The sequence below is a fragment of the Bradyrhizobium sp. OK095 genome, assembly GCF_900109945.1.
Classification (GTDB): domain Bacteria; phylum Pseudomonadota; class Alphaproteobacteria; order Rhizobiales; family Xanthobacteraceae; genus Bradyrhizobium.
The window spans coordinates 276,629-457,633 of record NZ_FOBX01000006.1 but is presented as its reverse complement, the minus strand read 5'-3'; the positions used below and the strand labels follow the sequence as shown (position 1 = coordinate 457,633).

The following is a 181,005-nucleotide window of genomic DNA, read 5'->3' as shown; positions in this document are numbered from 1 at the left end:
CTTTCTGAGTCTCGACAACCAGAAAGTACCGGCTTCATGCCGGTTAAACCGGGCATGCTCCGCGGCATAGTGAATCATTCCCCGGACAGCCCTGCCGCAAGCGGGGCGAGGTAAGAGCCCTCACATCATCGCGATGCAATCGATCTCGACGTCGAAGGGGCCGAACCATTCCGGCGTCACGACGAAGATCCGCGCCGGCGGATCGACCGGGAAATAGCGCGCATAGACCGCGTTGAAGATGGCGAAGTGTTTTGTCGACGTGCAGTAGACGTTGCACTTCATGACGTTGTCGAGGCTCGCGCCGGCGGTCGCCAGGCACAGCTTCATCTGCTCCATGATGAGCTCGCTCTGACGCTCGATCGGCATTCCCCCGATGTCGCCCGTCTCCGGGTCGAAGGGTGGGAGCCCGGCGACAAAGATCATGTTGCCGGCGCGCGTCACCGGCGAGGTCGGCGCCTTCACGCGATCGAGCCAGGACGAGATCGGTTCGACGCGGAGCGCTTCGCGTTTCATGGGCGGCCACCTTCGATTCAAGCGAGAGTGATGCCTGACTACATCATAATGCAGCCAACATGCTTCGCTTCTGATCGAAGTGTGGTCGTCGTGGTGGCGCGACTACGCCCGCTGCGGCATCTCCTCGGCCTCTTCCTTGGCGAGCAGCAGCAGCATCTCGATGCCCATCTCACCTTCCTGCGGCGAGCGGATGAATTTTATTTCGTCGGCGCTTTGCCGCAGTGCGGCAATGATCGCGACAGCCTGATTGGCGGTCGACGCCTCGGTTGCCAGAATTGCCTTCTGGTCCTTGGCCTGAAACCCGATCGTATAGGACATCCACTTTGTCTCCCCGACTTAAGTGGAGAGATCGAATCTGAGTCGCGCACGAAGCGGAAGCCTGTGCGAGTACGGACCGTGTTTATCTGGGGATTGCACGCAAGCCTCGCGCAAGGCCACGCCAGCGTCACACTGCATTCGCGACACTTGCACCTACGCTAACATGGCCGCCGAATAGCGAGACTTGCGCCACCAAGGGGAATTCGGCCCGCTCGGTACCGAAGCCGGACCAGATCGCGCGTAACAGCAAGTACGATGGGGTTGTATTCTACTCCGAAAATTATCTTTGATTGTCGTGCACTCGCTGTCTAGGATGGAGACCATTGAAGTTTCGATTTTTCTTCCTCCCGCTTTGAGTATTTCGATGCCGAAATTTTCCATCGCACAGATTCCGTGGCGGAAGATCGGCCAAATCCTTGTGGTTTTGGTCGTTTTCATCGCTGCCTCGACCTTCCTCCTGGTCTGGCTCGGGCCAGAACCAAGCCAGACCAACGTTATCGAGGAGTGGAATGCCACTATCAGCAAGCTCGGCATCGATCCGGTCTTCCCGCCCGAAGAGGACGTTGCCGTCGGCGACATCTACGCGGTCCTCGACGACAGTGAGAACGGACAGCCATCGCGCACAGCTCTGGCGCTGCGGTCGATCAAACTGACCCATCAGGATCTCACGGCCGACATTGAGAAGACCTACCGGCAATCGTACCAGTTCCCGAATACCAGTCCTCGCCCATCCGACCAGACTCAGCCTTGGGATCAGATGCCCAATCAAAATGGGATACTGACCCATCCCGAGAAGCGCACGACGCTACCCATTGCGGCATTTCCGGGCTTTACGATCAAGCAACAGAGTGGCTTCAGTGGCGGTTTGCTCGGCTGGCTTTCGACCACGTTCGGATTCAAATCGGACAGCGGAATAGAGCTCAACATTCCGGTTGCCGAGACGTACGGGATTCCGAGCATCGAGGCCGTCGGAGAGCTTGAGCAGTTTTGCTCGGACAGGAACGATCCCAATCGTTGCACGGACGAAACCTTGCGGAGACATCTCGCTTTCGTGACGCCGCGCGCGTTCGACTTAAAGCCAAAAGACAGCAACGACGTGTTGGCTGCGGATGCAGCCGCACCGTTGTCATCGGCGAGCAGTCCATATCGGTATCCGCTGCAAATCGTCCTTGTTAACCGCGTCTATCTCGCGCGCTACATCGACCAGAGGACCCACCGGTCACGTTCCGGCGAGTCCGGAATTGGGGGCGCCGACGGAGCCGCCAGGGTCGAGAAAGCTGCGGGTACCGACACAGCTTCGACCGAAACCCCGCCCGGACGGACGGCACGCAATGAGACGGCGCTCAAGATAGAGACTTCGGATGGGCAGTCGCTCAAGCAGACTTTTCTCCGCCCAGTTGCAATCGGCTATCGCGCGGTGAAACGAATCCCAAAGGAGAATGTCATCGATCCGAAGACCGACACCAATCGGGTCAAGGTTGCGGCCTCAGAGAAGGTCGACGCATGCTATAAGGGACTGGGAGATTGCAGTCGCGCAGAGCTTGGATCGGTGCCGCCACTTGCGATCAACACGGCCCAAGCGACCGGCGGCCTCAAGCAGGATAACAACGATCCTAAGCGCTTCCGCCTCTATCTCCATACAGCTAAGCAGCCCGAAGACGTCGTCAACAAGGTCAAAGAGGCGCTGATAAAGGCGGGCTATGCCGTGCAGGGGTCCGAGCCTGATGCAGACGCGGAGGGTGGCGCAGGAATCGACTATTTCAGCGAAGGCGACAGTATCGGTGCCGCCAATGTCGCCAAGATCGTTTCCAGCACATTCGGCGGACCAGAGCAGAGGTCCGTCGTGCCGCCCCGTCGCCAGAAAGTGTACAATCCAATTGGCGTCCTCGGAATCTGGCTTCCCGAATTCAAATCATAGCGCATCCCGTCGAGCAGACCTTCGGCCGTGCCTTGCCTCAGGCAAGCCCCAGCATCGCACGCGCGTCGGCCGCGGTCGCAACCGCAGCGCCGAGGCTCTGCAAAATGCCTGCGGCATGCGTGACCAGCTCGGCATTGGTCTTGGCCAGCACGCCCTTCGACATAAAGAGATTGTCCTCCATGCCGACGCGGACGTGGCCGCCGAGCAAAAAGGCTTGCGCGACCATCGGGAATTCGGCGCGGCCGATGCCGAAGCCGGACCAGATCGCGCCCGGCGGCAGCAGGCTGCGGGCATAAAACATCGTCTCCGGCGTGGCGGAGAAGCCGTACTTCACCCCGAGCACGAGCGAGAACAGGCCCGGCCCCTTCAGCGAGCCGTCGGCGAGCATGTCGCGCGCCAGATGGCAGTCGCCGGAATCGAACAGCTCGATCTCCGGCAGCACGCCCACCGCCTTCATACGCTCGGCCATGATGCGGACATTGCGCGGCGTGTTGATCACGACCTCGCCGCCGGAATTCATGGTGTTGAGGTCCAGCGTGCAGATGTCGGGCTTGAGCAGCTCGATATGCTCGACGCGCTTCTCGGGCTGAATCAGCGTGGTGCCTGCTGCGGCGACGCGGGGATCCTCGATCGAGGGCACGAAGCGCCCGCCGGGGCCGGTGGTGAGGTTGATGACGAGGCTCTTGTTGCGGGCGCGGATCAACTCCACCAGCTCGCGGTAGAGGTCGACCGACATCGAGGGCCGCCCCGTCGCGGGATCGCGCACATGGATGTGGGCGATGGCGGCGCCGGCTTCAGCGGCCTCCAGCGCCGAGGTCGCGATCTGCTCGGGCGTGATCGGGAGATATGGCGACTGCTCGGGCTTTGTCAGGTTGCCCGTGATCGCGCAGGTGATGATGGTCTTGCCTGAAGTCATCGATGACGCTCCGCCCTCTGCTGTTGCTACATCCATATACTGATTTCGGATGAGGCGTCAGGGGCACCTTGCTGCCCGTCGAGGTGCAGCCTAGAACAATCGGCGATGCCTCCGCCGACAGGTCAACCGCAGTTGTTGTTCCAGCAGGCCGCGCTTGCCCACGATCAGGGACGCGCGTGGGAAGCCGAGCGGCTCTATCAGGCCGTCCTTGCAGCGGACGCGCGGCATTCCGGCGCGCTGCTGCGCCTGGGCATGCTGCGGCTGGATCAACGCCGGCTCACGGATGCAGAGCTCTTGTTCCGCCGTGCCATCAAGGCCGACAAGCGTTCGGCTGAGGCGCATCAACTCCTCGGCTTTGCCCTGACCGGGCTGGAGCAGCTCGACGAGGCGGTCCGGTGCTATGAGAAGGCCATCGCCTTGCGGCCCGGCCTTGCCGAAGCGCACAACAATCTCGGCTACGCTTTGCAGCGCCTCGATCGATTGAGCGACGCGACCGTGCGCTACCGAAAGGCCATCTCGCTTCGCCTCGATTACGCCGAGGCCCACAACAATCTCGGCAATGCCCTTCACCTGCAGAATCAATCCGGGAAAGCCATCCCGCATTACCGGAAGGCGATCGAGATCAACGCCGGCTACGCTGAAGCCCATTGGAATCTCGGAACCGCGCTGCGGGCTACAGGGCAATTGGGGGACGCCGTGAACGCCTACGCCAAGGCAATCGCGATCCGGCCGGACTATGCGGAGGCCCACAACAGCCTCGGCAACACACTCCGCGCGCTCGGCCGGCGCGAGGACGCGGTCGCATCGTACGAGAAGGCAATTGCGATCAAGCCCGAATACCTCGAAGCCCTGATCAATCTTGGCGACACTCTGTTCGGGCTGAATCGCGAGGACGCCGCGATCTCGTCCTATGACCGTGCGCTCGCGATCAGTCCGGAGAACGCCGACGTCCTGTGCCGGCGCGGCGACGCGCTGGCCCGGCTGCGGCGGGACGCGGACGCGATCGCCAGTTTCGAGAAGGCGCTGGCGATCGATCTCGATCACGATCTTGCCTTCGATGGGCTGGCGCGGACCGCGCTGGCGAGCTGCGACTGGACGCGCACGGTGCCGCTGCGAGCCGAGGCGGCCAAGCACGTCGCCGGCGGACGTTTCTTCGATGCATTCAGCTTTCTCAGCTTCAGCGACGATGCAGAGCAGCAGCTCGCCTGCGCCAGGGAGTATATCCGGCACCAGGCCCCCGTGCGCCCGCCCCCGCTCTGGCGCGGCGGCCTCTGGCGCAACGACAGGATCGGGATCGCCTATGTCGCCAGCGGCTTTCACGATCATCCGACCGCTTATCTCACCGCCGAGCTGATCGAGTTGCACGACCGCGCGCGTTTCGAGGTGATTGGCGTCTCGCTCGGTCCGGACGACGGGAGCGACATCCGCGCCAGACTAAAAGCGGCTTTCGATCAGTTTCACGATGTGAGGGACAAGAGCGATCGGGACGTCGCCGCACTGATCAGCGACCTGAAAATCGACATCGCCGTCGATCGGAGCGGCTACACCGTCAATGCGCGACCAGCCATCTTCGCGGCACGGCCGGCTCCGATCCAGGTCAATTATATCGGCTTTCCCGGCAGCCTTGGCGCAGACTCCTACGATTACATCATCGGCGACGCGACAGTTCTTCCGCTGGACCAGCAGCCCTTCTACAGCGAGAACATCGTTCATCTTCCGGACTGCTATCTGCCGAATGATTCCAGGCGCCCGCGTGCCGCGCACGCGCCCACGCGCGAAGAAGCCGGCCTGCCTTCCGATGGCTTCGTCTTCTGCTGCTTCAACAACAGCTACAAGATCACGCCCGAGATCTTCGAGGTCTGGATGCGTCTGCTCAAGCAGGTCAGCGGCAGCGTCTTGTGGCTGTATGCCGATCGCGCCAGCGCCGAGGTAAACCTCCGCCGGGCGGCCGCAGCGCACGGGATCGATCCGGCGCGCCTGGTGTTCGCGCGGCGCATGGCGCAGGGCGACCATCTGGCACGCCACCATCTGGCGGACCTCTTCCTGGACACCCTGCCCTACAACGCGCACACCACCGCAGCTGACGCCTTGTGGGCCGGTTTGCCGGTGGTCACGTGTCTTGGCAAATCTTTTGCCGGACGGGTCGCTGCGAGCCTGCTTCGCGCCGTCGGCGTGGCTGACCTCGTGGCGCCCGACCTCGGCGCCTATGAGCGTCTGGCCCTACGTTTCGCGTCCGAGCCAGCGTTGCTGGACACCACACGCGAGCGGCTGCAACGAAACCGATTGTCACAGCCGCTTTTTGACACTGACCGTTACCGCAGGAATCTCGAAGCCGCTTACCTCACAATGTGGGAGCGTTGGCAACGCGGCGACGCTCCCGCCGGTTTCACTGTTGCGCCCAGCGCTGACGATCCGGCGGTGGTTTGATTTAGGGCGTAAACAGCTTGTAGTTCACGCCGACCTTCACGGTGTGGGTGTCCTGACGGGCCGACGCGAGCGCATCGCGGGCATCGATGAATGTCAGCGCAACCGGATAGCTGCTGCCGTCTCTGCCGAAGTTGTAGTAATTATACTCGGTAAAGGCCGTCCAGTTCGGCAGGCTGGGCGAAAGCACCCATTCAAATCCGGCGCCGACCGTCCATCCGACGCGGACCTCTTGGGGATTCGTATCTCGACAGCCGTTGTAGAAAATGCAGTACGACGATCGGGTGAAATCCCAGCGATTGTTCTCGAATGCGGCGCCGCCCTTGACGTAGAACAATGCACGATTGTCCCAGGCCGTGATGCCCAGCCGAGCCGTGATGCTCGCGAGCCAGTCGGTTTTCACGCCGATCGTACCGGGAAACGGACCCGGAAAGATCCGATCCCAGGGATCGGCGACATCGCCGCTGAAATTGGTGCCGGCGATATCGCCCTGAAGTCCGACGACCCAGTTGCCCGAGACCTGGTAGTTGCAACCAAGCTGCCCGCCAAAGACTCCACTGCCGGAGTCCAGCCCGTTGGTGGTGGTGATCGCCGTACCGCCGGGACCGAAACTGAAATTCGAGGCCGAGACGTCGTGACGGCCCCAGCCGAATCCGACATGCGCGCCGACGTAGCATCCGGTCCAGCTATAGACCGGTGCCGCAATTCGCGGCGCCTTGAGCTGGATATCGGCTGCGTCTGCGCCGCCAGCGACGACAAGAGCAATCTGCGAAACGGCAGCGAGTAGAATTCGTGTCTTCACGATGTCTCCGTTCGAGCTTGTTGCTGCGCTCTTCGAGACCTACACGGAGGCGCCGGAATCCGGCGTCCTCCGATCGAATGATTTCAGGCAATTTCGTCAGGCTGTTGCAGAATTGCACCGTGAGGAGCAACCCACCCAGCAGCGCGAAGCTAGATGATTCCCTGCTGCTTCAGCTCCTCGATCTTCCCCGCATCATAGCCGAGCTTGCCGGCGAGCACTTCCTTTGTGTGCTCGCCGAGCAGCGGCGGGGCGCGGTAAGTCTCGATCGGGGTGCCCGATAGGGTCAGCGCGTTGCGGATCAGCGACAGATCCGGCTCGAAGGGATGATCCACCTTCACCCGCATGCCGCGCGACTGGACGTGCGGATCGGCAAACACCTGCTCGAAATTGTTGATCGGGCCCGAGGGCACGCCGGCCTCCTCGAGCTTGTCCAGCCAATAGGCCACCGGTTGCTTCAGGAACAGGCCGGCGAAGATCGCCATGATCTCCTTGCCGTGCACGACGCGGTCGTTGTTCTTGATGAAGCGGGGATCGTTCGCGAGTTCCGGCTCGCCAAGCACGGCGCAGGTCTTTCGGAACTGGCCGTCATTGCCGACCACCAGCATCAGTTCGCCGTCGGTGCAGCGGAATACGCCGGCGGGCATACCGCCATTGCCCCAGGTGCCGCGGCGTGGCGGCGTCTTGCCATTGACGAGGTAGATCTGGAGCCAGTGCGACAACGATGCGATGACGGTGTCGAACAGGCAGACGTCGATGTGCTGGCCCTGCCCGTCATTGGCATCGCGATGGTAGAGCGCCGAGAGAATGCCGATCGAGGTGTTCATGCCGGTCATGTAGTCGACGATCGACGGGCCGACCTTCATCGGGCCCTCGCCCGGCTCGCCGTCGATATGGCCGGTGACGCTCATCAGGCCGCCCATCGCCTGGAGAATCGCGTCATAGCCGGCGCGCGGGGCGTAAGGGCCGGTCTGACCAAAACCGGTCACCGAGCAATAGACGATGCCGGGGTTGATCGCCTTGATGGTCTCGTAGTCGAGGCCATAGCGCTTGAGATCGCCGACCTTGTAGTTCTCCATGAAGACGTCGACGTCCTTGGCGAGCTCCCGGATGATCGCCTGCCCCTCGGGCTTGGCGATGTTGACGGTGACCGACTTCTTGTTGCGGTTGGCGCAGAGGTAGAACGAGTTGTTGTTGTTCGCCTTGCCCTCGGGGTCGGTCAGGTAAGGCGGGCCGAAGGCGCGCGCATCGTCGCCGGTGCCCGGCCGCTCGATCTTGATCACATCCGCGCCGAGATCGCCCAGCATCTGGGCCGACAGGGGCCCGGCAAGGACGCGGGTGAGGTCAAGAATCTTGATGCCTGAGAGCGGCAGGGCCGACATGTCGATTTCCTCCGGGGAACGGGATCTTAGAACTCATCTTGGCGCGGCGGCGAAATCGCGGACCGCGCTCCCTGCGGATACACTATTTCAGGGCTGTGAGCACTGCACTGCGGGCATACGGGTATCCCCTGCCCGGCGGCAGGATCGGCCGTCGATGTCGAATTCCGCGCCGCGAATATCGCCTCAGGTCACAGCCGCCGCCGCGGTGCCCGGTCGCCGGCGACCAAGCATGAGCAGGATCAGCACCGTCGCGCAGGAAAACACGAATGTCAGGCCCAGCGCGCCGCGGCTGCCAAACTCGGTGAGCAGAGCGGCCAGCAGCGGCGGCGAGATCGCCGAGGCCAGATTGAGCGGCAATGCGATCATCGACATCGCCTTGGCGAATTCGGCCTGGTCGTAGAACACCAGCGGGATCGTCGCCCGCGCCACCGCCATCGCGCCGCTGCCGGCGCCGTAGAGCAGAATGAAGACCGCGACCGCCCAGGTCGCGCCTTCGCTCGTCATCAGCAGCAACATGGCCACCGGCAGCGCCGTGCCGGCGACGAGTCCTGTCGTGATTCCGTCCCACCGCCCGCCGCCAAGAAAATCGAGCCCGCGGGCGCCGACCTGGATCACGCCCAGCATCGAGCCAAAGGCAAGCGCCTGCGCCGGCGCCAGCCCCTCGGCCCGCAACAGCTCGATCAGAATGGCGCCGATGCCGAAATTGACGAAGGCGTTCATCGTGATCACACAGACCACGAGACCGAAGGTGCTTCTCGGAATCGCGGGCGGCGGCACGGCTTTGACCGGCTCGCCGCGATCATCCGTGGCAATTTTCCGGCGCGGCGCGAGAAATGCATAAAGTGGAAGGTTGATGGCGAGCATCATCGCCGCATAGACGAGGCAGGTCCCGCGCCAACCGAGCAGACCACTAAGGAACGACGTGGCTGGCCAGAAGATGCTGCTCGACAGGCCCGTCACCAGCATCAGCCCGCCAATGGCATTCTTGGCCCCACGCCCGGCGACCTCGTTCAGCATGATATAGGCGCCGGTCGACAAGGTGGCGCTGCCACCCATGCCGAGAATGACCCAGCCGGCGAAATAGAGCATTGGCTCACGCGCGAAGAACAGGACGATGTAGCCCGGCACGGCAACGACCGTACCCACCATCATCACCTTGCGCGCGCCGTGCCGCGCAAAGGCTCTGGCGAGCCAGGGCGCGCACAGACCCATGGTGACATAAAGTACCGAACTGCCCGCGAACACCGCCGGCAGGCTCAGGCCCAGATCGGCTCCGAGGTCGCGGCCGATGACGGCCGGAAGGCCGATCGTGCCCCATCCGATGAGTTGCGTGATCGCGAGCACCAGCAGGACCCCGATGAGCCTGCTGTCAGATTTCAGAAACCGCATTCCAGTCGTCGCCCGCCCGGCAGGCGCGGATCACGCCAGCAAGACCTGTATTACCCGCAGACTCAGCCCACGGGCATGTCGGTTCCGAATAGCACAACGGCGTCAGCCGCAGGGCGGCTGCGCCGAGTCAGCAGCCGGCAGCAGTGGATTCGTCCGCCGGTGTCCTAGCCCCCGAGCGCCGTCTCGCCCGCTTCACGGCCGGGCACGCTCGATTGCATATTGAGCCAGGCCCATCGTCCCTCTCCTCGGGTTCTCCGTTATCTATCGCTGCGTCAGCTGCGGGTGCAATGAGCTCACCCGCCAAACCGTATTGCCGCTGTCGTCGGCGACCAGCAGCGCTCCGGTCTTGTCGATGGCGACCCCGACGGGGCGGCCGCGCGCCTGATTGTCGCTGTTCAGAAAGCCGGTGACGACGTCCTGCGCCGGACCGCTCGGCTTGCCGTCCGTGAACGGCACGAACACGACCTTGTAGCCGTTCAAGACCTGCCTATTCCAACTGCCGTGCTCGCCGACGAAGGCGCCACTACGATAGGCGCCCGGCAGGCTGGTGCCGGTGGAGAACGCCATTCCAAGCGGCGCGACATGCGAGCTCAGCGCATAATCAGGCACGATCGCCTTGGCGACGAGGTCCGGCCGCTCCGGCTTGACGCGGGGATCGACGTGCTGGCCGTAATAGCTGTAAGGCCAGCCATAGAAGCCGCCGTCCTTCACCGACGTCATGTAGTCCGGCACGAGATCGGGGCCGAGCTCGTCGCGCTCGTTCACCACCGTCCACAGCGCGCCGCCCTGCGGTTCAAAACTGAGGCCGTTCGGATTGCGCAGGCCGCTCGCAAAAATGCGCCAGCGGCCGCTGGCGCGATCGACCTCGAGAATGTCAGCGCGATTGTGCTCGGCCTCCATCCCGTTCTCGGTGATGTTGCTGTTGGAGCCGACGCCGGCATAGAGCTTTGAACCGTCGGGGCTCGCGACGAGGCTCTTGGTCCAGTGATGATCAATCGGCCCGCCCGGCAGCGGCGTCAGCACCGTGCCCGGGGCGGTGATTTTGGTATCGCCTTCGGTGTAGGGATATCTGACGATCGCGTCGGTGTTGGCGACATAGAGATCGTTGCCGACCAACGCGACACCGAACGGTGAATTGAGATGGTCGAGGAAGACGCTCTGCGTATCCGGCACTCCGTCGCCATTGCTGTCGCGCAGAAGCGTGATGCGATTGCTCTCACCGGTATCGCCGCCGGACGTCGCCCAGGATTCGACAAAACCCATCACGATTTCCTTGGGCCGCTTGATCGCGGCGCCCTTCGGCGCCTTGGATTCCACCACCAGCACGTCGCCGTTGGGAAGAACATAGAGCGAGCGCGGGTGCTGCAGGCCGGTGGCGAACGCCTTGGCCTGCAAGCCCTGCGCAACGGTCGGCGTCTCGTCCGTCTTCCAACCAACGATGCGCGCGATGTGCATCGGCGGCAGCAGATATTGCTGGATATCGGGCAACTTTGGATTGGCGCCGATCTGCGCCTTCGGGTCACCGCTACCATCATCGCAGCCCGCGAGACACAAGAGCGATGAGCACAGCAATGCGCGAGCAAATAGAGACATCATCGCGCAACTCCCACACGGTGGCGGTACACCAGCGCCCAGCCGAGCCAACCGGTGACAGGCAGGATCAGCACGGTGATCGCCGAAAGGACGAGCCCGGTCGGCCATACCGAGGTCCAGGCATCACGCGTGTGGATCAGCGCGTTGAAGAACGCCAGGATCAGCGCCACGGCGCTGCCGACCAGATGGGGCCACGCCGGCGCCTGTTCCCGTACCAACCGGTTGCCGAGGAAATCGGTCAGGCCCGCAATCGCCGCGAGCACGCCGAAGATGACGCCGACGATCAGAAGCCAGGCAGAGAAATTGGCCCACATGATCTCGGCAGTGACGGTGTAGGCGATGTCGGTCAGCAATGCTCCGATGAAGCACGCGATCGGAATCGGCACCAACATTGGATGAATTGGATGGTTTGCGATTTGCGCTGTGGATTGCACGCGCACAGCTTCTTGCACGGTTGGCCTCGTGTGACGTTTTCGCCCACCCAATCGGCCAACTCGATGCTCAAACCGATGGTTCCTAACCGATTTGGACACTCTCCTGTGTGCGATGACAGATGGAAACAGCCCGCGCCGGTTCCCCACCTCTCAAGAAGCGCATCCAATGGCTGGGCGAACCGATGATCTCGCGCGCAAAATTTCTGAAATGCCGAAATAAACCGCTTCCAAGGGGGCAACGAAGTGGATGGTGTCGAGCGGCCTGACCGGCACCTATCGAGGCTTCGGCCTGCTGATCGAACCCTCTGCACGCGTTTACGCGCTATGGGAGCGCGAGAACGCCTATACCGACTCGCTCGGCGCGCTCCAGACCGCACGCGACTTCTCGACCGGACGCGCCAGCACCGGCCTCAAGATCTCCTATCCCATTGCATGGTCATCGACGATCGCGCTGGCGCCCTATGTCGGCATGTATGGCGATTATTACTTCAGCTCTGACAATGCCACCGCAGCTTTGGCGGCGTCCGGACTTCCGGGCGCAGTCGTGCTCGACGGCTTTTCGGCGGGATGACCGCCAGATTCGGCAATGGGAGCACGATCGCGCTCGGCGCCGAATTCAGCGGCATCGGCGGTAATGCCAGTGTCTGGACCTATCGCGCCCGGGGTTCGGTTCCGTTCTGATCGCCGGTTGTCGTCCGCGGAGCCCGCCGTCCCTAGCCTGCGATCCCCAGTAGGGATCGCGCCTCGGCCGCGGTCGCGACGCGCCGGCCGTGGCGCGCAACAGCCTGACAGGCGATGGTCACAAGCTCCGCGTTGCTGCCGGCCAAGCGCGTCTTGTCGATCCTGATATTGTCCTCGAGCCCGGTGCGGACCGCGTCGGCACCACGGGAGAGCGCCCAACCCATCACGTCGGCCTGATGGCGTCCGATTCCGGCCGCGGTCCAGGTCGCTTTCGGGATCAGCCGCCTGAGCTCCCCCAGGAGGATGCCGAGGACATGCTCGTCGGCAGGCATCGCGTTCTTGACGCCCATGACGAACTGCACGTGCGGACGCGCGTCGATCAGTCCCGCCTCGATCAGGCGGCGGGCGCCGTGCAGATGCGACAAATCGAAGATTTCGATTTCCGGCCGGATGCCACCCGCCTTCATGCCGGTGGCGAGGGTCTCGACCAGCGCGGCGCTGTTCTCGTAGACAATCGTCGGAAAGTTCACTGATCCCGTGGACAGCGAGGCCATGTCGGGCTTCAGGTAAAGCGACGATCCCCGCGCTGAGGGATCGCGGCCACGACCGCCGGTCGAGAACTGGACGATCATATCAGGACAATGCTTTTTGATCCCCTCCTGCACCAGGGCGAAACGCGCTGGGTCGGAGGACGGGGTCTCGTCATCGTTGCGAACATGGATATGAGCGAGCGTGGCGCCGGCCTCGAAGGCCTGGTGCGTCGACTCGATCTGTTCGGACGGCAGAATCGGCACTGCCGGATTGTCCTTCTTGCGAGGAACGGAGCCGGTGATAGCGACAGCAACGACGACGGGGTTCATCCCTTGACCTCATGATGATCGCGCTCGCGCGCGCGGAGTTCGAGTGGGCAATCACGTAACGCATCGAGCCGTGCCGCTGCAAACATCATCGATCGCAGCGGCATGGCTTGCTTGCGTCCACGTCAGGTCGGAATTGCGGCCGCACCGCTTCCCGCCGCCGCGCGCTGCCGCTCATAATCGGCCCGCGCCATCGGAACGGCCTTGGGATTACCGAGATCGTCGATGCTGACCCGATAGGTTTCCCGAGCCGTGACGGCCGCCAGCGCCGCGATAACAGTGATGCCGAAGGCGATCGCCCCAACCGTCAGCGGAATGTTGGCCGAGCCGGGAGGCGCCACGATCGCGAACAGCGCGGGGAGCAACGCGGTGATGGTCGTGCCGATGTTCTGCGAGATCGCCATCGCCGACACACGGGTGCGCGTCGGAAACAGCTCGGGGTAGAAACTCGGGAAGATCGCGTTGTAGCCCTGATAGACGACGCCCCACATCAGGAGCGACAGCAGGATCGCCAGCGGCACGTTCCTGATGCTGATGGCATAGAGATAGCCGAAGGCGAGCAAGCCGGAGAGCAGCGCGCCCGCGATGATCGGAGGCTTGCGGCCGACCTTGTCGGAGAGATTACCGACGAAGGGGATGACGAACACGGCCAGCATGTTTCCGAGCACCGGGATCCACAGATAGACGTCCTTGGCAAAGCCGATGCCATAGGCCGGCTGCACCGCGTAGGCCGCGCCGAAGATGGTCGCAACAACAGGAATGACGTTCATCAAGGCCATGCAGATGACCCTGAGCATGTCGCGCCAGCTCAGCTTGATGGCCTGAACGATCGGCGCCCGCGGCGTTTCTCCCCGCTCGCCCTCGCGGGCAAAGGCAGGGGTCTCGTCGACTTCGCGGCGAATGATGTAGCCCGCGATGATGACGAAGAAGCTGAGCAGGAAGGGAATCCGCCAGCCCCAGCTGTTGAAGGCCTCGGTCGGCATGTAGGCCGCCAGCGGCAGGAACACGGCTGCCGCAAGAATTTGTCCGGCCTGCACGCCCTGGAGCGCAAAACTTGCATAGAAGCCACGCCGGCCGAACGGGGCGTGCTCCAGAATCATCGAGCTTGCGCCGGAGATTTCACCGGCCACGGCAAATCCCTGGATGAGGCGAAGGATGACGAGCAGGATCGGCGCGAGGATGCCGACTTGCTGATAGGTCGGCAGGATACCGACAGCCATGGTCGAGATGCCCATCAGGAACATGCAGACGATGAGGACGGTCTTGCGGCCATGGGTGTCACCCCAATGTCCGAGGACGAAGGCGCCGATCGGCCGGGCCACATAGCCGACGCCATAGGTCGCCAGCGATGCGACGATTGCGATAGTGGGATTGTCCGAGGGGAAGAAGATTTGCGGGAAGATCAGCGACGCGGCGGTCGCGTAGATGAAGAAGTCATAATATTCGAGAGCCGACCCGATCCAGCCGCTGGCAGCGGCCTTCCTGGACTGACTCATGTCGCGGATCGCGGTCATCTCAAAATTCCTCCACTGGTTTGCTTGCGTCCCGTTGGCGGGCTTCTTGGAGAAATTGGGCAGCAATCTCCGGGCGCTCTGCGGAGTTTCCGCGCGCTTGTCGCTGCCGATAGGTGTTTGATTGGTCGCGACAATAGGCAATCGTTGGGCTAACACAATTACCCAGTTATGCGATAAACCTAACATGATGTTATCTACGGCCTGAGGGCCAGGCGCCGCGGAGTCCAGAGATCGCCTGCGCGCCTGCCAAGCGCGAGCTTCACCCGGTCGTCAGATGACCCCTTGCCGCGCGAGGCGCTCGATGTCTTGCTCCGAAAGCCCAAGCCAGCGCGCATAGATATCGAGATTGTCTTGGCCAACGTCGCCGGCGGAGTTACGCAACTGCGTGCGATCGACGGTGAAGCGAGGCACGACATTGGCCATGGCAACCGAGCCGAAATCGCGGTCAGGAACACGGGTGATCATTTCGCGCGCCCTGGATTGCGGATCGGCGGCGATCTGATCGATGGCGTAGATCGGCGCCAATGTGCCCTCCTCGGCCGCAAAGGCGGCGAGCACGTCATCGAGCGTATGGCTGCCGCACCATTGCGAGAAGATCGCGTTCAACTCCGCTGAATGGTCGACGCGCCGCGCATTGTTGGAGAAGCGCGGATCCTCGATCAGGTCCGGCCTGCCGATTGCCCGGCAATTCGCGGCAAAGAGCGCGTTGGTCGAACCTGCCAGCGTCACCCAGCGATCGTCACTGGTTCGATACACGGCCGCCGGCGCGGAATAGGCGTTGCCGTTTCCGATGCGACCGCGCACCTCTCCCAGCTGGTCGAACTCGATGGCCAAGACATCGAGCAGCCGGAAGACCGCCTCGGTCAGCGCAAGATCGATTTCCTCACCCGGAGCGTCGGGGTTTTTTGCCCGCTTCCACAAGGAGGCGAGCACGCCGACCGCGCCGAACAGCCCGCCGATGGCGTCGCCGATCGGATAGCCGGGATGCATGGGCTGTCCGTCGGCTTCACCGGTGATGTAGGTGAGCCCGCCCATGGCCTCGAAGATGCGCGCGAATCCGGGCCGGTCCCGATATGGCCCGTCCTGGCCGAACGCGGTCGCCCGCAGGATGACGAGCCGCGGCTGGAGCTGCCACAGCATTTCCTTCGAAAGTCCCCAGCGGTCGAGCGTTCCGGGTCGGAAATTCTCGATCAGCACGTCGAAGTGCGGCAGCATCCGCTTGAACAGCTCCACGCCTTCCGGCTTGCGGAGGTCGAGCGTTGCGAACTTCTTGTTGCGGTTCACGCTCTTCCACCACAGCGGCTTGCCGTCCTTGAACGGCGGGAAGGCCCTCACCCCGTCGCCCTGCCCAGGCATCTCGATCTTGAGCACGTCAGCGCCGTAGTCGGCCAGCAGCGTCGCGGCAAACGGCGCAGCGACGATGGTCGCAATGTCCAGGACCTTCAATCCTTCGAGCGGCCCGCTCATCTCACGTCCCCACACATTGAACCTGGTTGACGGCTCACGCCACATCCCGCAGCAGAAGACGCGCGATGTTGAGCTGGTGAATCTGGCTGGTGCCCTCGTAGAGCCGGAACAGCCGGACGTCCCTGTACCAGCGCTCGATCGAGGAGTGATCGGCGATGTAGCCGGCGCCGCCGAACATCTGCACGCAGCGATCGGCCACGCGGCCGCACATCTCCGTCGCGAAATATTTGCACATCGACGCCTCCAGCGCGATGTCTTCGCCGCGATCGCGCTTGCGCGCGGTCTCGAGGATCATCGACTGCGCCGCGAAGATCTCCGTCCGGCAGTCGGCGATCATAGCCTGCACCAGCTGGTAGTTCGCAACCGGCTCGCCGAACTGAATACGGCGGCTGGTATGGCGGACGGCCATGTCGAGCATGCGGATCGCCGGCCCGGTCGAGAGGGCGGCCAGATGAATGCGCTGCTTGTTCAGCACCTTCATGATGGTCTTGAAGCCCGCGCCTTCGCGGCCGCCGATCAAATTGGCCGCCGGCACCCGGCATTGGTTGAAATAGACCGCGCTCACGGGCGAGCCCGCCTGCCCCATCTTGCGATAGGGCGCGCCGGTCGCAAGGCCGTCGCTGCCGCGCTCGACGATGAAGGCCGAGACGCCCGAAGCGCCTTTCGACTGCGGATCGGTTCGCGCGGTGACAGTGAAGACGTCGGCAACCGGCGCGTTGGTGATGAAGCACTTTTCGCCGTCGAGGACATACCAATCGCCGTCGCGACGGGCGACGGTCCGCACGTTCGAAGCCTCCGAGCCGGCGTCGGGCTCGGTCACGGCGAGGCAGCCGGTCCATTCCCCGCTGGCGAGGCGCGGCAGGTAGGCCTGCTTCTGCTGCTCGGTCCCGTCGGCGACGATTCCCTCCGAACCGATGCCGGTGTTGGTCCCGACACGGGCGCGAAAAGCGACCGAGCATTGCGACAGTTCTAACGCCGCCAGGACGAGCTCCTCGGTGGTGAGTCCGGCGCCGCCATAGGCCTCGGGGATGCTCCAGCCGAACAACCCTTCGGCGCGCATGATGGAGACGATGTCTTCGGGCACGTCATCGCAGCTTTCGACGCGTGCCTCGGCCGGAATGGCAACGTCACGGACAAACCGGCGGATACGCTCTAGCAGCGCTTCGAAGGCGGCAGAGTCACGGATCATGGGAGATGCTTTCCGATGCGTCTCATCCTGGTCATTCCTGCAGCGCCTCCTCGCGTCGCGCGCGGATCGTCGGCAGCATGATCAGGAGGATCGCAATCGCAGCCGCAGCTAGTAGGCTCGCCGAGAGCGGCGAAGTGAACAGCACCATGGCATCGCCGCGCGAGAGCACCATGGCGCGGCGGAAGTTCTCTTCGATGGCGGGGCCCAGAACCAGGCCCAACAGCAGCGGTGCCGCCGGCAGTTGCAGCTTGACCAGGACGTAGCCGAACACGCAGAACACGGCCGCTTCGTAGACTTCGAACGTCCCGCTGTTGATGGAATAGACGCCGATCGAGCAGAACACCATGATCGCCGGGAACAGATAGCGGTAGGGAATGGTGAGCAGCTTCACCCACAGCCCGACCAGCGGAAGATTCAAAATCAGCAGCATCAGATTGCCGACCCACATCGAAACGATCAGCCCCCAGAACAGGGTCGGGTTCTTCGTCATCACCTCCGGGCCCGGATGGATGTTGTGGATGTTCATGGCGCCGATCATCAGGGCCATCACGACGTTGGAGGGCACCCCCAACGTCAGCAGCGGAATGAACGAGGTCTGGGCGCCGGCATTGTTCGCGGACTCCGGGCCGGCAACGCCCTCGATGGCGCCCTTGCCGAACTGCTCGGGATACCGGGACAGCTTCTTCTCGAGCGTATAGGAGGCAAAGGACGAGAGCACCGCGCCGCCGCCGGGCAGGACTCCCAGCAGCGTGCCGAGCGCCGTGCCGCGCAGGATCGCCGGCACCATGCGGCGGAAATCTTCTCGGGTCGGAAACAGATTGGTGATCTTCTGCGTCACCAGTGACAGCTTGTCGTCCTGCTCGAGATTTTTGACGATCTCGGCAAAGCCGAAGATGCCCATCGCCAGCGGCACGAAATCGAGGCCGTCGAACAGCTGGGGAACGCCGAAGGCAAAACGCTGGCTGCCGCTGTTCAAATCGGTGCCGACGAGACTCAAGAGCATACCGAGCACGACCATGCCGATGCCCTCGATGAATGGACCGCTCGACAGCACCGAGGCGAGGATCAGGCCCAGGATCATCAGCGCGAAGAACTCCTTGGGACCGAACAGCAGCGCAGTCGCGGTCAGCGGTCCTGCAAGGGCCGCCAAAGCGAGCGTCGCCACGCATCCGGCGAAGAACGAGCCGATCGCAGCGGTGGCGAGCGCCACACCGGCGCGGCCCTGCTTCGCCATCTGGTAGCCGTCGATCGTGGTGACGACGGACGAGGACTCGCCGGGAAGATTGACGACGATCGCCGTGGTCGAGCCGCCATACTGCGCGCCGTAATAGATTCCGGCGAGCATGATCAGCGCGGCGTCCGGTTGCAGCGCATAGGTGATCGGCAACAGCATCGCGATGGTCGCGAGCGGGCCGAGGCCGGGAAGCACGCCGATCAAGGTGCCGAGCAGGCAACCGAAGAAGGCGTAGAGCAAATTGGCGGGCTGGGCGGCCGTCGCAAAGCCGATCGCCAGATTATGAAAGAGATCCATCGACCGGCTCGTTCAGTTGAGGAAAGATGGCCAGACGGGCAGTGGCAGCCCGAGACCGTAGACGAAGACCGCAAGGCACAGCACGATGAGCACCGCCGCGTTCGCCAGCGCGCCCGTCCAGGTGAACTCGGGGCTGGCCCTGCTCGACACCATGACCAGGACGAACAGGGCGCCGACCAGACCGAGCGGAAACAACAGAGCGCCAAACAGAACCACCGATCCGGTGATCCAGGCGAGCCCCTTGAGATCCCACCGCCGCAGCGCCTGCGCCTCCGCGGCCGGCTTCACCGCACTAAGGATCACGACGAGACCAATGGCGGCGAGCACGATCGCGAGCGCGCGCGGGAAATAGCCCGGCCCCATCTTCGCGGCCGTGCCCGCGGGATATTGCAGCGCCGTCACGAAGAAGAAGACCGCAAAGGCGAGGAACAGGGCACCAGACGCGAAAGCCCTTTGATTGCGGATTGCCAAGCCCTTCATTGCGGTCCTCCATTCTCATCCGAACCGGCCTTCGAGGTGCACTCCGCGAGGGCCTCCATCAGAACCGGCACGCCAACGGCGCAGGCGTGCACGCCGAGATGTGCGGTCATCTGGAGAACCTGACGGATCTCCCGCTGGTCGATGCCGAGCCGCAGCGCTCGCTTGATCTGCACACGCAGCCCATGCGCATCGAGCGCCGTGAAGCAGGCGTTCAACGCGATCGAGATCAGGCATTGCGAGCGCCGGTCGAGACCGTCTCCTGCGCCGCGGTTGGCGAGGAGGTCCAGCAGCACAGCAAAATAGCCGGGATCGGACCGCAGCCATTGCTCGCAAAACTCCGGCCAGTCGCCGAACTGCGCCACATAGGCCTCGCGCAGCGCGCGCTGCTCGTTCGTGAGTTCGGATTGATCGACCTGAACACCCGCGCTCGCCAACTCCTGCGCAAGGATGCCAATGCCGACGTTGCACCCGTCCAGCCCCTGAACCGTCGCCAGACGAAACACGTCGATGATCTCCCGCGCTGAGGCGCCTTCCTGAAGCGCAAGGCGCAGATGCAGCGCAAGGCCGGAGCGGAACAGATGCGTCGCCGATCCGTCGAGCGCGACGTAGATCAGCTCGCACATCTTGGGCGACAGCGGTCCGTTCTCCGCGGCATAGCCCGCATATTTGCCGTAAGTCTCGAGAAACGCCGGATCGAGCCGCAGCAGGCCCTCCGTCCAGGGCCGCCAATAGCCGCGGGCCCTGACATAGGCTTCTTTCAGCACCTGCTGCTCCGGCGTCAGATCGGACATCGCGATGGTCCCGTCAGGCAATGTTGGTCAGGGTGATGCCGCCATCGACGGTGAGCACCTGCGCCGAGATGAAGCCGCTCTCGTCGCCGGCGAGGAAGCAGATCGCCTTGGCGATGTCGTCGACCGTGCCAAGCCGGCCCAACGGCGTTCGCGCGACCCTGCGCGCATCGAGCTCGGCATTGCGATTGCGCATCGTCCCTTCGGTCGGGATCGCCGAGGGCGCCACGGCATTGACGCGGATGTTGCGCGCGCCGAGCTCGGCCGCGGCCGCGCGCGTAATGCCCATGACGCCGGCCTTGATGCCGCTGTAGACGATGCTGTTCTTGGCCGAGATCAGGCCGGCTACCGAAGCCACGTTGACGATGGCGCCGCCGCGCTCGGCATCCATGACCTCGGCGGCCGCCTGGATTCCCCAGATCACCGCCTTGAAGCCGATGTTGAGCATGCGGTCGATGGTCTCGGGGGCGATATCCGGGACGGATTGATAGCGGACCCACGCCGCGTTGTTGACGAGGATGTCGAAACGTTTCTGTCCCTCGGCCAATCCAACAATTGCCTGCCGCATGCCGTCGCGACTGGAGACGTCCTGCGTGACCGCAACCGCGTTGCCGCCTGCGGACTTGATCGCGTCCACCGTGCTATCAACGAATTCCGGCTTCAAATCATTGATGCCAACGATCGCGCCGCGCGCGGCGAGCTTCAGCGCGGTTGCGCGACCGATACCGTTTCCGGCACCCGTGACGAGTGCGACGCGGCCCACGAGCGTCTGATCCCTGGCTTCCGTCATGGCTGTCTCCCTCACGCTCCTGCCTCGGCAAACGGAGCAACTTCCGATACGTAACGGCGGCCGAACGTGCTGATGAGGCCGCTGGCATCGCCCTGTGCCTGGAGCGTGCGGATGCGGCGCAGATGGCGATGCACCGGCACATCCCAGGTAAAGCCCATGCCGCCATGAATCTGCAGCGCGCCTTCGCTGATCGAGCAGCCATAGGTCGCGGCGGCCAGGAACGCCGCATCGCGCTGCACCGGGCCGCCATCCCCGGACAGGCTGCGCGTGATCGCATGACGGATGCTTTCGAGCCCGAGCTTCTGGCGCGCCAGCGCATGGCGGATGGCCTGGTTGTAGGACAGCGCGTGGCCGAACTGGCGGCGCGTCGACGCATGCTCCTGTGCGAGCGCCAGGCACGCTTCGGCCGATCCCAGGATGGCCGCGGCACGGAGCACGTTGGCATCCGAGCTGAGCACATCCCATGTACCGGCCGGCAGGATGGAGCCAATGGGAATCTCGACCTTCTCCAGTCGCACATTGTGCTCCGGCACCGTCAGATCGAGACCGGCGGCGTCCTCCACCACGACACCTTCGGCATCGGTCGGGATCAGCACCGAGGCACCGTCGCTCATCCGCACCAGGATGTGGTCGACCTCCGCCGCGCAGGGCGCGCGCCCGAGCGAGCCGTTCAGCACCAGCCGCCCACCCTCCCGTTCAGCGAGAGCCTCACCCTGCCAGGCGATGGTCGCCAGCTTTTCGCCGGAGACGATCGCGGCGGCAAGACGCGTCAGCGATGACTGGAGCAGGCGGCCGACCAGAATGGTCTCCAGCAACGGAAAGGCGAGCAACCCGGAATGCGCGGCTGCAATGACCGGCACCGCGAAGCCGATCGGCAGAGCCAGCCCCCCCACCTCCTCATCCGCGGTGATTCCCAGCAGACCATCACCGGCGAGATTTCGCGCCTGCTCGCGCAGATCCAAACCGGCACATGCGGTCACTGCGCGTGCGGCGGTTGCCGCGAACTCGTCGGGCTGAAGTCCTTCACCAACCACGGTCATCACTTGCCTCGCGACAGCTGGAGAATGCGATCGGCGATGATGCCGAGCTGGATCTCGGTCGTGCCGGCATAGATCGTCTCGGCGCGGGCCTGGAGGTAGATGGCCTCGAAGCGCCGCCGCGCCACCTTGATCGCCGGGATCTGCGGCAGCGAGGCCTGCGAGAGCAGCTCGAGGGCCAGCGCGGCAAAACGCTGATGCGATTCGCTCCAATAGAGCTTTGCAAGACTGCCGCGCGCGCCGATCTTGTCGCCGCTCGCGAGCGCCTCGACCGCGGTCTCGACATGCGCCTTCAGCACCTCGATCTCGACGGCGACCTCGCCGAGCCGGACCGCATAATGCCTGTCGGCAACCATCGCCGCCAACGCCGTATCGGCCTTGCAGGCCGAAATCAGATGACGCAGCTCGTTCTCGAAGCGCCAGGCGCGGTACATGCGGTTGGTCGCCCGCTCGATCTCCAGCACGCGGATGGCCGCGGCCCAGCCCTCGTCGGGCGCGCCGATCGCGTCGGCTTGCGCGACCTCGACCTCGTCGAAGAACACCTCGCAAAAGCTCTCGCGTCCGTCGATCGACTTGATGGTGCGCACGCGCACGCCCTTGGCATCGAGCGGCACCGCGAACATGGCAAGGCCGCGATGGCGGTCCTCCAGTGGTCCGGTGCGGGCCAGCACCAGACAACGCTGCGACCGGTATGCGCCGCTGGTCCAGATCTTCTGACCGTTGATCCGCCAGCCGTCGCCGGTTTGCGTGGCCCGGGTACGAAGCCCGGCAAGATCGGAACCTGCCTCGGGCTCGGAAAATCCCTGGCACCAGATGTTGCGCATCTCGAGGATCGCGGGCAGGAAACGCCGCTTCTGCTCCTCGGTACCGACCGCCAAGATGATCGGGCCGGCAAGCTCCTTGCCGATCGAGTTGACGCTCTCCGGCATCGCAAGCCGGCCGATCTCCTGATTGGCGACGAGGTGTTCGCGCAAGGAGCGACCGTGCCCGCCATAGGCCTGCGGCCAGGTGATGCCGGTGAGGCCGGCACGGTACATCGCCGCTTCCCAGGCCACCGATTGCTGAAGCGTGGGCGCCGCGAACGCGGCGCTGTCGCTGCGAAAGCTGGCGGGAAGACTGGCGCGCAGCCAGCGATGCATCACATCCCGATAGGCTTCGCCCGTCAGGTTCTCACCCGCGACCGGATGCGTCGAGACCGCTTCAAGTACACTCATCGCCCGTTTTCCCGCTGCTGTTTCTCACTGCGACTTGAGAAGATCGCAGGCACTCTCCGATGCCGGCCGCCACGCATCCTCGGGCGCAATCGTGCCGGTGATCTCGTAATAGTCGTAGGTGTATTTGGATTCCGCCGGTGTCTTGATCCGCGCGACATAGAGCGGCCTCATCACCTGCCCGTCGGCCCTGATCGCGACATTCTTCATCTCGAAATCATTGACCGGTGTGTTCTTCATCTGCCGCATCACGGCGTCGCCATCGTCCGAGCCGGAGGCGGCCACCGCGTTGAGATAATGCGTGATGGCGCTGTAGGTGGCCGACTTGCCTTCATTGAGCAGCTGACCGTTCGTTGCCTCCGCATAGCGCTTGGCAAACGCCCGGCTCTCCGGCGTCATGTCCCAGTAGAACGGCGTCGTCAGCCGCACGTTCTGGAGGTCCTTCAAGCCGATGCCGTGGGTCTGGCTGATCATGAGGCCGAGCGGGACCAGGAGTTGCGACTTGGTCAGCCCGAACTCCTGGGCCTGCTTGATCGCATTGGCGAAATCCGCGCCAGAGTTGGCGAGCGCAATCGCCTTGGCGCCGCTGGCCTGTGCCGTCAGCAGGAACGAGGAGAGATCCGACGAATTGAGCGGATGCAGCACCGAGCCCAGCACCTTGCCGCCGCCCGCTTCGATGAACTTGGTCGCATCCGACTGCCAGGCCTTGCCGAAGGCGTAATCGACCGTCAGGAAGAACCAGCTGTCGATGCCCTGGGCGAGCAGCGCCTTCACCGTGGCCTTGGGCTGGGCATAGGTGTCGACCACCCACTGCGTGGTCATCGGCGAGCATTTGTCGTTGGTGAAGAACGAGCCCGCCGTGCCGGCCAGCATGTAGGGCTTCTTGCGGTTCTTCATGATCTCTTGCACCGCAAGCGCGATCGACGACGCCGAGCATCCGACGATGGCATCGACACCTTCATTGTCGACCCAGCGCAGCGCGATGGCGACGCCGACATCGGGCTTGTTCTGGTCGTCGGCGATCACGAGCTCGATCTTCTTGCCGCCGACCGTCCCGCCGAAATCAGCGATAGCGAGCTTGGCGGCCGCGACCGAACCGAGGCCGCAATTGTCGGCATAGGGACCATTCTGGTCGTTCATGATGCCGATCTTGACCACGTCGCCCGAGATGCCCTGCGCGGACACGGGCGCATTGGTGAACAGCAAGGCAATCATGCCGAGCACTGCGATCCTCGATCTCATCGTGTAGTCCTCCACCTGCTTGTCGCGTTTCCTCTGGGCCGGCTTCCGCGGCCTCTTATCGTTTGGATTCAGTGATGCTCGTGGGCTGGAATCTTGCCGTGGGGAATCAGTAGCGCGTCGAGCGCCACGGCCCCCTCGCCTTCAGCCCGCAACAACAGCGGATTGACGTCGATCTCTGCGATGGTATCGGCATGCGCCGCGGCAAAGCGCGACAACGCGGCAACGGCCCGGGCCCCGGCGTCGAGATCGGCGCGCGGCCGGCCCCGTGCGCCATCGAGCACCGCGAATGCCTTCAGCGAAGTCAGCATCGCCATGGCCTGTGTCTCGCTGACCGGCGCCATCTGCACCGCAGAGTCCTGAAGGATTTCCGCGAAAATGCCGCCGAGACCGACCATCACCACTGGCCCGAATACCGGATCGATGCGGCTGCCGAGGATCAGCTCGGCAACGCCCTTGGCCATCGGCGCCACGATCACGCCGTCGATCACGGCGTTGGGTGCTCTGGTGGCGACACGATCGCGCATCTGGGCATAGGCGCGCCGGACTTCCGCTTCCGAGCCAACGCCCACGACCACGCCGCCTGCCTCCGTCTTGTGCGGCAAATCGGGCGAGGCGATTTTCAGCACCACGGGATAGCCGATCTCGGTCGCGGCACGCGCCGCTGCATCCGCATCCTGCACGAGGTGCTCGGCCAGGACCGGAACGCCAGCCTCGGCAAGCGCCCGCTTGGCACCAAGCTCATGGCGAAAGGCGTCCGTCGGAAGCGGTGCGGCTCGCGCGACTGCCTCGGGTTTGTCCTGCGGACGCTGCGCTGCGGCCTGCAATCGCACCAGCGCGGCGACGGTGGCGCAACAACCGTCGAAGCTGGCGATCGTCGGAAAGCCCAGCGCGTGCAGCTCGGTCAGGGCGTCCTCCGGTCCGTCGACGCACAGAACGATCGGACGCGCGGGAAATTGCGCGCGCATGTTGCGTAGCGTGTCCATATAGATGGAGCGCAAGCGCGGCAGATGCAGCGAGAACGGCAGCGGCAGGATCACCGTGTCGGTGCGATCGTCCGCCACGACGGCCGACATGATCTTTTCCAGCAGATCAGGACGGCTTGACATCTGCGCGGTGGCATCGACCGGATTGCGGGCCGATGCAAAGGGCACCAGCTCCAGAATCCGGCGCTGCGTCTCCGGCCCGAGCTCCGGCAATGTCAGACCGACCGCCTGTGCGGCGTCCGCGAGCAGCACGCCGAAGCCGCCCGATGCGGTGAGGATCGCGATGCCCGGCCCTTTCGGCAGACGATCCGGCAACAGGATCGATGCGGCATGGCCGAGATCGATCAGCTCGTCGAGGCTGTGCACACGGACCGCCCCGCAACGTTCAAACAGCGCGTCGAACACGGCATCCGATCCCGCCATCGCCCCGGTGTGCGAGGCTGCGGCGGCCTGGCCTGCCGCAGACGTGCCGATCTTCATGGCGATGACGGGCTTGCCCGCATCGCGCGCCTCCTCAAGCGCGGAGATCAGGCGGCCGGCGTCGCGGCACGCTTCGAGGCAGCACAGGATCACCTTGGTGGCGGGATCGCGCGCCATCCACGCGATGCCATCGGCGATGTCGATGTCGCACTCGTTGCCCGTGGTGATGAAGCGGCTGACGCCGACACCGCGCTCACTGGCGAGACGCATGGTGTAGCTGCCGAGATTGCCGCTCTGCGACACGATGCCGAGCGCGCCGGCGGCCGGCATGCCGTGCTCCAGCACGATCGAAAACGTCGCGATGCTCTTCTCGGCGACGCTGACCGCGCCGAGGCAGTTCGGCCCCAGCAGGCGCATGCCGCTGTTGCGCACGGCGAGGCGCAGCCGCTCCTGCATGGCACGGCCCTGCTCGCCGAGCTCGGCAAAGCCGGAGGAGAAGACGACGACGCTGCGGACGCCACGCGCGGCGCACTGCTCGACGGCTTCGCCCGCGCGCTCCGCGTCGACCGCGATGATGGCGAGATCCGGCGCCTCCGGCAGGTCGGTGACGGAGGCATAGGCCTGCAGCCCCTGCACCATCGCGGCCTTGGGATTGACCGGATAGATGCGGCCTGCATAGCCGTGACGGCGCAGCAGGTCGACCGGCCGGCCGCCGATCTTGGTCGCCTCCTGCGAGGCGCCGATGATCGCGATCGAGCGCGGCGACATCAGCGCGTCGAGACCTTCTCCCGGTCGCATCTCAGCGCCCCTTGAACACCGGCGTGCGCTTCTCGAGGAACGCCATCCGCGCCTCCTTGGCGTCCTCGGTCTTGGACAGTGCCATGGTGATGTTCTGCTCGAAGCGGTAGGCATCGCGCGGCGGCATCAGCTCGACCATGTTCGCCGCGTTCTTGGCATATTCGATCGCGATCGGGCTCTTCGAGGCGATCTCCCTTGCGATCTTCATCGCTTCGGGGATCAGGTTCTCCTTGGTGGTGCAGGCCTCGATGATGCCGAGACGATAAAGCTCGGCGGCTGGCACGCGATAGCCGGTGAAGAACATCCGGCGCATCAGCGAGCGACCGAACAGCGTATTCAGCATGGCCGCACCGCCGGCGAGACCGACATTGATCTCGGGCATGCCGAAGACTGCGTCTTCGCAGGCGTAGAAAATGTCGCAGGAGGCCATCAGGCCGACACCCGCCCCCAGCGCCACGCCGTTGATCGCCGCGATGACCGGCTTCGAACATTCGCGGATGCAGTTTCCGGTCTCGCGCGTAATCCGGTTATGGCTGTGAAACGCGCCGATCTTGGCCGGGTCCGGCCGGTCCTTCAGATCGGCACCGCTGCAAAACACCTTCCCGGCGCCGGTCAGGATCGCGACCCTGACGTCGGCGCGCTCCGAAATCTCGTCGAATACGCTGACGATGCGATCGCGCATCGCGCGATCGAGCGCATTCACCGGAGGACGGTTCAGCGTCACCAGCGCAATGTTATCGGACACTTCGAGAGTGACGATATCTTCTGACATGGGCTTCCTCCTGGGCTTCTGTTCGTCTTGCTTGTTGTCGTATCGTGACGCCTGACCGATCGGTCAGCTTTTCGTTCTGATAACACCAACCAAAGCGACTTGCAATATCATGCTGATGTCCTATTGACCGACCGATCGGTCAGTCGGTAGGTTCAAGACAAGCAAGAACGACCTTGAGGAGGACACCCATGCCCAGGATCAGCCGACGCCGGGCGACAGCCCTGATCGCCGGCGCTCTCGCCGCGCCGCTCAGTGCGCCCGCCATCGTGAGGGCGCGCGCGTCGCAGATCTTCATCATCGTGCCCTATGCGCCCGGCGGTTCGATCGACAGCCTGATGCGCGCGATTGCGAAGGCCATGGCGGAAACGCTGGACCAGCCCGTCCTGGTCGACAACAAGCCGGGCGCCAACGGCATCGTCGGATCGCAATATGTAGCGCGCGCCCCCAAAGACGGATCGGTTCTGCTGGCGGGCGGCACCGGGCCGATTTCGCTGAACGTGCTGCTGCGCAAGAACCTGCCCTACAAGCTCGAGGACTTCGCCTCCGTCGCGATGCTCTGCAACGGGCCGCTGTCGTTGACCGTGAACGCGCGCACACCGGCCGCCGACGTGAAGAGCTTCGTCACCTATGCCAAGGGCCGCGACAAGCCGCTGTTCTACGCCACGCTGGGCCCCGGCAGCGTCACGCATCTGTTCGGGATCATGATGGGCAAGTCGATGGGGTTTGCCGTCACCGAGGTCGCCTATCGCAATAATCCGGCCTCGATCATGGAGACGCTGTCGGGAGAGTGCGATCTCAACTTCGCAACGCCTGCGGCGGTGATCGAGCATGCGCGCGGCGGTCAGCTCCGCATCCTCGCGCTGTCCTCGGAAAAGCGCATGGCGAGTTTTCCGGAGATCCCGACGCTGGCCGAATCCGGCTATCCCGACCTCACGGCGTCGTTCTGGACCGCGCTGCACGCGCCCGCGGGCACGCCGCGCGATATCATTACGCGGCTGAACGCGGCAGCCAACGCGGCGATGCAGAAGCCCGAGATCGCAAAGCAGCTCGAGACCGATGGCCTGATGCTTGATACCGGCGCACCGGAACAGCTCGACGCCCAATTGGCCAAGGACGCCGCGCTCTGGGGTCCGGTGATCAAGGCGCAGAACATCGCCCTGGAATGAGGGGCGACGGCCGTCCGGTCAGCGCGACTTGCGCCGGCTGGCCCGTGGCGGCTCAGCCCCCGGAAGCCCGATCATTTCGCCACTTCGCAAGCCATTGAAAATCATGTCGAAGAAGGTGGCGGCGATCTGCTCGGGCGTCGCCGATTTGTTGGGATTGTACCAGCGATGCATCCAGTTGAGCGAGGAGAGGATCAGCCGCCCGGTCATGGGGACATCGACCTTGCGGATTTCGCCGGCATCGATCGCTTCCTGGATCAGGCCGCGCAGAAAGTTCTCGAAACGGTCGCGGCGCGTCAGCCGCTCCTTGTGCCTGGTTCGATCGGGGTCGTTCCAGAAGGCCGTCGTGGAGGCGATCCAGGCCCAGCGGTAGCGCCGGAAATATTCCGCCGTGGCGACCATGAAGGCGCGGATCTTCAGCGACGGCGGCCCGTCGGGAATGCGGTCGCGCACGAACAGATAGAGTTCGAGCGTGGAGCCGACCGCCACGCGCGCGTAGATCTCGTCCTTGTTGGAGAAGTGATGATAGAGCAGCGACTTGGAGATGCCGCAGGCGAGCGCGATGTCGCGCATCGAGGTCCCCTCAAAACCCTTGCTCGCGAACAGCCGGCCGGCCTCGGCCAGGATCTGAAGCACGCGGTCCGAGGCCTCGGCCTGGTTCGCAACGCCATCCTTCATCGTTGACAGTTCAGTCATGAACTCCGCAATCCATTCGTCGCCCGAGGGTCTTTAGAATGAAACTAGGTTTTCACCGACCGATCGGTCAAGTCCGGCGATTCCCGTGCGAGCAACCATGAGCGCAATCCGGATCAGACGCATCGGCACGACCAGGGACCAGCTCGGCGAGAGCCCGGTGTGGGACGAGCGCCGGCAGCGCCTGTTCTGGATCGACGCGCTGGGCGGGTTGATCCACGCGCTCGATCCCGTCACCGGCACCACCGAGCAGTTCAACGTGCCCGCGCCGATCGGCTCGCTGGCGCTGCGAGACGACGGCGGCGCGATCCTGGCTCTGCGCAACGGATTTGCGCACTACGATTTCGACACGCGCACGCTGACGGAGGGCCCGTCGATTGGGCTCGACCACCCAAAAGTACGGCTGAATGACGGCAAGGCCGATCCCCAGGGACGTTTCCTGGCAGGCACGATGCACGGCGACCGCGCCCCGGACGAGGCACCGCTCGGCGGTCTCTATCGCCTGGATGCATCGGGCGCGCTGGAGCTGCTGGAGACGGACCTCGCCGTGAGCAACGGACCGTGCTTCAGCCCGGACGGACGAACGTTCTATATCGCGGACAGCGCGAGACGAATCATCTGGGCTTATGACTACGGCCCGGAGGGCCCGCTCGCGAACAAGCGCGTCTTCGCCAACACGGAGCCGCAAGGGTCCGGTTGCGACGGGGCGACGATCGATTCGGAAGGCTACCTCTGGTCCGTCCTCGTGCGCATCGGCAAGATCGCCCGGCTTGCGCCTGATGGGACGATCGTGCGGACGATCGACATGCCGATCCGTCATCCGACCAGCGTGAGCTTCGGCGGGCCAGATCTCGACGTGCTCTACGTCACGTCGATCTCGCGCAGTCACGCGCTCGGCGACGATCACCCCGATGCCGGCGGCTTGTTCGCCGTCGAAGGCCTCGGCATTCGCGGACTGCCGGCGCACAGGTTTGGTCCGGGCTGACCGGCCTCTGCGCTTAGTTCGCCGATCTTTTGATCTGCTTGGGCACGTTCTCCGCCATATAGTCCACGAAGACCCTGATTTTTTCCGGCAGATAGCTGCTCTGGAGAAACGCCGCGTAGATCCCTTCGTCGAAGGTGGAATTCGTCACCCGGAAGCCGGGCAGCAGACGGACCAGGCGCCTGCTCTTCAACTCCTCGGCCACGGTGTAGTCGTCAAGCAGCGCGATGCCGTGCCCGTTGACGGCGAGGTCGCACAGCACCACGCCGTTGTTGCTGCTGAGGGACGACGGCACGACGATTTCGTGCAACCTGTTCCTGCGCATGAATTTCCAGACCACGTCGTCCGGGCCCATCCAGTAAGTCAGGCAATTGTGGCGGGTGATGTCCTCCGGCTCGCGCAATTTCGGCATGCGGGCAACATAGTCCGGCGAGGCCACGAGAATCCGCTCGCTCCGCAGCAGCCTTCGCTGCATCAGGCCGGGATCCTTCGGCGCCGCGATCTGGAAATCGACGTCGAACTCGTCCTCGCGAAGCTGGGCGCGCCGCTCGGACAGGCGCAGCTCGACCTTCAGCTCCGGATACAGCTTCTGAAAGCCGGGTATCAGCGGCGAGAGCACCTTGATGCCGAACAGCGTCCGCGAGTGCACCCGCAGCGTTCCGCGTGGAGCGGTCTGGAGCGCAAGCGCGGCGGCTTCGGCATCCTCGATGCCGTGCAGCACCTGCTCGGTCCGCTGGAAGAAGATCTTGCCGGCATCGGTCAAGCCGAGATGGCGCGTGCTGCGGTTCAAAAGCTGCACGCCGAGCTGCGCCTCGAGCTCGCCGACATAGCGCGACACCGACGCCGGCGAGAGCCCGACGCGGCGCCCGGCCGCCGAAAAACTGCCCTCACGGACGGCGCTGACGAACAATTCCATGGCCTGGAGGCGATTCATCGATCTTTTCAGATTCTGCAAAGGACATGCTCAGATTACGTCAATTGTTCGAAAAAGCTCAAGGCCCTAGTTTTCTGAGAACGCGTCGCAACAGCGGCCGCGTGGATCGCAAGAGCGACCACGATTTGGGAGGACGCAACCGATGGAATTCGGCGTATTCATTCTGGCGCAGCAGCGCGGCTATCATCAAACCTCGCAGCAGGTCATCAACAACGCCGTCGAGCAGACCGTTGCCGCCGAACACGCGGGCTTCGATACGGCCTGGTACGCCGAGCACCATTTCAACAATTACAGCCTGTGCCCCTCGCCGCTGATGATGGTCGCGCATTGCGCCGGCCTGACCAAGCGCATCCGCCTCGGCTCCGCCGTCTGCGTGCTGCCGCTGTACAATCCGGCGCGGCTGCTCGGCGAGATCGGCTTTGCCGACACGGTTTCGAACGGCCGCCTCGATCTCGGCATCGGCTCGGGCTACCAGAAGTTCGAGTTCGACCGCTTCGGCGTCGACCTCGAGCATTCGCACGCATTGTTCGCCGAGTTCTACGACGTGCTCCAGGCCGGCATGCGCGAGCGCATCTTCTCCTATTCGGGCGAGCACCTGAAGATGCCGCCGACCGCGATCGCGGTGCGCACGGTGCAGACGCCGATGCCGCCGATCTGGGTCACGTCGGGACACGCCGAGACGCTGGGCCGCGCCATTCGCGACAACCACAATCTGTTCGTCACCGCGCTGCTGAATGGCCTCGACGCCATCAAGGCCTTGCGCGAACGTCTCGAAGGGATTGCGGCCAAGGAGGGCCGCTCCATCGACGACACCCATTTCGGCTTCCTGCGCTGCGCCTATGCCAGCGACAATGACAGCGAGATTCAGTCATATCTGGACAATGCGCGCTTCCAGCGCCGGCTCTCCGAAAGCCTGAAGTTCCGGCGCGCCCAGAGCGATGACGGCTATCTGATCAAGGAAGAAGCCGGACCGAACGACATGAGCCTGGAGACGATGCGAAACAACCTGCCCGTCGGCAGCGTCAACCAGGTGATCGACCGCATGCTGGAAGAGATCAGCGTCCTCAAGCCGACCCACATTGCGCTGCAGACCCAGCTCGGCGATTTCGATCAGCCCACGATGCTGCGCCAGATCGAGCTGTGGGGCAGCAAGATCATTCCCGCGATCCGGAAGGAACTGAAATCCGGTCGGACCAAGGCCGCAGGCGAAGCGGTTTCGGCGTAGGCGCAACCGGCGGGGAGCGAGGTCCGGAGGTACGTCATGGGCTGCGAGATGTCTCAAATGACCGATGTCCGCTCAGTCGAGGCCGCGGAGTTCCGGCTGGCCATGCGCAACCTCGCGAGCGGCGTCGCGATCGTGGCGACGGGATCGGAGGGCGCACGGCGTGGATTGACGGTCAGCTCCGTCACCTCGCTATGCATGGAGCCGCCCTGCCTGCTCATCGGCGTCAACAGGAGCTCCGAGACGCACGATGCCATGCTCGCCAATGGCCGCTTCGGGATCAGTCTCCTCGGGAAGGGGCAGGAAGATCTGGCGCTGCGTTTCGCCGGCGGTGCCAAAGGTGTCGATCGCTTCGCAACGGCGCCCTGGGAGCAAGGCATTCTCGACGTGCCGTTGCTGGAGCCTGCGATCGGCGCACTGGAATGCGTGCTGCATCATCACCAGATGGTCGGCACGCACGGTCTCTTCATCGGCAGGATCGTGGCCACCCGCGGCGGCAGCGGCGATCCCCTGGTCAATTTCCAGGGGGCACTGCACGCGCTGCCGCAAGCCTAGAGCGTACGAAGGAGCGGCGTTGTGATCATCGAATGCCTGGACGGCGGCGTCGTCCGTCTGACTGAACCGGACGACTTCCGCAGGTTCAAGCTGGTGCTGCACGCTGACATCCGCACGGAAGCACAGAGCTGGAACGGCATCACGCTTCTCGACGATCGTGACGCGCTCGTCTCGATCGATCTGGTCCCGACCCTGGCGGGCCGCCCCGACGATGCAGACTGGGATCAGCGCTATCAGGAGATGGTGGCCAAAGCCCGCGAGCATGGCTGGATCGATGCCGAGCGACAGGCGATCCGGGCTCACATTGAACGAATACCTTAATCGAACGGATAGGCCTCCGCGCGATCGATCTCCGCCGCCTTGTGCGCGAAGGTGGATTCGGCCAACTCGCGCTTCGATACTGAGCTTCAGTTGCTCGGACGACAGCTCCATGTCCATCGGAATCACCCTTGTCGCCGGAAACGCGTGGCGCCTCGCGCTCTATTCGGCCTTGGTATCCGGCAAGTGGCAAACCGATATTTTAGGATCTCGACTTCAAATAATGTTAAGGCGCGCCACGCGCATCGACAGCGTCGAACGTCGCCGGCTCACGTCATGTCTGGAAGGGAATTTGAGATGCACCCCACCGATCTGCCCGCCCAACCCGGCATCGTTCGTCCTGGCGCGATCGGACACAGCCGCGCAGCCGTGGGCCGCAATTTCGCTTTCATCCCGCCGGAAGGCGTCTTGAAGAGCCGGCTGCCGGCGTGGTCGTCAACGACCGTGCGCTTTCTGGCGGCGCCGACGCTCGGCGCCGAGTTCGCCCAGTTCATGCTGGAGATCGAGCCCTCGGGCGGCACCGCCCAACCAATCTGCGTGGATCTTCAGCATTTCTTCTATGTTGTGACGGGCGCCGTCGACATCCGCATTGGGACCGAAGCCCCGGCCTCGCTGACAGAAGGTGGCTTTGCCTATGTTCCGCCGGGTACGTCTTTCACGATGCACTGCCCTCCCGGCGCGCCCGCGCGCGTCATCGCGCTCAAAAAACGTTATGAGGCGGCTGAGGGCATCGCGACACCGCCGTCAATCATCGCTCAACAGCAATCGATGCCGACGACGAACCATACCGGACTACAGGGGCGCGGCTTCAAGCACCTGCTGCCCATGGGCGATCTGCGATTCGATTTTGAGATGAACCTGATGTTCTTCCAACCCGGCGTCTGTTTTCCAGCCGTCGAGACCCACATCATGGAGCACGGGTTGCTCATGCTGGAGGGGCAAGGCTTGTATTATCTTGGCAATAGCTGGCACGAAATCTGGATCGATGACTTCATCTGGATGGGATCGTTCTGCCCGCAGCAGTTCTATCCCACCGGTTCGAGCCAGTCGGTCTATCTGTTGTACAAGAACGTCAACCGGGACGTTGCGCTCTGACGAGGGCTGCGGGGCTGCCAGCGAGCGGCGATCCATGATCATCACAGCCAGTCAGCCGCTCGCAACCCTTATGGCCGCAGGCACGCCTATCGCCTAAAGCGCGATGAGATTGGGATGAATCGTCATCGCGCTTTAGGTTGTTGTTTGCGCATGATCTTTCCGGAAAACCGCTTCGCACTTTTCCGGATCATGCCTTAGCCTTGAGCGAGCGTCGGGCGCCGGGCGCTCAGCCCTGTCGCGGATTCGAAGGCGGCGCCGATGCGAAGCACCATGCTTTCATCGAAGGCGCGGCCGACGATCTGCATCGACAGCGGCAAGCCCGACGCCGAGAAGCCGGTCGGGATCGACATGGCCGGGTTGCCGGTGACGTTGAACGGCATGGTCTGGATCGGCCAGTTGGGCGGACTGTTCGGATTGAGCTCGGCGAAGGCCGGCGCCGGTATCAGGGCGCTGGCTGTGATCAGCGCGTCATAGGTCTTGAGCTGCAGATTGACCGCGCGCGACAGCTCGCGACGCAACCGCATCGCCTGCTGGATATCTGCCCCGGTTACGAAAGCGCCGAGCGACATCCGCAAATAGGTCAGCCGACCGAAATCGAGCGGCCGCCTCTGGAAGTCCTGCTCGTGAATGGCGTACGCCTCGGTGTACATGATGATGCGGCCGCAGGCATTGAACAGGTCGTAGTCCGGCAGCGTGATCTCCTCGACCACGGCGCCGAGCTTCGCAAGCCGCTCCGCGGCGCTGTCGATCGCCGCAACCACTTCGGCCGACACATCTTCCGTCTTGGCGAAGAAATGCCTGGGCAGGCCGATCCGCAGCCCGTCCACACCCCGATCGAGCCCATCCAGATAGTTCGGTATGGGAATATCGACGCTGGCCGGATCGAGCGCGTCATAGCCGGCGATGGTCTGCAGCGCGATCGCGCTATCCGCGACCGTCCACGACAACGGGCCGCAATGGTCGAGCGTGGTCGAGAGCGGAAACACACCGCGTCGTGAGACCAGGCCGTAGGTCGGCTTCAACCCGACCGTGCCGCAATAAGCGGCGGGGCCACGGATCGAACCGCCGGTGTCCGACCCCATCGCCATGCGCACCAGCCCGGCGGCAACCGCAGCGGCCGAGCCGGAGGACGAGCCGCCGGGAATGTGTTCGCGATTCCAGGGATTGCGCGCCGGCGGAAACGGCAGATCGAAGCTCGGACCGCCGAGCGCGAATTCATGGGTGGCAAGCTTGCCGAGCAGCACCGCGCCTTGCGCCTTGAACTTGCTCTCGACGACGGAATCGGCGGCCGGCACATGATCCAGCCGCAGTTTGGAATGGCAGGTCGAGCGGATGCCGGCGGTGTCGTAGATGTCTTTCAGCGCGTAAGGCACGCCCTGCATCGGCCCGTTGTCGATCCCTTTGGCGAAGGCGACATCCGCGGCCACGGCATCGGCGCGGGCGCGATCGGCGGTCACGGTGATGAAGCTGTCGAGCGCGGGATCGATCGCGGCAATGCGCGACAGCGCGTCCTCGGTGAGCGCGCTCGAGGTGATCGATCCGTCGCGCAGCTTGCGGCCGGCGTCGGCGATGCTGAGCTCGAACAATTTCGTATCGCTCATGATCAAAGACCCCGCGTCACGCTCTGGATCGAGAATGTGCCTGCCGGCTCATCTGCCGCGGTACGCGGCTGGCGCATCGTGGCCAGCATGCGGCGCAGATCCTTGAAACCCGCGAACAGCGCAGCTTTGCGGTCTTCGGGAATGGCAAGGCCAGCGCGTTTGGCGAGCACGTCGAATTCAAGAACAAGCGCGGCCTCGTCGGGCGTTTCCGGCATGATGATCATCCTTCTTGTCGTTGTAGAGTTTGATTGTTCAGACTGCTGCGATCGCCGGCCGGCGCGCATGCCAGTCGGTGTCACGTTGATAGGCGTCGGCCGCCTGCAGCACCGCGGCTTCCGCGAACGGACGCCCGCTGATCTGCAGCCCGATCGGCAGGCCGTTCGGATCGAAGCCGCAGGGAATGCTCATCGACGGCAGGCCGAGATAGTTGAACGGCCGGGTGTTGGTGGAGATGCCGAGCGCCACCTGTTCGGTTCCCGGCGGGCCGTTGTCGATATCGGTGGCCGCGAGCGTCGGCAGGCAGGTGCGGATGGTGGGCGTGACCAGGAGATCGACCTGGCTGAACACCTCCTTGGCGAACTCCTTCAGGATCGGGCCGCGCCGGCTCAAGGCCTCGACGTAATAGGTGGCGGGAATCGCATAGCCCGGAAACATCCGCGCATTGATATGGGTCGCGAAATCCTGCGGTCGTTGGCGCATCCACTCCGCGTGGATGGTGGCGCCCTCGACGCGCGACACCGCTGCGGCATAGGTCGCGACCGCATCCATCAGCGACAATGTCAGAGGCACGATCGTTGCGCCGCGCCCGGCCAGCACGGACGTTGAAGCCTCGATCGCTGCCCGCACCGGCACGTCCACCTCGTCGAGGAAGTAGGTCGAGGGCATGCCGATACGGACACCGCGAAGGTCGCCGGTCAGCCCGGCCTCGTAATCAGGCACCGGCATCTCGGCGCTGGTCGGGTCGCGCGGATCGTGCCCGGCGATGACGGACATGATCCGGGCGCAATCGCGCGCGGTGCGGGTGAGCGGGCCGACATTGTCGGCCGAGAACGACAAGGGCATTACGCCGTAGCGGCTGACGCGGGTCTGCGTCGGCTTGATGCCGCTGACGCCATTGGCCGCGGCGGGAAGACGGATCGAGCCGCCGGTGTCGGAGCCCAGTGCGGCAAAGGTGAAGCGGGCCGCGACCGCCGCGCCCGATCCGCTGGAGGAGCCGCCGGTGATGTAGGAAAGATTCCAGGGATTGTGGCAGTCGCCGTGATGACGATTGTGGCCGGTGCCGTTCTGCGCGAACTCCGCCATGTTGAGGCCGGCGAACGCATAAGCGCCGGCAGCGCTGAGCCGCTCGATCACGGTCGCGCTGTAATCCGGCACGAAATCGCGGCGAATGGCCGAGCCGCAGCTGGAGAGCCGGCCGGCCTGATAGTACATGTCCTTGTGCGCCAGCGGCAGCCCGTGCAACGGCCCGAGCGGTCCGCCTTTGGCGCGCTTGGCATCGGCGGCACGGGCCGCAGTGAATGCAGCCTCTTTGTCCACCCAGATCGTGGCGTTGACCGCCGCTTCATGAGAGTCGAGATTGGCCAGGCACGCCTCCAGCAGCGAGACCGCACTCACCTCGCCCTTGCGCACCGCATCCGCCGCGTCGACCAGCGACAGGTCGGCGAGATCAAGCCCTGCCGCCGTCATGCGCGCACCCCGATCGATGCCGCTTCAACCAGCGCCGCCTCGAAGCTCGCGGGCTCATCCTCGAAGCGCATGGTGCCGCGCAGCGCCTCGAAGTCGCGGATCAGCTTCTCCAGATCACCGAGCATCCGCAGAGCCACCTCGTTCGGCGGCTGCACGCCATGCCAGGTCGAGATCGACGCGACCATATGGTTCACGAACTTCGTTTTCTCACTCATGCACAATTGTCCTTCATGCGAGCTCTGTTAGCGGACTTGGCAACACGTCCGCGACGCGGAGGCAGCGGGCCATTCGGCCCGGCGCGGGGTAAACCGGGTCGGGGAAGGCCTGGCGGCATGCCTCGGTGGCGAGACCGCAGCGCGGCGCGAAGCTGCAACCACCCGGCAGCCGCCGCAAATCAGGCGGGCTCCCCGGAATCGCGGCGATATCCTGGTCGGGCGCCTGCTCGTGCACAGTGGAGGCAAGCAGCCCCGCGGTGTAAGGATGCTTCGGCGCGCGCAGCACGTCCGCGACGGGCCCCTCTTCGATCACTCGCCCGGCATACATCACCGCGACGCGATCCGCGATCTCCGCCGCCACACCCAAATCGTGGGTGACGAAGATGGTGCCCATCCCCAGTTCCTGCTGCAGGCGGCGCAGCAGGATCAGCACCTGGATCTGCACCGTCGCGTCCAACGCTGTGGTCGGCTCGTCTGCCAGCAAGAGCCGCGGCCCGCAGGACAGCGCGATCGCGATCATCGCGCGCTGCCGCAGCCCTCCCGACAGCTCATGCGGATAGGCATCGAACCGGCGCGCGGCGGATGGGATCTTGACCAACTCCAGCAACTCGATCGCGCGGGCGCGGGCCTCGGCCTTGGTGCCGCCCTTGTGTCGGCGGATCATCTCCACCAGGTGCTGGCCGATGGTATAGACCGGGTCCAGCGCGGTCATCGGCTCCTGGAACACCATCGCGACCTCGCCGCCGCGAAAGGCCCGTAACGCCTTTCCCTGCAACGCAAGAACATCCTGTCCGCCGAGTTCAACCCGACCGGCCACCTGCGCTTGCTTCGGCAACAGCCGCATCAATGCGCGCAGCGTGACGGACTTGCCCGAGCCGGACTCGCCCAAAAGACACAGTACTTCGCCCGCGCGCAGGCTGAACGTGGCTCCGTTGACGGCGGTCACCGTCGCCTCGCGGCTCACGAACTTCACGGTCAGATCCCGCACGTCCAGCAGCGGCGCGGCCGCCTCGGTGTGACCGTCCATCAGGCGGACCCCGCCAGGCTGTGACCGGAATCCGGCCTCGTCATATGACACGCCGCAACATGGGAGGAGCGGTCCTCCCAGTGTCCCAGCGTCGGCATCCGCGCTTCGCACACGGACTCCGCATGCGGGCATCGGGTGCGAAAACGACAACCCGAGGGCGGGTCGATCGGACTAGGCGGGTCGCCCACCAGAGGCGGTGCCTCGATCCGCCGTCCGGCGTCCATCGACAGGCGAGACCCGAGCAGCGCCCGTGTGTAAGGATGGCGCGCCCGCGCAAATACCTCGGCCGCCGGGCCAAGCTCAACCACCTGTCCCAGATACATCACCAGTACCCGGTCGCTGATATAGCGCACCACGTTGAGGTCGTGGCTGATGAACAAATAAGTCAGGTTCAAAGTGCGCTTGAGCTGTCGCAGCAAATTGAGCACCTGGGCCTCGACCGACTTGTCCAGCGCGGAGACGGCTTCGTCGAGGATCACCATGCGCGGTCCGACCGCGAGCGCGCGGGCGATGTTGACGCGCTGCTTCTGGCCGCCGGACAGCTCGTGCGGGTAGCGCGGGCCGAACAGATCCGGCCGAAGGCCCACCTTGACCAGGATCTCGTGGGCGATCCGGCGCGCCTCGGTCTTGCTGCGGCCGTTCACCATAGGGCCGAAGGCGATGGAATCCTGCACCGGCATGCGCGGGTTGAGCGAGGAATAGCTGTCCTGGAACACCATCTGCACCTGACGGCGCAGGTCAGCCACGTTGACGCCGCCGCGTTCACCCACGGCGTCGCCGTCGAATACCAGTTCGCCGGAGTCCGGCACCACCAGATGCAGCAAGAGCCGCGCCAGCGTTGACTTGCCGCAACCGGACTCGCCTACCACGCCAAGGGTTTCACCCTTGAACAGCGTGAACGAGACGCCATCCACCGCGCGCACCACCGCGCCCGTGCCGGCGCCCTTCACCCGGAAATGGCGCTGCAGCTCGCGCGCGATCAGCATCGGCTGCGCGGCGCCGCCGCGGTCGCGCGGATCCACATAGGGCTGCATCTCGACGGCGGCGCTCATCCGCGCACGTCCATTGCGCCGCGCACGCCGTCGCTGACGAGATTGAAGCAGATCGAGGTGACGAAGATCGCGATGCCCGGCAGCGCGCAGCCCAGCGGGTCGACATAGAGCGACTGGCGCAAGGTCGAGAGCATCAGGCCCCAGTCCGGCTCCGGCGGCTGCACGCCGAGGCCCAGGAAGGACAGGCCCGAAGCGAGCAGGATGCTGACGCTGACGAGGCTGGAGGCATAGATGAACACGGGTCCCAGCACGTTGCCCAGCACGTGGTGGCGGATGATCGTGAGCGTGCTCGCGCCGCTGGCGCGGGCGGCCTCGATGTAGTCCAGATTCTTCACCTGCGCGGTCGCCGTCTCAGCGACGCGGCACATCGCGGGCGTGAACACCAGGCTCAAGGAGATGATGCCGTTGATCATGCCGCCTCCCATAGCGCCGGAGATCGCGACCGCCAGCAGGATGGACGGAAAGGCGTAGAACACGTCCATAGTGCGCATGATGGCGGTATTGGCCACGCGCCCGGCGAAGCCGCCGATCACGCCCAGCATGCCGCCGACCACGGTCGCGATCAAAACCGGCGCCAGGCCCATCAGCAGCGAGATACGGCCGCCATAGATCAGCCGGCTCATCATGTCGCGACCCAACTCGTCGGTGCCCCAGGGATGGCCACGCCAGCCGAACGGCTTGAGACGGCCGACGATACTCTGTTGGTATGGATCGAACGGCGCGATCAGCGGAGCCGCGATCGCCGCGATCACGATCGCCAGCACCACCAATCCGAAGCCGATCGTCATCCAGTCGTAGCGCAGACGGTGCAGCACCGACTGCCAATAGCCGCGCACCTTGATCGCGGGCGCCAAATCGACTTCATTATCCGCGATCTCCGAATCCGCCGGGATCGCGCCCGGCGCCACCACCACTCTCTCATTCATGCTCGGCGGATCCTCGGGTCCAGCACCGCTTGCAACAGGTCCACGATCAAATTGGTGGCGACGAAGATCAGCGCGAGCGCGAGGATCGTGCCCTGCAGCACCGGGATGTCGCGGTTGATGATCGCCTTGAACAGCAGGAAGCCGCTGCCGGGCCAGGTGAACACCGTCTCCACCAGAATGGAGCCGCCCATCAGATAGCCGAATTGCAGCCCCATCACCGCCAGCACCTGTGGCGAGGCATTCTTGAGCACGTGCCGGATCACCGCGCCCTCGCCCAGCCCCATGGCGCGCAGCGTGGTGACGAAATCCTGGCTGCGGACCTCCGCCACCGCCGCGCGCGTGGTGCGTGCGATGATGCCAATCGGGATCATCGCCAGCGTAGTCACGGGCAGCACCAGGAATTGCGCGTCGCTCCAGTGCCATAGTGTGAAGGCGGCCGAGCCGGACTGCCCCATCCCGCTGGCGGGCAGCACCATCAGTTCGACCGCGAAGATGATCACGAGGACCAGTCCCAGCCAGTAGTTCGGCAGGCTGACACCGATCACCGCCGCGCCCGTCACGATGCGATCCGTGGCCCGCCCGGGAAAGCAGCCGGCCAGCGCTCCCATGCCGAAGCCCACGATGAACGAGAGCGGCGCCGCGAACAGCGCCAGCATCGCCGTATTGGCGAGCGCGCCAAACACCTCCAGCGTGACCGCGCGCTGGCTGGCGATCGAGCGGCCGAAGTCACCGTGCAGAACGTGCCACAGCCAGATCGCGTATTGCACCGGGACCGGCCGATCGAAGCCATAGGCGTGCTTGACGATCGCGATGGTCTCGGCCGTCGCGTCCGGCGGCAGCACCGTCTGCAACGGGTCGCCCGGCGCCAGATACACCAGGGAAAAGCATACGACGCTGACGCCGAGCGCGATCGGGATCGCGAATAGTATACGGCGGATGACGTAGCCGAGCATTCCCGCTCCTGCTTAAGGATCGACCGTGATCGGCGTCAGGTCCTGGAACCAGTTCTGCGCCTGCACGAAACCATGCACTTTCGGCGAGAGCGCGCGCGGATTGAGGTCGTGCACGACGAAGATCATCAGCGCTTGTTCGGATTCGTATTCGTGCAGCCTGGTCAGCAGAGCCAGCCGCTTCTCAGGCTCGAACTCCTCGAAGATCTGCTTGACCAGCCCGTCTGCCTCCGGCGTGCCGAAATGGCCCCAATTGCTGCCGGCGGGCGACCAATAGGCGGTGGCAACCGGTTTGATAATGGCGCTCACGGGATCCAGCAGGCCGCGCGAGGCGTTCATCCCGTCGACGTTCGGATATTTCGGGACGCCGGAGCGGCTGACATCCAGCAGCGCGTTCCAATCCATGACATTGAGCGTGACCTCGAAGCCTGCATCTTCCAGTTGCTGCTTGACCAGCTCGTTCATCGGCAGCGACTGCATCTGTCCCGAACCTGATGTCGAGATCGCCAGCGTCACCTTGCAGGGCAGGCAGTTGGCCTCCTTCAACAGGGCGCGCGCCTTCGCTTTGTCGAATTTGTAGATCACCGGATGGCCGTAATACGGCAAGCTCGGCGGCACCTCGGCATATTGGGGCGTCGCCATGCCGCCGACGAGGTCCACCACATCGTCACGGTTGATGGCGTAATTCGCCGCCTGGCGTACCCGAAGGTCCGTAAAGGGACCGCGGGTGAAGTTCAAAATATACGGCCAGTTGTGCGGATAGACGTTGGAGACGATCTGCATATTTGCGCGCTTCAGCACGGGGATCGCATCCGGCGCCGGCGCTTCGATGAAATTCACCTGGCCGGAGAGCAGCGCTGCGGTGCGGGTCGCAGCCTCCGGCGTCGGCAGCAGCACCAGACGGTCCTGCTTCGGAACGCGCGCCTTGTCCCAGTAGTCGTTGTTCGGCACCAGCTCCATGCGTTCATGCGCGGTCATGCCGGCGAAGCGATAGGGGCCGGTGCCTGAGGGCTGATTGGCGTAGGCCGTCCAGTCGTAATTCAGCGCCTGCGCCCGGCAGCGGCTGATCATCAGCACGTAGGACATGTCGTACGGAAACAGCGATTCGACGAATTTCGTAGTGATGGCGACGCTATGGTCGTCGATCTTCTCGATGCTGTCGAAGTTCGTCAGGTAGGCCCGGGACAGCGCGAATTGCTGCGTGAAAAACTGCGGCGCCTTGGGATCGCTGATGCGCTGGAAGTTCCAGATGACGTCGTCGGCCGAGAAGTCGCAGCCATCATGCCACTTCACGCCCTGTCTCAAGGTGAAGATCCAGCGCTTGTGGTTGGCCGGATCGATGTGCCACTCGGTCGCCAAGCCAGGCTTGATGTCCGATGCCGTGTCGCTCTTCGACAGATCCCAATTGATCAAGGCGTCGTACAAATTCCAGCCGACGAACCGAAAGCCTTCAAAGCCCTGGTCTGGATTTCCCGTCGTGACCGGCAGATCGCCCGCGGTCATCGCCACCTTCAAGACGCCGGCTGCCCCGGCGGGCGACGTGGGGGCGACTAGCCCTCCAGCAATGAGGCCGGCCATTGCGCCACACCACGAGAGCATCTTGAGAGCAGAGCACGTCATTGTGCCTCCGTTGTCGCGCCTGGAACCGCCAGGAAAGATATCGCTGCGACGCAGCATAGTCAGACGTACATTTCCTTAGCAAGCCGCACTAATTTGCTTTTCTTGATCAATGCTTGTGCATTCAAGGCGGAATGCGCACTCCCGCGATCTGGAGTGGATGTTCGACAACATGCTCGCCTTTCTAACAGGCAGATTCCTTGCGATTGTCGACAGTCGATAGATCGGCTCGCCACCGCTCGGTGATTGGTGCGCGACACAGATGTCACGCGCGCGATCCCTGGAATCGACGAGTTGGCAGCTGATTCATGCGCACGGTCTTGCGCTCACCTTGCGTCGCCGGATCGCATCAGCTGGGAGGCGCGATCATTCCTGCTCAAGGACATCGACGATCGTCACCACGCTTGCCACAAGCCAAGCTTATTGGAGACGATCATCATAAATCGGAACAGAAATTGAAAGCCCTCGCGAATTTGCGCCGGCCATCAGCCGTGACAGTCATCATTTCGGGATGGCGTCAGAATGGGGGAGCGCATGGTCGGGACAGCCCACTGAATCGGACATCGATCAAGGGCGCGGCGGCTGCATCGCGCTCGCGGTTTTGGCCGCGCGCACCAACTGGAGGAACTCGGAGCGATAGCCGTAAGGATCGTCGCCGCGCGCTGCCGAGGCGATACGCAGCACGTCGTCATAGCCGAACTGGCCGGTGTGCTTTCCGCCGCGTAGAATCTCGCCGAACGCGGCCACACCGGTTGCAAAGCGGGCATCGAGCGGCGCGTCCTCGAACCGGGCGTGTTCGGACCCGCGATCGACGGGTGTGCTGATCAGCACGCTGCGATCGGATCGCGGCAGCTTGTAACGGATCTTGACGAAGGCATATTCGGCCGGCGGCGGCGAACCGCTCGCGGGGGCTCGCGCACCGTACCTGAGATCGTCGACCGTTCGAGGCCCGCCAACAGGCACGATATCGTAGAGCGCCGTCACGGTTTGCCCCGAACCGACGTCGCCGGCATCGACTTTGTCGTTTGTGAAGTCGTCGCGATTGAGAAGTCGGGTCTCGTAGCCGATCAGCCGATATTCGGCGACGGTCGCGGGATTGAACTCGATCTGAATCTTCACATCCTTGCCGATCGGAAACAGCGTCGAACTTGCCTCTTCGACCAGTACCTTGCGCGCTTCGTTGATCGTATCGATGTAGGCGGCGACGCCGTTGCCGTTCTGCGCCAGCGTCTGCGCCAACGCGTCGTTGTAATTCCCCGCACCAACGCCGAGCACGGACAGGAAAATGCCCTTCTCGCGCTGACGCTCGACGAAACCTTTCAATTCATCCTTGTTCGTGATCCCGACATTGAAGTCGCCGTCAGTCGCGAGGATGACGCGGTTGACGCCGCTGGCGTCAAAGTTCTGCTCGGCAAGCGCGTAGGCTTGCCTGATGCCTTCGGCGCCCGCCGTGCTGCCGCCCGCCTCGAGCCGATCGAGCGTCGCCAGGATTTTCGCTTTCTCGGATACGGAAGTGGGTTCGAGCGCCGTGCCGGCATTCCCTGCATAGGTCACGATCGCGATGCGGTCCTCGGGTTTCAGCTGGGTAACGAGCATGGCGAGCGACTGCTTCACGAGCGGCAACCGGTTTTGCGGCTGCATCGAGCCCGATGTATCGATCAGGAAAACCAGATTCGCGCGCGGCCGGTTTGTCTGTTGCAGCGCATAACCCTTGACACCGATGCGAATGAGTTTGCGGCCTTCGGCCCAGGGGTTCGGAAACACGGCAACGTTGGCCCGGAACGGTTCGCTCGCCGATGCGGGCGCTTCATAGCCATAAGGAAAGTAATTGATCAGCTCCTCGGTTCGAACGGACGCGGCCGGGGGCAGGACATTGCGGTTGAGCTGGGCGCGGACGAACGCGTACGACGCCGTATCGACATCAATGGAGAATGTCGAGACCGGTGCATCGCGCGCGACCTTGAAGGCGTTTTCCTGCGCATTCGCAAACTTGTCGCGGCCGACAGGCTCGGACGCGCCAACAGCGGGCTCACGCTGGCTGCGGTCGCGCTGGAGGTCCGCCAGCGCGCGCGTGAGACTGTGATCACTCCCGTCCGCAAAGCGGCCACGAGCGCCAACAGGCGGCATGAGACCCTGCACTCGGCCGGACGCCGCCGGGGAAGACGCCTGCGGAGCCAAATGGCCGACGCGCTGATCTTCCGCAAGCGGCTTGGCGGGCGCCGGGGGCGCCGCAATCGAAGCCGCAGCGGCTTCCTGGTTGGGCTTTGCGGCCGGAGTGGCAGTTTGGATTTGCGTTTGCGGCTGGGCCTGGCTTTCGCTTTCCTTCTTTGCTTGTTCTGTCGAGGGAGCTTGAACAACAACGTCGTTGTTAGCCACCTGCTGTTCGACGGGCGTGGCGGTGTCCTGCAACTGCGGCGATTGCATGAGATGGAGATAAGTGCCCGATCCGGCAACAATGCAGGCCAGGCTGGCAGCCAGGAGATATCGCTTACGATTCATGACGGTCCTCTCGGGCGACGGCCGCAACGGCGCGGCGGTTCGCTCGATGAGACGGATCTCGGTCGGAATTCCTTGGCCGTTCTCGGCGCCTTTTTGGTCGAAGCGCAGCAACGCCTGTTGCACGGCCGCGTCACGCGCGTCCGGCACCGACGGCGGAGGGTCGGGCAAACGCATGATGTCGTGATCAGTACTCATCGCCAATGTCCTTCGCGAGACTCGCCTGTCGCCTCACCTCGTGCATGCGGCCGGAGATGGTCGACTCGGTGACGCCGAGCGCCGTGGCCGCCTCCGCGTGCGTCATGCCTTCACCGACCACGAGCACGACCGTCTCTCGTAGCAACGGCGACAACCGCGCCAGTTCGCTCGCGAGCCAGCTGCGACGAAAAAGATCTCTGCCATCCGGCGGCGCCGCCATTCCCGCAAGCACGGCGAGGTGGCCTTTCAGGCGCGCCAACGTCGAATGGCGCCGATGGTGATCATGGCAGGCATTGCGCACGATTCCGATCAGCCAGGTCGTGAACTTCGCCTCCCCCCTGAAAGAAGCGATCCGTTCCACCAGCGCGCAGCAGACATCCTGGCAGATGTCCTGCGCGTCAGTCTGGGAGCCGGTCATGCGCCACGCAACCCGGTGCATGAGGTCGTAGTGACGCCGCAACAAGGCTTCGAATGCGGCACGATTGCCCTGCGTGGCCAGACTCACGAGGTCGTCATCCGTGGCGCCGCCACCCGGCGGCTCAGCCACCTCTGCAGTCACGAGCTGAATGACGCTCCCCATGCCCTTTCCTCAAGGCCGACGGGATTGAGCAAGACAATTGGGACTGTTATCCGGTCCCTCCGCCAGTCCCGCCCAGGACCGCGATCGTACGCACCTTATCCCTACCATAGTCGTTCCACCCATAGACCGGGGCGCCGGGAAGAGATTTTCCAGGCATTCACCAATTGAGACGAACGAGACGGCGGAATCCTTGGGCTAGGTCAGAAAAAATTTCGAACGGCGCAACACCAGAGCCTTACGGCGCTCCGCTGAGGTGGCAACCCAAGCAGCGTGGCTTTGCGGCGCTTATGAGGACAACGATCGCCTGCCGCACAGTCCCGTGGTTTTCACCTGGCAGGCGGCTGAGTTTGGCCCGTCACTGTGGGATGCACGAAACAGCGGATCGGAAAGCGAGCATCGGGGCATCTAGAGCAGCCCGTCTGTCAGAATGAATCCGACTGTCTCGCTAGCGCTGTGAGGGGCTGGAGCGGGTGAAGGGAATCGAACCCTCGTATTCAGCTTGGAAGGCTGCTGCTCTACCATTGAGCTACACCCGCGTGTGGGGCTCCCTAACACGGCCCGGCGGCGGTCTCAACTGCCCCAAGGAGGGCATCTTGGGCGTTCAGTGGCTTTCCGGCCCTTGCGCACGGGCTGGGTTCCGCTTCTTCCCGCCCTCCCCCTTAACAGCGGCGGCGTCCCGGCCTATATTGAGGTCTTCCGCAACCAACGAAAGGAGGTGATCCAGTGCGACAAAGTCACGGCAATTCACGGCTTCACACTGGTTTTCTCCTCGGAGACAGCCAATAACGGGCCGTGAGTTCACGGTGACCGGCTTTTTCGGAAAAAAAGTGCGCCCGAGGTGCGCCCGAGAAATCGGAGCGGAATTTTAGGGCGCAGACCGCAAAAGCCACAAGAAGTGGACGCCGCGCGGAGGGATCTGCGCGGCGTTTTTATGTGGCTACGCCCTGCTCTGCTGGCGTCTTGGAGGTCAGTTTCTCCAGGTCGCGCTGCGCTCGAGCCCTATCCTCATCGGTCTTCGCCTCCTTCACGCGCAGCATGAAAATACGCCGCAGCTTCTCAGGTAGCGGAAGCAGCTGGTCTGTATCAGCGGAAGACTTGAGGAAGAGGATCATGAGGCAAGGATAAGGTCACTACTGCTAAATGTTGTCGTTGGATGCCTTAGGTAAATTATCGTTTTCCGCGTTCATTGTCGTTGGCGTGAAGAAGATGCCATGCTGCCGCTGCCACTTGAGGAACTTGTCCATTTCCAAGGCTCCTAAGCCGGTCCACCCTAAAGGCCACCCCATGAACCACTCTATCCACGTTGGGTTCAGTGCCAGGCCAATCTGATGTGGTTCTGTGGCCGCCGACCGTAATCTCATCACGGTCGTTCGACAGTTCTTTTGGCGATACTCCATCACCTCCACTTTGCCGGCTGGCTTGCAGTCGTTCGCGGTCATCGTTGGCCACAAGCCAGATCCTCTCGCGGAGGTGGGGCGCTCCGACATCGTAAGCGCCCAGCACTGTCCATCGACAGTCATACCCGAGCGAGGCCAGATCACTGAGAACTCGGTCGAGCCCCCGAGTAAGGAGCCTTGGGCTGTTTTCCACAAAGACGTGTCTGGGTCGAACTTCGCCAATAATCCGCGCCATGTGTTTCCACATGCCAGAGCGATCTCCCTCAATTCCGGCAGCTTTCCCAGCGCCACTGATGTCTTGGCAGGGAAAGCCGCCAGAAACGACGTCAACAATTCCGCGCCATGGTCGCCCGTCAAAGGTTTGAACATCATCCCAGATTGGGAAAGGCGGGAGAAAGCCGTCATTTTGTCGGGCGGCAAGTACGCTTGCTGCGTATGGCTCCCACTCGACTGCGCAAATGGTACGCCATCCGAGCAAATGTCCTCCGAGTATTCCTCCACCAGCGCCCGCGAAAAGAGCCAACTCATTCATTACCTCACCTTAGAAAAATATTTGATGGTGAGATTTTACTCGTATTTGAGTCACGTATGTTGTGGCTTTACGTGTGAAGCGATGATGTTGCGTGATTGCGACGCCGAGATCGGCTGGTCAACGTGCTCATCTAGTCATGGCGGCTAGAACGGTGGGTTAGACATCGCGTGGGACAACAACGACCAAACCGCATTATATGCTCCAAGCAATGCCGCAGCGAGACCTAACCAAATAGCATCAGCGGCTCGCTTTCCCATTTGTCCAGAAAAGCCATCGGCAAACTTCTTTCCCTGCGCTGTGAAGAAATCTCGAATTTTTTCACCGCGCGTTCTGAACAGCGTCGCTGCTTGCAAGATGTTGTCAGCGTTTTGCGACAGCACTGGTTCAGGCTCCCGAAGCAACTTGATCAGTTGTCGGATTTCTCCCTCATCGTCGCTCGTATATGGCGGCACTCCAATGGATTCAGGGGGATTGTTGTCGCCGATTGCCGGAGAGACGGATCGCACCTCAGCGAGACGTTCTTCCAAAATATCCAGGCTTCGCTGCAGATTGGCGTAGTCATCTTCCGGCGGGTCTTCGTCGTAGATGCGGTTGCCGTGCGGAGCCCAGTCCACCACATCGTTTTCTAGGTCTTGGACTACAGCTTCAACGATCTCTTCAGGGATCGCATCACCGAAGTAGCCCTCAATCTGTTCCCGAGCATCATAAGGGCCGCCCCAAATGTACTGATATCCTCCCTCGCGACTTTCATACGGCGTGGACTCGGCCGGGTCCTCGAAGTTCGAGAGAAACCAATCCTTAATTGCCTCTTTGAGCTCGTCTCCCTCAAGACCTTCAATGGACTGCTCAGGCGGAATTAGCTTGTCACTTATGTTCAAACTAACCACGGAAAACCCCTTACGCGCCATATCGTAACGTGACTACCGAAAGTTGCCTAATCATCGAAACTGAAAAAAGTCAAACATTGCGCAACTTGCGTCCGAAAGCGCGATCATGCGGGGGAATCCATGAACAACCCAGAGTTTTCGTGACTTGTCCCCTCGCCCGATGAGCGCCCGACAATCAGCCAGCCCGCCCAACCCATTGAACTTGCTGGCAATGAAGAAGAACCAACGCACACCTGCTTACCCGATAATCCAACAAATCCAACAAGTTAAACACCTGCGCCCGACCTGCGCCCGAACGCACCGCACCATCAACAAAACCCCTTCTGCAATAGCGGTTTTCGCGCTTGATCATCTGTTCCAGTGTCTCTTACCAAGCGCTGTCACCTCGCTGGGATCGCCCGCTAAGCTTTGAAACGGGCTTGGCATTTGGGGCGCTCTCAGCCCTGGACCAGCGAGCAAGAAATCGGGCGCGACGGGGCCTCCCCGCCGCGCCTTTTCATTGGGACGAAGCTCACGCGGACGGCTCGCCTGCGAGCACCTCGCGAATCTTCTCCGACAGCTCTGCCTTCCGGTATGGCTTGCACAGCAGCGCCACCCCGGGGTCGAGATGCCCTTCGTGAACGATGGTGTCGTCGGTATAGCCGGACGTGTAGAGCACCCTCGCCCCCGGCCGGCGGAGCCGGACGGCTTCGGCCAATTCCCGCCCGTTCATGCCGCCGGGCATGATGAGGTCGGTGAACAGCAGATCGAATTTGGCGCCCTGATCGACCAGCGCGAGCGCGGCTGCGCCGTCGCCGGCCACCAGCGTGCGATAGCCCAGGCTGCCGAGCTGGGCGACGACATAGCCCTGCACCAGCGGATCGTCCTCGACCACCAGAATGGTCTCGTGCCCGCGCACCGTGGCGGGCGCCTGGACCACGGCCGGTCTGGCCGGCACCTCGCCCTTCGACCGCGGCAGGAACAATCGCATCACCGTGCCGCGTCCCTCCTCGCTCTCGATCGCCACGGTGCCGCCGGTCTGGCGGGCAAAGCCGTAGACCATGCTGAGCCCGAGCCCGGTGCCGCGTCCCACCCCCTTGGTGGTGAAGAACGGCTCGAACACGCGATCGCAGATGTCGGCGGGAATGCCGTGACCGGTGTCGGTGACCGCGACCATCACGAACGCGCCGCGCACGACATCGCCGTCGGCGACGCTGCGCAGGCCGTCGAGCTCCCGGTTCGCGGTCTCGAGCGTCAGCCTGCCGCCGCCCGGCATCGCATCGCGCGCATTGACGGCGAGATTGACGATCGCGGAGGAGAGCTGCGAGGGATCCGCCATCGCGGACCAGGCGTCGTCCGCGAGCCGGGTCACGATCTCGATATGCTCGCCCAGGATCGGCCTCAGCAGCTTCGCCGTCTCGACCACGAGCGCGTTGACGTCGATCTCGCGCGGCTCCAGCGGCTGGCGGCGCGCGAAGGTCAGGAGCTGCGAGGTGATTTCGGCGCCGCGCGCGGCTGCATCGTCGATCAGCTGCGCGATCGCGGCGTATTGAGGCCTGTCCGCGAGCCCTTCCTGGATGATCTCGATGGTCCCGGTGATGACGGTGAGCACGTTGTTGAAGTCGTGCGCGACGCCGCCGGTCAGATGGCCGATCGCGTCCATCTTCTGGGATTGGCGCAGCCGTTCCTCGGTCTCGTGCTGCTCGGTGAAGTCCGTGGCCGAGCCCCGATAACCCATGAAGCGTCCGTCCGCAGCGAACACCGGCTGGCCGTTGACGCTAAAATGGCGCACGCGGCCGGAGACGTCAGGGCGGTGATACTCGAACTTGCGGAACGGCTCGTGGCGATCCAGCATCGCAACATGCTCGCGCCATTTCTCCGCTTCGGACTCGCGATCGAGCGCAGTGTCGAAACGCCGCCGGCCGATGATGCTCGCCCGGTCCATGCCGAAGGCGTCGATCCGTTCCGAAACATAGGTGAACACGTGATCCGGCCCGGTTTCCCAGAACCAATCGGACGCGGTCTCAGCATAATCGCGAAAGCGCTGCTCGCTCGCACGCGCGTCGTCCTCGGCGCGGCGCCGGATCTTGAGGTCGCGCTCGAGACTGGCATTGGCCTCGCGCAGCTCGCCATAGGCGCGTTCGAGATTGCCGCACATGGCGTTGAAGGCGACGATCACCTTGTCCAGCTCGTCGGGATCGTAGGGCGGCCGGCGCTCCAGGTGCAAAGGCGGCGGCGGCCGCGTCAGGCTGTATTTGCCGACGAAGTCGGCGATGGCAACCAGGTGCCGTGTCACCAGCAGATGGAACATGTAGATGATGAACAGCGAGACCAGAAACGTCTTCGCAGCCTGGCTCGCCAGAATGACCAGGGCGCGGTTCAGCAATTGCTGATAGACTTGGCTCAGCGTCGCCTCGACATGGAGCACGCCGATCGTGCGCGCCACCCCCTGCACGGTGGTGTTCAGCGGATAGTCGCGCGTCACGATCGATCGGGCACCCGGCTCGCCGACCGCGACACGGATCGGATTGGGGCGATCGGCGATCTCGCGCACCGCGGCGGCGCGGATGTCGGGCAGCCGCAGGATGCCGTCGAGCTGGAGCTTGAGCTGGTGCTGATCGAGATTCCACAGGCTCTCGCCGAGGCTGCCGGTGGTGCTGCGGCCGATCTCGTCGAGCCGGGTCTCGATGACCCCGACCTCGCGGTCGTAATCGAGATAGAGCTGAAGCCCGGTCAACACCAGCGTGACGATCGAAGAGAACAACAGCACCGCGGCCAGGAGGCGCGGCCCGACGCCGCTGCGTGACCAATTGAAAATCCGCGACAACAGCGTCCCTAACATCGCCGGCGCAAGTGCTGCGCCGATCCCGCTCACATCCTGCTTCGCGACCGCAGGGACAACGGCGCGGCTGCGCTCGGACTCCTGATCGCCTGAGTTGCCCATGCACCACCTCCCCGGAATGGCGGCACCCTGCTCCGGCCGGCCGCAGCCGCGAGCATTCGATAGATTCTCCCTTCACGCGGTGTGCGCGGTGATCCTGCCGGCCCATGGGCGGCTTGAGGTCGGCGGGGTCATATCTTGCGCCCAGCAGCAGGATTCTCGCATAAACTATCACTTCGCGTGCTAGAATGACATCGGTTAAAGTCTGGGGCCGCCTGCATCGCCGGCGATGCGATGGCAGTTGCAGCCGTCGCGCAGACGCCACCCACGGTAGATCGCGCGGGTCTTTCGAATCCAGTGGTAGCAATGCACGATCAAGGAGACGCGTGATGTGGCGGATAGCCGTCGCCTGCCTGTCGTTGCTGCTAGCTGCTCCATCGCAGGCGCAGGAGCTGATCAGGCTGGCGCGCATCGCCGACATCCCCGATCAATATGTCGGCGGCGAGATGCTGCGAGCGGTCTACGCCAAGCTCGACATCAAGCTCGAATTCGAGGACGTCCCCGGCAAGCGGGCCCTGGCGCTGTCGAGCGCCGGCGAGGTCGACGGCGAGATCCAGCGGATCGGAACGCTGTCCCGCGACTACCCGACGCTGGTCCAGGTCACCCCGGCGATCAACTACATCGAGCCCACGGTGTTCACGACGAAGCTGCATTTCGACGTCGCCGGCTGGAATTCGATTCGCGACTACAGCATCGGCATCGTCCGCGGCGTCGGCTCCTCGGAAGCCGGTACGCGCGGCATGGCTGAGGTCACGGCGACCACGAACCTCGAGAGCATGGTCAAGATGCTCGACGCCGACCGTTTCGAATTGATGGTCACCGACCTCTTCAGCGGGCTGGTCGCGGTGCGGAAGCTCAATCTGCAGGCCAGGATCCACCCGCTCTCACCGCCACTCGAGCGCATCCACATCTACCACTATCTGCACGAGCGTCATCGCGACCTGGTGCCGAAGGTCGGCAAGGTGATCGCGCAGATGGAGGCGAGCGGCGAATTGGCGACGCTGCGCGAGGCCCTCGTCAAGCAGGTGCTGAGCACGCCGTGACGGCGCCGGGCCTAGAGCATGATCCGGAAAAGTGTGAAGCGGTTTTCCGAAAGGATCATGCTCAAACAATAACCTGAAGCGCGATGACGATTCATCCCAATCTCATCGCGCTTTAGATCGTGCGAAGCCGTTCACGTAACGCTACAGCGGCGATCAGCACGCCGACGCACCAGGCAACGACTGCCCGGTGAGGCTCCTCGCCGAGGAGCACGGTGAAGATGCTCGCGAGCAGGCACGGCGCGATCGCCTTGCTGCTCCGGCTCACGAGCGACAGCAGGAACGGCAGCGCGGCGATCGATATTTGCAGGACGTCCATGGTGAAAGACAGTCTCGCCGGGGGCTTCAGAAGCCGCAGACATTGAGCGCGCGCGGCCGTTTTCCGCGCCGGCTCTCGACAATGCGCTCGCCGCCGTTCTCGGCCGAGCTGCCGTAATAGCGGTGATGACCGCCCTGGTCATGCAAGTCGACCGGCTCGGATTGTGCCGCCCGTCCCGCGTCGCAGATGATCTTGATGGTGTGACCCGACATGGAAGCCTCCGAATTCTTCAGCCTTCTTAGTGGTCATCAGTCGCGTCGGCTTCAGGCGGCGTTCACGCCGACGGGCCGCAATCGGGTTTCAGGATGGTTTCGTCGAGAGCCGCACGACGCAATATTTTGCGGAGGGGGTTGTCGGCGCGGGCCGCGGTGATACGTCCTTCGGACCCGGGCAGCGAAAACAAACGAGGTGACGATGCTTTACGCCATCCTGGCCTACCATGTGGAAGACGAGATCTTGTCCTGGACACCGGAGCAGGACGCCGCGGTCGTGGCCAAAGTCATCGAGGTTCAGGCGCCCTTGAGGGCAAGCGGACATCTTGGGCCGGCCGCTCGTCTAGATGGCACCCGAAAGGCGCACACCCTGCGCGGCCCGGGCGCGGGCGTCGTGCTGGACGGCCCGTTTGCCGAGACCAAGGAGCAGCTTCTCGGCTTCCATCTGGTGGACTACGACACGGAGGAAGAGGCCATCGAGGCGGCGCGAAAGCTGCGTCAGGTCAATCCGTCGGCGGTCTATGAAATCCGCCCGGTCATGCTTTACGTGCCGGCTGACGGGTTCGGCACGACAAAAGGGTGAGCCGCCGCCTTACGCGTCCGGCACAGCATAGGAGCGCTGGATCAGGCGCCCGCCGAAAGCGATGAACGGCCCGCTCTTCGGGCTGGAACTTCGGGACGCCTTTTCCCTAGGTCTTAACCCCGGTTCCGTCCAGCCGCATTGCGATTCGCGACGGGATCGCCGACTCTGGCCGTTTCACCGGGGCGATTCGTGGCGACATATCTGGACACGCTCAATGCGGAGCAGCGCCGCGCCGTCGAGCATGGCGTGGCCGATGGCGCGACCGTGGGCGCCCCCCTGCTCGTCATCGCCGGCGCCGGCTCCGGCAAGACCAACACGCTGGCCCACCGCGTCGCGCATTTGATCGTCGCGGGCGCCGATCCGCGCCGCATCCTGCTGATGACGTTCTCGCGCCGCGCGGCGGCCGAGATGGCCGGCCGGGTCGAGCGCATCTCCCGCAAGGTGCTGGGCGAGAACAATGCCGCGATCATGCGCGACGCGCTCACCTGGGCCGGCACCTTCCACGGCATCGGCGCGCGGTTGCTGCGCGAATATGCCGAGCGGATCGGCGTCGATCCCGCCTTCACCATCCACGACCGCGAGGATTCCGCCGACCTGATGAATTTGGTCCGGCACGAGCGCGGCCTGTCGAAGACCGAGAGCCGCTTTCCGGCCAAGGGCACGTGCCTGTCGATCTACTCGCGCTGCGTCAACGCCGAGATGGAGATCGAGAAGGTGCTGGGGGCGCACTATCCCTGGTGCGCCGGCTGGGCCGCCGAGCTGAAGGGTCTGTTCGCAGCTTACGTCGAGGCCAAGCAGGCCCAGCACGTGCTCGATTACGACGACCTCCTGCTCTATTGGTCGCAGATGATGAGCGACGCGCTGATCGCCGACGAGATCGGCGGCCGTTTCGATCATGTGCTGGTCGACGAATATCAGGACACCAACCGCCTGCAATCCTCGATCCTTTTAGCGCTGAAGCCTGACGGCCGCGGCCTCACCGTGGTCGGCGACGACGCGCAGTCGATCTATTCCTTCCGCGCCGCCACCGTGCGCAACATCCTGGATTTTCCGCAGAGCTTTTCGCCCCGCGCGGAAATGATCACGCTCGACCGCAACTATCGCTCGACGCAACCGGTGCTGGCGGCGGCCAACGGCGTCATCGGCCTTGCCCGCGAACGCTTCACCAAGAACCTCTGGACCGACCGCACCGCCACGCAAAAACCGCAGCTCGTCACCGTGCACGACGAAGCCGACCAGGCGCGCTACATCGTCGAGGAGGTGCTGGCCAACCGCGAGCAAGGCGCGCTGCTCAAGCACCAGGCGGTGCTGTTCCGGACGTCCTCGCATTCGGGCCCGCTCGAGATCGAGCTGACCCGCCGCAACGTTCCGTTCGTCAAATTCGGCGGGCTGAAATTCCTCGATGCCGCGCATGTCAAGGACGTGCTGGCGCTGCTGCGCTTTGCCGAAAACCCGCGCGACCGCGTCGCAGGTTTCCGTATCCTGCATCTGTTGCCCGGCATCGGCCCCGCAACCGCGCAGCGCGTGCTCGACCAGATGGCGGAGAGCACCGATCCTCTCGCCGCACTCGGCCAGCTTCCGGTGCCGGCGCGGACCGGCGACGACTGGACCGGCTTCGTCCGCACGGTCGCGAACCTGCGCTATTCGGAATGGCCGGTCGATCTCGAACGTGTGCGGCTCTGGTACGAACCGCATCTCGATCGCATCCACGAGGATTCCGAGACGCGCCGCGCCGATCTGATGCAGCTCGAGCAGATCGCGAGCGGCTATGCCTCGCGCGAAAAATTTTTGACCGAGCTCACACTCGATCCCCCGGATGCGACCAGCGACAAATCCGGGCCTCCCTTGCGCGACGAGGATTATCTGATCCTCTCCACCATCCACTCCGCAAAAGGCCAGGAGTGGAAGTCGGTGTTCGTGCTCAACGTCGTCGACGGCCGCATGCCCTCCGACCTCGGTGCCGGCACCTCTGCCGAGCTCGAGGAGGAGCGCCGTCTGCTCTACGTCGCGATGACCCGCGCTAAGGACGATCTGCACCTCGTCGTTCCCCAGCGCTTCTTCGTCCACGGCCAGCAAGCCAAGGGCGACCGCCACGTCTACGCCTCGCGCACCCGCTTCATCCCGGAATCCCTGGTCTATCTGTTCGAGCGCACCGCATGGCCCAAGGCAGGCGCGGCCGGAGCGCGCGCCGCGGCGCAGGGGCCAAAGGTCGACATCGGCGCCCGGATGCGGGGGATGTGGCGGTAGGCCTGGAGAACCTGAGCTTACGATCCACGCTCAGAAATTATAGTTCACCCCGGCCCGGACAAGATCAATCGCCGTACTGGAACGCGCATTGAGAAAGCTCGGCGCAAACGGTGTGCCGGCGTAGAGGCTGCCGACAGCAGGAAAGCTGCCGCTGCCGAGGTCGACGTGAAGATACTCGACCTTGAGGCTGATGTTTTGCGTGAAGCGCTTTTCGCCGCCGACGCCGGCCGTCCAGCCGGTCGCGATGCGCGACGAATTGCCGGCGAAGCACGACGCAAATCCGTAGAACGGACCGCACGCGAAAGCATAGCCGAAATTGCCGATCGAGTTCGACGCCCCGGGCGGCAGCGACACGCTGGCCGATTCACTCACGCGTCCATAGGCCAAGCCGCCGGTGGCGAAGATCAGGAGATCCGGCGTTGCGAGAAATCCGATCCGTCCACGGACCGTGCCGAACCAGTCGATCTTGCGGCTGACGTCGAATGTCGCGGGCTGCGTCCCAAAAAGCGTGACCGGTGTCGACGCGCTGGCTTTGAGGCTGGCCGCAGCGATATCGGCCTCGACACCGACGACACCGCGACCGGCGAACTGCCAGTCATAGCCGATCTGCCCGCCGCCGAGCCCGCCATTGGCATTGCGAGAGGCCGCGACCGGCGGAACGACGGGCTGACCGAATGACAGACTCTGCGTGAGCGGATCACCAGGATTTGCGGTGACGCCGCCGCTCGCCCAGCCATAGCCTCCGTTCAGCCCGGCGTGAAATCCCGTCCAGTTGATCTCGCCGGCCTCCGCGGAAACGCATCCGCCGAAAACCAACAGGGCCGCCGCCAAGACCTTCTTCATACCGCTTCCTTGCCGATGTCGCATCAGCCCGCATACTGGCGCACGCGGACAGTCACTGGATTCGAGGGCAATCCTAGAAGATGCTGCTCCGAGGTCTCGGCGCTCCCTGCAGCCGGCACTGCAATTGGCGCAACAATGCGAAATCGTTGCGTCTGTTGCGGACGCGTCACACCGACAATGGCGACAGCTCATGCTCCCCTGATGCCGGTTCGAACCGGGTCGGCAAAGCGCACGACAAAGCCTCGGATCTGGCGAGGCACGATCAGTTTGACGACCCAGCGCATGACGCGTTTCCTGTTCAGCACCGACGTCCTGCCATCGGAGGACAGGCTCGCGATCTGGCTACAGGACCTCGGACGTCATCATATGCGGCTCGACATCAAGCCGCGCGAGGCCCGCACGAACGATGGGGATGGCAACAACGGACCCGCATTCAGCTGGGTCAGGCGATCCGACTATCGCATCCTTGACGAAGACGAGACGCTGCCGCGCGACGCGGACGACAGCATCCTGCTGCTTCACGGCGCGACGGGCTCGCTCGCGATCGAGGGCCGCGTCCAACTCACCAACGTCCGGCTGGACGGCACGCTGTTTCGCAGCAGGATACCCGACATCGACCAGCAGCTGCTTCGTCGATTACCTTCGAACGATATCGCGCTACGCTTGCTGCAAGCCTATGTCGATGCACTCGCGGCGGGCGGCGTTCCCGCCGATCCCGTTTTTGCCCACATCATCAACGAACATATCGTCGATCTGATCGCGACCTCCTTGCGGTCAGGCGACGACAATTCCGAGCCGGCAGCGCAAAGCGCGATCCCGGCGGCGCGTCTCGCCGCGGCGACGACCGACATCCGCGCCCATCTCAGCGATCCGGCCCTGTCGGCGAAACATGTTGCGCAGCGATTGGGCCTGTCCGAACGATCAATCTATCTGCTATTCGAACGCAGCGGCCTGAACTTTGCGCCCTTTGTCACGAACGAACGGCTCAAGCTCGCCGTCGCCATGCTGCTCGATCCCGCGCGACAGCGGAATCGGATCGGCGACATCGCTCTCGCGGCAGGGTTCGGCGACCTCTCGACGTTCAACCGGTGCTTTCGCCGCCGCTACGGGCGAACGCCGTCCAGTCTGCGCCGCTCCGGGCCGGGGTGACGAAGGCTTGCCGCCGGCTACGATTTCAGCCGGTCGAACTGAACTTGGCCTGATTTCATCACCAGCGGAATGTGCTCGCCCTGGCCGAGCAGGCAGGCCACGTCGCGCAGCGGGTTGCCATCGACCACCAGCAGGTCCGCGATCGCGTCGGGCGCGATGCGGCCGAGCTTGCCCTCCATGCCGAGCACCTCGGCGCCGATCACTGTCGCGCTGGCGATGACGGCGCGGGGCCCGAGAATTTCGGCGCGGATGCGGAATTCGTCGCTCTGCAGGCGCTGGGACGGCCCGAGCAAATCGCTGCCGAACCCCATCTTCACACCGGCATCGCGATAGATCGTCAGCGACCGCAGGCCGGCGTCGCGGACGTCGGCGATCTTGGCGACGCTCTCGGGCGGCAGGCCGTATTGGGCGCCTTCATTGGCCAGCGCCTCGTAGGTGACCAGCGTCGGCACCACATAAGCGCCCTTCTCGGCCATCAGCCGCGCGGTCGGCGCATCGACGAGATTGCCATGCTCGATCGTGCGCACGCCGCAGCGGACCGCGCGTTCGATCGCGGCGGCGGTGTAGGCGTGGGCGAGCACATAGGTGTGGCGGCCGCGCGCCTCCTCGACAATGGCGCGGATCTCGTCCTCGGAGTAGCCGAAGGCGCCGACCGGATCGGTCGGTGACGCGACGCCGCCGGAGGCCATGATCTTGATCTGGTCGGCGCCCATCTGGAGTTCTTCGCGCGCCGCTTTGCGCACGCCGTCGACGCCGTCGGCAACGCGCGCCAGCGCGCCGACACGCACGCAGCACGGACACGGCGCGTCGCTCGCGAGATAATCCGAACGCGCCCGCATATCGCCGTGGCCGCCGGTCTGGCTGAGCGCGCGGCCGGAGACGAACAGCCGCGGGCCGTCGGTCAGGCCGGTGTCGATCGCCTGCTTCAGCGCATGGCCGGCGCCGCCGGCATCGCGGACCGTGGTGAAGCCACGCCTGAGCATACCGCGCAGCAGCAGCGTCGAGCGCAGCGTCACCAGCACGTTCGGCATGTGCACCTGCTGCGCAAGATTGAGCTCGACGGCGATCGCATGCACATGCAGGTCGATCAGGCCGGGCATCAGCGTCTTGCCCTTCAAATCAATGGTGCGATCGGCGATGACCTGGAGCGGCCGGTCCGAGACCTCCTTGATCAGGCTGTCTTCCACCAGCACGTCATGGCCTGTCAGCAGTTCCGGCTGCAGCGGATCGAGCAGCGCGGCGTTCTTGAAGAGGATGCTGGGCATCGCGGAATCCTGTCAGAAGTGGCTTGGCGCAAGCAGCGCCGGCAAGGCAAGCTGGGCGAAGGGAAGGCACACAGCGATGTCATCCTCGCCATACCAGCCCGCCTCGTGCAGCAGATTGAGCGAGCCGAACGTCCGTCCACGCCAGCGCACGGGCATGTTGAGCACGCTCTCGCAGCCGAGCGAGGCGATCAGCTCGTGGTCGGAGAACACCTTGCGCAGATCATCCCGCGTGCGGCCGATATAGGCCTCGCCGCGGTCGAGAACGGCTTCGGTCCACGGGCCCGGCGCGAGGCGCTTGCGGCCGCCGGCCGGATACGGCCCGGGGAGATTGGAATAAACCCGCGCCGCTTCTCCGCTGTCGCCGTCATAGGTCAGGATCGTGAACAGCTTGTGCCCGATCGCGGCCTTCATGGCTTCGTCGAGTGCCGCGAACAGCGCATCCGGCTGATCCACCCTGCCCTGCGCCGCCGCGACGGCGCAGAGCCAGGAATCCCTCTTGTAGGGATCGTCCGCAACTTTGGTCCGCGTCATGCAACCTCACCCGCTGCGATCTCTTCCAGCGAACGGCCGCGGGTCCGCACGCCCATCAGCACGACGGTGAGAGCCCCGAGCAGCAGCACCGTCGTGGTGACGCCGAACACGCCGGCGAAGCCGAAATTGGGATAGAGATAGCCAACCAAAATCGGCGAGACGATCGCGCCGATGCGGCCGATTGCGGAAGCGAGCCCGGCGCCCGTGGTCCTGACCGGCGTCGGGAACACTTCGGCGGTATAGGCATAGACGCCCGCATAGGTACCGTTCATGAACAGCGACAGGAAGATTCCCGCCGCCATGATCTGCTGGTCGCTCTGCGCGAAGGCGAGCCCGAGCGCGCTGGCGCCGCCGAGCACCATGTAGGTCGCGATCGTCGCCTGCCGGCCGATGCGCTCGTTGAAATACGCGGCGCTGAAATAGCCGGGAATCTGCGCACAATAGATCGCGATCGAATAGGCGAAGCTCTTGGTGATGCTCATGCCGTTCTGGACCAGCAGGCCGGGGATCCAGACGAAGAACGAATAATAGCTGAAGGTGATCGCCAGCCACATGATCCAGGTCATGACAGTGATGCGCGCCTGCCGGCCCGCCAGAAGCGCCGCGAAATTGGCGCGCAGCGTCCCGCCGGTCCCCGTCGGCGCTGTTGCTTCGACGACCGGCTGCGGCAGGACATGACCCGCGCGGGCAAAGCTGGCCTCGATCCTGTCGAGGACGGACTCGGCTTCCATCTCCCGTCCCCGGCTTTCCAGCCAGCGCGGCGATTCCGGCAGCGACTTGCGCCACCACAACAGCATGACGACCGGCGCCGCCGTGATCACCAGCACGATGCGCCAGCCATTGTCATAGGAGGGAACGATGAAGTAGCCGAGCAAAGCCGCGGCGACGAAGCCGAAGGAGAAGAAGCCGGCCAGTGCACCGGTGAAACTGCCGCGGTAACGCCGCGCCACGAATTCCGCGAGATAGGGTGCGATGATCGCGCTCTCCGCGCCGGTGCCCATGCCGGCAACGACCCGCGCGGCGAAGAAGGACGGCCATGTGTCCGCCATCGCGCTCACGATCGATGCCACGCAATAGAGGGCAAGCGCCGACATCATCACGGCGCGGCGGCCGATCAGATCGCCCAGCGTGCCGGCGAACAGGGCGCCGAACAGGAAGCCGATATAGGTGCTGCTGCCGAGCACGCCGATCTCTACACTCGTCAGATTCCAGGCCGTGCGCAGCACCGGCAGGATGAAGGCCAGCACCGCCGCGTCCATCGCGTCGAACGTGTAGCCAAGCCCGCCCATCAACAGCAGATGCTTGTGGAAGCGTGCGAACGGAAGGCGCTCGATGCGCGCCGATATCATCGACATGAAAGTCCCCTCAGTCTGGCGGCCCGGCGCTCCGCGTGTCCCTGGGGGAACCATAGACAAAGTGACATTATCGTCATAATTTATAATCATGATCTAATATATCACCATGGTGAATGTCCGTGTCGTTCCGCGCGCTCGACCTCAACCTCTTGAAAGTCTTCGAGGCGCTGATGACCGAGGGCAGCGTCACGCGTGCCGCGAGCGCGCTGACGATGACCCAGCCTGCCGTCAGCAATGCGCTGGCGCGGCTGCGCACCGCGCTCGGCGATCCCCTGTTCGTGAGATCCGGCACCGGGATCCGTCCGACCCAGCGCGCCGTGGTGCTGTGGGAGCCGATCGGCGAGGCGCTGGAAAGCGTGCGTGGCGCGCTTGACGAGCAGGTATTCGATCCCGCCCGCGCGCAGATCGAGTTCAGCCTGTCGATGTCGGACTACGTCTCCTCGCTGGTGATGCCGGACCTCCTGACCCATCTCGGCCAGGTCGCGCCGAAGGCGCGCATCCACACCGTCCCCAATACCGTCGTCGAGATCGCCGACCAGCTCGAGGACAACAGGGTCGATTGCGTGCTCAGCGTCTATGTCAACGAGGCGCAGCAGCCGGCCGCCATTCGCTCGCGGTCGCTATGGACCGTCGACTATTCCTGTTTCATGCGGCGCGGCCATCCCCTCGCCGCCCGGAAGCGGCTGAGCACCCGCACCTTCCTGAACGCCGGCCACGTCGATGTCAGCCTCGCGGGCAAGACCATGCCGTCCTACGACCTCTTCCTCGCCTCGCGCGGGCTATCGCGCAATCTGGTCGCGACCGTCAATCACTACAGCGCCGCCTACGAGGTCGCGCGGCAGTCCGACCTGATCGCCGTGCTGCCGAGCGATCTGCGGTCGCAGTCCCGCCATGCGCCGCTGCTGCACGCCATGCCGCTTCCGCTCAAGGCGCCGCCGCGCATCGTCAGCCTGTTCTGGCACCAGCGCAACGACACCGTGCCGGCGCAGCGCTGGCTGCGCGAGACCCTGGTCGGGATGTTCGCCCGGTCGGGTTGAGGTCGCCGGCTCGGACCGGCCTCTCCGCCCGTCCTGAACTAGCCCCCGACGACACGATGCGGGCACTGCACCAAAACGCCGCCCTTGACGGCTCATTCCCCAGTTGCTTCAATCAGACCATATTACTTTGAGCTGTTGGGATTATTGTTTTGCGTAACCGTAGCGTCACCCCTGCCAGCAGGGCGACCATGCTTCCGCAGATTTCTTGCGGGCCGCGCCATGGCATCCGCCCGGCGGAACAGCTCACCCCACAAAGCCCCGAACGCGTTCCTCAATCTGCCGCACCCTTGGTGCGTGCAACGTAGAGAGGCATAGCCATGGCCGCGACAATCCCTCCCTGGTTGGCAACGATGCGGCAAATCACGGGCACACGGGCGCTCGATAGCGGCGATAATCCCGTCATCATGAGCTGGCCGCAAAAGATCGGCGAGCTGTTCCCGGACACAAGGGACTATTGCAGAGAATACACACACGACTCCATCGCATGGTGCGGCCTCACCGTCGGCTATTGCATGGCGGTGAACGGCATCAAGCCGGTGTTTGGCGGCGACGCGGACTCGCGCTTCCTGTGGGCACTCGCCTGGCGGCAGTTCGGAACCGACGCTGGCGGTACGCCGCAACCCGGCGACGTGCTGGTGTTCGAATGGTCCGGCGGCGGCCATCACGTCACGCTCTACGAGGAGACCAACGGCAACAGTTATGTTTGCCGCGGCGGCAACCAGGACCATCAGGTCAAGCTGTCGAACTTCCCCAGGAGCCGCTGCATCGCCATCCGCAGGCCGCCCGCCGCGGCGATCGCGCCGACGGCGGACAGCGTTCACGCGCCGGCACAGATGCAGAGCCGCGTCATTGCGACCGTGTTCGGCGGCGCATCTGATCCGAAGACCAGCGCCTATGACGGGCACATGATCGACGACACCGAACTCGGTGTGGCGCTGCCCGCCCACATTTCCGATCCGCGCCCCAATGTGAGCGTGTCGAAGGACGGCAAGACGGTGATCTGCAAGGTCGTGCATATCGGCCCCTGGGACACCGACGATGCATATTGGAAGACCGGTGCAAGACCCCAGGCCGAGTCCGGCGTCGACAGCCAGGGACACAGGACGAACGGCGCCGGCATCGATCTCACGCCGGCTGCGGCGAAGGCCATCGGTCTCATCGACAAGGGCGAGGTCGACTGGGAGTTCGTGAACGCCCCGCTGACCATCCCGTTCATTCCGTTCCCATTCCACAGAGACTCAACTTCCCCCGACCTGGTGCAACAGCTGCTAGCTCAATTGGAGGCCGCCAAGATGCCCACCAATCCAACCACGCCGCCAGCCGGCGGACAGCCTGATATTGCAACGCTGATCGCAGAGGCACTCAAGGTCTTCCAGACCTTGGGACCAGGCAGTCAGCAGCAGCTACCCACGGGCGGGACTGCGGCGACGCCGGACCAGCTCCAGCAATTCATCAAGGTGTTGGGCGCACTGACCGGCGATTTCGGCGGCCCCAAGGGACTGGGCCAGGTCAATGGCGCGCTCGGCGACACCGTCGGCAATCTGCTCGACGGCAAGAAGAGCGCAATCGGCATCATCGGCTCGGTGCTGACGGCGGTACTTCATGTCGTCGGTCCGAGCCTGCCCGCGGCGGTGACAACCGCGATCGGCGGCCCGCTCGCGCCGGCAATATTGCCGATTTTCCTCGGCCTCACGGCCTGGGGCGCGCTTGGCAAGTTTGAGAAGTGGATGCCGCCGACCACGCCGCCGAAGCAATGAGGCGGCCGCCAAACCACGAAGACTGAAGTGAAGTTCGCCCGCGTCGAAACACGACCAGGATGGCAGGCATGTCCGAGCAGGATGCAATTCGATGGTTCAAGACCCAGTTCGGCGTGGCGATCACCGCAGCCTGCCGCGGCACGCCTTACACGCTCGACATGGCCACCGCGATCGCGATGCAGGAGACCTATTCCGATTGCTGGGGCCCGATCTACAGGACCAAGCCGGCCAGCGAGGTGCTCAAGCTTTGCGTCGGTGACACGCTCGATGCGCCGAAGCGCAGCGCATTTCCGACGAGCAAGGCGGATCTTCTCGCCGTGCCATCGGGTTCGAGCATGTTCGACGTCGCCCGCCAGGCGCTGATCGACGTCGCGCAAGTCAACCGCACTTATGCGAGAGTGGCGCAGAATCCGGACAAGTTCTGTCACGGCTACGGAATCTTCCAGTACGACATCCAGTTCTTCAAGACCGATCCGAGTTTCTTCCTGACCCGCGGCTGGTACGACATGGCCGAATGCATCAAGCGCCTCATCAAGGAGCTGGATGCCGCGTGCGGACGCGCCTACGGGACGCGGAAATCGTCGCTGACCGACGAAGAGATGATGTACGTCGCGATCGCGTATAATCATGGGAGTGTGCGGGTCGGCGCCGGTCCGCAACAGGGCTTCAAGGCCGATGACGGCCGCTTCTACGGCGAGAACTTCCAGCAATATCTGGCGCTCGCCCACGCCACTCCGGTGGACATTCACGTCCCGACCGATCTCGGCCCGATCGCGGGCACCGGCACCATCCCGCCGATCCCGGCCGGCCAGCAGGATCTCCCGACCCTGGTGCAATCGGCGATGGCCATATCGCAGGCGATCGCCGCGCGGCAACAGCCGCAACAGCCCGGAACGGCGCCGGCCCCCACCAGGCAAGTGGACGATTTCATCAAGCTCCTGACGATCCTGGCCGACAAGACCACGGACGGCCGCTTGGGACAGGTCAACGGTGCGCTTGGACAGACCATCGGCAATCTGCTCGACGGCAAGAAGAGCGCCATCGGCATCATCGGCACCGTCCTCACGACGGTGCTCCAACAGGTCGGCCCGCATCTGGACACGGCCGTGCCGCTGTTCGGCAATTTCGAGCAACTCGGCCAAGCCGCACTGCCGGTCTTCCTCGGCACGACCGCCTGGGGCATTCTCGGCAAGCTCGAGAAATGGCTGGCGCCGACCCGCTGAGCGGCGTCAGCGCCAAGCCGGCCGTATTGATCCCGTGAGACGTCGCCGGCACGGCGTGCGATGCAACCGCCGGATGACGTCCAAAACGGAAACCGAGCATTTCCCGAAGCGGCCTTGCCGCGGCATGACCGTCCCTTAAATGTCGTCGATCCTCCCCTCAGAGAACCTGATCGATGACCGCACCGCTTGAATTCGGACTGGATACCTTTGGCGACGTGACGAAGGACGCGAGCGGCGCCATGCTTCCCCATGCGCAGGTGATCCGCAATGTCGTCGCGGAAGCCGTGCTGGCCGATGAGCTCGGCCTTGACTTCATTGGCCTCGGCGAACACCACCGTTCAGATTTTGCGATCTCCTCGCCCGAGACCGTGCTCGCGGCGATCGCGGCGCGGACCAAACGCATCCATCTCGGCTCGGCCGTGACGGTGCTGAGCTCGGACGACCCGATCCGCGTGTTCCAGCGCTTCGCCACGCTCGATGCGCTCTCCAACGGTCGCGCCGAGGTGATCCTCGGCCGGGGCTCGTTCACCGAATCCTTTCCGCTGTTCGGCTTCGACCTGCGCAAATACGAAGAGCTGTTCGAGGAGAAGCTCGATCTGTTTGCAGCACTGCTGTCGCAAAAACCCGTAACGTGGGAAGGCAAGCTGCGTCCCCCGCTGAAGGACCAGCTCGTCTACCCCCAGGTGGAGAACGGCCAGCTCAAAACCTGGATCGGCGTCGGCGGCAGCCCGCAATCGGTGGTGCGCGCCGCGCATTACGACCTGCCTTTGATGCTCGCCATCATCGGCGGCGATCCCGCGCGCTTTGCGCCCTATGTCGATCTCTATCACCGCGCTTTCAAGGAATTCGGCCGCCCGGCGCAACCGATCGGCGTGCACTCGCCAGGCTACGTCGCTGAGACCGACGAACAGGCGCGCGAAGAGCTCTGGCCCGACTACAAGGCCATGCGCGACCGCATCGGCAAGGAACGCGGCTGGCCGCCGATGGGTCGCGACGAGTTCGTCAACGAGGCGGAGCACGGCTCGCTTTATGTCGGCTCGCCCGAAACGGTGGCACGCAAAATCGCGACGACGGCCAAGGCGCTTAATATTTCGCGCTTCCAGCTGAAATATTCGGCCGGTCCCCTGCCGCACGAGAGGCTGATGCGCAGCCTCGAGCTCTATGGCCGCAAGGTGGTGCCGCTGGTGCGGGAGATGATGGGGTAAGACCGGTGGCGTCAGCCTCCCGGTCTGTGCTCACCAGAGCCTCGTCGAGAAGACTTGGTGCGAAGCTGATTTCAGATGTCGCGCCAACGCCCGCTTGCACCGCCACTTGATTTCGCGATCAGATTGCATTCCCCGGGAACAAGGTGTTATGCTTCTCGACGCCTTTTTCCAGAACGGAATCCTGGTCATGGACGCCCCCAACGTTCCAGAAGTGCCAGAAGTCTCGACAAAAACTGTCGATACCGTCGTTGAAAATCCCTACCTTCATTTCGTCAGCTCTGAAGTTCAGACGGCGCTCGCAAGCATTACCGTATATGGGCTCTCCCGCGGCGTTGCTGCGGGCATTCAATACATCAATAAAGCCCTCCCCCTCGACCACAACCCGGTCCCGGAAGCGTTTCTCACGTCTGTCATACTCGGGGGAGGCGCGATCAGTGCGAGCGCGACATTCCTCCTGATATCGGTTTATCAGATCAGCGTCTTGTTCAAGCGGCTGAGACGGCAATGGGAGAGGTCCTAGCCATGTCGGATATGACAGACTCCCGTGACGCCGCGGCTGACTTCCTCGCTGAACGGCGACTGGCGTTCAGACTAAAGCCGGTTCACCGCAAGGAGCTGTTTTTCGGGTTTTTTCTGAGACTCGTCATCGGGCTTTTTGCAGTCATCGTTCCATCGATCCTGCTGATGATTTTCGGTCCCCTTCTGGACTGGCAGTTGACCGACACCGTGCTCTGGATTTTCGGCGCATACATTTGCTTGACCGTTCTGATCGGCGAACACATCCGATCGCGCATCTACGAAAGGTCGGTCATCATCCTATCGGCACACGCGACAGGCCAAGGCATTCCCGCCGTGCCAGTCCCGAACGGGACGGGGCGCGAGCGTGCGCCGCTCTCCTTCATCGAGCTCTTGGCGAAAAGGTGTTTCGATATCGCCTTTGCAGCACTGGCTTTGATTATATTGTCTGCACCGTTGCTGATCATCGCGATCATCATCAAACTCGATTCCCCTGGGCCGGTGCTATTTCGTCAGAGACGCGGCGGCTTTAACGGCCGCTCATTCCAGATCTACAAGTTCCGAACGATGAGGGTCATGGAAGACGACGGGTTCGTCAAGAGAGCGCTGGAGCTTGACGCAAGGATCACGCGGATCGGTCGGTACCTGCGGAGGACCTCGGTGGATGAATTACCGCAATTGCTCAATGTTCTTACAGGGGATATGTCGTTAGTTGGACCGCGACCGCACGCTCTCGCGCACGACGACCACTATAACAATTTGATCGCGGATTATTCGCTTCGACATCACGTTAAGCCGGGCCTCACCGGATGGGCACAGATCAACGGATTTCGGGGGGATACCCCTACCGTGGATCTGATGGAGAAACGTGTGGAATACGACCGTTGGTACATCAATAACTGGTCGTTCTGGCTCGACCTGAGAATTGTGTTGAGGACCTTCGTCAGTATCTTCGCATCGCGCAACGCCTACTAAGCGAAATGCAAGGGCATGCCTTGGCGGATTCTCCCGCCGACTGTGAGTGAGATCGCAGAGCATGATCCGATACGGTGTTTTATGGTGCCGCTGGTGCGGGATTTACTTGCCTGAACCGTCCACCGCTAGATGAGAAAATCCGACGCCGCGCCGTGGGCCTGCGGGATCAGGGATCCAGGTGCGAGGTGAAGCGTCATCATATGATGATCCGCATCGGTCAGCGTCAGGATATTGGTCTGAGTGTTGAAGGCCTCGTCCACCTTGGTGTCGAAACCATCCAGCACCAAAGTCGTGCCTGGCGTATAGTTCGAGATGACACCGGATGTTTGCCTGGCATCGGGTCCGAAGACAAATGAGTTCGTCCCCGTCAGAACGACATTGCCGCCCAGATTGCCCGTAACCGCCAATGTCCCGTTATTGACGCTGACGGTTCCAGTCCCGCTCAAATTCTCGACCTTGAGCACGCCACTGTCCAGGACAGTGCCGTTGTTGACGAAATTGCCCGAGACATCCACCTCACTGCCGGTGTGCACATTGACGATGCCGCCATTGGTCAAGCCATTCCGAAAGTCGATCGTGCCGCCCTGATCGGCGGTGACCGTTCCAAATGTGTTGAACACGGCGTCGTCGAAATTGAACGAGCCCTGCAAGGCCTCGATCAGGCCGTTGCTGGTCACGGCATTGCCGGTATTCACTTCAAGGGGTTGAGACCCGTTCGCATCGAGCGTCCCGGAGAAGCCGATATCCAAAGTGAGGCTGTGATCTCCGTTTCCGATCGTCCCGGCGCCGTCGATCGTGCCGCCTTCAAGGTCGAGCGTGTGATGCGCACCGCTGTTCAGGATCGAGGCGCCCGGATCGAGCTTGATCTCGCCATTGCCGATCATTGCGGTGTCGCCGGTCAAGACGGCTTTCGCGGCATTGAAGAGCTCGATCTTGCCGCCATTGTTCAGCGTGCCGCTGACATCCAGAACGCTTCCGGCATTGCCGTCAAACACGGCACCCACCTTCAGTGTCAAATTGTTGAACGTGTTGGTGCTGCCTGCAACGGATTCCATAAGTCCGCCGGATGTCGCGCCCAGCGAGACCCCGTCGAGATGCACATTGTCGAAGGTGATGGAGCCGCCATTGGCGACGATCGCACCGAGGGAGCCGCCGGTGACAGTATCGTTCACGAGTGCGAGCATCGCCTGGGTTTCGTTGAGCGAACCGAGATCATTGATCGTGCTGTTGCTGATGACACCGGAACTGCCGGTCTCATGCAAATTTCCGGTCACGCTGATATTGATCGTTGCCCGATCAATCGATGTGAAGCCCATCGAGCCGGTGACGGTCAGGACACCGCCGCCGGTGGTGTCATTCACGTCAGTGACCGTGATCGCGACATTCTTCGTGGTGAGTTTGGTCCCGTCGCTTACCACGACGGTGATGTCATAGACATTGTCGCGGTTCGCGTCTTTCGGCGCCTCGAAGTCGGGCGCGGACTTGAACGTCACATCGCCCGCAGCCGATACGTTGAACAGAGTCGCATCGGTGCCGGAGAGCGAATAGGTCAGCGTCGGACTGTCCACATCAGTCGCCGCGATCTGGTAGGCGGCGGCCGTACCATTCTCCGCGAAGCTTGCGGTCGTGCCCGAGCTGATCACGGGCGCGTCATCGATTCCCGTCAGCGTCACGGTAATGTTCTGCGTCACAGATGCGCCGCTGCCGTTGCCGAGGATCAAGATGAAGGTGTCGGCATGGGTCTGTCCGGCCGCGAGCGGGGCAATGTTGGCGTGAGAGACATCATAGCTCCACGTCACCTTGCCATCGGTGACGTCGACGGTGGCCGTGGCTGTGCCGAGATTGCCGTCTTGCGGTGACGCCACGGCCGTGTAGGTGCCGACAATGAACACCGTCCGCGATGTCGAAACATGGGCAGCGCCATTGTCCGTCAGATTCGCTTGGGTGACGGAAGGCTTAGAAAGATCTCTTATAAAGATGTCCTGGAGGCGGTTGGTATCGCCCGGCACCAGAATGCTGTTTGAAGACTCGAATGCCAATTTGGTGCCATCAGGCGAGAACGCGGGAGTCTGACTGGTCCCGATCTCAAACGGCCTGCCCCCATTAGTCGAGACGGCCGTGATGGCATCGGTGGTCAGGTCCTTCACATAGACCTCATAGCCATTGACACCTGGCACGAGATTGGTGGCACTGGAATAGAACGCGATCTTGGTACCATCAGGCGAGAACACGGGTTTTTGGGCTCCGCCGCTGTCCTGCCGGACTCCGTCGGCACTGGCTGATACCAACGTAATCACGCCTGTGGTCAGATCTTTGATGACAATGTTGCCCATTCCGAAATTGGAACTACCCGGCACAAGATTATCGGCAAAGGTATAGTACGCCACCTTGGTGCCATCGGGCGAGAACACCGGATCGTAGCTGCCGAAATTCCCATGAACGCCGCTAGCGCTGACCGACACCAATGTGGTGGTCCCGGTGGAAAGATCCTTGATGTAGATGTCGTTACCCTGGCCACGGCCTGTGGAAGACGCGAACACGATTTTGGTGCCATCGGGGGAGAATGAGGGGGCGACGCCATTCTGATCCCCGCGATCGCCGGCTTCCGCGTTGTAGGCACTGGGCCCCACGCGTGTTATCGCGCCAGTGTTCAGGTCCTTCAGAAAGAGGTCGCGCAAATGGTCGGTATCGCCAGGCACGAGATTGTCGGCGTCGGAAAGGAATGCAACCTTGGTGCCGTCAGGCGAGAATATCGGGTTGGTACTCTGGAAGTCCGCCTGTGCCCCGCTGGCACTGGTCGACACGCGCGTGATGGCACCGGTGGTCAGGTCCTTTACGAAGATGTCCAAAGTCTGATTGGTATCACCCGGCACCAGATTGTGGGCGCCCGATGCGAACGCCACTTTGGTCCCATCGGCCGAAAAAACTGGCTGGTAGCTCCAGCCATCCCCCTGAACCCCGCTGGCATTGGTTGACACGAGCGTGATCGCACCGGTCTTCAGGTCCTTCACGAAGACGTCGCCTTGGCCGTTGGTATCGCCGGACACCAGATTGTCAGCAGAGGACTCGAACGCGACTTTCGTGCCGTCGGGCGAGAACACGGCCTGGGAACTCACGCCATCCGCCTGCGCTCCGGTTGCGCTGGTCGACACGCGCATGAAGGGATCGTCACTGCCAGCGGTGAAAACCGGTGCTGAATTTGTCATCAGAGGCCCAACCAAGAGATGTTTCGAGCGATAGTCAGAAACAAGAATGCGGCATCAATTCGAACGAGTACCTGCTCGCAACGCAAGTCTAGCGCGTCCAGATGACAAACGTCTGATGTCGCTCGATTTGTCATCGCGACAGTTCGTAAGCGAAGCCGAACACGGCTCGCTCTATGTCGGCTCGCCGGAGACGGTGGCGCGCAATGGTGCGGGAGATGATGGGGTAGCGGTCGAGACAGTCCGCCTGCGCCCTTCGGCGCGGCAGCCTTGGCTCGCTTCGCGTGGCCGCTATCTTGGCTGGCTTGCCCGGCCGTAGCTCGCGAAGCGAGCGAAGGATGGTGGGGGAAGAAGGACTCGAACCTTCGAAGTCATAAGACGGCTGATTTACAGTCAGCTCCCTTTGCCACTCGGGACACTCCCCCGCTCGACGGCAGCACAATCGGGCCGGACCTTACCGGCGACCGAAGACGGCCATGGAACATGAGGCCGCGACAGCCCGGATGGGGACGCGACCGGTCGCGGTTATGGGCGAAGCGGTGGGGCAAAGTCAACCGAGGCGAACAGCTAAAATGACCCTCCCGGGCGCCCAAATTGCCATATTCCGGCACCCGTGACACAAGCGAGCCCATGAAGGACAAAAAATTCGCCCCGAGGGGCCCCCGCGGCGGGGCTAAGCCCTTCAACAGAACAGGGAAATCGGCCGGTCGGCCGGCTTGGCGCGACCGCGATTCGCAGACTGACGGGCCCGTCATCCTCTATGGCTGGCACACCGTGACCATGGCGCTCGCCAACCCGCAGCGCCAGATCCGCAAGCTGACGCTGACCGAGAACGCCGCAAAGCGGCTTGCGGACGACAACATCGAGACCCACGTCGCCCCCGAGATCGTCCGGCCCCAGGACATCGACCGGCAGCTGTCGCCCGACGCCGTGCACCAGGGCCTGCTCGCAGAGGCCGATCCCCTGCCCTCGCCCGACATCGAGGATCTGGAGCAGGCAGGCATGGTGCTGGTGCTCGACCAGATCACCGATCCGCACAACGTCGGCGCCATCCTGCGCTCCGCAGCCGCGTTTGCGGTGAAGGCGATCGTCACCACCGCGCGCCACAGTCCGGAAGCAACTGGCGTGCTGGCCAAGGCCGCCTCCGGCGCGCTGGAGCTGGTGCCGATGGTGACCGTGCAAAATCTTGCCCGCGCACTCACCACGCTCAACGAGCTCGGCTTCCAGACCGTTGGGCTGGACAGCGAAGGCAGCGAGGATCTCTCGGATGTCGTCCTGCGCGAGCCGCTCGCGCTGGTGCTAGGGGCCGAAGGCACGGGGCTGCGGCGTTTGACGCGCGAGACTTGCAGTGTCGTGGCGCGGCTCGACATGCCCGGCGAGATCAAGAGCCTCAACGTCTCCAACGCCGCCGTGCTCTCGCTCTATGTCGGCGCCAGCCGGCTCGGGCTGATGAAGAGATAGCGTTTTCGAGCGAAGTGGATCCCGGTTCGCGTAAAGAAAACGCGTCAAAACAAGAATCAACAAAACAAAACGCCCGCCCGCATCATGCGGACGGGCGTCTCGTCAGATCAAACCGATCAGAGATCAGTAATAGCGGCGCAGCACGCGGTGGCCGCCGTAATACGGCGCCGGCGCGTAACGACGGTGCGCGTAGCCGTAGCGGGGGCCGTAGCCGTAGTGGGTGCGCGGCAGATAGCCGGCGCGCGGACCGTAGCCGTAGCGGTACGGACGGTAGTACGGGCGGCGATAGGGATAGGCGGCCGGCGCTTCGACGGCGGCGGCGCGATAGCCATAGCCGTTGCCGTAACCGTTGCTGTAGCCATAACCATGACCGTAGCCATAGTTCGCGGGGGCAACGACTGCGTCCTCACGATAGGTCGGATACGGCGCGAAGGCGCCCGGGCCGGTGTAGGTCGGGCCCTGGTTGACGTAATAATACTGCGTGGTCGGCTCGGCGAGACGCTCATAGGCACCGTAGCCGGCGCCATAGCCGCCGCAACCGGTGTTACAGCCGGAATAGACCGGCGCAACCGGCTGGCACGGATTGAAGCCGCAAGCCGCGGCGGGCGCGGTGGCGACGAACATCACGGCAGCTGCCGCGACCAGTCCTGAAATCATCTGACGCATTACTCTCTCCTGTTGATTTCCGTTTTTTGACGTTTCTTAACCCGGCGGCTTGCCGGGCACCTCTGCACGCGGCCGCGGCCGACGATGCTGCGGATTGACATTGATCTCCGGCGCCAGGATCACCGGCGGCGGATCGACGGGCACATCCATCTGCGCCGGCAGCGGCGCCGATTGCGCGCCCCAGCTCTGGTGATAGCTCTCGGCGGGTTTTGGCAATTTGCGGTTCGCAGGCGGCTCGACCTCGAGCCGGCCGTAGCCGGGCCGCAGGCCCAATGTCGGATAATAATGGCCGACGTCGTCGGGCTGCCGCTCGGCGATATAGCGTCCGCCATAGATCGTCGGCTGCACCTGCACGTTCTTGCCGAGGCCCCAGACACCCTCGACGACGCTATAGGACGCATCGATGCCGTTGATGATGATGGGCACGCCGGGACGACCGGGAACGACGATATCGAAGCCGCCGCCGGCAAATGCCGTCGCAGGCAGTCCGATCAAGAGGGCAGCGAGTGCCACGGCGCGCATGAGAGGATCCCGTTTATCCGGCGACAACCTAACCGATTGCGACACAGAGAGAGTTAAGGCCAGCTCACCAAATGCCGGTAAGCCTAACACGCAAGGGTCGATAGCGGCTCAAATGCCGCGGGCTGCGCTAGCCAAGCGTTAACGGGACGCAAATCCGCAGCACGAGCCGGAGCGCATCAGGTTGCGTGGCACAAACCACACAGCCTGGGCGGGCTCACGTCGATGTGACCCCGCGTGCGAGAATCCGCGGAACGAGTGCGGGATGGCGCGCTTAGCACAGGTCTCAACAACAACATGGAGAAAATGCCATGACGAGCCCAAGACTTCTTGGCTTGGCCGCAATCGTCGCGTCCACGCTGGCAACACCGGCCTTCGCGCAAACGACAGTCGACAATTCGGGCCGCTGCACGGGGCTGTTCCAGGATCCCCAATGCCAAAATCTCGGCCCCAGCAATCCCAGCACCGATCGCGCCTATCGCCGACGACATATGGCCCGGGGCCAAGTGAATCCGAATGACGGACCGCAATCCGGCTTCTGGCCGGTGGACACTGCGGGCGCGGTCGCTGGTGCCGCCGTCGGCACCGCGGCAGCCGTTGCGTCGGCACCGTTCCGCGGCTGGGACAATTCCTATGCCTATGACAATTCCGGCGGCAACAATGGCCGATACGGCGAAATGGGCTGGTACGGCAGCTGGGACGCCTATGCGGCCCGCAACGGCATCGTGTGCCGGCCCGGCACCTGGTTCAAAGGCGAAGACGGCTGGCAGCATCCCTGCCAGTGAGGCCTTCTTCCATCGCTGGAACGGTTTCAGGCGGCCCGGTGGGCCGCCTGTTTCATGCCGGCGAAACGCCTGCGCGGGTTCTGGCACTTTCCAACCAAGTCTGATATTGCGGCGCGCACAGGCGGACAGCACCGGCACAGGCCGGCCTGCTTGTTCCTTGCCCGTTTCCTGGCGTCGCCGGCTTAGCTCAGCGGTAGAGCAGCGGTTTTGTAAACCGAAGGTCGGGGGTTCAATCCCCTCAGCCGGCACCAGTGCTCGATGCCTGAATTATCTGGCGTTTCTGCGGTCTCCAGCACTTGGTTCGACAGACACAAAAGAAGATCAGTTGTTCCAGTGATGTGCTGATGCCCGATTTCCAGCAACGATTGCAGCGCCTGCGACGGGACGTGGAAGCCGGCCGCGTCGGGACGATCATTGCGCTGTGCCTGTCACTTTATGTGCTGGCTCTACCTGTCATGTTCTGGGCCGGCAGCGGCATCGTCCTTGCGCCAATGCCGCCGGGGCGCAAGGTGGAGCAGATCTTTCCACAAAAGGATTCCCGCTGGATCGTCGCAACGGCTCACATCTTCACGACACCCGAAGAATGGAGTCGGATCGTGGTCTATGAAGATACGAGCCCACTCTCTTCAGGCCGATACGAGATAAAGCCGTTCAACACCAATGGGTGGGCATCGCTGGTTCTCAGAGCAAGCGACGATACCGATCCGACGACGAATGGAAGACGCTACTACGTGGTACTGCCGTAGCTCACTTCGGACCACCGGCGTAATGCATAGGCCGATAGCTTCCCGGCGAGAACGATCAGCACTCATGGCAGACGCGAACCATCAGACGGCAATTATCCGCCCCTTGATGGCAAAGAGATCCTCGGGATCGTAACGCCTGAACTGAGGCGCGATCGTCATCTCTGGAGGCGGCTTCGCCAGCGTTGATGACTCCTCGATGATCTTGAACCCAGCCTCCCGGAACATCCGCACGTAATCGCTGTGCCGCAGCCTGTTGACGAACTGCCTGCCACTGTTGAAGGGGCGCCACTCACCGTCCGAGTAACGCAGGAAATTGAGCCGCGAGATCGACCGGTCGGAACGCGCATAATGATCGCTGTAGTCAATCGAATGCGTGGTGACGCCTTTCGTGACGGCACGCAGGGCCTTCAGAAGACCAGCTAGCTGCTCGGTCGGAACGTGTTCGAGAACTTCATTCGAGCAGGAACAATCGACCGGTCCGTCGCCGGCAGATACGTTATGCGGCGCACGGTAATCGACCCCGAAACGCTGAAGATCGTCCCAACTTCCAATCGGAACTTCCCCGGCGAGCTGCCGGGCAGCCGCATGTCGGACAAGATCGAGCTTCGCCAGACGCTCGACATCGCTCGCGATGACCACTCCTACACCGAGACGCCGAAGCGCCAGCGGGACGGCGAGATCCCGACCAGCTCCAACCTCCAGAACGGTCGCAGGAACCGCCCCCGTATGCCGGACGGCATCGTCCACGATACGCTTGGCGACGGCTGCCAGCGCGTCCAATGTCGCGGCCCGACGCGGCCAGTTGCGAGTAACGCGCCGCTGCAGGAAATAATGCAGTTGCACGCCACCGGGAAGCTCCAGCGCTCGAAATGCCAATGCCTTGAACCGCCAGTCCATTCGCTCAACTTAGACTGGCCGCCTCTTACCGACAACCGTTGATCGAAGTTTTCCAGGACGCTCGCCGTCCTACCCGGCTCAATAGGACGCGATGCCGTCAGCGGGGCGACCCTTGCGGTTCGTGCCATGCAGTGCCTAGCCGCAATCAGGCGGCAACCTGAGCAAGGCACGGTAAAATCCCGCGCATTCGCGCCACAGCGCTTCTCCGGCGGACAGCCCCGGCGCAGGCCGGCCTGCTCGTTTCCTGGCGTCGCCGGCTTAGCTCAGCGGTAGAGCAGCGGTTTCGTAAACCGAAGGTCGGGGGTTCAATCCCCTCAGCCGGCGCCAGCGCTCGATGCCTGTCCCTTAGCTTGAACTTTTTCGCGCGCCGCCGTGTTCCAGGTGCTCGATGCCGGCGCCGACGATCTCGACCCACGGATGTTTCGACCGTTCGAAGATCGATTTGATCGGGGCCGGGCCATTCGGGTCCGCGATCGCACCGACGGCGACGCCGATCATCGCAGGCAGATTGTCCGCGCTCCAATAAACCGTTGACGCGCAATCGGCGCAGAAATGGAAGCGGACCTTTCCGCCGCTCTCGGCGGCACGAACGTATTCCCTCGGCGCTCCCGAGATCTTCACCTCCTCAACCGGGTAAAACGCACCGACGCCGAACGGCGCGCCGGTTCGCCGCTGGCAGTCGGTGCAGTGGCAAGCCACAACCAGACTGGACGGTCCCGGAAGCGAAAGCGCGATAGCGCCGCAACTGCATCTGGCATCGGTCATCGAACACACTCCGTTTCCTCACGCTGGCGCCCACCCGGCATTTGGTTCCGCCGGAGTTTAAATGCCCCCATGCACAACGCCAACCGGCCCGCTCCGTATCTCGGAGCACAGAAGTCGGAGTGTGCATGCCCATTTTGACCGACAACGAGGACTTCGCCATTCAAGCCAAGCTCAATTTCATGCTCGGTGCCAAGACCTACGACACCTACCTTCAGGGCTTTCGCTGCGCGGAATTGTCCGGTGGCGTCGTGATCGCCTATGCCAGCAGCGAGTACATGGCGGGCGTGATCAGCGCCAAATACAGTACGCAGATCGCGGTCGCGGTCGAAAGTGTCGTCAGGCAAACCGCCGCAATGGTGCTGGTCCTGCCCTGTCGCAAGTCTCGGCGTTGACGGCCGCAACACCTTGTCACATCAGGCGCGCACAGGCCCATGATCCGGCAATTCGTCCAGCCGCCATAGCCCAAGGCTCTTGTCGCGCCAGCCGCCGACACCCTCCTCGCAGCGCTCGTTGATCAGTTCGCGCGGCACCGGCCAGTCGAACGGCGCCTTTTCCATGCTCAGTGCGCGCCAGTCGCCGTCCTCGCAGTCGCGATTGCCGTCCCATTCGGGAAACGTCGTGGCCAGCAGGAAGCGCGCGCCGCTGGCGCGAAAGTTTTCGACGGCACGGGCGATGTTGTCGAACCCCAGATGCACCAGACAATCCCGGCAAAGGATCAAGTCGGCCTGCGGCAGCGCATCGCGCGTGATGTCCGCAACGAGGAAACGACCGGACAATTCGCCGCGGGCCACACGTCCGCGGTTGGCCGCGATCAGCGACGGCACGATGTCGATGCCGGTGTAGTCGATGTCGAGCGTCATGCGGCCGATCCAGCCGGCATCGCCGCAGGGCGCATCGAGCAGCGAGCGTACACCGAGCCGTTGCATCAGTTGAGGAAGCGCGTCCCGGATCGCGGCGGTGGCGGGGTCCTCGGAGCCGAGGCCCGACACCGAGCTGGCCGCGCCCCACAGATTCGTCCGCGCGATCCGCTCGAACCGCGCGGCGAGATCGAGGCCCGTGAAATTGACGCGATCGGCGACGAACCGCTCATGGGCGAGCACGGGTGGACGATTGGCGATCATCGGGCGAGCCGTGAGTTGAACTTCCGTCACGGGCGTACTGTACAGGCAGAGCGTCTTGGCGGAAACTCTCCGCCAGCGAACCTGCTTGCGTCAACCGTCCAGTGTTTGTCCGATGCGCCCCACCACCGCCAACGAGAAAGCCAAAATGGTCGCCGGTGCGGTGACGGCCGTCATCATGACGGCCGTGCTGTTCGTCGTCGTTCTTGCAGTCCTGCTGCAATAGGCGCTGTCGGTGCGGCGGACGGATGCCGCCGCGCCGGCTCAGGCGGCGCGCACCGTGCGGAGGAATTTTCCGACTTCGTCCTTCAGCCGGTTGCTGTCGGTCGCCAGCATTTTGGCGGTCGAGAGCACCTGCGATGAGGCCGAGCCGGTCTCGGCCGCGCCGCGCTGCACGTCGGTGATGTTGGTGGAGACCTGCTGGGTGCCGTGCGCGGCCTGCTGCACGTTGCGCGAGATCTCCTGGGTCGCGGCGCCCTGCTCCTCGACGGCCGCGGCAATGGTCGACGACACTTCCGACAGCCGCTCGATCGTCGCGGAGATGTCGCGGATCGCGTTGACCGATTCCTGGGTCGCGGTCTGGATGCCGGAAATCTGCTGGCTGATCTCGCCGGTCGCCTTGGCGGTCTGCTCGGCCAGCGTCTTCACCTCGGCGGCAACGACCGCAAAACCGCGACCGGCTTCGCCGGCGCGCGCCGCCTCGATCGTGGCGTTCAGCGCCAGAAGATTGGTCTGGCCGGCAATGGTGTTGATCAGTTCGACGACGTCGCCGATGCGCGTGGCCGCGACCGAGAGCTCGCTGACGCGCTCGGTCGTGGTGCGGGCCTGCGTGACGGCTTCGCCGGCCATCCGCGCGGATTCCTGCACCTGGCGGCTGATCTCGTTGACCGAGGAGGACAGCTCCTCCGTGGCGGTCGCGACCGACTGCACGTTGCCGGTGGCCTCGCCCGAAGCCATCACGACAACCGAGGTCAGCTCCTGCGCGCGCTGCGCCGTGGAAGCCAACGTCGAGGACGATGCTTCGAGCTCGGTGGAGGCGGATCCGACGGTCTCGATGATTTCTCCGACCGCACGCTCAAAACCGTCGGCCAGGTCGACCATGTCGCGCTTGCGCTGCTCGGCGGCCTTCCGCTCGACTTCGACCTGCGCCGCCTTGAGGCGCTCGACCTCGAGGCCGTTGGTCTTGAAGATTTCGACGGTCTTGGCCATGTCGCCGATCTCGTCGCTGCGGTCCTTCTCGGGCACCTCGATCTTGAAATCGTTGCGGGCGAGGCCTTCCATGGCGAGCTTGAGGCGCGCGATCGGCTGCGACATCGCCTTGAGGCCGATGAAGAGCGCGATCACTATTCCCATAAGCAGGCCACCGGCGCTGACGCCCGTCACGGTCCAGGTCGCGGATTTGGCATCGCGGTTGATGATCTCCTTGCGCTGCGCAACAACCTTGGACACTTCGCCCGTGAACTTGGCGACGCGCTCCAAACCCGCGTCGATCAGCGGGTCACATTCCTTATGCGCACGATTGGCGGCCGCGGTGTTTTCCTCGGGGCTGCTTGCCTGCGAACCGGCCTGAAGCACCGGGTCGCAGCCGGCAAAGACGGCCTTCAACTGATCGCTGAGGCTCTTGATCTCGGTGGTCCGCGTCGGATCGTCCTGCTCGGCCGCGTCCAGGTATTGGCGAATTTCATCGCGGTTCTGCTTGGCGACCTTGAGGCGATTGGCGTTTCCAGCCTCGGTCGACTCGGTGAAGACCGCATAGAGTGCCGCGTGATAGGTCTCGACGCGGCGCTGGGCGCGGGTGAGGTTGAGCGCCGCCGATTGTGCCGCATTGAGCTCGCCGAATCCGTCGACCGTCGCGGAGAGCTCGCGCGTGCCGAAGGCGGCGACGCCGATCATCGCGCAACCCATCACGGTCACGATCAGCGCGACCTTCCATACGATCTTCAGATTGTTCAAAAAGCTCATCTCAGCCGCCCAATTGTTTTTGTCCGGTCTGCAATGACCGAAGCATTCCCAGCAACGCCATTGGAACCTGTGGACGTTAAAAATTAATGCCAAATGAGCTTCGTCGTCTTACGGAAAACTAACTGTTTGAAGCAGGTCCGTAAGCCTCACGTAAGCTTCAGCCGTTTTGCTGGGCATGAGCCCGTCTTTGGACACGCCTCTGAGAAGCAGATCTCCGAGTGCAGGCCTGTCGATGTCGCGCCGAACGTCAATCCGCGCGAGCGAAAGCGCTCACGTCGGGGTGATACCCTCGCCCTCCCCGGGCTGGGCATGCGCGCGCGCCAACTCCTCGACGAAGGCGATCACCTCCGCCCGCCTGTCGGGTGGCAGCGACAGGAAGGCGCGAACGAGCCGCAAGCCCTCCGCCTCGTCCGAGCGTTCTTTTCCGGCATCCATGCCAGCACTGTCGGGCGCTCGGGAAAAATATGCAATCCCTTGCAGGATGCCTTCTTGATTCGTCCCTCGGGCTTTGCTGGAATGGCCCCAACAAGGGGTGACCCATGAAGTGGATCAGGGAGCGCGACGCACTGATCGCGCAGACGTTGGCCTTCGTCCAATCGGTAACCGGCAAGAAGGATGACCTCCATCCGCCGGAAGTCCCCGCGGCTGCACCGGCCATATGGGTCGAGACCGTCGCCGTAAAGACTGTTTCCGTCGAGAGATTCACGGTCGAGATCGAACCGCCGCCAGCCGCCGCACCGCCCCCGCCCCCGTCCGTCATGGTCGCGCCGCCCCGTACCAGCGGCGATTTCCGCACCGAAATGCAGGCCCGCATCGCCAATTTTCGCAGGCATCAGGAGCGCTTCGAGCGCGAACGCGAAGAATATTGCGCGGCGACCCTGACCAGGCTCCGTGCCGCGATCCGTGATCCCTCACTTCGACCGCCAGCCGAAGAATAAGGCCGGCGGATCAGTCAGGTCCCTACAACCACGACCACACCAGCCAGAGATTGGCCGCACAGGCGCCGAACAGTGCCAGCGTCAGTGGCAACAGCATGTGCCCGCAGCAGGTTTTGAGGTCGGTCGTCATGGCCGGAAACATCTGCTGATTCCGGCAAATGAGTCCCAAGGTTTCTTTTTGGGGGGATTCAGGACTCATTAAGGACTCAGGGCCCGGCGGCCGCACCTCGTGATCACGGCCCCGTGATCGAGCCGGAACCCCTCTTCGGCGAGGTCGTTAACGCGCTTTCCCGGAGCGGAAAGAATGCCCTACGCCCTGTTCTGCAACGACGCCCAAATCAGCAAGGCCTATCCCGATGAGGCCGACGTCTGGGGGCTCGCGGAGCGAAGCGGCCTCGTCGTGGACGTCAGCACGGACGACGATCGCCACGGGCCGCGCCGCGTGCTCGACAATGATTACGAGATCAAGCCCTGCCGGGCCGCCCAAGGCGAGGACCCCGCCAGGAACAAGGCCGAGGCTGAACGGCAGTCCAGGATGGAGCTTCCGCTGAATTCCTGAGATCCGACCGGCCGGAAGTGGCCTCAGGGGGTCGCTGTTGCCAGTGACGCCTGCTCGCCGGCCAGAGCCACACAGGCCTTGCGGCGGTGCAGTCCGCGGATCGCGCCCGTCACCTTCAGCACCTTGCCCGACGGACAGGAGGCGTCCTTGACGAAGGCCACCTCATAGGGTGCCAGCATCAGAGGCTCGGACTTGAGGATTGTCTGTGCAGCGCATGGCAAGGAAATGAAGCACGAGAGCACACCAGCCGACATCAAGATACGCATGTCCGTCGTCCCACCAGCCCGGTAATTCTCATATAACGCCTTCCGGAGCACGAGTTCCGTAAGTCGCAAAAATTATTTTTGCTTTACGCCAGCCCCATGACACGCGTGAGAAAGCGCGCGCCGGAATGTTTGCTTGCAAATGACGCGCCAGATGGTTCACGCAAAGCAAACAAGAGGCTGGCGAACAAGGGCTTGGAAACAAACAAGGCCTTGGAAAACAACAGGCCGGAAAACGAAAGGCCGGCGGGAAGCCGGCCTTTTTCAGATCTTGAATTGGTCAGATCCTGGATTGGTCAGATCCTGGATTGCCTTTGGATCGCCGCTGGCGGGTCAGTAGCGCGAGGCTGCCGGACCGCCCCAGCCGAAGCGGTAGTTCACACCGACCTTGACGGTATGCTCGTCCTCCCGACCCCGAACGCCGACGACGTCGGCCGGGCCGGAGGTGATCGTTGTGCTGCCAAAGTTGTAGTACTGGTACTCGGCCTTGGCCGACCAGTTCGGCGCGAACATGTATTCGAGGCCGGCGCCGACGGTGTAGCCGTCCTTGTTGTTGCCGGTGGCGGTGAAGGCCTGCGGCACACCGGCGACGTTGACGCCAAGACCGCCATTGCGCCAGGCGTAACCGCCCTTGGCGTAGACCAGCGCCGGGCCCCAGGTATAGCCGATCCGGCCGGTCACCGACCCGAGCTGGTCGGTGTTCGACGTCACCTGCGTACCCAGCGGGAACGTGACACCGTTGTTGTTAGTCGGCAGCCAGGAATACTGGGCCTCGATACCCACCACCCAATTGGGCGCGAACTGGTAGTCGAAGCCACCCTGCACACCGCCCAGGAAGCGGGCGTCGCTGGACTGGAAGCTGCTATCGCCGGCGAACGCGCCGCCGACATGGCCGCCGATGTAGAAACCGGTCCAGTTGTAGATCAGCTGCGGCGGCGTATAGGCCGGGGCCTTGGTGTACGTGCGCGGCTGCATGTCGGCTGCGGCGGCCGGTGCCGCCAGCGCCAGCAAAGCTGCTGCACCGAGCAAAATCGTCTTCATGGTCATCCCCGTTCTTTCATTTACGACACTCAGGAAACAACGTGGCGTGAATTGGGTTGCTTCGCGGCGATGCCGGAACGTTGATCGTTCGTAACTGTGACAGGGCGGCAACAACGCGATTTTGTTCCGTCACGTCTGCTTGCGCCGACACATATTATGGTGGGCGCAAGGCCTGCCTGTTACGAGGCCTGCCGTAACGATTTGTCGCGAGGCAAACCACCCCGTTCAAAGCTCGCCGAAATGTGATCCAGCGGCTCCGGTGGCCTCTGTTCTAGCACCGGGCGATGAAGGCGGGCTTTGCGCTACCGCGTCATCTTTTCAAGTTCCGGAAAGGGTGCGTAAACCGCGCCGGTGCAGAGTTCGCCAGCGCGGTCAAAGACGCGGTCCGCCCGTCCGTTGACGAAGATCACGGCGCGCTCCCGAACGCCCTTGTAACTGCCGTCAGTCTCACGCGGGGTGAAGCGCAGGCAGCTCACGTAGAACTGCCGCCCGCCGATCTCGCGCAGCACCGGCTCGGCCATGCTGGCCTCGCGTACGCCGACGGGATTGTTCAGATAGCTGCGCATCAAGGCCAGCGTGTCACTGCGGAAATTGTCGGGAAACGGCTGCGGCCCTCCGGCCTGGGTCCCCTCCATCAGGGATGGGCGGTCACCGTCGCTGCCAAAACAGCCCGCCAGCGCCAGCGGCAATGCTAGGATCAAGACCAAGCTCACCGCACGTTTCGCCGATCGCCCCACAGCTCACGCTCTCCGCTCGAACAGACTCGGAAGACGTTCCAGCCCAAGGTTGCAATGATGCATGTCTAGAGGTGTTTTGCCCGACGTGTCAACGGATTCGCAAAATCCGCAATACAACGCCATCAAGCCATTGATTCAGCTGACACCGGCTACTGTGCATGGGGTTGTTTTCGCGGTTTTTGTTTGGGCTCGCGAAACGCACCGGCCCGCCGCCAGCACCTCGCGCTTTCGCACGAGGCATGACGAACGGGCCGGGCCTGAAGTCCGCGCGCGGCAGCGGGGCAATGCTGGATGCCGCCGCGCGGGATCAGTCGTTAGCTGCGCTTCTCGATGGTCACCGGCTTGGTCATGTCCGGCTGCGCCTTCAGCGACTTCTTGGCCGACAGATGCTTGTAGTGGTGACGATGGGTGCGCACGGTCTTGTGCTCGTCGGGGGTGACCGCCGCGTTCGCGTTCATCGCCTTCGACTTGGTGTCGACCTTGGCGTCCGCCTTGACGTCGGCGGGCTTCGTATCGGAAGCCTTCACGGCGGAGGTTTTGGCATCGGCCTTGACGCCGGCATCCGGCTTCGCGGCGGTGGTCGACACCTTGGTCTGGCTCTGGTCGGCCTTGATCACCGGCGTGGTCGTGGTGGTCTTGCCGGCCTCGGCCGCGAAGGCCGGGGCTGCGATCACGGAAGCGGCGAGCAAGGCTGCGGAAATGGTCTTCAACATGGTGTGTCTCCTCTTGGAAGGATCTTGAGGCGGCGCCCTCTTGCCGACCCTTCGATCATAGGTGTGAGCCTAGGGGAGGCGCGCTGAACCCAGTCTGAAGCCGATTGCAGGCTTCCGTTCATCTGGATGACAAGTTTGTCATCTGCGCCGGGGTGAATAGATCGTGCGATGCGGGAATGTTTTTGCCCCATGGGTGTTCCGGTCTTTGGGCAATCGTGTAGGATCGCCACGTTCCATACGGGAGAACTTAGATGCGCAAACTCTCAATGCTTGTAGTGCCGGGACTTGTCGCCATGACGCTGGCGGTCGCGCCCGTACTGTCCAGCGCTTACGCCGCCGGCAGTGACGAGCCTTCGTCGCCCCCGAAGTCGGACTCTTCGTCCAAGAAGGGCAAGAAGAAGAGCTCCTCCATCAGCGATCCGAAATTCCTCGCGGCCTATCGCACCGCCTACACCACGATCTACGACAACCACGACTACACCGGCGCGATCGGCCAGCTGAAGTCGCTCGAGCGCAACGACGTCGCCGACGTCGCGAACCTGATCGGGTACTCCTATCGCAAGATCGGCGATTACCAGTCGTCGAAGATCTATTACGAGCTGGCGCTCAAGGACGATCCGAACCACGTCCGCACCTGGCAGTATTACGGCCTCTGGCAACTCGAGCAGGGCAACCGTGAGCAGGCGCAGTATCATCTCAACAAGATCGCCTCGCTCGCCGGCACCGACAGCTCCGAGTATCGCTCGCTCGCCGCCGCGCTCGACAAGCCGACCGGCGCGACGCTCGTCTACTGAGACATCGCATCTTCGATCTAGAGCGAACGGGCACAACCTTGCGGGTTGTGCCCGTTCCGCTTTCTCGGCTAGCCTCTCGCACCAATCTTCCCCTCGCAAATTGGTGCGCAATGGACAATTGGCTGCGATCCGCGATCGACTACATCGGCTCCTGGATCGAATTCCAGCACGCGACAATCCAGCAGCCGGGCGTCATCGTCGCCTTCGTCCATCGCGGCGAAGTCGTCGCCGAGCATGCGTTCGGCCTCGCCAACCTCGACACCGGCGAAAAGCTCACCCCGCGCCACCGCTTCCGCATCGCCTCGCACTCGAAGAGTTTTTCTTCGGCCGGCATCATGAAGCTGCGCGAGCAGCGCAAGATCAGGCTCGACGATTCCGTTGGTCAATACGTCAGCGGCCTGCATCCGCGCGTTGCCGAGACCACGATCGCGCAGCTGCTCTCGCACAGCGCGGGGCTGACGCGCGACGGCGCCGATTCCGGCCAGTTCATCGACAGCCGCCCCTATCTCGACGCCAGGGAGCTGCTTGCGGAATTGAAACTTCCCACCGCAATCGAGCCCGGCACACGCTTCAAATATTCCAATCACGGCTTTGGCCTGATCGGTCTTGTCATCGAAGCCGTCACGAAGGAGCCCTACCCGGTCTGGATCAAGCGCGAGATCATCGAGCCCGCGGGCTTGCGCGAGACGGAGCCGGACGCGCCGCTTCCCAAGGGCGCATCGTTTGCGCGTGGCCACACGCGAAAACTGCCGCTGGGCGAGCGCTGCGTGATCCCCGGCGACAATCCTGCTCATGCGATGGCATCCGCCGCGGGCTTCGTCGCCACCGCCGCCGACACGGCGCGCTTCTTCGCGCAGCTCGCACCCAATGCCAGAAAGAGCATGCTGTCGGTCGCGAGCCGCCGCGAGATGACACGGCATCACTGGCGCGTCCCGCAAAGCTTCGAGGGCTATTACGGTTTAGGCGTCAACGCCGGGAAGACCGATGGCTGGGACTGGTTCGGCCATGGCGGCGGCTTTCAGGGCTACATCTCCCGGACCTGCTCCATTCCTGAATGCGAGCTCGCGATCAGCATTCTCAGCAACTCCATCGACGGCGCAGCCCCGTTCTGGATGGACGGCGCGATGCAGATTTTACGCATCTTCAAAACGCGCGGCGCACCCGACCGCCGCGTGCGCGACTGGACCGGCCGCTGGTGGACGATCTGGGGCGCCGCGGACCTCGTGCCGATGGGCAACCGGGTGCTGGTCGCCAATCCGCAGTTCAACAACCCGTTCATGGATGCCGCCGAGATCGAGGTCACCGGTCGCAACACCGGCAAGCTCGCCTGGGCGGCCGGCTATTCCAGCCATGGCGAGCCGGTGCGCCGCGTCCGCGACAAGCGCGGCAAGGTGAGCGACATCTGGCTTGGCGGAGCCAACATCAAGCCGGCGAGCGTCGTGGCGCGCGAGATCGCGCGGCGCTACCCACCGCGCAAGCGGCGCCCTACTCCCTGATCAGCGCCTCGACCTCGCCGCGAAACGCCTGCCGCGAGCCGTCGCGCGAATAGAACATGTGGCCGCCGGGGTAGACCACGAATTTCACCCGCTGCGTCGCAAACGCGGGCAATTGGTCGAGCACCCGCTTTGATCCGAAATAGGGCGTGGCGAGATCGAACAGGCCGTGCGCGACCAGCACGTTCAGCTTGGCGTCGGTGGCGAGGATCTGGCGTAGCTCCGACACTGATTGCGGCGGGTTGATGCCACGGCCGAAATCCCAATTGCCCTCGACGGCGCCGTTCAGCACTTCATAGGAGCCGTCCGGCCGCCAGTTGAGTTTTCGCGAGAGGACGTCAACCGCGGCACTGGTCAACGGCGCCTGAAGCGCGTCGCCCGAGGGATCGCCGAAACGGGAGCTGCTCGAATCCGGATATGGATCGAAGCCGCGCACAGAGGCGTCGTAGCGTCCCGTCACCTTGCCGTTCCTCCGGTCGAGCTCACGGCGGAATTCACCGACGTCGAAGCGGCCGGCAAGCCTGCGGCTCACCGCCTGGTCGATACCGGTGAGCTCGGCGACCTTGTCGGCAAGACGGTTGGTCGCCTCCTTGTCCGCCTCGCCTTTGACGAGATCAGCCAGGAACTCGCCGCGCGCGTAAGCCTCGACATCGGCGAGATCGGCGCGCTTGACCGGACCTTTGGCCTCGCGCGCCACCGCCACATAGCTCGGCAGCGTCGCGACATATTGCAGGAGGCTCGTGCCGGTGAATTCGCGGAAGTCGAGCAGCGGCGACACCAGGATCAATCCCCTGACGCCGACGCCATGCTGGAGCTGCAACTGGCGCACCACCTTCGGCCCGCGGATGCCGCCATAGCTTTCGCCGGCGACGTATTTCGGCGATGTCAGTCGATCATGTTTCTCGAGCCAGCGGCGGATCACCAGCGCGATCGAATTGACGTCGCCGTCGACGGAGTAGAAGGATTTTCGCGCGTCCTCGCCGCTGGCGATGAAGCGGCTGTAGCCGGTGCTAACAGGGTCGATGAAGACGAGGTCGGTGAAGTCGAGCCAGGTCTCCGCATTCGGCTTCACCTCGGGCGAGGCCGACGGCGACAGCGCCTCGCCATCGAGCGGCAGCCGCCACGGCCCGGCCGCGCCGAACTGGAGCCATGCCGAAGACGCGCCGGGTCCGCCGTTGAACAGGAACGTCACGGGGCGCGTCGCGCGGTCGGCGCCGTCGAGCTCGTAGGACGTATAGGCGATGTCGGCCAGCGGCTCGCCCTTGCCGTCGAACACGCGGATCGACCCGGCGGTCGCGGCGAAGTTGAGGGTGCGACCGGGCAAATCGAGCGTCTGCTTCGTGGTCGAATCCGAGGGCAGACGGTGCGGCTCAGCGGTGGACGGTGAATTCTGCGCGCCACCGCCGCGTCCGCCCTTCTGTCCGGCTGGCGCGGTCGTCTCGGCGCGCGGCTGCGGTGGATCGTCCGCGCGCGCAAAGCCTGCGAGCGCAAAAGCCGATACTGCCAGCACCAGGGAAGCGCGGCGGAACAGCGGCAAGCTCGTGACCATGATCGTTCTCCCTGCCCGGCCGTGAGAGCCGGTGCGCACCGGAAGGCTAGCGAGGAATTGCGACGGTTTGGGGGATCACCGGGCTGCCGGCGCCGGGAGAGGCCGGCCTCGACAATACAGGCCAAGGTCGTATAGACGAGCGCGGCGGACTTTCTCCAGCCAGCGGCCCTGCCCGGAAGCCATGACCAAGCCAGCGCGATACGACCGGATCGCCTTCGTCGCGAGCCCAAGCAGCGAGGCGCAGGCCGCCATCGGCCAGCTCACCCGGGAGCATGGCAATTGCGACCCCGAGGAAGCCGACATCGTCGTCGCGCTCGGCGGCGACGGGCTGATGCTCCAGACGCTGCACCAGCACATGCACACGGGAAAGCCGATCTACGGCATGCACCGCGGCACCGTCGGCTTCCTGATGAACGAGTACTCGACGGTCGATCTGCGGGCCCGCCTCGAGGCGGCGCATGAATCCGAGATCAACCCGCTTCTGATGCGCGCGACCGACGTCAACGACCGCGTCCATCTGCATCACGCCATCAACGAGGTCGCGCTGTTCCGGCAGACCTACCAGGCCGCACGCCTGCGCATCTTGATCGACGAGCGCGAGCGTATGCCCGAGCTGATCGCCGACGGCATCATGGTGGCGACACCGGCGGGCTCGACGGCCTATAATCTGTCCGCGCAGGGACCGATCCTGCCGATCAACGCGGCGCTGCTGGCGCTGACGCCGATCAGCGCCTTCCGCCCGCGCCGCTGGCGCGGCGCGCTGCTGCCCAACACAGCCTATGTCGTGATTGAGGTGCTGGAGGGCGACAAGCGCCCCGTGGCGGCGGTCGCCGACCACGATGAGGTCCGCGACGTCCGCCGCGTCGAGGTCCTGATCGACAAAACCATCTCGATGCGAATGCTGTTCGACCCCGGCCACAGCCTGGAAGAGCGGATTCTGCGCGAGCAATTCGGCTCCTGAGCGTCAGTCGCGGATCACCGGCCGCAAGTCTGAATCGAGTCCAGGCCTCCCGCCATGGTGGGATCCCCGAGCAGATCGAAATCCTTGACGACGGGAACGAAGCTCTTCGTCTCCGATGTCATCAGATAAATCGTGACGGGCAGCGATGCCTGCGGCGCTGCGTTCGCGCGGCAGAATTCCCTGGCTCCAATGCCGAGCCCCATCGACCCGCGCTTGCCGTGCTTCCCCTGCTCGATCATCGATGCGCGCAACGCCTCGAAGCGCGCAGCATCGGTTGGTGACAGGCGATAGGCGTAGGTCGAAGAGCCCTGCGGCGGTACCGGCAAGCCGGTGCGATCTCGCGCTTCGCTCATCTCCATCATGGCGAAACTCGTCTTTGTCTCGGCCTCCCCCGCCACTTTGGTGACGACGTCGAGCTTGACGCCGCCGGAGCGCGGCCGCAGCGCATCCGGCAATTGCACGGCGACGCGCAGCATCGACAGATCCGTCGTCTTGGCATCGATGCGGGCCAGCGGCGGGATCGATGTCAGCGGCACCGAGCTGCAACCGGCAAGCATGAGCGCAGCCGCGCTCGCAAGAACGCGCAACCGGCGGTTCATCGCAGGCATCTCCAAGCTAAACTTGAAAGGGAATTGGCTAGGCTGATTTCCGGCCGGCCACGCGAGGCTCCAACGCGTCTTCGGCGTTATCCGGAACGTATTCGAGGATATCGCCGGGCTGGCAGTCGAGCACGGCGCAGATCCGCTCCAGCGTGTCGAAGCGGATGCCCCTCACCTTCCCCGACTTCAGCAGTGAGACGTTCGCCTCCGTGAGCTCGATGCGCGCGGCGAGTTCGCGCGACCTGATCTTGCGCCTGGCGAGCATGACGTCGAGATTGACGATGATCGGCATGGTCAGATGATCTCGCTGTTCTCGTGCCACAGACGCACGGCATCGGCCATCACGGTTGCGAACGCCACGAGCGCGAGACCGCCCAGGACCGACAGCACTTGCGACTGTTCGATCCCGAACATGACCACGAGCTGGCCTGATTGGTTGGCCCGCGTCAGGTTGATCGTGGTGAGCATCTGTACCAGCGGCGAGATCAGCGCATTGACGATCAGCGCAAGGCCCATCCGGCGGATGCGCCAGGCATTGTCGGTCACGAAGACCTCGCCGCGCGAAAAACGGGAGAACAGCATCGAGAGCTGCAACATGGCGTAGATGGCAGGCGCTAAGCCGATGAGGCTGGTCAGCGCGCCGACGAAGCGCGTGCCAAGATTGAGCGTGAATGGCCGCGCCCCCAGCGGGGATTGGGTCGCGATCCAGTGCCGAAGCACCTCGTCGCTCGACCAGAGCAACGGCACCGCAAGCACCGCCCCCGCGGCGCAGACAAGCGAGCCGACGGCCACGATCCGTCCGATGCGCCGCAACCGCGGCTCGACCGGGACAGAATAAGGAAACGCGATCACGCTCATCGGACTAGCTCCTGTGTAACTCACTATTTTTATTGTTTTACAATAAAAAATGGCGGAATTACGATATTAATCCACCCCCGCCTTCGGCCACGCGGCCAAGTGCAGCAGCAACGCTTCGTTAACCCCCGGCGCGATATGGTTAACGAAAGTTGACCGCTTCGGCCTGGGCTCCATGTTCCGCATCGATTTCAACAAGCTGCGCTTCCTCATCTGCGACGACAATCCGCACATGCGCCGCATCCTGCGGACGCTGCTGCATTCGTTCGGCGCACGTGAGGTCTACGAAGCCGAGGACGGCGCCACCGCGCTGGAAATGTACAGCCATTACGTGCCCGACATCGTCATCGCCGACTGGGCGATGCCGATCTTCGACGGGCTCGAACTCGCACAAATGATCCGGCAGCCGGAATCCAAGGGCAACCCCTACGCGCCGATTATCATGCTGACCGGCCATTCCGAGAAGCGCCGCGTCACCGTGGCACGCGATGCCGGCGTCACCGAATTCCTGGCCAAGCCGATCTCGGCCAAGGGGCTCTATCAGCGCATCCTCAACGTGGTCGCCAGTCCCCGGCCCTTCATCAAGACCAAAACCTATTTCGGGCCTGACCGCCGCCGCAACACCAGCTCCGCGTATATGGGGCCAGAACGCCGTGTCGGCGAAAAGCACGAGGTGCTCCAGCAGCCCTCGCTGCTCGACAAGGCCCGCTCCTCCATCTAGCTCAGCGTCTCACGATCGGGGCAGACATCATGGCGAAGAACAGCGCAAAAGACATCGAGGTCACGGCCTTCGCCACGCATCAAATCATCACGCAGCCCAATCCGCTGCGCAAGGTTTTGCGCCGTGTCGAGGAAAAGGACATGGACGATCCGATCGGCCGCGCCGAGCAGGCGCTGGCAGACCTCTCGGGCGAGTTCAAGGGCTGGATGACGACCGAGGTCAATCGCCTGTCGGCCGCCTACGTCGCCATCCGCCATGAGGGCTTCAGCAAAGACCGGCGTGACGAGCTGTTCCACGCCACGCACGACATCAAGGGCGACGCTGCGACGTTCGGCTATCCGGCCGCAGCGGGAGTCGCCGAAAGCCTGTGCCGCGTCATCGAGCACGCGCCTGACCTCGAAAAGGTGCCGGCAGAGCTGTTCACGCACCACATCAACGCGATCCTCGCCATCGTGCACGAGAACACCAAGCTCGACAGCATCAGCGTCTCCGCCGAGCTCAGCCGCCGCCTGCGCAAAGTCGCCGACGACTATCTCGCCCAAGTCAACCGCGACCGCCCCGAGCATCTCGAGGTAATCTTGGCGCCGAGCATCGTGCCGGCGGAATAGTTCTCTCCTCGTCATTGCGAGCGCAGCGAAGCAATCCAGAGTCCCTCCGCGGGAGCAGTCTGGATTGCTTCGCTGCGCTCGCAATGACGGAGTTTGCGGATCCTGCTAGGCCGCAATCAGATCGTCATACACCGGATCGATCGCATCGTCCGCGACGATCTCGTCGCAGAACAGCCTTGCCTCTTCGCGTGCCGATTCGGTGGCGAAGCGGCGGAGCAGGATCATCAGCGGCTCGGCTGCGCCGCGGTCGGTCTCGCAATGGGTGAGCACGCGCTCGACCATGCGCCGGCGCAGCCGCGCCGCGCCGTCGTCGCTGCCGACAAAGCCCTGCTCGTGGCAGGCATCGAGCGCGACCTGGAACGCCGCAAACGTCGCCTCGGGCAGCCCGGCGCGGCGAAGCAGCGCATGCAGGCTGTTGCCGCCGCGGTCGTGCAGCAGCGCGGAGACGCGCGCCAGCGGCAGGTCGGCGAGTTCGGCGAGCGATGCGTCGAATAAATCGAGATTACTCGACAGCAGCGCGCGCAGGATCAGGCCCGCGGTCAGCTGTCCGGTGACGCGCAAATGATGCACCAGGCCCTGCATGTCCTCGCCACGCGAACGCGCTGCGATGTTCATGGTGGAGCGATCGCGCGCCTCGACCGTCACGCGCTCGGCACGGTCGGCGCTCAGCCAGTTCCGCGCCACGACGAATTGCGCAAGGGTCTCGGAAAGCTTGGCCACCAGCGCGGCGCGCGTAGCGGCCGGCAGGTCCTCCAGCACCAGCATTGCCTCGCGGATCGCGGCGAGATGGCCGTGACGCTCGACGATGCGATTCCAGGAGAATGGCGCGAGCTCGGCATTGGGATTTTCGATCAGCTCCAGCGCTGCCGCCGGGCAACCGACTTCGGCGACGGCGGCGCAGACCGAGACCGGCAGCGCGATGCGGCGAGCAACCGCGCATTGCACCTCATCATTGCCGGTTGCGACGATGTCGACGAGATCGGCATCGATCAGCAGCGGAGAATGTTCGAGCACGGGCAGCGCCACGGTCGGCTGGTCTGCCGACAACGCCCGCACGATCGACGCCGGGGCATCCGTGCTACGCGCAAAAGCCTCGGCCATCGCCTGCCGCACCAGCGGCGAGGGATCGTCGAGCAGCATCAGCAGCGCGCCTTCGGCGGCGGCGCGGTCGTCATGGGAAAGGTCTGAGATCAGCCAGGCCCGGGCCAACGCCCGCGTTGCCTCGGCCCGCTCGCCAGCGGGCGCCGTCCTGATCCAATTGATGAACTGCCGAACGATCATGGTGCTTCCGGCCTACGCAACCCAACGAAAATGGTGACGTCTGATCACCTGCAACACAAAATAAACCACGACGCTTAACAAAGCGTTCACCATAACTGGCTGGTTTTGTTGATGATTTGTTAAGGGAACAAAGGCGCTCGGAGCGAGGTATCAGCTCGAGAACGTGCCGCTGCGATCGCTGAAGAGATCGAGCGGCTGCGGCAGGCGCACGTCCGGTGTCGGTGATGCGACGGACGTCAGCGAGGCGTTGGCGCCCCACAATTTCTGCACTGTCGTCGAGACCGGCTGCGTGACATCGCCGGGCTGATAGATCGAGCGGAATGCCGGTGTGACCGGCGTATTGTCTGCGACCGTCGTTGATGCTGACGATGTGGTGCTCACCGGCGTCACACCGCGCACATCCGGAAAGGTCTGGAGATAAGCGGCGTTGTCGACCATCGGCGCAGTGGGCTGCACGCCATTGGCACTCGCGACCTGTGTCGTCGACGGCGTATCGCCATACATCGCCATCGCGCTGCGGGTCGTCTTCGAATTCGCCGCACCGGCGTAACGCGCGTCCAGCACCGAATAGACTTCGGAGACGCTGCGGGCGCTACCGTCCTTGGCATAGAAGATCGAGCGGTTGGCGGAGGCCGCATTCGGAAACAGCCGCGCGCCGACCGCATGCGGATTGTCCTCGGCATTGGCGATCAGTTTTGCCGCGCCGCCAACGCCCATGAAATGCGCCATGTAGAGTTCGCTATCGCTTGGCCGGCGGCCAAGCAGGCCGGTGAGCTTAAAGCTGTTCGACTGCGTCAGCGCCGCCGCCATGCTGGATGCGGCTTCCGGATCGTCGCGCAGCTTCATGATCGACCGCTTCATCACGGGATCATCGACGGTGTAAGTACCTGACGAGGTCTTGGTGATGGCATCGGAATAATTGCCATAGCCGAGCTGGGTGCCCGCCTCTTTCACGGTGCCGAGCCAGGTCTGGTCGATGAACTGGTACAGCCCGTGCGCGGACGAGGTGGTGGCCCCCGCCGCCGGATCGAAATCCGATTCCATCTTGGCGGTGGTCAGCATGTATTGGAAGCTGACGCCGGTCCGGCTGGAGACCTGCTTGATTGCACCGGCGACGCGTGCCCGCGACGGATCGAGACCCGCCGTCTGAGAGGCACTGGAATTGTCGACCGACATGATGGAGTGCCCGCCCCGCGCGGCTTTGAGCGACGCCGGCAATTCGGCGCCCTGTCGTATCACCGTGGGACAGGTATGGTTAATGCGGAGTTAATTTGGCTATGCCGTCATTCCGGGGCATCGCGAAGCGATGAGTTCGGAATCCATTGAGCCGCACGTGATGCCGCAGGATGGATTCCGGGCTCGCGCTGCGCGCGCCCGGAATGACAGCGAGCTATTTCTTATAGACCGCGTCCGGATCGAACAGCCTGTCCGCATCGACGAAGAGGAGCTTGGCACCACCGCCCTCGGCCTCGATCTTGCGATAGAAACAGGACCGCCGACCCGTATGGCAGGCCGCCCCAATCTGCTCGACGCGGATCCAGACCGCATCCTGGTCGCAATCGGTGCGAATCTCGACCACGCGCTGGGTTTGACCTGAGGTCTCACCTTTTCGCCACAAGGCATTGCGCGAGCGGCTGAAGTACCAGGCTTCGCCGGTCGCAATGGTCTTGCGCAGTGCCTCGTCGTTCATGTGCGCGACCATGAGCAAGTCGCCGGTGGCGACGTCGGTCGCGACGACCGTCACGAGGCCGCTCGCGTCGAATTTGGGGAGGAAGGCGAGGCTTTCCTCGATCTCATGGGAGTGAGCGGACACGACAGACCTCGCCAGCTAACGCGCGAGGTCAGCGCATGCCTCGCACCAGGGACAGGAAACGGGCCTGCTCCGCCGGATTGTCGCGGAACATGCCGGTGAAGCGGCTGGTGAAGGTGGAGGCGCCATGCTTGGCGACGCCGCGCACCGACATGCAGGTATGCTCGGCCTCGATCAGCACGGCAACGCCGCGGGGCTTCATGATCTCGTCGATGGCCGCCGCGATCTGCGCCGTCATGTGCTCCTGGGTCTGGAGCCTGCGGGCGAAGATGTCGGTCAGGCGCGCAAGCTTCGACAGGCCGACGACGCGCTCGACCGGCGTGTAGGCGATATGCGCCTTGCCGTAGAACGGCATCATGTGATGCTCGCACTGCGAGGTGAACTCGATGTCGCGCACCAGCACGAAGTCGTCATAGCCGGCGGTCTCGCCGAAGGTACGGTCGAGCACTTCGGCCGGGCACTGGTGGTAGCCCTGGTAGAGTTCGTCGAAGGCCTCGACCACGCGGCGCGGCGTGTCGAGCAGGCCCTCGCGCTCGGTGTTCTCGCCGATATAGGCGAGCAGCGTCTTCACCGCAGCTTCCGCCTCGGCGCGCGCGGGGCGCGGCTGGTCGGCGCGGACGGCGGCCGCGAGGAATTCGGCAGGATCGAGCTCACCCGGGCGGCTCTCGGGCAGCTTGTCGGAGGGCTTGCCCGGGCGGATGGATTTGATTGCAGCGTCCATGTCTACTCCGTTCGACGGCCTTGCGGCCGGAGTGTCACCGGCAGACGGGGCGGCATATGCCGCCGGACGCCTGAAGAGAACAGTTTTGACGAAAAAGGTCCTTGGGTTAATACGCTGGCAGCGCAGATCTGGATCACCCCTGCCGCACCGCTGGACTGTTTTTCCGCCAGTTCCAATCCTATATAGGACCCTGGACGGCACCCGCCAAGGCCGATCCGGCCCGGAAGTGTTGGACTCCATCGCATGCTGAACGACATCTATAACAAGCGGATCATCGAGCTGGCCGGGAATATTCCGCGCCTTGGACGACTATCGGACGCCGATGCCACCGCGACCGCCCACTCCAAATTGTGCGGCTCGACCGTCAAGATTGATCTCAAGATGGAGGGCGACACCGTCACCGACTTCGCCCATGACGTGAAGGCGTGTGCGCTCGGGCAAGCCTCTTCATCCATCATGGCAAGTCACGTGGTCGGCTCGACTGCGAGCGAACTCCGTGAGTTACGCGAAACCGTTCGCAAGATGCTGAAGGAGAACGGCACGCCTCCTCAAGGCAAATGGGAAGAGATCAAGTTCCTCGAGCCGGTCCGCGACTACAAGGCGCGCCACGCCTCGACCCTTCTGACCTTCGATGCCGTGGTCGATGCCATCGGCCAGATCGAAGCCAAGGCCAAGCAGCCGGCTGCGGCACAGAGCTAGTCCATCTACGCTGAGGTCAGTCGGCGGCGCGCGAAGAGCTACTTCTGCGACGCCGCCACTTGCGCAGCCCCGGTCGGCACCGCGGCTTCCGCCGTCTTGGTCGACTTGGCCGGCTGTTCCTGTTCCGCACCGAATCTGGCCTGCGTCTTCGACGCAAGCTCCGCCATGGCCGGAGCGGTGACGTCCACATGCGGCAGCACGTCGGCCACGAGATCGGTCGTCACGAGATTGGTGAGCTTCAGCTCGCCGGCGTCCAACTCGTGCAGATCCTCCCAGGGCGGGACGCTGAGCGCGAGCGACAGAAGATCGCCGGCACCGCCCATGTCGAAGGTGTATTTGGCGAGCCGGCCGATATCGCGCTCCACGATCATCAGGTCCTGGGCGCTGTAGCTGGCCGCCTTGGCATCGTCGGCGCGGTCACCCATCCAGATCTGGTGGACGCGGACATGCGCGGCGTCCGGCACGTAACGCTTCTTGCCGGCCAGCAGCAGGAACACGCACATGGATTCGCAATAGGCCTCGGACGCGACCGCCGGACGGGCCGACTGCCCGCCGCGGTTCTGGAGGCTGATGCCGACCGTGGTCAGAAGCCCGAGATTGCGGAAGCGCCGGCCGAGCGTGATTGCGTCGTTGACGGAACCGCCGCTGGAATCGAGCACCACGGTGGCGCCGCCGAGCTGGCGTCCCTGGGCAAAATCCTCAAAATCCCTGGGCGTATCGGAGGTGATGATGCCGACCGCGCTGACCCAGCCGCGGCAGTTCGGCTCACAGGCGACCCAGTTGAACTTCATCGGCAGCTTGCGCTCTTCGAGCGCGGCCCCGGCCCGAGCCGGGGACCCTGACGTCGCGACGGCACCAGCCAACACGACCCCACAAGCAGCGGTTCCCACCAGCAACCAGCCGCGAAGATTGAGCGACTTCAGAAGTTTCAAACTGGTCCCTTCCCCAAGCCCTAAAGCAAGTCAGGCAAGCCCCGTTTCGACGTTCCGACGAGTCTACACATGAACGTCACAAAAATGGTATCCGGGGGAATACAGATCGTCCATAGGTACTTGCTGCACTGCTCCCTGAAAGCAGGCAAAGTATGGCGCGCAAACAACACGTCGCTGTTCCCTGCGCTGGAACCGCACAATAGATCGCTCAAGGTCGCAGCACAGCGCACATGAAGCACTCAGCTTGCGAACATTGTTCCACTCCCGTCGAGGGTGCGCTCCGTCTCCCGCGCAGATTCGGACGCGCGCTGATCTGGCTCTACCGACACACACTCTCGCCGCTGGTCGGCTACAATTGTCGGCACCTGCCGACCTGCTCGGTCTATGGCGACGAGGCGATCGAGCGGTTCGGGCTTTGGGCCGGCGGCTGGATGACGCTGGCGCGCCTGCTCCGCTGCAACCCCTTCGGCACATCGGGCATCGACAACGTGCCTCTCACCGCGCCGCAAGGTGCGCGCTGGTACCTGCCCTGGCGTTACGCGCGCTGGCGCGGCGTCAACGCGTCATAAGTATGCTGCGGTGCTTTGCGCATCGCTGCCCTGAGCGGAACCGGAACTTTTCCGTCGCGTTGTTTTGGTGCTCCCCGGGGAGGAAACAACAATGCGCTGGAAAATCAGCCCCCATTTTCACTTCAGGCTTGGCCCGCAGTCAGGTCCCAGCCGGCATCACCACGACCCCAGAACCATCGACATGCTCGCGATCGTCGCCCTGCTTGCACTCGTGCTCGGTTCCGGCTGGTATCTGGCGACGAGCCTCGCCACGCGGCCGAGCACGACTGCGTTCGTCGAACCCAGCCAAAGCGTGCACTGGTAGTGCCGGATCCTAGAGGTCCAGCACCAGCCGTTCCGTATCCGACCCAGCGACGCAGACCATGAGATAGCGCTCGCGCTCGTACGGCGACAGGATGCGGTCGCGGTGCACCGGCTTGCCCTCGATCCATCCGACCTTGCAGGCGCCGCAGATGCCGCCGCAGCAGGAGGTCGCGATGTCGATGCCTTTTTCCTGCAACGCGGCCAGCATGGTCTGGCCGGCACGAACCTGGATCTCGGTCCCCGAGCGCGCCAGCGACAGCGTGAACGGTTTGGCGTCGGGATCGATGACCGGCGGCGGCGCGACGAAACGCTCGATATGGACATTGGCTGCGGGCCAGCTTGCGGTCACCCGCTCGAAATCGTCGGTCATGCCTTCAGGTCCGCAGCATGCGACCAGCGTGTCCGCTCCGCCCTCCCCGACCAGTGCCGCAAGATCGGGACGCCCGGTCCGGGACGTCCGGTGCAGCACGATCCGCCCCCCTTCGATCAGTGAACCGAGATACGCCGCGAGCGGCACCTCCTCGCGTACGATCAGATGTAGCGTGAAGTTGGCCTGCTTCGTCCGTTCGAGATGCCGCGCCATCGACAAGAACGGCGTCACGCCGATGCCGCCAGCCACGAACACATAGCGCGCGATGCCCGCATCGGGATCGAGCCCGCCGCGGGGTAGCGAGACGCCGATGACATCGCCGAGCTTGATATCATCGTGAAGCGCGCGCGAACCGCCGCGCCCGTCCGACTCGCGCTTCACCGCAATGACGTAGCGCGCATTGTCCGCGGGCTCGTTGCACAGCGAGTAGGTGCGCACGAGTCCGTTCGGCAGATGCAGGTCGATATGCGCGCCGGGCTTGAACGGCGGCAATTCCCAACGGTCGGGATCAACCAGAACGAACAGCTTGATCCCGTCGCCAGCCTCCTCGATGCCGGCGACAACCGTCTTGACCGTCGTGATCGGGCGCACCTTCATGCCGCGTTCCGTACGGTGTCGCCAACCTTGACGACGCCGCCTTGCAGGATCTTGCAGTTGAGGCCGGAGCGATTGATCAGGGGATCGAAGATCGCCTTGCCGGTGATCTCCTCGATGTGCCGGCAGGGAATCGACAATCGCGTCGCTTCCAGCAGCGTCTCGCCCAGCCAGAAGCGGCGGCCGACGAGATGATTCAACGGCACGCCCTCGACCGTCACGTTACGCCGGTGCTCTTCGGGACCGAGCTCGATGCCGGCATCACGCTTGAGCGCAACCAGCGTCTCGAGTTCGAACAGGGTGACCTGGCGGCCCTCTTCGGGCTTGTGCGAGTAGAAGCCCTCTTCGTTGCCGATCATATAGCGGTCGCCCTCGATTCCCCTGCCGGCGACGAGATTGATCGATTCAGTTGCGCGCATCGGCAGGAACGCACGTGGGGTGAGATGAAGGAAGCGCACCACGCCGGTCCAACCAAGCTGCGCTGCATTCTGCGCCGAGCCGGCGCTGATGGTATCGAGCATGACAAAATCCTTATGAGAAGCGATGGCGCGCCGCCGACAGCGGCGCGCCGCGGGATCAGGTCAGTTCCTTGTTCGCCATCTCCGGCGCGAACGTCGTCGCGGTCGCGGTGATGGCGGCGCAGGCGATGAGCAGCAGCGAGACCGGCCAGGTAGCACCACCGCTCCACGCCATCAGAGACGCCGCGATCAACGGCGTCAACCCGCCGCTGATGGCCGCACCGACCTGAAAGCCGAGTGAGGCGCCGCTGTAGCGTAGCCGCGCGGAAAACAGCTCGGAGTACCAGGGCGCGCCGATGCCGAACATCACCATCTGGCCGAAGGTGATCGCGACCACGATGGTGCAGATGACGATGGTGGGATCGCGGGTATTGAGCAGCCAGAACAGCGGAAACGCAAACAGCGCCGAGAACAGGCAGCTCGCGTAGAACATCTTTTTGCGGCCGACGATGTCGGACAGCCAGCCGAACAAGGGAATGGCGAGCAGCGCCACCAGCGACGCGGCGAACGCGCCGTTCAGCACCACCCCGCGCGACAGCCCCAGATTGGCCGTGGCGTAGGACATCACGAACACGCCGCCGATGCTGGCATAGGCGATCTCGGAAATCTTGAGCCCGACGGCGGTGAAGAACGGCCGGCGGTGATGCCTGAAGATCTCGACAATCGGCATCTTCGCGACGTCCTTCTTGGCCTGGACCTGACGGAAGGCCGCGGTCTCCTCCATGTTGAGGCGGATGTAGAGACCGACGCCGACCAGGAGGATCGAGAGCAGGAACGGAATGCGCCAGCCATAGGTCATGAAGTCGCTCTCCGGCAGGCTCGCCACCAGCGCGAACATGCCGATCGCGGCGAGATTACCGATTGGGTTGCCGATCTGGACCATGCTGCCGAGCAGGCCGCGGCGATGCGTCGGGCAGTTCTCGACCACCATCAGCACGGCTCCGCCCCATTCACCACCGAGGCCGATGCCCTGGAGGAAGCGCAAGACGATCAGGAGCACCGGAGCGGCGATGCCGATCTGCTGGTAGGTTGGCAACAGGCCGATCAGGAAGGTGCCGATGCCCATCACCATGATCGTGATCGCGAGCATCGCCTTACGGCCGACCCGGTCGCCGTAGTGACCGAAGATCGCAGCGCCGAGCGGCCGCGCCAGAAAGCCGACGGCGTAGGTGCCGAACGCGGCGATGGTGGAGAGCGTGGGGTTGCCGGCGGCGAAGAAGACCTTGTTGAAGACCAGCGCGGTCGCCGCGCCGTAGATGAGGAAGTCGTACCATTCGACCGCGGTGCCGATCACGCTCGACCACACGATCCGTCGCAAGCTCGCCGCCTCGTCCGGCGCTACGTTCAGGGTTACGTCGTCTGCTACGGTCATCGATCTCTCCAGAAAGTACCGGCACCAAGGGAAGCAGTTGGTTCTGTCCGCGGAGCCCATCGGCAGCCGGGAACGGTAAAAATCGACCATGTTTACTGCTGGAAATCAACGCCACGGAATGCGGCAAATGCCGCCGGTCGCGGCAGAGTGCTTCATTTGCACTATTTTTTGGCTATTTTCCGCGATATGCCAGCGCACATGCTCACAATATCTGCGGCACTGCTTGAAATTTCCGCGCGGTAGTTTTCCTTTAGAATACAGCAGCAGGCTCCCGAAATGAGCAGCGCGCGGCGCCGGGCTGGCAGTCGGGCGGCATCTGTTGCAAAAAGGGGCCTCAGCAGTTCGGGAGACTCATGCGTGCTTGACGTCAGCAAAGCGACAGCGGTCGGAGCCAACATCCGCCAGACGCGGATTGCCAAGGGCCTGACGCTGGACCAGCTTGCGAAGCAAAGCGATCTCACGCGCGGCTACATCTCGCTGGTCGAGCGCAACCTCAAGATCCCCTCGCTGGCCGCGCTGCTGCGGATGGCCGCCGCACTCGAGGTCAATGTCGCCAACTTCTTCGACCCGAACGCCGAGCCCGCCCCGCGCTACACGCTGTTCCGCCGCGAAGGCGGCAATGTCCCGCTGTTCCAGGACAATTTTGGCGTGGTGCCGCTGGCAACCGGCCGCACCCGCAAAATGATGGAGCCGTTTCTGCTGAGCCCGCCGCACAAATCGGCGACGCGCGCCTCGCATGCGGGCGAGGAGCTGCTGTTCGTCATCAACGGCAAGATCGCGATCAAGCTCGACGGCGAGGAGCTGACGCTCGGCAAGGGCGACTGCCTGTATTTCTCAGGCGAGACGCCGCACGAAGTCAGGAGCCTCGGCCGGCAGAAAGCGGAAGTACTGGTCGTTGTCGCCCAGAACTCTTGACGCCGGGCCCCGGCAAATAGCCTAGCGAAACCAGTAGAAGCGCCCGGGCGGCGGCGGGATCGGCTCGGGCGGACGTAGCCGCTTCGGACGAACAGGTTTGGGCGGCGGCTCGGCGGATGAAGTGGTCTCCGCGGCCGGCGCGATCTCGGTCGCCGGCACCTTCACGGACAGCAGCAAGTTCGACTCGTGCATGCGCCAGCGATAGCCGACGCCGAAATCGATCGGCTGGGCGCGCGTGAACAGTTCGGCGTAGCGCTCCTGGTACCGGCCGGGGAATTCGCCGATCGGCCCGAGATAACGGCCGAACGGGAAGAACCGCCACTGCCGCGCATTGTAATTGGCAAGTGGAATGCCGGAATCGTCCTGGATGATGGTCGCGCTGTTGGCCAGCAGCCAGTCGCGGACGGCCGCGAAGTCGCCCTTGTGCAGAAGATAGGACGCGCTCTTGAGCAGGCTGTTGCCGGGCCCGAGCGTCTCGCAGAATTTCAGGAATCCCGTGTTACGCGCGCCGGCATTGGAAAGGTCGGTCGAGAAATAATACAGCGTGCGCGCCTCGCCGTCGGGGCCGGCAAACGTGATGCGGACGCCGTGCGTGGCGTTCGACCCCGGATTATCATTGCCGGTGTGCATCCCGCCCTTGGCATCGAGCGCGACCATCTCGACGTTGCGGATGGTCTTGCCGGAACGCGCGAGGAAAACGTAGAGGATCGGCAAGGTGCCGTTGACCTGGTTGGCGTGCAGATCGACCTTCATCTGCTTGGTGATGAAGAAGGAAAAGCTCAGGATCGAGCCGAGCGAGCGCTCGACATTATAGAGCGCAGCGCCGACCGAACCGTGCGGCAGCCGCGTCAGATCGGGCACAGCGCTGACCGGCTCCAGCGCGCCGAGCACGTAGGTGCTGGCCTTGGAATAGAAGGCGTTGGCGTAGAGAAAATCCGGGCCGCTGAACATGTAGAACATGGTCGGCCTGGGCGCAGCCAGGTTGACGTCGGACCAGGTGCGGATCTTGGCGAGCTGCCGCTGCTCGAGCTGGGAGAAGGCGCCGTCGAAGAATTTTGCGTGATGCTGCCAGCTGGGATCCCTGGTCAGCGGCACCAGCGGCGAGTCTGCCGAGGGCTGCATGCCCGCGAGGAAACGCGCGGTATCGTCGAAGGTGACGTCGGCAGCACGTACGGACGAGACGGCCGCAGCCAGCAAGGCAAGTGCGACGGCCGCAATTCTGAGGGGTCGAACCATGTCTATTCGCGATGTGATGAATTGCCAGCGGCGACCGGCCGCCTGCGGAAAACAGCATAAATCAACAGACCCGAGAGCATGACGAGCATCCCCGAGAGCGAATGCATCGGCCGCTCAGTCAAAAGGTAGTACATCATGAACCCGGTCACGAGCAGGAAAACGAGCGGCGTGAACGGGTATCCCCAGGCACGATAGGGTCTGGGGAGATCGGGATCGGTGATGCGCAGCTTGATGACACCGGCGACCGTGAAGAACGAGCAGAACAGCAGCGCGAACTGGATGAAGTCGAGCACCGCCTCGAAGCTGCGCGTGAACAGCAGCAGGTTGGCGACCACGAGCTGAAACAGGATGGCATAGGCCGGCGCGCCGCTCACCGACCGCTTCGAGAACACGCGCAGGGCCGGAATGTCCTCCCCCATCGTCATCATCACGCGCGGGCCGATCCACATCATCGCGGAGATCGATGAGATCAGGCCGAAGCAGATCATGGCGCCGACGATCCGTCCGCCGAAATTGCCGAAGATCGCGCTGCCGGCGACGCGGGCAACGTCGAGCTGGCCGGCGAGTGCACTGACGGGCGTGGAGTAGAGAAACACCGCATTCAGTGCGACGTAGAGCACGAGCACGATCAGCGTACCCGCGAGCAGCGCGCGCGGCAGATCCCGCTGCGGCATGTTCATCTCGCCGATGATGTAGGTCGCGGCATTCCAGCCCGAGAATGAGTACATCACGAAGACGAGCCCGATCGCGAAAGGCGCGCTGACGATATGCGCGAGATCGCCCGCCTGCGGCGTGAAGGCGATCGGCTGCGGCACGCCGATGATGAAGCCGGCGACCAGGAAGGCGACGATCAGCACGACCTTCAGGATGGTCGAGATCAGCTGGAAGGTCGAGGAGTGCCTGACGCCGGTCAGTTGCACGAGCGAGACCAGCCATACCACGCCGATGGCGAGCGGGATCGGCGGCAGACCGGGCACGACCGATTTGGCGTATTCGCCGAACGCCATCGCGGCGAGCGCGACGGGTGCTGCAAAGCCCACCGTCGCCGAGACCCAGCCGGCGAGAAAGCCGAACGCAGGATGGTAGGCGCGGCCGAGGAAATTGTATTCGCCGCTCGAGCGCGGAAACATCGCCCCTAGCTCGCTGTAGGAGAACACCCCGCACAGCGCGACAATGCCGCCGACGGTCCACAGCAACAGGATCGAGAAGCCCGAGGGGATGTCCTTGACCTGAAAGCCGAGGCTGGTGAAGACGCCGACCCCGACCATGTCGGCAACAACGATGGCGGTTGCGACCAGAACGGAGACCCCGGAGCCACCTCCGGTCAGCCGCCCGGTCCAGGGCGCGGGTCCCGCATCTGATGCCGTCATCGGGGTCCTTAAACCTCAGGCGTCACGCCTGATGGGAGCATCGTGCAGTTTGGTCCAGTCAATTCAAGCAGGGTTAACAAGGGTTAAATGAGGCGGCAGAAATAGGTATTTGAACACCCCTAATGCACGATCGAGGGCGATATACCTGCACAAACACCGGAGAATCCCGTTTCCGTCCCCCACAATCAGGACACGATTACATGGTCCTTTTAAGCATTCCGGATGTGGGGAAGTTTCTCCGGACACTTAACGTCGCCTAAACGCCAGTCGGCTCAATTGCCTAGAGATTGCCGATGGACGTGTGACTTGGGTCGTGACTTGGGGTCATGGGTGGATGGTCGGGGCCGTTCCGAAACTGAGAGCTGATGGTTGTGCCGACCGGACCACGTCCGGTTCGCGCGGTCGTGCGCTCCGGATCGGCCTGATCTCAGCCTTGGTGCCGCTGTCGCTGACGCTGGTTCAATGCGGCAATGCGCCCAACCCGGCGGCACTCGCAGCGAACTCGCAAGCCAATGTCCAGGTGGTCGCGAAAACCAATCCTCAACAAATTGCAAGCGGCGACACGTTCGAGGATCGCTTCCCTGCCCCGCAGTTTAGGGAACGCTTCCCCTCCGCGAGCGAGAGTTTTCTGCAACGGCAGACGTCGGACTTCTCGCCCAAGCGCGCCGTGCAGCAGCAACCGGAGCAGGCGCCGTACAAGGTGGCCTCGCTCGCACCGCAAGTCCCCTACCAGCGTCCGGCACGTGACGATCTGACGACGCTCGTCAGCATGAAATCGTCGGCCTTCCCCTATTTCGGCAACAATCCCGCTTCCGACGCGCCCTTCCTCAACATCTCCAAGGGCGACCGCCGCGGCCATCGCAGCTATTCGGGGCGCGTCTACTGGCAGGACGAGACCTACAGCGACAGCCGCGTGCTGGTGCACGTCCCCGAGCATTTCGACGTGCGCAAGCCGGGCGTGATCGTGCTGTTCTTCCACGGCAATGGCGCGACCCTGGAACGCGACGTGCGCGACCGGCAGTTGGTGCCGCAGCAGATCACCGATTCCGGCGCCAATGCCATCCTGCTCGCGCCGCAGATGGCGATCGATGCCGCCGATTCCAGCGCCGGAAAGTTCTGGCAGGCCGGCGGCCTCAAGCGCTTCATGGACGAGTCCGCGAGCCATCTCGCCCGGCTCACCGGCGATCCCAACAGCGCCCGCGCCTTCGCCAACATGCCGATCGTCATCGTCGGCTACAGCGGCGGCTTCCTGCCGACCGCGTGGAGCCTCGAGGTCGGCGGCATCAGCGACCGCGTCCGCGGCGTGGTGCTGCTCGATGCCGTCTATGGCGAAATGGACAAGTTCGCCTCGTGGATCGAGAGCCACCGCTCCGGTTTCTTCGTCAGCTCTTACACCCGCGGCACCGCACGGCGCGACCGCGAGCTGATGAGCATGCTCAGGCAGAAGGGCATTGGCGTCTCCGAGGACATGGACGGCCCCTTGCGTCCCGGCAGCGTGGTGTTCGTCGAGACCGGCGACGGCATCACCCATCGTGACTACGTCAACCGCGCGTGGACGCAATATCCGCTGAAGGACGTGCTGGTGAAGATGTCAGCGACGCCCGCACTGGCGCTGACGCGCGTGGCGACCACCAGCTCTTCCGCATCGGGCCGCTAATCCAAATATTGCGCGAGCCGGCATTTGGCCGCGCTGCCTGCAATTCTCTCAAGCTTTGATCAAAATGTGATGTTGATGGCCGATATCTCCGGGACCCACCGGATTGCTTCCGCTGGCCACGATCATAGTTTGCCGGCCAAGTTGCACTTGGAATTCTGCGAGGACAGGTAGTGCGTCAGGGACTGTACAAGGTCGACTTCCACACGGTTCATGGAACCGGCTCCGGCGTCGTCTATGTGACCGACGGAAAGATGCGCGGCGGCAATTCCGCTTTCGCCTTCATCGGCACTTACACGGGTGAAGGCGACAGCATCAAGGTCAAGATCTCGACCCAGCGCTACAATGACGATCCGTCCTTCAAGCCGCTGTTCGGGAACGACAGGATCACGCTGACGCTCGCCGGCCGCGAGGACGGCGACACGGCGGAATTCGAAGGCACCGCGCTGCAAGTACCGGGCGTGGCCTTCAGGGCCGTTTTGAGCCGGATCAGCGACTAGCCGTCCGGCTCTTGGTCTTCAGGTATTGATCTTCAGGTTTTGGGTAGCTTCGGAATGCTCTCGGCGAAACCGTTGTAGCAGGCCAGCCGCTCATCCTCTTCCTTGAAGAAACGGCAATCGGCGTAGCCCTTGGCCTTCGCCGGCTTGGGCTTTGGCGCCGGCGGCATCACCCCATCGTAGCAGTTGAGGCGGTCCTTGGTGCCGTCGTCGATGTCGAGGCAGGCCTGGAGCCGAGCCGCGATCGACTGCGGCTTGCCCTTCGGCGCCGCGGCCGGTTTGGCCGCTGCCTCTTTGGTCCCCACCGCCTTGGTCCCCTTGGGCTTGACCTGCACCAGCGGCTTGTCCCCGATCATTGGTGGCTTGTCGGTTTGCGCGAACGCGGAAGCTGAATAGAGCACCGCGGCAACCGCCAGAATCATCCTCATTTCAGTCAACTCTCTTTGGTCCCCATGCCTCGCCTTCTAGCGCTCTGACGCGCCGTTTGCCAAGCACCTTGCGCACAGGAAAACGCGGGATTCAGGCCGTGGCCGCCGCAGTCGGCCGGGGCCTGGTCAGGATTACCAGGACCAGCGCCGCCACGACGAAGCCGACTGCGACGAAGCCGAGCGGATGCAGCAGTTCGCGGGCGAACAGCAATCCGCCGATGGCGGAGCCGACCGCCTGGCCGATATAGAGGACGGAGGTGTTGAGCGCGACAGTCGCCGACGCAAGCTGCGGCGCGGCCGCAACCAGCCGCACCTGCTGCATCGAATTGGTCGAGGCAAAGCCGAGACCCCAGATCGCGACCGCACCCGCCATCAACACGAGCGTGCCGGCCCCGAGCGCCCATCCCGTGACGCCTGCAAGCAGCAGGCAGGTGAATAGCAGCGAGGTACGATAAGGCCCCCAGGTGTCGACGATGCGGGTCGCGATCACGACGCCGAGGAAGCCGCAGACGCCGTAAATGCCGAACACCATGCCGATCGCATCGGGGCCGGCATCGGTGAGCTTCTTGAGCAGCGGGCCCATGAAGGTGAACACCACGAACTGCCCGGACATTTGCAGCATCGTGATCGCAAGCAGCAACAGGATCGTCCTATTCCGGCCGACTGCGCTCCAGGTCTTCAGATCCACCGGCGTGCCCTTCAGGCCCGACGGCAGGCGCAGCAGCAACAACAGGAAGCTGATGCAGCCGAGCACGCCGATCCCGCCATGGGCCGCGCGCCAGCCATAGCGGCTGGCGATGAAGGTGATCAGCGGCAGGCCGACGGCGGCAGCCAGCGACCAGCCGAGAAAGATATAGGCGATGGTGCTGCCACGCCGCTCCACCGGCACGATCAGCGCCGCCGTCCCCGCCGCCTGCGGCGTGTAGAGCGCACCGACCGCGAGCATCACCAGGCGGATGACGAGCAGGCTCGTGTAGTCGGGCGCGAAGGCCGAGGCGAGATTGCCCAGAGCGAGCACCGCAAGCGTCGTCGTCAGCAGCGTCCGCCGCTCGATCCGGCTGGTGAGCCAGGCCGTCAGCGGCGAGCCGATGCAGAGCGTGACCGCGCCGAAGGTGATCAGCAGCGCGGCCGAATGGATGCTGATGCCGAGCCCCGACGACAATTCCGGCAGCATGCCCGCCGGCGCGAGCACCGAGCTGCCGGTGACGAGATTGCCCAGCATCAGGGCGGTTGGCGTGAAACGGCCGGCAGCGGGCGGATTTTCCATGCAGATGCATGTAGAGCAGCCGCGCGACCAGTTAAAGGGCGCGGTTCGAAATAGTTGGAGCACCGCCCCGGCTTTTGCGCGCCACTTTCTTGGAAATGCCGGATTGCACAGGCCGAATCGCCTGATATATCGCTCGTTCCCGCTTACCTGCGCTCGTTCGCAGGAGTGAGCTTCAGGAGAAAAGCAATGACCGACCAGAAAAAATCCGAATCCGGTTTCCAATACAGCCTGAGCAATCTCAAACCCGTGAACCCCGCCGCCAAAGTTACCCTCACCTTCCCCGACGGCGCCCAGCGCCAATATGACCAGAGCATCACCGGCCTCGAGATCGCCAAGGGCATCTCGCCGTCGCTGGCCAAGCGCACGGTCGCGATGGCGCTCGACGGCGTGGTCTGCGACCTCGACGACGCAATCGAAGCCGATGCCAAGATCGAGCTGATCAACCGCGACGATCCGCGCGCGCTCGAGCTGATCCGCCATGACTGCGCACACGTGCTGGCAGAGGCCGTGCAGACGCTGTGGCCGGGCACCCAGGTCACCATCGGCCCCGTGATCGAGAACGGCTTCTATTACGACTTCTTTCGCAACGAGCCGTTCACGCCGGAAGACTTTGCGGGAATCGAAAAGAAGATGCGCGAGCTGATCGCGCGCGACAAACCTTTCACGAAAGAGGTTTGGGATCGCGAAAAGACAAAACAGGTGTTCCGCGACAAGGGCGAGGCCTTCAAGGTCGAGCTGGTCGACGCCATCCCCGGCAACGAGCCGATCAAGATCTACTACCAGGGCGACTGGTTCGATCTCTGCCGCGGCCCGCACATGACCTCGACCGGCAAGGTCGGCAACGCCTTCAAGCTGATGAAGGTGGCCGGCGCCTATTGGCGCGGCGACAGCAACAATCCGATGCTGACGCGCATCTACGGCACCGCCTTCGCCAAGCAGGAGGATCTCGACGCCTATCTGAAGCAGATCGAGGAAGCCGAGAAGCGCGACCACCGCAAGCTCGGACGCGAGCTCGACCTCTTCCACTTCCAGGAGGAAGGTCCGGGCGTCGTGTTCTGGCACGCCAAGGGCTGGACCATCTTCCAGCAGCTGATCGCCTATATGCGCCGGCGCCTCGCCGGCGACTACAGCGAGGTCAACGCGCCGCAGATCCTCGACAAGTCGCTGTGGGAGACCTCGGGCCATTGGGGCTGGTACCGCGAGAACATGTTCGCGGCGCAGTCGGCCGGTGACGAGGCCGAGGACAAGCGCTGGTTTGCGCTCAAGCCGATGAACTGCCCGGGTCACGTGCAGATCTTCAAGCATGGCCTGAAGAGCTACCGCGATTTGCCGCTGCGGCTCGCCGAGTTCGGCGTGGTGCATCGCTACGAGCCATCAGGCGCCATGCACGGGTTGATGCGCGTGCGCGGCTTCACCCAGGACGACGCGCACGTCTTCTGCATGGAGGACCAGCTTGCCGACGAGTGCCTGAAGATCAACGATTTGATCCTGTCGACCTACGCGGATTTCGGCTTCACCGGCGATCTCACGGTGAAGCTGTCGACCCGGCCTGACAAGCGCGTCGGCACCGATGCGATGTGGGATCACGCCGAGCGCGTGATGGCCACCGTGCTGAGCCAGATCCAGGCTCAGAACAACCACATCAAGACCGAGATCAATCCGGGCGAAGGCGCCTTCTACGGCCCGAAGTTCGAATATGTGCTGCGCGATGCCATCGGCCGCGACTGGCAGTGCGGCACCACGCAGGTCGACTTCAACCTGCCGGAGCGGTTCGGTGCGTTCTACATCGACCATGACAGCGGCAAGAAGGCGCCGGTGATGGTGCACCGTGCGATCTGCGGTTCGATGGAGCGCTTCATTGGCATCCTGATCGAGCACTATGCCGGCAACTTCCCGCTCTGGCTCTCGCCGGTGCAGGTGGTGGTCACCACCATCACGTCGGAAGCCGACGAATATGCCAAGCAGGTGCTGGAGCAGGTCCGTCGCGCGGGCCTTAGGGCCGAGATCGACCTTCGCAACGAGAAGATCAACTACAAGGTCCGCGAGCATTCGCTGGCCAAGACCCCGGCGCTGCTCGTGTGCGGCAAGAAGGAGGCCGAGACGCAGTCGGTTTCGATCCGACGGCTCGGCAGCGACGGCCAGACGGTGATGACGACGGCGGAGGCGATCACCGCCCTCGTCGAAGAGGCCACCCCGCCGGATGTCCGGCGGGCTCGCGACGCGGCCTGATCCCTGAAATCGATCTAAACTCGCTTTCGGTTGCGGGCGTGCATGCCTATCTCGGCATGGCACGCCCGACGACCAGCCGAAGAGGATATCGCAGTGCCTGACGCCATCGAACTCCTGAAGACCCGCCGCTCGGTCAAGCCGCGCGAGATGACCGGGCCCGGTCCCTCCCCGGCCGAACTCGAGACCATCCTCACCATCGGCGCCCGCGTGCCCGATCATGGCAAGCTTGCGCCCTGGCGCTTCATCATATTCGAAGGCGATGCGCGGATGCGCGCCGGCGAGGTGATCGCGAAGGTGTTTGCCCGCAAAAATCCCGGCGCGCCAGCGGCCGACGTCGAAACCGAACGCAAGCGCCTCACCGATGCGCCGCTGGTGATCGGCATCGTCAGCTTCACCAAGCCGCATCCCAAGGTGCCGGCGTGGGAGCAGGAATTGTCGGCGGGCGCCAGCGTCATGAACATCGTCACGGCTGCAACCGCGCTCGGTTACGGCGCCTGCTGGCTGAGCGGCTGGTTCTCGTTCGACCGCGACGTGCTCGATGGCCTCGGCCTCAAGCCTGACGAGAAGCTTGCCGGCTTCGTCCATATCGGCAAGCCGACCAAGCCGAGCGAGGATCGGCCGCGACCGTTCCTTTCGGAAATCGTGACGCGATTTTAATCGAAGTCTTGTTGACGCCTTGAACGACTTGCGGCTTTGATCCCGGCAAGGGAGGAAGCCCGGATGAAGCGTCGCGAATTTCTTGTCGGAGCCGCGCTGCTGGCCGGCTCGATGGCGCGCAGCCACGCGACCGACGTCCCCGCCCCGTCGCCCGACGGCCTCGACCGCATCACCGACTATTTCAACGACGAGGTGGGAAGCGGCCGGCTGCCGGGCGCGGTGATCCTGGTCCAGCAGCACGGCAAGCCGGTCTACTTCAAGACCTTTGGTGTGCGCGACACCAGGACGGGCCTCGCGATGACGCCCGATACGATCTTCGCCATCCACTCGATGACCAAGCCGATCACCTGCCTCGGCGCGATGATGCTGATCGACGAGGGCAAGCTCGCGCTCACCGACCCCGCGTCGAAATACATCCCGCTGTTCGCCGACACCAAGGTGGGCATCGAGCCGGACGGCACATCGAAGCTCAAACTCGAGCCGCCGGTCCGCCCCGTCAACATCGAGGATTTGCTGCGGCACACCTCGGGCATCAGCTACGACTATATCGGCGCCCCCTGGGTGATGCAGGTTTACGAGGCCGCCAATATTTTCGAAGGCCCCTTCAACAACAGGCAATTCGCCGACCGCATCGCGAAGCTGCCGCTCACGCGTCAGCCCGGGACGCTGTGGCGCTATGGCCATTCCACCGACGTGCTCGGCGCCGTCATCGAGATCATCTCGGGACAGACGCTGTACGAATTCCTGAAAGCACGCATCTTCGATCCGCTTGGCATGAGCAGCACAAAATTCGTGCTGAGGACTCCGGAGGAGCGCGCGCGGATGGCGCGGCCGCTGCCGAACGACCCGGTCCTGCTCGCCGGCGAGCGCGACCGCCTCGACCATCCCGAATGGGAATCCGGCGGCGGCGGGCTGCTCTCGACCATCACCGATTATCAGCGCTTCTCGCAGATGCTGCTCAATGGCGGCGAATTCGAAGGCAAGCGATACCTCAGCCCCGCAGCCTTCAAGGCCATGACGACCGATCACATCGGGCCAGGCTCGGGTGTGGGACGCGACTATTTCTATTTCCCGGGCGACGGTTTTGGCTATGGCTACGGCATCGGTGTGCGCACCGATCCCGGCAACGCAAAGCCTCCCCCGCCCGGCTCGCTCGGCGAATTGAAATGGGACGCGGGCAGCGGCACCTATTTCGGCGTCGATCCCAAGCTCGACATGGTCTACCTCATGATGCAGCAGACCCAGAACGAGCGCAGCCGCATCACGCCCGCCTTCAAGGCGCTGGTCTATGACTGCTACCCCGAGGGGCTACGCCGCCCGTGAGGCGCGCTGGCCGAAATCGGCGAGCAGCTTTGCGATCTCTCCGGCGGGCCGCGCCGCGCTGAACAGAAAACCCTGCACCTCGTTGCAACCTTCGGCACGCAGCCAGTCGAGCTGATCCTCGGTCTCGACGCCCTCCGCGGTCGTGATGATGTTGAGGCTGCGGCCAAGCCCGGAGATCGCGCGCACGATCGCGACGCAGTCGGGCCGCTCTGCCAGATCTTTGACGAAGGAACGGTCGATCTTGATCTTGTCGAAAGGAAAGCTGCGGAGATAGCTGAGGCTGGAATAGCCGGTGCCGAAATCATCCATGGAGATGCTGACGCCGAGCTCGCGCAGCTGATGCAGGATCGCGAGATTGGCGTCGGTCTCGGCCAGGAAGATCGACTCGGTGATCTCGAGCTCAAGCCGCTTCGGCGAAAGGCCGGATTGCGCCAGCGCCGAGATCACGACCTGAACCAGATTGCGGCTGCGGAATTGCACTGGCGAGAGATTGACCGCGACCTTGATGTCGGCAGGCCATTTGACGGCCTCGGCACAGGCTTCGCGCAACACCCACTCGCCAAGCTGGGTGATCAGGCCGATGTCTTCGGCAACCGGAATGAACTCCGCCGGCGAGATCATGCCTTTGTCGGGGTGATGCCAGCGCAACAACGACTCGAAGCCGGAGATGCGGTCGGAAGCGATCGATACCAGCGGCTGGTAGTGCAGCTCGAACTCGCCATTGGTAAACGCGCGGCGCAGATCGAGCTCCATGTCGCGACGCTTCTGCGCCTGAAGGTCCATCTCGCGCTCGAAGAAATGATGCACGCCGCCGCCGTCGGACTTCGCCCGGTACAGCGCCATGTCGGCGTTGCGCATCAACTCCTCCGACGTCGTACCGTCACCCGGCGACAGCGCGATGCCGATGCTGGCGCCGATCACCATTTCCTGGCCGTCGAGGTCATAGGGCGCCTTCAGCATGTCGATCAGCAGGGTCGCACAGGCGCTGGCCTCGTTCGGCGAGACGTCGGCCGCCAGGATCACCGCGAACTCATCGCCGCCAAGACGTGCCGCGAGATTGGCGCCGCGGACTGCGGTGGTCAGGCGTTCGGCAACTTCCTTCAGCAGGCGGTCGCCCGCCGGATGCCCGAAGGAATCGTTGATGTTCTTGAATAGGTCGAGATCGATGTAGAGCACGCCGACGCGCTTGCCGCCGGCCTGGTCGAGCGCCTGCTTCAGACGCTCCCGGAAATATTCGCGGTTCGGCAGGTCGGTCAGCCCGTCATGATGCGCCATGTGGGCGATCCGCGCCTCGGCCTTGCGTCGCTCGGTGATGTCGACCACCGCGACCAGATAGCCGTCGCGATCGTCAAAGGCGACGCGTCGGCCGAAGGTCAGCACCTCGATCTCGCTACCGTCGGCGCACAGGTGCCGCCAGTTGCGCGAGGAATGATAGGTGTCGCCGACGCGTTCGAGCGCCTCGGCGTGGCTGTCCCACTCGTCCTCCGGCCAGATCTCGGGCAGCTTCATGCGCAGGAAGGTGGCGCGGCTGTAGCCGTAATGCTGGACTGCGGCATCGTTGACGCTGAGAAATTCCTTGCTCTCGGCATCGAACACCCACATCGGCATCGGGTTGTTGTCGAACAGCAGGCGGAACGAGGCGTCGCGCCGCTTGAGCGCAGTGACGTCGGAGATCGTCAGCGAGACCACGTCCCCAAAGGCGGTGGCGCTGAGACAGAGATTGCGGCCATCGTGCTCGATCTCGAGCTGCCCGCCGCGGCCACCGGCGACGGTCTTGAGCAGGAATTTGATGATGTCGGGCGAGGCCAGCAAGGTGTCGCCCTCGCCGATCCGGCGCCACAACAGGCCGGCGCCTGCGGCTTTGAGCAGCATGCCGGCGCTCGTGTTGTGGTGCACGATCTGGAGATCGAACGGCTTGCCGCCGGCGTCGCGCAACGTCGCCAGCGAGATCACCGCGTCCTCGGTCGAGGAGAAAATCGCATCCAGCAAATTGTATTGCGTGCCGCGCTCGTTGACATAGGCGCCGACCAGCGTGGCGCCCCAGCGCGAGGCGGTCGGCAGCGCCAGCAAATCGTAGGTCCGGACCATGCCGTCGCGCACGCAATGCGCGCTCGCCTGGTGCGGCCGTCCGTTGTTCAGCGCGTTCGCCACCGCTTCCGACAGCGCGGTCGCGCAATCCGGCGACAATTCCGCGACCGGAATGTCCCAGCGCTCCTCGCCGAGCCATTTCTGCACGTAGCGTCCGCTGCGCGACAGTTCGAGCGCACCGTCATTCTTCAGCAGCGCGATGTGATCGGCGAGCCGACCGAGGCTGCCAAGCATCACGTCTTCATAGCGCGGCAGCCGTTCGCCCGGCTTCAACGCGGCGCGCCATTTGCGCTGAAGCACCGGGATGTCGTCAAACATTTCGGTGGCCGGTTTTCCCGGCATCTTCTTCGCGGCAGTCATTGCAGTCCCCAACGCACTTTCCCCGCGCATCCAATGCAGGCGCGCTTAATGCCGTGTAAAAAGGACGCAGTTGCGCGTTCCATTTGGCGATTATGACAGTTTTAAGTCAGGCGTTGGTTAGTGCGCGTTAGAGACTATGACGGTTTTGTTTGCGCGAAACTGCATCAACTCCGTCGTTGCGACGGAAGCCACTCTCTCCTGTCCCGGACGCGCTGCAACGCTCTTGGCGTTGCTGCGCAGAGCCGGGACCCAGGAAGCCACACAGCACGCCGCAACATGGGCCCCGGCTCTGCAGCGCATCACTTCGTGCTGCGCAGCGTCCGGGGCAAGAGACCTTCGTTGAATAGCTGACATAGGTTCGTATCCTCGCGGCTCATCTCGCCCGAGCTTTGCTTCGCCGTCTCACCCTCAATTGAAAGAGGGCGCAGGGAAGACCGGGAGCCGGCTGGCTCCCATTGTCCGCTATGCCATGAGTAGATTGCGCTACACTGCACAGCGGGTAACAGGGCAACCGGGGCATCCCGGCCTTCCCTGCGCAATGGTTGGAACGGCGTATGTCGTGCTCTCCCCGGGGAGCGATGCACTATTGCCCCCGTCGTCTTGCAGATGACTGATGCGCGCGCCCGGTCGGGCCGCCACATCACCGCAAGACTTGACGCACAGACCCCGGGCGTCAGGACCACACGATTTTGCCGTACGCCGATCACACCGGTCGTGCGCGCGACGCCTTCGCTCACGGTTGCCCGCCCTGCGAAAGCCTTCGCGCCGATGTTATCAGCGTCCATCACCGCCCGGCCCGCGTTCGTGACGATCGCGATACGCCCCTCTTCCTTGGGCCGGGTTGCGGCGATGCATACGCCGTTTCCGAATTTCGGTAAAGTGGAATATTTTCGCACTAACCCATTGACCGACAGTTTGGGTGTTTTGCCCGACGGGTCACGCAAGATACCGTGGCCCTCACCCCGCCAGCCGCTCGATCACGAGATCGAGCAACGCACGCAGGCGGGCAAGACGCCTGAGATCGCGGTGATAGCCCACAAAGGTGTCGCGGCCGGGCGGCGTCGTGCCGATGTCGAGCGCGACCAGGCGGCGGTCGCGGTCGCCGAGAGGACGCGGCAGCACGGCGAGCCCGCCGCCACTGGCGCAGAGCTCGGCCTGCGCCTGCCGGTTGTTGCTGCGTGAGGCGACTTCCGCCTTCGGCAGCGTGCGCTTCAGCCAGACGGCGTCGGGCATGTCGGCAAATTCGGCATTCATGGTGACGACACGGATGCCGCTCCCGTCTCCGGCCCGGAGCGGCTTGCTGCCCTTCTTGCCGTAGAGCGCGTATGGAATGTGCAGCAGCTTTCTGGAAATCACTTCGGGCTCGTCGAACGGCTTGATGCGAAAGACCAGATCGGCCTCGCGGCGCGGCAGGCTGTAGAGCCGTGCATCGGTCAAAAGCTCGACGGTCACTTTGGGATGTCGCTTGCCGAACGCGGCAATCACCGGCGACAGCATCACCGTCCCGAACCAGTCCGACGAAGACAACCGCAAAAGGCCATCGAGCTGCGTCTCCGCGCCGGAGGCGTGCCGCTCCAGCGCAATCGCCTCTTCCTCGATCCGCTCCGCGTGCCGCAGCACGGCGCTGCCCTCGTCGGTGAGGACAAAGCCGTCGGAGGTGCGCTGGAACAGCGTTTGCCCGAGCGACTGTTCCAGCGCACGAAGCCGCCGGCCCATGGTCGGCTGGGTCTGGCCGATCTTTCGCGCGGCGGCGCCGAGCGTGCCTTCGCGCGCAATCGCCAGAAAGATGCGCAGATCGCTCCACTCCATCGGACGTCCTTGTCATAAGAAATTGGCCATACAAAATTGCACGACAATCGTACATCCTTGTTCCTTCCCATGCAAAAAATCATGGGCATATTGGAGGCCGACAACGGAGCAAGACGACCATGACGAGACCATCGACCATGCGCGCGGCCATCCTCGAGACGCACACCGCGCCGCTGCGCCTCTCAACCGTCTCCACGCCGGAAATCGGTCCACGCGAAGTGCTGGTGCGGGTGCGCGCGAGCGGGGTCAATCCGCTCGACACCAAGATCCACGCCGGCGCCGCGGCGCATGCGCGCCATCCGCTGCCCGCGATCCCTGGCATTGATCTGGCCGGCGTGGTCGAGCAGACCGGACGCGAGGTGACGCGGTTCAAGCCGGGCGACGAGGTCTATGGGATGACCGGAGGCGTCGGCGGTGTGCAGGGATCGCTGGCTGAATTCGCGGCCGTCGATGCCGACCTTCTGGCGTTGAAGCCCGTCAATCTCAGCATGCGGGAGGCGGCCGCCCTGCCCCTCATTTTCATCACGGCCTGGGAAGGCCTGATCGACCGTGCGTCCCTGAAGGCGGACCAGAAGGTGCTGATCCACGGCGGCGCGGGCGGCGTTGGCCATGTCGCGATTCAGATCGCGCGTGCTTTCGGAGCAAAGGTCTTCGCGACCGGCTCGGCATCGCAGCGCACCACCATCGAAGCTTTCGGCGCGACCTTCATCGACCGGGACACCGCTATCGCTGCCTACGTCGCAGGGCATACGAGCGGCCGCGGCTTCGACGTCGTCTACGACACCGTCGGCGGCAAGGTGCTCGATGCTTCCTTCGAAGCGGTGCGCCGCTTTGGCCATGTGGTAAGCGCGCTCGGCTGGGGCACGCATGCGCTTGCGCCGCTCTCGTTCCGCGCCGCCACGTATTCCGGCGTTTTCACGCTGCTGCCGCTGCTGTCAGGCGAAGGCCGCGCACATCACGGAGAGATCATGGCCGAGGCGAGCCGCCTGGCTGAAGCCGGCAAGCTCATGCCCCTGCTCGATCCCAGGCATTTCACGCTGGAGAATGTCGGTGACGCCTACGCTCTGATCCGCGATCACGCCGCCAAGGGCAAGCTGGTCGTCGACGTCTGACGCGCGCCGCTAGTCCTCGCTCGACGCCGCGGAGCGATTGCGGAGATAGGCCTGCGACAACAGGAAGAACAATGCGCGCTCGCCATGATATTTGGCGGCCGGCCGGGTGCGCTCGAACCCGTCGGCAAATATCTTGCCGGACTGGTCACACACCTGCCACCGCCAACCAAACCTTTTGCGCCTGTTAAGGATCACTTCGAACATGCCGACGGGCTGGGTCCCCTGCTCCTACCGGTCTCGCAAGCGCACGCCTGCTCCGGCCTCCCCCGTTAGACGGATGCCCGACATATAACGCAGCAGGATGGAAAGAGAATAAAATTGATTATCGGAATTACGTATCATCCACCGGCCGTGACGATGTCGCAGCAACCGTGGAATAAGCCGATGCTGCCGGTGTTCGTCGGCCTTCCGACACAGCTTGGTAGCGCTCACAAAGGCATTCAAATCGGAACACAGGCATGAGAGGTCCGGTAAGCGAATGCTCACCGAACCTCAATGACGGGCTCTAGCGGCCGACTCGCGCCTGGAGATGGGCGGGATAGCGATCGCCTTCCACCGCGACCTTCGCCAGCACGTCCGCAATCGCAGCAAGATCGGCTTGAGACAACGTTACCACCGCCGCGCCGAGATTTTCCTCGAGCCGGTGCAGCTTGGTGGTGCCGGGAATCGGCACGATCCAGGGCTTTTGCGCCAGCAGCCAGGCCAGCGCGATCTGCGCCGGCGTCACCTTCTTCGCTGCTGCGATCTCGCCGAGCAGTTCAACCAGCGTCTGATTGGCCCTTCGTGCGCTGGATGAGAAGCGCGGTACGATGTTGCGGAAATCGCTGCTGTCGAACGTCGTGCTTTCGGTGATCGCGCCGGTCAGAAAGCCCTTGCCGAGCGGGCTGAAGGGAACGAATCCGATGCCGAGCTCTTCCAGCGTCGGCAGGATCTCCTGCTCCGGCTCGCGCCACCACAGCGAATACTCACTTTGCAATGCAGTAACGGGCTGCACCGCATGAGCGCGGCGAATGGTCTGCGCGCCCGCCTCCGATAGGCCGAAATGCAGCACCTTGCCCTCGCGGATCAAATCCTTCACCGCGCCGGCGGTGTCCTCGACCGGCACGTCGGGATCGACGCGGTGCTGGTAGAACAGATCGATGCGGTCGGTCTTGAGCCGCTTCAAGGCGGCCTCCGCCACCGCCTTGACATTGGCAGGCCGGCTGTCGAGCCCGGCCTCGACCTTGCCGCCCCTAAAGCCGAACTTGGTGGCGATCACCACCTTGTCGCGGAACGGCGCCAGCGCCTCGCCCAACAGCTCCTCGTTGGCGAACGGACCATAGGCCTCGGCGGTGTCGAAGAACGTCACGCCGCGCGCGACAGCGGTCCTGATCAGCGCGATCGCCTGCGACGTCTCGGTCGCCGGGCCATAGCCGTAGCTCAGGCCCATGCAGCCGAGGCCGAGGGCCGAGACTTCGAGACCGCTCTTGCCAAGCTTGCGTGTCTGCATTTGCAGCTCTCCTTTGAAGATCATGTTCGGCTGCGAATTTAAGCCGCCCGCGGGCCTGCGATTAGGTGATAAAATCGGCATGAACTAATGATCGGGATTCATGAATGGCCCGCACTGACTGCGCGGCGCAACAATCCAGTGTCTCTCCGCAGGAAGATTCTGGATTGCTTCGCTGAGCTCGCAATGACGGTGAGGAAGCGGTTGTGCGTCGAAAGTACACTCTCGTGCCCCGGACGCAGCGCAGCGTCTCTTCGACGGTGCGCTGCTGAGCCGGGGCCCATCCATCAGATGAACACGGGGCTTCCTAGGTCCCGGCTCTGCGGAGCGGCGTTACACGCCGCACCGCGTCCGGGACACGAAGACTAGCGCGCGACGACTTCGACTTCGCCGTCGACGCCGTTGACGACATTAAAACCGCGCTCGTAGACCTTGCCTTCGTTCTTGGCGATGGCGCGGTATTCGCCTTCGGAGAGCACGACGCGCGGGAAGGCGCCGATCGATTCCTTGATGACGTCGCCGCCGGGGGTCAGCACCGACCAGGCGGTGTTGGCAAGCGCCTCGCCGCCTTTGTCGCTGACGAGCTTGAGCGTGATCACGGCGGCGCGGTGGGTGATGGTGACGTCGGTGAGCTTGCCGGCCTGGACGCGGATGTCCGAGCGCACCACCGAGTTCGCATCGCCGTAATTGGAGATGATGTAGTAGGTGCCCTCAGGGATCAGCACGACGTCGCCGGCGGCGACATTCGGCACCAGCGAGGCGCGCTCGCCGGTTTCGAACTGGCTGCCCTTGTAGATCGCGAACGAGATCTGGTTCTGCGGAATGCGGCTGGTGCCGACACGGCCCTCGATGCGCAGGCCGCCCGCCGGCAACACGAAGGATTCGCGGTCGGTCTCGGCCTTCAGGCTGACGGTACGCACCGCGCTGACGAGACCGAAGGCGACGTGCACGACGTAATTGCCGGGCGGCAACACGATGTTGGGCGTGGCGTTGCGATCTTCCTTGATCAGCTTGAAGGTGCCGTTCTCGTCGGGACGGTCGGCAAAGACCCTCCAGACCAGGCCGCTGGTGATCGCCGGGGTGTCCTTGCCGTATTTCGCGGTCAGCGACAGCACGCCCTGTCCGGGCACGGCCGCGTTGAGCGGCGGGGCCGACGGCACGGTCGTGACAGCCGGCGGGGGCATGCTCGGCGTCACCGGCTGCGTCAAGGTCGGCGGCAGGCTCAGGGGGCCAGCGCCAGGACCCGAGGGCGGCGCCAGGTTCGCAGGCCCGCCGGGGTCGGGCACCGAGGCCGGGGGCACCGGCGGCGGACGATCGGAGAAAAGCTGCGCCTGCGCAGGGCTTTGGCCGAGGGTAAAAAGGCACGCGGCAACGATCAGCGCCGGCAGCAGCCTGCCGCTGCGCCGCCATCCGATGATGCCGTCACCCCCGCGTGTCATGTCACCTGCTTTTCACCGAAAACGCGGCGAATTCAAGCCTTTGATACCCCAGGAACTACGGCCTTGATACTGTTCTATGGAACCCGGTTGACGCCTGCGTGATTAGACTTCAGGCAACCGCCACTCGCCATACTCCTGCCCAGCGCCCTCCCCAAAGCGGCATAAACCATGCTTCGCCCCGGTTCTGGCGGACGGCAAGTGCGGTGCCTAGTCTGATGACCCGGGCGGGCCCCGGCGTAGGAGAGTTTTAGTGCTGGACATCTTGAAGGGTCGGGGCGCGAACGGCTCGAACGGCGAAAAGGTCGGCCTTGGTAGCATCCGCCGGCCAGTCATCGGCCTTGCACTCGGCGGCGGCGCGGCGCGCGGCTTTGCCCATATCGGAATCCTGAGAACCCTGGCTGCCAACGGCATCGTGCCCGATGTCGTGGTCGGGACCTCGATCGGCGCCGTGGTCGGCGGCCTCCATGCGGCCGGCCGGCTCGATACGCTGGAAGAGTGGGGACGCAGTCTGCAAGGGATGCGCAACATCCTCGGCTATCTCGACATCCGCCTCAACGGCTCCGGCCTGCTCGGCGGTGAGAAGTTGGCAAACCGCCTCGAGGACGCGGTTGGCGAGACCCTGATCGAGGACCTCCCCATCAAATTCGCCTCCGTCGCGACCGAGGTCCGTACCGGCCACGAGATCTGGCTGACGCGTGGCCGCTTGGTCGACGCGATGCGCGCCTCCTATGCCCTGCCCGGCATCTTCCAGCCCATGCTGATCGGCGACCGCTGGCTGGTCGACGGCGCGCTGGTGAACCCGGTGCCGGTCTCGGCCGCCCGCGCGCTCGGCGCCGAAATCGTCATCGCGGCAAATCTCTCCAGCGACATCTTCACCCATTCCACGACGATCTATTCGCACGGCGCGATGCCCCAGCCGGTCGCGGCCGAGCCAGAAGAGACGACTGCCAAGCGGCGCTTTCCGCGGTTGTTCTCACCGGAGAAAACCATGAAGCGCGAGTTCTTCGGCAGCGGCGGACGGCCCGGCATCTCCTCAGTGATGGTCGATGCCTTCAACATCATGCAGGACCGCATTACGCGCGCCCGCCTTGCCGGCGATCCGCCGGATCTTCTGATCACGCCGCGGGTCGGCCAGTTCGGCTGGTTCGACTTCCACCGCAGCGAGGATCTGATCGCACACGGCACCCGCGCCGCCGAGCGCGCGCTGGAGTCGATCCAGGAGGCGATCGCAGTGCTCGCACCGGCGCCCGCGGGTAACGCGTCTCCAGCGGACGAGTGAGAGGCGGACGCGTAAAGTCCGCTCAGGCCGTCTTGATGTAGTCGCGCAGGGCTTCCTGCTCGTTCTCGTATTCCTGGACGCGGCGCTTGACGATGTCGCCGATCGAGATCAGGCCGACCACCTTGCCGTTGTCGACGACGGGCAGATGGCGGAACTTGCCTGTCGTCATCATCTCCATGAGCTCGGCGACCGTGTCGGTCTCCTTGCAGGTGACGACCTTGCGGGTCATGACCTGAGAGACCGGCTCCTCAAGCGCCGCCGCGCCACGCTCGCCGATCACACGCACGATGTCGCGCTCGGACAGGATGCCTTCGAGCCGGCTCTGGTTCATCACCAGCACCGCGCCGATCTTCTTCTCACCGAGCAGCTTTGTCGCGGCCGACAGCTTGGCGTCCGGCTCGACGCTCATGATCTGGTGGCCCTTGGTATTGAGAATGGAACGTACCGTCATTGTCGCCTCCCTGAATCGGAGCCGTCCGCCTTTTGGCGGTCCGGACTTGTTCTTCGAGTCTTCAACTAACAGTTTTGGCGCCGGCTTCACGCTCGGGCGCTTTACGAAGCAAAACCTCTACGGGCTTGTCGCTTCGGAACATTCTTCAACGGAATGATGGATGAATTCGGGCCGCGCCGCAAGCGCCGCTTCAAATACGGTCTGAAACGTCCTGTGATGACGCATCCGCAGCATCGCTTCGCACGCGCGGCACGGGATCGAACAGCGCGAACAGCAGGAGCCCGGCAAGGAAGCCGCCGATATGGGCCTGCCAGGCGACGCTCGTGGTTTCGGCATCGACCCCGATCGCGCCGACGCCGAAGATGATGTTGACGCCGAACCACACCGCGAGGAAGCCGAGCACGCGGCCATCGCGCAGCGCACGCAACAGCGGCAATGCGGGAACCTTTGCGGCGGTATCGGCGTCGGAACGGGTAAACGACAGGAAGCTGCCGCGCCCGAAAGCAAAGCGGATCGCGGCTGCCATCGCACCCGACACCGAGGCCGAGGCGCCGATCATCGGCGCCATCGCATGCTCATGGGTGACGAGATGGGCGAGCGCACCGGCCGCCGCCGTCACCGCCATGAACAGGAAGAACCTGACAGCGCCGAAGCGCCGCGCCAGCGCGCTGCCGAACGGCAGCAGCCACAGCACGTTGAAGCCGATATGGGTGAGATTGGCGTGCAGCAGCGAATAGGTGACGAAGCTCCAGACTTTTGCGCCGGCCCCGCCGGGGATCTGCAAGTTCAGCAGCGAGGAATCGTAGCGCTGCGGGATGAAGCCGAAGACGTCGATGGTCCAGTTCTCCAGCTCCGGCGGCAGCAACACCCGCAGATGGATCACCGCCAGCAGGAGGATGTAGGCGGTCAGCGCCAAAGGCAGCGTCAGGATCGGCTCGCGCGGAGCCTCCTCGGTGACGGCCGGCAGGTCCGGCTGAGGATCTTGCGGCGGAGAATTTGGCGGAGAATCCAAGGCAGCTTCGCTTTCAGGCGCGATCTGAGCAACAGCCTTGGAGATAGTCGCCTTTGCCGGCCTTGCGCAAGTGCACAAAAGGAAAAGGCAGGGCCCTGGGAAAGCCCTGCCTGTCCGTGTCGGCCTTCCGGCACCAGAGGAATGAAGGTGTATCCCCACCCCTCCCCGGCCCGTGGCCAAACTGTTTGACGCCTGTGTACAGGCCCCGCCGAGAACCTGGAGAAAGCGGCGAGGCTTGCGACCGCGATCACCATAGCAGCGGGGCCGCGGACGGGAAGCGCGTAGTTAATTTAACGTTAACGACGCAAAGGCAGCCTTAACGGGTACGAAAACGCCCCTGCGGCATGGACGCTGCAAATCCCCTCCTGCACAACAACACAGGGATCGCGGGTGCACTGAAGCGGGACAGGTCTGTCCCGCGAGGTTGCACCCCGGGATTAGCATTCGGTCATGAAACATCCGTCGAGCCGCGAGTTCTTCGCATATTGGGACAACAAGCGCGGCACTGCGCGGGCCCCTGACAGGGCCGATATCGATCCGGCCGCCGTCCGCGGGCTGCTCGGTGACATTTTTGTCCTCTCCTGCGAGCCCAATCTCGGTTTCCCGTTCCGCGTCGCCGGAACGCGCGTCTGCGCGCTCGCCGGGTGCGATCTCAAGGACCAGAGCTTTATGGCGCTGTTCAACGAGGCGAGCCGCCGCGAGATCGAGGAGATCACGACCATCGTCGCCGACGAGACGTTGGGTGCGATCGCCGGCGTCACCGCCGCACGCGAAGACGGCAGCAAGGCGCATCTCGAGCTGCTGCTGCTGCCCTTCAACGCCCGCCCGCATACGCCGGTCAGCGTCACTGGCGTGCTCGCACCGTTCGGCGACGAATGCAGCGCGCTTGGTCGCTTCACCCTCACCTCCTGGCGCTATCTGCACCAGCCGGAGAAACTCCTGCCCCGCGCGATCCGCAAATTGCAGATCGCACGCGGGTTGATGGTGTATGAGGGGCTGAGGTAGCTCTCTCTTGTGTCCCGGACGCGCTGCAACGCGTAGCGTTGCTGCGCAGAGCCGGGACCCAGAAGGCTACACGCGGCTGCGCGGGGAAATGGGCCCCGGCTCTGCAGCGCATCGTCGAAGAGACGCTGCGTTGCGTCCGGTGCACGAGACCAATCTCAGCTGCCGATTATCGGCATCCTTCCTACGGCATCGCCAGATGCCAGGCACCGTTCAGAAAGCCGTCGCCGGTGATGTCGCCGACCTTCTGGTCCTTGGCGAAGGTGTAGAGCGGCTTGCCCTTGTGGGCCCACTGCTTCGAACCGTCGTCGCGGGTGATGATGGTGTAGCCGTCGGCGGCGGCATCGCTGGCCTCGGCCTTCAGCGCCGGCCAGTTCGTCGCACACGGACCGTTGCAGACCGACTTGCCGTCCGCGTCCTTGTCGAAGGTGTAGAGCGACATGCCCTTGGCGTCGGTAAGCACGTTGCCCTTGTCGGTCTTGCCGGTCTTGGTCGGCGGCGCGGCGAAGGCGGCGGGGATGATTGCGAGCGACACGGCGAGCGTGAGCGCGAGGCGGATCGGGGACGTCATGATATCTCCTGTCATGCAATTGGCTTGCAGGAATAGGACGCCGCACGAGGCGTCGTATTCCTTGCGCCGCGGCAACGATATTTTTCGCTGCGCGCATCTTCGCTACGGAATAAACTGGATGACGTGAGACGGACCGACATGAGCAAGCCGCATTGGCGCCCCGCGCGCGCCTCCGATCTGCCGGCGATCAGCGCGATCGCGGCGCGCATTCATCCCGGCCTGCCGGAACGTCCCGACGTGTTCGCGGAAAAGATGCGGCTCTATCCCGAAGGCTGCCGCGTGCTCGTCACCACCGAAGAGATCGTTGGTTACGGCCTTGCGCATCCCTGGACGCAGCACCGAATTCCGCCACTCGACGGTTTCCTCGAACGACTGCCCGACGACGCGGATTGCCTGTACGTGCACGACGTTGCCGTGCTGCCGGACTTTCGCGGCGGCACCTCGCGCGCTTACGTTGCAGCGATCGAAGAGCTGGCACGTGCTTCCGGCATCGCGATGCTCGCGCTCGTCTCGGTCTACGCCACGCGGCCGCTGTGGGAGCGTCTCGGCTTTCGGCCGGTCATTGCGGATGCGGAACTACGCGCAAAGCTCGCATCCTACGGCGACAGTGCGATCTACATGCTCCGCGACCTCGCGGACCGGGTCACGCGGGCGTGAAGGGCCCGCCTCGAACCTGACACAGCCGGCCCCCGTCGAAGCTGTGTGCGAGCCGTTCCGGTCTCGCCACACCGAGGCTGGAGAATTTCCATGAAACTCACATTGTCGAAAGTTGCATTGCTTGCGTTCGCTGCAACAGCCGCGTTCGGCGCGACCAGCGCCAACGCCGCGCAGGTCCATACCTATGGCTGCGAGTTTGCCTTCTTCGAGGGCTGCACCGGCCTCATCGAAGCCCCGCAGCAGGGCGGACGCCGCGTTCGCACCGATCGGGATACCTCGCCCATTTACATGAAGCAGACCGACCCCCGCTACATTTCGGCGATGCGTGATGCCGGTGGCGGTGGCGGCGGCGGAGGCGGAGGTGGTGGTGGTGGCGGCCGCTGAGCTCACACGTCCCAGAGATCATGATGCCGCCGGAGCGATCCGGCGGCATCATTGTTGTCGGCACTAACAGGCGGCCGTTCAGCCGCGATGCTTCTTCTTCGCCTTTTTCCCGGGCGCGCCCTTCCCGGGCCACTGCGTGACCGCGGGCTCCGCGTGGCCCGGCTTGTTCTTGTGCTGCTTTTTCTTTCCGAAGGAAGGCGCATCGTCGAATTTCGGCGCGCGCTCACCGTGCGGCTTTCCGCGTGGCTTGAATTCACTCTTGTCGCGCGGGCGATCATCGCGCCGTTCACGATGATCGATATCCTGGCTCTCGCGCCGGGGCGTGTGTGATCGCTCTTCCGCAGGCGCTTGCCGCTGCGGCGCGTCCGCCATCTGCTCGAGGCGGATATTGTCTTCCTTGTCCGGACGCTTGATCTTGGCAGCGAAGGATTCCACGACCCGCTCGGAAATCTCGAACTCGGTCGTCGTGTCCATGATCTTGATGGCGCCGATGTCGCCCTTGTCGATGCCGCCACGACGGCAAATCATCGGCAAGAGCCAGCGCGCTTCCGCGTTCTTTTTCCGTCCGATGTTGGCCCGGAACCAGACGGTGGCCTCCCCCATGCCGTGTTTCGGCGACGATTTCCCCGATTTCGGTCGAAGCCTTTCGGGGCGATCATCACCGCGCGAATTGCGGGCGTCGTCGCGCGGCGCACGGACATTGTCGCGACCGCGATCGTCACGCGGCCGGCTGCTACTTCGCTCGCCGGGATCGAGGATGTCTTCGGGCGACGGCAGCCGCGCGCGATAGAGCCGCGCGAGTGCGGCGGCAATATCCTCAGCTGACCGCTCGGCCAGCAGCGCCTGCGCGAGCACCAGATCGTCGGGAGTGGCCTCCTCCGTGAACAACACGTCCTTCATGCGCCCATGATCGAGCTTGCGGATTTCTTCCGCCTGCGGGGCCGTGCCCCAGACCGCGTCGATCCCCGAGGCATTCAGCAGCATTTCCGCGCGCCGCCGTCGTATCGGCGGCACCAGCAGGACGCTGGTCCCCTTGCGGCCCGCGCGGCCGGTGCGGCCCGAACGATGCTGCATGACCTCGGCGTCATTAGGCAGGTCGGCATGGATGACGAGGTCGAGGCTCGGCAGGTCGATGCCGCGGGCGGCGACGTCGGTCGCCACGCAGACGCGCGCGCGTCCGTCCCGGAGCGACTGCAGCGCCGTTGTTCGCTCGTTCTGCGTCAATTCGCCCGACAGCGCGACCACGGAGAAGCCGCGCTCCAGCAGCGCCGCCTGCAAATGCCTGACGTGATCGCGCGTGCTGCAAAACACCAGCGCGCTCGGCGCCTCATAGAAACGCAAGACGTTGACGACCGCGTGCTCGGCATCGGCGGGCGCGATCCGGATCGCCCGGTACTCGATGTCGGCGTGACCGCCTTCGTCGCCGGCGACCTCGATCCTGAACGCCTGCTGCTGATACTGCTTGGCCAGCGCCACGATGCCGCGCGGGAAGGTCGCCGAGAACATCAGGGTGCGGCGCGTCTCCGGCGTGGTCTTGAGGATGAACTCCATGTCCTCGCGAAAACCGAGATTGAGCATCTCGTCGGCCTCGTCGAGAACGACGACCTTCAATTCCGAGATGTCGAGCCGGTTACGTCGCAGATGATCGCACAACCGGCCGGGCGTGCCGACGACGATATGGGCGCCGGCCTCAAGCTCGCGCTGCTCGCGGCGCGGGTCCATGCCGCCGACGCAGGAGACGACGCGCCCGTTGGCGTGCTGATAAATCCAGGCCAGTTCGCGATGGACCTGAAGTGCGAGCTCGCGGGTCGGCGCCACGATCAAGGCGAGCGGCGCGCCCGCCCGCTCGAACCGCTCGGCGTCACCGAGCAGTTCCCGGGCCATGGCCAGACCATAGGCCAGCGTCTTGCCGGAGCCGGTCTGGGCCGAAACCAGGAGGTCGCGGTCGGCTGCCTCGTCCTTGAGCACAGCGAGCTGAACGGGGGTCGGACTGTCGTAGTTGCGCTCGGCCAAAGCTCGGGCGAGCGGCGCACTCATGGTCGGGAAAGACACGGGATAAAACCTTGGTTGGTCCAGGCGCGGAACGTTAAGCCGCGCGACCTGAAGCTGCATGCGCGGCAAATGTGGTCCGGCCGCACGCGTGGTGATTTGATTTGCACGCTCTTTACGCCAAGTGCAGGCAAATCACCATGCCTAAGACGCATGGCTTTGGCGGCATCGAGAATAAGCTTACCGGCCGCCCGACCCGCGACATCCAGCGTTTTCGAGTCATTTTGTCGGATACGGCGAAATTTTGTACCAAAGCGGAGGCGTTTCGCGCCTCTCTCGCTCAATCTGCGCGCGATCAGCCGTGGCTGGGTATCGGGCGGCCAGTCTTGTCGCGTTCGCAATTCGATCCCAAATCGTGCCTCACGAGAGAGCAAGATAGGGGGAAACATGGCCGACAGCATTTCGCTTGCCGACAAGCTCGCGACCTTTCAGGACCTCTGGTCGCCGCGCACGATCACGACCTTCAACGATTGCGACGTGATGGTGGTGAAGGTGAAGGGCGAGTTCACCTGGCACAAGCACGACGACACCGACGATTTCTTCCTCGTCCTGAAAGGCCATCTAGACATCGAGCTTCGGGACCGCACGGTGACGCTCGGTCCGGGCGAACTCTATGTCGTGCCCAAAGGTGTCGAGCATCGCCCGGTGGCACGCGAGGAGGTTCATCTCCTGCTGATCGAGCCCAGCGGCACGCCGAACACCGGCGACAAGGCGACCGCCGCAGCGCGCAAGCTCGCATAGAGGGCAACGCGCGTGGCGCGATTCTAGTCCCTGGAGGTCACCAGCTTGCTGAAGCCGCCGACCAGCCGCGCGCGTGCCCACGCAACATAGTCTTTCGCCGTGCGGCTCAAGGCGCGAACGACCCGCCAGGCTTCGGTGGCGTGCAGCCACGCCCTCACCTCGGTGAATTTCCCGTAGGCCCACGCGAACGCCGGAATCCTCATCAGCTTGTCACGCGTAAGATGGAACAGGCGCTCGACCAGCACCAGCTTGAGCAGCTCGCAACCGATGAACGCCGCCGCACCGCTCACGACCTGGCCGGTTGCGACGAGGTAGGCAGCCACCGGCTTGATCGGCTCCAGAATGATCACGGGCACGGAAAACAGCGCGAGCGACGGATAAGGCGGCAGCGATCTGATCCAGGCGCGCAAGCGCTTGAATTCGACATGGCGCGCAATCCAGCGCGATATTGGCATGGCCACGGCCATGAAGACCGCATCCACCAGGAAGTAGATGGCGGCCAGGATGTAAGTGACGGGTTTCAGGATCTGCTTCACGATACCTCTCCCGCGAACTGAAAGCCGGAACTGGGGCCTAAGTTTCACCGCTGCGTGAATAGTTCGCGGATTTTCGACGGAACTTTTTGGGCGTCTCAGATCTCCGCGTAAACCTCCAGCAAATTCCCGTCGGGGTCGCGGAAGAACAGCGTGCGGTGTCCAAACGACTGGTTCGTCGGCGGCGAGAGCAGCGCCACGCCATGGCGCACGAGCTCATCGGCGCATGCATCGACCTCAGTTGCGGACACTTTGAAGGCCAGTTGCAGCGAGGCACTCCCCGCCGGCGTCGGTGCATCGGCGGCGGTGCGGCTCGGCCTGGCCAAAGCCAGCGTATTGCTGCCGAGGCCGTACTCGATCCAGTTGGGCGAGAGCTCGCGCAGCACGGATAAGGCGAGAACGTCCTCGTAGAAGCGGCGCATCGCGGTCATGTCGCGCACGAAGATGACGGTGTAGTCGATCGCGCGGATCGCGTGGAAGGGCGAGCGCCGGTTTGGTTCGGATGTCTGTTCGTCCATCGTCGTATCCTTCATTCCAAACGCCCGCACGTAGCCCGTATGAAGCGTAGCGAAATACGGGAGACACGGGCGAGAATCCCGGATTACGCTTCGCTCCATCCGGGCTACGGATCATTTATCGCAGCAGGCCGCCACTGTACCGCAGCTCATACAGCGGCTCGCCATTCTGTCGCGCAATCGTCTCAACGCCATGGAAGCGATCCAGCCCGCCTTCGACCTCGTTGCGATAGACCATGCGGGCCAGCTCGAATAGGCGCGGCCCGCGATAGGGTTCTTCGACGGATATGGCCAGCAGCGCTTGGCGCAGGAATTTGTAGATCGCGAGGAAAGTGTCCCGGTCCGTGATCTCGGCGCGGACGCCGCCGCTGTAGCTCATCGACCAGATCACGCCCTCGTCCCGCGACACCGTCTCTTGGCCAACGAAAAATCCCATCCCGAAATAGATATCGCGATAGGCATAAGGCGGCGCGCGATGCTCGAGCTGTTTTGAACCGGCGAGCAGCGGCCTTGCCACGGTCGCATCGTCGTCGAGGCCCGCATAGGTGCGGCGCTTGGCTTCGACCAGGAATGCCGCGAGATCGTGCTGAATTGACGCCATTGCCTATTCCACCAATTCCGGCCACGGCACGATGGTTGACTTCACCGTCTTCATCGCCATCGCATCCCTCACCGCCTGCGCGACGCCCGCTTCCGTGAACGGATAGATCGTCTGCATCTTCAGCCAGGGATATTTGTCCCGCGTGCGGTAAAGCATGTCGACACCGAGTGGCAGATCGTTGCCGGTAAAGCCCCATGAGCCGAGAACGTTGAGATCCTTGGTGCAGATGCGGTGCCAGGAGGTCTCGATCGAGCCGGCATCGGTGAACTGGCCCATCTCGACATAGGTGCCGCCGTCGCGCAGCATCTCGATGCCTTCGGGGCCGGCACTCGGATGGCCCGAGCAATCCATCACCAGATCGGCGCCAAAGCCACCGACGATCTCGCGCACGCGGGCGATGCGATCCTGAGGTGACTTGATCTCTTCGATGTTCACCGTCGCCTCCGCGCCGAACTCGCGTGCGAGCTTGAGCCGCGGCTCCTCCGGCGCGCCGACGCAGATCACGCGTCCTGCTCCCATCTCCTTCGCGGCCGCCACCGCGAGAATGCCGATCGGGCCCGAGCCCTGGATCACCACGGTGTCGCCCCAGCTGAAACCACCGGCGCGGGTCGCGCGGTTGAAGGCGCGGATGCAGGACGTCAGCGGCTCCGACAGCGCCCCCAAGCGCAGCGACATGTCGTCGGGCAATTTGTAGATCTTGGTGCCCGGCAGCATGTCGAGATCGACATAGACATATTCGGCCCAGCCGCCCCACATGTGCGGCGCCTTGTCGAAGCCGAGATAGCGGCCGTAATAGACCGGCGTCAGGCATTTGTTGGCGGTCTCAGGATAATGGATGCAGTAATAGCAGCTGCCGCAGGGCATCAGCGGCGGGATCATCACCTTCGAGCCGACCTTCAGTGGCTTGCTCATGAAGTCTTCGGTGAATTCGTCTCCGCATTCGACGATGACACCACCGATCTCGTGCCCGAGCGTGAACGGCCAGGGCAGCGGCTTCGGCCAATGCCCCTTCAGAATATGTAGATCGGTGCCGCAGACGCCGCAGGCGCCAACCTTGATCAGCGCGGCCTTCTTGCAGACCTTCGGCCATGGCACGGTGCGGATGACGGGCTCGCTGCCCGGGCCTGCGTGGGTGCAGACGCGAATCTGTTCCATGGCTGTTTCCTCGATGCCCGCTTGTTATGATTGATGGTGCGGAGAAGCGTATGTGAGACGCGCGCTCGTGCCAAGCCGCAGTCTCGTAGCCCGCATGGAGCGAAGCGCAAATTCGGGGCCGGCGTCCCCGGATTACGCTTCGCTCCATCCGGGCTACGGACTCAACGCACAATCCTCTTCCCCCCTCCCGCAATCCAGAAAATCGATGCGGCTGATCGAAATAATTAATTTCTCAGTTTGGTGCGGGCCCGCTAGGGATCACCCAACGACAGCGTCGGAGGGGGTTTCGCAATGGACATGGTCGCACTCGGCATATTCCTGACTGCGGCCGTGGGATTGCTGGGATCGCCGGGTCCCGCGATCGCGGCGCTCATTGCGGTCGGTCGCGCCCGGGGGTTTGTCGGGGGATTGCCGTACTTTCTCGGACTTCAGGTGGGGCTCGCAATCGCCGCCGGCGTGACCGCTGCAGGACTGTTTTCGCTGCTGGCGGCGTTTCCGTCGGCACTGCGTGTCATGACGATCGCCGCCACGGTCTACCTCATCTATCTCGCCTACAAGATCGCATCGTCCCCTGTCGGAGACACCGCCGAGGAACGCAGCGGCCCACACGCCTCGCCTGCGGCCGGATTTCTCCTTGGCATGACGAACCCGAAGGCCTATCTGGCCTTCGCGTCCCTGCTTGCGTCATACACCTTGATCAAGGAGAGCGCGCAACACGACACGCTTGCGAAGTGGTTCCTGCTGGTCGTGGTCATGATTGTGGTCGACATCATCTGGCTCTATGTCGGGGTGTTCCTGCGTCGATTGCTGCTGTCGCCGAGTGGCGAGCGCGCGCTCAACGTTACGCTCGGATTGATGGTGCTGATCGCTGCCGGGCTGGCGTTCGTTTAGCCCGTAGCAAGAAGCACAGCGGAAGGCGGGGCCAGCGGTCCCGGATTGCGCTTCGCTCATTTCGGGACACATCGCCGCTACAAGCTCAGCGCCATCCTGAGGTGCGCGCTCTTGCGCGCCTCGAAGGATGGGCCGCAAGCGCCTGTAGCCCATCCTCCGATGGCTCGGCTTCCGACGCAAATGCATCGCAAGCCGAGCACCTCAGGATGACGTTGAGCTCGTGGCCGCAGTGCATGGCAGATGCTCGGGCGCATCCAAGTGTCTTGAGCGGTTGGCGGCAAAAGTGTAAGGCCGCAAGAGTCCCACCCAGGTGATCGCTTGAACCCCCTCCCCCAAAATCCCGTGGCCGCGTCCGGCTCGTTCGCGGCGATGAAGTCGGTGCCGTATCGCCTCCAGTTCATCGCCTACGTGCTGGCGATGATGGCCGACAATATCGAGCATGTGATCAGCTATTGGGTGGTGTTCCAGAAATTCCATTCGCCGACGCTGGGAGGCTTTGCCGTGCTGTCGCACTGGCTGCCGTTCCTGTTGTTCTCGGTTGCGGTCGGTGGGCTCGCCGACCGGTTCGATCCGCGCCGCATCATCCAATGCGGCATGCTGCTGTTCATCGTGGCCTCGGCCGGATGGGGCTTCTTCTTCATCACCGATACGATCCAGATGTGGCACGCGATGCTGCTGCTGGTGATCCACGGCTGCGCCGGCGTGCTGTGGCAGACGCCGAACCAGTTGCTGCTCTACGACCTCGTCGGCCCGGCCGATTTGCCGAGCGCGGTGCGGCTCAACGCGATGGCGCGCTATCTCGGCATCCTGGTCGGACCGGCCGTCGGCGGCGTGATCATGCTGACGCTCGGCACCTCGCACGGCATCATCTTCAACACGCTGTTCTACCTGCCGATGCTGCTGTGGCTATTCTGGGCGCCGGTGCGCGACAAGAGCGTCGCCGTGCGGCGCTTCGCCATGCGCGGCTTCGCCGACATCATCGAGACAATGCGCGCCATCGGCACCCAGCCGGTGCTAACGGCGATGACATGGCTTGCCGGCCTCACATCCTTCATGATCGGCAATGCCTATCACGCCCAGATGCCGGGCTTTGCCGGCGATCTCGGCCATGGCGATCCCGGCGTGTCCTATAGCGTGCTGCTCGCAGCCGATGCCGGCGGCGCGCTGCTAGCCGGCATCGCGCTGGAATCCTGGGGACGGCTGAAAGGCACGCCGCGCACCGCTATCACACTCGCGATGCTCTGGAGCGTGGCGCTGTTCGGCTTCGCCGCCGTGAAAATCTATCCGGTCGCGATCGTGCTGCTGTTCTTCGCCGGCTTCTTCGAGCTGTCCTTCAACACCATGGCGCAGGCGCTGGTACAGCTGAACGCGCCGCACGACATCCGCGGCCGCGTCGTCGGCCTCTACAACATGGCCGGGCTCGGGATGCGGGCCTTCAGCGGCATCACCGTTGGGGTATTCGGGGCGGCGATCGGCATTCACTGGTCGCTCGGGCTGTCCGCGGCCGTACTGCTGGCACTGCTTTGCTTGCTGTATCCGCGCGCGACGAAGAAGGCGTGAGGGCACAACCTCAGAATGTAGCCCATTGACTCCTTCACCCCGCCGCAGCACGCTTGCCATGATGGCGGGGGAGTTGACGCGTTGCGCAATCGCTGGGGCATTCTTGCGGTCCTGTTCGCCGTTCGCTTCACCATTGCGTTCCAGCTCCAGAGCGTGGCGGCGGTCGCGCCGCTGCTGCAACAGAGATTTGGCGTCGGCCTCGCCGATATCGGCATCCTGATCGGGATTTATTTCACGCCGGGCGTCGTACTGGCGCTGCCGGGCGGCGCGATCGGGCGGACGTTTGGCGACAAACCCACGACGATCGCGGCGCTGCTGCTGATGATGGCGGGCAGCCTCGTCATGGCCACCGCCGACGTCTGGGGCTGGCAGATCGCGGGCCGCCTCGTCTCCGGCGTCGGCGGCGTGCTGCTGACGGTTCAGCTCGCCAAGATGGCCACCGACTGGTTTACGGGGAAGGAGATCGCCACCGCGATGGCGATGTTCATCAGTTCCTGGCCGGCGGGCGTTGCGATCTCGCTGCTGGTGCAGCCGGCGATCGGCACGGCCTATGGCGCGAGCGCGGTGTTTCTGTCGGCCGGTGCGCTGACTTCGATCGGCATCATTCTGATCACGCTCTATCAGCCGCCGCCGGGGACAATGGCCGGCGTGACCGGCACCGAGCGCCTTGATCCGCTGACTCTCCTGGCGCTGATCGTCGCGGGCGTGATCTGGGGCCTCTCCAATGTCGGCTTCGCCATGATCTTCTCGTTCGGCCCCTCGCTGCTGGCCGAACGGGGCTGGAGCATCGCCGCAGCAGGCTCGGCGATCAGCGTCGTGATGTGGCTGTCGGTGATCTCGGTGCCATCAGGCGGCTTTCTCGCCGACCGCTTCAAGCGACCCTTTATGTTAGCGATCGTAGCCAGCATCGCGGTGGCCACGCTGCTGGTCTGGTTGAGCCGGTCGGAGGCCGTGATCACGGTCCTCGTCCTGATCGGCCTGATCGGCGGCTTTCCGGCCGGTCCGATCATGAGTCTCGCCGCCCGCGTGCTCGCCCCGGAAACCAGGGCGATCGGGATGGGCGTGTTCTATACCGTCTTTTATGGAGCGATGACGCTGGGTCCGGCGATCGCCGGGCGGCTGGCCAAATCGGCCGGGACTGCGGCGGCCGCGCTGGACCTCGGCGCGCTTGCCATGCTGGCCTGCTTGCCCCTGATGTGGCTTTTCGAGCGCATTGTGTCTGTCCGTCATCGCCGCGCCCAATCCTAACGCGGCATTAACCCTGTGCACCTTAGGGTCGTGCCGGACTCCGCCAGGCGGGGGGTCGGGTTGTGAAAATGGCGTTGGCGAACAAAAAATTTCTTCCGGCCGCCGAGGAACGACGGCGTTTCCAGCGGGTGAAGGTTCACCTGCTCGGCCGCTACATGCTGCCGGACCGCCGTGAATTCCCCTGCCAGGTGATCAACATGTCGCCGGGGGGCCTCGCGCTGCTCGCCCCCGGCATCGGCAATGTCGGCGACCGCGTGGTCGCCTATCTCGACCATATCGGCCGCGTCGAGGGCAAGATCACCCGCATCATCGACAATGGCTTCGCCATGACGGTGGGTGCTACGCCCCGCAAGCGCGACAAGCTCGCGGCCCAGCTGACCTGGCTCGCCAACCGCGACATCCTCAATTTGCCGGAAGACCGCCGCCACGACCGTATCGTGCCGCGCAACCCGATCGCGGTGCTGACGCTCGAGGACGGCACCAAGATGACCTGCCGCATCATCGACCTTTCTCTGTCCGGGGCCGCCATTGCCGCGGAGAACCGCCCGCCGCTGAAATCGACGGTTCTGCTCGGCCGGGTCCAGGGCCGCGTGGTCCGAAACCTCGAAGACGGCTTCGCGCTGGAGTTCTTGCACTCGCAGCCGATCGAGACACTCGAAGAGAGCGTTACCGCGCGGTAAAGCGCGAAGGCACCAAAACCTCTGTATTTCCAGCCTGAGAGGCGGCCTCCGCGATGCGGACGCCGCCTTTTTCGTGTCCGGCGACGGCCTCGCGCGGGTTAACGCGCGGCCCGCCCGCGCATGGAACCATCGGTTCCGCCAGCATTTCCGCGTTAACCGCTAAAATTTGAATCAATTGCAGTATTCTCAAATTTTAGTCGAATTCGATTCAAGTATAGATCGAATTCGCCGCTTGTTTTACTTGCATTCGTCTCGACTTGACTTGGCTGACTTAGCGGCAACTCAAAAGCTCCGGCGCATTGTGGTCCCAACAAGAAACGGGGGCCGCAATGTTGGACTTCAGGGGACAGGGGAAGGGTTTGGCGCTGGCTGCCATGCTCTTCGGGATCAGCGCGACAGTGCAGGCCGGTGAGAGCCGTCTGCTCTATGCGAGCCTCGGCGACACCACGCGTGCGCCGATCGGCTGGGTCGAGTTTTGTGCGGACAATTCCGCGCAGTGCCAGGGCGGGCCGACGCAGCCGCGCGACATCGTGATGTCGCAGACCGCGTGGCGCGATCTGGTCAAGGTCAATCGCTGGGTCAACGAGACCGTCAAGCCTTTGACCGACCAGGAGCACTGGGGCGTGATCGAGAAGTGGTCGCTGCCGACCGATGGTTACGGCGACTGTGAAGACTACGTGTTGCTGAAGCGCAAGATGTTGATCGATGCCGGATGGCCTCGCGAGGCTCTGCTCATCACCGTCGTGCGCGACAAGAAGGGCGAAGGACACGCGGTGCTGACGGTGAAGACCGACAAGGGCGAGTTCGTTCTCGACAATCAGAACGAGAACGTCATTGCCTGGACGGAGACCGGCTACCGCTTCGTCAAGCGCCAGTCGCAGGCCGATCCCAACGTCTGGGTCTCGCTCGGCGATACCAAGCCGGCGGTCTCCACCGCCAGCGCAAGAGATCAGTAGCTCGATCAGTAATTCGATCAGTAGGAACGAGACAACAGGTTACGCGACCCGGTCACATCCCCACCCCTCCCCGTCCCAGACCGGTTCGCGCGCGCCCAGCCATCCCCCAATGGCTGGGCGCAACTTTTTTGGGGTGCGCGATCAGCCCAGCGACGACCACGGCACGCGCGCGGCGGTGAAATCGCGCCATGTGCTTTGCAGGGCGGGCTGCACGCCGACCGATGCGCGCGCCTGCCAGCCGACGATGGCCGCAGCCGCGATGGCGCTGTCGGGCTCGGCGCCGAGGCCGTCGAGCAACGATGCCGTGACCGCCATGTCGTTGAAGGCGCCGAGCTCCTCCTGCAAGCCGGCGAGCCGTCGCGAGAATTTTCGCGCGGCCTTCTGATCGGCAAAGAGCGGCAGCAGGAACTCGCTGAGATAGCGCAGCTGCTTGGTCGCGAGCCGCACCCGGTGCAATTGTTCGGCGGGAAGCGACTTGAAGCGGCGGCCGCGCTTGAGCAATTTCGCGTACTGCCCGGACAAAATGCGCTGCGCGAAATTGACGGCGGGCTCAGCGAGCTGGCCGAGATCTTCAGCGGCAATGCCGTTGCGCCAGCCGCGCGTCTCGATCCAGTTCCCGAGGCTGATCAGGAACACGGCGCAGCGGCGATCGGCGAGTGCGTGATGCGCCTTGCGGTAAGCGTCGGATTGACGCCCCGCCGCAGCCCGGCCCAGCGCGTCAAAGCCCGCGACCGACGGACAGGCGTTTGCGATCGTCGGCAAGGTCTCGAGCTGGAACACATCCCAGTCGCGCGCGGCGGACAGGTCCTGCGCCAGCCATTTGGCTTCCGAACGCAGCGCATCGAGATTGCTGAGCGCGCCGACCGATCGCATCAAATCGAGCGCAGAGCGCAGCCGGCGCAGCGAGACGCGCAGCTGATGCACACCCTCCGGATTGCGCCCGTCCTCGGCCGCCGGCAGCGACTGAAGCAGATGGAGGAAGCAGGAGCGCAGGATCGTCGCGAAAGCCTCATCTAACATGACCGACGCATCGAGGCGGAGTTTGCGCGGGCGTCGCGCCGCCGGCGGCTTGTCGGCGGCGAGATCAAATCCTCGCGCCGACTTGGTGCGGATCGACGGCTTCACCGCCCCCTGCTCCGCAAGCAGCAAGGCGATCTCGTAGATCGTGCTCGCGGCGCCGCCCTTGAGCTCCAGCTCGATCTCGCTCACCGGCAGCGAGCGATGGCCGGCCGTCAGCTCACCCTGGTCGAAAGCAATCTCGACGGTACCGGACGGCAGGTCGATCATCCGCGCGTGACGATGAATATCGGCGGCGAAGACGGCTTCGAGCGGATGCGCTTCGAGATGGCCGCGAAGCTTCTCCGGAATGAAGGGCATTGCCAAAGTGAGATCCGGCGCAAGCGACGGCACGCTCGCCTCCCACTCGCCGCGCCGCAGCGGATCGTCCGCGGCCTCGGTCTTCACGGTCTGCACGAAGCGCGCGCCGCTCTGGCGCACCCGCAGACTGAGGCCGTTACGACGAAGCAGGCGCTCGGGCGTGTCGTAATAGACGGATTTGAGATGTTTTCGCGAGCCCTTGTTGCGCGCGTTGGCCGCGATGACAGGTGCGGCGTTGAAATGCGCCATGCGATCGGCATCGACGAGAAGCTTGAGCTCTATCTCACCGGTGGTACGCGCGGCGGCGTTCGACTGGGCCGGTTCCGGTGCGGGCGTCACGTCCGGCGACGGCGTCTGATCAATCACAGCGCCCTCGACGATCGCAGGCTCCGCACCTGGACCGGCCGGTTCAATGTGCCTGAGAAAGCCGGCGACGACTTGCGTTCTCTTGTTGTCCTTGGGGACAGGATTCACGTCCGGTGCGCCCACAGTTTTGCGAGCCGGCGTAGCGTCTGATTTCAGCATTTCCGATGACATGACAGTTCGATGACAGAGCGCCAGCATATAGCCGGTAAGGCCCGGGAGGAATAGTCACGTTACGTCGTAACGCATCACCGTCCACACGCGCCCAAAGTCCTGCGCGGTTTGTCACAATTCAACTTGGCGTAACGAATTAAATTGCTGTCGAGATTCGCGTGTGGTCGAATTGCTGGTGAATCTCATCGTTCTCGAAACTGAGATGAAAGCGTCAGCGAGCCTCACTCATGCTAGCAGAGAAATTCTTTCTGGTTCTGGAGACGCTTAGAAGCCACGCCGCCGATGACAGGCCCGAGATCGAGATTATGACAAGTCCTGTGCGGTCCCCAGCCGTTCCGGAAACCTGCACTGGTTCGCGGCACAAAAAGCTGGTTCCCGGCGATCGGGACTAGAAGCGGTCCAATTTCGCAGGGAAGCGCCCACGCAGAGGCGCGTCAATGCGCGAGACTATTCTTGTAGATCTTGCCGCCCTTCATGATCACGACAAAGTTCTTAGCGGGATCTTCGACCAGCTTGATGTTGTCGAGCGGATTGCCGTCGACCAGCAGGAGATCGGCGAGCGCGCCCTCCTCCACGACGCCGAGCTTGCCCGGGTAAGGGTTTCGCGGGCCTGACAGGCTCAAGAGTTCGGCATTGGTCGACGTCGCCATGGTCAGCGCTTCGGCCGGCGTGTACCAGCGCGTCAGCGCAGCCAGCATCGCACCCTGCTTGTCCGCCAGCGCTTTCGAGAACAGGACGTCGGTGCCGAACGCGGTCTTGATGCCGTACTTCTTGGCCAGCGCATAGACGCGGTCGGTGCCGGCAACCACCTGCCGCATCTTGTCCTGCTCCGCCGGACCAAGCGCAGCGGCGCCGGAGATATCCAGGAACGGCTGCGTGCTGAGCCAGATCCCCTTCTCCGCTATCAACTTCGCGCTCGCCTCATCCATGAGGTGACCGTGCTCGATGCATTTCACGCCGGCTGCGATCGAGCGCTGGATCGCGACCGGCGTATAGGCGTGCGTCGCAACGTAGGTGCCCCAATTGTCGGCGGCTTCAACCGCGGCGCGCAGCTCGGGCTCGGTGAAGGTGGAGACATCGAGCGGGCTGAACGGCGACGCGACGCCGCCGCCCGCGGTGAGCTTGACCTGCGAAGCGCCCTGCATGAGCTGCTCGCGCGCGCGGACGCGGACCTCGTCCGGGCTGTCGGCGACCATGCTGCCCCCGATCCGTTCCATGCGGCTGAGCATGCCGCCGATGGTGCGCGGCAGATCGGCAATTTGCCGGAAGTCGCCATGGCCGCCGGTAATGGTGATCATCGCGCCCGACGGATAGATCCGGGGGCCGGCAACGAGATCCTCGTCGATGGCCCGCTTGAGGCCGAAGCTCGGCCCGCCCATGTCGCGCACGGTGGTGAAGCCGCGCATCAACGTCGCAGTCGCCTCGCTCGCGGCGAGCAGATTGTTGTAGCCGATATCGCCCGCGAGCACGGCCATCGGCGTCGGACGGACCAGCATCGCATGCCAATGCGCATCGATCAGTCCCGGCATCAGCACGCGGCCGCCGCCGTCGATCATCTGACCGGCGGCCGCAATGTCGCCAGTCGAGATCTTCTCGATCTTCCTGTCCCTGACGAGAACGTTGGACGCGGCCGAGAGCGCAGCGTTCTTTCCGTCGAAAATCCTGACATTGTGGAACAGGACGGCGGAGTCCTGCTGGGCCAGCGCAGGCCACGCGCTGCATAGAAGCGTTGCCAGCAACGCCGCGAGTCCGGCCCGCGCCTTCAATCCCGACATCATCAATTCTCCACGCCGACGGGCTGCTACGCTGTTGCGCTCAGGGGCCGCCATGCGAAGGTCAGCCACCCGATGCCGTGCGACAACAGATCGATACCGAGCAGCATTCCCAAGACCCAGAGCCCGGTCGCCGGAAAGCCGGTGAGGATCACCAGCCCCGCGAGCACGCCGAACAATCCGGAGGCCACCATAATCCCGCCGCCCTGCTGCCAGCGGCCGATGCCAATCAACATGCGCACGACGCCGGAGATGAGCAACGCGAGGCCAAGCACATAGGTGAGCAGCAACGCGCCAGTCAGCGGCTGGCTGACAAGGATGATGCCGAAGGCAATGTAGAGAATGCCGAGCACCACCTGCCAGACGAAGCCGCCCCAGCCCTTGGTCCAGAACGCGTGAAAGATCTCGAAGGCGCCCGTGGCGATGGCCATCCAGCCGATGAACAACGCACTGACCACGGTGAAGAACGCGACGTCGCCCAGCACCATCAGCCCAGTGAACACCATGAAGACACCCAGCAGCACGCACACCCAGCGGGGCGGCTGCGGCAGTCCGGTCGCGCCCATCGGCGCACTGTGGTCGTAGGTCGTCATGTCATCCTCCTCAGTTTATCTCCAGCGCCAGCCGCAATGGCGACGGCCCCTGTGCCACCAGCACACCCAGCGCCGGCGTCGGCGATGCCACGACGGCGGCCGCGGCGGTGGACGATGCGGTGGGCGGCGGGCCGGTGCCGGCAACGGGCGGGCCGTTTGCTGTGCATAGGTGCGCGCGGCGGGCTCGCGCTTGCGAGTGACGGGATGATCGATAGGCGAGAGCTCCGGCAAAGCCGCAGCATCGCGCGACCACAGGCTCACGCCTCCACCCGCGAGGATCACGCCTCCGAACAGCGTTCGCAGCGCGGCGCGTCGATCCATCTCACTCATTGACCTCATTTCCGGGGTTCTCCTTCACGAAATCCCCTGCCCGTTCTTCAACTCAGGTTTTCGCAACCGCCTCATCGCTGGGAATCTCGCCCGGCAGATAGTTGGGAAGGCGCCCGGCCGGGATGATCGCGATCAGCGCGAGACCTGCCATGATGAGAAGCCCGATCTTGAGTGCCCGCAGCCGCGCCTCGGTGTTCACGCGCACGGCCTCCGCGACCTGTTGGGGCGATCCGCTGGTGCCTTCCAGCACGCTGCGCAGGCGGTCGTTGCTGACGAAGGTGATGTTGTCGAGATCGATTTGGGCCTGAAGCTCCGGCGTCAGCATCGGGCTTGCCGTGATCTTGCCGAGCGCGATGGTGCTAAGGAGACCGACCAGCAAAGCTCCGGCCACCGCTGTCCCGAGCGCCGCGGCCAGGTTCTGCGTCGTGCCACGCAAGGAGCCGACGTCTCCGGCGAGCGCCTTTGGCGATGCCGTCACCAGGACGTTGAACAGCAAGGTCACGAGCGAGCCCTGGCCGATGCCGAAGAGAACGAGCCCGAACAGCACCGGGACCTCGCTCCAGTCGTTGCGCACGACAAAGGCGAGCCAGACCAGCGCAACAGTACAAAGCGCGAAGCCGTAGCGGCCGATCTGCCGCGGCGTCAGCCGCTCGTAGACGTTGACGATCAGCATCGCCGAGAAGAAGACCGTGAGATTGAACGGCATCATCGCGATCGCGGTCGCGATCGGCGTCCGCCCCTGCACGATCTGGATGTAGAGCGGCACGGTGAAGTTCAACGCAGCCTCCAGCGCCACCACCGCGAATAGCGCAAAGACCGCGCCACGTTCCTGCGGCGAGTCGATCACCTCCAGCGCCAAAAGCGGCGTCTTGCCCGCGGCCTGACGCCGGTGTGTCCAGAGCAGAAATCCCTGCCCCAGCACGATTCCTAGCACGATCAGGACCGGCGCGGGCGACAGGCCGAGCAGATCGAACGGCGCGTTGGGGCTCACAACCACGAGGCCCCAGCCGTTCAGATTATTGAACCCAAAGGCGATGAAGATGATTGCGGTGGCGGCAAGCGCGACGCCGACGAGGTCGATCTGCACATCGGGCCGGCCACGATCGGGCTTCAGACGGAAGCTCATCAGGAAGACGATGGCTGAGGCCGCGATCAGGATCCCGAACGCCGGCCGCCAACCGATATAGGTCCCGAGCACACCACCGATGACGAAGGCAAGCACGCCGGCGGCCGCGCGCGCCGAGCCGAGCGCACCGAGCGCGGTTGCCTGCTGACGACCCGCATAATTCTCGGCAATCAGGGCAACGAGCGAGGGCACGATCACCGATCCCGATGCGCCGCAGAGTGCCTGCGCGGAAATCATGACCGAGGCCGACGGGCTGAACGTCATCATTACTTGCGAGATGAAGAAGAGAACGACCGCGACGCGGAACACCTGCAAGGCGCCGAAGCGCTGGGCGAGCTTGGCGCCGAGCATGACGAAGCCGGCAACGAGCATCGAATAGGCCACGATGCCTGTCGCAACCGTGGTCGGCGCCACGCCGAAACTCGCGACCATCCCGCCCATCGCCACGGGCAGCGAGGCCACATTGAACGACATGATCATCTGGCCGAGCGCGATCGAAATCATGGGAATCCATGACACCTGCTCTTCATGTTGAACACCGCCGATCGACATTGTCTGCGTGGCCATGAAATCCTCCGGCTTTATCGACGTTGCTGTCGGCCAGGCCTGCGCCCCCGACCTCTTGAGCATTGGTTCACTCTTCCGGTTTCGATACGAAAAGGTCCATGCCGAGCCGCTGCGACAGGAATTTTGCGGCAAGCTGCCCCCGCACGCTGTTGCCGGCGGCATCGAGCGGCGGCGCGAAGGTGCCAAAGCCACCCTTGCCCGGGGACACCGCGACGATGCCGCCGCCGATCCCGCTCTTGCCGGGCAGACCGATGTCGTAGAGCCAGTCGCCCGATGTCTCGTAGAGCCCGGCCGTAATCATGACGGCGAGCGCGTAATGGCAGACCGAGGCATCGACCACGCGCTGCTTCGTGACCGGATTGACGCCGCCGTCGGCCAGCGTCGCGCCCATTACCGCGAGGTCGCGGGCACTCACATTGAGCGAGCACTGCCGCGTGTAGAGGTCGGTCGCTTCCTTCGCGTCACAGTAGATGCGGTCGTAGCTCTCCAGCAGCCGCGCGATGCTGCGGTTGCGAAAATTGGTCTCCGACGCTGACGCATAAACCTCTTCGTTAAGCGGCAGCTTGCGGCCGGCAAAGCGCGACAGCCCTTCATGGATGAAGGCCCACCGCGCCGCGGCGTTGGCGCCCGGCGCGAGGCTGGTCGTGGCAATCGCGCCGGCGTTCACCATCGGGTTGGTGCGGCCGCTGCCCTGCTCGATCGCGGCGAGCGAGTTGAACGGCAGCCCGGTCGCGTTGGCCCCAAGTCGCGCGCGCGCCTCCTCTGGCCCGATGGTCTCGCAGACCAGCGCGAACAGGAACGGTTTTGACACGCTCATGATGGAGAATTCGTGGTCGACATCGCCGGCGCCGTAGACCCGCCCGCTGGTTCCGGCGACACAGACGCCGAACAGCTCACTCGGCACGCGCGCGAGCGCGGGGTAGACCTGCGAGTTGCTTCCGTCGCGATTTGATTGGAACCGTCGCTGTGCCTCGGTCACCAGCGACTGCACGATCTCCGGACCGGGCAGATGGCCCGTCGAGACATAAGCCGTCTCTCGTTCGTCAGCCACAGGTCGCGCCATGGCAGCACTCCGCAGAACGGATTCAACTGATGTCGGCTCCGTTCTAGAACTCGACGCTCGCGGACAGTTGATTCCGTCGACCGGGCCGAGTCAATTTGCAACCTTAGGGATATTTTGCAGCCCTGCCATACGACTCCATGCGAGATCGCCGCGATTGCGCGATGCAGCGGGAATTTTTGGCATATGCGTAAGTGCTTCTGTCTCGCATGCGTCGAACTCTAATCAAAAGACGGACAGCGGAATACGACCACCGTCAACTCCAGATTGCAACCACCTTGCGTTGGAGTACGATCCCGCGCGGGCCGCGTGATGGAGGATGGGGCAGGAGGAAATCTCGAAGACGGCCCGGCATCAAGTGAGCGAGGCGCAACATGGTGGCACAGACGAGTGACGGACACATTCTGCTGGTCAAGAAGCTCGGCGGACTCTTCGCGATCATCATCGGATGCCTGCTGACGGCGGTCGGCGTGACCTTTGAATCCGGTGGCACGACTTTCGTCGGCGTTCTCTTCCTGATCCTTGGCGCTGGTCTGCTTGTGATGAAGATCGTCAGGCGTAACGAAGGATCCCCGCTGCCATAGCCAAGCGCTGCGGTTCGCTCACGCGCCGAGCACATCCGCGAGCCGCAGCTCGTCGGCGGCGGGATCCTTCAAGAACAGCTCGGCCTCGATCTCGTTCAGGTGCGACAGCATCTGCGCGCGCGCGGCCTCTCTGTCGCGCTTGCGGATCGCGGCGACGATGCCGGCGTGGTGATCAGTGCCGCAGGCCGGCGTGTCGTGGCGGCGGTAAAGCAGGATGATGAGTGAGGAACGCGCGATCAGTTCTTTCAGGAAGCCGAGATAGATGCTGTGGCCGCTCATCTCGGCGACAAGCTTGTGAAATTCGCCGGAGAGCCGGACTGACGCGCGCGCGTCGCCGCGCAGCTCCGCCTCACGCTCTTCGGTGAGATGCTGCTGGAGGCGAGCGATCCAGATCGGCGAGACCGCGTCGATCGCGTGGTCGACGATGGTGGGTTCGATCAGGCGGCGCGCCTCGAACACTTCGCGCGCGTCGGCGGGAGTCGGGCGCGCAACGAAGGCGCCGCGGTTCTTCTCGATATTGACAATGCCCTCATGCGCGAGTTGCTGAAGCGCGGTGCGGACCAGCGTGCGGCTCGCGCCGTAGATCTCGCCGATCTCGTCCTCGCCGAGCTTCGTGCCCGGCAGCAGGCGATGCTCGAGGATCGCCGCGGTCACGCCTTCCCTGATACGGCTGACGCGATCGCTCGCGTCTGGCGCATCGGATTTTTGGCGGGTCTTGGCGGCCATCAGTTCAAGGGGGTTGTGCCCGAGGGCTCGATCGACGTTCGGCCAGGAATGTTAGTCGACGAGCTGTATCCAATCACAGGCGAAACTTTATACAATCCGCGCACATTTTGTGTGCATATTACTGCCCGTTCGGCGGGCCGGGCCGCTGCGCCGGATTCGATCTAACGACCTGACTTCACTGCACAGTTTTGGAATTCGGCAGCCTTCGCGCGGTTGGCACGGACCTTGCGGAGAAAGCCGAAGCATCGCCCTCCCAGCGGACACGCCATGGCCACTCCTGCCGCTCTCGAACTGGTCGCCGTCACCAAGCGCTACGACACGACGCTGGCCGTCGACACCGTCAACCTCAAGATCCCGGCCGGCACCTATTGTTGCCTGCTCGGCCCCTCCGGCTGCGGCAAGACCTCGACTTTGCGCATGATCGCAGGCCATGAGGCGGTCAGCGAAGGCGACATCATCCTGGGCCCGCAGAACGTCACCGACCTCGAGCCCGCCAAGCGCGGCACGGCGATGATGTTCCAGTCCTACGCGTTGTTTCCGCACCTGACCGTGCTCGACAATGTTGCGTTTGCCCTGAAAATGCGCGGCGTCGACCGCACCATCAGGCACAAGCGCGCCGGCGAACTGCTCGAGCTCGTCGCGATGAGCCCCTATGCGGCGCGCCTGCCGGCGCAGCTCTCCGGTGGCCAGCAGCAGCGCGTCGCGCTTGCCCGGGCGCTGATCACCGAGCCGCAGATCCTGTTGCTCGATGAGCCGCTGTCCGCGCTCGATCCGTTCCTGCGGGTCAGGATGCGCGGCGAACTCAAGCGGCTGCAGCGCGAGCTCGGCATCAGCTTCATCCAGGTCACCCACGGCCAGGAAGAGGCGATGGCGCTTGCCGACCACATCGTGGTGATGAACCAGGGCAAGATCGAGCAGCAGGGCTCGGCCCGCGACATCTTCCACCACCCCCAGACCGAATTCGTGGCGCGCTTCATCGGCGGCCACAACGTCCTCAGCGACGCCGGCAAACTCATCGCCGTGCGCGCCGATCAACTCGGCATCATGCCGTTCGTTGACGGCGCGTTCGGCGCGCCTGCGCTGCTGACCCAGACCGAGTACCAGGGCTCCTATGTTGCCGTCTCGCTCGCGCTCGACGACGGCACCGCCCTGTTCGCCCACGTTCCCGAGACCGTGTTCGACGCCCGCCCTTTACGTCCGGGCGATCGCGCGCTGGTGACCTGGGATCCCGCCAAGGCGCAACGCCTGCAATAGCGCCGTTATTCTAGAAAATGCGCAACACAGAGGAGTGAGCGATATGACCGAGACGACCAGGAAGACCGGCGTCAGCCGCCGCACACTATTGAAGAGCACCGCGGGTCTCGCGGGCCTTGCCGCCGGCTCCGGCGCCATCACCGGCTTTCCCTATGTGATGTCGGCCGAGCCGAAGGTGCTGCGCTATCTCGGCACCGCCGTGAACGAGGGCGACGACATCTCCAAGCAGTGCCTGAAGGACACCGGCATCAAGATCGAATACATCACCGCGACCACCGACGATGTCACCAAGCGCGTGATGACGCAGCCCAACTCCTTCGACGTGCTGGACACCGAATATTTCTCGCTGAAGAAGCTGGTGCCGTCGGGCAACATCCTTGCCCTCGACTCCAAGAAGATCAAGGAATTCGACAACATCACGCCCGTCTTCACCAAGGGCGAGACCCCCGGCGGCAAGAAGATCGGCAACCAGGGCACCGCGCCCTGGAAGGTGCTCTATCTCGAAGGCAAGGACTCCAAGACTTTCTCCAAGACCGCGACCGAGTTCGTCACGCTGATCCCGACCGTCTACAACGCCGACACACTCGGCATCCGTCCGGACATCATCAAGCGCCCGATCAGCTCCTGGGCTGAACTTCTCAATCCCGAATTCAAGGGCAAAGCCTCGATCCTCAACATCCCCTCGATCGGCATCATGGATGCCGCGATGGTCGTCGAAGCCACCGGCAAGTACAAATATGCCGACAAGGGCAACATGACCAAGGAAGAGATTGATCTCACTATGAAGGTGATGATCGAAGCCAAGAAGGCCGGCCAGTTCCGCGCGTTCTGGAAAGACTTCAACGAGAGCGTCAACCTGATGGCTTCCGGTGAAACCGTGATCCAGTCGATGTGGTCGCCCGCCGTGACGAAAGTGCGCTCGATGGGCATCGCCTGCACCTTCCAGCCGCTGAAAGAGGGCTACCGCTCCTGGGCTTCGGGCTTCTGTGTCTCCAAGGGCGTGTCGGGTCAAAAGCTCGAATGGGCCTACGAGTTCGTCAACTGGTTTCTATCAGGCTATGCCGGCGCCTATCTCAACCGCCAAGGCTACTACTCGGCCGTACTGTCGACCGCGAAGGCGCACATGGAGCCCTACGAGTGGGCCTATTGGATGGAAGGCAAGGCCGCCGAAAAGGACATCAAGGCGCCCGACGGCTCGGTGCTCGAGAAGGCCGGCGCCGTGCGTGATGGCGGCTCCTACGAGGACCGCATGGGCGGCGTCGCCTGCTGGAACGCCGTGATGGACGAGAACGACTACATGGTCCGCAAGTGGAACGAGTTCATCGCGGCGTGATGGATACGTCGGAAGACATCCTGAAACAGGCGTCCCCGGATCTCGTCCGGGGACCCGACACGATTCGCGCTGCGAAAGCGGCGCGCCTGTCGCCCTCCTTCATCTCCTGGCTCCAGGCCGGGCCGATGATGCTGGTGTTCCTCGCCTTCTTCCTGATCCCGCTGGTCTTCGTCGTCATCGTCTCGTTCTGGGACTACAACGAATACCAGTTGCTGCCGGCCTTCTCGGGCCGCGGCTACACCGACACGTTCGAAGGTTGCATCGCCCAGCTCCCCGATCTCTGCACGATCGGGCGAACCTATGTGAAGACGCTGAAGCTCTGCGTTATGGTCTGGGCGATCACACTCTTCATCGGCTTCTGGGTCGCCTACTTCCTCGCCTTCCATGTGAAGTCAAAGACCTGGCAGATGGGATTGTCGCTGCTCTGCACGATCCCGTTCTGGACCTCCAACGTGATCCGCATGATTGCCTGGATCCCGCTGCTCGGCCGCAACGGCCTCGTAAACTCCGGGCTGGTCAAGAGCGGGCTGATCAATCAGCCGCTGGAATGGCTGCTGTTCTCTGAATTCTCCGTGGTGCTGGCGCTGGTGCACCTCTTCACCTTCTTCATGGTGGTGCCGATCTTCAATTCGATGGTGCGCATCGACAAGTCGCTGATCGAGGCCGCCTATGACGCCGGCGCCACCGGCTTCCAGACGCTCGTCAACGTCATCATCCCGCTCGCCAAGCCCGGCATCGTGATCGGCTCGATCTTCGTCATCACCATCGTGATGGGCGATTTCATCACCATCGGCGTGATGGGCGGCCAGCAGATCGCCTCTGCCGGCAAGATCATCGAGACACGGGTGAACGCGCTGCAATTCCCGGCCGCGGCCGCGAATGCCGTGATCCTGCTCGTCATTACGTTCCTGATCATCACCATGATGTCGCGCATCGTCGACATCAAGAAGGAGCTGTAGGCGATGAAGGAGGGACGCCCGCGCTCTTTCTACGTGCTCGCGATCTTCTTCGCGGCCTACACGCTGTTTCTCTACGGTCCGATGATCGCGATCTACGTGCTGTCGTTCCAGGGGCCGTCGGGCGGCCTCACCTTCCCGATGAATGGCGTGTCGACGTTCTGGATCGCAAAACTGTTCCAGGGTACCGGCATCGTCGATCTCGGCGCGGCCTTCCGCCGTTCGCTGCTGCTGGGTGTCATCGTGATGATCGTCACCGTCGTGCTGTCGGTCGCCGCCGGCATGGCGTTCCGCAGGAAGTTCAAGGCGCAGAGCATTTTGTTCTATTCGGCGATCGCCAGCCTGATCGTGCCCTCGATCATCACCTCGCTCGGCATCTCGCTGGAATTCCGCATCATCGACGATCTGATCAAGGCGCATTGGAACGAGAATTTCGAGACCTCGATGGGCCTGCTGACTTCCGGCCTCGGCGCGCATCTGACCTGGACGCTGCCATTCGGCCTGCTCATCATGTTCGCGATCTTCAACCGCTTTGATCCGCGCCTCGAAGAAGCCGCGCGCGATCTCGGTGCGACGCCGTGGCAGGCCTTCCGTCATGTCGTACTGCCGATCATCCTGCCGTCGGTGATCGGCATCGGCCTGTTCGGCTTCACGCTGTCCTGGGACGAGCTCGCGCGCTCGAGCCAGGCGATCGGGGCGGTGAACACGCTGCCGCTGGATCTCCAGGGCCTCACCACCACCGTGACGAACCCTGATATCTATGCACTCGGCACCGTGATCTCGGCCGTCTCGTTCACGGTGATCAGCCTTGCGCTCGGCACCATCCACGTGCTCAACAAGCGGCAGGCGGCCAAGGGTTCGGACGCCGGCAAAGGGCTTGTCTGATCTGATGCGACTGCACGTCGTCAATCCCAACACCACTGTTACGATGACGGCGAAGATCGCCGCTGCGGCGCGTGCGATCGCGCTGCCCGACACAGTGATAGATGCGCGCCAGCCGACAATGGGACCTGTTTCCATCGAGGGATTTTACGACGAGGCCTTCGCCGTGCCCGGCATGCTCGGCTGCATCCGTGACGCCGACCGCGACGGCGCGGATGCGCACATCATCGCCTGCTTCGACGACACCGGCCTCGACGCCGCGCGCGCCGCCGCGAAAGCGCCGGTGATCGGCATCGGCGAGGCCGGCTTTCACATGGCGAGCCTGATCGCCGCCCGCTTTGCCGTGGTGACGACGCTCGGTGTCTCCATCGTGCCGATCGAGCAAAATTTGCAGAAGTACGGCCTCGCCGAGCGCTGCGCCCGCGTCCGCGCCGCCGAGGTCCCGGTGCTGGCATTGGAAGAGCGCAACTCCGACGCGCTGGCAAAAATCTCCACCGAGATCACGGCTGCGATCCGCGACGACCGCGCCGAGGCCATAGTCCTCGGCTGCGCCGGCATGGCCGATCTCACCGCCGAGCTCGCCGCCACGCATGGCCTGCCCGTGGTCGACGGCGTCGCCGCAGCGGTGACGCTGGCAGAATCACTGGTACGGCTGGGCCTGAAGACGTCCCGGCTCGGCCCCTATGCTGCCCCGCGCTCGAAGACCTATTCCGGGCCGTTTTCGTCGTTTCAGCCCTGAATTCTGCTCCCGACGTGGACGCAAGGGGGGAACGCCCGCTTTTTTGGGCTTCAGCCTCTTTTTGGTCCCAATTGTTGCCGAACAGTAACACTTTCGGGACACCCCGGTCGCCACTTTTGGGCTGCCGCACTTCGCCACTCACCAAGTTTCAATTTGGGTTTTGTCAGCGATGATCGATCTCGCAGAGGACGCACCGTCCAACCCCCTGCTTCGCCTTGGCGCCCAGCCGATCGCGCTGACCGCCGCCGCCCTGCTCCTGCTGATCGCCGGCGTGACCTCGATCGCGATCTGGCGCGCCTATACCGGCGCGGCACCGGAGCCCGACCGGGTGGTGACGTCGCGGCAGCTCCAGACCCGCACCGCCCAGGCCTCCGAGCAGCTGGTCGAGAAGACCAAGGGCCTGGAGGCGACCCAGCAGGAATCGATCGACCAGCTCCAGGTCGTGCAGGACCAGCTCCAGACGATGAGACGTCTGATGGCGGCACAGCAGGCCGATACCAAGCGCCTGTCCGAGCAGGTCACGACGCTGAACGAGTCCATCGACAATCTGCGGCAGTCCTTCGCCAGTGCGCGGGCCACCGAGACCGAGACGCCGTCGGTTACCCGCAGGAAACCGGTACATCACCGCGTCCATGCCAGCGCGCGCAAGCGCTCGCGCGGATAGCTCGCGACTTAAATTTTCTGACTTGTGAACTGGATCACATTCGCCCGTGTGATTCCACGCCATGCTGTCCGCTACCGGATGGCGTGAGCCGATTTCAATGTCCGGGGCTGGCAAGGTCGTTGACGGTATATTGCGTCAACGACCTTGTTTTTTAACAGGTCCGGCAGGCCTCCCGCCTCACTCGCAGACGTCGACGCGACGGTATCGCCATCCCGCGGGCGTCATCACGCGCTTCCGCACGACATAGCAGCCACCATAACCGCCATCGTCGTATCCGGTACCATAGTAGTAGGGATTGCCGTAGTAGGGGTTTCCGTAGCCGTAATAGCCGCCATAGTAGCCGGCACCTACGCCGATCCCGACGCCGGGCCAGAAGCCCCCGCCATGCCAGTGGCCGCCATGGCCCCAGCCGCCGCCGCCATGCCAGCCACCGCCGCCATGGAAGCCGCCACCGTGACCGAAACCGCCCGCGGCCTGTGCCGCCTGCGGCGCCGATAGTCCGACCGCCGCGACGGCCAGCGCCGCCATCATCATCTTCCGTAACATTACTCGATCCTCCGCGTGGAAACCGTCCACACTACAGTGCGAGGCCAAGCTAACGTCACACAGGCGTTCCTGACAGTCTCCCTGCCTCACTTCCGCGCGAGCATCAGCAGCCGCGGCAGATGCTCTTGAGTTTCTTGTCAAGCATACGGTTCTCGGCATTGACGGCGGCATCGGGGGAGCCACCCGCGCCGGTGCCTGTGGTGACGCCGGAGCCCGCGCCAGACGATTGCGCCGTGCCGAGGCTGTTGGTGCCGGGAGGCGCCGATGGAGAGTTGCCGACGCCTCCGGTGGATCCAGAGGAGCCGGCCGTGCCGCCGGTCGCCTGCGCGAACGCAACGGTTGGCATCGCGGCGAGACTGAGGATCACGATCAAGGTTTTCATGGAAGCAGTTGCAGACGATACGGCCATCGGAAATTCTCCCTTTAGTCGTCAACGGCCCTGACCAGGACGCGTTCCGGAACAAATTCCGTCGCATCAGCTTGAAACACAGAGGCAGCCACGATCATGCGCAAACTGATCGCGTTCGACGAGGATACGTTGGACAAGTTGAAGCAATTGGGACGCGACAGGATGGCAAATTTTCAGGAGCTCGCGGACGAAGCCTTCGCCGACCTCTTGAAGAAGCACGGCATCCCGATCGATCTCAGGGATGCCTTGCGCAAGAGCGTGCGGCTGAACGGCGACGCGGACAAGCCGGCCGTGCGCCCCAAAGCCAGAAAGGCCAAATCAAGATGACCGATCGCGATCCCTTTGCAGAGGGCGAACGCGCCGCGCGCGAGAACATTCCGGCAGGGGCCAATCCGTACCTCTACGGCAGCGACGAGCATGCGCTGTGGTCGGCCGGTCACGAGAAGGTCGCAGCAAGCATCGAAGCCCGCGAATCCGAGGGAAGCTGACGCCACGCTCCCAGCAGCTATGCTGCCGCCACCATCTTCTCGGTACGGTCCTCGATCATGGTCACGAACATGTGGGACTCTTCGCCGGCGCCACCGATCTGGACCCGGCGGGCGGAGATGACGCGGCGCCCGCGCGCCGGGTTGTCGATGGTGTCGATGATCGGCTCGAGCTGCTGCCGCTGCGCCAGAAGCTGCAGGTCGCGCCGCTCGATCAATTCCGCCGCTTCCGGGGAGAACAGTTCCCGCGCGGTCTTGCCGATGATCTCGCCACGCGACATGCCGATCATCTTCTCGGCCGCCTTGTTGACGAAGACATAGCGCAAATTGCGCGCGTCCTTGGCGATGATGCCCTCGGCCACGTTCTCGATGATGGTGGCAAGGAAGCGCTCCATCCGCTCCAGAATGCGCTCGCGCTGACGCTGTTCGGTGACGTCCTCCTGCACCGACACCCAGCCGCCGCCGTCCATCGGACGCTCGTAGATCTTGATGATGCGGCCGTCATTCAAGGCGATCTCATTGGCGGCCGGCTCGCGCTTGGCGATCCGATCGAGGATCGCCGCGAGAAATTTCGCGACGTCGCCGCTGAACAGCCCGCTCTCGACCCGATGCTGGAGGATTTCCTCGAGCGTCGATCCCGCCTGGATCGTCTCGGGAAGATTGTAGATCTGCCGGTAGTTGGCGTTCATGGCGACCACATTGGCCTTGCCGTCGAGCATGATCAGGCCCTGCGGCATGCTGTTGATCGCGGCCGAGAGCTGCCACTTCTTGGCCTGGTACTTGTCGTTGAACTTGTCGCGCTCGGTCATCGCCGCGTCGCGCGCCTGGGCGGTACCGAGCTCGAGCTCTTCCAGCTCGAAGATCCGCGCCACCGCGTCGCGGAAGTGCTGCACGGCGCGTGCGAGATGTCCGATCTCGTCGTGACGGCCGAGATGCGGCACCTTGCTCTTGACGTCGCCGTCGGCGATCCGGTCGGTCGCCTGCGTGATCTCGGCGAGCGCGCCGACCACCGAGCCGCGCATCACGACGACGTTGAGGCCCGCAAGAATGAGGGCCGCAAGCCCAAGTACGAACAGATAGGCCCCGGCATAGCGGTTTTCGTCGGCGAGCTCGTCCGCCTGACGGGCGCGCTCCCGGTAGATGCGTTCGAGTCCCTCGAGATCGCTGTTGAGCTTGTTGCGTAGCGTGCGGTTGGCATCATTATCGCCCAATTCGCGCGCCGCCGCGGGGCTAATCTCCAGCCCGCGCCGCACCAGCTCCTGGCGGAACTCGATGAACTGCGCGATGCGCTGGCGGAAGCTTGCGAATTGTTCGGCGTCGTCGGCGCTCACCGTCCGCTCCATGCCCTTCACTGCGTCGGCGAGGTCGCGGTTGCGGCGCACCAGCCCATCGGCGAACGGCTTCATCGAGCCGCGATCGCCGGACATGTAGATGCCACGCGATTCCATCACGATGGCATAGATCAGCGCGTTGATGCGCCCGACATTGATCGCGGCCTCCGCGGAGGTGGCGTGCATGTGACGATAGGTCGTCTGCAATCGCACCGACTGGATCGACATCACCAGCAGGAAGGTGGTCACGATCGCGAGGAAGCCGGCGATGCTGTAGACCTTCTCCGCAACGCTCAGCGTGTCGGCGCCGCGCGCGAACTGAACAAATTTCTTAAAGAGTTTGGTTCCGGCATTAAGCCGGGATCCCAGCGCCGCAGCGTCCATGGCGCCGCTCCTCCTGGTTGAAAACGCCTCATCATACCGTTGCAGCGCTAGCGGAGGATTAAATTACCGGCCGGTATTGTTACGGTATGGAACCGCGCTGGATCAACAGGTCCACATCGGCGTCAGCCGATCCGCTTCAGGCCTTTCGTGAAGCGCGGGCCGTTGGCGACATAGAACCTCGCCGCGCTCCCCATCTTCTGGACCTGGGCGTCATCGAGCGTGCGGATCACGCGCGCGGGTGAGCCGATGATCAGCGAGCGTTCGGGGAACTCCTTGCCCTCGGTGATGACGGAGCCGGCGCCGACGATGCTGTTGCGGCCGATCTTCGCGCCGTTCATCACGATCGAGCCCATGCCGATCAGCGCGCCCTCCTCGATGGTGCAGCCGTGCAGGATGACGTTGTGGCCGACGGTGCAGTTCTTGCCGATGACCATGGGAAATCCGAGGTCGGTGTGGCAGGTCGAGCCGTCCTGCACGTTGGCGCCCTCGCCGATCTCGATCCACTCATTGTCGCCGCGCAGGACAGCGCCGAACCAGACGCTCGCGCCCGGCTTCAGGCGCACACGGCCGATCACGGTCGCGGTCTCCGCGATGAAGTAATTTCCGTCCGAGGGAAGATCGGGCGCCTGCCCGTCGAGCTCGTAGATCGCCATGGAGGTCTCCTGTCGCGTCAACCCAAGCCATAGCGAAACGACGGCGCGGAGGCAAAGGGCCGCCGCAGCAGGCAGCCCTGCAAGGCGTCAGCCCAAAACGCCGGTCGCGCGCAGGGTCATCAGGAAGAAGGTGCCGCTCATCATGCTCCAGAAGCCGGCGATGACGGTCGCCATCGCCACGAACTCGACGCGGCGGCTTTCCAGGCGCATGCCGCGCAGCGTGTTGCGCATGATGATGAAGGGCGCCGCGAAAACCAGGAACGGAACGGCCGCAAACGTCTTCGGCGCCACGCCGTCCTGCAACAGGCCGAAGCCCGCGGCCCGCTGTGTGGCCGCCTGGTATCCGTTCACGAGCGCGCCCGCGAACGCGAAGCCGATGCAGATCGCGAAGAATGTATTGAGAGCTTCAGGTGTCATTGGAACGGTCCGCCCTTACGCAACGCCGGAGCCTTCCTGTGACAAATAGTGCCGGTTAACGCTACATTATCCTTAAGCGAGGGTTAACGCCGCCGCCCGGTCCGCGCAGGGCCCTCTTCCGTGCCCGGTAGCCTGGGACCTTCCGCAAAATCGCCGCCGCGTGGCATATTCGCCGCTGATTCGTCGGCCATCGGCCGACTTCGGGTCCGTGCGCACTCATGACGTTGTTTTCGGCAGTATCCCCTCGCTCTCCCCGCACGCGCACCCGAGCGCATGTGGTGCCGATCGCGCTCGGCGGAGCGGCGGCGGCCTGCGCGGTCGCACTGGTCGCCTATCTGCTGTGGCCGACCTGGGAAACGGGCGGCGCGAGCGCTCCGGACAAGCTGCCGGTGAGCATCGGCGGCACGCTGTTCAATCTGCCGGTGACGGCGATCCGGATGAAGATCCAGCGGCACTCCGGGCCGCAGGAGCGCATCGACCTCGACTTCCTCTATCCCTCGCTGGAGCCGCCCGGCGCGCCGAAGCACGTCACCGCCGATGCGGTGGAAACGACGATGCAGCCGATCGACCGCATCTTCCTGTCGATCGCCGCCCATCACGATGCGCTCGCGCCCGAGCAGCGAACAGCCACGATCTATCCGCGCTATCTCGACCAGGCCGCGACCACGCTAGAGGACGGGCTGACGATGCGGATGTTCCGCGCCGAGACGCCGTACGGCAGCGAGGACTTCTACTCCGCCGCAAGCCCCGCGCTGACGGCGCGCTGCACGCGCGATGGGGCGACGCCCGGCATGTGCCTGTCCGAACGCCGCGTCGGCAGCGCCGACCTCACCTTCCGCTTTCCGCGCAGCTGGCTGTCGCAATGGCGCGACGCGGCGGAAGCGATGGATAGGCTGACGGCGCAGCTGCGCGGGCCGAAGGGCTGAGCGCGGGAGCTCAACGCAAAAATACGAAACAACCCCATGCACAGTAGCCAAGCGCCTGTCATGACTTCGTATTCTTTTTGGACTTCGTATTTTTCGAAATAAACTTGACCCGTCGGGCAAAACAGGCGCATGATGGCATCATGGCGCGATCGAGTTGATGCGGCCACCGACAGGCATCGGACGATCCCGAAGCCTGTCGGCGTCGCAGCAATCAAGCCGCTTCGTTGTCACTCAGCCTGTAATATCGCCCCACGGTCGGATTACTGCTCCTTCCTGAACAAGTCCTGGAAGATGAGCGGGCCCCAGATGCGGCCGCGTGCGTGCACCAGCGCGCCGCCCTCGTTGAGCTTTCCCAGCTTGACGGGTGCGAACCCGAGTTGCTTGGCCAAGGCCGCCACGGGAGCGGTCGCGTCCTCGTCGTCGCTCGCGAGAAAGACGACGCGGTGGCCGCCCTCGACGACCGGATCGGCAGCCAGTTTGGTCGCACCAAGGTGATTGAAACCTTTCACGAGCCTGGCGCCGGTGAACGCCTTCGCGACGACGGCGGAGGACAGAAGACCGTCCAGCTCTTCTCCAAACCCGTTCGTCGCGTCGATGATCGTCTTGTCCTTCCAGCTCGGCAGGGCCTTCGCGACCTCGCGATGCTCGCCGAACGGGACCGCCAGAAAGATCGTGTCGGCCTCGAGTGCATCCCGCAGCGACTTGGCGACGACCGTGGGTCCAATCGCCCGAGCCTGCGGCGCCAACGCCTCGGCCGCCTGGCGGCTCGCGACTGATACGTCGATATTTTTACGGGCGAAGGCGTGGGCAAGGGCCTGGCCGATCTTGCCGAATCCGACAATTGCGTAGCTCATCATGCGTCTCCTATTTTCAGATCGCCGAGAAGCCGCCGTCGACGGACAGCTCCAGCCCATTCACGAAGCTGGAATCGTCCGACGCCAGAAACAGCGCAGCCGTCGCAATTTCTTCAGGACGCCCCATCGTTCCCCGCGGGATCAGGGATTCGAACATCTGCTTCGCCTCCGCGGTGAGAACCTGGTCCTGCATCGGTGTGGCGATCGGGCCCGGGTGCAGCACGTTGACCCGGATATTCCTGCCCTTCAGCTCGTTGAGCCACCCGCGGGCGAATGCATGCAACGCCGCCTTGCTCGCCGCATACACGCTGTAGCCGGGAAAACCCTTCAGCGAAGCAACGGATCCGGTCATGAAGATCGATCCGCCATCGCTAAACAGCGGCAGCGCCTTTTGCACCGTGAACAGCGTGCCGCGCGTATTCAGGCCGAAGGTCGCATCGAAATGCTGCTCGGTGATCTCGCCCAGTGGGACGGCTTCGCCCGTGCCGGCGCTCGCGTACAGCACATCGATCTTGCCCTTCTCCCGCTTCACCGTGTCGAACAGGCGGTCGAGGTCGTCGAGATTGGCCGCGTCGCCGCGCACGCCGGTCACGTTCCGGCCGATCAGCTTGACGGCCTCGTCGAGCGTCTCCTGCCTCCGGCCCGTAATGAAAACATAGGCGCCTTCTTCAACGAACCGCCTGGCGCTCGCCAGCGCCATGCCGCTCGATCCACCCGTGATGACTGCAACCTTACCTTCAAGCTTTCCCACAATTTCTCCTTTCGTGGTGTCGGGGCAGCATCTGCCCCCGAGAACCTGCAGATGGGTCCGCCGGGGTCAGGCGTTCAGTGCGGAAGCGCGCACATCGGTGGTGCGAAATCGATCCGGCTGGACGACTGACACCAGCCGCGACGATGGGTGTCCGCCGTTCGGAATTGGGCCGCGCCTGCCGGCATAGGCTATGATGGCCGCCCGTACTTCTGTTCGATGTGTTAGATGCTGGGCTTTGGAAGGCGCACCGCGCGGTGCGGGATTGCACCATGATAGACTGGGATGACGTTCGCTACTTTCTTGCCGTCGCGCGCGGAGGCTCGGTGCGGGCTGCCGCCGAGCGCCTCGGGGTGAACCACGCGACCGTGCTGCGACGTATCGCCCAGCTCGAGGAACGCCTCGGGGTCCAGATGTTCGAAAAGCTGCCATCAGGCTACCGCCTGACGGCTGCGGGCGAGGAGGTCCTCGAGTTCGCAGGCCAGATGGAAGCGTCGTCGCACCAGCTGGAGACGCGCGTCTTCGGGCGCGACCAGAGCGTGCGCGGGCTTCTGCGGGTGACGCTGGCGCCGCCGCTTGCGACCCACCTGCTGATGCCGGACTTCGCCGATTTCGCGCGTCTGCATCCGGATATCGAGATGGACATCTTGTCGTTCGGCGAGCTGGCAAATCTGACCAACCGGGAGGCCGACGTCGCGATCCGCGTCGTCTACGACCGCAAAACCCTGCCGCTCAATCTTCACGGCCTGAAGGGACCGGAGCTGTTCGGCGGCGTCTACATGTCCCGCGACCGGCTAGCCGCGTGGCGCGCGGGCGCGCCTGATCCTGTCAGGTGGATCGTCATCAGCATCCATGGAATTCCGGATTGGGTCCGCGAGGGAGAGGTGCGCGCCACGGGCGTTCCGTTCAGGGTCTCGGATGCCGGGGCGCAGATCGTTGCGGTACGGCAAGGGCTCGGGATCACGACGCTGCCGTGCTTCGTCGGAGATGCCGACCCCCTGCTGGTGAGGGTGCCGGGCACCGACCTGCACATCTACGGAACGCTGTGGCTTCTCACACAGGGGGAGTCTCGCAAGACAAAGCGCGTGCGGCTCTTCACCGAGTTCGTATCCCGCAGGCTCGCCGAATACGCGCCGCTTCTCGCGGGCCTGTCCATATCGCGCGACTGACGCGCGGCAAGAGCCGGCGGTTGCTTTGAATCATTGGGGTCAAATTTGAACGCCGATTTACACGCTTCGTCACGAAGTTCAGGCGGCCGCGCCTGCGCGAACCGGCAGGGTGCCGCGCTCGGCGATCACCTGCGCGAACCGGTCGACATCCTCGGCCGTGTTGAACAGACCGAAGGAAATGCGGATGCCGTCGCGCTCCGGCGACACGCGCACATTCCGGCTGGTGAGATAGTCGGCCCACGAATCCGCAGGCAGATCCAGCACGTAGATGTGCGGCGAGCGATCGGCGCGGTCGCGCGGCCCCACAAGACGGACACCGAGATCGTCCATGCGCTCGATCAGGCGGTCGCCGAGATCAAGGAGATGCGCCTCGATGGCGGATTGGCCGACGCTCTCGATCAGCGTGAGCGAGGCGTCGAGCGCATGAATGTCGGGCAAATTGAGATTGCCGATCTCGAACCGCCCGGCGCCCCTCTTCAGCGTCATGTTGTCGGCGCGCGCGATGTAGTCGCCCGGCGGATGCGCGAGGCTCGACATGGCGAGATAGGCCGGCTGGAGTTCGTCGAGCTCCTGCCGGCAATAGAGGATGCCGAGGCCCTGCGGCACCAGCAGCCCCTTGTGGCAGCCCGCCCCGATCAGGCTTGCTCCGCATTTCGCAACATCAAGCGGGACGACACCGATCGACTGCATCGCGTCAATGACGAAATAGAGCCCCTTCTGCGCGCAGAGCGCGCCGATGCCGTCGATATCGAAACGGTGTCCCGCGTGAAAGGTGACATGGGAGAGCGAGATCGCACGCGTGCGGGCATCGATATGGGGCGCGAACATCTCGGCACGGGCCGTCTCACCGGTCAGCGGCACGAAGCGAACCTCAACTCCCTTGCGCCGAAGATTGAGGAAAGCATAGGCGTTGTTGGGATGGTCCCCTTCGATCAGCAGCACATTGTCGCCCGCCGTGAGCGGCAATGCGTTGGCGGCGATGTTCATGCCCTCGGAGGTGTTCTTGGTGAAGGCGATCTCGGCCGGCGTAGCGTTGAGGAGTTTTGCGACCCGGGCACGGACCTGCTCGATCCTTTCAAGCCAAACTGGCTTGGGGCCTCCCAATTCACTGCCTTCCCGATAAAAGCCGAGCAGCGCCTCGCGAACGCTGGTCGCCAGAGGCGTCTGATGGGCGGAATCGAGATAAAGCAGGCGCTCGGTCACGGGAAACTGGCGGCGGACCGCGGCGACGTCGTAGTGGCGGCTCATGATCAATGGCTCCGCGTGCGGGATCAATCGACGAAGGACGGAATGGGATGGGCGTTGGCCAGATCCTTCAACCTGCGAAGACGCGCGGGATCGACGGCAGCGCTTGGGCCGGCGCGCAAGATCTCCGCAACCTCGCGGCCGAGCTTCCTGGCCTCATTTGTATCGAAGCCGCGGATCGTCAGAGCGACGCTGCCGAACCGGAAAGCGGTACGTGGTTCGCCGGCTTGCCCTGGCGCACGCATGGCGTTGCCGATGACGCCGTAAGCGCCGAGCCCCGCGACCAATTCCGGCTGGGTCCAGCTCTCGCCGGTGTAAGCCATGATCATGTGCGAGTCCGTGCCGCCGGTGTAAAGCTCTATGCCCCCCTCCTCGAGGCCCGCAGCGAACGCCTTTGCATTCGCGACGACGTCGCGCATGAGCTGCGCAAAGGCCGGGCGGGTGATCATGTCCAATTGCACGGCCCGCGCCGCAATCATGTTCGAGGCTGCCGGGCCTTGCAGGCCGGGATAGACGGCGGCGTCGATGGCGGCGCCGAAGCGCTCTTTGGCGAAGACGAAGGCGCCATTGCGCGGTCCACACAATGTCTTCTGCGTCGAGCTTGTGGACACGTCGGAGAAGGGAACGGGATTGGCATGGAGGCCGGCCGCGATCAGCCCCGCGACATGCGCAATGTCGGTGAAGAGCAACGCGCCGACCTCGTCGGCAATGATCTTCAATCCAGCAAAGTCGATCTCGCGCGGATACGAGGATGGACCGGCGAGCAAGACATGCGGTTTCACTTTGCGCGCGAGGTCGCGGGCCTGGTCCAGATCGACCGCGCCAGTACGGGTCACGCCGAAGGAGACGACCTCGCGGTTCGCGCCGGTGATATGACGGATCGCGCCGTGGCTGACATGGCCGCCGGCGAGCTCGTCGAAGGTCAGCAGCCGCGCGCCTTCGGCCGGCAGGATCGCGCGCAGGACCGCGACATTGGCGATGGTCGAGGACAGTGCCTGCACGTTGACGTATTCGGCGCCGAAGATCGCCTTCGCCCGATCGATCGCAAGGTTCTCGATTGCGTCGAGTTCCTCGCAATTGGCGACGCTGCGACGGCCGGGCAAGCCCATCGGCGCACGGTTGACGAGATGGGTCCCTTCGATCTGGCGCAGGCCGAGCGGCGCATAGGAGGCGGACGCGATCATGTTGAGGGACAGCGCCTCCCTCTTGCGGTCCTGGTCGATCAGCGCGACGACGTCAGCGCCGATCTGACGGGCGCCCGCGCCGAAGAAGCTATGCCAGTTGACGTCGGTGGAATGGGCTTGAGCGGCGCCCGTCGAAAGTGACATGTGTCATCCTCTTCTAGGTTGGAATTCTTGAGTGGTTCTGCGCGAAGCCTTCGTCAGTGACGAAGCACGCGCGAGAGAAAGGTTCGGGTTCGCTCGTGTGTCGGCCGGTCGAATATCTCCGCCGGCGTGCCTGTCTCCAGGATGCGCCCGTGATCGATATAGACGACGCGGTCGGCGACCTCGCGGGCGAAGCCCATCTCGTGGGTCACGATCATCATCGTCATGCCTTCGCGCGCAAGCTCGCGCATGACGTCGAGCACCTCGCCGACCATCTCGGGGTCGAGCGCGGAGGTCGGCTCGTCGAACAGCATGATGTGCGGCTCCATCGCCAGCGACCGGGCGATTGCGACGCGCTGCTGCTGGCCGCCGGAGAGCTGGGAGGGAAGCTTGTGGGCGTGGTCGCGCAAGCCAACCCTGTCGAGCAGGCGCAACGCGTTCGCCCTCGCCTCGTCGGGCTTGCGGCCGCGCACGCGGATCGGCGCAATCGCGACATTGTCGATCGCGCTCATATGCGGGAACAGATTGAACTGCTGGAACACCATGCCGACTCCCTTGCGGATCCTGGCCAATTCCCTCTCGCCGCCGATCGCGCGATCGGCCTCCGTGGGCATGCTGAAGCCGTCGACGGTCAGTCGTCCGCTCTGGTACATCTCCAGGCCGTTGACACAGCGGATCAAGGTCGACTTCCCCGAGCCGCTGGCGCCGATGATGACGACGACCTCGCCGCGTCCGACGTCGAGATCGACATCCTTCAGGACATGGAACGCACCAAAGGACTTGTTGAGGCTGATGATGCTGACGATGATTTCGCGCGACGTCGCGGCTGCCGGAATCTGGATGGCGTTCATCGTGATCCCCTTGCGAGATGGGCTTCGAGGCGGCGCGAGGCGTAGGTGATCGCCCCGCCGATGGCGAGATAGACGGCGAATAAGAAGACGTAGATCTCGTAGGTCCGGCCGCTGTTCTGGGGATCGGCGAGGATCATTTGTCCGGCGCGCAGGAAATCGGTGAGGCCGATGATGAAGACCAGCGTCGCGCCATTGAAGATGTCGAGGATCTGTCCGACCAGCGAGGGAACGACAACCCGCAGCGCCTGCGGCAGGACGATATCGACATTGAGCGTCCAGCTGCTCATGGCGAGCGAGCGTGCCGCCTCGATCTGGCCCTTCGGAACCGCCTGAAGTCCGCTGCGGACATATTCGGCGACATAGGCCGCGAAGAAGAGGGCAAAGCCGGCCATGCCGCGCAGCAGGCCGGGCACGGACGTATCCGGCGCCAGCAGCGGCACGATGATCCAGATCCAGTAGACGACGAGGATCAGCGGCACAGACCGCATCGTCTCGATATAGGCTGTCGAAATCACGCGCAGGCTGGTGATGCGGCTTTGCCGGCCGAGCGCGAGCAGGATTCCGAAAGGCAGGGTCAGAATCGAGACCGCGATCGTCAGGACGACGCTGAGCAGCAGACCGCCCCAGACCTCAAAGCCCGGCGGCGAGAGGACGACGAAGATGGCCACGACGCCCGCAAGAAGTCCTGACAGCACGATGCGCTGGTCAGCAGCCAAGTGATGGACGCCGCACCATGCAGCAACACCGAGCGCGGCGCTGCCGGCGGCAAGCATGCCAGAATGCACGTCGATCGCGACCGCGACCATGACACCGGTCAACGCCACGCCCAATGCGACAACCGTCGACGCGGCTCGCCCCGGGCGGACCGAAAGGCCGAGGCCGGCACCGAACATCGCGCAGAGCGTCGCAACGGAGAACCATGCCCGCCACAACTGGTCGGCGGGATAGATCCCGGTCATCAGCACCTTGAAGCTGCCGCCGACGACCTGCCAATGCGCCTCGACCAGCGCCCAGTGCGCAAAGGCATAGACCGCCCAGGCCAGCATCGGGATGATGACCAGCGAGAGCGCGGCATCGAACGGCTTGGCGAAGAGGTTGCGATGGACCCATCGCAGCGCCAACGTGGTCATCGCGCCCTCCGCCCATTCATGCGCGCGTTGATGCCGTTCACGCAGGCGCTGATGATCCAGCTCAGCGCGAGGTAGGTCAGCATCACGATCACGACGCCTTCGAGATTTCGTCCGGTCTGGTTCGAGACGGTGCCGTAGACGTTGAACAGATCGGGGAAGCCGATTGCGATCCCGAGCGAAGTGTCCTTCGTCAGGCTGATATATCGGTTGGCAAGGGATGGCAGGACGATCCTGAAAACCTGCGGAAGGATGATGTCGCGCAGCGTGTGGGAACGCGACAATCCGAGTGAGGCGGACGCCTCCCATTGTCCTTTCGGCAGCGCCTCGATCGCACCGCGGACGATCTCGGCGACATAGGCGGAACTGTTGACGACGATCGCAAGCAGGAGTGCCGTCATTTCCGGTGAAATGGAAAAGCCTCCGCGCGCGCCGAACCGCGTGGCGACCGGCAAATCGAGGCCGAGAGGAAAGCCGACAAAGCCGGCTCCGATCAGGGCTGCGACCGCCGCTGCCAGGAGGATCAACCGGAGGCGCAATCCGCGCAGAACCACGCAGCCGACGACCAAGGCGAATGTAACGGCGAGCAATCCCCAGGACGCAACGCCGGCGCGCTCGGAGATCGCAAGTCCCGGCAAGAACACACCCGAACGACTGGCAAGGAGGCCGCCGAACCAGTTCGACGCGGCGTTCGCGGGAGGAAACCGCAGCACCACCGCAAAATACCAGAATACGATCTGGATCAGCAGCGGCGTGTTGCGGATGGCCTCGACCAGTCCGAAGCAGAGGTTGCGCACCAGCCAGTTGGTCGAGAGCCGGCCGATGCCGACCAGCGTGCCGAACATGGTGCAGAGGACGATCGCCGAAAGTGCGACCTTCAGCGAATTCCAAAGGCCCGCGAACAGCGCCTGGAGATTGCTGTTGGACGGAGAGAACGGCTCCAGAATTGGCCAGTTGCCCTCAAATGAAGGGACGAAGCCTTCACTGAGACTGAAATTCGCGACATTGCCGAGATAGCCGAACGAGAACTGGATGCCCTTGCGGGCGAGTGCCTCACGGACAGCCAAGCCAAGCCAGATGACGAGCCCTGCCACCGCGATGACGATCGCAGCCTGTAACAGCCATCTTGACGCGATCAGCAGGCCGCGACGCGCCGGCGGGATGCTGTGGTATTCGGCGATCTCTGTGCTCACGACGCCCTCCCGAGATCGAGGCGAACCGGTCGGCTCGCCTCATCTGCTCAGTTCCACGGAGGCGAGTACTCGGCGCCGCCCTTGGTCCACATCGCGTTGGGCGTGCCGGCACGATCGATGAAATAGGGTGTCTTGGGTCCGAGGTTACGGTCGTAGATCTCGCCGTAATTGCCGACGGACTTGATCATGCTGGCGACGAAATCGTCGGCGACACCGAAATCCTTGCCAAAACCGTCCTTCGCGCCGAGGAATTTCTGCACGAACGCACTCTCGTCTTTCATCCTGTCGGCAAGATTGGCTGAATTGATGTCCCACTCTTCCGCCTGGAACAGCGCGAACGTCGCCCAGCGCAGCAGATTGCGCCATCTGGAATCGTTGGCGATGACGAAGCCGGCGAATGGCGACTTGTTCAGCGTCTCAGGCAGGATCGTGTAGTCGTCCGGCTTGCCGGAGTTGCCGCGCCAGGCCGCAAGCGCGGATTTGTCCGTCGACATCGCGTTGCAGCGATCGCTCTGGAGCGCGCCAAACAGCTTCTCGAGATTCTCGAACGTGAGCACCTTGGTGGTCTTGAAGCCGCGCGCGCGGACGAAGGCGGCGAGCGTGGCTTCGGTGCCGGAGCCCTGCGTCGTGCAGACCGTCGCACCGTCCAGCTCCGCGACGGATTTCACGCCGGACGCCGACTTCACCATCATGCCGGTGCCGTCGTAGAAATTGATCGGCAGGAAATCGATGCCGATCGCGGATTCGCGCACCGGCTTGACGGTCGTATGTGCAAAGACGACATCGGCCTGCCCGGTCTGCAAGGCGTTGAAGCGGCTCTTGTCGGTGACGATGACGAAGTTGACCTTGCTGGCATCGCCGAGAACGGCAGCCGCCATGGCGCGGCAGAAATCGGCATCGAGGCCTTCGATCTTGCCGGTCTTGGTGTTGAGGTAGCCGAAACCGGGGGCCGTGTTGTCGGTGCCGCAGTTCAGGACGCCGCGCTGCTTGACGTTGTCGAGGACGGTGGCGGATGCGCCCGGCGCCCACAGCGATGCTGCGGCCAGCGCAGCGACCAGAAATTTGAAACGAGCCATCCGAGAACCCCTCTGCCTGTTGTCGTCCAACGCGTCTCAGCCGGGCTTGGGATGTGCTCCTCTTGTGAACACCCGAACTGCTCTGGGAAGGAAGGCTACAGGGCCAAAACAATTCTGGTCTACTTAATTAATTTTGCGATATACATTAGATAATATGCATGATCGTTGTCTGGGCATTTGAGGGAGCTCACGGATGGATTTCGCCCGACTCCGCACGCTTCGTGAGCTTTCGCTGCGAAAAACAATGGCAGCGGTGGCTGAGGCTTTGTTGATCTCTCCGTCGGCCGTTTCGCAGCAAATCGCGCAGCTGGAGGACGAGACCGGAGTTGAATTGGTCGAACGCAGGGGCCGCGGCGTACGGCTCACCCCGGCGGGACAGCGACTTGTCGACCATGCCGGGCGGGTCATCGGCATTCTGGAGGAAGCGAAGACCGACCTTGCGGAGCTGAAGAAGACCGTCGCCGGCGAGTTGCGCGTCTCGGCGTTTCCTTCCGTCGCCGCATCTCTGATTCCGCCGACGATCCGCGCGATGTCGGCGCGCTTCCCCGATCTGGCGACGATCTTCGAGGAGCTGGAGCCCGACGACAGCCTGGCTGCGCTACGCGCCTGGCAAACCGACGTCGCGATTGTCGACGACCTCACGACGTCGGCGAGCCTCTCGGAGACACAGGTCGAGATGCTGCATCTTCTCGACGACCACCTCCACGTCCTGCTGCCGCGCGACCACCCCTTGGCCGAGCGCCCTCACCTCACCTTGCCTGAGCTTGCGACCGAGCGCTGGGTTCTCGACACGACGTCCGCCACCTATTCGGACGTGATTGTCGGTGCTTGCCGCAATGCCGGCTTCGATCCCATCATCAATGCCCGCTGCCATAGTTTTGAAGTTGTGCGCGCCATGGTCGAGGCAGGCTGCTCGGTGTCGATCAATCCGGGCTTGCGCGGGCGCGACCATATCGGCACGTTGCGCCTGAAGGAGATCCTACCGATCATCACGCGGCGGATCTTCGTGGCCTTTCGCACCGGTGAAAGGCGCAATCCGGCAATCGCCGAATTCGTCAGCGAGCTACGAACGGTGGCGACTTCAATGACGGCGCGGCGATGAAGGGCTGATCGTCGATGTGTGCCCCGGACGCAGCGCAGCGTCTCTTCGACGGTGCGCTGCAGAGCCGGGGCCCATGTCTCTGCGCGCAATCAATGCGGCGTGGGTCCCGGCTCTGCACCGCAACGCTAAGGGCGTTGCAGTGCGTCCGGGACACGAGAGGGACCACGGTGTTGAAAACTATTCCTGATCGACGAGATCGTCTTCGAGGATCGCCATCTGGAACTGGAACGAGCGATCATCGTCCTCGTCGTCGACGAACAGCACGCCGATGAATTCCTCGCCGATATAGACCTCGGCGGAATCATCCTTCTTCGGCCGCGGCACGACACGGATCTTGGGATTGCCGAATACGCGCTTCAGATACGCGTCGAGCTTTCTGACTTCTTTGACGTCCACGGCAAGTCTCCGATCGAAATTGGCTGGCCGCGTTTTAGGACGAGACGCGACGAACCGCCAGCATGAATTGCCAAAGAATTTGGGGACGAAAAGAGCTGGAGAATCCGGCCCTTAGCTCGCGAGCCTAAAGCCCCGCCTCAAAGGCCCATGGCGTTGATCATCTGATCCATGGTGCGCGACGGCTCGGCGCAGCCGGCTTCGCCGACGATCTTGGCGGGCACGCCGGCAACCGTGACGTTGTGCGGCACCGGCTTCACCACGACCGAACCCGCCGCGATACGCGCACAATGACCGATCTCGATGTTGCCGAGGATTTTTGCGCCGGCGCCGATCAGGACGCCGTGACGGATTTTTGGATGACGGTCCTCGTTCTCCTTGCCGGTGCCGCCGAGCGTGACGCCGTGCAGGATCGAGACGTCGTCCTCGATCAACGCCGTCTCGCCGCAGACGAAGCCGGTGGCGTGGTCGAGGAAGATGCCGCGGCCGATGCGCGCGGCGGGATTGATATCAGTCTGGAACACCGCAGACGCGCGGCTCTGGAGGTAGTACGCGAAATCCTTGCGGCCCCTCAGATAAAGCCAGTGCGCGAGACGATGGGTCTGGATCGCGTGAAAGCCCTTGAAGTAGAGCAAGGGATCGATGAAGCGCGAGGTCGCGGGATCGCGATCATAGATGGCGACAAGATCGGCGCGGAAGACGTTGCCGAGATCCGGATCGTCGCGCAGCGCCTCGTCATAGGTCTGGCGCACGAGATCGCCCGACAGCGCGGAGTGATCGAGCCGGTCGGCGAGACGGTGGATCACCGAATCTTCCAGGCGGCTGTGATGCAGCACCATCGAATAGATGAAGGTCGCAAGCTCGGGCTCGCGATGGACGATGTCCTCCGCCTCGCCGCGGATCCGTTCCCAGATCGGATCGAGCGATGCGAGCTTTCCTCCCGGATTGACCTGGTGCACTGCCATGGATCTGCTCTTTCGAGTTGGCTGGTTTTGTTGGCTCTATAACACAGTCTAGGCGACAAAGTCCCGACGGGCTTGCCTCCGAGTGAACAGCGCCTTGCCCCGCAAAAGCATGCCAACGCCTTGAAACACAACGGTTTCTTCTGACGCCCCCAAGCGGCAAGGTTGGCTAAAAATGGTCAGGCTTTTGGCAAATTCAAGCCGCAGCGCGTCAAACTATTGGTGAATTCTCTCCCGACCCTTATTGCAGGCATGGTCCCGGCGACGACGGAGCGGATTTGACCACCACCACCGACCAATTGCGCGCGCGCGCCGCTGATACCTTCTGGCTGCGGCTTGCCGCTCTCGCCTTGTCCGTCCTCTTGCCCCTCCTGATGATCGCGCCGGCGCTCTGGAACGGCTATCCGCTGTTGCAATGGGATACCGGCGGTTATCTCGCGCGCTGGTACGAGGGCTATCTCGTCCCCAGCCGCTCCACCGTGTTCGGCCTCTATCTGCACTATGGCGAGGGTTTTGGATTCTGGATCAACCTCGCCGTCCAGTCGCTGGCGACGCTGTGGCTGCTCCAGCTCACCTTGCGCGTGCTTGGCCTGATGCAAACTTTCCTCTTTGTCGCGATCAGCCTGCTCTTGATCCTGTCGACCGCACTGCCCTGGCTCGCCAGCATGCTGCTCACCGACATCTTTGCCGGGCTCTCGATCTTGTCGCTGTTCCTGCTGGTGGTCGGCGGCAGCCGGATCTCGGCGATCGAGAAAGTCGCGCTGTTCGTCTTCACCGCCTTCGCCGCCGCGACCCACAGCGCTACGCTGGGCGTGCTGCTCGGGCTCTGCGTTGCCGGCTGGACGATGCGTCCGTTTTTGCGCGCACGCCTGTCCTTCGCAGCACTGGTCCAGGCGAGCCTGACCATCGTCGTCGGCGGGCTGATGCTGGTGTCGGCGAACCACGCGCTGTCAGGCAAATGGGCCTGGACGCCGGGCGGCACCGGCGTTGCCTTCGGCCGCATGATGCAGGACGGCATCGTCGCGCGCTTTCTCGATGACCGCTGCCCGCGCGAAAACTTCAAGCTCTGTCCCTATCGCCATGAATTGCCGGCGACCGCCGACGCGTTCCTGTGGGGCAACAGCATGTTCAACACGCTCGGCCGCTTCGAAGGCATGAACGACGAGATGGGCACCATCGTCGTGCAATCGCTTGCCGACTATCCGGCCTGGCAGGCCGGCGCGGCGCTCAGGGCGATGGGCCAGCAATTGCTGCATGTCGCGACCGGCGAAGGCGCCAGTGTCTGGATCCCGCACACCTACGGCATCATCGAGCGTTACATTCCTTCGCAAGTTGCACCGATGCGCGCGGCGCGGCAGCAGAACTGGCAGCTCGACTTCACCGTCATCAATTGGGTGCACGTGCCGGTCGCCCTCGCCTCGATGCTGGCGCTGGTCGTGCTGCTCGGCGATGCACTGGCAAAACGCAGGCTGGACGATCTGACGCTGCTGGCGGCGACCGTGACGCTGGCGCTGCTCGGCAACGCCTTCATCTGCGCCGTCATCTCCGGCCCGCACGACCGCTACGGCGCGCGGATGGTGTGGGTTGCGACCTTCGTGGTGCTGATGGCGCTGGCGCGGCGGTTTGGCGACGACAGCAAAGCGCGATGAGCTTGGGATGAAGCGTCCTCGCGCTTGTTTCGTCCGAGCAGCGAGCGCATTCATCGAAAAGAAGCACCCAGGACTGACCTGGCGTTCAACAGCCTGTCCGCGTTGGCAAAGCCGGAGTCCGATAACAGAGGCCGCCGTCGCCTCAATGCATTCACATCGCCTTGGCGAGCGCGAACAGCCGGAAATCCTCGAGCGCCGCGTGCCGATGCGGGGCGACTTCGCGCCGGTAAGTCTCGGTGTCGACGATCGAGCGGAAGGTGGCGAAATCGCCGTATTCATTGATCGCCGCTTCGTCCCAGCGTTCGCCTGGCGAGCCGACGAGGCTCGTTAGGACCGGCCCTGAAAACATCCGCACGAGCGACTTACCGGCCGCGAGACGCCGGAATGCCGGCCTATAGCGTTCATTAAAGGCTTCGCGGCCCGAGCAGGGCGCGGCGCCGAATCCATCCTCGTAACGCGCATTCGCGCGGTAGCACAGCAGATTCAGCATATAGACCGGCTGGCCGGCTGGAATCGCGCGCTCGGCGGCGTCAAGGGCTTGCAGGGTGATTTCGATGAGGTTCATGGGACTTCCCGCGTTTCTAGCGCCTCAGAATGCGCGCTGACGCTCGCTGTTTAGCCGTTCGGGATTGGCTCTTGTAGTGACTACGTGGCCATGACTATGTGGACTGCATGTCCACAACGACTTTACCTCCCGACCTCTCGCGTCTCCTCGCCTTCGTCCGCGTCGTCGAGGCGGGCTCCTTCGCCGAAGCCGCGCGCCGGGCGGGGACGACCACCTCGGCGATGTCCAAGGCGGTCGCCCGCTTCGAAAAGGCTCGCGGGTTGCGGCTTCTGCATCGCTCCACCCATTCGCTGGCGCTGACCGAAGAGGGCGACAGGCTGATGGCGGCGGGACGCGCGTTGGTCGAAAGTCTCGCCCGTGTCCAATCCGCGCTCGGCGAAGTCGCGCGCGACGATGGCGGGCGGGTGCGCGTGACCGCCCCCGCCTCGTTCGCGCGCGCCTGCATCCTGCCGCGACTACCCGCGTTCCTGCGGGAACGGCCGGAAATCGAGATCGAGGTCAAATTCCGCAACGAGATTCTCGATCTCGCGGCGGAAGGCGTCGACGTCGCGATCCGCTCAGGGCGCCTCGACCGCGCGCCCGGCCATCGGGCGCGGCGGCTTTGCACGTTCTCCTGGATCGCTTGCGCCTCGCCTGCCTATCTGAACGCGCGCGGCGCGCCGGCGACTCCATACGAGCTTTCCGCGCACGACCACGTCGGCTTCCGGAATCCCGCGAGCGGTCAGATCCTGACCTGGCGCTTCGCCGACCCGCACGGCAAAGCACCCATTCGCGTCACGCCCAAGCCCAAGCACATTTGCGACGACGCGCACGCTTCGCTCGCTTTGATCGCGAATGGGTTTGGGGTCGGCTGGGGGCCGGCGTGGCTCGTCGACGAAGACCTTCGTACCGGCCGGCTGGTCGAAGTGCTTGCGCCCTGGCGCGCGCCTGGAGAACCCCTATGGATGCTGCGCCCCTCCGACCGCCGCCCGCCCCTGCGCACACAGCGCGTCATGTCGTTCCTCACCACGCTTCCCGCCGCGTTCAGCGACAAGGCGGTGTGAAGCATCGGTCGTTACGGAGCGGCCATCAGCATATTCGGTCAACCGGCCCGCGCGTCTTCCAACTGCAGAGTTTGGACGGGTATACTGACGTATACTGATTGCGGGGACTGGCATGCGGCGACGTGAATTTATTGGCCTTGCAGGCGGTGCAGCGGCATGGCCGCTCATCGCAAAAGCTCAGACAGACGGATCAATGCGGCGGATCGGCGTTCTGTTCGGAGCGACCGAGGGGGACCTCCAGGTCACGAAATATCTGGGAGCGTTCAGCGCCGGACTGCGGCAACTCGGCTGGATTGAAGGTCAAAACATCCAGATCGATTACCGCTGGGCGCGGGGCAACATTGAACGGGCGCGGTCCCTGGCGAAGGAGTTGGTGAGCACGTCTCCCGCACTGATCCTCACGACTGGGACGGAGCCGGCGCTGGCCCTGCGCGAGACTACCGCGACAGTGCCGGTCGTATTCATCAACGTCACGGACCCTGTTGCCGGAGGTTTGGTAGCCAGTCTGGCGCGACCGTCGGGTAACATCACCGGCTTTACTCCCTTTGAGTACGATATCGGAGGAAAATGGCTTGGTTTGCTCAAGGAGATGTCGCCGCGTCTGACGCGGGTTGCGATGCTCGGCGATCCCGTCAATCACAATTTCAGGGGCTTCAAGGCGTCATTCGAAACGGCCGCGCAGTCGCTGGCGATCGAACCGATTTCGGTTGCCGTTCACGGGGCAGAAGACATCGAGCGTGAAGCTGGTTCCTTTGCTGCTGAAGGAGGCGGCGGATTGATCATCACGGCCGCAACTTTCTCGAACGTCCACCGCGACCTGATCGTGAATTTGGCCAACGCCAGGAAGTTGCCGGCGATCTACTGGAATCGCTTCCAGGTGGCTGCCGGCGGCCTGATGTCGTACGGCCCGGATACGGCTGATCTGTATCGCAGCTCCGCAACTTACGTCGATCGTATCCTGAAGGGCGAAAAACCCGCGGACCTTCCGGTGCAGGGGCCGACGAAGGAAGAGCTGATCATCAACGCCAAAACAGCGAAAGCAATCGACCTTATCGTCCCGGCAGCTCTTCTCGCCCGTGCCGACGAGGTGATCGAGTGATCAGTCATTCGCGCCTATATCCGTGAAAAGGAACCCCGCCGGCGTCCTGGCAAAGACGAAGATATCGTCTCCGCAGACGACGACGTAACTGTCATTGTTCTCTTGATCGGGGTCGTAAACGGCCTTGCCGCGCTGGATGCACGCGCGATTTTTCGCCGTGAACGAGGTCAGATAGATCTTGGCGCGAAATTGCGCCGCGTCGCGAATTGCCTTGTCGTTCATGAACGGCAATCGTGTCATCCCGGCGACGGCGGCGGAATCGTTTATTTTCAGCGCCGCGCGAAATTTCTCGATGAAGCCATCGAATTCCTTCTGCACGGCAGGAGAAGCGACGGCTTTCTTCGGCGCCTGGGCGGCGGCTGGAGCAAGGGTCACGAGAGCGGTAGCGAGCATCATTCTCAGCAAAAATTCCACGGGTCGGCTCCGTTCATCGACTCATCAAGGTCTTCCGATCGAAAGAAGTCCATGGTGCTCTGTAGCGCCAAGGGACTTTCTGGTTCGCCGGCGCGCCGTCAATCTCCACCACCAATAGAGCCCAGCCGATATGAGCCCGGTGGTCCTGAATGCAAATTGAACCTGGCGTGGGTCGTCGACGACGAATGGCGAGTCCACGGGCACCGCCCGATGCGGCGAAGGTTCGCTTCTGGCCCGTTTCGGACGTTTGACGATGTTCTGCCTCTCTTCAATCTTCAATGTCAGGCAATTCGGAGTTGATGGTCGAAAGACGCTCGTCTTGCTGCTTCTCCTTTTCGCGATCCCCGCGAACGACTGCTCCGCGCAGACACCGCCGCCGCCCCTCGACGAACATGCGTTCGAGCGCGTGCCGCCGACCGTCGTGAAGAGATTGGCGACCCGCTTTTCGCTGGGCGCATTCGCCGGCCGCTTCGAAGAGACGCGGCTCGGCGCTGTCCGCGAAGCCGTGGGCGAAGGGACCATCCAACACCAGGGCGACGCTGGAGGCAGCCTCTATTGGCTGTGTTATCGGCGCGCGCAGCATCGACTATGGGTGGTGTCCAGCGGAGAGATCGGCGGCCCGGACCATCTCGTCACCGAAATCGTTGAAGAGCTCACCGAGAAGGACGCCGGGGCCTCGGCCGATTGCGCCGTCATCCCGGAAAAGTTTGCGCCCGTCGTCTTCGACGGCAAGCTGCATTTGGGTATGTCGCGTCAGCAGGTCATCACGGCGCTGGGACCGCCGTCGAAGTCGGAAGCTGCTCAGATCGTGTATTCTCACGAGGGAAAGCTCGCAGACGGTTTCGATGAGACTGCCTGGCTCATTCTCGGATTTGGTGCGGACAAGCTCGTGTCCATGCGCGGCGGCAAGACCACGACGAATTGAAGGGGCTGCGAGCAGCGTTCGCGCTTCGCGACGGCCTCAGACAACATTGCCTTCAGCCGCGACGTGACAGGAAATCGAGCACGCCCGTCTTGTAGACCTTGTCGCCGACCGCGCGCATGTGATCGCGACCGGGGATATCGAGCACTTCCGAGCCCGGAATGATCGCGCCGAGCGCACTCGCGGATCCAGCGACGTCGTCGGTCGAGCCGACCGCGACCAGCACGGGCACGTCGATGCGCGCGGCGTCATCCTTCGTCATGAGATCGCGCGTGCCGCGCAGGCAGGCCGCCAGCGCGCGGCGGTCGGAACGGGTCTGGTCGGCAAACGCACGAAACGTGCGGCCGACGGGATCGGTGACGTCGTCGAGCGAGGGCGCCTCCAGCGCCTTCGCCACGTTCTCGCCGGGCCCGGAGCCTTCGATCAGGCCGCCGATGCCGATGCCGCCGAGGATCGCCGAGCGCAGGCGCTGCGGCGCGTTGAGGCCGAGCCAGGCCGTCATCCGCCCCCCCATCGAATAGCCCATGATGTCGGCCTGCGGGATGGCGAGATGATCCATCAGCGCGAGCACGTCGCCCGCCATGACGGGAATCGAATATTGCGCGGCCTCGTAGAGCTTTGCGCTGTCGCCATGGCCGCGATTGTCGAGCGCGATGACGCGGCGGCCGTTCTTGCGCAGCTCCGAGACCCAGGTCGGATAGACCCAGTTCACGTTCTTGCTGGAGGCAAAGCCGTGCACCAGGATGATCGGTTCGCCCTCGCCTTCGTCGAGATAGGCAATTTCAACGGCGCCGTTGTGAAAGCTCGGCATCATCAGTTCCGCGATGTTGTGGGGAAAGGGTGATCTTAGGCTGTGACGGCCGCGTTCGCCAGAGCGGCCTCGGCGGCGATCTGGGCCCGGCGGAGCCGCCGCGCCCGTTTGCGATCGCACCAGGTCTGGGTGAGCCGCTCGGTCGTGGCCTTGATCGAGGATAACAGGCCGAACAGTGTCAATGCCGCACCGAACAGCCAGAGCGCCAGATCGAATGCGCCGCCGATCAGCAGCAGCGCGCCGCGACCGAAGAGCTTCATGATCGCACGGGTCTTGCTCCCTTGCGCTTCCGCAAGCCGGGCTGCGCGCGCGACATCCTTCGGGCCCTCGGCGATGCGCAGCGTGTCCATCGCCCCGCGCGTGCCGGTCTTTTCGGCAACGCGCGTGACGTCCTTGCCGAGCCGGACCAGCGCGCCAGCCTTCTCGGCGCGGAACGCAGCCTTGATCGCGCTCACAGTCTCGCCGGGGCGGAACACCGAGCCCTTGGCGACCGCATTCTGAAGCATCGGCGCATCGACCACCTCGCGCGCGGACCGGCCGGCCCACGCCGCGAGCCCCTCGCCGAGCCGCCCGACTTTTCGCGCGTCCTTCACCAGTGTCAGCCCCGCGCGCACCGGCGCGGCGCCGCCGACCGACACGTAAGTCACGGCCGTCACCGCAAGGCCCGCGGTCGCAAGGCCAAGCACCAGGCGGTCGGTGTCCTCGCCCATGGCGAGGTGCTTGCCTTCCCGCACCACGTCCCTGATATCGCCGATGACGAAGAGATCGCCGGCCACCGTTCCCGACAGGCTCGCGACATCGTCGGCGGTGCCGGTGACGAGCCCGGTGGCAAAGCGTTTGGCGAAATGCGAGGTGGAATTTTCGTCTTTGACCGCGTCGCTGACGCGGTTGAGCAGGTCGTCGGACAGCGCGATATTGCGGTCACGCGCCAGCGCGACAAAGCTGTCGGCGAGATCGGCGTCACCCGCGGCGAGCGCGGCCTCGATATTGTCCTGGACCAGATGGTCGTTCTGCGCGAGAGCCGCATTGAGCTTGAGCTCGGACAGCGCGGCCGGATCATCCTGGGCGACGAAAATCGCGCCGGCCTCGCGGGCATGCGGCGCGACCTGGGCGAGCAGGAAGCTGCATGCCGCGATCCCGGTCAACGCTGTGCTGATTCGCAGCCACTTCATGCCAAAAGCCCGGACGGTCCAAGATCGGTTGCGCCTGATGGTTCGTCTTTTGCCGCAATTCCACTCGTCCACAGACATAGTATGCCAAAATTGCGACACAACGTCCCCGACGAAAGAAGGGCTTCTCTCAGGCCGCAAGATTGTGTCGAATTTGCATGAGTAAATGAGCATGGGGCAATGCGGTCCTTTCGGTTCCCCTGGACTAGCAATCATCGGTACCCCCCAGTATGGTCCGCGGCGCCTTAAAGATGCCGCGCCAGTTTTTGATTGTGTCTGCCGCCACTACCACTCCAGGATGAGTTACGATGTCCGACCATGTCGTCCCGCACTTCCATAACGATGCCGGCGTCCCCGTCATCGAGATCGGCTCGCAAGAGTTCATGTGCGTGGGCGCCAACCCTCCGTTCGATCATCCGCACGTCTTCCTGGACCTCGGCAACGACAACGAGATCATCTGCCCGTACTGCTCGACGCTGTACCGCTTCGCGGCGGACCTGAAGGCCGGCGAAGCCCGTCCGCCGGAATGCGTGCTGAAAGACAAGGTCGCCTGACCGCGTCCATCGGTCAGGGGTGGCGCTCTCCCGAACAATCGTCATCGCCGGTGCCGGCATCGGTGGACTGACGGCCGCACTTGCGCTCGCCGCCCGTGGCTTCCGCATCGTCGTGCTGGAAAAGGCCGAGCGGCTCGAGGAAGTCGGCGCCGGCCTGCAACTCTCCCCCAATGCCAGCCGCGTGCTGGTCGAGCTTGGACTTGCCGAACGGCTGAAGCTGCGCGCCGTCGTCCCTGAGGCGGTCTCGATCATGAGCGCGCGGGCCGGCGGTGAGCTGCTGCGCATGCCGCTCGGCGAGGCGGCGTCTGCGCGCGCCGGCGCCCCCTATTGGGTGGTGCATCGCGCCGATCTGCAATCCGCACTCGCCGGCGCCATCGCCGACCATCCCGATATCGACCTCAAACTCGGCGCGACCTTCGAAGATTTCGCGCCTCACGCGAAGGGACTGACGGTGGTGCATCGCAGCGGCACGATCCGCCGCAGCGATCTCGCCAGCGCGCTGATCGGCGCCGACGGCATCTGGTCGACGGTCCGCCAGCATCTGTTTCCCGAGGTGCAGCCGCGCTTCTCCGGGCTGATCGCCTGGCGCGGCACGCTGGACGCCACGCAATTGCCGAAGGATTTCACCGCGCGGCGGGTGCAGCTGTGGATGGGCGCGAACGCGCATCTCGTTGCCTATCCGATCGCGGGCGGCCGCCAGATCAACGTGGTCGCGGTGCTCCCTGGCACCTGGAACAGGCCGGGCTGGAGCACGCCCGGCGATCCCCGCGAGGTGATGGACGCCTTCGCTGCGCCACGATGGCCGCCGGCGGCGCGGATGATGCTGGCGACCGTCGACAACTGGCGGAAATGGGCGCTGTTCGGCGTGCCCGACGGCTGCCCCTGGAGCAACGGCCCGGTCGCGCTGCTTGGCGACGCCGTGCATGCGATGCTGCCCTTCGCCGCACAAGGCGCCGGCATGGCGATCGAGGATGCCGCCACGCTCGCGCAGCATCTGAGCCTCGAGGCCGCCGAGAGCACCGCTGATATCACCGCCGCGCTGAAGCAATATGGCCGTGCGCGCCAGGCGCGGGTGCGGCGGGTGCAGCGGACCGCCCGGCAACAGGGCCGCATCTATCATCTCGGCGGGCCGCTCGCGATTGCGCGCGATCTTGCGATCCGCGCGCTCGGCCCGGACCGCATGCTGGCGCGGCAGGACTGGATCTACCGCTGGCGCGTCTGACGCGGGCGCAGTCGTGTGGGCTCAGCGAACGGCGCTGCCTGATTTCGGGGCCGGCTTGATGTCCGGCCGTTGCGGCGCAGCGGCCGGCGCCGCCGCACCTGGTGGCGTTTCCCGGCACCTGCTGCGGCGCCAGGCGTCTTCGGCGAGCTGCGCCCGCCCACGCACCGAGACGTAGTCATTGCGATAGGCGAGCTCGGACACGACGGCGCCGCCGGCCCCGGTCTCCGCCTTGTCCATCAGCTTCTGCAATTCAGCGGTGCGGGCGGCAAGCGCCTTGCGCTCGGCCTCGAGCTGCTTGCAATCGTACAATTCGTATGCCGCGGGATCGGCGAAGGCCGGCGCGACCGTCTCGCTCATGCTGGCGCAGCCGGACAGCACGGCGCCTGCCGCAAGCAGCACGAGAAGCGCGCCTGAGCCGCGCAGGGAAGAGGAAAACGAAGCAGCTATGAACGAAACAGCCATGCCGGATGAATAGTCCCCGTGGATTGAGAATGCCTAAAGCAACAACAGATGTCCGGATTGAGGCTTTGCCTTGTGCGGCCGGCTCGCTTAAGGAAGAACCACCCACCCGGCCTTGCGAAGCGCCAATTCCAGACGGCCGAAGGTGGACTTAAGTGTTTGATCTCGTTGGATCAAGCGGGCATGGCGGAATTGGTAGACGCAAGGGACTTAAAATCCCTCGGTGCGCAAGCGCTGTGCCGGTTCGACCCCGGCTGCCCGCACCACGATTAGCGCGGTCGTTTTCCGGCGAACGCACCTGCCGGCGCTGCGCCAGCCAGGACGTCGCCGACAATCAGTAATTGAGGCGCATAAGGACGGCGTTGATTGCGAAGGGACCGGCGGCAGCCGCATCGCAAGCGCCGTGTCGCACGAAGACGCAGGCCGTGATGTCGTGGCTCGTCAGGGCACAGGTTCGTTGCATGAAATCGGCCGGCAATTCCTTCGCGAGGCTCGAGGGGCCGATGATACGGTTGAAGCCGCGTTCGTGCTGCTTAACCAGAATCGGCAGCCGCCCCCTGGCTTGGGGGTCGTCCCGATAAAATGAATAGACCGGGCGGCCGAGCGCAAGTTGCCCGCGTCCGGGTAAGAACGGGTCGTGCGTGCCGTACAGGGCCAGGCCACAGAGGTCCGGATCCGCGTCGAGTTCCGCGGCCAGCCGCCCCTCGCCCGTGCCCCGAGTCCAATTGTCGCGCATGATGTAGGTTGCGCCCGACAATCCGAGCGACAGCAGCAGCCAGCCCGCGCAAACAGCATGGATCCCGGAGACGCGCCAAGCCCGCTTCCGGCGCATCATCTCGGCCCAATCGCCCGAACCAAGTCCCGCGGCGACGATCAGCAGCGCGATCGACAGGAAGATGAACCGGTATTCCTTGTGCACGATCACGCTGTGAAACGCGACATTCACGATCGCGGCGACGATCAACAGAGGGGCATGCCGCCAGCCACGCCAAAGTGCCAGAAACATCAGCAGCGTCGCGCCCGACCAGAGAACCGAAGTCAGAAGGACGTAGGCATATGCCGGCGCGACACCGAATTCCGATGCGCGATCATGCAAGAGATTTTGCTGAATGTTCTGGATGAGCCATCCGAATGGCGTCGATCCGTGCGCAACGTCGATGCCGGCCCCGACCGCGAGAGCAAGGCAGCCTCCACCGATCAGCGGAAGCGCGTTTCGCAAATCCCTCCAGCACGCGCCGAGCACGAACACGGCACAGGCCGGCGCATATTGAAACCGCCAGACAAAGGCGAGCGCGAGCAGCGCACCGCCGATGAAAAGGCGATTTCGCGAAAGTTCGCCGGTCAGCAGCAATGCTGCCGGCAAGATGACGGCCGTT

At 63.9% G+C, this 181,005-nt stretch carries 179 protein-coding genes and 5 tRNA genes (1 of these 184 running past the window's edge); 71 read left to right on the top strand and 113 right to left on the bottom strand.

Annotation, left to right across the window (positions count from 1 at the left end; translation table 11 throughout):
• Nucleotides 1-120: 120 nt before the first annotated feature.
• Entirely contained in the window at nt 121-513 is a 393-nt protein-coding gene (locus BMW89_RS18930; RefSeq protein WP_092028478.1) for a RidA family protein, read from the bottom strand.
• Between the two features lie 102 nt (nt 514-615).
• Nucleotides 616-831: a hypothetical protein gene (locus BMW89_RS18925; RefSeq protein WP_092028477.1), complete on the bottom strand. Its 216-nt coding sequence runs from the start codon at nt 829-831 to the stop codon at nt 616-618.
• A gap of 313 nt (nt 832-1,144) precedes the next feature.
• Between BMW89_RS18925 and BMW89_RS18920 the strand changes: the two genes are divergently transcribed.
• Nucleotides 1,145-2,749: a hypothetical protein gene (locus BMW89_RS18920; protein ID WP_143062786.1), complete on the top strand. Its 1,605-nt coding sequence runs from the start codon at nt 1,145-1,147 to the stop codon at nt 2,747-2,749.
• A gap of 37 nt (nt 2,750-2,786) precedes the next feature.
• Here the strand turns inward: BMW89_RS18920 and BMW89_RS18915 are convergent, their stop codons facing one another.
• Nucleotides 2,787-3,665: a beta-keto acid cleavage family enzyme gene (locus BMW89_RS18915; protein WP_092028475.1), complete on the bottom strand. Its 879-nt coding sequence runs from the start codon at nt 3,663-3,665 to the stop codon at nt 2,787-2,789.
• Nucleotides 3,666-3,770: 105 nt separating this feature from the next.
• On the opposite strand from BMW89_RS18915, the gene BMW89_RS18910 reads away from it, so the two are divergent.
• Nucleotides 3,771-6,092: a tetratricopeptide repeat protein gene (locus BMW89_RS18910; protein WP_092028474.1), complete on the top strand. Its 2,322-nt coding sequence runs from the start codon at nt 3,771-3,773 to the stop codon at nt 6,090-6,092.
• Between the two features lies 1 nt (nt 6,093).
• Here BMW89_RS18910 and BMW89_RS18905 read toward each other — a convergent pair whose 3' ends face one another.
• The 5 genes from BMW89_RS18905 to BMW89_RS18885 all read right to left on the bottom strand — a co-directional run bounded on the left by BMW89_RS18905 (nt 6,094) and on the right by BMW89_RS18885 (nt 11,704).
• On the bottom strand, nt 6,094-6,891 hold the full coding sequence (locus BMW89_RS18905; RefSeq protein ID WP_177196151.1) for an outer membrane protein: 798 nt from the start codon (nt 6,889-6,891) through the stop codon (nt 6,094-6,096).
• A gap of 149 nt (nt 6,892-7,040) precedes the next feature.
• Nucleotides 7,041-8,270 carry a CaiB/BaiF CoA transferase family protein gene (locus BMW89_RS18900; RefSeq protein ID WP_092028472.1) on the bottom strand — a complete coding sequence of 410 codons (1,230 nt, stop codon included), beginning with the start codon at nt 8,268-8,270 and terminating at the stop codon, nt 7,041-7,043.
• 183 nt (nt 8,271-8,453) lie between these two features.
• Entirely contained in the window at nt 8,454-9,659 is a 1,206-nt protein-coding gene (locus BMW89_RS18895) for an MFS transporter (protein ID WP_092028471.1), read from the bottom strand.
• A gap of 261 nt (nt 9,660-9,920) precedes the next feature.
• A complete protein-coding gene (locus BMW89_RS18890; protein WP_092028470.1) occupies nt 9,921-11,255 on the bottom strand; it encodes a PQQ-dependent sugar dehydrogenase in 1,335 nt (444 codons plus the stop codon).
• Nucleotides 11,252-11,704 carry a DUF2231 domain-containing protein gene (locus tag BMW89_RS18885; RefSeq protein WP_092028469.1) on the bottom strand — a complete coding sequence of 151 codons (453 nt, stop codon included), beginning with the start codon at nt 11,702-11,704 and terminating at the stop codon, nt 11,252-11,254. The genes BMW89_RS18890 and BMW89_RS18885 overlap by 4 nt, the downstream gene beginning before the upstream one ends.
• 229 nt (nt 11,705-11,933) lie before the next feature.
• Between BMW89_RS18885 and BMW89_RS18880 the strand changes: the two genes are divergently transcribed.
• Complete coding sequence (locus BMW89_RS18880; protein ID WP_092028468.1) at nt 11,934-12,257, top strand: autotransporter domain-containing protein; 324 nt, start codon at nt 11,934-11,936, stop codon at nt 12,255-12,257.
• A 142-nt stretch (nt 12,258-12,399) separates the two neighbouring features.
• On the opposite strand, the gene BMW89_RS18875 is transcribed toward BMW89_RS18880, so the two are convergent.
• The 13 genes from BMW89_RS18875 to BMW89_RS18815 all read right to left on the bottom strand — a co-directional run bounded on the left by BMW89_RS18875 (nt 12,400) and on the right by BMW89_RS18815 (nt 27,446).
• On the bottom strand, nt 12,400-13,227 hold the full coding sequence (locus tag BMW89_RS18875) for a 3-oxoadipate:acetyl-CoA acetyltransferase (protein ID WP_092028467.1): 828 nt from the start codon (nt 13,225-13,227) through the stop codon (nt 12,400-12,402).
• A 122-nt stretch (nt 13,228-13,349) separates the two neighbouring features.
• Entirely contained in the window at nt 13,350-14,738 is a 1,389-nt protein-coding gene (locus BMW89_RS18870) for an MFS transporter (RefSeq protein WP_092028466.1), read from the bottom strand.
• A gap of 270 nt (nt 14,739-15,008) precedes the next feature.
• Nucleotides 15,009-16,205 (bottom strand): CaiB/BaiF CoA transferase family protein, encoded by a 1,197-nt coding sequence (locus tag BMW89_RS18865; protein ID WP_092028465.1) that lies wholly within the window; start codon nt 16,203-16,205, stop codon nt 15,009-15,011.
• 34 nt (nt 16,206-16,239) lie between these two features.
• Complete coding sequence (locus tag BMW89_RS18860; RefSeq protein WP_092028464.1) at nt 16,240-17,394, bottom strand: acyl-CoA dehydrogenase family protein; 1,155 nt, start codon at nt 17,392-17,394, stop codon at nt 16,240-16,242.
• Between the two features lie 31 nt (nt 17,395-17,425).
• The gene (locus BMW89_RS18855; protein WP_092028463.1) at nt 17,426-18,925 is read right to left on the bottom strand and encodes a tripartite tricarboxylate transporter permease; all 1,500 of its coding nucleotides are present in this window, start codon (nt 18,923-18,925) and stop codon (nt 17,426-17,428) included.
• A 12-nt stretch (nt 18,926-18,937) separates the two neighbouring features.
• Complete coding sequence (locus BMW89_RS18850; RefSeq protein WP_092028462.1) at nt 18,938-19,405, bottom strand: tripartite tricarboxylate transporter TctB family protein; 468 nt, start codon at nt 19,403-19,405, stop codon at nt 18,938-18,940.
• Nucleotides 19,402-20,196, bottom strand: a complete 795-nt coding sequence (locus BMW89_RS18845; protein ID WP_092028461.1) for a carboxymuconolactone decarboxylase family protein — start codon at nt 20,194-20,196, stop codon at nt 19,402-19,404. The genes BMW89_RS18850 and BMW89_RS18845 overlap by 4 nt, the downstream gene beginning before the upstream one ends.
• A gap of 13 nt (nt 20,197-20,209) precedes the next feature.
• Nucleotides 20,210-20,983 carry an SDR family NAD(P)-dependent oxidoreductase gene (locus BMW89_RS18840; RefSeq protein ID WP_092028460.1) on the bottom strand — a complete coding sequence of 258 codons (774 nt, stop codon included), beginning with the start codon at nt 20,981-20,983 and terminating at the stop codon, nt 20,210-20,212.
• An 11-nt stretch (nt 20,984-20,994) separates the two neighbouring features.
• On the bottom strand, nt 20,995-22,023 hold the full coding sequence (locus BMW89_RS18835; protein WP_092028459.1) for an acyl-CoA dehydrogenase family protein: 1,029 nt from the start codon (nt 22,021-22,023) through the stop codon (nt 20,995-20,997).
• A complete protein-coding gene (locus BMW89_RS18830) occupies nt 22,023-23,234 on the bottom strand; it encodes an acyl-CoA dehydrogenase (protein ID WP_092028458.1) in 1,212 nt (403 codons plus the stop codon). The genes BMW89_RS18835 and BMW89_RS18830 overlap by 1 nt, the downstream gene beginning before the upstream one ends.
• Nucleotides 23,235-23,258: 24 nt before the next feature.
• Entirely contained in the window at nt 23,259-24,473 is a 1,215-nt protein-coding gene (locus tag BMW89_RS18825) for an ABC transporter substrate-binding protein (protein ID WP_092028530.1), read from the bottom strand.
• 68 nt (nt 24,474-24,541) lie between these two features.
• Nucleotides 24,542-26,674 carry an acetate--CoA ligase family protein gene (locus BMW89_RS18820; protein ID WP_092028457.1) on the bottom strand — a complete coding sequence of 711 codons (2,133 nt, stop codon included), beginning with the start codon at nt 26,672-26,674 and terminating at the stop codon, nt 24,542-24,544.
• Between the two features lies 1 nt (nt 26,675).
• Complete coding sequence (locus BMW89_RS18815; protein WP_092028456.1) at nt 26,676-27,446, bottom strand: enoyl-CoA hydratase/isomerase family protein; 771 nt, start codon at nt 27,444-27,446, stop codon at nt 26,676-26,678.
• A 188-nt stretch (nt 27,447-27,634) separates the two neighbouring features.
• On the opposite strand from BMW89_RS18815, the gene BMW89_RS18810 reads away from it, so the two are divergent.
• Complete coding sequence (locus BMW89_RS18810) at nt 27,635-28,612, top strand: tripartite tricarboxylate transporter substrate binding protein (protein WP_177196150.1); 978 nt, start codon at nt 27,635-27,637, stop codon at nt 28,610-28,612.
• An 18-nt stretch (nt 28,613-28,630) separates the two neighbouring features.
• Here the strand turns inward: BMW89_RS18810 and BMW89_RS18805 are convergent, their stop codons facing one another.
• Nucleotides 28,631-29,305, bottom strand: a complete 675-nt coding sequence (locus BMW89_RS18805) for a TetR/AcrR family transcriptional regulator (RefSeq protein WP_092028454.1) — start codon at nt 29,303-29,305, stop codon at nt 28,631-28,633.
• A gap of 97 nt (nt 29,306-29,402) precedes the next feature.
• On the opposite strand from BMW89_RS18805, the gene BMW89_RS18800 reads away from it, so the two are divergent.
• Nucleotides 29,403-30,287 (top strand): SMP-30/gluconolactonase/LRE family protein, encoded by an 885-nt coding sequence (locus tag BMW89_RS18800; protein WP_092028453.1) that lies wholly within the window; start codon nt 29,403-29,405, stop codon nt 30,285-30,287.
• Nucleotides 30,288-30,300: 13 nt separating this feature from the next.
• Here BMW89_RS18800 and BMW89_RS18795 read toward each other — a convergent pair whose 3' ends face one another.
• On the bottom strand, nt 30,301-31,218 hold the full coding sequence (locus tag BMW89_RS18795; protein WP_092028529.1) for a LysR family transcriptional regulator: 918 nt from the start codon (nt 31,216-31,218) through the stop codon (nt 30,301-30,303).
• A 142-nt stretch (nt 31,219-31,360) separates the two neighbouring features.
• Between BMW89_RS18795 and BMW89_RS18790 the strand changes: the two genes are divergently transcribed.
• The 4 genes from BMW89_RS18790 (at nt 31,361) to allE (ending at nt 34,408) form a co-directional block, all read left to right on the top strand.
• A complete protein-coding gene (locus BMW89_RS18790) occupies nt 31,361-32,443 on the top strand; it encodes an LLM class flavin-dependent oxidoreductase (protein WP_092028452.1) in 1,083 nt (360 codons plus the stop codon).
• Nucleotides 32,444-32,500: 57 nt separating this feature from the next.
• Nucleotides 32,501-32,995: a flavin reductase family protein gene (locus BMW89_RS18785; RefSeq protein ID WP_092028451.1), complete on the top strand. Its 495-nt coding sequence runs from the start codon at nt 32,501-32,503 to the stop codon at nt 32,993-32,995.
• Between the two features lie 21 nt (nt 32,996-33,016).
• Nucleotides 33,017-33,316 (top strand): hypothetical protein, encoded by a 300-nt coding sequence (locus BMW89_RS18780; RefSeq protein ID WP_092028450.1) that lies wholly within the window; start codon nt 33,017-33,019, stop codon nt 33,314-33,316.
• 294 nt (nt 33,317-33,610) lie between these two features.
• A complete protein-coding gene (gene allE, locus BMW89_RS18775; RefSeq protein WP_092028449.1) occupies nt 33,611-34,408 on the top strand; it encodes a (S)-ureidoglycine aminohydrolase in 798 nt (265 codons plus the stop codon).
• Between the two features lie 194 nt (nt 34,409-34,602).
• Here allE and BMW89_RS18770 read toward each other — a convergent pair whose 3' ends face one another.
• From BMW89_RS18770 to BMW89_RS18695, 15 genes are all read right to left on the bottom strand, one after another.
• Nucleotides 34,603-36,009, bottom strand: coding sequence for an amidase (locus BMW89_RS18770; protein ID WP_092028448.1), 1,407 nt, complete (start codon nt 36,007-36,009; stop codon nt 34,603-34,605).
• Nucleotides 36,010-36,011: 2 nt separating this feature from the next.
• A complete protein-coding gene (locus BMW89_RS18765; protein WP_143062785.1) occupies nt 36,012-36,224 on the bottom strand; it encodes a hypothetical protein in 213 nt (70 codons plus the stop codon).
• 37 nt (nt 36,225-36,261) lie between these two features.
• On the bottom strand, nt 36,262-37,695 hold the full coding sequence (locus tag BMW89_RS18760; RefSeq protein WP_092028446.1) for an amidase: 1,434 nt from the start codon (nt 37,693-37,695) through the stop codon (nt 36,262-36,264).
• Nucleotides 37,692-37,910, bottom strand: a complete 219-nt coding sequence (locus BMW89_RS18755) for a hypothetical protein (protein ID WP_092028445.1) — start codon at nt 37,908-37,910, stop codon at nt 37,692-37,694. The genes BMW89_RS18760 and BMW89_RS18755 overlap by 4 nt, the downstream gene beginning before the upstream one ends.
• Before the next feature lie 13 nt (nt 37,911-37,923).
• Nucleotides 37,924-38,937 carry an ABC transporter ATP-binding protein gene (locus BMW89_RS18750; protein ID WP_092028444.1) on the bottom strand — a complete coding sequence of 338 codons (1,014 nt, stop codon included), beginning with the start codon at nt 38,935-38,937 and terminating at the stop codon, nt 37,924-37,926.
• Nucleotides 38,937-39,989, bottom strand: a complete 1,053-nt coding sequence (locus BMW89_RS18745; protein WP_092028443.1) for an ABC transporter ATP-binding protein — start codon at nt 39,987-39,989, stop codon at nt 38,937-38,939. Before BMW89_RS18745 ends, BMW89_RS18750 begins: the two co-directional genes overlap by 1 nt.
• A complete protein-coding gene (locus tag BMW89_RS18740) occupies nt 39,986-40,915 on the bottom strand; it encodes an ABC transporter permease (RefSeq protein ID WP_092028442.1) in 930 nt (309 codons plus the stop codon). Before BMW89_RS18740 ends, BMW89_RS18745 begins: the two co-directional genes overlap by 4 nt.
• Entirely contained in the window at nt 40,912-41,868 is a 957-nt protein-coding gene (locus BMW89_RS18735; protein ID WP_092028441.1) for an ABC transporter permease, read from the bottom strand. Before BMW89_RS18735 ends, BMW89_RS18740 begins: the two co-directional genes overlap by 4 nt.
• A gap of 12 nt (nt 41,869-41,880) precedes the next feature.
• Nucleotides 41,881-43,368: an ABC transporter substrate-binding protein gene (locus BMW89_RS18730; RefSeq protein ID WP_244547625.1), complete on the bottom strand. Its 1,488-nt coding sequence runs from the start codon at nt 43,366-43,368 to the stop codon at nt 41,881-41,883.
• Nucleotides 43,369-44,049: 681 nt separating this feature from the next.
• Nucleotides 44,050-46,176 carry a vWA domain-containing protein gene (locus tag BMW89_RS18725; protein ID WP_244547624.1) on the bottom strand — a complete coding sequence of 709 codons (2,127 nt, stop codon included), beginning with the start codon at nt 46,174-46,176 and terminating at the stop codon, nt 44,050-44,052.
• Complete coding sequence (locus tag BMW89_RS18720; RefSeq protein ID WP_092028440.1) at nt 46,166-46,756, bottom strand: RNA polymerase sigma factor; 591 nt, start codon at nt 46,754-46,756, stop codon at nt 46,166-46,168. The genes BMW89_RS18725 and BMW89_RS18720 overlap by 11 nt, the downstream gene beginning before the upstream one ends.
• Nucleotides 46,757-47,218: 462 nt before the next feature.
• Nucleotides 47,219-47,292: transfer RNA gene (locus BMW89_RS18715), tRNA-Gly, on the bottom strand.
• Nucleotides 47,293-47,923: 631 nt separating this feature from the next.
• Nucleotides 47,924-48,685, bottom strand: coding sequence for a DNA cytosine methyltransferase (locus BMW89_RS18705; protein ID WP_092028438.1), 762 nt, complete (start codon nt 48,683-48,685; stop codon nt 47,924-47,926).
• 143 nt (nt 48,686-48,828) lie between these two features.
• The gene (locus tag BMW89_RS18700; RefSeq protein WP_143062784.1) at nt 48,829-49,572 is read right to left on the bottom strand and encodes a HEPN-associated N-terminal domain-containing protein; all 744 of its coding nucleotides are present in this window, start codon (nt 49,570-49,572) and stop codon (nt 48,829-48,831) included.
• Between the two features lie 511 nt (nt 49,573-50,083).
• On the bottom strand, nt 50,084-52,495 hold the full coding sequence (locus tag BMW89_RS18695) for an ATP-binding protein (RefSeq protein ID WP_092028436.1): 2,412 nt from the start codon (nt 52,493-52,495) through the stop codon (nt 50,084-50,086).
• 326 nt (nt 52,496-52,821) lie between these two features.
• Between BMW89_RS18695 and BMW89_RS18690 the strand changes: the two genes are divergently transcribed.
• A complete protein-coding gene (locus BMW89_RS18690) occupies nt 52,822-53,535 on the top strand; it encodes a substrate-binding periplasmic protein (protein WP_177196149.1) in 714 nt (237 codons plus the stop codon).
• Between the two features lie 112 nt (nt 53,536-53,647).
• Here BMW89_RS18690 and BMW89_RS18685 read toward each other — a convergent pair whose 3' ends face one another.
• Nucleotides 53,648-53,851: a hypothetical protein gene (locus tag BMW89_RS18685; protein WP_092028434.1), complete on the bottom strand. Its 204-nt coding sequence runs from the start codon at nt 53,849-53,851 to the stop codon at nt 53,648-53,650.
• 26 nt (nt 53,852-53,877) lie between these two features.
• On the bottom strand, nt 53,878-54,063 hold the full coding sequence (locus tag BMW89_RS18680) for a hypothetical protein (RefSeq protein ID WP_092028433.1): 186 nt from the start codon (nt 54,061-54,063) through the stop codon (nt 53,878-53,880).
• Between the two features lie 202 nt (nt 54,064-54,265).
• Between BMW89_RS18680 and BMW89_RS18675 the strand changes: the two genes are divergently transcribed.
• Together BMW89_RS18675 and BMW89_RS18670 are read left to right on the top strand one after the other, a co-directional pair.
• Nucleotides 54,266-54,646: a YciI family protein gene (locus BMW89_RS18675; RefSeq protein WP_092028432.1), complete on the top strand. Its 381-nt coding sequence runs from the start codon at nt 54,266-54,268 to the stop codon at nt 54,644-54,646.
• Nucleotides 54,647-54,835: 189 nt separating this feature from the next.
• Nucleotides 54,836-56,893, top strand: coding sequence for an ATP-dependent helicase (locus BMW89_RS18670; protein ID WP_092028431.1), 2,058 nt, complete (start codon nt 54,836-54,838; stop codon nt 56,891-56,893).
• A 30-nt stretch (nt 56,894-56,923) separates the two neighbouring features.
• Here the strand turns inward: BMW89_RS18670 and BMW89_RS18665 are convergent, their stop codons facing one another.
• Nucleotides 56,924-57,736, bottom strand: a complete 813-nt coding sequence (locus BMW89_RS18665) for an outer membrane protein (RefSeq protein WP_177196148.1) — start codon at nt 57,734-57,736, stop codon at nt 56,924-56,926.
• A gap of 282 nt (nt 57,737-58,018) precedes the next feature.
• Here BMW89_RS18665 and BMW89_RS18660 point away from each other — a divergent pair, with 282 nt between their 5' ends.
• On the top strand, nt 58,019-58,885 hold the full coding sequence (locus BMW89_RS18660; protein ID WP_177196147.1) for a helix-turn-helix domain-containing protein: 867 nt from the start codon (nt 58,019-58,021) through the stop codon (nt 58,883-58,885).
• Between the two features lie 17 nt (nt 58,886-58,902).
• Here BMW89_RS18660 and BMW89_RS18655 read toward each other — a convergent pair whose 3' ends face one another.
• Genes BMW89_RS18655 through BMW89_RS18645 form a run of 3 tightly spaced genes read right to left on the bottom strand, consistent with a single transcriptional unit; the run spans nt 58,903 to nt 62,036 of the window.
• Nucleotides 58,903-60,150, bottom strand: a complete 1,248-nt coding sequence (locus BMW89_RS18655) for a metal-dependent hydrolase family protein (RefSeq protein WP_092028429.1) — start codon at nt 60,148-60,150, stop codon at nt 58,903-58,905.
• 12 nt (nt 60,151-60,162) lie between these two features.
• Nucleotides 60,163-60,681 (bottom strand): GAF domain-containing protein, encoded by a 519-nt coding sequence (locus BMW89_RS18650; protein ID WP_092028428.1) that lies wholly within the window; start codon nt 60,679-60,681, stop codon nt 60,163-60,165.
• Nucleotides 60,678-62,036: an MFS transporter gene (locus tag BMW89_RS18645; protein WP_092028427.1), complete on the bottom strand. Its 1,359-nt coding sequence runs from the start codon at nt 62,034-62,036 to the stop codon at nt 60,678-60,680. Before BMW89_RS18645 ends, BMW89_RS18650 begins: the two co-directional genes overlap by 4 nt.
• Nucleotides 62,037-62,149: 113 nt before the next feature.
• Between BMW89_RS18645 and BMW89_RS18640 the strand changes: the two genes are divergently transcribed.
• The 6 genes from BMW89_RS18640 to BMW89_RS38710 all read left to right on the top strand — a co-directional run bounded on the left by BMW89_RS18640 (nt 62,150) and on the right by BMW89_RS38710 (nt 68,749).
• Nucleotides 62,150-63,073, top strand: coding sequence for a LysR family transcriptional regulator (locus BMW89_RS18640; RefSeq protein ID WP_092028426.1), 924 nt, complete (start codon nt 62,150-62,152; stop codon nt 63,071-63,073).
• Between the two features lie 317 nt (nt 63,074-63,390).
• Entirely contained in the window at nt 63,391-64,830 is a 1,440-nt protein-coding gene (locus BMW89_RS18635; RefSeq protein WP_177196146.1) for a DUF8814 domain-containing protein, read from the top strand.
• Nucleotides 64,831-64,898: 68 nt separating this feature from the next.
• Entirely contained in the window at nt 64,899-66,053 is a 1,155-nt protein-coding gene (locus tag BMW89_RS18630; RefSeq protein ID WP_143062783.1) for a hypothetical protein, read from the top strand.
• Nucleotides 66,054-66,226: 173 nt separating this feature from the next.
• On the top strand, nt 66,227-67,258 hold the full coding sequence (locus BMW89_RS18625; RefSeq protein WP_092028423.1) for an LLM class flavin-dependent oxidoreductase: 1,032 nt from the start codon (nt 66,227-66,229) through the stop codon (nt 67,256-67,258).
• A 148-nt stretch (nt 67,259-67,406) separates the two neighbouring features.
• The gene (locus tag BMW89_RS18620; RefSeq protein WP_092028422.1) at nt 67,407-67,778 is read left to right on the top strand and encodes a hypothetical protein; all 372 of its coding nucleotides are present in this window, start codon (nt 67,407-67,409) and stop codon (nt 67,776-67,778) included.
• A gap of 2 nt (nt 67,779-67,780) precedes the next feature.
• Entirely contained in the window at nt 67,781-68,749 is a 969-nt protein-coding gene (locus BMW89_RS38710) for an exopolysaccharide biosynthesis polyprenyl glycosylphosphotransferase (protein ID WP_502686394.1), read from the top strand.
• Between the two features lie 125 nt (nt 68,750-68,874).
• Here the strand turns inward: BMW89_RS38710 and BMW89_RS18610 are convergent, their stop codons facing one another.
• Complete coding sequence (locus BMW89_RS18610) at nt 68,875-71,955, bottom strand: VCBS domain-containing protein (protein WP_092028420.1); 3,081 nt, start codon at nt 71,953-71,955, stop codon at nt 68,875-68,877.
• Between the two features lie 336 nt (nt 71,956-72,291).
• A tRNA-Tyr gene (locus tag BMW89_RS18605) sits at nt 72,292-72,377 on the bottom strand.
• A gap of 205 nt (nt 72,378-72,582) precedes the next feature.
• Here BMW89_RS18605 and rlmB point away from each other — a divergent pair.
• A complete protein-coding gene (rlmB, locus tag BMW89_RS18600) occupies nt 72,583-73,413 on the top strand; it encodes a 23S rRNA (guanosine(2251)-2'-O)-methyltransferase RlmB (RefSeq protein WP_092028419.1) in 831 nt (276 codons plus the stop codon).
• A gap of 123 nt (nt 73,414-73,536) precedes the next feature.
• Here the strand turns inward: rlmB and BMW89_RS18595 are convergent, their stop codons facing one another.
• The gene (locus BMW89_RS18595; RefSeq protein ID WP_092028418.1) at nt 73,537-74,079 is read right to left on the bottom strand and encodes a hypothetical protein; all 543 of its coding nucleotides are present in this window, start codon (nt 74,077-74,079) and stop codon (nt 73,537-73,539) included.
• Between the two features lie 36 nt (nt 74,080-74,115).
• A complete protein-coding gene (locus BMW89_RS18590) occupies nt 74,116-74,601 on the bottom strand; it encodes a hypothetical protein (protein WP_092028417.1) in 486 nt (161 codons plus the stop codon).
• A 308-nt stretch (nt 74,602-74,909) separates the two neighbouring features.
• Here BMW89_RS18590 and BMW89_RS18585 point away from each other — a divergent pair, with 308 nt between their 5' ends.
• The 3 genes from BMW89_RS18585 (at nt 74,910) to BMW89_RS18575 (ending at nt 76,129) form a co-directional block, all read left to right on the top strand.
• On the top strand, nt 74,910-75,383 hold the full coding sequence (locus BMW89_RS18585) for a hypothetical protein (RefSeq protein ID WP_092028416.1): 474 nt from the start codon (nt 74,910-74,912) through the stop codon (nt 75,381-75,383).
• A 176-nt stretch (nt 75,384-75,559) separates the two neighbouring features.
• Nucleotides 75,560-75,634, top strand: a tRNA-Thr gene (locus BMW89_RS18580).
• A 93-nt stretch (nt 75,635-75,727) separates the two neighbouring features.
• Entirely contained in the window at nt 75,728-76,129 is a 402-nt protein-coding gene (locus tag BMW89_RS18575) for a hypothetical protein (RefSeq protein ID WP_092028415.1), read from the top strand.
• A gap of 81 nt (nt 76,130-76,210) precedes the next feature.
• On the opposite strand, the gene BMW89_RS37945 is transcribed toward BMW89_RS18575, so the two are convergent.
• Nucleotides 76,211-77,026: a class I SAM-dependent methyltransferase gene (locus tag BMW89_RS37945; RefSeq protein WP_177196145.1), complete on the bottom strand. Its 816-nt coding sequence runs from the start codon at nt 77,024-77,026 to the stop codon at nt 76,211-76,213.
• Nucleotides 77,027-77,278: 252 nt separating this feature from the next.
• On the opposite strand from BMW89_RS37945, the gene BMW89_RS18565 reads away from it, so the two are divergent.
• Nucleotides 77,279-77,353 (top strand) — tRNA-Thr (locus BMW89_RS18565).
• 18 nt (nt 77,354-77,371) lie between these two features.
• On the opposite strand, the gene BMW89_RS18560 is transcribed toward BMW89_RS18565, so the two are convergent.
• Nucleotides 77,372-77,791 (bottom strand): GFA family protein, encoded by a 420-nt coding sequence (locus BMW89_RS18560; RefSeq protein ID WP_092028414.1) that lies wholly within the window; start codon nt 77,789-77,791, stop codon nt 77,372-77,374.
• Between the two features lie 125 nt (nt 77,792-77,916).
• On the opposite strand from BMW89_RS18560, the gene BMW89_RS18555 reads away from it, so the two are divergent.
• Nucleotides 77,917-78,183 (top strand): hypothetical protein, encoded by a 267-nt coding sequence (locus BMW89_RS18555; protein WP_092028413.1) that lies wholly within the window; start codon nt 77,917-77,919, stop codon nt 78,181-78,183.
• A 21-nt stretch (nt 78,184-78,204) separates the two neighbouring features.
• Here BMW89_RS18555 and BMW89_RS18550 read toward each other — a convergent pair whose 3' ends face one another.
• The 3 genes from BMW89_RS18550 to BMW89_RS37940 all read right to left on the bottom strand — a co-directional run bounded on the left by BMW89_RS18550 (nt 78,205) and on the right by BMW89_RS37940 (nt 81,306).
• Nucleotides 78,205-78,912, bottom strand: coding sequence for a class I SAM-dependent methyltransferase (locus BMW89_RS18550; RefSeq protein ID WP_092028412.1), 708 nt, complete (start codon nt 78,910-78,912; stop codon nt 78,205-78,207).
• 261 nt (nt 78,913-79,173) lie between these two features.
• A complete protein-coding gene (locus BMW89_RS18545) occupies nt 79,174-80,871 on the bottom strand; it encodes a methyl-accepting chemotaxis protein (protein ID WP_092028411.1) in 1,698 nt (565 codons plus the stop codon).
• A gap of 270 nt (nt 80,872-81,141) precedes the next feature.
• Nucleotides 81,142-81,306 carry a hypothetical protein gene (locus BMW89_RS37940; RefSeq protein WP_177196144.1) on the bottom strand — a complete coding sequence of 55 codons (165 nt, stop codon included), beginning with the start codon at nt 81,304-81,306 and terminating at the stop codon, nt 81,142-81,144.
• 104 nt (nt 81,307-81,410) lie between these two features.
• Here BMW89_RS37940 and BMW89_RS18540 point away from each other — a divergent pair, with 104 nt between their 5' ends.
• Both BMW89_RS18540 and BMW89_RS18535 read left to right on the top strand, forming a co-directional pair.
• Entirely contained in the window at nt 81,411-81,809 is a 399-nt protein-coding gene (locus BMW89_RS18540) for a hypothetical protein (protein WP_092028410.1), read from the top strand.
• Nucleotides 81,810-82,113: 304 nt separating this feature from the next.
• A complete protein-coding gene (locus tag BMW89_RS18535; protein WP_092028409.1) occupies nt 82,114-82,368 on the top strand; it encodes a hypothetical protein in 255 nt (84 codons plus the stop codon).
• Nucleotides 82,369-82,391: 23 nt separating this feature from the next.
• Here BMW89_RS18535 and BMW89_RS38630 read toward each other — a convergent pair whose 3' ends face one another.
• From BMW89_RS38630 to BMW89_RS18515, 4 genes are all read right to left on the bottom strand, one after another.
• Nucleotides 82,392-82,634 carry a DUF6719 family protein gene (locus tag BMW89_RS38630; RefSeq protein ID WP_092028408.1) on the bottom strand — a complete coding sequence of 81 codons (243 nt, stop codon included), beginning with the start codon at nt 82,632-82,634 and terminating at the stop codon, nt 82,392-82,394.
• Between the two features lie 330 nt (nt 82,635-82,964).
• A complete protein-coding gene (locus BMW89_RS18525; RefSeq protein ID WP_177196143.1) occupies nt 82,965-83,672 on the bottom strand; it encodes an outer membrane protein in 708 nt (235 codons plus the stop codon).
• A gap of 302 nt (nt 83,673-83,974) precedes the next feature.
• A complete protein-coding gene (locus BMW89_RS18520) occupies nt 83,975-84,370 on the bottom strand; it encodes a hypothetical protein (protein ID WP_092028524.1) in 396 nt (131 codons plus the stop codon).
• A 353-nt stretch (nt 84,371-84,723) separates the two neighbouring features.
• Nucleotides 84,724-85,122 carry a His-rich protein BRANT gene (locus BMW89_RS18515; RefSeq protein WP_092028406.1) on the bottom strand — a complete coding sequence of 133 codons (399 nt, stop codon included), beginning with the start codon at nt 85,120-85,122 and terminating at the stop codon, nt 84,724-84,726.
• Nucleotides 85,123-85,373: 251 nt separating this feature from the next.
• Here BMW89_RS18515 and BMW89_RS18510 point away from each other — a divergent pair, with 251 nt between their 5' ends.
• Nucleotides 85,374-85,916 (top strand): tetratricopeptide repeat protein, encoded by a 543-nt coding sequence (locus BMW89_RS18510; RefSeq protein WP_092028405.1) that lies wholly within the window; start codon nt 85,374-85,376, stop codon nt 85,914-85,916.
• A 110-nt stretch (nt 85,917-86,026) separates the two neighbouring features.
• Nucleotides 86,027-87,412 (top strand): serine hydrolase domain-containing protein, encoded by a 1,386-nt coding sequence (locus BMW89_RS18505; protein ID WP_177196141.1) that lies wholly within the window; start codon nt 86,027-86,029, stop codon nt 87,410-87,412.
• On the opposite strand, the gene BMW89_RS18500 is transcribed toward BMW89_RS18505, so the two are convergent.
• Complete coding sequence (locus BMW89_RS18500) at nt 87,402-88,958, bottom strand: S10 family peptidase (RefSeq protein ID WP_092028404.1); 1,557 nt, start codon at nt 88,956-88,958, stop codon at nt 87,402-87,404. The two genes, BMW89_RS18505 and BMW89_RS18500, sit on opposite strands and share 11 nt — an antisense overlap.
• Nucleotides 88,959-89,139: 181 nt before the next feature.
• Between BMW89_RS18500 and BMW89_RS18495 the strand changes: the two genes are divergently transcribed.
• On the top strand, nt 89,140-89,919 hold the full coding sequence (locus BMW89_RS18495; RefSeq protein WP_092028403.1) for an NAD kinase: 780 nt from the start codon (nt 89,140-89,142) through the stop codon (nt 89,917-89,919).
• Nucleotides 89,920-89,933: 14 nt separating this feature from the next.
• Here the strand turns inward: BMW89_RS18495 and BMW89_RS18490 are convergent, their stop codons facing one another.
• From BMW89_RS18490 to BMW89_RS18480, 3 genes are read right to left on the bottom strand one after another with little or no spacing between them, the layout of a single operon-like run.
• The gene (locus BMW89_RS18490; RefSeq protein ID WP_092028522.1) at nt 89,934-90,518 is read right to left on the bottom strand and encodes a hypothetical protein; all 585 of its coding nucleotides are present in this window, start codon (nt 90,516-90,518) and stop codon (nt 89,934-89,936) included.
• A gap of 37 nt (nt 90,519-90,555) precedes the next feature.
• Nucleotides 90,556-90,810, bottom strand: a complete 255-nt coding sequence (locus BMW89_RS18485; protein ID WP_092028402.1) for a helix-turn-helix domain-containing protein — start codon at nt 90,808-90,810, stop codon at nt 90,556-90,558.
• Nucleotides 90,811-90,812: 2 nt separating this feature from the next.
• Nucleotides 90,813-91,376, bottom strand: coding sequence for a DUF2975 domain-containing protein (locus tag BMW89_RS18480; RefSeq protein ID WP_092028401.1), 564 nt, complete (start codon nt 91,374-91,376; stop codon nt 90,813-90,815).
• Between the two features lie 172 nt (nt 91,377-91,548).
• Here BMW89_RS18480 and BMW89_RS18475 point away from each other — a divergent pair, with 172 nt between their 5' ends.
• On the top strand, nt 91,549-92,094 hold the full coding sequence (locus tag BMW89_RS18475) for a response regulator (protein WP_015685263.1): 546 nt from the start codon (nt 91,549-91,551) through the stop codon (nt 92,092-92,094).
• A gap of 29 nt (nt 92,095-92,123) precedes the next feature.
• A complete protein-coding gene (locus tag BMW89_RS18470; protein WP_092028400.1) occupies nt 92,124-92,702 on the top strand; it encodes an Hpt domain-containing protein in 579 nt (192 codons plus the stop codon).
• 105 nt (nt 92,703-92,807) lie between these two features.
• Here BMW89_RS18470 and BMW89_RS18465 read toward each other — a convergent pair whose 3' ends face one another.
• The 4 genes from BMW89_RS18465 to folE form a co-directional block, all read right to left on the bottom strand.
• On the bottom strand, nt 92,808-93,983 hold the full coding sequence (locus tag BMW89_RS18465; protein WP_092028399.1) for a DUF2336 domain-containing protein: 1,176 nt from the start codon (nt 93,981-93,983) through the stop codon (nt 92,808-92,810).
• Between the two features lie 150 nt (nt 93,984-94,133).
• The gene (locus BMW89_RS18460; RefSeq protein ID WP_177196140.1) at nt 94,134-95,201 is read right to left on the bottom strand and encodes a lytic transglycosylase domain-containing protein; all 1,068 of its coding nucleotides are present in this window, start codon (nt 95,199-95,201) and stop codon (nt 94,134-94,136) included.
• Between the two features lie 172 nt (nt 95,202-95,373).
• Nucleotides 95,374-95,796, bottom strand: a complete 423-nt coding sequence (gene hisI, locus BMW89_RS18455; RefSeq protein ID WP_092028397.1) for a phosphoribosyl-AMP cyclohydrolase — start codon at nt 95,794-95,796, stop codon at nt 95,374-95,376.
• A gap of 28 nt (nt 95,797-95,824) precedes the next feature.
• Nucleotides 95,825-96,514: a GTP cyclohydrolase I FolE gene (gene folE, locus BMW89_RS18450; RefSeq protein WP_092028396.1), complete on the bottom strand. Its 690-nt coding sequence runs from the start codon at nt 96,512-96,514 to the stop codon at nt 95,825-95,827.
• A 243-nt stretch (nt 96,515-96,757) separates the two neighbouring features.
• Here folE and BMW89_RS18445 point away from each other — a divergent pair, with 243 nt between their 5' ends.
• Complete coding sequence (locus BMW89_RS18445) at nt 96,758-97,213, top strand: iron-sulfur cluster assembly scaffold protein (protein ID WP_092028395.1); 456 nt, start codon at nt 96,758-96,760, stop codon at nt 97,211-97,213.
• A 38-nt stretch (nt 97,214-97,251) separates the two neighbouring features.
• Here the strand turns inward: BMW89_RS18445 and BMW89_RS18440 are convergent, their stop codons facing one another.
• Nucleotides 97,252-98,145 (bottom strand): COG3904 family protein, encoded by an 894-nt coding sequence (locus BMW89_RS18440; RefSeq protein ID WP_177196139.1) that lies wholly within the window; start codon nt 98,143-98,145, stop codon nt 97,252-97,254.
• Between the two features lie 230 nt (nt 98,146-98,375).
• On the opposite strand from BMW89_RS18440, the gene yidD reads away from it, so the two are divergent.
• A complete protein-coding gene (gene yidD / locus BMW89_RS18435) occupies nt 98,376-98,714 on the top strand; it encodes a membrane protein insertion efficiency factor YidD (protein ID WP_092028394.1) in 339 nt (112 codons plus the stop codon).
• Nucleotides 98,715-98,805: 91 nt separating this feature from the next.
• Entirely contained in the window at nt 98,806-99,018 is a 213-nt protein-coding gene (locus BMW89_RS18430; protein WP_092028393.1) for a hypothetical protein, read from the top strand.
• Between the two features lie 9 nt (nt 99,019-99,027).
• Here the strand turns inward: BMW89_RS18430 and BMW89_RS18425 are convergent, their stop codons facing one another.
• Genes BMW89_RS18425 through BMW89_RS18415 form a run of 3 tightly spaced genes read right to left on the bottom strand, consistent with a single transcriptional unit; the run spans nt 99,028 to nt 101,871 of the window.
• The gene (locus tag BMW89_RS18425) at nt 99,028-99,984 is read right to left on the bottom strand and encodes a PDR/VanB family oxidoreductase (RefSeq protein WP_092028392.1); all 957 of its coding nucleotides are present in this window, start codon (nt 99,982-99,984) and stop codon (nt 99,028-99,030) included.
• Complete coding sequence (locus BMW89_RS18420; protein ID WP_092028391.1) at nt 99,981-100,502, bottom strand: MOSC domain-containing protein; 522 nt, start codon at nt 100,500-100,502, stop codon at nt 99,981-99,983. Before BMW89_RS18420 ends, BMW89_RS18425 begins: the two co-directional genes overlap by 4 nt.
• 55 nt (nt 100,503-100,557) lie before the next feature.
• Entirely contained in the window at nt 100,558-101,871 is a 1,314-nt protein-coding gene (locus BMW89_RS18415) for an MFS transporter (RefSeq protein ID WP_092028390.1), read from the bottom strand.
• A 357-nt stretch (nt 101,872-102,228) separates the two neighbouring features.
• Between BMW89_RS18415 and BMW89_RS18410 the strand changes: the two genes are divergently transcribed.
• The gene (locus BMW89_RS18410) at nt 102,229-102,786 is read left to right on the top strand and encodes a helix-turn-helix domain-containing protein (RefSeq protein ID WP_092028389.1); all 558 of its coding nucleotides are present in this window, start codon (nt 102,229-102,231) and stop codon (nt 102,784-102,786) included.
• A gap of 21 nt (nt 102,787-102,807) precedes the next feature.
• Here the strand turns inward: BMW89_RS18410 and BMW89_RS18405 are convergent, their stop codons facing one another.
• Together BMW89_RS18405 and BMW89_RS18400 are read right to left on the bottom strand one after the other, a co-directional pair.
• A complete protein-coding gene (locus BMW89_RS18405) occupies nt 102,808-104,022 on the bottom strand; it encodes a hypothetical protein (protein WP_092028388.1) in 1,215 nt (404 codons plus the stop codon).
• Between the two features lie 2 nt (nt 104,023-104,024).
• Entirely contained in the window at nt 104,025-105,392 is a 1,368-nt protein-coding gene (locus tag BMW89_RS18400) for an APC family permease (protein ID WP_092028387.1), read from the bottom strand.
• A 334-nt stretch (nt 105,393-105,726) separates the two neighbouring features.
• Here BMW89_RS18400 and BMW89_RS18395 point away from each other — a divergent pair, with 334 nt between their 5' ends.
• Nucleotides 105,727-107,049, top strand: coding sequence for an alpha/beta hydrolase (locus BMW89_RS18395; protein WP_092028386.1), 1,323 nt, complete (start codon nt 105,727-105,729; stop codon nt 107,047-107,049).
• Between the two features lie 170 nt (nt 107,050-107,219).
• Nucleotides 107,220-107,546 carry a GrlR family regulatory protein gene (locus BMW89_RS18390; RefSeq protein WP_092028385.1) on the top strand — a complete coding sequence of 109 codons (327 nt, stop codon included), beginning with the start codon at nt 107,220-107,222 and terminating at the stop codon, nt 107,544-107,546.
• Nucleotides 107,547-107,578: 32 nt separating this feature from the next.
• On the opposite strand, the gene BMW89_RS18385 is transcribed toward BMW89_RS18390, so the two are convergent.
• The gene (locus BMW89_RS18385) at nt 107,579-107,971 is read right to left on the bottom strand and encodes a hypothetical protein (protein ID WP_092028384.1); all 393 of its coding nucleotides are present in this window, start codon (nt 107,969-107,971) and stop codon (nt 107,579-107,581) included.
• Nucleotides 107,972-108,062: 91 nt separating this feature from the next.
• Nucleotides 108,063-109,238, bottom strand: coding sequence for an MFS transporter (locus BMW89_RS18380; RefSeq protein ID WP_092028383.1), 1,176 nt, complete (start codon nt 109,236-109,238; stop codon nt 108,063-108,065).
• A gap of 186 nt (nt 109,239-109,424) precedes the next feature.
• On the opposite strand from BMW89_RS18380, the gene thrS reads away from it, so the two are divergent.
• The 3 genes from thrS (at nt 109,425) to BMW89_RS18365 (ending at nt 113,447) form a co-directional block, all read left to right on the top strand.
• On the top strand, nt 109,425-111,467 hold the full coding sequence (gene thrS / locus BMW89_RS18375; protein WP_177196138.1) for a threonine--tRNA ligase: 2,043 nt from the start codon (nt 109,425-109,427) through the stop codon (nt 111,465-111,467).
• A gap of 93 nt (nt 111,468-111,560) precedes the next feature.
• Nucleotides 111,561-112,124 carry a nitroreductase family protein gene (locus tag BMW89_RS18370; RefSeq protein WP_177196137.1) on the top strand — a complete coding sequence of 188 codons (564 nt, stop codon included), beginning with the start codon at nt 111,561-111,563 and terminating at the stop codon, nt 112,122-112,124.
• Nucleotides 112,125-112,187: 63 nt separating this feature from the next.
• Nucleotides 112,188-113,447: a serine hydrolase domain-containing protein gene (locus tag BMW89_RS18365; protein ID WP_092028380.1), complete on the top strand. Its 1,260-nt coding sequence runs from the start codon at nt 112,188-112,190 to the stop codon at nt 113,445-113,447.
• Here BMW89_RS18365 and BMW89_RS18360 read toward each other — a convergent pair.
• Together BMW89_RS18360 and BMW89_RS18350 are read right to left on the bottom strand one after the other, a co-directional pair.
• Nucleotides 113,433-115,895, bottom strand: coding sequence for a putative bifunctional diguanylate cyclase/phosphodiesterase (locus BMW89_RS18360; protein WP_092028379.1), 2,463 nt, complete (start codon nt 115,893-115,895; stop codon nt 113,433-113,435). The genes BMW89_RS18365 and BMW89_RS18360 overlap by 15 nt on opposite strands.
• A 957-nt stretch (nt 115,896-116,852) precedes the next feature.
• A complete protein-coding gene (locus tag BMW89_RS18350; RefSeq protein ID WP_092028377.1) occupies nt 116,853-117,704 on the bottom strand; it encodes a LysR family transcriptional regulator in 852 nt (283 codons plus the stop codon).
• 119 nt (nt 117,705-117,823) lie between these two features.
• On the opposite strand from BMW89_RS18350, the gene BMW89_RS18345 reads away from it, so the two are divergent.
• On the top strand, nt 117,824-118,816 hold the full coding sequence (locus tag BMW89_RS18345) for a zinc-dependent alcohol dehydrogenase family protein (RefSeq protein ID WP_244547622.1): 993 nt from the start codon (nt 117,824-117,826) through the stop codon (nt 118,814-118,816).
• Between the two features lie 9 nt (nt 118,817-118,825).
• Here the strand turns inward: BMW89_RS18345 and BMW89_RS37935 are convergent, their stop codons facing one another.
• The 3 genes from BMW89_RS37935 to BMW89_RS18330 all read right to left on the bottom strand — a co-directional run bounded on the left by BMW89_RS37935 (nt 118,826) and on the right by BMW89_RS18330 (nt 121,741).
• Entirely contained in the window at nt 118,826-118,969 is a 144-nt protein-coding gene (locus BMW89_RS37935; RefSeq protein WP_244547621.1) for a hypothetical protein, read from the bottom strand.
• A 352-nt stretch (nt 118,970-119,321) separates the two neighbouring features.
• The gene (locus BMW89_RS18335) at nt 119,322-120,305 is read right to left on the bottom strand and encodes an aldo/keto reductase (RefSeq protein ID WP_092028520.1); all 984 of its coding nucleotides are present in this window, start codon (nt 120,303-120,305) and stop codon (nt 119,322-119,324) included.
• Between the two features lie 362 nt (nt 120,306-120,667).
• Entirely contained in the window at nt 120,668-121,741 is a 1,074-nt protein-coding gene (locus BMW89_RS18330; protein ID WP_092028375.1) for an RgsD C-terminal domain-containing protein, read from the bottom strand.
• A 250-nt stretch (nt 121,742-121,991) separates the two neighbouring features.
• Here BMW89_RS18330 and BMW89_RS18325 point away from each other — a divergent pair, with 250 nt between their 5' ends.
• Nucleotides 121,992-123,020 (top strand): patatin-like phospholipase family protein, encoded by a 1,029-nt coding sequence (locus BMW89_RS18325; protein ID WP_092028374.1) that lies wholly within the window; start codon nt 121,992-121,994, stop codon nt 123,018-123,020.
• 22 nt (nt 123,021-123,042) lie between these two features.
• Here BMW89_RS18325 and BMW89_RS18320 read toward each other — a convergent pair whose 3' ends face one another.
• Together BMW89_RS18320 and BMW89_RS18315 are read right to left on the bottom strand one after the other, a co-directional pair.
• Nucleotides 123,043-123,471 (bottom strand): CBS domain-containing protein, encoded by a 429-nt coding sequence (locus tag BMW89_RS18320; RefSeq protein ID WP_092028373.1) that lies wholly within the window; start codon nt 123,469-123,471, stop codon nt 123,043-123,045.
• Between the two features lie 190 nt (nt 123,472-123,661).
• Nucleotides 123,662-124,483: a rhomboid family intramembrane serine protease gene (locus BMW89_RS18315; protein ID WP_092028372.1), complete on the bottom strand. Its 822-nt coding sequence runs from the start codon at nt 124,481-124,483 to the stop codon at nt 123,662-123,664.
• A 450-nt stretch (nt 124,484-124,933) separates the two neighbouring features.
• Here BMW89_RS18315 and BMW89_RS18310 point away from each other — a divergent pair, with 450 nt between their 5' ends.
• On the top strand, nt 124,934-125,488 hold the full coding sequence (locus BMW89_RS18310) for a PAS domain-containing protein (protein WP_092028371.1): 555 nt from the start codon (nt 124,934-124,936) through the stop codon (nt 125,486-125,488).
• 181 nt (nt 125,489-125,669) lie between these two features.
• Here the strand turns inward: BMW89_RS18310 and BMW89_RS18305 are convergent, their stop codons facing one another.
• Nucleotides 125,670-126,056 (bottom strand): COG4315 family predicted lipoprotein, encoded by a 387-nt coding sequence (locus BMW89_RS18305; protein ID WP_177196135.1) that lies wholly within the window; start codon nt 126,054-126,056, stop codon nt 125,670-125,672.
• 138 nt (nt 126,057-126,194) lie between these two features.
• Here BMW89_RS18305 and BMW89_RS18300 point away from each other — a divergent pair, with 138 nt between their 5' ends.
• Complete coding sequence (locus tag BMW89_RS18300) at nt 126,195-126,713, top strand: GNAT family N-acetyltransferase (protein WP_177196134.1); 519 nt, start codon at nt 126,195-126,197, stop codon at nt 126,711-126,713.
• Nucleotides 126,714-126,803: 90 nt separating this feature from the next.
• A complete protein-coding gene (locus tag BMW89_RS18295) occupies nt 126,804-127,097 on the top strand; it encodes a hypothetical protein (RefSeq protein ID WP_092028368.1) in 294 nt (97 codons plus the stop codon).
• Nucleotides 127,098-127,175: 78 nt separating this feature from the next.
• On the opposite strand, the gene BMW89_RS18290 is transcribed toward BMW89_RS18295, so the two are convergent.
• Nucleotides 127,176-129,134, bottom strand: coding sequence for a DEAD/DEAH box helicase (locus BMW89_RS18290; RefSeq protein WP_177196160.1), 1,959 nt, complete (start codon nt 129,132-129,134; stop codon nt 127,176-127,178).
• Between the two features lie 399 nt (nt 129,135-129,533).
• Here BMW89_RS18290 and BMW89_RS18285 point away from each other — a divergent pair, with 399 nt between their 5' ends.
• A complete protein-coding gene (locus BMW89_RS18285; protein ID WP_092028367.1) occupies nt 129,534-129,887 on the top strand; it encodes a cupin domain-containing protein in 354 nt (117 codons plus the stop codon).
• Between the two features lie 23 nt (nt 129,888-129,910).
• On the opposite strand, the gene BMW89_RS37365 is transcribed toward BMW89_RS18285, so the two are convergent.
• The 4 genes from BMW89_RS37365 to BMW89_RS18270 form a co-directional block, all read right to left on the bottom strand.
• Nucleotides 129,911-130,423: a hypothetical protein gene (locus BMW89_RS37365; RefSeq protein WP_143062780.1), complete on the bottom strand. Its 513-nt coding sequence runs from the start codon at nt 130,421-130,423 to the stop codon at nt 129,911-129,913.
• A gap of 95 nt (nt 130,424-130,518) precedes the next feature.
• On the bottom strand, nt 130,519-130,938 hold the full coding sequence (locus BMW89_RS37360; protein ID WP_244547620.1) for a VOC family protein: 420 nt from the start codon (nt 130,936-130,938) through the stop codon (nt 130,519-130,521).
• 115 nt (nt 130,939-131,053) lie between these two features.
• Nucleotides 131,054-131,536 carry a DUF5680 domain-containing protein gene (locus tag BMW89_RS18275; RefSeq protein ID WP_092028366.1) on the bottom strand — a complete coding sequence of 161 codons (483 nt, stop codon included), beginning with the start codon at nt 131,534-131,536 and terminating at the stop codon, nt 131,054-131,056.
• A 3-nt stretch (nt 131,537-131,539) separates the two neighbouring features.
• Entirely contained in the window at nt 131,540-132,691 is a 1,152-nt protein-coding gene (locus tag BMW89_RS18270; protein ID WP_092028365.1) for a zinc-binding dehydrogenase, read from the bottom strand.
• Between the two features lie 291 nt (nt 132,692-132,982).
• On the opposite strand from BMW89_RS18270, the gene BMW89_RS18265 reads away from it, so the two are divergent.
• The 5 genes from BMW89_RS18265 to BMW89_RS18245 all read left to right on the top strand — a co-directional run bounded on the left by BMW89_RS18265 (nt 132,983) and on the right by BMW89_RS18245 (nt 138,026).
• Complete coding sequence (locus tag BMW89_RS18265; protein ID WP_092028364.1) at nt 132,983-133,582, top strand: LysE family translocator; 600 nt, start codon at nt 132,983-132,985, stop codon at nt 133,580-133,582.
• A gap of 318 nt (nt 133,583-133,900) precedes the next feature.
• Complete coding sequence (locus BMW89_RS18260) at nt 133,901-135,142, top strand: MFS transporter (protein WP_283805328.1); 1,242 nt, start codon at nt 133,901-133,903, stop codon at nt 135,140-135,142.
• 81 nt (nt 135,143-135,223) lie between these two features.
• On the top strand, nt 135,224-136,390 hold the full coding sequence (locus BMW89_RS18255) for an MFS transporter (protein ID WP_092028362.1): 1,167 nt from the start codon (nt 135,224-135,226) through the stop codon (nt 136,388-136,390).
• Between the two features lie 68 nt (nt 136,391-136,458).
• Nucleotides 136,459-137,070: a PilZ domain-containing protein gene (locus BMW89_RS18250; RefSeq protein ID WP_027536189.1), complete on the top strand. Its 612-nt coding sequence runs from the start codon at nt 136,459-136,461 to the stop codon at nt 137,068-137,070.
• A gap of 329 nt (nt 137,071-137,399) precedes the next feature.
• The gene (locus BMW89_RS18245) at nt 137,400-138,026 is read left to right on the top strand and encodes a transglutaminase-like cysteine peptidase (RefSeq protein ID WP_177196133.1); all 627 of its coding nucleotides are present in this window, start codon (nt 137,400-137,402) and stop codon (nt 138,024-138,026) included.
• A gap of 141 nt (nt 138,027-138,167) precedes the next feature.
• Here BMW89_RS18245 and BMW89_RS18240 read toward each other — a convergent pair whose 3' ends face one another.
• The 5 genes from BMW89_RS18240 to glsA all read right to left on the bottom strand — a co-directional run bounded on the left by BMW89_RS18240 (nt 138,168) and on the right by glsA (nt 145,391).
• Nucleotides 138,168-139,928, bottom strand: a complete 1,761-nt coding sequence (locus tag BMW89_RS18240; protein WP_092028360.1) for a CYTH and CHAD domain-containing protein — start codon at nt 139,926-139,928, stop codon at nt 138,168-138,170.
• 446 nt (nt 139,929-140,374) lie between these two features.
• Nucleotides 140,375-141,715: a metal-dependent hydrolase family protein gene (locus BMW89_RS18235; RefSeq protein ID WP_092028518.1), complete on the bottom strand. Its 1,341-nt coding sequence runs from the start codon at nt 141,713-141,715 to the stop codon at nt 140,375-140,377.
• A gap of 26 nt (nt 141,716-141,741) precedes the next feature.
• Nucleotides 141,742-142,305: an HdeD family acid-resistance protein gene (locus BMW89_RS18230; RefSeq protein ID WP_092028359.1), complete on the bottom strand. Its 564-nt coding sequence runs from the start codon at nt 142,303-142,305 to the stop codon at nt 141,742-141,744.
• A gap of 382 nt (nt 142,306-142,687) precedes the next feature.
• Complete coding sequence (locus tag BMW89_RS18225) at nt 142,688-144,328, bottom strand: MFS transporter (RefSeq protein WP_177196132.1); 1,641 nt, start codon at nt 144,326-144,328, stop codon at nt 142,688-142,690.
• 67 nt (nt 144,329-144,395) lie between these two features.
• On the bottom strand, nt 144,396-145,391 hold the full coding sequence (glsA, locus tag BMW89_RS18220; RefSeq protein WP_092028358.1) for a glutaminase A: 996 nt from the start codon (nt 145,389-145,391) through the stop codon (nt 144,396-144,398).
• Between the two features lie 371 nt (nt 145,392-145,762).
• On the opposite strand from glsA, the gene BMW89_RS18215 reads away from it, so the two are divergent.
• Nucleotides 145,763-145,972 (top strand): hypothetical protein, encoded by a 210-nt coding sequence (locus tag BMW89_RS18215; RefSeq protein WP_092028357.1) that lies wholly within the window; start codon nt 145,763-145,765, stop codon nt 145,970-145,972.
• Between the two features lie 18 nt (nt 145,973-145,990).
• Here the strand turns inward: BMW89_RS18215 and BMW89_RS18210 are convergent, their stop codons facing one another.
• Nucleotides 145,991-146,698 (bottom strand): GntR family transcriptional regulator, encoded by a 708-nt coding sequence (locus tag BMW89_RS18210; protein WP_092028356.1) that lies wholly within the window; start codon nt 146,696-146,698, stop codon nt 145,991-145,993.
• A 267-nt stretch (nt 146,699-146,965) separates the two neighbouring features.
• Here BMW89_RS18210 and BMW89_RS18205 point away from each other — a divergent pair, with 267 nt between their 5' ends.
• The 6 genes from BMW89_RS18205 to BMW89_RS18180 all read left to right on the top strand — a co-directional run bounded on the left by BMW89_RS18205 (nt 146,966) and on the right by BMW89_RS18180 (nt 152,526).
• Complete coding sequence (locus tag BMW89_RS18205; protein WP_092028355.1) at nt 146,966-147,952, top strand: ABC transporter ATP-binding protein; 987 nt, start codon at nt 146,966-146,968, stop codon at nt 147,950-147,952.
• A gap of 43 nt (nt 147,953-147,995) precedes the next feature.
• Complete coding sequence (locus tag BMW89_RS18200; protein ID WP_092028354.1) at nt 147,996-149,285, top strand: ABC transporter substrate-binding protein; 1,290 nt, start codon at nt 147,996-147,998, stop codon at nt 149,283-149,285.
• Nucleotides 149,285-150,244 (top strand): ABC transporter permease, encoded by a 960-nt coding sequence (locus BMW89_RS18195; RefSeq protein ID WP_092028353.1) that lies wholly within the window; start codon nt 149,285-149,287, stop codon nt 150,242-150,244. The genes BMW89_RS18200 and BMW89_RS18195 overlap by 1 nt, the downstream gene beginning before the upstream one ends.
• Before the next feature lie 3 nt (nt 150,245-150,247).
• Entirely contained in the window at nt 150,248-151,126 is an 879-nt protein-coding gene (locus BMW89_RS18190; RefSeq protein ID WP_092028352.1) for an ABC transporter permease, read from the top strand.
• 4 nt (nt 151,127-151,130) lie between these two features.
• The gene (locus BMW89_RS18185) at nt 151,131-151,862 is read left to right on the top strand and encodes an aspartate/glutamate racemase family protein (protein ID WP_092028351.1); all 732 of its coding nucleotides are present in this window, start codon (nt 151,131-151,133) and stop codon (nt 151,860-151,862) included.
• 169 nt (nt 151,863-152,031) lie between these two features.
• The gene (locus BMW89_RS18180) at nt 152,032-152,526 is read left to right on the top strand and encodes a hypothetical protein (RefSeq protein WP_092028350.1); all 495 of its coding nucleotides are present in this window, start codon (nt 152,032-152,034) and stop codon (nt 152,524-152,526) included.
• A 177-nt stretch (nt 152,527-152,703) separates the two neighbouring features.
• Here the strand turns inward: BMW89_RS18180 and BMW89_RS18175 are convergent, their stop codons facing one another.
• Both BMW89_RS18175 and BMW89_RS18170 read right to left on the bottom strand, forming a co-directional pair.
• Nucleotides 152,704-153,072, bottom strand: a complete 369-nt coding sequence (locus BMW89_RS18175; RefSeq protein WP_092028349.1) for a hypothetical protein — start codon at nt 153,070-153,072, stop codon at nt 152,704-152,706.
• A gap of 103 nt (nt 153,073-153,175) precedes the next feature.
• The gene (locus tag BMW89_RS18170) at nt 153,176-153,481 is read right to left on the bottom strand and encodes a hypothetical protein (RefSeq protein WP_092028348.1); all 306 of its coding nucleotides are present in this window, start codon (nt 153,479-153,481) and stop codon (nt 153,176-153,178) included.
• A gap of 96 nt (nt 153,482-153,577) precedes the next feature.
• Here BMW89_RS18170 and BMW89_RS18165 point away from each other — a divergent pair, with 96 nt between their 5' ends.
• Both BMW89_RS18165 and BMW89_RS37930 read left to right on the top strand, forming a co-directional pair.
• Entirely contained in the window at nt 153,578-153,808 is a 231-nt protein-coding gene (locus tag BMW89_RS18165) for a hypothetical protein (protein WP_092028347.1), read from the top strand.
• Complete coding sequence (locus BMW89_RS37930; protein ID WP_177196131.1) at nt 153,805-153,969, top strand: hypothetical protein; 165 nt, start codon at nt 153,805-153,807, stop codon at nt 153,967-153,969. Before BMW89_RS18165 ends, BMW89_RS37930 begins: the two co-directional genes overlap by 4 nt.
• 17 nt (nt 153,970-153,986) lie before the next feature.
• Here the strand turns inward: BMW89_RS37930 and BMW89_RS18160 are convergent, their stop codons facing one another.
• From BMW89_RS18160 to BMW89_RS18150, 3 genes are all read right to left on the bottom strand, one after another.
• Complete coding sequence (locus BMW89_RS18160; protein ID WP_092028346.1) at nt 153,987-155,681, bottom strand: PAS-domain containing protein; 1,695 nt, start codon at nt 155,679-155,681, stop codon at nt 153,987-153,989.
• A 122-nt stretch (nt 155,682-155,803) separates the two neighbouring features.
• Entirely contained in the window at nt 155,804-156,334 is a 531-nt protein-coding gene (locus tag BMW89_RS18155) for a gamma carbonic anhydrase family protein (RefSeq protein WP_092028345.1), read from the bottom strand.
• A gap of 87 nt (nt 156,335-156,421) precedes the next feature.
• The gene (locus tag BMW89_RS18150; RefSeq protein ID WP_092028344.1) at nt 156,422-156,751 is read right to left on the bottom strand and encodes a DUF6949 family protein; all 330 of its coding nucleotides are present in this window, start codon (nt 156,749-156,751) and stop codon (nt 156,422-156,424) included.
• A gap of 218 nt (nt 156,752-156,969) precedes the next feature.
• Here BMW89_RS18150 and BMW89_RS18145 point away from each other — a divergent pair, with 218 nt between their 5' ends.
• Nucleotides 156,970-157,677 (top strand): hypothetical protein, encoded by a 708-nt coding sequence (locus tag BMW89_RS18145; RefSeq protein ID WP_092028343.1) that lies wholly within the window; start codon nt 156,970-156,972, stop codon nt 157,675-157,677.
• A gap of 260 nt (nt 157,678-157,937) precedes the next feature.
• On the opposite strand, the gene BMW89_RS18140 is transcribed toward BMW89_RS18145, so the two are convergent.
• Both BMW89_RS18140 and BMW89_RS18135 read right to left on the bottom strand, forming a co-directional pair.
• The gene (locus BMW89_RS18140; protein WP_177196130.1) at nt 157,938-158,531 is read right to left on the bottom strand and encodes an NADPH-dependent F420 reductase; all 594 of its coding nucleotides are present in this window, start codon (nt 158,529-158,531) and stop codon (nt 157,938-157,940) included.
• Nucleotides 158,532-158,547: 16 nt separating this feature from the next.
• Complete coding sequence (locus BMW89_RS18135; protein WP_092028341.1) at nt 158,548-159,282, bottom strand: SDR family NAD(P)-dependent oxidoreductase; 735 nt, start codon at nt 159,280-159,282, stop codon at nt 158,548-158,550.
• A 269-nt stretch (nt 159,283-159,551) separates the two neighbouring features.
• Here BMW89_RS18135 and BMW89_RS18130 point away from each other — a divergent pair, with 269 nt between their 5' ends.
• A complete protein-coding gene (locus BMW89_RS18130; RefSeq protein WP_092028340.1) occupies nt 159,552-160,448 on the top strand; it encodes a LysR family transcriptional regulator in 897 nt (298 codons plus the stop codon).
• Between the two features lie 78 nt (nt 160,449-160,526).
• Here BMW89_RS18130 and BMW89_RS18125 read toward each other — a convergent pair whose 3' ends face one another.
• Genes BMW89_RS18125 through BMW89_RS18100 form a run of 6 tightly spaced genes read right to left on the bottom strand, consistent with a single transcriptional unit; the run spans nt 160,527 to nt 167,265 of the window.
• Entirely contained in the window at nt 160,527-161,696 is a 1,170-nt protein-coding gene (locus tag BMW89_RS18125; protein WP_092028339.1) for an aminotransferase class V-fold PLP-dependent enzyme, read from the bottom strand.
• Between the two features lie 23 nt (nt 161,697-161,719).
• A complete protein-coding gene (gene glyA / locus BMW89_RS18120; RefSeq protein ID WP_092028338.1) occupies nt 161,720-163,021 on the bottom strand; it encodes a serine hydroxymethyltransferase in 1,302 nt (433 codons plus the stop codon).
• A gap of 53 nt (nt 163,022-163,074) precedes the next feature.
• Entirely contained in the window at nt 163,075-163,869 is a 795-nt protein-coding gene (locus BMW89_RS18115; protein ID WP_092028337.1) for an amino acid ABC transporter ATP-binding protein, read from the bottom strand.
• A complete protein-coding gene (locus tag BMW89_RS18110) occupies nt 163,866-164,999 on the bottom strand; it encodes an amino acid ABC transporter permease (protein WP_092028336.1) in 1,134 nt (377 codons plus the stop codon). Before BMW89_RS18110 ends, BMW89_RS18115 begins: the two co-directional genes overlap by 4 nt.
• A complete protein-coding gene (locus BMW89_RS18105) occupies nt 164,996-166,189 on the bottom strand; it encodes an ABC transporter permease subunit (protein WP_092028335.1) in 1,194 nt (397 codons plus the stop codon). Before BMW89_RS18105 ends, BMW89_RS18110 begins: the two co-directional genes overlap by 4 nt.
• 47 nt (nt 166,190-166,236) lie before the next feature.
• On the bottom strand, nt 166,237-167,265 hold the full coding sequence (locus tag BMW89_RS18100; RefSeq protein WP_092028334.1) for a transporter substrate-binding domain-containing protein: 1,029 nt from the start codon (nt 167,263-167,265) through the stop codon (nt 166,237-166,239).
• Nucleotides 167,266-167,458: 193 nt separating this feature from the next.
• Here BMW89_RS18100 and BMW89_RS18095 point away from each other — a divergent pair, with 193 nt between their 5' ends.
• Nucleotides 167,459-168,367 (top strand): LysR family transcriptional regulator, encoded by a 909-nt coding sequence (locus tag BMW89_RS18095; protein ID WP_092028333.1) that lies wholly within the window; start codon nt 167,459-167,461, stop codon nt 168,365-168,367.
• Between the two features lie 177 nt (nt 168,368-168,544).
• On the opposite strand, the gene BMW89_RS18090 is transcribed toward BMW89_RS18095, so the two are convergent.
• Together BMW89_RS18090 and cysE are read right to left on the bottom strand one after the other, a co-directional pair.
• A complete protein-coding gene (locus BMW89_RS18090) occupies nt 168,545-168,763 on the bottom strand; it encodes a DUF3126 family protein (protein ID WP_007602550.1) in 219 nt (72 codons plus the stop codon).
• Between the two features lie 137 nt (nt 168,764-168,900).
• The gene (cysE, locus tag BMW89_RS18085) at nt 168,901-169,725 is read right to left on the bottom strand and encodes a serine O-acetyltransferase (RefSeq protein ID WP_177196129.1); all 825 of its coding nucleotides are present in this window, start codon (nt 169,723-169,725) and stop codon (nt 168,901-168,903) included.
• A 275-nt stretch (nt 169,726-170,000) separates the two neighbouring features.
• Between cysE and BMW89_RS18080 the strand changes: the two genes are divergently transcribed.
• Nucleotides 170,001-171,371: a hypothetical protein gene (locus tag BMW89_RS18080; RefSeq protein ID WP_177196128.1), complete on the top strand. Its 1,371-nt coding sequence runs from the start codon at nt 170,001-170,003 to the stop codon at nt 171,369-171,371.
• Nucleotides 171,372-171,522: 151 nt separating this feature from the next.
• Here the strand turns inward: BMW89_RS18080 and BMW89_RS18075 are convergent, their stop codons facing one another.
• Entirely contained in the window at nt 171,523-171,936 is a 414-nt protein-coding gene (locus BMW89_RS18075) for a hypothetical protein (RefSeq protein WP_092028332.1), read from the bottom strand.
• 107 nt (nt 171,937-172,043) lie between these two features.
• Between BMW89_RS18075 and BMW89_RS18070 the strand changes: the two genes are divergently transcribed.
• The gene (locus tag BMW89_RS18070) at nt 172,044-172,979 is read left to right on the top strand and encodes a LysR family transcriptional regulator (RefSeq protein ID WP_092028331.1); all 936 of its coding nucleotides are present in this window, start codon (nt 172,044-172,046) and stop codon (nt 172,977-172,979) included.
• A gap of 112 nt (nt 172,980-173,091) precedes the next feature.
• Nucleotides 173,092-174,078 (top strand): ABC transporter substrate-binding protein, encoded by a 987-nt coding sequence (locus BMW89_RS18065; protein WP_092028330.1) that lies wholly within the window; start codon nt 173,092-173,094, stop codon nt 174,076-174,078.
• Here the strand turns inward: BMW89_RS18065 and BMW89_RS18060 are convergent, their stop codons facing one another.
• Nucleotides 174,079-174,492 (bottom strand): hypothetical protein, encoded by a 414-nt coding sequence (locus tag BMW89_RS18060; protein WP_244547619.1) that lies wholly within the window; start codon nt 174,490-174,492, stop codon nt 174,079-174,081.
• A gap of 253 nt (nt 174,493-174,745) precedes the next feature.
• On the opposite strand from BMW89_RS18060, the gene BMW89_RS18055 reads away from it, so the two are divergent.
• Nucleotides 174,746-175,417, top strand: coding sequence for a hypothetical protein (locus BMW89_RS18055; RefSeq protein WP_092028329.1), 672 nt, complete (start codon nt 174,746-174,748; stop codon nt 175,415-175,417).
• A gap of 52 nt (nt 175,418-175,469) precedes the next feature.
• Here the strand turns inward: BMW89_RS18055 and BMW89_RS18050 are convergent, their stop codons facing one another.
• Together BMW89_RS18050 and BMW89_RS18045 are read right to left on the bottom strand one after the other, a co-directional pair.
• Nucleotides 175,470-176,225 carry an alpha/beta fold hydrolase gene (locus tag BMW89_RS18050; protein ID WP_177196127.1) on the bottom strand — a complete coding sequence of 252 codons (756 nt, stop codon included), beginning with the start codon at nt 176,223-176,225 and terminating at the stop codon, nt 175,470-175,472.
• A gap of 35 nt (nt 176,226-176,260) precedes the next feature.
• On the bottom strand, nt 176,261-177,397 hold the full coding sequence (locus tag BMW89_RS18045; RefSeq protein ID WP_092028327.1) for a hypothetical protein: 1,137 nt from the start codon (nt 177,395-177,397) through the stop codon (nt 176,261-176,263).
• A 305-nt stretch (nt 177,398-177,702) separates the two neighbouring features.
• Here BMW89_RS18045 and BMW89_RS18040 point away from each other — a divergent pair, with 305 nt between their 5' ends.
• Together BMW89_RS18040 and BMW89_RS18035 are read left to right on the top strand one after the other, a co-directional pair.
• Complete coding sequence (locus BMW89_RS18040; RefSeq protein ID WP_007602543.1) at nt 177,703-177,948, top strand: zinc-finger domain-containing protein; 246 nt, start codon at nt 177,703-177,705, stop codon at nt 177,946-177,948.
• Between the two features lie 19 nt (nt 177,949-177,967).
• Nucleotides 177,968-179,170 carry an FAD-dependent monooxygenase gene (locus BMW89_RS18035; protein ID WP_092028326.1) on the top strand — a complete coding sequence of 401 codons (1,203 nt, stop codon included), beginning with the start codon at nt 177,968-177,970 and terminating at the stop codon, nt 179,168-179,170.
• A gap of 21 nt (nt 179,171-179,191) precedes the next feature.
• Here the strand turns inward: BMW89_RS18035 and BMW89_RS18030 are convergent, their stop codons facing one another.
• Nucleotides 179,192-179,617, bottom strand: coding sequence for a twin-arginine translocation pathway signal (locus BMW89_RS18030; protein WP_092028514.1), 426 nt, complete (start codon nt 179,615-179,617; stop codon nt 179,192-179,194).
• 189 nt (nt 179,618-179,806) lie between these two features.
• On the opposite strand from BMW89_RS18030, the gene BMW89_RS18025 reads away from it, so the two are divergent.
• A tRNA-Leu gene (locus tag BMW89_RS18025) sits at nt 179,807-179,895 on the top strand.
• A gap of 68 nt (nt 179,896-179,963) precedes the next feature.
• On the opposite strand, the gene BMW89_RS18020 is transcribed toward BMW89_RS18025, so the two are convergent.
• On the bottom strand, nt 179,964-181,005 hold the 3' portion of the coding sequence (locus BMW89_RS18020; RefSeq protein ID WP_092028325.1) for a glycosyltransferase family protein. Its footprint extends 488 nt past the window's final position; 1,042 of the gene's 1,530 nt are visible here — the last part of the coding sequence; its start codon lies off the right edge, out of view; it ends in the stop codon at nt 179,964-179,966.

What these genes read in the sequence shown, in the direction of transcription:
- BMW89_RS18930 (WP_092028478.1), bottom strand. Translation starts at nt 513, where the DNA reads ATGAAACGCGAAGCGCTCCGCGTCGAACCGATCTCGTCCTGGCTCGAT.
- BMW89_RS18925 (WP_092028477.1), bottom strand. Translation starts at nt 831, where the DNA reads ATGTCCTATACGATCGGGTTTCAGGCCAAGGACCAGAAGGCAATTCTG.
- BMW89_RS18920 (WP_143062786.1), top strand. Translation starts at nt 1,145, where the DNA reads ATGGAGACCATTGAAGTTTCGATTTTTCTTCCTCCCGCTTTGAGTATT.
- BMW89_RS18915 (WP_092028475.1), bottom strand. Translation starts at nt 3,665, where the DNA reads ATGACTTCAGGCAAGACCATCATCACCTGCGCGATCACGGGCAACCTG.
- BMW89_RS18910 (WP_092028474.1), top strand. Translation starts at nt 3,771, where the DNA reads ATGCCTCCGCCGACAGGTCAACCGCAGTTGTTGTTCCAGCAGGCCGCG.
- BMW89_RS18900 (WP_092028472.1), bottom strand. Translation starts at nt 8,270, where the DNA reads ATGTCGGCCCTGCCGCTCTCAGGCATCAAGATTCTTGACCTCACCCGC.
- BMW89_RS18895 (WP_092028471.1), bottom strand. Translation starts at nt 9,659, where the DNA reads ATGCGGTTTCTGAAATCTGACAGCAGGCTCATCGGGGTCCTGCTGGTG.
- BMW89_RS18890 (WP_092028470.1), bottom strand. Translation starts at nt 11,255, where the DNA reads ATGATGTCTCTATTTGCTCGCGCATTGCTGTGCTCATCGCTCTTGTGT.
- BMW89_RS18880 (WP_092028468.1), top strand. Translation starts at nt 11,934, where the DNA reads ATGGTGTCGAGCGGCCTGACCGGCACCTATCGAGGCTTCGGCCTGCTG.
- BMW89_RS18875 (WP_092028467.1), bottom strand. Translation starts at nt 13,227, where the DNA reads ATGAACCCCGTCGTCGTTGCTGTCGCTATCACCGGCTCCGTTCCTCGC.
- BMW89_RS18870 (WP_092028466.1), bottom strand. Translation starts at nt 14,738, where the DNA reads ATGACCGCGATCCGCGACATGAGTCAGTCCAGGAAGGCCGCTGCCAGC.
- BMW89_RS18865 (WP_092028465.1), bottom strand. Translation starts at nt 16,205, where the DNA reads ATGAGCGGGCCGCTCGAAGGATTGAAGGTCCTGGACATTGCGACCATC.
- BMW89_RS18860 (WP_092028464.1), bottom strand. Translation starts at nt 17,394, where the DNA reads ATGATCCGTGACTCTGCCGCCTTCGAAGCGCTGCTAGAGCGTATCCGC.
- BMW89_RS18855 (WP_092028463.1), bottom strand. Translation starts at nt 18,925, where the DNA reads ATGGATCTCTTTCATAATCTGGCGATCGGCTTTGCGACGGCCGCCCAG.
- BMW89_RS18850 (WP_092028462.1), bottom strand. Translation starts at nt 19,405, where the DNA reads ATGAAGGGCTTGGCAATCCGCAATCAAAGGGCTTTCGCGTCTGGTGCC.
- BMW89_RS18845 (WP_092028461.1), bottom strand. Translation starts at nt 20,196, where the DNA reads ATGTCCGATCTGACGCCGGAGCAGCAGGTGCTGAAAGAAGCCTATGTC.
- BMW89_RS18840 (WP_092028460.1), bottom strand. Translation starts at nt 20,983, where the DNA reads ATGACGGAAGCCAGGGATCAGACGCTCGTGGGCCGCGTCGCACTCGTC.
- BMW89_RS18835 (WP_092028459.1), bottom strand. Translation starts at nt 22,023, where the DNA reads ATGACCGTGGTTGGTGAAGGACTTCAGCCCGACGAGTTCGCGGCAACC.
- BMW89_RS18830 (WP_092028458.1), bottom strand. Translation starts at nt 23,234, where the DNA reads ATGAGTGTACTTGAAGCGGTCTCGACGCATCCGGTCGCGGGTGAGAAC.
- BMW89_RS18825 (WP_092028530.1), bottom strand. Translation starts at nt 24,473, where the DNA reads ATGAGATCGAGGATCGCAGTGCTCGGCATGATTGCCTTGCTGTTCACC.
- BMW89_RS18820 (WP_092028457.1), bottom strand. Translation starts at nt 26,674, where the DNA reads ATGCGACCGGGAGAAGGTCTCGACGCGCTGATGTCGCCGCGCTCGATC.
- BMW89_RS18815 (WP_092028456.1), bottom strand. Translation starts at nt 27,446, where the DNA reads ATGTCAGAAGATATCGTCACTCTCGAAGTGTCCGATAACATTGCGCTG.
- BMW89_RS18810 (WP_177196150.1), top strand. Translation starts at nt 27,635, where the DNA reads ATGCCCAGGATCAGCCGACGCCGGGCGACAGCCCTGATCGCCGGCGCT.
- BMW89_RS18805 (WP_092028454.1), bottom strand. Translation starts at nt 29,305, where the DNA reads ATGACTGAACTGTCAACGATGAAGGATGGCGTTGCGAACCAGGCCGAG.
- BMW89_RS18800 (WP_092028453.1), top strand. Translation starts at nt 29,403, where the DNA reads ATGAGCGCAATCCGGATCAGACGCATCGGCACGACCAGGGACCAGCTC.
- BMW89_RS18795 (WP_092028529.1), bottom strand. Translation starts at nt 31,218, where the DNA reads ATGAATCGCCTCCAGGCCATGGAATTGTTCGTCAGCGCCGTCCGTGAG.
- BMW89_RS18790 (WP_092028452.1), top strand. Translation starts at nt 31,361, where the DNA reads ATGGAATTCGGCGTATTCATTCTGGCGCAGCAGCGCGGCTATCATCAA.
- BMW89_RS18785 (WP_092028451.1), top strand. Translation starts at nt 32,501, where the DNA reads ATGACCGATGTCCGCTCAGTCGAGGCCGCGGAGTTCCGGCTGGCCATG.
- allE (WP_092028449.1), top strand. Translation starts at nt 33,611, where the DNA reads ATGCACCCCACCGATCTGCCCGCCCAACCCGGCATCGTTCGTCCTGGC.
- BMW89_RS18770 (WP_092028448.1), bottom strand. Translation starts at nt 36,009, where the DNA reads ATGAGCGATACGAAATTGTTCGAGCTCAGCATCGCCGACGCCGGCCGC.
- BMW89_RS18765 (WP_143062785.1), bottom strand. Translation starts at nt 36,224, where the DNA reads ATGCCGGAAACGCCCGACGAGGCCGCGCTTGTTCTTGAATTCGACGTG.
- BMW89_RS18760 (WP_092028446.1), bottom strand. Translation starts at nt 37,695, where the DNA reads ATGACGGCGGCAGGGCTTGATCTCGCCGACCTGTCGCTGGTCGACGCG.
- BMW89_RS18755 (WP_092028445.1), bottom strand. Translation starts at nt 37,910, where the DNA reads ATGAGTGAGAAAACGAAGTTCGTGAACCATATGGTCGCGTCGATCTCG.
- BMW89_RS18750 (WP_092028444.1), bottom strand. Translation starts at nt 38,937, where the DNA reads ATGGACGGTCACACCGAGGCGGCCGCGCCGCTGCTGGACGTGCGGGAT.
- BMW89_RS18745 (WP_092028443.1), bottom strand. Translation starts at nt 39,989, where the DNA reads ATGAGCGCCGCCGTCGAGATGCAGCCCTATGTGGATCCGCGCGACCGC.
- BMW89_RS18740 (WP_092028442.1), bottom strand. Translation starts at nt 40,915, where the DNA reads ATGAATGAGAGAGTGGTGGTGGCGCCGGGCGCGATCCCGGCGGATTCG.
- BMW89_RS18735 (WP_092028441.1), bottom strand. Translation starts at nt 41,868, where the DNA reads ATGCTCGGCTACGTCATCCGCCGTATACTATTCGCGATCCCGATCGCG.
- BMW89_RS18730 (WP_244547625.1), bottom strand. Translation starts at nt 43,368, where the DNA reads ATGACCGCGGGCGATCTGCCGGTCACGACGGGAAATCCAGACCAGGGC.
- BMW89_RS18725 (WP_244547624.1), bottom strand. Translation starts at nt 46,176, where the DNA reads ATGAGTACTGATCACGACATCATGCGTTTGCCCGACCCTCCGCCGTCG.
- BMW89_RS18720 (WP_092028440.1), bottom strand. Translation starts at nt 46,756, where the DNA reads ATGGGGAGCGTCATTCAGCTCGTGACTGCAGAGGTGGCTGAGCCGCCG.
- BMW89_RS18705 (WP_092028438.1), bottom strand. Translation starts at nt 48,685, where the DNA reads ATGAATGAGTTGGCTCTTTTCGCGGGCGCTGGTGGAGGAATACTCGGA.
- BMW89_RS18695 (WP_092028436.1), bottom strand. Translation starts at nt 52,495, where the DNA reads ATGGGCAACTCAGGCGATCAGGAGTCCGAGCGCAGCCGCGCCGTTGTC.
- BMW89_RS18690 (WP_177196149.1), top strand. Translation starts at nt 52,822, where the DNA reads ATGTGGCGGATAGCCGTCGCCTGCCTGTCGTTGCTGCTAGCTGCTCCA.
- BMW89_RS18685 (WP_092028434.1), bottom strand. Translation starts at nt 53,851, where the DNA reads ATGGACGTCCTGCAAATATCGATCGCCGCGCTGCCGTTCCTGCTGTCG.
- BMW89_RS18680 (WP_092028433.1), bottom strand. Translation starts at nt 54,063, where the DNA reads ATGTCGGGTCACACCATCAAGATCATCTGCGACGCGGGACGGGCGGCA.
- BMW89_RS18675 (WP_092028432.1), top strand. Translation starts at nt 54,266, where the DNA reads ATGCTTTACGCCATCCTGGCCTACCATGTGGAAGACGAGATCTTGTCC.
- BMW89_RS18665 (WP_177196148.1), bottom strand. Translation starts at nt 57,736, where the DNA reads ATGAAGAAGGTCTTGGCGGCGGCCCTGTTGGTTTTCGGCGGATGCGTT.
- BMW89_RS18660 (WP_177196147.1), top strand. Translation starts at nt 58,019, where the DNA reads ATGACGCGTTTCCTGTTCAGCACCGACGTCCTGCCATCGGAGGACAGG.
- BMW89_RS18655 (WP_092028429.1), bottom strand. Translation starts at nt 60,150, where the DNA reads ATGCCCAGCATCCTCTTCAAGAACGCCGCGCTGCTCGATCCGCTGCAG.
- BMW89_RS18650 (WP_092028428.1), bottom strand. Translation starts at nt 60,681, where the DNA reads ATGACGCGGACCAAAGTTGCGGACGATCCCTACAAGAGGGATTCCTGG.
- BMW89_RS18645 (WP_092028427.1), bottom strand. Translation starts at nt 62,036, where the DNA reads ATGTCGATGATATCGGCGCGCATCGAGCGCCTTCCGTTCGCACGCTTC.
- BMW89_RS18640 (WP_092028426.1), top strand. Translation starts at nt 62,150, where the DNA reads ATGTCCGTGTCGTTCCGCGCGCTCGACCTCAACCTCTTGAAAGTCTTC.
- BMW89_RS18635 (WP_177196146.1), top strand. Translation starts at nt 63,391, where the DNA reads ATGGCCGCGACAATCCCTCCCTGGTTGGCAACGATGCGGCAAATCACG.
- BMW89_RS18630 (WP_143062783.1), top strand. Translation starts at nt 64,899, where the DNA reads ATGTCCGAGCAGGATGCAATTCGATGGTTCAAGACCCAGTTCGGCGTG.
- BMW89_RS18625 (WP_092028423.1), top strand. Translation starts at nt 66,227, where the DNA reads ATGACCGCACCGCTTGAATTCGGACTGGATACCTTTGGCGACGTGACG.
- BMW89_RS18620 (WP_092028422.1), top strand. Translation starts at nt 67,407, where the DNA reads ATGCTTCTCGACGCCTTTTTCCAGAACGGAATCCTGGTCATGGACGCC.
- BMW89_RS38710 (WP_502686394.1), top strand. Translation starts at nt 67,781, where the DNA reads ATGTCGGATATGACAGACTCCCGTGACGCCGCGGCTGACTTCCTCGCT.
- BMW89_RS18610 (WP_092028420.1), bottom strand. Translation starts at nt 71,955, where the DNA reads ATGACAAATTCAGCACCGGTTTTCACCGCTGGCAGTGACGATCCCTTC.
- rlmB (WP_092028419.1), top strand. Translation starts at nt 72,583, where the DNA reads ATGAAGGACAAAAAATTCGCCCCGAGGGGCCCCCGCGGCGGGGCTAAG.
- BMW89_RS18595 (WP_092028418.1), bottom strand. Translation starts at nt 74,079, where the DNA reads ATGCGTCAGATGATTTCAGGACTGGTCGCGGCAGCTGCCGTGATGTTC.
- BMW89_RS18590 (WP_092028417.1), bottom strand. Translation starts at nt 74,601, where the DNA reads ATGCGCGCCGTGGCACTCGCTGCCCTCTTGATCGGACTGCCTGCGACG.
- BMW89_RS18585 (WP_092028416.1), top strand. Translation starts at nt 74,910, where the DNA reads ATGACGAGCCCAAGACTTCTTGGCTTGGCCGCAATCGTCGCGTCCACG.
- BMW89_RS18575 (WP_092028415.1), top strand. Translation starts at nt 75,728, where the DNA reads ATGCCCGATTTCCAGCAACGATTGCAGCGCCTGCGACGGGACGTGGAA.
- BMW89_RS37945 (WP_177196145.1), bottom strand. Translation starts at nt 77,026, where the DNA reads ATGGACTGGCGGTTCAAGGCATTGGCATTTCGAGCGCTGGAGCTTCCC.
- BMW89_RS18560 (WP_092028414.1), bottom strand. Translation starts at nt 77,791, where the DNA reads ATGACCGATGCCAGATGCAGTTGCGGCGCTATCGCGCTTTCGCTTCCG.
- BMW89_RS18555 (WP_092028413.1), top strand. Translation starts at nt 77,917, where the DNA reads ATGCCCATTTTGACCGACAACGAGGACTTCGCCATTCAAGCCAAGCTC.
- BMW89_RS18550 (WP_092028412.1), bottom strand. Translation starts at nt 78,912, where the DNA reads ATGATCGCCAATCGTCCACCCGTGCTCGCCCATGAGCGGTTCGTCGCC.
- BMW89_RS18545 (WP_092028411.1), bottom strand. Translation starts at nt 80,871, where the DNA reads ATGAGCTTTTTGAACAATCTGAAGATCGTATGGAAGGTCGCGCTGATC.
- BMW89_RS37940 (WP_177196144.1), bottom strand. Translation starts at nt 81,306, where the DNA reads ATGGATGCCGGAAAAGAACGCTCGGACGAGGCGGAGGGCTTGCGGCTC.
- BMW89_RS18540 (WP_092028410.1), top strand. Translation starts at nt 81,411, where the DNA reads ATGAAGTGGATCAGGGAGCGCGACGCACTGATCGCGCAGACGTTGGCC.
- BMW89_RS18535 (WP_092028409.1), top strand. Translation starts at nt 82,114, where the DNA reads ATGCCCTACGCCCTGTTCTGCAACGACGCCCAAATCAGCAAGGCCTAT.
- BMW89_RS38630 (WP_092028408.1), bottom strand. Translation starts at nt 82,634, where the DNA reads ATGCGTATCTTGATGTCGGCTGGTGTGCTCTCGTGCTTCATTTCCTTG.
- BMW89_RS18525 (WP_177196143.1), bottom strand. Translation starts at nt 83,672, where the DNA reads ATGAAGACGATTTTGCTCGGTGCAGCAGCTTTGCTGGCGCTGGCGGCA.
- BMW89_RS18515 (WP_092028406.1), bottom strand. Translation starts at nt 85,122, where the DNA reads ATGTTGAAGACCATTTCCGCAGCCTTGCTCGCCGCTTCCGTGATCGCA.
- BMW89_RS18510 (WP_092028405.1), top strand. Translation starts at nt 85,374, where the DNA reads ATGCGCAAACTCTCAATGCTTGTAGTGCCGGGACTTGTCGCCATGACG.
- BMW89_RS18505 (WP_177196141.1), top strand. Translation starts at nt 86,027, where the DNA reads ATGGACAATTGGCTGCGATCCGCGATCGACTACATCGGCTCCTGGATC.
- BMW89_RS18500 (WP_092028404.1), bottom strand. Translation starts at nt 88,958, where the DNA reads ATGGTCACGAGCTTGCCGCTGTTCCGCCGCGCTTCCCTGGTGCTGGCA.
- BMW89_RS18495 (WP_092028403.1), top strand. Translation starts at nt 89,140, where the DNA reads ATGACCAAGCCAGCGCGATACGACCGGATCGCCTTCGTCGCGAGCCCA.
- BMW89_RS18490 (WP_092028522.1), bottom strand. Translation starts at nt 90,518, where the DNA reads ATGAACCGCCGGTTGCGCGTTCTTGCGAGCGCGGCTGCGCTCATGCTT.
- BMW89_RS18485 (WP_092028402.1), bottom strand. Translation starts at nt 90,810, where the DNA reads ATGCCGATCATCGTCAATCTCGACGTCATGCTCGCCAGGCGCAAGATC.
- BMW89_RS18480 (WP_092028401.1), bottom strand. Translation starts at nt 91,376, where the DNA reads ATGAGCGTGATCGCGTTTCCTTATTCTGTCCCGGTCGAGCCGCGGTTG.
- BMW89_RS18475 (WP_015685263.1), top strand. Translation starts at nt 91,549, where the DNA reads ATGTTCCGCATCGATTTCAACAAGCTGCGCTTCCTCATCTGCGACGAC.
- BMW89_RS18470 (WP_092028400.1), top strand. Translation starts at nt 92,124, where the DNA reads ATGGCGAAGAACAGCGCAAAAGACATCGAGGTCACGGCCTTCGCCACG.
- BMW89_RS18465 (WP_092028399.1), bottom strand. Translation starts at nt 93,983, where the DNA reads ATGATCGTTCGGCAGTTCATCAATTGGATCAGGACGGCGCCCGCTGGC.
- folE (WP_092028396.1), bottom strand. Translation starts at nt 96,514, where the DNA reads ATGGACGCTGCAATCAAATCCATCCGCCCGGGCAAGCCCTCCGACAAG.
- BMW89_RS18445 (WP_092028395.1), top strand. Translation starts at nt 96,758, where the DNA reads ATGCTGAACGACATCTATAACAAGCGGATCATCGAGCTGGCCGGGAAT.
- yidD (WP_092028394.1), top strand. Translation starts at nt 98,376, where the DNA reads ATGAAGCACTCAGCTTGCGAACATTGTTCCACTCCCGTCGAGGGTGCG.
- BMW89_RS18430 (WP_092028393.1), top strand. Translation starts at nt 98,806, where the DNA reads ATGCGCTGGAAAATCAGCCCCCATTTTCACTTCAGGCTTGGCCCGCAG.
- BMW89_RS18425 (WP_092028392.1), bottom strand. Translation starts at nt 99,984, where the DNA reads ATGAAGGTGCGCCCGATCACGACGGTCAAGACGGTTGTCGCCGGCATC.
- BMW89_RS18420 (WP_092028391.1), bottom strand. Translation starts at nt 100,502, where the DNA reads ATGCTCGATACCATCAGCGCCGGCTCGGCGCAGAATGCAGCGCAGCTT.
- BMW89_RS18415 (WP_092028390.1), bottom strand. Translation starts at nt 101,871, where the DNA reads ATGACCGTAGCAGACGACGTAACCCTGAACGTAGCGCCGGACGAGGCG.
- BMW89_RS18405 (WP_092028388.1), bottom strand. Translation starts at nt 104,022, where the DNA reads ATGGTTCGACCCCTCAGAATTGCGGCCGTCGCACTTGCCTTGCTGGCT.
- BMW89_RS18400 (WP_092028387.1), bottom strand. Translation starts at nt 105,392, where the DNA reads ATGACGGCATCAGATGCGGGACCCGCGCCCTGGACCGGGCGGCTGACC.
- BMW89_RS18395 (WP_092028386.1), top strand. Translation starts at nt 105,727, where the DNA reads ATGGTCGGGGCCGTTCCGAAACTGAGAGCTGATGGTTGTGCCGACCGG.
- BMW89_RS18385 (WP_092028384.1), bottom strand. Translation starts at nt 107,971, where the DNA reads ATGAGGATGATTCTGGCGGTTGCCGCGGTGCTCTATTCAGCTTCCGCG.
- BMW89_RS18380 (WP_092028383.1), bottom strand. Translation starts at nt 109,238, where the DNA reads ATGGAAAATCCGCCCGCTGCCGGCCGTTTCACGCCAACCGCCCTGATG.
- thrS (WP_177196138.1), top strand. Translation starts at nt 109,425, where the DNA reads ATGACCGACCAGAAAAAATCCGAATCCGGTTTCCAATACAGCCTGAGC.
- BMW89_RS18365 (WP_092028380.1), top strand. Translation starts at nt 112,188, where the DNA reads ATGAAGCGTCGCGAATTTCTTGTCGGAGCCGCGCTGCTGGCCGGCTCG.
- BMW89_RS18360 (WP_092028379.1), bottom strand. Translation starts at nt 115,895, where the DNA reads ATGACTGCCGCGAAGAAGATGCCGGGAAAACCGGCCACCGAAATGTTT.
- BMW89_RS18350 (WP_092028377.1), bottom strand. Translation starts at nt 117,704, where the DNA reads ATGGAGTGGAGCGATCTGCGCATCTTTCTGGCGATTGCGCGCGAAGGC.
- BMW89_RS18345 (WP_244547622.1), top strand. Translation starts at nt 117,824, where the DNA reads ATGACGAGACCATCGACCATGCGCGCGGCCATCCTCGAGACGCACACC.
- BMW89_RS18335 (WP_092028520.1), bottom strand. Translation starts at nt 120,305, where the DNA reads ATGCAGACACGCAAGCTTGGCAAGAGCGGTCTCGAAGTCTCGGCCCTC.
- BMW89_RS18330 (WP_092028375.1), bottom strand. Translation starts at nt 121,741, where the DNA reads ATGACACGCGGGGGTGACGGCATCATCGGATGGCGGCGCAGCGGCAGG.
- BMW89_RS18320 (WP_092028373.1), bottom strand. Translation starts at nt 123,471, where the DNA reads ATGACGGTACGTTCCATTCTCAATACCAAGGGCCACCAGATCATGAGC.
- BMW89_RS18310 (WP_092028371.1), top strand. Translation starts at nt 124,934, where the DNA reads ATGAAACATCCGTCGAGCCGCGAGTTCTTCGCATATTGGGACAACAAG.
- BMW89_RS18305 (WP_177196135.1), bottom strand. Translation starts at nt 126,056, where the DNA reads ATGACGTCCCCGATCCGCCTCGCGCTCACGCTCGCCGTGTCGCTCGCA.
- BMW89_RS18300 (WP_177196134.1), top strand. Translation starts at nt 126,195, where the DNA reads ATGAGCAAGCCGCATTGGCGCCCCGCGCGCGCCTCCGATCTGCCGGCG.
- BMW89_RS18295 (WP_092028368.1), top strand. Translation starts at nt 126,804, where the DNA reads ATGAAACTCACATTGTCGAAAGTTGCATTGCTTGCGTTCGCTGCAACA.
- BMW89_RS18290 (WP_177196160.1), bottom strand. Translation starts at nt 129,134, where the DNA reads ATGAGTGCGCCGCTCGCCCGAGCTTTGGCCGAGCGCAACTACGACAGT.
- BMW89_RS18285 (WP_092028367.1), top strand. Translation starts at nt 129,534, where the DNA reads ATGGCCGACAGCATTTCGCTTGCCGACAAGCTCGCGACCTTTCAGGAC.
- BMW89_RS37360 (WP_244547620.1), bottom strand. Translation starts at nt 130,938, where the DNA reads ATGGACGAACAGACATCCGAACCAAACCGGCGCTCGCCCTTCCACGCG.
- BMW89_RS18275 (WP_092028366.1), bottom strand. Translation starts at nt 131,536, where the DNA reads ATGGCGTCAATTCAGCACGATCTCGCGGCATTCCTGGTCGAAGCCAAG.
- BMW89_RS18270 (WP_092028365.1), bottom strand. Translation starts at nt 132,691, where the DNA reads ATGGAACAGATTCGCGTCTGCACCCACGCAGGCCCGGGCAGCGAGCCC.
- BMW89_RS18265 (WP_092028364.1), top strand. Translation starts at nt 132,983, where the DNA reads ATGGACATGGTCGCACTCGGCATATTCCTGACTGCGGCCGTGGGATTG.
- BMW89_RS18250 (WP_027536189.1), top strand. Translation starts at nt 136,459, where the DNA reads ATGGCGTTGGCGAACAAAAAATTTCTTCCGGCCGCCGAGGAACGACGG.
- BMW89_RS18245 (WP_177196133.1), top strand. Translation starts at nt 137,400, where the DNA reads ATGTTGGACTTCAGGGGACAGGGGAAGGGTTTGGCGCTGGCTGCCATG.
- BMW89_RS18240 (WP_092028360.1), bottom strand. Translation starts at nt 139,928, where the DNA reads ATGCTGAAATCAGACGCTACGCCGGCTCGCAAAACTGTGGGCGCACCG.
- BMW89_RS18235 (WP_092028518.1), bottom strand. Translation starts at nt 141,715, where the DNA reads ATGTCGGGATTGAAGGCGCGGGCCGGACTCGCGGCGTTGCTGGCAACG.
- BMW89_RS18230 (WP_092028359.1), bottom strand. Translation starts at nt 142,305, where the DNA reads ATGACGACCTACGACCACAGTGCGCCGATGGGCGCGACCGGACTGCCG.
- BMW89_RS18225 (WP_177196132.1), bottom strand. Translation starts at nt 144,328, where the DNA reads ATGGCCACGCAGACAATGTCGATCGGCGGTGTTCAACATGAAGAGCAG.
- glsA (WP_092028358.1), bottom strand. Translation starts at nt 145,391, where the DNA reads ATGGCGCGACCTGTGGCTGACGAACGAGAGACGGCTTATGTCTCGACG.
- BMW89_RS18215 (WP_092028357.1), top strand. Translation starts at nt 145,763, where the DNA reads ATGGTGGCACAGACGAGTGACGGACACATTCTGCTGGTCAAGAAGCTC.
- BMW89_RS18210 (WP_092028356.1), bottom strand. Translation starts at nt 146,698, where the DNA reads ATGGCCGCCAAGACCCGCCAAAAATCCGATGCGCCAGACGCGAGCGAT.
- BMW89_RS18205 (WP_092028355.1), top strand. Translation starts at nt 146,966, where the DNA reads ATGGCCACTCCTGCCGCTCTCGAACTGGTCGCCGTCACCAAGCGCTAC.
- BMW89_RS18200 (WP_092028354.1), top strand. Translation starts at nt 147,996, where the DNA reads ATGACCGAGACGACCAGGAAGACCGGCGTCAGCCGCCGCACACTATTG.
- BMW89_RS18195 (WP_092028353.1), top strand. Translation starts at nt 149,285, where the DNA reads ATGGATACGTCGGAAGACATCCTGAAACAGGCGTCCCCGGATCTCGTC.
- BMW89_RS18190 (WP_092028352.1), top strand. Translation starts at nt 150,248, where the DNA reads ATGAAGGAGGGACGCCCGCGCTCTTTCTACGTGCTCGCGATCTTCTTC.
- BMW89_RS18185 (WP_092028351.1), top strand. Translation starts at nt 151,131, where the DNA reads ATGCGACTGCACGTCGTCAATCCCAACACCACTGTTACGATGACGGCG.
- BMW89_RS18180 (WP_092028350.1), top strand. Translation starts at nt 152,032, where the DNA reads ATGATCGATCTCGCAGAGGACGCACCGTCCAACCCCCTGCTTCGCCTT.
- BMW89_RS18175 (WP_092028349.1), bottom strand. Translation starts at nt 153,072, where the DNA reads ATGTTACGGAAGATGATGATGGCGGCGCTGGCCGTCGCGGCGGTCGGA.
- BMW89_RS18170 (WP_092028348.1), bottom strand. Translation starts at nt 153,481, where the DNA reads ATGGCCGTATCGTCTGCAACTGCTTCCATGAAAACCTTGATCGTGATC.
- BMW89_RS18165 (WP_092028347.1), top strand. Translation starts at nt 153,578, where the DNA reads ATGCGCAAACTGATCGCGTTCGACGAGGATACGTTGGACAAGTTGAAG.
- BMW89_RS37930 (WP_177196131.1), top strand. Translation starts at nt 153,805, where the DNA reads ATGACCGATCGCGATCCCTTTGCAGAGGGCGAACGCGCCGCGCGCGAG.
- BMW89_RS18160 (WP_092028346.1), bottom strand. Translation starts at nt 155,681, where the DNA reads ATGGACGCTGCGGCGCTGGGATCCCGGCTTAATGCCGGAACCAAACTC.
- BMW89_RS18155 (WP_092028345.1), bottom strand. Translation starts at nt 156,334, where the DNA reads ATGGCGATCTACGAGCTCGACGGGCAGGCGCCCGATCTTCCCTCGGAC.
- BMW89_RS18150 (WP_092028344.1), bottom strand. Translation starts at nt 156,751, where the DNA reads ATGACACCTGAAGCTCTCAATACATTCTTCGCGATCTGCATCGGCTTC.
- BMW89_RS18145 (WP_092028343.1), top strand. Translation starts at nt 156,970, where the DNA reads ATGACGTTGTTTTCGGCAGTATCCCCTCGCTCTCCCCGCACGCGCACC.
- BMW89_RS18140 (WP_177196130.1), bottom strand. Translation starts at nt 158,531, where the DNA reads ATGAGCTACGCAATTGTCGGATTCGGCAAGATCGGCCAGGCCCTTGCC.
- BMW89_RS18130 (WP_092028340.1), top strand. Translation starts at nt 159,552, where the DNA reads ATGATAGACTGGGATGACGTTCGCTACTTTCTTGCCGTCGCGCGCGGA.
- BMW89_RS18125 (WP_092028339.1), bottom strand. Translation starts at nt 161,696, where the DNA reads ATGAGCCGCCACTACGACGTCGCCGCGGTCCGCCGCCAGTTTCCCGTG.
- glyA (WP_092028338.1), bottom strand. Translation starts at nt 163,021, where the DNA reads ATGTCACTTTCGACGGGCGCCGCTCAAGCCCATTCCACCGACGTCAAC.
- BMW89_RS18115 (WP_092028337.1), bottom strand. Translation starts at nt 163,869, where the DNA reads ATGAACGCCATCCAGATTCCGGCAGCCGCGACGTCGCGCGAAATCATC.
- BMW89_RS18110 (WP_092028336.1), bottom strand. Translation starts at nt 164,999, where the DNA reads ATGACCACGTTGGCGCTGCGATGGGTCCATCGCAACCTCTTCGCCAAG.
- BMW89_RS18100 (WP_092028334.1), bottom strand. Translation starts at nt 167,265, where the DNA reads ATGGCTCGTTTCAAATTTCTGGTCGCTGCGCTGGCCGCAGCATCGCTG.
- BMW89_RS18095 (WP_092028333.1), top strand. Translation starts at nt 167,459, where the DNA reads ATGGATTTCGCCCGACTCCGCACGCTTCGTGAGCTTTCGCTGCGAAAA.
- cysE (WP_177196129.1), bottom strand. Translation starts at nt 169,725, where the DNA reads ATGGCAGTGCACCAGGTCAATCCGGGAGGAAAGCTCGCATCGCTCGAT.
- BMW89_RS18075 (WP_092028332.1), bottom strand. Translation starts at nt 171,936, where the DNA reads ATGAACCTCATCGAAATCACCCTGCAAGCCCTTGACGCCGCCGAGCGC.
- BMW89_RS18070 (WP_092028331.1), top strand. Translation starts at nt 172,044, where the DNA reads ATGTCCACAACGACTTTACCTCCCGACCTCTCGCGTCTCCTCGCCTTC.
- BMW89_RS18065 (WP_092028330.1), top strand. Translation starts at nt 173,092, where the DNA reads ATGCGGCGACGTGAATTTATTGGCCTTGCAGGCGGTGCAGCGGCATGG.
- BMW89_RS18055 (WP_092028329.1), top strand. Translation starts at nt 174,746, where the DNA reads ATGTTCTGCCTCTCTTCAATCTTCAATGTCAGGCAATTCGGAGTTGAT.
- BMW89_RS18050 (WP_177196127.1), bottom strand. Translation starts at nt 176,225, where the DNA reads ATGCCGAGCTTTCACAACGGCGCCGTTGAAATTGCCTATCTCGACGAA.
- BMW89_RS18045 (WP_092028327.1), bottom strand. Translation starts at nt 177,397, where the DNA reads ATGAAGTGGCTGCGAATCAGCACAGCGTTGACCGGGATCGCGGCATGC.
- BMW89_RS18040 (WP_007602543.1), top strand. Translation starts at nt 177,703, where the DNA reads ATGTCCGACCATGTCGTCCCGCACTTCCATAACGATGCCGGCGTCCCC.